Source organism: Ensifer sp. 22521, assembly GCF_052044795.1.
GTDB lineage: Bacteria > Pseudomonadota > Alphaproteobacteria > Rhizobiales > Rhizobiaceae > Ensifer.
In genome coordinates this window covers 1-230,686 of the sequence record NZ_JBQENM010000002.1, presented here as the reverse complement: position 1 = coordinate 230,686, position 230,686 = coordinate 1, and the positions used below count along the sequence as shown (strand labels likewise).

Sequence of the window (230,686 nt, the reverse complement as noted above, 5' to 3'; positions counted from 1 at the left end):
GTGATGCGGGCCGAAGCCGAGAAGGCGGGGCTGAACAACGCCATCCTCGTCAACACCTGCGCCGTCACCGGCGAGGCCGTGCGCCAGGCGCGCCAGGCGATCCGCCGTGCCCGCCGCGACAATCCGCATGCCCGTATCATCGTCACCGGCTGCGCCGCGCAGACGGAAAAGCAGACCTTTGCCGAAATGGCTGAGGTCGACGCCGTGCTCGGCAACGAGGAGAAGCTGAAAAGCGCATCCTATCGTTCGCTGCCCGATTTCGGCGTTTCGGCGGAAGAGAAACTGCGCGTCAACGATATCATGAGCGTGCGTGCGACGGCACCGCAGATGGTCAAGCATATCGACGGCCACGTGCGCGCCTTCATCCAGGTCCAGAACGGCTGCGATCATCGCTGCACCTTCTGCATCATCCCCTATGGCCGCGGCAATTCCCGCTCCGTGCCGATGGGTGCAGTGGTCGACCAGGCGCGCAAGCTCGTTGAAACAGGCTACTGCGAGATCGTGCTCACCGGCGTCGACGCGACCAGCTACGGCGCCGACCTACCGGGTGCCCCGACGCTCGGCCTGCTTGCCAAGACGCTTTTGAAGCAGGTGCCGGAGATCCTCCGCCTGCGCCTTTCCTCGATCGACGGCATCGAGGCCGACAAACATCTCTTCGACCTGATCGCCGACGAGGCGCGCTTCATGCCGCATCTGCACCTGTCGCTGCAGCATGGCGACGACCTGATCCTGAAGCGCATGAAACGCCGCCACTCAAGCGCCGACGCCCGCGCCTTTACGGATGAAGTCCGCCGGCTGCGGCCCGAGATCAGTCTTGGCGCCGACATGATCGCCGGTTTCCCGACGGAGACCGAGGAGATGTTTGAGAATGCGACGAAGCTCGCCGAGGATTGCGGCATCGCCCATCTGCACGTCTTTCCCTATAGCCCGCGTCCTGGAACGCCGGCAGCACGTATGCCACAGCTCGATCGGGCGCTCGTCAAGGATCGCGCCGCGCGTCTGCGCGCGGTTGGCGCAACGCTCTACGCCCGCCACCTCGCAGGCATGGTCGGCAGCGAGCAGACGATCCTGGTCGAAAACAACGGGCTCGCCCACACACAAAACTTCACGCTCGTCGATGCCGCCGGCCTGAAGGCCCGCGCGCTTGTCCCGGTCTTAATCACCGGCCACAATGGCAAGCATCTGACGATGCAGGTAAAACAGATGGCTGCGGCCTGATTTATGCGGAATTCCTGAATGGCAATGGGTTTCATCAAGAGGATCTTCACCTTCGGCAAGGGCGCGGTGGAGGAAACGAAGCCGCCGGAAGGTGTGCCCGAGGAGACGATTGTCTCTTCGCCAGAGGTGGAGCCAAGTGTCGAGGCGGTGGAACCGTCTGCGCCTGTCGCCGCGGCTGAAATTGCCGAAGAGACCCCGGACGCCGCCTTCGAGCCGCCTGTCGATATCGAGACGCTGCCGCTCTCCGAGGACGATCCGGTGCTCGAAGCCGAGATCGAGACTGCGGGCGGTCCGGCTTCCGACGATGCCGAAGAGCTGACGCGTGACGAGGCCGGGGCCACACCGTTTGAGGACAGCGTTGCGATACCCCCTTCTGTCCCTTCGGGACATCTCCCCCAAAAGGAGGGAGATCAGACGGAGACCAAGGCAGCCATCGACGATGCGTCTCTAACCACCGAGACCGCGGAAGCTGTTGCCGACGAGAAGCCAGCGGATTCCCCAGCGGATTCCATTGAGATCGTCGTAACCTCCCACGTGGCCGAGACCATCGAGGGCACCGCAGAAGCCTTGCCAACTGCGGACGATGCCGAAGCGGAACTACGCGACATCACGACAGCCGAAACGCCCGTAGCTGACGCCGTGGGCGAGCCCAGCGCAATCTCCCCCCCTGTGGGGGAGATGCCCGGCAGGGCAGAGAGGGGTGAAGCCGCAGCCCTCCCCAAAAGCTTCGAAACCACAGAGAGCGACGCTGCAGAAGCAGTGGCCGAAGTCGCGCCGACCGAGGCCGGCGAAGCAGAGGTAGCCGCCGCAGCCCCTGCCCTTCCCAAGGGCTTCGCGACCACCGACAACAAGCCCAAGGACGAGCCCCTCGCCGCGCCGAAGGAAAAGCTCACCTGGTACCAGCGCCTGCGCCGCGGCCTTGCCCGCACCTCGTCGCAACTGACCGGCCAGATCGCCAGTCTCTTCACCAAGCGCAAGCTCGATGAAGCAACGCTGCAGGACCTTGAAGACCTGCTGATCCAGGCCGACCTCGGCGTCGAAACCGCGATGCGCATCACCGACACGCTCGCCTCCGAGCGCTATGGCAAGGATGTCTCCGGCGAGGACGTCTCGCGCATCATGGCCGGCGAGATCACCAAGGTGCTCGCTCCCGTCGCCAAGCCGCTGGAGCTCGACCTCAGCCACAAGCCGCATGTCATTCTGGTAGTCGGCGTCAACGGCACCGGCAAGACCACGACGATCGGCAAGCTCGCCGCCAAGCTTTCGGGCGCAGGCCTCAAGGTCATGCTTGCCGCCGGCGACACCTTCCGCGCCGCGGCGATCGAGCAGCTGAAGATCTGGGCGGAGCGCACCAAGTCCGACATCGTTTCCTCCAAGCTCGGCGCCGATGCCGCCGGTCTCGCCTATGAAGCGTTCCAGCAGGCGCGCGAGAAGAAGTCCGACGTGCTGATCATCGACACCGCCGGCCGCCTGCAGAACAAGGCGGAGCTGATGGCCGAACTTGAGAAGATCGTGCGCGTGCTCGGCAAGCTCGATCCGGATGCACCGCACACGGTGCTCCAAACGCTCGATGCCACGACCGGACAGAACGCGCTGCAGCAGGTGGAGATCTTCCGCAATATCGCCGGCGTCAGCGGTCTGATCATGACCAAGCTCGACGGCACGGCGCGCGGCGGCATCCTCGTTGCCATCTCCGCCAAGCACAAGCTGCCAGTCTATTTTATCGGCGTCGGTGAAGGCATCGACGATCTGGAGCCTTTCGAGGCCAAGGATTTCGCCGAAGCGATCGCCGGCGTTGCCGCCTGACGAGGCCGTTCTGCGCCCGCGCATTTGCGCGGGGCCGTTGCCTTGATATGGTTTTGCCGCAAAGCTGGTGTTATGAGCAGCAGGCACATGCAGAAACAGGACCCGGAAATGTCGTCGATCGAGGCTACCAAGCCGCAGAAGGAAGTCAGCCCCTTGCTCAAGATGGTGCTGGAGCTTGGACCGCTGATGGTCTTCTTCTTCGCCAATTCGCGCGGCGAATGGCTGGCCGGGCATTTCCCGGCGCTCGCCGAGCTCGGCGGTCCGATCTTCATCGCCACCGGCCTGTTCATGGCCGCGACCGCGATCGCGCTCGCCGTCTCCTGGATGCTGACCCGCACCCTGCCGATGATGCCGCTGATCTCAGGCATCGTCGTCTTCGTCTTCGGTGCGCTGACGCTGTGGCTGCAGAACGACACCTTCATCAAGATGAAGCCGACGATCGTCAACACGCTGTTCGGCGCGATCCTGCTCGGCGGTCTTCTCTTCGGTAAGTCGCTGCTCGGCTACGTCTTTCACTCCGCCTTCAAGCTCGACGAGGACGGCTGGCGCAAGCTCACGCTGCGCTGGGGTGTGTTCTTTGTGTTCCTGGCCGTGCTCAACGAAGTGGTCTGGCGTTCGTTCTCGACCGATTTCTGGGTCGCCTTCAAGGTCTGGGGCACGATGCCGATCACCATCCTCTTCACGCTCGCCCAGATGCCCTTGATCATGAAACATTCGCTTGACCAGGAGAACGCCGAGTGAGCACCGCGCTTGAGGAGAATGACAGCCGCAACCGGCACGCACTCCTCTGGCTCGCCGCCTGTTTCGCGGTTCTGCTGATACAGATCGTCACCCAGCATCTGATGGGTCGCATCTGGATCTGCGACTGCGGCTACGTCAAACTCTTCGAACCCGTCGTCAAATCCAGCGGCAACTCGCAGCACATCGCCGACTGGTACACACCCTCCCACATCATCCACGGCTTCCTGTTCTACGGCCTCGGCCACCTGCTTTTGCGCCGCAAGCCGCTGACGGCAAAGCTCTTCCTGGCGATGGCGATCGAATCCGCCTGGGAAATCGCCGAAAACACCCCCATGGTGATCAACCGCTACCGATCGGCGACGATCTCGCTCGACTATTTCGGCGACAGCATCCTGAATTCGACCATGGACACCCTGGCGATGGTCGCGGGCTTTATGTTCGCGGCCCGCATGCCCGTCTGGCTGACGGTCACGATCGCCATCGTCTTCGAGCTTTTCACTGGTTGGCTGATCCGCGACAACCTCACTTTGAACGTGCTGATGCTGGTCTGGCCGCTCGATGCCGTCAGGGATTGGCAGGCGGGGATTTAGTCGGGCTCGGCGTATAGGCCAACCTTTCACATCCAGATATCTATCGGAAGCGAACCGTTCCCTCAGCCTCCCTCATCCCTGTGCTTGTCACAGGGATCCAGCAGCGCCGCGTCCGCGGCGCTGGGGAGCTCTGTTCCGACTGGAAAGTTCCGGCCGGAAGCGAACTTTTCAGAAATGTGCCGCTAGGCGAGCTGTGGCTGCTTCTGGTCGGGATGTCATTCACGGTGCAGACGCACCGTGGCTGGATCCCTGTGACAAGCACAGGGATGAGGTGGGTGAAGTAGCCCCCGGCGAAAAACTGCCCCGGTTCTCGGTCAGGTTTTACAGCCCCAACTGCTCTCGAAATGGCCCGAACCACTCACGAGCCGGCGGTAGCCTTCTCGATGGCCGGCAGCAGTCCATTCTTGACGCTGTTCTCGTCGAACGGGCCGACACGCTTGTAGAGGATCGTGCCATCGGCGCCGACCAGATAGGATTCCGGAATACCGTAGACACCCCAATCGATCGCCGCCTTGCCGCGGGGATCGACGCCGACGGCGGAAAATGGATTGCCGAGCTCGCCGAGGAAACGCAGCGCGTTTTCGTTCTGGTCCTTGTAATTGATGCCGACGACGGTGAGCCGCGGGTCCTTCGACAGTTCCAGAATGAAGGGATGCTCCTGACGGCAGGGCACGCACCAGGAGGCCCAGACGTTGACGAGCGTCAGCTTGCCTTTGATCGCCACGTCGGTCAGCGCCGGCATCGGCTGGCCATCGCGGGTCGCCCCTTCGAGTGCAGGAAGGTCGAGTTTCGGCGCCTTCGTGCCGATCAGTGCGGACGGGATCTCGCTCACGTCCTTGCCGGAATTGAGTTGGCTCCAGAAGATCGCCGCAAGCCCGGCGAAAATGATGAGCGGCAGTGCCGCGAGCACGAAACGCATCGGCCCCGGTTTGCGCTCGTCGCTGCCGGGCGCAGGAGTGCTGGTCATCGTGTCTCTCCCGACGCCGGTTCGGCCGAGCGCCTGCGGATGCCGGATGCTTCGAGCTCGGCAAGTTCGCGCCGGCGCGCGCGCCCATCCAGAACCACCCAGCCGATCAGGCCGAGGACGGTCAGCGTCGCTATTCCATAACTCGTGAAGACGTAAGCGGCGTGGCTCATCATTTCGTGCGCGCTCCCCGGCCAGCGCTGCGCGCCGCCAGACGGCGCAGCGCAGTGACCCGCCGGCGCAGGATTTCGTTGCGCATGGCGGCGATGTGCAGCGTGAAGAACAGAAGCGTGAAGGCAACCGCCATCACGATCAGCGGCCACAGGAACTCGGGATCGATCGTCGGCCCGTCGAGCCGCATGACGCTCGCCGGTTGATGCAGCGTGTTCCACCATTCGACCGAGAACTTGATGATCGGGATATTGACGAAACCGACCAGCACCAGCACTGCGGAAACCTTGGAAGACCGTGCGGGGTCGTCGATCGCGCGGTTGAGCGCCATCAGTCCCAGATACATGAGGAACAGCACAAAGACCGACGTCAGCCGCGCGTCCCAGACCCACCAGGTGCCCCACATCGGCTTGCCCCAAAGCGAGCCGGTGACGAGCGCCAGGAAAGTGAAACAGGCGCCAATCGGCGCGGCCGCGCGCGAAGAAACATCTGCCAGCGGATGGCGCCAAACGAGCGTGCCAAGCGCTGCCAGCGCCATCACCGAATAACACATCATCGACAGCCAGGCAGCGGGCACGTGCACATACATGATGCGCACCGTCTCGCCCTGCTGGTAGTCGCCTTCTGTGGCGAAGGACAGCCAGAGGCCGACGGCGAAGAACAGCGCGGTCAGGCCGGCAAGCCACGGCAGCAGACGGTCGGCCAGCGCCAGGAACCGTGTCGGGTTGGCGAGGTCGCTGAATTTGCGGATGGCCAGGCTGTTTTCGCTCATGATGGCTCTTTAACGCTTAAGTCCCCCTGCTGCAATTGATCCGCGTCAATCGACCGATCACGATCAGTTTGGGCCGCCAATCATAAACGTGATCGATCTGAAGGACTTAGCGACGGCTGCGACGGAAAACCGCAAACTGTTTCAGCCGTTCCGCTCTCATTGCGTCAATCGGACGCGTGCCGAAGTGCTGCGGCGGCGGCAACCGGCCCGATGACGGCAAAGAACAGGGTGATCGCCGCGAGGATCATCAGGGGCGGCAGGAACGGCGCCGGATCCTCGATCGCCGCATAGACGGCGCTGACGCCGAAGATCAGCACCGGGATCGCAAGCGGCAGCACCAGGATCGACACCAGCAGCCCGCCCCGTGGCAACGACACGGCGACGGCAGCGCCGACCGCACCGATGAAGGTGATCGCCGGCGTGCCGATCAGAAGCGTCAGCATGGTGGCGCCGATCGCGATCTCGCGCATGTTCATGAAGAGACCGAGCAAGGGCGAGGCGATCACCAGCGGCAGGCCGGTCGCTGCCCAATGGGCCGCGCATTTGACGAAGACGGTGAAAAGCAGCGGCGTCTCCTGCATCAGCATCAGGTCGAGCGAACCGTCGTCCCGCTCCGCCTGGAACAGGCGGTCGAGACCGAGTAGCGAGGCGAGCAGCGCGCCGATCCACAGGATCGCCGGGCCGATGCGCGAAAGCAGGTTCAGATCCGGGCCGACGCCGAAGGGAATGACCGCGACCACGGTCATGAAGAAGAGCACGCCGATCATCGCGCCGCCGCCGGCGCGTATCGACAGCTTCAGATCGCGGAAGAAGAGCGCGATCATGCCGGCACTCTCCCGGCAGCGAGCACGGACGCGCTTTTACGCATCATGCCAGAGCCCTCCCGCGAAATGCTCGAAGCCCTTCATGTGCAATTCCCTCGTTTGATCGAGCCCCAGCGGTTGATGCGTCGCTGCGATCACGATGCCGCCCTTCCCGAGATGCGCCTTTACCAGGTCGGCAAACAGCCGATCGGCGCCGGCGTCGAGTGCCGCGGTCGGCTCGTCGAGAATCCAGATCGGACGATGGGCGACGAGCAGCTTCGCCATCGCCATGCGGCGCTGCTGGCCGGCCGAGAGATATCCGAAGGGCAGATGCGCGATATCAGGCAGGCCGACCGCTTCGACCGCCTCGGTAAGAGCGATTCCGACGCCGCCGGGCGAATCGCCCATGAAACGCTGCCAGAAGGAAAGATTTTCTGCGACGGTCAATTCGCGCTTCATCGCGTTGCGATGCCCGAGATAGTGGCTGAGCTCCGATGGGTGAGCTATTTCTGGGGGGGCGTTCTCAAGTTTCAAATGTCCGCTTTCGGGGCTCAGCAACCCGGCCAGAACCCGCAGCAAAGTCGACTTTCCCGAGCCGTTCGGACCCGTCACCACAAGGGCCTCACCGGTATCGAGCGCAAAGGAAATATCGTTAAAAATCAGATCCTCGCCGCGCTTCGCACTCAAACCTTCAGCCAGCAGGCGCATGAATATTAGACTTCCCTTCGCGTGTCTTCCGCAGAGCAAAAAAAGTTCCAATTGGACCTTCGTTGCTCTGGCACGTTTTGGAGAAATTATCTATAAGGCGGCCAACACGCCAGCGGTCGGCGTGAATTTCATCCTAGCGCCGAACATGGAATGAATTTCCACGTACGGACAGCGGAAATGGCCGCACCCGCATCCCAATTCGCGCTTCATTGCGCTCGGGCGTTCGTACGTCAGTTTTTGGCGATCAGACGGAACGGGGTATTATCCAGTGTCCAAATCCCTAGACAGCTTCAATTGTCGCTCCACGCTCACCGTCAACGGTGTGGACTACGTCTATTACAGCCTGCCGAAGGCGGAGGCGAACGGTCTCGCCGGCGTTTCCAAGCTGCCCTACTCGATGAAGGTTCTGCTCGAGAACCTGCTGCGCAATGAAGACGGCCGCTCCGTCACCAAGAAGGACATCGAGAACGTTGCCGCCTGGCTCAACGACAAGGGCACGGCTGAAAACGAAATCGCCTACCGCCCGGCCCGCGTGCTGATGCAGGACTTCACCGGCGTTCCCGCCGTGGTCGACCTCGCTGCAATGCGCGACGCCATGGTCTCGCTCGGCGGCGACCCGGAAAAGATCAACCCGCTCGTTCCCGTCGACCTCGTCATCGACCACTCCGTCATCGTCGACGAATTCGGCACGCCGAACGCCTTTGCCCGCAACGTCGAGCTCGAATACCAGCGCAACGGCGAGCGCTACCGCTTCCTGAAGTGGGGCCAGCAGGCGTTCAAGAACTTCCGCGTCGTCCCGCCCGGCACCGGCATCTGTCACCAGGTCAATCTGGAGTATCTGGGCCAGACCGTCTGGACCCGTGAAGAAGATGGCGAAATCACCGCCTACCCGGATACCTGCGTCGGCACCGACAGCCACACCACCATGATCAACGGCCTTGGCGTTCTCGGCTGGGGCGTTGGCGGTATCGAAGCTGAAGCCGCGATGCTCGGCCAGCCGGTCTCCATGCTTCTGCCTGAAGTCATCGGCTTCAAGCTGACGGGCAAGCTGAAAGAGGGCGTCACCGCGACCGACCTCGTGCTCATGGTCGTTCAGATGCTGCGCAAGAAGGGCGTCGTTTCGAAGTTCGTCGAATTCTTCGGCCCGGGCCTCGACAACATGACGCTCGCTGACCGTGCGACCATCGGCAACATGGGTCCGGAATACGGCGCCACCTGCGGCTTCTTCCCGGTCGACAGCGAGACCATCAACTACCTCACCATGTCCGGCCGCGAAGAGCAGCGCATTTCGCTCGTCGAAGCCTATTCCAGGGCGCAAGGCATGTGGCGCGACGGTGACGGCTCGGAGCTTGTCTTTACCGACACGCTGGAACTCGACCTCGGCGACGTCGTTCCCGCTATGGCTGGTCCGAAGCGTCCAGAAGGCCGCATCCCGCTCGAAAGCATCGCGTCGGGCTTCGCAACCGCGCTCGAAGGCGACTACAAGAAGCCGGGCCAGCTTTCGAACCGCTACGCCGTAGAAGGCACCGATTTCGATCTCGGCCATGGCGACGTTGCCATCGCTGCGATCACGTCGTGCACCAACACCTCCAACCCGTCGGTTCTGATCGCCGCCGGCCTGCTCGCCCGCAACGCCGTTGCCAAGGGCCTGAAGTCCAAGCCCTGGGTCAAGACCTCGCTCGCACCGGGATCGCAGGTCGTCGGTGAGTACCTGGCCAAGTCCGGCCTGCAGAAGGACCTCGACGCGCTCGGCTTCAACCTCGTCGGCTTTGGCTGCACCACCTGCATCGGCAACTCCGGTCCGCTGCCGGCGCCGATCTCGAAGACGATCAACGACAAGGGCCTGATCGCCGCCGGCGTTCTCTCCGGCAACCGCAACTTCGAAGGCCGTATCTCGCCGGACGTCCAGGCAAACTACCTCGCCTCGCCGCCGCTCGTCGTCGCCTATGCACTCGCCGGTACGGTCCAGAAGGACCTGACCAACGAACCGCTCGGCGAAGACAAGGACGGCAACCCGGTCTTCCTCAAGGACATCTGGCCGACCTCCAAGGAAATCCAGGAGTTCATCTTCAAGTACGTCACCCGCGAACTCTACGCGACCAAGTACGCGGACGTCTTCAAGGGCGACGAAAACTGGCAGGCCGTTCAGGTTCCTCCGGGCCAGACCTACGCCTGGGACGATGGCTCGACCTACGTGCAGAACCCACCCTACTTCGTCGGCATGGGCAAGTCCGGCTCGGGCATCTCCGACATCAAGGGCGCGCGCGTCCTCGGCCTATTCGGCGACAAGATCACCACCGACCACATCTCGCCGGCCGGTTCGATCAAGGCTGCCTCGCCGGCTGGTGCCTACCTCATCGGTCATGGCGTCGGCGTTGCCGACTTCAACCAGTACGGTACGCGTCGCGGCAACCATGAGGTGATGATGCGCGGCACGTTTGCCAACATCCGCATCCGCAACCACATGCTCGGCCCGAACGGCAAGGAAGGTGGCTACACCATCCACTATCCGTCGAAGGAAGAGATGTCGATCTACGACGCCGCCATGCAATACAAGGAAGAGGGCGTTCCGCTCGTCATCTTCGCCGGCGTCGAATACGGCAACGGTTCGTCGCGCGACTGGGCTGCGAAGGGCACCAATCTGCTCGGCGTCAAGGCCGTCATCGCGCAGTCGTTCGAGCGTATCCACCGCTCGAACCTGGTCGGCATGGGCGTCATCCCCTTCGTCTTCGAAGAAGGCACGACCTGGGAATCGCTGGGCCTCAAGGGCGATGAAATCGTCACCATCGACAACCTCGCCAATGTCCAGCCTCGCGAAAAGCGCGTTGCCAAGGTCACCTATGGCGACGGCAGCGCGAAGGAAATTCCGCTGATCTGCCGGATCGATACGCTGGACGAAGTGACCTACGTCAACAACGGCGGCATCCTGCAGACGGTTCTGCGCGACCTCGCCGCCTGATCGCCAGACCATCGCGAAGCATTGGAGCCGGGACGCCGAGAGGCGACCCGGCTCTTTCTTTGGTTGTCAAATCCCAAAACGTCCCAACACAAGCCTGTGCTCACCCGCCACCTCACTCCAACGTGACTTCCCGTTGATGCGTGGCCGGCGTATGTAATGAACTCCCCCATAAGGAGTAGGCCGACGGCCCCCAACGAAGTGACGCCATGACATCCGCAGACCGTTCTTTCATTCGCCCTTTTGCACTGGCTTTCGGGCTGTTCGCAGCCGCTGGTGCACCGGCCGGGGCACAGGACGGACAGGTGATCAAAGGCGTCGTGGAACTGTTCACCAGCCAGGGCTGTTCCTCCTGCCCGCCGGCCGATGCGGCGCTGAAGGCGCTTGTCGATGGCGGTGATGTCGTGGCGCTCGCCTACCATGTCGACTACTGGAACTATCTCGGTTGGGCCGACACACTGGCCTCCAAGGAAAATACCGAACGGCAATATGCCTATGCCCGGATGCTCGGTCGCAATGGCGTCTATACGCCCCAGGCGATCCTGAACGGGCGCGACCATGTCAACGGCGGCAATCTTCAGGCGATCAAAACGCGGCTGGAGACAATGAAGGCCGAAGGCAAGGGGCTTGCCGTTCCCGTCGAGGCGAAGATCCAGGGCGAAGAAATCCAGATCAACGTCGGTAGCGGCATCGGCAAGGCGAACGTCGTCGTCGTCTATTTCGACCGCGCGAAAGTGGTGAAGATGGAGAAGGGGGAGAACAGCGGCAAGGAAATCCCCTACTGGCATGCCGTGCGCGACATTCAGACGATCGGCATGTGGGACGGAAAGCCGGCAACCTTCACCCTTCCCGCAACAGTTCTGACCGAGCGCCCCGGCAACAGTGGCTGTGCCGTTCTCTTGCAATCGATGAAGGACAAGGAAACGCCGGGCGCGATCATCGGCGCCACGGCGGTGCTCGCCGGCCCGCAAGGCAAGTTGTAAGCGGGCGCGGCGCAAGGGGGTGGTTCGGCCCGGCAGCATCGAGGGGCTGGGGCTGAGGGTTCGAAGTTACCGGACCGAACCGGCCATGGCTGCGTTCGGTGAACTCCCGCAGCATGACGACCTGACCGGACATACGGTGGCAACGACTCTGTCCGTCAGCGCTCGCGAGTTTTGCGGTGAATTGGGGCGGCGATTTGACTGAAATGGGGCAGAGGTAAGAAATGCCCTCTTCGTCCAACGGCTTCCGGCTTGCTTTTCGGCTCACGTCAGGCACACTGTTATCGTTCTGTCACAACAGAAGGCCGGATTGCCGATGACCGATGAGCCGGATTTGCCGCAAGGCGAGGCGCGCCATCAGCGCGAGACCACTTCCGAAGTGGTCGTCCATCTTCACGAATACAAGAACGCCAAGAACCCTCCCCCCATCACTTTCCATCGCCGCGAGTTGGACCAGATCCTTTGGGTCTACGGTCGAATGGTCGGCGAAGGCGAATGGCGGGACTACGCCATCGACCACCTGAAGGACCGCGCGGTCTTCTCGGTGTTCAAGCGTTCGGGAGAAATGCCGCTCTACCGGATCGAGAAGAACCCGAAGCTGTCGACGAAACAGGGCGCCTATAGCGTGCTGAACATTCACGGCACGATCCTGAAACGCGGCCACGAGCTCGCCCAGGTGCTCAAGGTGTTCGACAAGGTCCTGAAGCTGGTGGAAACCTGAAGCAGGTCGCGCAAAACTGCGCAGCGGTTTTGCAATAACGACCTGCGAAATATCAGAAGCTTGAAGCGCTGGGAGCGGACCTGCAAGATCGCGACGCGCCTTAAGACCTGATCCGCACCGGCGTCCCGGTGAGATGCGCGGCGACCTCTTCCGACGCAGGGCTTTGACCCGCCCCGGGACGGCCGACTGCAATCAGCGCATGTCGGGCGTCCGCGAGGCGACGATCAGTTCTGATAGAGCGTGTCTGGATAGACGTCTTCCGGCGGATCGCTCTTCTGGCCCTCGCCAAGCGCGAGCTGCATGATCGCCGTGTCGAGCCAACGGCCATGCTTGAAGCCGGTCGCTTTCATCGTGCCCTGATGCTCGAAGCCGAGCGAACTGTGTACGGCGATCGATGCCGGGTGGGCACCGCCGATCACCGCAACCATCTGCCGGAAGCCGAGCTCGGTGCAACGACGAATGAGTTCGACGAGCAGCGCCTTGCCAGCACCCTTGCCGCGCGCTTCCGGCGCCAGGTAGATCGAATCCTCGACCAGAAAGCGATAGGCCGTGCGCGTCCGGAAGGCGGACGCATAGGCATAGCCGACGATCGATCCGCTGCCATCGCATGCGACCACATAGGGGTAGCCGTTGCCGATGATCGTCTCGAAGCGGTTTCGCATCTCCGCTTCGGAAGGAGGTTCGATCTCATAGGTGGCGACGCCGTTCAGTACGGATTCGCGATAGATCGCTGCGATGGCAGGAAGGTCGGCCAAGGTGGCGTCACGCAGACTCAGGGACATGGCGGTAAACTGCATCTCGAGGTTTCGTCGTCCTTTACTCCCATGGGGGCCGGGACGCGATCAACTATTTCCGGCAACAAAAAAGGCGGCCGAGGCCGCCTTTTCCGCTATTCGTTTCAAGCTTAGTTGTTCCGGTTGCCCATGAACTGCAGCAGGAACATGAACAGGTTGATGAAGTCGAGGTAGAGCGTCAGCGCGCCCATGATCGCCTTGCGGCCGGCAACGGTGCTGTCATCGGCTTCGTAGTACATTTCCTTGATCTTCTGCGTGTCGTAGGCGGTGAGGCCAGCGAAGATCAGAACACCGATCACGGAGATCGCGAAGCCGAGGGCCGACGAAGCAAGGAAGATGTTGACGATCGACGCGATGATCAGGCCGAAGAGGCCCATGATCAGGAACGTGCCGAAGCCCGACAGGTCCTTCTTGGTCGTGTAGCCGTAGAGCGACAGAGCGCCGAACGAAGCGGCCGTGACGAAGAACGTCTGCACGATGCTCTGGCCGGTGAAGACCAGGAAGATCGACGACAGAGACAGGCCCATCAGGGCGGCATAGATCCAGAACGTCGTCTGTGCTGCGGAGACGCTCATCGAATTAATGCGGAAGCTCATGAAGAAGACCATCGCCAGCGGCGCCAGCATCACGACCCACTTCAGGGGCGAAGCGTAGATGAGCTGGGCGAATGCCGGATTGGAGGCGGCAAGCGCATAGGTTCCGTAAGCTGCCACGCCGGTGATCGCCAGGCCCAGGGCCATCAGGTTGTAGACCTTCAGCATGTACGCGCGAAGGCCCTCATCGATCACGGCACCCGCCTGAGCGCCGGCGGGCGACATTCGGGTTTGGTAGTTTCTCAGATCAGCCATTGTTTCCTCATTTAAGCTCCGGTGGAAGTTACGGTGTCGGGCGGCGAACAGTCTCGCTTTGGAAGGCTGGCTTCCACGCCCAGGCGCCGCTGCGGAGCTCCAGCATGCCTGTGGATAAATATGATGCCGAAACCCGTTGCGTACAAGACCCGAAGCCCCTGGATTCGAACGCATCCGGCCGTTTCCGGCATGCACGACAGGGATTTACGGTTAACTTCACCGCTCAAAGCTCCCGCAGGACCGGCGCCGCCTTCTGCCCGAGAATACGCCAGGTACCGGCAAGACCGATGCCGACGGTCATCACCAGCGCCCCGACGACGGTCAGGATCGCGACATCCGGCAGGAAGTCTGACGGCAACTTCATGATGCGGCTGACGACGAACCAGGCGGCAACTCCGCCGGCAAACAGGGCGAAAACCGCCGTTGCGAGGCCGAGAATGGCATATTCGTAGCTGAACGCCCGGATAAGGGTCGCGCGCGTCGCACCCAGCGTTTTCAGCACCACGGCGTCGTGGACGCGCGCCCGGTTGCCAGCGGCGAGCGCACCGGCAAGCACCAGGACGGAGGCGACGAGCGCCACTGCGGCCGCCGCCCGGATGGCGGTTGCCAACTGTCCAAGCAGCCCGTTCACGATGTCGAGAGCATCCTTCACCCGCACGCTTGTGATCGTCGGATAGGCGTTGGTGACGGCCTTCAGCACCGCCGCCTCCTCTTCCGGCGTCGCTGCCGGATCGATGACGGTTGCCAACCACGCATGCGGCGCACCGGCGAAGGTGTTCGGCGAAAACACCATGACGAAGTTGATCGAAAGCGATTCCCACTCGACGTTGCGGAAATTGGCGATCTTGGCGGTGATGTTGCGGCCAAGCACGTTGACGGTCACGGTGTCGCCGATCTTCAGGCCGAGTTCGCCGGCCTCTTCCGCCGAGAAGGAAACCAAGGGCTCGCCGCTATAGTCGGCCGGCCACCACGCGCCCGCGGAAAGCGTCGAGTTCTCCGGCTTGTTCTTGGCATAGGTGATGCCGCGGTCGCCGCGCAGCACCCATTGGCCGCCGGGCGGCACGTTGCGGCTGTTCACGTCCTCACCGTTGAAGGCAATGATCCGGCCGCGCAGCATCGGCACCTCGATGACCTTGCCCTTCGGGATCGTCCGGTTGAGCACCGAGCGGAAGCCTTCGATCTCGTTGCCCTGAATATCGACGAAGAAGAAGTTCGGCGCGCGCTCCGCCATGCTGCCGGTAAGCTCGCGGCGCAGATTGCCGTCGATCAGAGCCAGCGTCACAAGCAATGCCAGCCCAAGACCCAGCGACAACACGACCGAGGACGTGAGGGCGCCGGGGCGGTGGATGTTGCCGATCGCCAGTCTGAGGGCCGGCGAGTTGACCCGCGGGCTGCGGCGCGCAAGCCAGGCGATCAGCAGCGCGACGACGCGCAGGACAATGAAGGCAAAGGCGATCGCGCCCAGGAACACCAGCGAAATATAGCGGTCGTAGGCCGTCCAGATCGCAAGCCCCGCAAGTGCAGCAAGACAAGCGACGGCGCCCAGCAAATAGGGCCATGCCGGAAAGCCGGAGGGGTCGAAGCCCTGCTGGCGGAAGAGCGCGGTTGCCGGAATGGCCCGTGCCCGGCCAAGTGGCAGAATGGCGAAGGTCAGCGCCGTCAGCACGCCGAAGAGCGCGGCAAGACCGAGCGCACCCGGATAGAGATGAAACTCCGTCGAGATCGGCAATAGATCTGCCAGGAACTGCGCCGCGATGAAGGGGATCAGCATGCCAAGCAACAGGCCGATCACGATGCCGATCAAGGCGATCATCAGGATCTGCGCGAGATAGATCATCGCCACCAGCGAGGCAGGAGCGCCCAGGCATTTGAAGGTCGCGATCACGCTGCGCTTCTGGTCGAGATAGGCGCGCACCGCGTTGGCGACGCCGACGCCGCCGACGATCAGCGCCGTCAGCCCGACAAGAGTCAGGAACTGCGAGAAGCGGGTGATGTTCGCCGTCAGCGACGGCGCGGCGTTGGCGCTGGTGCGGATCGACCAGCCGGCCGCCGGAAAGCGCTTCTCGGCATCCGTGCGAATGGCCGCGAGCTGCGTCGGGTCGGCGACCTTCACCTTGTAGCTATGCTCAACAAGGCTTCCTGTCTGCACCAGGCCGCTCACGGCCAGCGCCTCGGCCGAGACCATCAGGCGGGGAGCAAAGCCGAAGCCGTCGGACAAGGCGTCCGGCTCGCGCACGATCGTGCCGGCGATCCGGATCCTGGCGTTGCCGAGAAGGATCTCATCTCCCACCTGCACGCCAAGACGGTCGAGCAGCAGCGGTGCCACGACGGCGCCAAAGGTCTCGCCATCGCGCGCCAGCAGCTCATGCAGCGGACGGTTCGGCTCGCTTTCCAGCGCGCCGTAGAGCGGGTAGGCGACATCGATCGCCTTCAGTTCGACCAGCGCCTGGTTGGATCCGTCGGGCAACCGCGCCATCGAGCGCAAGCCGGCGGAAACCGCGACGGTTCCGAGACTGTCGAGATAGGCCCGCTCGTCGGACGTCGCGACGCGATTGTTAAGCTCAAAGCGGATGTCGCCGGCGAGCAGTTCCTGCCCCTGCGTGGCGATCGTCGCGGTGATCGATTGCGACAGCGAATTGACGCCGGCAATCGCCGCGGTCCCGAGCGCGATGCAGGCGAGGAAAATGTAGAAACCTCTAAGCCCGCCACGCATTTCGCGCAGTGCCAGGCGAAGGGCAAGCAGCGGCCGCAGCCGAACCGATGACGCGCCGCTCATGCCGAGGCCGCCTCCTGGCGCGGCGTCACTGCAAGCGGCCCCGCCTCGCCGCCGGCGACGATCTCGCCGGAGCGGACGCGGACCTGCCGCACGCAACGCGCGGCAAGTGCCGCATCATGCGTCACGAGCACGAGTGTCATGCCGCGGTCACGCTGTTCGGCGAAAAGCAGATCGGCGATCTGGCGTCCGGTGTCGGCGTCGAGGTTGCCGGTCGGCTCGTCGGCGATCAGCAGTTTCGGCGAAGGCGCCAAGGCGCGAGCGATCGCCACACGCTGCTGTTCGCCGCCGGAAAGCTGGCCGGGATAGTGGCTGAGCCGCTCGCCGAGACCGACGGCGACGAGTTCCTTGCGCGCGATCTCGAAGGCGCCGGCCACATTGGCGAGTTCGAGCGGCACCGCGACGTTTTCGAGCGCGGTCATGTTGGGGATGAGGTGGAAGGACTGAAAGACGATGCCGATGTTGCGCCCGCGGAAGTCCGCCACCCGGTCCTCGTCAAGCCGATGCAACGGCGTACCGTCGATGACGATCTCACCGCTATCCAGCCGCTCGAGCCCGGCAAGCACCATCAACAACGTCGACTTCCCCGAACCCGACGGACCGACGATGCCGACGGACTCGCCGGCATCGATCGTGAGGCTCATGCCCTTCAGCACGTGCACCGAGGCCGCCGCCTCCCCGAGGGTCAGATCCGCGTTTTTGAGTTCGATGATGGTGCTGGCCAAGCGAAACAACCCTATATGAACGAAATGGGGAACAGAAACGGCATTCGGGATTTAGGAACAGGCCCATGGCATTAAAAGGATTTCAACGGGTTTTCTTGGCACTGACGATGACAATTGCGTTATCATCGGCAGCACGCGCCGAGACGATCAGCCTCGTGGGGTTCGGCGACAGCCTGATGGCGGGCTATCAGCTCCCGCCGCAGGACGCCTTCCCCGCTCGGCTCGAAAAGGCGCTGAAGGAAAAGGGCCTGGACGTGACGATCGCGAACGCCGGCGTTTCCGGCGACACCTCATCCGGCGGTCTTGCCCGCATCGACTGGTCCGTGCCCGATGGCACAAAGGGCGTGATCCTCGAGCTTGGCGCCAACGATGCGCTGCGCGGTATCCCGCCGGAAGAGACCCGCAAGAACATCGAGGCGATGATTACGCGCCTCAAGGACCGTGGCATTCCGGTGCTGCTCGCGGGCATGATGGCACCGCCGAACATGGGCGCCGACTATGCCGCCCGCTTCAACCCGATCTTCCCGGAGCTCGCCGAAAAATATGGGCTGGAACTCTACCCGTTCTTCCTCGACGGCGTGGTGACCGAGGCGAAGCTCAAGCTCGAAGACGGCATGCATCCCAATGGCGACGGCGTCGGCGTAATGGTCGAGAAGGCACTGCCTATCGTCGAACGCTTTCTGGCAACCTTGAATAAGACGGAGTGATGACATCGTCCACAGTTAAGGGAACGTTAATATTCGTAAGTGTCAAATACTAGTTGCGTGCAGACTCGATGCGTGATTCGCTGAGACATCTGCAAGAGATTCGGGGAGCTCGCCATGCCGAGACTATTCACCGCCCTCGAAATTCCGCGCAATGCAGCAATGAGTCTTTCGTTGCTGCGCGGAGGACTTCCCGGAGCTCGCTGGATAGATGTGGAGAACTACCACATCACCTTGCGCTTCATCGGTGACGTCGACTGGCGCACCGCCGACGAGATCATCGACAAGCTCGATCGGATCGAAAGACCGGAATTCCAACTGCAGCTGACCGGCACCGGCGCTTTCGGCTCGAAGAAGCCGCATTCCGTCTGGGCCGGCGTCAGCAACCACCCGGAAATGTACGCCCTTCAGGCCGAGATCGAGCGCATCTGCCAGCGGCTCGGGCTCGGGCCGGATCCGCGAAAATTCACGCCGCATGTGACGCTCGCCCGGCTGCGCTCAAGCCGCGTCGAGGATGTGGTCGAGTACCTCTCCGGACGCGGTAATTTCATGACTTCGCTCTTCACCGTCTCGCGCTTCGTGCTTCTGTCATCGCGCGACTCGGTCGGTGGCGGGCCATACCTCACGGAAGAGGTCTTCCCGCTTCACGAGGCGCGGTCACCGAACCTTTCGAGCAACGACGAGCACCCGGCTTCGAACATCTGGTAGAGCGCCTCGAAGGCTTCTGGCCCTTCGTAATAGGGGTCCGGGACATCCTGATTGCGGGCGGACGCATAGTCGAGGAAGAGATGCACCTTCTCGGCCGCATCGGCGGGCGCCAAGCGCTTGAGCGTGCGGACATTGTTTTCGTCCATGCCGAGGATCAGGTCGAAATCCCGGAAATCGTCCGGCCGAACCTGGCGCCCGCGCAGCGCAGAGATGTCGATCCCGCGCCGCCGCGCCGCCTGGATCGAGCGGTTGTCGGGCGGATCGCCGATGTGCCAGGCACCGGTTCCGGCCGAATCCACCTGCAGCGCTGGTGCCAATCCCTTTTGCTCGGCCAATGCGCGCAGCACACCCTCGGCCAGCGGCGACCGGCAGATATTGCCGAGACAAACGAAAAGAACTCTGACCGGTTTCATGCTATTCAATTTCGACAGGACTGGAGATTGATGCGCATTTATACGCAGCAGCTCGGCCTTCGAACAGGTCGATGTGTGGGAGAGAGACGATGACTGCGGAAAAGCTCGACGAGGCAACGATTGCCGAAAACCTGCACAAGATGGAAGGCTGGGTGCGAGCCGAAGACGGCAACTCGATCTGGAAGGCGTTCCGCTTCAAGAACTTCGTCGAAGCCTTCGGTTTCATGACCGAGTGCGCGATCGTCGCCGAAAAATTCAACCATCATCCCGAATGGTTCAACGTCTACAATCGCGTCGACGTAACCCTGACCACCCATGATGCCGGTGGGCTGACGGAACTCGACTTCAAATTGGCGGCGCGCATGGACAAGGCGGCGGCCGGCCGGATGCCGGATCATTTGAAATAGCACGGCCGATCCCCATATTGAGAAACGCCAGAGCATCCCGCTTTCAAGCGGAAAGCGGATAAGATGCTCTGGAATCAAAATGCTAGAGCGCCGGAAGCGGGACGATGGACGACATCAAGATCGGTGAAATTCTCTTGCCAGGCGAAGAATCCGAGCAGGAGCGCCGGGAAAAGCGCGTGAAGCGACGCTTCTGGCCGACCTTTCGGCGCGCTGCCCGGCAGATCCCGTTCAGCCGCGATCTCGTCGCCGCCTATTACTGCGCGATTGACCCGAAGACGCCGACACGCACCCGCGGCATTCTGCTCGCAGCGCTCGCTTATTTCGTGCTGCCGCTCGACTTCCTGCCCGACGTGCTGGCAGTGGTCGGTTTCTCCGACGACGTGGCGGTGCTGACCGCGGCCTTCGCCGCCATCAGCGGACAGATCAAGGAAACGCACTATACCAAGGCCGACGAGACGCTGGCCGACACGCCCGAGGGCTGATGTTGAAAGCCGGCCGCCAGGTTGTGGCGCCCCATTCCTGCCCGAAAGTCAAACTCTTGCCCGAATCTTTGTGGCATAGACTTGCAAATGACGCTGGTCGCACGGTTAGGCGCGGCTGGCGCCATGTAATGGCTTGGGGCAGGAAACCTTCTGGAACAGCATTCCGAGGCGACGCGCATCCGGCATCGACCCTTGGTTCGCTCACCGCGAATCATCGGGTGAAAGACGCTGGGGCAGATGGGGCAAACCGCCCCATTTCGGGGCTAAACCCGCGGTTTTCAGCCTTCGTTGACGGTTTGGTAACCTGAATTAAGTCAAAACAAATCAAATCATGACTACGCGTCGCCCGTCTGACCTGTTTCGGGTGATCGAAAAGCAAGAAAAGCGGCAGGACCTCATGTTTGTAAGAAAGATCGCAACCGCAATCGCACTCGTTCTGGCAACCGCCAGCATGGCTGCCGCTCAGTCTCCGACGCGCATCCAGCAGTTCAACGCCTGGGGCGCCTATTCCTACAACGCCGGCGGCGGCAAGGTCTGCTACGTCCTCTCGGTTCCGAAGGAAAAGAGCCCGGCCGGCGTCGACCACGGCGACATCTTCTTCCTCGTATCCCAGCGCCCGGGCCAGAACATCAGCTATGAGCCGCAGGCGATGATGGGCTACCCCCTTCAGGAAAACTCCAAGGTCAACGTCGTCATCGACGGCCGCACCTTCGTGATGTTTACCAAGGGCAACTCCGCCTGGGTGGAAAACGCGGCGGAAGAACCGGCGCTCGTCGCCGCGATGAAGACCGGCAAGGCCATGTCGGTCAACGCCAAGTCGCGCAAGGGCACGGCCACCTCCTACTCCTATTCGCTCTCGGGCATCTCGGCTGCGCTGAAGCAGATCGAAGCCTGCAAGTAATCCAGGCATGTCACGCAGTGTGCAGCGGTCTTGCGGCACAACAGGCGTGAAAGCCATGGCGAAGAACCAGACATTGGGCCGGCTGCGAAGCCGGCCTTTTGCATTCAAAGGGTCTGCCTCGTGACTCCGGGCCAAAACAATGCTAAAGCCCGGCCCAACTTGAGAGCCTCCGCGCCCTGATTGGCCGCTTTCGATGGCTCGACCGATTTCAATTCGCGCATCAGGACGAATTCCGGACCCGCTCTCCGGACGGCCTCACGCTGTACGACAGGACATCAAGAGCATGGCAGCCACTGAAATTCTGAACCGGGTGGAGATCGCTAGGGCACCGCAGGTGCGCGCAGCGCCCGAAGCGGAGAAGCCGTCGCTGATCGGCCTCCTGCGCGAGGACATGGCGAAGGCCCTCGTCGAAAAGGGCGTGCCGGAGCGCCAGGTCAAGATGCGCGTCAGTCAGCTCTGGCACTGGCTCTACGTGCGCGGCGTCTCCGACTTCGACCACATGACGAACGTGTCGAAGGACATGCGCGAGATGCTGAAGCAGCATTTCACCATTGCCCGGCCCGAAATCGTCGAGGAGCAGATCTCCGGCGACGGCACCCGCAAGTGGCTGCTGCGCTTCCCGGCACGCGGTGCCGGCCGCCCGGTCGAGATCGAGACCGTTTACATCCCCGAAGAAGGCCGCGGCACGCTCTGCATTTCGAGCCAGGTCGGCTGCACACTCACCTGTTCCTTCTGTCACACGGGCACGCAGAAGCTGGTGCGCAATCTGACGGCCGAAGAAATCCTGGCGCAGCTGCTGCTTGCCCGCGACCGGCTCGGCGATTTCCCGGAGCGCGACACGCCACAGGGCGCGATCGTGCCGGCCGAGGGCCGCAAGATCACCAACATCGTGATGATGGGCATGGGCGAGCCGCTCTACAATTTCGAACACGTCAAGACCGCACTGCTGATCGCGTCTGACGGCGAGGGCCTGTCGCTCTCCAAGCGCCGCATCACGCTCTCGACCTCCGGCATCGTGCCGGAAATCTACCGCACCGGCGAAGAGATCGGCGTCATGCTGGCGATCTCGCTGCACGCGGTGCGCGACGACCTGCGCGACATGCTGGTGCCGATCAACAAGAAGTACCCCCTGAAGGAACTGATGGACGCCTGCCGCGCCTATCCGGGTCTCTCGAACGCCCGCCGCATCACCTTCGAATATGTGATGCTGAAGGATGTCAACGACAGCCTCGAAGACGCCAAGCAACTGGTGAAGCTCCTGAAGGGGGTACCGGCGAAGATCAACCTCATCCCCTTCAACCCGTGGCCTGGCACCAACTACCAGTGCTCCGACTGGGAACACATCGAGAAGTTTGCTGACTTCATCAACCAGGCCGGTTATGCCTCTCCGATCCGCACGCCGCGCGGTCGCGACATTCTCGCCGCCTGCGGCCAGCTGAAGTCGGAATCCGAGCGCATGCGCAAGGTCGACCGCCTTGCCTTCGAGGCGATGATGATCGCCAATCACGGCGAGGACTGAGACGAACCGCCTGCCCCGCGGCGGTTTTCCGGTCCCGGCTCGCCGGGATCGATGAAGAACTTTGATGGGTGATGCAGTTCCTATCGATTGATTTCATTCTCCCGGTTTCCTAAGAAAGCGGGAAATCAATTCAGGAGGACAACCCATGCGCTCACTTCTCATCGCCCTTGCCGCCACGGTGGCATTCACTCTGCCGGCCCGTGCCGATGAGGTGACCGTCGCCGTGACCGCGATCGTCGAGCATCCGGCGCTCGATGCCGCCCGCGACGGCGTGAAGGATGCGCTGGCTGCCGCCGGCTACAAGGAAGGCGAGAACCTCAAGTTCATCTACGAGTCGGCCCAGGGCAACCCGGCAACCGCCGCCCAGATCGCCCGCCAGTTCGCCGGCGAGGCACCGAATGTGATCGTGCCGATCTCGACGCCGTCGGCCCAGGCCGTCGTCTCCTCGACCCGCGACATTCCGGTTGTCTTCACCGCCGTTTCCGATCCGCTCGGCGCGCAGCTCGTCAAGGACATGGACAAGCCCGGCGGCAACGTCACCGGCCTCTCCGACATGTCGCCGGTTGCCGAACACGTCGCGCTGATCAAGGAAATCCTGCCGAACGCCAAGTCGATCGGCTATCTCTACAATTCCGGTGAAGCCAACTCCGTTTCGCTGCTTGCAGTTCTCAAGACCGAAGCCGAAAAGGCCGGCCAGACCGTCGTCGAATCCGCCGCCACCAAGTCGGCTGAAGTTCAGGGTGCGGCCCGCGCCCTCGTCGGTCGCGCCGATGCGATCTACGTGCCCACCGACAACACGATCATCTCCGCGCTGGAAGGCGCCGTCGCTGTCGCTGAAGAAGCCAAGCTGCCGCTCTTCACCGCCGACACGGATTCGGTTGCCCGCGGCTCGCTCGCAGCCCTCGGCTTCAACTACTACGACGTCGGCAAGCAGACCGGCGAAGTCGTCGTGCGCATCCTCAAGGGCGAAAACCCCGGCGACATCGCCGTGAAGGTCGCCGCCGGTTCCGACCTGGTGATCAACAAGAAGGCCGCCGAGAAAATGGGCGTCACCCTTCCGGAAAGTGTCGTAAAGCGCGCAACGCGCGTCGTTGAATAAGGCTTTCTGCCTTTTCAGGTTCAAGTTTGTTGCGTTTTGCCCGCCTCCGTTCCATACGGGGGCGGTTCGCTATGAGGGGCCTGCATCCTTGGGATTGAGGGGCCGCTCCGAAGTTCTAAGCCGCACATGCGCCCGGCCACAGATGGCCCCATGTGCCAGGCGGGAGCGTCGCATAAGGACAACCACGCGCGACACGTAGAAAAGAGGGTCTGGGGTTGAGTCTAATCGCTTTCTGGGGAGCCGTGGAACTGGGGCTGGTCTACGCCTTTGTTGCCGTCGGCGTCTTTCTTGCATTCCGGGTACTCGATTTCCCCGACCTGACCGTCGACGGATCGTTTCCGCTGGGCGCCGCCGTCACCGCCGTTCTGATCATTGCCGGCGTCAACCCATGGCTTGCCGCCTGCGTGGCGATGGTCGCGGGGGCTGCCGCCGGTATCGTCACGGCGATGCTCAACGTGCGCTTCAAGATCCTCAACCTGCTCGCCTCGATCCTGACGATGATCGCGCTGTTCTCGGTCAACCTGCGCGTCATGGGCAAGCCGAACGTCGCGCTGATCAATGCCGACACGATGCTGTCGCCCTTCTACGGTCTCGGTCTTCGTGATTTCTACGTCCGGCCGCTGTTCATCGGCGTGCTCGTCGTCATCGCCGTCATCATCGTCTGGCGCTTCCTTGAGAGCGATGCCGGTCTCGCGATGCGCGCCACCGGCGCCAATGCCCGCATGGCTCGCGCGCAAGGGGTCGACACCAACCGCCAGATCTATCTGGGCATGGCGATCTCCAACGCGCTCGTCGCCTTCGGCGGCGCGCTCTTTGCCCAGACCAACGGTTTCGCCGATGTCACCTCGGGCGTCGGAACCATCGTCGTCGGCCTTGCCGCCGTCATTATCGGCGAGACGCTGCTCGGCGCGCGCGGCATCCTGATCGCACTGATCGGCTGCGTGCTCGGCTCGATCCTCTACCGCATCGCCATTCAGTTGGCGCTGTCGACCGACATGCTCGGGCTGCAGGCCTCCGACCTTAACTTCGTCACCGCCGCGCTCGTCACCTTCGCCCTCGTCCTTCCCCGCCTGCGTCGTGGAGGTGCGGCATGATCAGCGTCAACAACATCCAGGTCGTCTTCGGCAAGGGTACGCCGCTGCAGAAGCAGGCGCTGAATGGCGTTAGCCTGACGATCGAACAAGGCTCCTTCGTCACCGTCATCGGCTCCAATGGCGCCGGCAAATCGACACTTCTCGGCGTGCTCGCCGGCGATGTGCTGCCGAGCGAAGGCCAGGTGATGATCGGCAAGACCGATGTCAGCCGCAAGGGCACCGCCGCCCGCGCCGGCCTCGTCGCCCGTGTCTTTCAGGATCCGCTGACCGGCAGCTGCGGCGCTCTCTCCATCGAGGAGAACCTGGCACTTGCCGCCAAGCGCGGCGAGGCGCGCGGCCTGACTGCCGCGCTCGGCCCCAAGCGCCGCGAGCATTTCCGCGAGCGCATCGCCGAACTCAACCTCGGCCTTGAAAACCGCATGGGCGATCGCATGGATCTGCTCTCCGGCGGCCAGCGCCAGGCGGTTTCGCTGGTCATGGCGACGCTCGCGGGTTCCGAAGTGCTGCTGCTCGATGAGCACACCGCAGCGCTCGACCCGGGCATGGCCGAGTTCGTGATGAACCTCACCCAGAAGATCGTCTCGGAGCGCAAGCTGACGACGATGATGGTCACCCATTCGATGCGCCAGGCGCTCGATTACGGCCACCGCACCATCATGCTGCACGGCGGCGAGATCGTACTCGACGTCGCCGGCGACAGCCGCAAGGAATTGCAGGTCGAGGACCTGATCGCCATGTTCCGCCGCATCCGCGGCCAGACGCTCGACGACGACGCCCTGCTGATCGGCTGATCCGGTCTGCCTGTCTCGCGGTCACAGCCGGCCCCTCATCTGCCTGCCGGCATCTTCTCCCCGTTGCCACGGGGAGAAGAGACAAGTGGCAGTCTCTCAGTCCTTTTTCGGCAGATGGCGTGGGTTGCAACCTATGACCGCTTTACACTTCGCCTGAAAGCACCCCCAACAATCACCGTTTCCGCCGAACAGTGCGGCACGTGTTCTTCTCCCCGCAAGCGGGGAGAAGATGCCGGCAGGCAGATGAGGGGCGAAACTGTCCGCTTACCGCGCCGTCGTCATGAAGATCTTGACCGCAAACACCGAAAAGACCCCGGCGAAGCTGTAATCGAGCGCTCGCATCACGCCCCTGTTGCGCTGCAGCCAGGAGGCCAGCCAATCGGCGGTGAACACCACCAGCATATTGACCGGCATGCCGATCAGGATGAACAGCAGGCCGAGGAACAAAAGCTTGCCGGTGACCGAAGGATCGTCGGCGCTGACGAACTGCGGCAGGAAGGTCATGAAGAAGATGATGACCTTGGGATTGAGCAGGTTCACCCAGAAGCCGGCCGAAATGTTGGCAAGCGCGGTGCCCTCCGTGACCTCGACCTTCTGAACGGAAATGCTCGAACCAAAGCGGATCGCCTGCACCGCAAGCCACAGAAGATAGGCGGCACCACCGGTCTTGAGGATGGTGAAGGCGGTGGGCGAAGCGGTGATCAGCGCCGAAATGCCGAAGGCGACGAGAAGCGTATGCACGACGATGCCGAAGCTGGTGCCGAGCACCACGAAGAGTGCCGCCTTCTTGCCCTGAGCCAGAGCCCGGCTGATCGAAAGCGTCATGTCCGGGCCGGGCGTCGCCGCCAGAAGCAGCGTTGCGGCGGCGAAGGTGGCGAGGGTCGGCAGGCCAGGAATGAAGTCCATCGTCAGTCACCTCGGGGCAAGATCGCCCCCTCTAACGCCACGCCTTCGCTTTTGCCAGCGGATTCGCGCCATGGCGCGTTCTAGCGCTTGTATCGCCGCAGGTTCTGGCTAAAGTGCCGCAGATTTGCACGCGGCATCGCCGCCCTCCCCAAGACCAGACGGACGGAAACCATGGCATCGCATAAAGACGTGAAAAAGGTCGTTCTCGCCTATTCGGGCGGTCTCGACACCTCGATTATCCTGAAGTGGCTGCAGACCGAACTCGGCGCGGAAGTCGTCACCTTCACCGCTGACCTCGGCCAAGGCGAAGAGCTCGAGCCGGCGCGCAAGAAGGCCGAAATGCTCGGCATCAAGGAGATCTACATCGAGGACGTCCGCGAGGAATTCGTCAAGGATTTCGTCTTCCCGATGTTCCGCGCAAATGCCGTCTATGAAGGCGTCTACCTGCTCGGCACCTCGATCGCACGCCCGCTGATTTCCAAGCACCTGATCGACATCGCCAAGAAGACCGGTGCCGACGCCATCGCCCATGGCGCCACCGGCAAGGGCAATGACCAGGTTCGCTTCGAGCTTTCGGCCTATGCTCTGAACCCGGATATCAAGATCATCGCTCCCTGGCGCGACTGGTCGTTCAAAAGCCGCACCGACCTGCTCGAATTCGCCGAGAAGCACCAGATCCCGGTTGCCAAGGACAAGAAGGGCGAGGCGCCGTTCTCCGTCGACGCCAACCTGCTGCACTCCTCCTCCGAGGGCAAGGTTCTCGAAGATCCGGCCCAGGAAGCCCCGGAATACGTGCATATGCGCACGATCTCGCCGGAAGCCGCTCCGGACCAGGCGACCGTCATCAAGATCGGCTTCGAGCGTGGTGACGCCGTCTCGATCAACGGCGTGCGCCTGTCGCCCGCCTCTCTGCTTGCCAAGCTTAACGAGTACGGCCGCGACAACGGCATCGGCCGTCTCGATCTCGTCGAGAACCGCTTCGTCGGCATGAAGTCGCGCGGCGTCTATGAGACCCCCGGCGGCACGATCCTGCTCGCCGCGCACCGCGCGATCGAATCGATCACGCTCGACCGGGGTGCCGCACACCTCAAGGACGAGCTGATGCCGCGTTACGCCGAGCTGATCTACTACGGCTTCTGGTTCTCGCCGGAGCGCGAAATGCTGCAGGCAGCGATCGACAAGAGCCAGGAGCATGTCGAGGGCGAAGTGACGCTGAAGCTCTACAAGGGCAACGTTATGACCATCGGCCGCGAAAGCGACAAGTCGCTCTATTCCGACAAACTCGTCACCTTCGAGGACGACCAGGGCGCCTACGACCAAAAGGATGCCGCCGGCTTCATCAAGCTCAACGCGCTGCGCCTGCGCACGCTGGCTGCGCGCAACCGCTAAGTCGGTAAGCGCTGAAAGACAAAGCCTCCGCGATCCGTTCGCGGAGGCTTTTTTGTTTCCGCTACTCCGCCGCCTCCAGCAGCGGATCCTCGCGGTCAACGGCCGCCGCCAGCGGCTTCAGCCGAACCGTCCGGCGATACCAGACATAGCTGAGGATAGAGACGAGGCCGAAGCTCGGAATGATCGTGCCGAGTGCCAGCACCGGGACCCCCACCGCAGCGGCGATCGCGCCACCGAGCAGGCCTGAGCCCATCTGGACGAAGCCCATCATCGCGGATGCCGTGCCGGCGATATCGGGAAAGGGCGCCATCGCCGCCGTCATCATGTAGGGCATGACGAAGGCGATGCCGAAGGCATAGACGCCGATCGGCAGCATGACCGAAAGGAAGCTCGGCGACAGCGCGTGCATGCTGTAGGCGAGGATCAGGCTGGCGAGACCGATGAAGACGAGGCCTGCCGGTACCAGCGCCTGCGGCGTGAACCGGCGCATCAGCAGCCGTACCACCACCGTTCCCGAAAAGAACAGCCCCGACTGCATCAGCATGCCGACACCGAACTCGGTCGGCGTCAGGCCGACTTCGTTGATCAGCACAAAAGGCAGCATCGTCGCCCAGGCATAGAGCGCGCCGACAGCTCCGCCGATGACGAGCGTCGAGGAGACGAAGCGGCTGTCGCTCACCAACCTGCGATAGGCCGCCAAGATCGGCCTTAGGTGTCCCTTGCTCGGATCGGGCGTCGCGGTCTCGGCCATAAAGAACTGCACGGTGATGCAAGCCATGGCGGCAAAGCCGACCATCAGCAAGAAGATCGACTGCCAGCCGAAAAGGCCGAGCGCCAGACCGCCGAGCGTCGGCGATAAGGCTGGCCCCAGCGCCAGCATCATGCCGATCATGTTCATGATCCGCGCCGCTTCGGTCCCGGTGAACTGGTCCCGCACGATCGCCCGCGCCACCGTCATACCGACGGAAGCACCGATACCCTGAACCAGGCGCCCGGCAAGCAGCTCCGCAACCGACGGCGCAAAGGCAGACATCAGGCTGCCGACGAGATAGATCGCCATGAAGATCAGCGTCGCGCGGCGGCGCCCGATGACGTCGGATAGCGTGCCGGAAACGAGCTGGGCAAAGGCGAAGCCGGCGAAATAGAGCGACAGCGTCATCTTGATCGCCGCTTCGCTCGACGAAAACGCCCGCACCAGCTCCGGCATCGCCGGCGTATAGAGCGCCATGGAAACTGGCCCGAGCGCCACCAGGAACGCCCCGATGATGCTGGTGCGCCGCTCGCTCATGCGACGCGTCATTGCGAGGCTCCAGGCTGGTCCTCGGACTTCTCCGCTGTCTCCTTGCCGGCAAGGCACGGGTCAAGCTCACGCAAGTTGTCGCGCAGGATGCGCAGATTGGCGCAGAGAACCTCGCGCGTCGCCTCGTCGAGCCCGGCAGTATAGGCGTTCATCATCTCCCTGAGCCCCGTCATCAGCTCGGTGAGCAGCGGACCGGCCTTCTCGGTGATGGCGACGTTCTTGGCGCGGCGATCCGCCGGATCCGGTACGCGGGCAACAAGGCCCATCGCCTCCAGCCGATCGAGATAGGCCGAAAGCGTCATCGGCTCGATGCCCATGCGGGTGGCGATCTCGGCCTGCTTGATGCCCTCTTTCAGCGCCACCTGGATCAGCGTGCGCGCCTCGCCGGGGGTGATGCCCAGGTCCATGGCATTGACCTTGCGGTCGAAAGCCCCGCGCAAAAGGCGCGAGACGTCCGTGAGCAGCATTCCGATGGTTTCGGATTCAAGTTTGAAGGGCATCAGGATCATTCACAAATGATATAATAAGTTTTTCTTATCATATCTCCTGACGCTGTTCAACGCGCCACTGGTTGCGGCTAGCCTTCGAGCTCCTCGCGCAGCATTTCGAGCTCCAGCCATTCCTCCTCCATGCGGGCGAGATCCGCACGTAGCTTCTCCAGTTCCTGCGCGAGCTTCGCAAAGGCGTTTGGATCTTTTGTGAAAAGCTTGGGATCAGCCATCTTTTCTTCGCGCTTGGCGGCCTCGGCCTCTGCCTTGGCGATCTCCTTCGGCAGGTTTTCGAGCGCGAATTTCTGCTTGTAGGAAAGCTTGCCCTTGGCGGCCTTCGGCGCATCGGCGGAGGGTGCAGCGGCGTCGGCTTTGGCCTTTTCCGCCTTCTCTGCCTTGCGCTTTTCTTCAATCGCGCCCTTGCGCTGCGCCATCATGTCGGAATAGCCGCCAGCATATTCGATCCAGCGGCCATCCGGCTCCTCCGGGTTTGCCGGCGCGATCGTCGAGGTGACGGTGCGATCGAGAAAGTCACGGTCGTGGCTGACGAGAATGACCGTTCCGGCAAAGCCGGCGACGATCTCCTGCAACAGGTCCAGCGTCTCGATGTCGAGGTCGTTGGTCGGCTCGTCGAGGATCAGAAGATTGGTCGCCCGCGAAAGAATGCGCGCCAGCATCAGCCGAGCGCGCTCGCCACCCGAGAGCTCGCGGATCGGCGTGCGCGCCTGTTCCGGCTGGAACAGGAAATCCTTCATGTAGCCGGTAACGTGGCGCTGCTCACCGTTGACAAGCAGGTTGTCGCCGCGCCCGTCGGTCAGGTAATGGGCCAGCGTGTCGTCCAGGTTGAGGTCTTCGCGCTTCTGGTCGAGCGTCGCCATTTCGAGGTTGGTGCCGAGCTTGACCGTGCCTGTGTCCGGCTCGATCTGACCGGTCAACATCTTGAGGAGCGTCGTCTTGCCGGCACCGTTCGGACCGACGAGACCGATGCGGTCACCGCGATGGACGCGGATCGAGAAGGGCGCGACGATGGTGCGGTCACCATAGGCCTTGCTGACCTTTTCGGCCTCGATCACCAGCTTGCCGGACTCCTTGGCGTCAGCTGCCGTTGCCTGCACGGTGCCTTGAGGCCCCTTGTGGCCGCGATAGACCGCGCGCATGGTCTGCAACTCGCCGAGGCGGCGCATGTTGCGCTTGCGCCGCGCCGTCACGCCGTAGCGCAGCCAGTGCTCCTCGCGCTCGATCGCCTTGCCGAGCTTGTGCTGCTCCAGTTCCTCGGCCTCCAGCACCTCGTCGCGCCAGGCTTCGAAATGGCCAAAGCCGCGATCGAGCCGGCGCGACTGGCCACGGTCGAGCCAAACGGTCGCCGTCGAGACCTTCTCCAGGAAGCGCCGGTCGTGCGAGATCAACACCAGCGCCGAACGGCTGCGGGTAAGCTCCTCTTCCAGCCATTCGATCGTCGGCAGGTCGAGATGGTTGGTCGGTTCGTCAAGCAGCAAGATGTCAGGTTCCGGCGCCATGACGCGCGCCAGTGCGGCACGGCGCGCCTCACCGCCCGAAAGGCGCGTCGGGTCTTCTTCGCCGGTCAGGCCCAGATGCTGCAGCAGGTAGGCGACGCGATAGGGATCGTCGCTCGGTCCGAGGCCGGCTTCGGCATAGGCCTGCACCGTGTCGTAGCCGTCGAAATCCGGCGCCTGGTGGAGATAGCGGATGGTCGCTGAGGGATGGCGGAACACCTCGCCCGACTGTGCCTCTGAAAGGCCCGCGGCGATCTTCATCAAGGTCGACTTGCCCGAGCCATTGCGCCCGACAAGGCAGATGCGATCGCCCGGTTCCACTTGCAGATTGGCACCGGCAAGCAGCGGCGCGCCGCCGAAGGTCAAGAAGATATCGTCGAGTTTCAGAATTGGGGGCGCCAAGGCTCAGGCTCCGGAAAGATCATAGGGGCGGGCAAGCACGATGGCGCGTCCGCTCTTGAGGCTGAAGCGAAGGGGACCCTCCGCGACGTTGGAAACGGTTCGGGACGATCCGAACGGCAGGGTGAAATCGTCAAGCGGATAGCGCGCATTGACGATCGAAAGGCCGGTCAGCTCGGTCAATCCCAGCACGGAAAAGAGACAACCTTTCGGCAGGTCGAGATCGAGCGTGCCTGCCAGCAGCGGGTAGGCTTCTTCCTCGCCCGAGGTCATCAGCACCGAAAGCCCGCGCTCGGCAAGCGCTGCGGCCTGCAGCAGGTGCAGGAAGGCATGGTCGCTGCGGCTGCCGCCAAGCGCGCCGGCAAAGATCAGCCGATCAGCGCCGCGGGACAACGCAGCCTCGACCGCGATCTCGCCATCCGTCGCAGCCTTTGCCGCCGGGTAGGGCTCGCGTGGAACGGAGGCGAACTCGGACAGCAGGGCGTCTTCGGTCGAATCGAAATCGCCGACCCAGACATCCGGCACGACGCCGAGCAAGCGGGCATGGCGCATGCCGCCGTCAGCGGCAACGAAGCGGCTGCCGCTGAGCTGCTCTGTCAGCCGGCTGGTCACCGAGAGGGCGCCGCCAAGCAATATGGTGAAGGTCGATCGAGCCATGGCAATGCCCATAGCGCAAAGGATCGCGGAAGGAAAACGAAGAAAACCGCAAACCGCTGCGATCGCAGCAATTTGCCGAAGCCGTCAGTGTCCTTCCGGCACCGGTTCCGGGAATAGCATGCCGGCATAGATCCCGGGTGTTGAATCGGGAATTTCGATCGCGCCGGCCACGCGCTCGTAGAACTTCGCCGGGCCGACGCCACCGATGACCGCATAGCCGTAGCCCGCCTCGCGCATCGCCGTCAGGCTTGCAAGCAGCAGCGCCTCGCCGATGCCCTGCCCACGCATACCTTCATCGACGCCGGTTGGGCCGAAGAAGCCGAGCGCTGTCACGTCGTGGCAGGCAAAGCCGACGATCTTTTCGTCGTGCACCGCGACGTGCATGCGTGTCGGGGTCGAGGAGAAGGCAGCTTCCGCTTCGCCTGCCCAGCCGGCGCCAAACGTCTTTTCGATCCAGGAGACCACCAGACGGCGTTCCGGCGCCATGGCGCGACGGATGCTGATGCCTGAACCAAGCCGCGACTGGGGCTCTGCCGGAAGGGCATAAAGGCGAACTAGCATATCTGGCATGGGATTTCCTCCTTGCGGCCAAGCGTGATGGTGTCATAGCGCAGTTGCCGGTTGGCGAAAACGCCCGACAGAAAATGGGCTCGCCCCATGCGTCGCCCATTCCAAACACCGCTTGCCATGAAGCCGCCGCAGCGGTAAATCTCTTGCCGCTCTAACGGGGTGCCTCCCGACCGCATGGCGGCCGGAGGCTGAGAGGCGTCAAAACGCCAACCCGCGGAACCTGATCCGGCTCATACCGGCGGAGGGATTAGACGCGATCGCACCGATACGCCCTTTTCCCGTGCAACAACGAACTTTGGGAGAGGTGCTTCGCATGTCCAATTCATCACAGCTCAAAATACTTAGCCGGCTAGCGCTGGCCGCAAGCGCAAGCCTTGTTTTCACCGGTTATGCCGCCGCTGCCGACAAGACGCTGACCGTCTACACCTATGAAAGCTTCATCACCGAATGGGGGCCGGGCGCCAAGGTGGCGGAAGCCTTCGAAAAGACCTGCGAATGCAAGGTCAACTATGTCGGTGTTGCCGATGGCGTCGAACTCTTGACGCGCCTAAAGCTCGAGGGTGCTGCCTCGAAGGCCGACATCGTGCTCGGTCTCGACACCAACCTCGTGGCGGAAGCAAAGGCAACGGGCTTCTTCGCACCGCATGGCATCGAAGCGAAGGACCTGAAGGTGCCCGGCAACTTCTCCGACGACACCTTCCTGCCCTATGACTACGGCCATTTCGCCGTCGTCTACGACACCGAGACCCTGAAGACACCGCCGAAGAGCCTCAAGGAACTGGTCGAAGGCGACGCGTCGCAGAAGATCGTCATCGAGGACCCGCGCACCTCGACGCCGGGCCTCGGATTGCTGCTTTGGGTCAAGGCGGTCTATGGCGACGAGGCGGGTGCTGCCTGGGCGAAGCTCAAGGACCGTGTTCTGACCGTCACCCCCGGCTGGTCGGAAGCCTATGGCCTCTTCACCAAGGGCGAAGCGCCGATGGTGCTCTCCTACACCACCTCGCCCGCCTACCACATGGTCGCTGAGAACACCGAGCGCTACCAGGCGGCCACCTTCTCGGAAGGTCACTACATCCAGATCGAAGTCGCCGGCATGACCAAGAGTGCCAAGGAGCCGGAACTGGCAAAGCAGTTCCTCGCGTTCATGACCGGTCCGGAATTCCAGTCGATCATTCCGACAACCAACTGGATGATGCCGGTCGCAGCAACCAAGGAGCCGCTGCCGGACGCCTTCAACAAGCTGGTCAACCCGGAGAAGACCTTCCTGCTGCCATCGGAAGAGGTCGCGAAGAACCGCAAGGCCTGGATCGACGAGTGGCTTGCTGCCATGAGCAAGAACTGAGGCCGGATTGTTCGCACTTCGCGAAAACCGCATGACTGTTGTCGCCGGGGCGATTTGCCTCGGCGCCTTCCTGCTCTTCGTCGGCCTGGCGATCGCCGCCTTGCTCGCCCAAACCGGCGGCACGGACGAAGGCACTCTGTTCGACGCCTATATCTGGCGCGTCACCCGCTTCACGCTGCTGCAGGCAAGCCTTTCCACTCTGCTGTCCGTGCTCTTCGCGATACCGGTGGCGCGGGCGCTGGCGCGGCGGCCGCGTTTCTTCGGCCGGATCTGGCTGTTGCGGCTGATGGCGCTGCCGCTCGGCCTGCCCGTTCTCGTCGGCGCACTCGGGCTGATCGAGATCTGGGGACGCCAGGGCTTCCTCAATTCCGGCCTGCGCTGGCTCGGCCTCGAGCAACCGATCAGCATCTATGGCCTGTTCGGCATCCTGCTTGCCCATGTCTTCTTCAACATGCCGCTTGCGGCGCGCCTGTTCCTGGCCGGCCTCGAGCGCATTCCCGCCGAATACTGGCGCAGCGCTGCCAATCTCGGCATGCCCTCCCGAGCGCTCTTCCGCTTCATCGAATGGCCCGTCCTGCGCGGCCTGTTGCCAGGCGCGGCCGGCCTCGTCTTCATGCTCTGCGCCACCAGCTTCACGCTCGTGCTGACGCTTGGCGGCGGGCCCGCTGCCAGCACCATCGAGGTCGCGATCTATCAGGCGCTGCGCTTCGATTTCGATCCGCCACGCGCCATCGCGCTGTCCGGCCTGCAGATCGCCATGACCGGCGTCCTGCTTCTCATCCTCAGACGTCTGGCAACGGATCCGGAAGAGGGCATGACCGGCGGCCGAACCGTTCGACGCTTCGATGGCACAACCACAGCGGCGCTGTTCAACGATGGCGCCTGGATCATCCTGGCATTGCTCTTTCTCATCGCCCCGTTGATTGCGGTGGTCGTCTCCGGCCTGCAGGCCGATCTTCTGAAGCTCGCGCGCGATCCGAGCGTGCACCGGGCACTGATGACGAGTGCGGCGATCGCGCTCGCCTCGGCACTCGCCTCCGTCGCCATGGCGGCCGTGATGATCCGCGCCGCGGCGACGGTCACCGCGCCACGCCATGCGGGCGCGCCGGCACACGGCCTTGCCGGTGCGATCGGCGCCAGTACCTCGCTGATCCTGCTGGTGCCGCCTGTCGTGCTCGGCGCCGGCTGGTTTCTGCTCCTTCGCCCCTTCGGCGATGTCGCGCGCTTTGCGCCTGCCATCGTCGTGGCAATCAACGCCCTGATGGCGCTTCCTTTCGTCCACCGCATCCTGGCGCCGGCCATGGCGACGCACGCGGCGCGTTCCGAGCGGCTGACCGCGAGCCTCGGCATCCGCGGTTTTCATCGCCTGCGATGGATCGACCTTCCGGCGCTCCGAAGGCCACTGCTGATGGCGCTCTCCTTCGCCATGGCGCTATCGCTCGGCGATCTCGGCGCCGTCGCCCTGTTCGGCTCGCAGGACATGGTGACGCTTCCCTGGCTGCTCTATAGCCGCATGGGCAGCTACCGCACCGCCGATGCGGCCGGCCTCGCCCTCTTCCTCGGGCTTCTCTGCCTGATCTTCACCATCCTCGGCACAACGGAAGACGTCCGCCGGCGGGAAGGACGCAAAGCATGACCGAGCCCAACGCTGCCATAGAACTGCGCAATGTCGAGATTCGTTTCGAAACGACCACGCTGCACTTCGATTGCACTATCGCTGCCGGCGGCATCGTCGCCGTTGCCGGCGCCTCCGGTTCCGGCAAGTCGACGCTCTTTCACCTCATCGCAGGCTTTGAAGATGCCGACCACGGCGAGATCCGTGTCCTCGGCCAGAACGCTGCCAACCAGGCACCTTCGGAGCGTCCGGTCTCGATGATCTTCCAGGACAACAATCTCTTCGCCCATCTCGATGTCGCGACCAATGTCGGCCTCGGTATCGACCCGGCACTTCGCCTGACGGACGAAGATCGGAAGAGGATCGAGGACGCGCTTCGCCGCGTTGGGCTTGAAGGCTTCGGACGAAGGCTGCCGCCTACGCTTTCCGGCGGCGAACGCCAGCGGGTCGCGCTCGCCCGCGCACTTGTGCGGCACCGCCCCCTGCTCTTGCTGGATGAACCATTTGCGGCCCTCGACCCCGGGATGCGCACCGGCATGCGCACGCTTCTTGGCGAACTGCACGCGGAAGAAGGCAACACCATTCTGATGATCACGCACCATCCCGAAGACGTGAAGGCGTTGGCCGATAGCGTGCTTTTTCTCGACCAGGGGCGTATCATTGCACACGATACGCTCGACCGCTTCCTGGAGCGGCGCGACAATGCGGCAATCGACCGCTTTCTTGGCAACGCGTGACGGTGGGGCCGGTTTCTCCTCGCCCTCAGCCGATCGCCACAATTTGACCGCGGCGCCGTGCGACGCGCGAAATATCCGGCCGGGAGCGCGAATATTCGCGCATCCGTTGCCGTGATACCACGGGGCAACTATTTCTACCGAGACAAACTAGGCAGGTGGCGCTGAAATCAGATACAGCAAGACCAGGGCTGAACAGTCGCGGCGGAGCAACGCTGCCGGACTGAAAAAGTAGGACTTTCAACGCTGTCGTTCCATTGCCCCGCTGCATGCGGGTGGAGCGACAGACGGGAAACGGGCTGAGGCATGGAGAGGCATACAGTCACACACGACCGGTTCCCGCCGAAACGCGGACGGCTGCGTGCACGCGCCGTGGTTGCACTGATCGCGACCGCGCTTCTCTCCGCATGCCAGTCGGTGATCGAGCAATCCTACGAGCCGACAGTTTCGCCCTCGTCCAATCCGCAGATTGTCGACGAGGTCCAGAAGAACGATCCGCGCGCGAAGATGGGCGCACGCGAACATCCGCGCATCGTCGCAAGCTATGGCGGCGAATACAAGGACGCGAAGACCGAACGGCTGGTCGCCCGCATCGCCGGAGCGCTGACCGCCGTCTCGGAGAACCCGCAGCAGTCCTACCGCATCACCATCCTCAATTCGCCGGCGATCAACGCCTTTGCACTGCCGGGCGGCTATCTCTATGTCACCCGCGGCCTGCTGGCCCTTGCCAATGATGCCTCCGAAGTCGCCGCCGTACTCTCGCACGAGATGGCGCACGTCACCGCCAACCACGGCATCGAACGTCAGCAACGCGAGGAAGCGGAAGTCATCGCCAGCCGCGTGGTCTCCGAGGTGCTGTCGTCCGATCTCGCCGGCAAGCAGGCGCTCGCCCGCGGCAAGCTGCGGCTTGCGGCCTTCTCGCGCAACCAGGAGCTCCAGGCCGACGTCATCGGTGTGCGCATGCTCGGCGAAGCCGGCTACGATCCTTACGCCGCCGCACGCTTCCTGGACTCGATGGCAGCCTATAGCCGCTTTACCGCCGTCGATCCGGAATCCGACCAGAGCCTCGACTTCCTGTCGAGCCACCCGAATGCACCGCAGCGTGTGGACCTTGCGCGCAGGCATGCCCGCGCCTTCGGGCCGGAAGGCACCAGCGGCGATCGCGGCCGGGACTATTACCTCGCCGGTATCGACGGCCTGCTCTACGGCGACAGCCCCCAGGAAGGCTATGTCCGCGGCCAGACCTTCCTGCACGGCCAGCTCGGAATCCGTTTCGACGTGCCGACCGGCTTCCAGATCGACAACAAGGCAGAAGCGGTCCTTGCGACCGGACCCGGTGACATCGCTGTGCGCTTCGACGGCGTGGCGGATACGGGCGGTCGCAGCCTGACCGACTATATCGCCAGCGGCTGGGTCACCGGCCTGCAGCCCGACACGATCAGGCCGATCAACATCAACGGTCTGGAAGCCGCGACCGCGCGTGCCTCGGCCGATCGCTGGGATTTCGATGTCACGGTCATCCGCATCGACACCCGCATCTACCGCTTCCTGACCGCCGTTCCCAAGGGTTCGAACGCGCTCGAGCCGACAGCGAACCAGCTGCGCAGCTCGTTCCGCCGCATGACGCAGGGCGAGGCCCAATCGCTGAAGCCGCTGCGCATCCGCGTCGTAACGGTAAGGCCCGGCGAGACGATCGCAACGCTTTCCGCCCGCATGATGGGGACGGATCGCAAGCTGGACCTGTTCCGGGTGATCAATGCGATGCAGGTCACCTCGACAGTGAAGCCGGGCGACAAGGTCAAGATCGTTTCCGAGTAAGCACGGCAGCCTCACCGCACCTGCACCAAGGCGCATATGCTGCTGAAGGCTCCGGCCTTCGCTGCTGCGCCAGACCTCGATGTTCGAACACAGGGCAGTGCCTCAGATTGAGGTCCGAGCCCGTACGACTATGCCCCTGAGGCCTACAGCGCCGCGCGTCCTGTCAGACACGCAAAGGCACTTTGAAGTGCTGCATGGTTTTGTCCTTTGACCGGCTACGGCCAAAGAAAACATGCACGGCTAAAGCGCGTCGCGATCTTTCAGATTCACTCCTTGCGCTTTAAGCCCTCGACATTTCGCAGGTCGTTATCACAAAACCGCTGCGCACTTTTGCGCGACAAGCTTTAGTGAATGCCCGCAGTCAGGGCCGGCGCTTTGGTCGCGAGCGCCACTCTGAGCTTTTCGAGCGCCCGAGTTTCGATCTGTCGCACCCGTTCCTTGGAAATGCCGAGATCGAGGCCGAGCTCTTCCAGCGTCGCACCGTCCTCCGACAGTCGTCGTGCACGGATGATCCGCATCTCCCTTTCGGTCAAGGCACCCAGCGCATCGCGGAGCCACACACGGGCCCGCTCGCCGTCGATCATGTCGCTGACCTGTTCGTCCGGAAGCGGCGCATCGCTGGCCAGGAAATCCAGCCGCTCGCCGCCATCGGAATCGGCGCCGCCAACGGGGGCCTGCAAGGAAGTGTCGCTGCCGGAAAGCCGCGCATCCATGGTCTGCACATCGGCGATGCTGACGCCGAGCGCCGCGGCAATTTCCTCATGCATAGCCTGCGATGTAAGTTGCCTGTCGCCTTGCGCCAGACGTGCACGCAACCGCCGCAGATTGAAGAACAGCGCCTTCTGAGCCGAACTCGTGCCGCCCCGGACGATCGACCAATTGCGCAGGACATAGTCCTGCATCGATGCCCGGATCCACCAGGTCGCATAGGTCGAAAACCTGACCTCACGGCTGGGTTCGAAGCGGGCCGCCGCTTCCAGGAGGCCGATATGGCCTTCCTGCACCAAGTCGCCCATGGGCAGGCCGAAGTTGCGGAACTTCGCTGCCATCGAGATCACGAGCCGCATATGCGACATGGCGATCTTGTTGCGGGCTTCCTGATCATGGTCGTTCCGCCAGGCCTGTGCCAGCGCGTGCTCCTCGTCGCGCTCGAGATAAGGCGCCTCCATTGCGATCTTGATCATCCGCCGGTCTGCAGTGAGAGTTTTCATCGATCACTCCGTGACTGGCGCCCGGGCGCCATTGCGTGTGAAGTCTAAAAGGCCGGACAGATGGCGCGTCCGGCAGCAGGGGCGTCTAGATCACGATGATTTGGATCGGATCGATCCAAATCATCGTGATCGGTTCTTTTAAGTCAGAGCGGGATGGGCGCGGAAAACCGCATGATCTTTTCCTTCCCCGCTCAAGAGCCCCAGCGCCGAACTTGAAGAAACGACGCGGCGCCCTAACTTCAAAATCACGAACCTGAACGGTGACGGATCACAGAACCAAGATCGCCCGGCGCGAAAGCGGCGCGTTCCTGCCGGCTAATGTAAATGCGCGTGGCGGGCAAAAGTTCCATCAGATCAAAGAAAAAGCCCGGCGCGATGGCCGGGCTTTTTTGCAGTCTCACTGCGGGTTGGAAGCTTATGCTGCTTCGTCCTGGGCGTCGTCTTCGTCGATCGCCTTGCCGCGCTTCGGGCCCTTGCTGAGGTTGGCCTCGACGAGGCGCACAGCTTCGGTCTCCGACATTTTGTTCACGGCAGCGATTTCGCGCGCCATGCGGTCGAGGGCAGCTTCATAGAGCTGGCGTTCGGAATAGGACTGTTCCGGCTGGTTTTCGGCGCGATAGAGATCGCGAACGACTTCCGCGATGGAAATCAGGTCGCCGGAGTTGATCTTGGCATCGTATTCCTGGGCGCGGCGCGACCACATGGTGCGCTTCACGCGAGCCTTGCCCTGCACAACCTTCAACGCACGATCGACGAAATCGGTTTCAGACAGCTTGCGCATGCCGATGCTGACAGCCTTGGCCACCGGCACCTTCAACCGCATCTTGTCCTTCTCGAAATCGATGACAAAAAGCTCAAGCTTCATGCCCGCGACTTCCTGCTCTTCGATCGCCACGATCTGGCCAACGCCGTGGGCCGGATAGACGATCGATTCACCGGTCTTGAAGCCCTGGCGTGTCGAAGATTTTTTCTGCTGGGTCGTCATTCGTTTCAAAAACTCCCTGTTTCGCGCCGGCCATTCTGGCCGGGGCCGGGTCAGTGAGGCCCGGGATAGACGGGGATACCGCCGGGTGGGTACATCCTGGTCCGTCCACGGAACGCAAACAGCCTCATGAAATGCGGTCGCAACAGAGCAAAGCCATGTTGCGTAATAGGGAGAAACCGCCTTTTGGAGATCGTTTGCTTTCGTGATGGTTTTCGGGCGCGCAAAAACACCCTCTGTGGATCAGTAGAAGGAACCTATCACAAAAAAGTGCCGAAATCAATAATTTGCTGCATGGCAGCCATCAAGCCACCATTCTCGCACCTGCGAGCGCAGTGCGGGTTTTTCCCCAGGTTTGGCGCGCTGGGTCGCGCTCGCTGCGTCAGCCTCGACGAACGATAGAGATCGTCCGTCTCAGTCGCCCTGTCCCGGCTCGGCGGAGAAGAACTTCTCGTACTTGCCTTCGACGCCGTCCATCTCCTTGGCTTCCGGCATCGGGTCGCGCTTGACCGTGACGTTCGGCCACTTCGTGGCAAAATCAGCGTTCACTTTCAACCACATATCAAGGCCCGGCTCGGTGTCCGGCTTGATCGCCTCGGCAGGACATTCCGGCTCGCAAACGCCGCAATCGATGCACTCGTCGGGATGGATGACGAGGAAATTCTCGCCCTCATAGAAGCAGTCCACGGGGCAGACTTCGACACAGTCCATATACTTGCAGCGAATGCAATTGTCGGTCACGACATACGTCATGAGGTACTCCAGCCAATGCTCACGTTTGATGGCAGACGGCAATCAATGGTGATGCTCATCGTCCGCGCATGCTAGGAATGTCCGGCGCGCATAGCTGCCGAAGCAAGACCGATGCACCCAACGTGGGTCTGTCAGGTAAAGGCTTTATGGACCCTTTGCAAGAATATTCAATGCGCGAAACGCCGCGGCAAAGGCAGAGTTTTCTAATCCTCGCGCGGATCGAAATCGGGTTTTAGCCGATCGGTATCCCGCCGCTCTTTCTTGGTCGGGCGTCCCGCCCCACGGTCGCGTGTGGCGAGATCAAATGCCGAGAGTTTCTCCTTAGGCAATTCCGGCGTGAGATCATCATAAAGAAGCCGCGCTTCCTCGTAGGGGCCACGTCGTTCCCCTGGAGCAAGCACGCGCACGGTCACGCTGCGGCGGTCGAGGACGAGCTCAAGCAGGTCCCCCGTCTTGACCTGAAACGACGACTGCGTCACGCGCTGCTCGTTGACGGCCACGCGGCCGTCCTCGATCGCTTTTTGCGCAAGCGAGCGCGATTTGATCAGCCGCGTGAAAAACAGCCACTTGTCGAGACGCTGGCGCGATGCCGGGTTGGACGTGGGCTGTTTTTCCATGACCTGCCTTACTTCTTCATCTGCTCCTTGAGCGCCGCGAGCTTGGCGAAGGGCGAATCCGGATCCACCGGCTTCTCGCGACGCGGCGGGCGCGCCTCGAACTTGCCCTGGCCGGGCTTGCCGCCGCGGTCGTGGCGATCATGGCGGTCACCACGGTCCTGGCGCGGACCGCCTTCCGACTTGCCGCCGTCATGGCGCTTGCCGCGCACCGGCTGGCCGCCCTTGCGTCCGCCCTCACGTCCCTCGCCCTGGCCTTGGCCTTGGCCATGTCCATGGCGCTGGCCGCCGCGACGCTGGTCGCCCTGGTGGCGACCGCCGCCCTGGCGCTGGTTATCCTGGCGGGTGCCGGGACGCCACAGCAGCACGGGCTTGGCTTCGACCGGTTCTCCGGTCTCGGCGACTTGAGCTTCGGCTGGTTGCACGTCGCTGGTGGCGACTTTGCCCTCAGCGTTCTCGGCCTCGGCGGCAGGTGCCTCAATGGCTGCGGTCTCGGCATCCGTCGCGCTGTCAGCAGCGTCCGCGTCATCGACGGCGGCAACCGGCTCGGAGGCGGCGGCAGCAGAGGCGGGCGCACCGTCCTGGCTGGCGAGGAAGGCCGCAGCCTCCTCGGCCTTGACGCTGTCGGCCCGATAGCCAAGGCCCTTCAGGATCTCTTCCATATCATCAGGCGTTGCGCCGAGGATCGAAAGCATCGAGGTGGTGGCGGTGAAACGACGGCCGTCATAGGCGCCTTCAGGACGCGGCTGCGCGCCGGGCTTCCACTGCAGCAGCGGCCGGATGAGATCGGCCAGGCGCTCGAGGATGTCGATGCGCACGGCGCGCTTTCCGAGGAAGCGGAAGCCGGCAAGCTTGTAGAAGGTGCGCTCGAAGGACGGATCGGTGACGACCGACGTACGGCCGGCAGCGAGCATCGGGATGAGGTCGCCATAGCCGGGCTTGTCGAGGCCGTCGTTCTTCAGCGCCCAGAGCAGCGTGATCAGCTCGGCCGGAGCCGGCTTCAAGAGCGCCGGAAGGAAGATGTGGTAGGCGCCGAAGCGAACGCCGTATTTGCGGATCGACGCGCGACCGTCCTGGTCCAGCGACTTCACGTCGTCGGCGACATCGCGGCGGAAGAGCACGCCGAGGTTCTCGACGAGCTGGAAGGCAAGGCCCTTGGCGAGGCCTTCGAGGTCTTCAGCGCGCGAGATATCGTCGAGCGGCTTCAGCACCGTACCGATGTGATGGTTCACGAAACGCTCGATGCGCGCCACGACATGCTCGCGGGCGTTCGCCTGCAGCTGATCGTCGGCAAGCAGGATGACGCGCGGACGCATGACATGGTCGCTCGCTGCCAGACGGGCGACGGGATCGCCGAGCCAGCGCACGAGACCATCCGACGAAAGCGCCAGGTCGTTGTTGCCCGAGGCGTGCAGACGTGCGGCCCGCGCCTCGAACTCGAGCGCCAGCGCCTTCTGGGCAGCGCCCTGCACGGCCTTGGCATCCGGGCCGTCGCCGCCGGTCGCCAGCGTAAACCGGAAACCGGTTAGTTGTCCTACGTGGTGTCCTTCGACGAAGACATCACCATTCACACTGATTTCAGCTTCCAGCATAGCATTCTCTCTCAGGCGCTTCATGAGCACAGATGTCCTGCGATCAACAAAGCGTTTCGTCAACCGTTCATGTAGTGCGTCGGATAATCGATCTTCAATTTCCCGCGTCTTTTCTTGCCAGTGTGTCGGATCGGCCAGCCATCCCGGCCGGTTCGACACATAGGTCCAGGTTCTGATCTGCGCGATTCGCGCCGAAAGTGTGTCGATCTCACCGTCGGTGTGATCGGCACGCCTGACCTGTTCGGCCATGAAGTCCTCGTTCACCGTACCCCGGCGAACGAGATCCGTGTAGATCGTCGAGATCAGATCGGCGTGCTGGGCGGGCGTGATGCGCCGATAGTCCGGCAGCGCGCAGGCTTCCCATAGTTTTTCGACGCGCTCGGCATTGGTCGTAATGTCGACGACCTCCGGGTAGCGGGCCAGATGCTCGAACGCCTGCTGGTCTACCGCAGGTAGCGCCCGGGCAAGGCCGGGAACTTTCGGCGCGGCATCGAGGCTCTTCTTCAAGGCGGTAAGCGAGGAATAGTCGAACGCCTTCGAGCGCCATTGCAGCACCTTGACCGCATCGAACTCGTGCGACTCGATGCGATGGACGAGCTCGTTGTCGAAAGGATCGACGCGACCCGTGACGCCGAACGTTCCGTCACGCAGATGTCGCCCGGCGCGCCCGGCGACCTGCGCCAGTTCCGCCGGGTTCAGGTTGCGAAACTGGTAGCCGTCGAACTTGCGGTCCTGCGCGAAGGCGACGTGATCGACGTCGAGGTTGAGACCCATGCCGATCGCGTCGGTCGCCACCATATATTCGACGTCGCCTTCCTGATAGAGCGCCACCTGCGCATTGCGCGTGCGCGGCGAAAGCGCGCCGAGCACGACGGCGGCACCGCCGCGCTGGCGACGGATCAGTTCGGCGATCGCATAGACTTCGTCGGCCGAGAAGGCGACGATCGCCGAGCGATGCGGCAGGCGGGTGATTTTCTTCGAACCGGCATAGAGCAGTTGCGACATGCGCGGCCGCTCGACGACGGTAATGCCGGGCAGGAGGTGCTCCAGGATCGGCCGCATCGTTGCAGCCCCCAGAAGCAGCGTCTCGCCACGCCCCCTCAGATGCAGGATCCGGTCGGTGAAGATGTGACCGCGCTCGAGATCGCCGGCAAGCTGCACTTCGTCGATCGCCACGAAGGACGCGGTCGTCTCGCGCGGCATCGCTTCGACGGTGCAGACCGAATAGCGGGCGCGATGCGGAGTGATCTTCTCCTCGCCAGTGATCAGCGCGACATTGTGATGGCCGACCCTTTCGACCAGGCGCGTATAGACCTCGCGCGCCAGGAGGCGCAGCGGCAGGCCTATGACGCCGCTATCATGCGCGATCATGCGCTCGATCGCGTAGTGCGTCTTGCCGGTATTGGTTGGCCCGAGCACCGCGGTTACGCCGCGGCCGCTCAGGATCATGGGGTGAACGGACACGTCATCGATCCCGGGCATTCAGAAATTACGACAGCGTCTTTTCACGCTGGCGGCAAACACATGCCCACGCACCGAGCCAAACGCAAGGGGCGCCGACAACTAAAACCATGTTCGGCGTCTCCCAGCCCATTGCACCACCTGTTGTGGTTGGCGCAATCGAGAACAGGAACAGCCATGGAACGAATCGGCGACGAATCGAAGACTCATCGCGATTCACTGTATGTTCACGACTACATATAGATTTCAACACCGAACGTTGCACCACATGCTGAATCTGACGCCGCGCGCTTGTGTTAGAGCCCACGACTCGCCTCAATTCTGGCTGTCCCATTGCCAGACAGGTCAAAGGATTCCGAATCCAAGACTCTGGAAAGCCTAGAAAATTTTTAACGAAATTCATCGCAGATTCGCTGGGCAGAGAGAATGAGAATCGCACCGAGCACCCTCGACCAATACGGGAGGATCCGATGGCGACTCGTGATACGCGCATCATTCCGCTTTTGTTCTCCACAAGATATAGTGTCTGCGCCGCGCGCCGGCAACAGAATCACGGGCGCAGCTTCGGGTCCAAATGCCGGGGGAACAGCCGTTTCTTCTCTCCGCCCTACACAAAAACGGCGCCCCGAAGGGCGCCGTTCAAAAGCAATGATGAGATCAAAAGGTCAGACGAAGAACTGTCCGCCATTCGCCGAAATCGTCGAGCCGGTGATGAAGCCGGCGTCGTCGGAGGCCAGGAACACAACGCAGCGGGCGATTTCTTCCGGCTCGCCGAGGCGGCCAACCGGGATCTGCGGGATGATCCGCTCGTTCAGCACCTTCTCCGGCACCGCCCGCACCATTTCCGTGCCGATATAACCCGGGCAGATGGCGTTGACCGTGATCCCCTTCGCCGCACCTTCCTGGGCGAGCGCCTTGGTGAAGCCGAGATCACCGGCCTTGGCCGCCGAATAGTTGGCCTGGCCCATCTGGCCCTTCTGGCCGTTGATCGACGAGATGTTGATGACGCGGCCGAAACCGCGGTCGCGCATGGCGGACCAGATCGGATGCGTCATGTTGAAGAGACCGGTGAGGTTGGTGCCGACCACCTCGCCCCATTGCTCGGGCGTCATCTTGTGGAACATCGCGTCGCGGGTGATGCCCGCATTGTTGACCAGCACTTCGACCGGGCCGAGATCCGCCTCGACCTTGGCGATGCCTTCGGCGCAGGACTGATAGCTGGAAACATCCCACTTGTAGACCGGGATGCCGGTTTCCTGCTTGAAGGCCTCAGCCTTTTCGTCATTGCCGGCATAGTTTGCGGCCACCTTGTAGCCGGCATTCTTGAGTGCGATGGAGATTGCCGCGCCGATGCCGCGCGACCCACCTGTGACCAATGCTACCCTGCTCATGCACGCCTCCCACTTGATCAGTTCAGTTTCTCAAAGGCCTTCTTCATCAGCTTTTCGCCGACCTGTCGTCCGTAGAGCTCGGCGGCAGCCTGGAACTGAGGCGTCGCGAGCATTGACATACCCACCTCGCACTTGGTGAGCGCGAGGTTCATCATCAGACTGGAGAGCTGAACGAGCGACGCTTTCAAAGCGCCACTGTCATCGTTCGGGGCCGCAACCATCATGTCCTTGAAAACGGCCTCGTCGTCCGAGGTCGTATGTTCCAGCATGCACTGAACCAACCGCGCCTCGTCGAGAGGCGCGGGATTGGCATGTGCGGAAACGATCGGCGAACCGGCCAGAAGAAGGGAAAACGGAACCCACCTGGCGCTGTTCATGCCGCCAAACCGATTAGAGCCGTTCGACGCACATGGCGACGCCCATGCCGCCGCCGATGCAGAGCGTTGCAAGCCCCTTGGAAACGCCGCGGCGCTTCATTTCGAAGAGCAGCGTGTTGAGCACGCGGGCGCCGGAAGCGCCGATCGGATGGCCGATGGCGATCGCGCCGCCATTGACGTTGACGATCGACGGATCCCAGCCGAGGTCCTTGTTGACCGCGCATGCCTGTGCCGCGAAAGCCTCGTTGGCCTCGACCAGTTCGACGTCGCCGATCGCCCAGCCGGCTTTCGCCAACGCCTTGCGCGAAGCCGGGATCGGGCCGGTGCCCATGACCTGCGGATCGACGCCGGCCGTTGCCCAGGAAACGATACGGGCGAGCGGCTGGATGCCGCGCTTGGAAGCCTGCGCTTCGGTCATCAGCAGAGTGGCCGCGGCGCCGTCATTGAGGCCAGAGGCGTTGCCGGCGGTGACCGTGCCTTCCTTGTCGAAGGCCGGACGCAGCTTCGTCATCTGGTCGAGCGTTGCGCCATGGCGGATATATTCGTCCTGGTCGACGGTGACGTCGCCCTTGCGGCCTTTGACGATGAAGGGAATGATCTCGTCGGCGAACCGCCCGGCCTTCTGGGCCGCTTCGGCCTTGTTCTGCGAGGCGAGCGCGAAGGCGTCCTGCTCTTCACGGCTGAGCTGCCACTGGCGGGCGACGTTTTCGGCGGTGATGCCCATGTGATAGCCGTAGAAGGCGTCGGTCAGACCGTCCTTGATCATCGTGTCGATCATCTTGAAATCGCCCATCTTCACGCCGCCGCGAAGATGCGAGCAATGCGGCGCCATCGACATGGACTCCATGCCGCCGGCGACGATGATATCCGCATCACCGGTTGCAATCTGCTGCATGCCGAGCGCCACGGCACGAAGACCGGAACCGCAGAGCTGGTTCATGCCCCAGGCGGTTTTCTCCTGCGGAAGACCCGCCTTCATCGCCGCCTGGCGCGCCGGGTTCTGGCCCTCGCCGGCCTGCAGGACCTGGCCGAGGATCACCTCGTCGACCTCGCCTGCCTCGACGCCTGCGCGCTCGAGCACGCCCTTGATGACGGCGGCGCCGAGTTCGTGCGCCGGTGTGTTGGCGAATGCACCGTTGAAGGATCCGACCGCGGTACGGGCGGCGCTGGCGATCACGATGGAGGGATTGCTCATGGGACGTTTCCTCAGATCTTTCTTGCCTAATGGAAGCAGACTGGCAAAGCGCGCGGCGCAAGTCAAACGCCTTGATGCGGTGCCACAAAACCGTCACCCAAGACGCAACCGCAAGATTTCGCACTTGCGTCGCCGCAACGCACAAAGACATTGTCAGCGGCGCTCTTTTGCGGATACTCTGAAAAACGCAATAAAGACGGGATGATGGGTGAGAGGAGACCCTGATGGCGAAGCACGAAGGCCAGATCGTTATAAAAAAATATGCGAACCGGCGGCTCTACAACACCGGGACCAGCACCTATGTCACGCTCGACGACCTGGCTGTCATGGTGAAGAAGGGCGACGATTTCATCGTCCAGGACGCAAAGTCCGGAGAGGACATCACCCATTCCGTGCTGACGCAGATCATCTTCGAGCAGGAGTCCAAGACCGGCAACACGCTGCTGCCGATCTCCTTCCTGCGCCAGCTGATCTCGTTCTACGGCGATCAGATGCAGATGGTGGTGCCGAGCTATCTCGAGCATTCGATGCAGGCTTTCACCGAGCAGCAGTCGCAGATGCGCGAGCAGATCAACAAGGCCTTCGGTGACACGCCGCTCGGCAAGAACCTGCAGGTTCCGCTGCAACTTGTCGAAGAGCAGGTCCGCCGCAATACCGAGATGTTCCATCAGGCGATGCAGATGTTCTCGCCCTTCATCACCGCCCCGCCGGTGAAGGAAACCAAGAAGGCCGAAGCCAAGGATATCGACGAGCTCAAGGAACAGCTTCGCGCGCTCCAGACCAAGCTCGACAATCTCGGCTGAGCGCATTCTCCTTGCAAAGGCGGGTGTGAGTCACCCGCCCAATTCCCGTCCAGCAAACCATGTTTTGAATTGGGCCAACGCCCCGGGATCGATCGTGACCTAAAGCGCGTCGCGATCTTTCAGATTCGCGCCTTGCGCTTTAAGTTCTTGATATTTCGCATGTCGTTGTCGCAAAACCGCTGCGCACTTTTGCGCGACAGGCTTTAAAGGCCGATCGACACGTCCCGTCCGGCCGAGCGCATCGAGACGGCGAAGCCGGCGATGACGTCGATGAAGCTGATCGTCATCAGGATGAAGAAGAGCTGGGTTGCCGCCGGCGCCAGCAGCAGGAATTCGATCAGGAAGGCGATGAACAGAATCATCGACAACAGGTGATCCATCAGCACACGCGTGCTCGTGCGGGTCGCCTTCAGCAATTCGACGAAGAGCAACAGCAGTGCGACGACGATCAGGAGGTCGCCGAAGCGCATCGTCCAGGTCGCGCCCGACAGCATGGACAGCGACAGCATCTCGGCGTTCAAGCCGGCAATACCGCCGAACATTCCGATCATCGCGAGATTGTAGACAACGAACGGCAGGATCAGCAGCGGAACGGCAGCGAGCATCGGGCACGAACTCCTTTGCCGCGTCTTGCGGCGTCTTCAGGCCTACTGCATGTTTCCTTTAATCGTAGCCGGTTAAAGGACAAAAACATGCAGCAATTCAAAGTGCTACAGCGACGTTTGCGCGTCTGATAAGACGCGCGGCGCTGTAGAGCGCTGTGCGTTCGCATGAACGCACCAAGGACGCTCCAGCACTTAGGGTCTAGAGCATCTCTCCGCTTCCAGTGACTTCACCTTGGCGCGTGATGCTCTAGCTCCTGCGGATAACACAGGGTCCAAGCGAGAAAATGTCAGACGCAAAACAAAAGGGCCGGCAGAGCCAGCCCTTTGAACCATTCCACGAACGGAAACGCTTATGCGTTTTCCTTCGGGGTCAGAACCTGACGGCCACGGTACATGCCGGTCTTCAGGTCGATGTGGTGCGGGCGACGCAGTTCGCCGGAGTTCTTGTCTTCGACGTAGGTCGGCGTCTTGAGAGCGTCAGCGGAACGGCGCATGCCACGCTTGGACGGGCTCGTTTTTCTTTTAGGTACAGCCATTTCATTCTCCACTTATCGGGCAAACACTGTTCAGCAGCCGAAATGGCCGTGTTAAACAGATGTCAATCACGGAAATTTGGCGCGCTTATACATGGGCAACTGCTGTTTGACCAGTCCCCAGCCGCAATTTTTCGACTCAAGATCTGGCGGCGCCGATTCAGACCTCGTCATCGGGAACGACCCACGGCTCGGCGCGGGCAGCCTCTTCCCACTTCCGGAAAGCGAAATGTGCCTTCACCCGTTGCATGTAGCCGAGCGTTTCTTGATCCGCAACGAGATCGTAGACGTCGAAGCGGTTGACCACAGGCGCGTACATTGCATCGGCCGCGCTGAAGGATCCGAAGAGGAACGGCCCGCCGGAGTGGGCAAGCGCCTCCTTCCAGATCTGCTCGATGCGCACGACATCAGCGCGAACGTCGGCATCCACCTGAAGCGCCCGCCTCTCCCGGCGGATGTTCATCGGGCAGGCACCGCGCAGCGCCCTGAAACCGGAGAGCATCTCCATGGAATAGCTGCGGGCCCGGGCGCGGGCCTGGCGATCGGACGGCCAAAGCCCGGCGTCGGGAAAGAGCTCGGCGACATATTCGATGATCGCCAGCGATTCCCAGACGAGCAGATCGCCGTGGCGCAGCAGCGGCACCTTTCCGGTCGGCGAGATCGCGCGGATATCAGGATTGCCGGCCGCGAAATCGAAGGGAATGACCACGTCCTCGAAGGCGATGCCCGCGGCGGTCATCGCCATCCAGGGCCGCATCGACCAGGACGAATAGTTCTTGTTGCCGACGTAAAGGGTAAGTCCGGTCATCTACATTCCTTGATGCTGGCCTTAATTGCTGGCCGTGATTGCTGATCTGTCCGAGAAAACGATCAGTTCCTCGAAATGGTTCATGTCCTCGAACGAGCAGAAGGCCGGCGGATCGAGCTCGATCACGGGCGCCCGCTCCCTGAGGCAGGCGAGTTGTTCGCTCAACATTTCCTGCCAGCGCGGCAGTGCCGCGTCATCGAGCCAGTCGATGACATAGGCGAAGGTGATGTGAAACGCATAGTCGTCATGATCAGGATGGCGATAGCCGAAGACTTCGGCGAAAGCATCGCGCCAGGCCTTGAGGCAAGCCCGATCGGCGACGCTGTCGCCTTCAAGCGCGAGACCGGTTGGCGTGATCTCGGTCACGCGGGCACGGAAGGGCTGCAACGGCGCAAAGTGCCTCAGCCGCGCACAGTAGTGTTCGGTCATCACATCGATCGGTGTATCGAGCGCCATATCGACGGGCCAATAGGGTAGCCTGCGACGATATTCGATGATGCCCTGGAAGATCGTCATGTGCAGGCTGGACGGATGCGTGAAGGCGAACTGCCCCGCCTCGGGCATCGCCATCAGACGCTCGCGCACGGCAAGCACGGCCGTCTCGGACGGCGATCCGGCGGTGACGTGGGAGACGACCGTGTTGCCCGGCTCACGCAGGAAGCGGCCGTCCGTGGCGTAGCGGGTTCCGAGATGCTTCGGCGGAATGGTGTCCGCGTTGCGGCCAAAGGCGAGAAGCGAAGGGGAAATCGAGGTCATGGGAGCGATCGGGCCTTTTGAATGGAGAGAGGGCCCAGATGGCAGAACTCTACGAAGCCAGGATGACATCCCCCGGCAACCGCATCCAATGAAAAGGTCTGATCTCAATCATAAAGGCAGGTGATGTAGCCGCCGGAGCGGCTGGCGCGACGCTCGATCAAATTCGCCAGACGCTTGAGCCCACGGCCGGGTTTGCCGGCATTGCGCTCTTTCGGGTTGGGCAGCGAAACCGCAAGCAGTGCGGCCTGCCGGCGCGAGAGCTTCGCCGCGGAAACGCCGAAATGGTGGCGGGCCGCCGCCTCGATACCGTAGATCCCATCACCCCATTCGGCGACGTTCAAATAGATCTCCATCATCCGCCGCTTGCTCCAGACGAAATCGGCAGCGACCGCCAGCGGCAGCTCCATGCCCTTGCGCAGGAAGGAGCGGCCGTTCCAGAGGTAGAGGTTCTTGACGGTCTGCATCGGGATGGTGCTGGCGCCACGGGTCGATTCCCCTTCAAGCGCATCCTCGACCACGCCGCGCATCTGGCCCCAGTCGACGCCGTCATGGGCGCAGAACTGACCGTCCTCTGACATCATCACCGATTGGACGAGCACCGGCGAGATGTTTTCGAAATCGACCCATTGGCGGTCGTAGCCGCGAAGTAGAACGAGATCGCGCAGCATCAAGGTGGAGACCGGGTGGACGAACTCGAAGAGATAGAGAACGATCAGCACATAGGGCAGGGCAACGAAACCCAGGACAGCCAGGATGATCTGGCGGCGTTTCGTGCGCAACGTCCGGCGAAGCGACGACCAGCGACTGGAAGGCACTTCGCCCTCCTCGCGCGCTTCCGGAACGACGTTCACGGCCTGACTGTTCACCTCGCTGTCCATCCGCTTCTCTTAGTGTATGGTCCGGCAAAGTTGAACGGGCTTTCTGGTAAAAGGCAAGGCGCCCAGGCGGCTGTCCCAGGGAAAGCGCGCCGCTGCGACACGAATCCCCGTTGAAAGCCCTCTTCGCCCGTGCCAAAGAGCGCGCATGAGCCAGGACACATCGCCCTTCACCCGCCGCCTCACCGGCAATGCCCGCGCCGTCGAAGCTCTGCTCGAGCGCCTGCTCGGCTCGGCGACGGCGGTCGACGAGATCACGCGACCGACAAACCTGCTCGCGGCCATGCGGCACGGCGTGCTGAACGGCGGCAAGCGTCTGCGCCCCTTCCTGGTGATCGAATGTGCGGATCTTCTCGGCGGCGGCCTCGATGCATCCTTGCGCGTCGGCGCGGCACTCGAATGCGTACATTGCTATTCCCTCGTCCATGACGACCTGCCGGCGATGGATGACGACGATATCAGGCGCGGCCAGCCGACGGTGCACAGGGCCTTCGACGAGGCAACCGCGATCCTCGCCGGCGACAGCCTGCTGACCTTCGCCTTCGACATCATCGCGGCCCCCGAAACGCTGTTGACGGACGGCCAGAAAGTGGAGCTGATCCTGGCGCTCGGACGCGCCGCCGGCCACGGCGGCATGGCTGGCGGACAGGCGCTCGATCTGGCAGCAGAGAAGTCGCCGCCCGACGAGGCCGGCATCGTGACGCTGCAGGCCATGAAAACCGGCGCCCTCATCCGCTTCGCCTGCGAAGCGGGCGCCATCGTCGCCGGCGCATCGGAAAACGACCGCGCCCGGCTTCGCCACTTCGGCGAAAAGATCGGCCTTGCCTTCCAGCTCGCCGACGACCTGCTCGACCTCACCGCTGACGCAGAGACCATGGGCAAGGCGACCGGCAAGGACGCCGCTCGCGGCAAAGGCACGCTCGTCGCGCTGCACGGCCAGGTCTGGGCAGAGGAGCGGCTGGAGCAACTGGTCGCAGAAGCCGAAGCCCTGCTCGCGCCCTATGGCGAGCGCTCTGCCATTCTCGTCGATACCGCCCGCTTCGTCGCCAACCGCAGGAACTAGCCCCGTGAGCAAATTCTGGTCGCCGATCGTCTCCAAGCTCAAGCCCTACGTCCCGGGCGAGCAGCCGCGCATCGCCAATCTGGTGAAGCTCAACACCAACGAATGCCCCTACGGTCCCTCGCAAAACGTGCTCGACGCGATCGGTGCTGCAGCAAGCAGCGATCTCCGCCTTTATCCCGACCCGCTGGCGCTGAAGCTTCGCCAGGCGATCGCCGCGCGCTATGGCGTGACGGCGGAAGAAGTCTTCGTCGGCAACGGCTCGGACGAGGTGCTGGCCCATATCTTCGCCGGCCTCCTGAAGCACGACTCTCCGCTGCTCTATCCGGATATTTCCTACAGCTTCTATTCGACCTACGCTCGGCTTTTCGAGATCGACACGGTCGAGGTCCCGCTCAACGACGCCTTCGAGATCGACATCGCCGACTATGATCGCCCCTGCGGCGCGATCATCCTGCCGAACCCGAACGCTCCGACCGGCATCGGCCTGCCGCTCGCCGAAATCGAGCGGCTCGTCGCAAGCCACCCGGACCAGCCCGTCGTCATCGACGAGGCCTATGTCGACTTCGGCGGCCAGTCGGCAGCAGAACTCGTTTCGAAATACGAGAACCTGCTGGTCGTCCAGACCTTCTCCAAGTCGCGCGCGCTTGCAGGCCTTCGTGTCGGCTTCGCCATCGGCCAGCGGCCGCTGATCGAGGCGCTGGAGCGGGTGAAGGACAGCTTCAACTCCTATCCGCTCGGCCGTCCGGCGCAGGCAGGCGCCATCGCCGCGATCGAGGACGAAACCTGGTTCGAGGAAACGCGCGCAAAAATCATCGGCTCCCGCGAACAGCTTGCGGCGGACCTCGCTCAACGCGGCTTCGAGGTATTGCCATCTCAGGCCAACTTTGTGTTCGCCCGGCATCCGGGCCATGACGGCGAGGCATTGATGAAGGCGCTGCGCGAACGGGCCGTGCTGGTCCGCCATTTCGCCAAGCCCCGCATTTCCGATTTCCTACGCATCACGATCGGCACCGATCAGGAATGCGCGCGACTGATCGAAGCGCTGGACGAGATCCTCTAGAGCGTCTTTCCGCTTCGAGTGATTCCACCTGAGAGCGGGCTGACGTCGCGGCGATAGGCCCCAAGCCGCGCGCTTCCGGGCGGCAGGAGCCTTGTACGTCGCTTGGAACTGCCCGGAAGAAACCGCCTATTCGGCAGCCGCCTGGCCGCGGCCATAACGCTTCTCGATATAATCGGAAACCAGCGTCTCGAAGTCCGCGGCGATGTTCGGGCCGCGCAGGGTCATCGCCTTCTGGCCGTCAACGAAAACTGGGGCGGCCGGCATTTCACCGGTGCCCGGAAGCGAGATGCCGATGTCCGCATGTTTGCTTTCGCCCGGGCCGTTGACGATGCAGCCCATCACCGCGACCTTCAGGCCTTCGACACCGGGATATTTCTCGCGCCAGACCGGCATGTTGCGGCGGATGTCGTCCTGGATCTTCTGCGCGAGCTCCTGGAACACGGTGGACGTCGTGCGCCCGCAGCCGGGACACGCTGCAACCACCGGAATGAACTGGCGGAAGCCCATGACCTGTAGCAGTTCCTGCGCCACCTGCACCTCGCGGGTGCGGTCGCCACCGGGCTCCGGCGTCAGCGAAATGCGGATCGTGTCGCCGATGCCCTGCTGCATCAGGATGCCGAGCGAGGCCGAGGAGGCGACGATGCCCTTGGTGCCCATGCCGGCTTCCGTCAGCCCGAGATGCAGCGCATGGTCGGAGCGTGCCGACAGCATGGCGTAGACGGCGATCAGGTCCTGGACACCCGAAACCTTGGCGGAGAGAATGATGCGGTTGCGTGGCAGGCCGATCTCTTCTGCGAGATCCGCCGACAAGAGCGCCGACTGCACGATGGTCTCGCGCGTCACCTGCTGGGCCGTCAGCGGAAAGCCGTTCGCCTGGTTCTCGTCCATCAGCCGCGTCAGCAGTTCCTGGTCGAGCGAGCCCCAATTGACGCCGATGCGCACCGGCTTGTCGTAGCGGATCGCCATTTCGACGATCTCGGCGAACTGCTTGTCCTTCTTGTCCTTGAAGCCGACATTGCCCGGGTTGATGCGGTACTTGGCGAGCGCTTCGGCGCAGGCCGGATGATCGGCGAGCAGCTTGTGGCCGATATAGTGGAAGTCGCCGACGAGCGGCACATCCAGACCGAGGCGCTCGAGGCGCTCGCGGATCTTCGGCACGGCGGCGGCACTTTCGTCGCGGTCGACGGTGATGCGCACCAGTTCCGAGCCGGCCTTGTGGAGGGCCGCCACCTGGGCCACCGTTCCGTCGATATCAGCGGTATCGGTGTTGGTCATCGACTGGACGACCACCGGCGCGCCACCGCCCACTATGACCCCGCCGACATCGACGGCGACGGACGCGCGGCGGGGCTGCGGATCAAAATCGAAGGCGGCAGACATGAAGGCCTCTTGGTCCCCAGGTCACGCCAGTGACCTGGTCTCATCGTTTCAGCGCGGGATGCGGGCGGAAAACCACATGGACTTCTGCCCGTCCCGCTCTTGCTTTTCGTCCATCAGGTGGATGAGGAAAGCACCGTTGTCAACGGCGACATCATGCCCTGACGGCGATTTGATGGCAGGCGGCCGCCGTCAGTGTCCCTTTGCGTGGTCGGCATGATGAGCATGATGCGACAGCATCAGCACGACGATGAACAGCACCGGCACCGAGGCAAAGACGATGGCAAAGCCCGTATGCTCGGCGACGAAACCGATCACCGATGGCGCAAACAGCATGCCCGAATAGCCCATGAAGGTCGCGACCGAAAGGCCGATGCCAGGCTGCAGGCCCGGCATGTTGCCAGCCGCCGAAAAAGCGATCGGCACCATGTTGGAGATGCCGACGCCGGCAATCGCAAAGCCGAGGATGGCGATATAGGCATTCGGCGCCGTGCCCGCGATGATCATGCCGATAAGCGCAGTGACCGTGCAGATGCGCAGCGTCTTCTTGGCGCCGAAGCGGTCGCGCACGAGGTCGCCAGCAAAGCGCATGGTCGCCATGGTGGCGGAGAAGGCGGCGAAGCCGAAGCCGGACAGTTCCACCGAGGCACCAAGCTCGTTGCGCAGGTAGAGCGCGCCCCAATCGAGCACCGTGCCCTCCGGCACCATCGAAAACAGCGCCATGATGCCGATCAGCCAGGGAAGCGGCGTCATCGGCAGGCGGAGCTTTTCCTTGGCGGCGGCCGGATGCGGCTTGTCGGCAAGGATCATCGGCCAGGCAATCGCAATCAACGTCAGGCAGATCACGGTGACGACGAAGACATGTGGCAGCACGCCGACGCGCGCCATGAGGAACCCGCCGATGCCGGCGCCGATCAGGCCGCCGAGGCTCCAATAGGCGTGGCAGGAGGACATGATTGCCCGCCGCATCGATTTCTCGACCTCGACCGCATTGGCGTTCATGGCGACATCCATCGCGCCGACGAAACCGCCGAGCACGAACATGCCGATCGCCGCCGCCCAGACGTTTGGCACCAAGGTCAAAAGCAGAAGCAGCGGCGACAGGATGATGGCCGTGACCTTGACGACCTTCTGCGAGCCGATGCGGGCGATGTAGCCGCCGGCAATCGGCATCAGCACCAGCGAGCCGATGCCAAACATCAGGATCAGGAGGCCGAGTACGCTTTCGCTGATGCCGAGCCGGTCCTTGAACTCGGGGATCTTCGGCGCCCAGCTGCCGGTGACGAAGCCATTCATCAGAAAGAGCAGGGAAACCGCCAGCCGGTTGCGGGTCATATAGCCCTGGCGGACGGTTGCAGTGGGAGAACGTTGGTCCATGGTATTGCCTCTGTGCCGGATCGGGCCGGCTCAAACAGTGATTTCGATCAGATTTCCATCGGGGTCGCGCAGCACCGCCTCGTAGAAGCCGTCGCCGGTCCAGCGCGCCTTCGCGACCAGGATGCCCTCGGCCTCGGCGCGCACAGCAATGGCATCGACCGCCTGTTCGCTGCCGAGCGACAGCGCGACATGGGCAAAGCCTGCGCGCTCGAGCTCGGCCGGATCACCCGGAGCGACCCAGGGACCTTCCATGATCTCGATCGCCGGTCCTTTGCCGAGTGTCAGGAAGCGCGAACGGAAGCCAGGCCGCCGCCGGCTTTCGTAAACGTCGCCGACCTCCGCACCGAAGAACGCCGACCAGAATCCGGCAATCTTATCGAGGTCGTGGGTCCAGAGAGCCACATGGGTTATCGTCATTGTTCCACCCCTCCCGCAATCAGGATGTCTGCACCCGCTGCCTCGAATGCCGCGCGATGCTCAGCAGGCGCGTCTGCCTCGAGAAGCAGCGTCGCCTTGTCGTCGATATCGACGATCCCATGAGCGGCAGCCGTCCCGAGTTTGTCGCTGGTGATGGCAACGACCAGACGGCGGCTGCGCAAGGCGACGAGCCGCTTGAATTCGGCGTCCTCGAAATAGATCGCCGTCAGGCCCGCTTCGGCATCGGCGCCGCAGGTGCCGAGAAAGCAGAGATCGGGCCTGAGCAGTTCGGCGTCGCGCTGCGCCCGCGCGCTGATGGCCGCACCGACCGCACGGTTGAGTGGCCCGCCAAGCAGGATGAGATCGACGCCAGGCTTCTCCATCAGCGCTGCAGCGATCAGCGGCGTATTGGTGACAATCGTGACCTGGAGCTCCGGCTCGATCAATTGCGCGATGGCGAGGTTTGTGGAACCGGCATCGAGGAACACGGTCATGCCCGGCTTGATCAATCCGACCGCCGTGCGGGCAAGTGCTGCCTTGCGCTCCGGCGCCATCGCCGCCCGCTCGCTCAAACTGCTGTGTGCAGCAGGAACGACCGGGAGCGCGCCACCATAGACCCGCTCGCAAAGCCCCGCTGCCGCCATTTCGCGCAGGTCACGGCGGATCGTGTCTTCGGAAACATTGAGCTCGGCAGCAAGATCCGCAGCCAGCACCCGGCCCTTGGCCTTCAGCCGCTCCTGGATCAGCGTCTTTCGTTCACGAAGAAGGAGTTCACCGGACATTTTTACCAATCGTGCATAAACGTGCATGAATCGCCATAAATGTGCATAGCGAATTTTGAAACCGATTTCAAGTCGCGGAGTCAGCCAAATCACCGCGGGCCAGCAATTCGAGCAAACCGTGCCTTTTGCGCGTGGTCGACGCCATTTCGAGGAAAATTCTTCATCAAAACGCTCGGGAATTGGTGTTTTATACGCTCAGATCGCCAATCTTTTGTGCGATTGTCCGCTCAATCCGGACGACGGGCCGGACCACAAAGAAGATGGAAATTACGATGAAGCTCCTCCCCACGCTGTTCGCCGCCGCTCTGATGCAGGTTGCCGCCCTCGCCTCCGCTGAAGCCGGCGAGAATCTCGACGCGGTCAAATCCGCCGGCGTCCTGAAGATCGGCACCGAGGGCACCTATGCGCCCTTCACCTATCACGATGCCTCCGGCGCTCTTGTCGGCTTCGACGTTGAGATCGGCCAGGCCGTCGCCGAGAAGCTCGGCGTCAAGGCCGAATTCCTCGAAGGCAAGTGGGACGGCCTGATCGCCGGCCTCGACGCCAACCGCTACGACACGGTCATCAACCAGGTCGGCATCACCGAAGAGCGCAAGAAGAAGTACGACTTCTCCGAGCCCTACATCGCCTCGAAGGCCGTGCTGATCGTCAAGACCGACAACGAGGAGATCAAGGGCTTCGCCGATCTCAAGGGCAAGAAGTCGGCTCAGTCGCTGACCAGCAACTTCGGCAAGCTCGCAACCGCCTCCGGCGCCGAACTCGTCGGCACCGACGGCTTCGACCAGTCGATCCAGCTCGTGCTCACCGGCCGCGCCGATGCCACGATAAACGACAGCCTCTCCTTCCTCGATTTCAAGAAGAAGAAGCCCGACGCGCCGGTAAAGATCGCGGCCGAACAGGCTGACGCCGACTTCTCCGGCATCATCATCCGCAAGGACGAGCCGGAACTCTTGGAAGCGATCAACAAGGCGCTCGGCGAGATCAAGGCCGACGGTACCTACGACAAGATCTCGCAGAAGTACTTCGGCGCCGACGTCTCGAAGTAACCCCTGTCCCGAGCGCCGGGTCGGTTTCTCCGCCGGCCATTCTCGGTTATGAATCGCGATCCGTTCCGGACACCGGGGCGGATCGCGCTTTTTGAAAGGCCCGCCCCTTGCCCACCTGGCTCCAACTGATGCTGGATTCGCTGCCGTCCCTGCTCTGGGCCGGCCTCACCTTCACCATCCCGCTGACGCTGCTTTCCTTCATTTTCGGCCTGATCCTCGGGCTCGCAACCGCCGTCGCCCGCCTGTTCGGACCGGCGCCGGTCGTCGCGATCGCGCGATTTTACGTCTGGGTGATCCGCGGCACGCCGCTGCTCGTCCAGCTCTTCGTGATCTTCTACGGGCTGCCGAGCGCCGGCATCCTGCTCGACGCCTTCACCGCCGCGCTCATCGGCTTCTCGCTGAACGTCGGCGCCTATACCTCCGAGATCATCCGCGCCGTCATCTCGTCAGTGCCACGCGGACAGTGGGAAGCGGCCTACTCCATCGGCATGAGCTGGAGCCAGGCGATGCGTCGCACCATCCTGCCGCAGGCGACCCGCGTCGCCGTGCCGCCGCTGTCGAACACTTTCATCTCGCTGGTGAAGGACACCTCGCTGGCCGCCGCCATCACCGTGCCGGAGATGTTCCAGACCGCGCAGCGCATCGTCGCCACCACCTACGAGCCGCTGATCCTCTATATCCTGGCGGCGCTGATCTATCTCGCCATGAGCTCCGTGCTCTCGGCCCTGCAAGTGCGGCTGGAGCGGCGCTTTGCCCGCTATGGCGGCTTCCTGGAGGCACGTGCATGATCGAGCTCTCCCACATCGAAAAGCGCTTCGGCGACAATCTCGTGCTGAAGGATATTTCCGTAACACTCGCCGAAGGCACGGTGACGGCGCTTGTCGGCCCATCCGGCGGCGGCAAGAGCACGCTGCTGCGCTGCATCAATCTGCTGGAAATCCCAACGTCCGGCGCAATCCGGCTTGGGGACGAGACGCTCGAATTTTCGCCCGGCCGCAAGGTCGGCTGGGCGGCGATCCAGCGCCTGCGCCGGCAGACCGGAATGGTGTTCCAGAACTTCCAGCTCTTCCCCCACCAGACCGCGCTCGGCAACGTCATGGAAGGCCTCGTCACGGTGCTGAAGTGGCCGGCCGACAGGGCGAAGACGCGCGCGATGGAACTCTTGGAAAAGGTCGGCATGGCGCACAAGGCCGACGCCTGGCCGGCGACCCTTTCCGGCGGCCAGCAACAGCGCGTGGCGATCGCCCGCGCGCTTGCCCCGTCGCCCCGCGTGCTTCTCTGCGACGAGCCGACCTCTGCCCTCGACCCGGAACTGGCGGAGGAAGTGGTCGAAGTCCTGAGCCGGCTTGCCCGTGAAGGCACGACCATGGTCATGGCGACCCATGACCTGCGCCTCGCCTCCCGCGTCGCCGACAAGGTGATCTTCCTCGATGGTGGTGTCATCGTCGAAAGCGGTGCCCCGAAGACGATCTTCTCGGCGCCCGAGCGTGAGCGTACCAAGAAGTTCATCGCCTCGCTGAGCGCCCCGCACGACTACGAAATCTGAGCGGAGGGGACGACGGATCACAGGACGATCCGGCGGGTGTGGGTCGGGCACCCTTTGCGCCAGCCTTGTCTATCTCTACCGTCATCCTCGGGCTTGATGTTCAGTCCGGGGAGCAGGACGGACGACCCCAGCAGGCTAGACGCCCCCTCTACTTCCAGAAAACAAAACGGCCGGATTCGCATCCGGCCGTTTCTGTTTGTTTGAACTTACCCTCAGGCGCCGAAGACCATCAGCAGATCCTTGGCGTCGATCTGGTCGCCGGCGCGCACCAGCACTTCGGCAATCGTGCCGTCCTTCTCCGCATGCAGCGCCGTTTCCATCTTCATCGCCTCGATCGAAAGCAGCACGTCGCCCGCCTTGACCGCCTGTCCTGGCGAGACAAAGACCGTCGAGATGACACCCGGCATCGGCGCGCCGAGATGGGCGGCGTTACCGACCTCGGCCTTGCGGCGCACCGCGCTCTGAGCGCTGCGGTTGCGGTCCGGCACTTTGATCAGGCGCGGCTGGCCGTTGAGCTCAAAGAACACCTTGACCATGCCCTTCTCGTCCGGCTCGCTCTTGGCCTGGTGCAGGATCACGAGCGACTTGCCCCGCTCGATCTCCGGCTGCAGCTCCTCGCCCGGCGCAAGCCCGTAGAAATAGGCCGGCGTCGGCAAGACGCTGACCGGGCCATAGGTGTCGGCAGCAACCGCATAGTCGGTGAAGACCTTCGGATACATCAGATAGGAGGCGAACTCGAAGTCGTCGACCTTGCGCTCAAGCTTGTCCTCGATTGCCTTGCGCTCAGCATCGAGGTCGGCCGGCGGCAGCAGCGAGCCCGGAACGGCGGTATAGGCCTTTTCGCCCTTCAGCGCCTTCTTCTGCAGCGCTTCCGGCCAGCCGCCCGGGGGCTGGCCGAGATCGCCCTTGAGCATCGAGACGACCGAATCCGGGAAAGCGATGTCCTTCGCAGGATTTTCGACGTCGGCGACGGTCAGGTCCTGGCTCACCATCATCAGCGCCATGTCGCCGACGACCTTGGACGATGGCGTCACCTTGACGATATCGCCGAATATCTGGTTGGCGTCGGCATAGGCCTGGGCGACGCGGTGCCACTTGGTTTCGAGACCGAGCGAACGCGCCTGTTCCTTAAGGTTTGTGAACTGTCCGCCCGGCATTTCGTGCAGGTAGACTTCGGACGCCGGTCCCTTGAGGTCGCTTTCGAAGGCGGCATACTGGTGGCGCACCGCTTCCCAATAGAAGGAGATGCGACGAATCCACTCGGGATCGAGACCCGGATCGCGGTCCGACCCCCGGAGCGCCTCGACGATCGAGCCGAGGCAGGGCTGCGAGGTATTGCCGGAAAGCGCGTCCATCGCCGCATCGACGACATCGACGCCGGTCTCCACGGCGGCAAGCACGGTCGCGGCCGCAATGCCCGAGGTGTCGTGGGTGTGGAAATGGATCGGCAAGTCGGTCGCCTCACGCAGCGCCTTGAACAACACGCGTGCGGCCGCCGGCTTCAACAGGCCCGCCATGTCCTTGACGGCGATCATGTGCGCGCCGGCCTTTTCGAGGTCGGCGGCAAGGGCTGTGTAGTATTTGAGATCGTATTTCGGCCGGGCCGAATTCAGGATGTCGCCGGTATAGCAGATCGCCGCCTCGCAGATGCGATTCTCCTCGGCAACGGCCTCCATCGACACCCGCATGTTGTCGACCCAATTGAGGCAGTCGAAGACGCGGAACACGTCGATGCCGCCTTTTGCCGCCTGGCGCACGAAGTATTTGACCACGTTGTCGGGGTAGTTTTTGTAGCCGACGCCATTGGCGCCGCGCAGAAGCATCTGCAGCAGCAGGTTCGGGGCATCTTCGCGAATGCGGGCCAGGCGATCCCACGGGTCTTCGGTGAGGAAGCGCATGGACACGTCGAAGGTCGCGCCACCCCAGCATTCGAGCGAGAAGAGCTGGGGAAGCGCGCGGGCATAGGTGCCGGCGACGCGGGCGATATCATGGGTGCGCATGCGGGTCGCAAGCAGCGACTGATGGCCGTCGCGCATCGTCGTATCGGTCAGGAACACTTGGCGTTCGCCACGCACCCACTCGGCGAACTTCTTCGGGCCGAGTTCGTCGAGCTTCTGCTTGGTACCGGATTTGATGTCGCCGTCGATGAACGGGACGACGGGCTTTGCCGCATCCGCCGGCGGCTTCGGGCGGCCCTTCGTCTCCGGGTGGCCATTGACCGTGACGTCGGCGAGATAGGTGAGGAGCTTCGTCGCGCGGTCCAGGCGCTTCACCTGCTGGAACAGTTCCGGAGTCGTGTCGATGAAGCGCGTCGTATAGCTGTTATCCTGGAACTTCGGATGGCTGATGATCGCCTCGAGAAAGGTCAGGTTGGTTGCCACACCGCGGATGCGGAACTCCCGCAGCGCGCGGTCCATGCGGCTGATCGCTTCGAGGGGGTTCGGCGCCCAGGCGGTAACCTTGACGAGCAGTGGGTCGTAGAAGCGGGTAATGACTGCACCCGGATAGGCGGTGCCGCCATCGAGACGGATGCCGAAGCCGGACGCCGAGCGATAACCGGTGATGCGGCCATAGTCCGGAATGAAGTTCTGCTCCGGGTCTTCGGTGGTGATGCGGCACTGCAGCGCGTGACCGTTGAGGCGGATGTCCTCCTGCTTCGGCACGCCCGATTCCGGCGTGCCGATCGCCTCGCCGTCGAGGATGTGGATCTGCGCCTTGACGATGTCGATGCCAGTCACGACTTCCGTGACGGTGTGCTCCACCTGAATGCGCGGGTTGACCTCGATGAAGTAGAACTTGCCGGTGTTGGCATCCATCAGATACTCGACCGTGCCGGCGCCGACATAGCTCGTCGCACGGGCGATCATCAGCGAATAGTCGGCAAGCTCCTGGCGCTGCGCATCCGAGAGGTAGGGCGCCGGCGCGCGCTCGACGACCTTCTGGTTGCGGCGCTGGATCGAGCAGTCGCGCTCGAAGAGATGCACGACATTGCCGTGGGTATCGCCGAGGATCTGGCTTTCGACGTGGCGGGCGCGCTCAACCAGCTTTTCAAGATAAACCTCATCCTTGCCGAAGGCGGCCTTGGCTTCGCGCTTGCCTTCCGTCACCTCACGGATCAGGTCCTTCGGGTCGCGAATGGCGCGCATGCCGCGTCCGCCGCCGCCCCAGGAGGCCTTGAGCATGACCGGATAGCCGATCTCGGCCGCAAGGCGGTGGATTTCCTTTTCGTCGTCCGGCAGAGGATCGGTGGCCGGAACGACCGGCACGCCGACGGAAATCGCGAGGTTGCGCGCGGCAACCTTGTTGCCGAGCTGGCGCATCGTCGCCGGCCGCGGACCGATGAAGATGATGCCGGCGGCATCACAGGCATCGACGAATTCAGGGCTTTCCGAAAGCAGGCCGTAGCCCGGATGGATCGCGTCGGCGCCCGAAAGCTTGGCGACGCGGATCACCTCTTCGATCGACAGGTAGCTCTCGATCGGACCGAGGTCGCGGGCAAGGTGCTGCCCGCGGCCGATCTGATAACTTTCGTCCGCCTTGAAGCGGTGCAGCGCCAGTTTGTCCTCTTCAGCCCATATCGCGACCGTTTTCAGACCGAGTTCGTTTGCAGCGCGGAAAACGCGGATGGCAATTTCAGAACGGTTGGCAACAAGGATCTTCGAGATAGGCAAGTCGGTCTCCTCAATGACTTGATATTGCGGGAAATGCTGCACCCGCGAAATAAAGTATTAGCGAGTCACCGAGCAGAGCGCAATTTCAGATGCGACAGGAAACCGAAAGCCTTCGACTCTAGGAGATCAGCCCGAGCCGGAAGGCGATCGCCACGACGTGATGGCGGTTCTTGCCCTTCAATTTCTCCTGGATGCCGTTCATATACCAGTCGACCGTATGGCTCGAGATATCGAGCACCTTGCCTATGTCGTTCGAAGTCATGCCGTCGGCGAGATAGTTGAGCGCTTCCATTTCGCGCCGCGTCATCTGCACCTCGACGCGCGAGCCGAGTTCGGCCGAAACCTCGGGATCGGTCAGCTCCAGAAGCTTCCAGAACAGCCGCTTGGCGATGGCGTCGAAGAGGCTGATCTCGACCGGGCTCAAGTCGACGACGCGACCGCCGACCGTCAGGTTGCCGAGCAGGCCGCGCCGGCCGTGCACCGGAAAGATGTAGCCATCGTAGAGACCGTGGTTTCTGGCCTCGATCATCATGCTTTCCATGCGCTTGCGATGTGGATCGGAGCGGAAGGCAAACAGCGTGTCACGCCAGCGGAAGCCGCGCTGCGCATGGCCGAGATAGCGGATGGTCGGATCGATCACCACGAACTTCTTGCGGATGTAGATCTGCGGCCAGCCTTCCGGCCAGCGGCCGGCGAGCAGCAGCCGCAGCGGATTGTCATGCGGTTTCGGCTGCCGAACGACACCGTAGAAGTCGAAGCCGCAGCGATCGAGCAGGCGCTCGAATTCCGGGACGATTTCCTCGCGTGTCTTCATCTCCTCCAGAAGCGCGAGAAACTGTACGAGCAGCGTAATGTTCATGGATCACCTTCCAGGTAGATGCATATGGTCGCATTTCCGAATCCGGACATAAAGGCACCGTTCAGCGACCATTCATGTTGCACCCGCGATAATCCCTCATACCACGCCCGGTCTTATGCGAAATATGCAAGAAATCGGAGTTGGCACGACAGATAGCAGACTATGAATATTCTCGCCAAGCTCGCATGCGAGCGAAACGGGAAAACGAGTGGCTGTCCATGCGTCCGGCTACGGCTTCCCTTTGCCGCAAAAGACCGTCTCAGCGCGGCCCCGAGTGTATAGGGGCGGAGCCCAAGCCCGCCAACCGTAGCTCGAGGACGCGGGTGCATCCGCCGCAGAAGGACTGCGGCGCGTCAAATCCGGTACCCGGAAGGGGTGAGACAGTGTCATTGTTCCAAGTGTATGCAAGAGCGCTCCAGTATCTTGCGGTTCACAAGTTTCGTGTCTCGGCGATCGTCCTCGCCAACGTCGTTCTGGCAGCCATCTCGATTGCCGAACCGATCCTGTTCGGGCGCATCATCGACGCCATCTCGTCAAAGGGCGAGGTCACGCCGATGCTTTTGATGTGGGCTGGCCTCGGCGTCTTCAACACCGTCGCCTTCGTGCTCGTTGCCCGCGAGGCGGACCGGCTGGCCCATGGCCGCCGCGCCACGCTCCTGACGGAAGCCTTTGGACGGATCGTTTCCATGCCGCTCGCCTGGCATAGCCAGCGCGGCACGTCCAACGCGCTGCACACGCTGTTGCGCGCCTGCGAAACCCTATTCGGTCTCTGGCTCGAATTCATGCGCCAGCACCTGGCTACGGCCGTCGCGCTGATGCTGCTCATTCCGACCGCCTTTGCCATGGACGTGCGCCTCTCGCTCGTCCTTCTCGTGCTCGGCGCGGCCTATGTCATGATCAGCAAGGCGGTGATGAGCCGCACCAAGGAAGGTCAGGCCTCGGTCGAGAACCACTATCATACGGTTTTCTCCCACGTTTCCGACGCCATCAGCAACGTCTCGGTCGTGCACAGCTACAACCGCATCGAGGCTGAAACCCGCGAGCTGAAGAAGTTCACCGAGCGGCTGATCTCCGCCCAGTTCCCGGTGCTCGACTGGTGGGCACTGGCGAGCGCGCTGAACCGCGTCGCCTCCACCATTTCGATGATGGCGATCCTCGTCATCGGCACCGTGCTGGTGCAGCGCGGCGAGCTCGGCGTCGGCGAAGTCATCGCCTTCATCGGTTTTGCCAACCTGCTGATCGGCCGTCTCGACCAGATGAAGGCCTTCGTGACGCAGATTTTCGAAGCCCGTGCCAAGCTCGAAGACTTCTTCCAGCTCGAAGACGCCGTGCGCGAACGTGACGAGCCGGCAGGCGCGACTGAACTGCCGCCAGCTGTCGGCGAAGTCGAGTTCCGCAACGTCTCCTTCGACTTTGCCAACACGAACCAGGGCGTGCACAACGTCTCGTTCACGGCCAAGGCCGGCCAGACGATCGCGATCGTCGGCCCGACGGGTGCCGGCAAGACGACGCTCGTCAACCTGCTGCAGCGTGTTCACGATCCGCGTGATGGCCAGATCCTGATCGATGGCAACGATATCTCGAAGGTAACGCGCAAGTCGCTGCGCCGCTCGATCGCCACCGTCTTCCAGGACGCGGGCCTGATGAACCGTTCGATCTCAGACAACATCCGCCTCGGCCGTGACGATGCGACGATCGAGGAAGTCATGGCTGCCGCCGAAGCGGCCGCCGCCTGCGACTTCATCGAGGGCCGGACGGGCGGCTACGACACGGTGGTCGGCGAACGCGGCAACCGTCTGTCGGGCGGCGAACGCCAGCGTGTGGCCATCGCCCGCGCCATCCTCAAGAACGCGCCGATCCTGGTGCTCGACGAGGCGACCAGCGCGCTCGACGTCGAAACCGAGGCCCGCGTGAAGGATGCGATCGATGCCCTGCGCAAGAACCGCACGACCTTCATCATCGCACACCGCCTGTCGACGGTGCGCGAGGCCGACCTGGTAATCTTCATGGATCAGGGCCGCGTCGTCGAAATGGGCGGTTTCAACGAGCTCAGCCAGAGCAATGGCCGCTTCGCAGCCCTCTTGCGCGCCAGCGGCATCCTGACGGACGAAGACGTCCGCATGAGCCACACGGCGGCATAAGACACGCGCTTGAAGTCAAGCGAACGAACCGAACCACCCGCGGTCAAACGCGGGTGGTTTTTTGCTTTTCGGCTTTCTGACAACGTCGCGTCGACCAGCCTTGCCATTCTCGAGATTGTTGGTAGACGGGAATTCCGGCCCCAATTCCAAAGGAATCATCATGCCGGACATCTCCACAATCGCAGTTTTCGCCACAGCAAGCCTCGTGCTCACCGCCACGCCCGGCCCTGACATGCTGCTCATCGCTTCTCGGAGCGTGAGCCAGGGGCGCGCAGCCGGGTTCCTCACCTATGCCGGGATCGCAGTCGGCACCTATTGCCACGCGCTGGCCGCAGCACTCGGTCTTTCCCAGCTCTTCGTCACCTTGCCGGTTGCCTATGAGATCGTGCGCTGGGCGGGCTGCGCCTATCTGCTGTACCTCGCCTACAAGACAGTCCGCTCGAACGCATCGAGCGCGTCACCGGTTTCGACGCTCAAGCGACTTTCGAACTGGCGGATCTTCGGCGAGGGGCTGATGACGAACCTGCTCAATCCGAAGATGGCGCTCTTCGTACTGGCGCTGCTCCCACAGTTCGTAGACCCAAAGAGCGGGTCGATGGTCACGCAGATGCTTCTGCTGGCGACCGTGTTGAACGGGGTCGGCTTCCTCGTGAACGGCTCGGTCATCCTGGTCGGCAGCCATCTGCGCGCGCGGCTCGCTGGCATCAGGCGTTTCCCGAAGCTGCCGCAGTATCTTCTCGCCGGCGTATTCACGGGGCTCGCCTGCCGCCTTGCCCTTGGTTCCAGAAATTAGTCGCCCAGCAGGGGCGGCGTTCTGTTACGCCGCCCGCAGCGGCTTTGCAGTAGCAATGCCGCGCAACCATTCGAGATAATAGGCATAGGCGAAATGCAGCCCGATGCCGACGAGCACGAAGAGGCTGCCGAAGATCGGGTTTCTCCCGGTGACGAACAGCAGCACCTGGCCGGACATCGCCAGGATCGTGCCGAAGATGAAGATCGGCAGCGAGTGTCGCCCGACAACCGCGAGCGGATGATCGCTGTCGAGTTTGGCGAGGTTGCTGATGCGAGGCGTCACGGCGACGATGTAGGCAAGCGCCAGCACATGGAGCAGCCGGGGGCCCGACAGGAAGGTCTTGTCAAAGCCGGTCAAGACCGCTGGAAGACCGAAGGAAAGGTCGATGCTCCAGAAGGAGAAGAGCACCCAGACAGCGGAGACCGCAAGATAAGCGCCCGACAGGACGATCAGCCAGGGCCATCGGGGGAGTGATCCACCATTGCGAACGAAGGTCATCATGACGATGCCGATGACGAACAGGAACTGCCAGGACCAGGGATTGAGGAACCAATAGCCCTCGTCGAGGAAATTCGACGGCACGAACTTGAAGATGCCTGCGGCGAGCCACAGGGCGGCCGACAGCGACAGCAGCAGTTTCTTGCTGACGCCGTTCAGCCAGAGAATACCCGGCAGCATCAGGAACAGCGCCGCATACATCGACAGGATGTTGTTGTAGCCGAGCTGATACCCCAGAAGCACCATGGCGACGATGCCCTGTTCCGTCTGTTCCACCATCGGCCGAATGTTGATCTCGCCGATCAGATCCTGCCGGCCGAAATAGATCGCCCCGGCCGCAAAAATCGCCAGCGTCACGATGCTGGTCATGATGTGGGCGACATAAAGCGCCAGCGCCCGGCGCCAGATTTTCAGCGTCATCGCCAGCCGTTCTCCGGCGGCGAACTTGCCGCCATAGGCGATCCCGACCGACAGGCCGGAGATCAGCACGAAGGCTTCGGCGGAATCGGAAAAGCCGAAGTTCTTGTGCGTCAGATATTCGAGGTACTGTCCCGGAACGTGGTTGACGAAGATCGTCAGCAGGCACAGCGCCCTGAACACGTCGAGGCGTGTGTCACGCTCGTTGGGAACCATTCGGGCGGACGTCGGGTTGACACCACCCTGAAAAGTCTTTTGCAGCATGCGGTCCGTTTTCCAGGATTTGGCGCCCCTGCCCCATCCCTGTTGAAACGGGCACCGACAGCCCGCGCCGTCATTCAAACGCGCGAGATGCCCGGCACCATGAACTAGGTGGGATGAGGAACATGTTGCAGTTCTCCGCCCCATCCCGCTCCGATGATCTAGAGCATCCCGCTTTCAAGTGAAGTCACTGGAAGCGGATAAGATGCTCTGGCTTCAAAGTGTTAGAGCGCCCTTTGCGCGTTCGTCTGAACGCCTGGCGCTCCAAGACACGACACCCGGCCGTCGGGGTCATGCCGCCCGCATTTCCGCAAAGAAAAACCGGCCTTGCCCTTGCGGGAACAAAGCCGGTCTCATCCTGTCTTCAATGCCGGCCGTTACAGCAAAATGCCTTCATGCGCGTTTTTTGTGACACTATTGTTTATGCTGACAATCGGCTCGCCACTTTTCTGGTCGCGCTGCACCGAAATCTTGTGCCGCGCGCCGTTGAGCGTCACTTCTGCGGAGTAGCCGTCCCAGGCCGCCGGCAGCACCGGCCGAATGACCAGCTTGTCGCCCTGTCTGCGGATCCCGAGAATACCTTCGACGCCGACGCGGTAGAGCCAGCCAGCCGAACCGGTGTACCAGGTCCAGCCGCCGCGTCCCGCCAGATCGCCTTCGCCATAGATATCGGCGGCGACGACATAGGGCTCGACGCGGTAGTGTTCCGCCGCCTCGCGGCTCTGCGCATGCGAGACCGGGTTCAGCATCTGGAAGACGCGCCAGGCTTCTTCCGCCCTGCCCTGTTCGGCGAAGGCCAGCGCCACCCAGGTGGCCGCATGGGTATATTGCCCGCCATTTTCGCGCACGCCGGGCGGATAGGCCTTGATGTAGCCTGGATCCTGCGACGTCCGCTCGAGCGGCGGCGTGAACAGCCGCACGATGTGCTGGTCCGGATCGACCAGTTCGGCCATGACCGCATCCATCGCCTTGAGCGAACGCTGCTCGTCGCCTTCGCCTGAGAGGACGCTCCAGGACTGGCCGATCGAATCGATCCGGCACTCGAGCGCCTCGCTGGTGCCGAGCGGCGTGCCGTCGTCGTAATAGCCGCGACGATAGTAGTCGCCGTCCCAGCCGGCGGTGTCGAGCGCCTTCTTCAGGGCTTCGAGATGCGCCTCCCAACGGGTGACGCGTGCCTGGTCCTTACGCTCGCGAGCGTAAGGCAGGAAGCCGCGGAGCGTGCCTGCGAGGAACCATCCAAGCCAGGTGCTGGTGCCCTTTCCGGCAGCACCGACACGGTTCATGCCATCGTTCCAGTCACCGCCGAGGATCAACGGCAGGCCGTTCTCGCCGGTCCGCTTGATCGCGAGGTCGAGCGCACGGGCGCAATGCTCGTAGACGTCGCCGACCTCCTCGGAAATCTCAGGCTTGTAGAAGGCGTCGTGCTGGCCCTCTTCGAGAGCCGGACCGCTGATGAAGGCGATCTGTTCTCTCAGGATGTCGGAGGTACCGGTCACCGAGCAGTAATGCGTAACGGCATGGGCGAGCCAGACGACGTCGTCGGATATCATCGTGCGCACGCCGGCGCCGGTTCCCGGCAGCCACCAGTGCTGCACGTCGCCCTCGACGAACTGACGAGCCGCAGCATTCAGGATCTGCGCCCGGGCAAGCTCCGGCCTGTGGATCAGGAAAGCCAGCGTGTCCTGCAGCTGGTCGCGGAAGCCGAAGGCACCGCTCGCCTGGTAGAAGGCGGAGCGGGCCATGATGCGGCAGCCGAGGCTCTGGTAGGGCAGCCAGTTGTTGATCATGGCGTCGAAGGCCGGATCCGGCGTTTCCACCTTCACGATATCGGTGAAATCGCGCCAGAACGTCTTGGCCGCCCCGAGCACCGTGTCGAATGCAGTCTCACGCAACTCACCGAGTACGGCACGAAGCTGATCCTCATTGTCGGCATCGCCGAGAATGAAGGTGACCTGCTGCTCGGCACCGGGTTCGATGGTCAGATCGGACGCAATGACCGCGCAAGGGTCGCCGTCTACGTCGACCGAACCCGAGAGATCGGCACCCGAAAGCACCGCCTGCGGCACGAGGATGCCGCCGAGCGAGCCCAGGAACTCCCGCCGGCTCGCGGTGTAACCGGCAGCCTGGCCGCCATCGGCGGTGAAGAACGCCGAACGACCGGCATAGTCGATGCTGTAAGGGTTGGTCGCAACCAGCGCCGCGGTCTCCTCATCCCACTTCGAGAGGATGAAGGGCGCCGAGCGGGCGCGGTTGTTACCGAGTACCCACTCGTTATAGCCGTAGAGCCTCAACCGCCGCGCCGTCTTCGCGCGGTTGCGGATCGAGACGCGGACGAGCTTTGCCGGCAAGCTGCGGTGCACCGTATGGGTCGCCTCGATCTCGAGGTCGTCCTGGGTGCTGCGGAAGCGCGAATAGCCGAGCCCATGCGCCGTTTCGAAGACGACGGAGCGGCGACGCGAGAGCGACGCATAGGGCGTCGATACCGAACCACTCTCCATGTCGCGGATGAAGATCGCCTCGCCCGGACGGTTGATGACCGTGTCATTGGTCCACGGCGTCAACTGGTAGTCGCGCGAATTGCGGCTCCAGGAGAAGGCCGCGCCTTCCGCCGAAACGTGGAAGCCGAACTGCTCGTTGGAGATGACGTTGATCCAGGGCTGCGGCGTCGCTTCGCCGCCACGAAGGCGCACGACATATTCGCGACCGCCTTCGGCAAAACCACCGAAGCCGTTCCAGAAGGAAAGGCCATCGCCCTTGATCTCGGCCGGGGCAACGTCTGCCTTCTCCTGCGGCGCCGCCAAAAGCGGTCCCACGAACTCGCCGCTCTTCTCCGCACCCTTCGCCGGCGCCGGCGAATAGAGCGAGTTGGCGCGGGCGATCTGGTCGGAGATCGTGCCGTTGCGGGCATGGAACACGGCGCGCGAGGCCGACAGCAGGGTCGACCAGGTCTCCGGTTCCATCAGGTCGCGGCGCACCGAGAAGATATGCTGGCGCGGGCCGTCCGAAAGGCCGCGAAGCCTCAGGTTCTCGCACATGGAATCCAGCGCATGCTGCATATCCTGCGCATAGGACGAGGCCCGCTCGTTGATGATGACGAGGTCGGCGGTGATGCCGCGGGCGCGCATATATTCCTGGGCGCGCAGCGCTTCACGTGCGATGCCGAGATCGCCGTCGTCGTTGATGCGGAGGCAGAAGATCGGGTAGTCGCCCGAGATCGCCAGCGGCCAGAGCTTCGACTGGGAGTCGAGGCCTGCCTGCACCGTCGCCGTGTCGGCACGCAGATGCATGTCCGGATAGACGAGGTAGCGGCCGAGCATCTGGAAGCTCGCGGCCTCCTGCGATGTCACGCCGACATGGCGCATCTGCACCTGGCTGCGGGTCCAGGCGTGGATGAGTTCCTGGTTGAAGGTCTCCGGATGGCGATAGCGGTCGATCGCGCGATCGACCTCCTCGCGGCTCGGCGCAGCGATTGTCCAGAAGACGACGCTGACCTTCTTGCCGGCGGGCACGCGAACGACGCGGCGCAGCGACATGATCGGATCGAGCGTAAAGCCGTCCGTGCCCGAAAGCACTGCGTCCGTGTCGAACGCGGCAGCTTCGGCAAGCGTCCGGCCCGGGCCGATGAAGCGGCGACGGTCGGTCTCCGCTTCCGTATGGCGATCGCTGCCGGCATTGTCGGTGACGAGATGCGCCACTTCCATGTCCGGGTCGCTGGAGCTGCGCTTGTTGCGGCTGACGCGAATGACGTCGCCGCGGCGGCTGATTTCCGTGCGCACGAACATCTTCGAAAAGGCCGGGTGCGCGCTGTCGGCCTCGTCGATCGAAAGCACCGGCTCGGCATAGGAGGTCACTTCGATGAAGCGATCCTGGGTGCCGGTGTTGAGCAGGATGACCCGGCGCCCTTCGGCGTCGTGTTCGGTGGCGACGATGCACTCGACCTCGCTGGTGAGGTCGCCGACGGTCTTGACGAATTCGGCCTTGTCGTCGCCGAAGCGGGTCAGCACCTTCTCGCCGGCCGCACGGCGCGGCTCCGATGTCGCGGACCACCAATCGCCGGTCGTCGTGTCGCGCAGGAAGATGAAGGTGCCGGTGCGGTCCTCGACCGGATCCGGCTTCCAGCGGGTGACGGACTGGCCGTTCCAGCGGGCATAGCCGGCGCCGTTGGCCGTCAGCATGACTGAGTAATGGCCGTTGGAGAGAAACACGGTCTCCCGGTCCTGTGCCAGCGGGTTCTCGATGATGCGGACTTCCGGACGCAGGAGATCGTCCTGACCCTTGCCGACCGATTCCGGCTCGCGCTTGGCATTCATGATCGGGATGTCGCGCGGCGCCTTTTCCTGCAGCAGCAGTTCGGCGGCCTCGATCACCGGATCGGCGTGGAACCACTCGCGCAGACGGCCATTGAAGACGACATTGGCGACAGCCGCGATCGACATGCCATGGTGGTGCGCATAGTAGTTGCGCACGACCGCACACTTCTGGCCCTCGGGCACACGCGTCGGCGTGAAGTCGACGGCATCATGGAAGCCGTAGACACCGAGTGCGCCGACCTCGCGCAGACGTCCGAGGTTGGCGAGCGCCGATTTCGGATCGTACATGCAGGCGAGGATCGAGGCGTAGGGCGCGATGACCGCGTTCTGGCCGAGGCCGCGCTTGAGCCCGAGCGTCGGCACGCCGAAGTTGGTGTACTGGTAGGTGAGCTCGTGGTCGCGCGCGTTGAACGCGGCTTCCGAAATGCCCCAGGGCGTGCCCAGACGGCGGCCGTGGTTGATCTGCTCCTTCACAATCAGATTGTTGGTCTGGTTGAGGATACCGCCCTGCCGCTCCTGCATCACCAGCGGCGGCATGAGATATTCGAACATCGAGCCCGACCAGGAGATCAGCGCGCCGCGCGCGCCGATCGGCACGATCGGACGGCCGAGCTTGTACCAGTGCTCCGTCGGCAAGTCGCCCTTGGCGATGGCAAACAGGCTGGTGAGACGTGCTTCCGAAGCGAGAAGGTCGTAGCAGGCCTCGTCGAGCTCGTTGGCGTTGACCCGGAAGCCGATCGACAGCAGGCGCCGCTCCGGCCGGAACAGGAAGCCGAAATCCATCGAGAAGGCGATGTCGCGGGCGCGATCCTTCAGCACCAGCAGGCGCTGGCGCAACGATTCGATCGCACCGAGATCGAAGACACCGTCGGAAATATGGGCTTCGCAGGTGCTGACGAGCGCATTTGCCCACTTCGTCACTTCGGTGCTCTGCGGCGTGCGCACCTCGTGGTCGAGGTTGACGGTGAGCTTGTGCATGTCGCGCGCCAGCACCGCGAGGTTGATCACCCGGATCGACGCGAACTCGCGCTCGCGCTTGACCGCGGCAAGCGCGTTCTGGAAGCCGACGATGCGTTCCTCGATCAGGCGACGCAGCGGCCGGACCGTCTTGCGGTCGTCGGGCAGATCGCGCAACACCTCCTGGAGGATCGCCACCACGTCGCCGATGCCGTCCAGGCTGCCCTGGACATGCGCCGACGGCGCCTCGGCCCAGTCGCGGCACATCGACGATACGGCAATCAGGTGACCGGCAAGGTTGCCGCTGTCGACCGACGAGATGTAGCGCGGCTCCATGGTGTCGAGCGTGTTCGTCCGATACCAGTTGAACAGGTGGCCGCGATACTTCGGCAGGCGGTCGATGGTGGCGATCGTCTGCTCCAGCCGGTTGATCGTCTCCTCGAAGCCGATCCAGCCGAAATCGCGTGCCGACATCACCGACAGCAGGTAGACGCCGATATTCGTCGGCGAGGTGCGCTCGGCCAGGACCGGCTGCGGCGTTTCCTGGAAGTTGTCCGGCGGCAGGAAGTGCTGCTCGGCGGTCACGAAGGTCTCGAAATAGCGCCAGGTGCGCCGGGCAATCAGGCGCATCTCGTCGATCGCTTCATCGGAGACGACGAGCTGGTCCTCGGTTTCGGCCGACTGGCTGACGAACCAGGCGACCGCAGGCGAAAGCGCCCAGAGCAACGCGAAGGGAATGCCGATGAACGGCAGGCCGGTGTCGGAGATCGCGGCAAGCGCCAGCGAAAGCGCCGAAAGCGCCGGCGCGATCCACATCGCGCGGTAGTAATCGCCAATCGTGCCGTGGCCGGCACTCTGCACCTGCGCGGCCGTGCGCCATTCGAGCATCAGCTTGCGGCTGACGAAGGTGCGGTAGAGCGAGCGCGCGATCGCGTCGCCCATCATCGCCGCATTGTGGGCGATGAAGACGATGCGGAGCGCCACTTGTGCATTGGCAGCGCGGACTTCCGTCAGCACCGCGTGAAGGTGGGCGCGGGCGACGATGTCGTTGCGGCGCGGCAGGAGGCCGTTGATCAGCGACAGGGTCGGGGCCACGAACAAGCTGAAGATCAGGACAATCTGCCAGATCAGCGCCTCGGTCGGCTCCATGTAGTACCAGCCCATCACCGAGGCGACGAGCCAGGCAAGCGGGATCAGCGAGCGACGCAGGTTGTCGTACATCTTCCAGCGCCCGAGCATCGACAGCCCGTTCGAGAAATTGAAGATGTAGGGCAGCAGCTGCCAGTCGCCACGCGCCCAGCGATGCTGGCGCGACATCTCGACCTCGTAGCGGGTCGGGAAGTCCTCGACGAGCTCGACGTCGGTTACCAGCGCGCAACGCACATAGGAACCTTCGAGCAGATCGTGGCTGAGAACGGCATTTTCCTGGATCCGGCCCTTCAGCGCCGCCTCGAAGGCGTCGACATGGTAGAGGCCCTTGCCGGTGAAGCTGCCTTCGCCGGCGATGTCCTGGTAGACGTCGGAAACGGTGAAGACATAGGGGTCGATGCCGCGGTTGGCCGAGAAGATACGCTGGAAGGCGGAAGCTTCGCTGCCCGTTGTCAGCGACGGCGTCACGCGGGGCTGCAGCAGGCTGTAGCCGGCGATCACGTCCTGTGTCTTAGGGTCGACCACCGGACGGTTGATCGGATGGTAGATCTTGCCGACGAGCTTCGTCACCGCATCGCGCATCAGGCGCGTGTCGGAATCGAGCGTCATCACGTACTGCACGTTGTCCGGCACCGTGTTGGCGCCCTGCAGGAACGAGGTGTCGCGGTCGCCGCGAAGCAGCATGTTCAGTTCGTGCAGCTTGCCGCGCTTGCGCTCCCAACCCATCCACACGCCTTCCTGCTCGTTGAACAGGCGGCGGCGATGCAGGAGATGGAAGCGCGTCTTGCCATCATAGGCGTAGCGCGCCGAAAGCTGAGCGATCTCGCGCTTGGCGTAGTCGAGCACATCGGAATCGGTGCTCGACTCCTCAACCTTGCTATCGGCCCAGTCGCTGAGCAGCGCGAAATAAATCTCGCCGCGCGGGTTGGCGAGGTAGTGCACCTCGAGATTGCGCACGAGTTCGTCGACATGGTCGCGCTTGGCAATCAGGCAAGGTACGACGACGAGGGTGCGGGCATGCTCGGGAATTCCGTCGAGGAATTCATAGCCGACAAGTCGCGATGGTCTGACGAACAGCGTCACCAGCGTGTTGAACAGGCCCATCGCGCCTTCGGACGCCGGCAGCGCGAACAGAAGCAGCATGATCAGCTTCGCGCCGTTCGGAATATCCATCGGACTGACGAAGGAATAGACGGCGATCATCGCCAGGATCGTCAAGAGGATGTTCGGGCCGGCGATCGCGAACCAGTCGAGCTTGCGGCTGATACGGATGATGGTCTGCAGCAGCGACGGTCGATAGCCGATCTTCTTCTCGAGCACCTTGCGCTGCTTGCCGACGAGGAAGGATCCGACGTTCGGCTCCTGCAGCGGCACTTCGGTCTCGGCCGCAGTCTCCGCCTCGCGCACCATCTCGATGGCGATCTGCGTCACCTCGTATTCGCTGTGACCGGAACGACGCGCGAGCTTCTCGATCGTGTCGCGATACTTGTTGCGCGAGCCGAAATCGAGCGCCGCATAGTCGGAGCCCTCGCGTAGCGCCGCGTCGATCTTGCTGACGCTTTCGAACCAGACAGCCCAGTCGGTATCGTCGATCTCGCGCAGGCTGCGGATGATGTTGCTCATCGTCGCATTGCCGGACGACAGGCGGTTCTGTTCGGCGACCAGCGCGTTTTCGACGTCGCTGCCGCGCCTCTCAAGCTGTTCCTCGATCCAGCCGATGACGGCACCGGAGGTCTGCGAGCCGTCACGCGTGCGGTAGAGCAGTTGCGCGACGAAGGTGTTGTCGGCAGCCAGCGCTTCCGATTCCGCAAGCAGCGCCCGATATTTCTCCGGATCGTTCAGGCGGATGATCTGGTCGGCAATGTCGTTCGCCTTTCGGCGCATGCCGCGCGAGCGCTCGACGCGGATGGCGATCCGGCGGAGGTTCTCGATCAGCACGAAGCGCAGGATCGACGGCAGCGCCCAGAGTTCGCCGATCTTGAAGGTGTCGTGCTTCTGGAAGCCTTCGACCATCGCCGTGATGCTATCGCGCGTCACCGTGCTGTGGGTGTGGGCGACATAGAGCCAGGCGAGCGCCATGGTGCGCGGGATCACCGTACCGGAAACCGAAAGCGTCGGCAGCTGGCGATAGAACCGACGCGGGAAATCGCGCCGGACCTCCTGGATCGCCTCTTCGACGACGTGGTGGTTGTCGAGCAGCCATTCGGCGGCCGGCGTGATCGTCGCCCCGGCTTCCACGTCCGCAGCGGTCGCGCGGTAGACGCGCAGGATCTCGCTCTCGTTTTCGCGATGCCGCGGCCGGAACTCGAACGGGAAGAATCCCGGCAGCGAGGAGGCACCCTTCACTGCGAGATCCTCGCCGCATTGCCGGAGGTCCTCCATCGAGAAGAAGGTGGCGCGGATCGAATCGTTGTAATCGATCTGCTTTGCTTCCGGTTCGCGCGGAGAGGTGGGCGGCGTTGTTTGAAGCTGCATGGGTACGGGTTCTGAATCCAACCGGGGTTGATCGGCCCGGTCCTCTTGGGGTTGCCGGGTTGGCTGCGGACCTGAGAAGTCAGGCTGAGCCGGCGCATTGCTAGACACGGTCATGTGTCCTCCCATCCACCGTCAATTCCCGCATGTGGGGAATTGGCGGTAACAGGCACCGCCCTCGACTGGGCATCGGAGATCGCAAAGCCGGCGGCGCATTGGTTTTCAAGGCCGCGGTGATGCATGAAAATGGCATTTTTTAGCCGTGGTGCCAACAGCTTGCAAGGATTGCTCATACAAGTTCGGACGATTTGCGCACAAACGAATCAAGCCGAAACCGGCCGCTGTGCGCGCCCCCAATGGCACTTCGATACAGCTCTCTCAATTGCCCTCTTCTCAAGCTTCATCGCGAATGGCAGACGAGGCGAAACGTGAAGCGGCGAGGAAGGTTCCCTCGATTCGTAGAAAAGCGTCGATCCGCTCAGCCCACTTGCTCGGTGATCCACTCCCGGAAGGCCAGGCTGATGGGGTTTTCGAGCTTACCCTCGGGCACGGCCAGATAATAGCTGTTTTCCGTCTTCATCGGCCGGTCGAGCACGATGCTGAGCGTGCCGGCGGCGATTTCCTGCTCGATCAGGTAACGTGGCAGCAGCGCGAAACCGAGCCCCGCCGTCGCCGCTTCGATCACCATGGAGAACTGGTCGAAACGGTTGCCGCGATAGGCGCCGCGGCCGTCCATGTCGTTGGCCTCGAACCATTGCGCCCAGAGCTTCGGCCGCGTGGCGAGATGCAGCAATGGGCCGGCGACGAGATCCTCGGGGGTCTCGATCGAATGGTTCGCCAACAGGGCAGGACTCGCTGCCGGCACGATGATCTCGCTGCACAGATAGCTGCAGGTGGCGCGCGCCCAGACCGGTTGGCCGTAATGAATGGCGAGATCGAAGTTCTGCTCGTCGAAATCGAAGGGCGCGGAACGGGAGGCGATGTTCAGCACCGTATCCGGATGGCGCTTGAGGAAATCGGGAAGGCGCGGCACCAGCCAGCGGCTGCCGAAAGTCGGGAGCGACGCGATCGAGAGCGTCGAGTCTGCCCGCGCCGAAGCCATGGCGCGCACCATCAGTTCCTCCGTCTGATTGAGGAGACGGCGAACCTCGGGCAGGAACTTCTGGCCGGCATCCGACAGGATCACCCGCTGGCGCACGCGCTCGAACAAAAGCACGCCGAGCTGATTTTCGAGATCCTTGATCTGCCGGCTGACGGCGCTTTGGGTAAGGTTCAGCTCGGCGGCGGCCTGCGTGAAGCTGCCGTGTCGCGCCGCGCATTCGAACGCCTGCAGCGTCGTCACGTCGGGAACCAGCCTGCGGCTTAACTTCATTCCAGCCTCGCATCAACATAGTCAGAAGCAACGCGATCAATGGCCAGTTCGATCGGATATGATCCGAAATGAGAATGACCTTGTCCTTCACCCATAGCGCGAGGCGAGCCCCAGTGAAAGAGAATAGTTTCGTATCGGCCGACGACATCCGTTCGTCCTTTTCCGCAGCCATGTCGGTCATGTACCGCGAAGAGGTGCCGGCCTACGGCACGCTGATGGAACTGGTCGCCAAGGTAAACGACGATACGCTCGCCGCCGACCCGGTCCTGAAGGAGCGTCTGGACGCCACGGATTCGCTCGACCGCATCTCCGAGGAACGCCACGGCGCAATCCGTCTCGGCACACCCGCCGAGCTATCGATGATGCGTCGCGTCTTCGCCGTCATGGGCATGTACCCGGTCGGCTACTACGACCTGTCGACTGCCGGTGTCCCGGTGCACTCGACGGCCTTCCGCCCCGTTGGTGACGCCGCTCTGAAGCGCAATCCCTTCCGCGTTTTCACCTCGCTTCTGCGCCTGGACTTGATCGCTGACGAGAGCCTGCGCGCCGAATCACAGGCGATCCTCGCCGAGCGCCGGATCTTTACGCCCGTCGCTGTCGAACTGACCGAAAAGGCTGAACGTGACGGCGGTCTCGACAAAGCCGACGCTGAGCGTTTCGTCTCAGAAGTGCTCGAAACCTTCCGCTGGCACGACAAGGCCAATGTCAGCGCCGACATGTACAAGCGCCTGCACGACGCCCATCGTCTGATCGCCGACGTCGTCTCCTTCAAGGGTCCGCACATCAACCACCTGACGCCGCGCACGCTCGACATCGACAAGGTGCAGGCGCTGATGCCGGAATACGAAATCGCGCCGAAGGCCGTCGTCGAGGGCCCGCCGACCCGCAAGTGCCCGATCCTTTTGCGCCAGACCTCGTTCAAGGCATTGGAAGAGCCTGTTTCCTTCAAGGATGCCGACGGCGCCTGGAAGGCCGGCTCCCACACCGCCCGTTTCGGCGAGATCGAACAGCGCGGCATCGCGCTGACCCCGAAAGGCCGCGCGCTCTACGACGACCTGCTCGACGCCTCGCGCAAGATCGTCCGCCCGGCCGCCGACGGCTCCAATGCCCGCGAATACGAAGCAGCCCTCGCCAAGGCTTTTGAGCCCTTCCCGGACACTTGGGCAGGCATCCGCGAAGCCGGCCTCGGCTATTTCAGCTACTCGCTGACGGAGAAGGGCCGCAAGGCCGGCGTCTCCCCGGCGCGTGACATCGAAGCGCTGATCGCGAGCGGTCTCGTCCAGTTCGACGCGATCGTCTACGAAGACTTCCTGCCGGTCAGCGCCGCGGGTATCTTCCAGTCGAACCTCGGCGACGGCGCCCAGCAGGACTTCGTCGCCAGCCCGAACCAGAAGCGCTTCGAAAGCGATCTCGGCGCCACCGTGCTCAACGAATTCGACCACTATGCCGGCATCGAGCAGGCTTCGATCGAAAGCTGCATCCGGGCCTTGACCGGCGCGATCGCTGCGGAATGATGCTTTTCTGATGATCGACAAACGGCACATCGACGCGCTCGCCGACATCCTTGGAAACAAGGGTGTCGTTACGCGTCCTGAAGACCTGGAAGCCTACGAGACCGGCGCGCGCTACGATCGCGGCCGGACTTCGCTCGTGCTGCGGCCGGCAACGACGGAAGAAGTCTCTGCTGCGGTCGCCTATTGCGTCACGAACGGCATCGCGCTGATCCCGCAATCCGGCAACACGGGCCTCGTTTCCGGCTCGACCCCGGATCAGTCGGGCGACGAGGCCGTGCTCAGCCTCGACCGGCTGGCGAAGCGCTTCGAGCTCGACCTCGACAATCGCTCGGTGCGGCTCGACGCCGGCTTTCGGCTGTCCGATCTCAACCGGCGCCTGGAAGAGCACGGCCTGTTCTTCCCGATCGATCTCGGCGCCGACCCGCGTATCGGTGGCATGATCGCCACCAATACCGGCGGTTCGCGCTTTCTGAAATATGGCGACGTGCGCCGCAACACCCTCGGGCTCAAGGTCGTTCTCGCAGACGAGGACGGCACCGTGCTCGACCTGCAATGCGACCTGCGCAAGAACAACACCGGCGTTGACTGGAAGCAGCTCTTTATCGGCACTTCGGGCGCCTTCGGCATCGTCACCGAATGCGTGCTGAACCTAGAACGCCTGCCGCAACAGACGGCAACCGCGCTGCTCGTTCCGGCAAGCGGCGCCCATGTACTGCCGTTGCTCCGAGCCATGGAAGAGCGGCTCGGCGCCTATCTCTCGGCCTTCGAGGGCATGTCGAAGAACGCCGTCACGGCCGCCTTCGCCCATGTGCCGTCGCTGAAGAACCCCTTCCAGGGCGGCAACGTTCCCGACTATGTCATCCTCGCCGAGATCAGCCGCACCTGGGCACCCCGCGACGGCGAACAGTCGCTCGACGCCGTGCTGGAATCGGCGCTCGCCGAGATCTGGGAAATGGAAGAGGCACCGCTCGCCGATGCCTTCGTCGGCCCGCCGCACGAGATCTGGGCGCTGCGCCACGCGCTGTCCGAGGGCGTCAAGCATCTCGGCAAGCTGATCGCCTTCGACGTCTCCTTCCGCAGGGGTGACATCATGGCCTTCTGCGACCATATGAAGGCAGAAATGCCGGCGAAATTCCCTGATGTGACCGTCTGCGACTTCGGCCATATCGGCGACGGCGGCGTGCACTTCAACCTCGTCGTGCCGAAGGACAGCGACCTTCTCAAGGACGAGACCTTCGAATCCCGGCTTCGCGAATGGGTTTTCGCCGTCGCCGTTGAGGAGTATCACGGCAGCTTCAGCGCGGAACATGCGATCGGCCGCCGCAACCAGGCCTATTACGACTTTTATACACCAGACAAACTCAAGGACATGGCCGCGGGCCTGAAGTCGCTCACCTCGCCGGGAAAGCTCGGCAGCGTGCGCTTCGGATAGGTCAAGCCAGGAAAACGGGAGTCAGACCATGAACATCGCAACCAAAAAAGTCGACGTGACCAAGGAAGCCGCAGCGCTTCTCGAAAAGATGGGCGTCGCCAAGGAACTCTACACCGGCGGCGACATGCCGTCCTACAGCCCGGTCACCGGCGAAAAGATCGGCAACCTCAAGACGGTTTCGGCCGCGGAAGCCGCTGCCAAGATCGAAAAGGCTCATGAAGCCTTCAAGGCCTGGCGCCTGGTTCCGGCACCGAAGCGCGGCGAACTGATCCGCCTGCTCGGCGAAGAACTGCGCGCCTTCAAGGCCGACCTCGGCCGCCTGGTTTCGATCGAAGCCGGCAAGATCACCTCCGAAGGCCTCGGCGAAGTCCAGGAAATGATCGACATCTGCGATTTCGCCGTCGGTCTTTCCCGCCAGCTATACGGCCTGACGATCGCCACCGAGCGCCCCGGCCACCGCATGATGGAAACCTGGCATCCGCTCGGCGTCGTCGGCGTCATCTCGGCCTTCAACTTCCCGGTCGCCGTCTGGTCGTGGAACACGGCGCTGGCGCTCGTCTGCGGCAACTCCGTCGTCTGGAAGCCGTCGGAAAAGACCCCGCTCACGGCGCTTGCCTCGCAGGCAATCTTCGAGCGTGCACTCGCCCGCTTCGGCGATGCGCCGGAAGGCCTGTCGCAGGTTCTCATCGGCGACCGCACCGTCGGCGAAGTCCTCGTCGACAACCCGAAGGTTCCGCTCGTTTCGGCGACCGGTTCCACCCGCATGGGCCGCGACGTCGGCCCGCGCCTTGCCAAGCGTTTTGCCCGCGCCATCCTCGAACTCGGCGGCAACAATGCCGGCATCGTCTGCCCCTCGGCCGATCTCGACATGGCCTTGCGCGCCATCGCCTTCGGCGCCATGGGCACCGCCGGCCAGCGTTGCACCACCATGCGTCGTCTCTTCGTGCACGAGAGCGTCTATGACCAGCTCGTTCCGCGTCTGAAGAAGGCCTATGGCTCGGTCTCGGTCGGCAACCCGCTGGAATCGACCGCCCTCGTCGGCCCGCTCGTCGACAAGGCTGCTTTCGACAGCATGCAGAAGGCAATCGGCGAAGCCAAGACCCATGGCGGCACCGTCACCGGCGGCGAACGCGTCGAACTCGGCTATGATAACGGCTACTATGCCAAGCCGGCCCTCGTCGAAATGCCGAAGCAGGCTGGCCCGGTGCTCGAAGAGACCTTCGCGCCGATCCTCTACGTCATGAAGTACAGCGACTTCGACGCCGTCGTTGCCGACCACAATGCGGTCGCGGCCGGCCTGTCGTCCTCGATCTTCACCCGCGACATGCAGGAATCCGAACGCTTCCTGGCGGTCGACGGCTCGGATTGCGGCATCGCCAACGTCAACATCGGCACCTCGGGTGCTGAAATCGGCGGCGCCTTCGGTGGCGAAAAGGAAACCGGCGGCGGTCGCGAATCCGGCTCGGACTCGTGGAAGGCCTATATGCGCCGCGCCACCAACACGGTGAACTATTCGAAGGCTCTGCCGCTGGCGCAGGGCGTGTCGTTCGACATCGAATAATCGGCGCACCCAGGTAGGATTCGATCATGACCATCAATCAAACGGTCAAGGAGGCGGGCTTTCAGCCCGCCTCGCGGATCTCCTCGATCGGAGTCTCCGAAATCCTGAAAATCGGCGCCCGCGCGCAAGCGATGAAGCGCGAAGGCAAGCCGGTCATCATCCTCGGTGCGGGCGAGCCCGACTTCGACACGCCCGACTACGTCAAGGATGCCGCCTGCGAGGCGATCAAGCGCGGCGACACCAAGTACACCGCGCTCGACGGCACGCCGGACCTGAAGAAGGCAATCCGCGAAAAGTTCCAGCGTGAAAACGGCCTTGCCTACGAGCAGGACGAGATCACGGTGGCAACGGGCGCCAAGCAGATCCTGTTCAACGCCATGATGGCGTCGATCAATCCCGGCGACGAAGTGATCATCCCGACGCCCTACTGGACCTCCTATTCGGATATCGTCCAGATCTGCGAAGGCAAGCCGGTTCTGATCCCCTGCGACGCCTCCTCCGGTTTCCGCCTGACTGCCGACAAGCTCGAAGCTGCAATTACGCCGAAGACGCGTTGGGTGCTGCTCAACTCGCCGTCGAACCCGTCGGGCGCCGCCTACAGCGCTGCCGACTATCGTCCGCTTCTCGACGTGCTCCTGAAGCATCCGCATGTGTGGCTGCTGGTCGACGACATGTATGAGCACATCGTCTATGACGGCTTCCGCTTCGTCACCCCGGCCCAGCTTGAGCCTCGGCTCAAGGACCGGACGCTCACGGTCAACGGTGTCTCCAAGGCCTATGCCATGACCGGCTGGCGCATCGGTTATGCCGGTGGCCCGCGCGACCTGATCAAGGCTATGGCCGTGGTCCAGAGCCAGGCAACTTCCTGCCCTTCGTCTGTCAGCCAGGCCGCCTCGGTGGCAGCGCTGACCGGCCCGCAGGAATTCCTGAAGGAACGCACTGCCAGCTTCCAGCACCGCCGCGATCTCGTCGTGGCCGCCCTCAACGCCATCGACGGTCTTGACTGCCGCGTTCCGGAAGGTGCCTTCTATACCTTCTCCGGCTGCGCCGGCATGCTCGGCAAGGTGACGCCATCGGGCAAAAAGATCGAGACGGACACGGACTTCTGCGCCTACCTGCTCGACGATGCCCACGTGGCCGTCGTTCCAGGCTCGGCCTTCGGTCTCTCGCCGTTCTTCCGCATCTCCTACGCGACGTCGGAAGCGGAACTGCAGGAAGCACTGAAACGCATCGCCGACGCCTGCGCGCGGCTTTCGTAACCGGCTGATCGGCCCCTCACCCTAGCCCTCTCCCCGCTTGCGGGGAGAGGGGACGGTCGAGTGTGCAGCATCGGCCCCACTTGCCAGGCAGGTCTTCGCATCCGCGCCGGAATTGCTACCTCCCGACAAAGCTTGAGAGCGATTGGGAGGTAGACCGCATATCCCTTCGCCCCGCCTGCGGGGAGAAGGTCGCGGCAGCGGGATGAGGGGCTTTCCGATCTCAACCCTGCCCCTCAAAACGTCGGCGGCGTACAAGCGCTGATCACCTCGCAAGGCACCGGCCCAACACAGCGAAAGCGATGCGGCCGCCGGCTCTCAAAGTAATACGCATCCCCCGGCCCCAGTATCCGCCGCTCGTCATCGACGGTCACCTCGATGCGGCCCGAGAGTACGATGCCTCCCTCCTCGCCATCATGCACCAGCGGCACCTTTCCGGTGTCGGCGCCCGGCTGGTAACATTCCTTCAGGATCTGCAGGCTGCGGCCAAAGAGGTTCTCGCCGATCTGCCGGTAGGAAATCGGCCCCTTGCCGATTTCGACCAGTTCCTCCGCCGCATAAAACGCCTTGCGCGGCTTCTCCGGCTCGAAGGAGAAGAACTCCGCAAGCCCGATCGGAATACCGTCGAGGATGCGCTTCAGAGCCCCGACGGACGGATTGGAGGCGTTCGATTCGATCAGCGAGATCGTCGAGTTGGTGACGCCGGCGCGCTTGGCGAGTTCGCGTTGCGACAGATTGTGCATCAGCCTCAGATGACGAAGCCGGTTTCCGATGTCGACTGTCATGCAGATCAAACCTTGGTGTTCAGGTTGTTCGAAATAGCGCAAACACACTGCATCGACCCGATGAAATTCAATGAGTTAAGTGACAGCAGAAAAGGACTTGTTTGGCAAATCAAATCATGGCGTCAATCGCCGACCTTAGGAGGATGCCATGAACCAGCACACCAAACCCAACGCTCCCATACTCGACAGCTATTGGATGCCGTTTACCGCCAACCGGCAGTTTAAACAGGCACCGCGCCTGCTCGCGTCCGCCGAGGGCATGCACTACACCAGCACCGATGGCCGCACGATCCTCGACGGCACCGCCGGCCTCTGGTGCGTCAACGCCGGCCATGGTCGCCGCCAAATCGCAGCCGCGGTTGAGCGCCAGCTATCAACCATGGATTTCGCCCCCTCCTTCCAGATGGGCCACCCGATCGCCTTCGACTTCGCCGAACGCCTTGCGGAGATCGCCCCCGGCCCCGAGGGACAGAAGCTTGATCGCGTGTTCTTCACCGGCTCCGGTTCCGAATCGGTCGACACGGCGCTGAAAATCGCGATCGCCTACCAGCGCGCGATTGGCCAGGGCACCCGCACCCGCCTGATCGGCCGCGAGCGCGGCTATCACGGTGTCGGCTTTGGCGGCATTTCGGTCGGCGGCATCCTCAACAACCGCCGCGTCTTCCCGCAGCTTCCCGGTTCGGACCACCTTCGCCACACCCACGACCTCGCCAAGAACGCCTTCGTCAAGGGCCAGCCGGAGCACGGCGCCGAACTTGCCGATGATCTCGAGCGGCTGGTGGCGCTGCACGGCGCCGAAACCATCGCCGCCTGCATCGTCGAACCGGTCGCCGGCTCGACCGGCGTGCTCATCCCGCCGAAGGGTTACCTGGAACGCCTGCGCGCCATCTGCGACAAGCACGGCATCCTCCTGATCTTCGACGAAGTCATCACCGGCTTCGGCCGCTTGGGCGCCCCCTTTGCGACGGATTTCTTCGGCGTCACGCCCGATCTGGTGACGACCGCCAAGGGGCTTACCAACGGCGCGATCCCGATGGGCGCTGTCTTTGCCAGCCGCAAGGTGCACGATGCTCTGATGCATGGTCCGGAAAACGCGATCGAGCTCTTCCACGGCTACACGTACTCCGGCCACCCGGCCGCTTGCGCCGCCGGCATCGCCACGCTCGACATCTACCGCGACGAGGGCCTGATGACCCGCGCTGTCGAGCTGCAGGACGCCTGGCACGATGCCATGCATTCCATGAAGGGCCTGCCAAACGTCATCGACATCCGCACGATCGGCCTGATTGCCGGCATCGAGCTGCAGTCGCGCGACGGCGCTGTCGGCGCCCGCGCCTATGACGTCTTCGTCGATTGCTTCGAAAAGGGTCTGCTGATCCGCGTCACCGGCGACATCATCGCCTTCTCGCCGCCGCTGATCGCCGAAGAGAAGCATTTCGCCGAGATCGTATCGATCCTTGGCGATGCGCTGAAGCGCGCCAAGTAAGTCAAAGCGAAGCAAGTCAAAACAGCGCCGCCGCGGATATCGGCGGCGGCGTTTGCATTTCACATGCGGCGCCGAATCCGGCTAACATCTCTGCGAGAAAGCCGCGTCCTAGCGGATCAGCAGCGCCCGGAAATCGTTGACGTTCGTTCCGGTCGGTCCGGGCGCGAAGAGATCACCACTCGCGGCAAAGGCCGACCAGGCATCATGGCGGGCGAGGTGCAGGCGCGGATCGATGCCGGCCGCCCGCATGCGGGTTATGCTCTCACCGTCGGCAAAGGCGCCGGCATTGTCCTCGGAACCGTCGATGCCATCCGTATCCGCCGCAAGCGCATCAATGCCCGCAACGCCATCGATATCGAGCGACAGCGACAGCAGCAATTCGCTGTTGCGCCCACCCTTGCCGTAGTCCTTGCCTGAGATCGTCACCGTCGTCTCGCCGCCGGAAAGCAGCACCACCGGCTTCTCGAAGGGGCGGCTCCTGAGCGCCACTTCACGAGCGAGCGCCGCATGCATGCGGCCGATATCACGCGCCTCTCCCTCGATCGCATCGGATAGAATGCGCGCCTCGATACCGAGTTCGCGCGCCTTAGCCGCGGCCGCTTCGAGCGACACGCTCGCCGAGGCGATCACGTGGCATTCATGTCCGGCAAAACGCAGATCGTCCGGATCGGGCGCTCTTGCCGCTTCCGAGCGCAGATGCGCCATCACCCCATCGGGCAGCGCCATGCGGTAACGAGCAACGATATCAAGTGCCTCCGCCGGCGTGCTGCGATCCGGAACGGTTGGACCCGAGGCGACGAAGGCCGGATTGTCGCCGGGCACGTCGGAGACCACCAGGGTGACGACACGCGCCGGGAAAGCCGCCGCAGCGAGCCGACCGCCCTTGATGCGCGACACGTGCTTGCGGACCACATTCATCGCTGAGATCGGTGCACCGGAAGCAAGGAGCGCTTTGTTGACCGCAATCTCGTCGGCAAGCGTCAAGCCTTCAGGCGGCGCCGGCAGCAGGGCCGAGCCGCCGCCGGAAACCAGCGCAACCACGAGATCGTCGGCTGTCAGGTTGGAGACGGCGTAAAGCAGCACGCTCGAGGCCGCGAGGCCGGCTTCGTCCGGCACAGGGTGGGCCGATTGCAGCACCGTGATCCGCTCGCAATGTTCGATCGGGCCGTGTCGTGCCACCACCGTCCCGCGCAACGGATGCTTCCAGAGCCGCTCAAAGGCGGCCGCCATCTGGCTCGCCGCCTTGCCGGCGCCGACGACCACGGTCCGCCCCTTTGGCGGATCGGGCAGATGCGCCTTGATTGCCTCATAGGGGTCGGCGGCTCTTACGGCTTCCTCGAATAGCCGGGTCAGGAACGGGCGCGCTTCGAGCATGATCGTCACTCAATCGGCAATTTCGAGGTCGTAGACGAAGATACCGGCAACGCCGCCTTCGGCCGCAGCGACGATCTTGGCGCCGGTCTTGCGGTGCGCCTCGTCTTCCAGGTAGGCGTCGCGGGCCGCCGCATCGGTGAAGTCGACGATGAAACCTAGGCCATGGCCCTTGTCCATGCCCACTTCCGGGCTGACATTGCCACCGATATGGGCTGCCATGAAACCCGGCAACCGTGATTTCAGCGCGACGATCTCGTCGAAGATCGTTGCTTTCTCCTCCTCGGAGATTTCGGGGCGGAAGCGGATGAAGACGCAATGGCGGATCATGGGGACCTCAACGGATATCGGCGCGGGCGCGCGGGCGGCTGTCGTTACGTTCGTGGGCAAAGATGGCAGGCGGCAGGGGCTGGCGCTCGCGAATGATGTCGGCGCCCTTCTCCCCCATCATGATCGTCGGCCCGTTGGTGTTGCAAGAGGGAACGCGCGGCATCACCGAGCTGTCGCAGACGCGCAGTCCCTCCAGCCCCCGCACCTTGAGATCGAGGTCGACCACCGCCATGGCGTCCGTCCCCATCTTGCAGGTCCCAACCGGGTGGTGATCCGTCTTGGCATTGGCGCAGCCGTAGTCGAAGAACTGTTCATCGCTGATGACCGAATTGCCGGGAAGACGTTCCGCCATCACGAAAGGCTTCAGCGCCGCCTGCTGCATGATCTCGCGGGCGATCTTCAACCCCTCGATCGACATCTTGCGATCGTGCGGATCCTCCCAATAGTTGGGGTCGATGAGAGGCGCTGCCGCCGGATCGGAGGACGAAAGCCGGACCGTGCCGCGTGAGCGCGGATGCAAATAGGCGGAATTGAGCGTCACGCCGGCGTTCTTCAGCTTTTCGACGCCCGCCTCGATGCCGGAGCCAAGCCCCAGATGGAACTGGATATCCGGCGAGCGCGCATTGGGATCGGCATACCAGAAGCCCCCGGTTTCAAAGAGCGAGGACGCCACCGGTCCGGAACGGAACAGCACATATTGCAGTCCGGCCCATAGCGTACGATGAAGTTTCGCCACACCGTCATAGGTGTGGTCGCCGGTGCATTCGGAAATGACGAAGAGATCGAGGTGGTCCTGCAGGTTGCCGCCAACGCCGGGCAGGTCGTGCTTCACCGAGACGCCGACCGACTTCAGGTGATCGGCCGGGCCGATGCCGGACTGTAGCAAGAGCTTTGGCGAACCGATGGCGCCGGAGGAAACAAGCACTTCCCGCTCCGCCCGGATGATCTCGCTGCCCTTGCCCGTGACGACTTCGACGCCGACGGCGCGGGTGCCCTCAAGCACGATACGGGCGACGCGCGCGCTGGTGCGGACCGTCAGATTACGTCGATCCTTGATCGGCGAGAGATAGGCAAGCGACGCGCTCGACCGGCGACGGTTGCGCTGGGTAAGCTGGTAGAAGCCGACGCCCGCCTGCTGGCGGCCGTTGAAATCGTGGTTGTAGGGAATGCCGAGTTCCTGGCCGGCCCGAATATAGGCGTCGCAGATCGGCAGGGCAGAGACCGGCATTGAGACGCCGAGCGGGCCGCCATAGGCGTGATAGTCGTCGGCAAAGCGCTGGTTGTCTTCGCAGCGTTTGAAATAGGGAAGTACGCTGCGATAGTCCCAGCCGGTGCAGCCGTCCTCGGAAGCCCAGAGATCGTAGTCGGCGGCATTGCCGCGGGTATAGAGCTGGGCATTGATCGAGGAGCCGCCGCCGATGACCTTGGCCTGGGTATATCGCAGCACCCTGCCCTTCATGTGCTTCTGCGGCACGGTCTCCCAGCCCCAGCTGGCCACCCCCTTGGTCATCTTGGCAAAGCCGGCCGGCATGTGGAACAGCGGATTCCAGTCGCCGCCGCCGGCCTCCAGCAGCAGGACGCGCACCGACGGATCCTCGGAGAGGCGGTTGGCAAGAACGCAGCCGGCCGGGCCGGCACCGGTGATGATGTAGTCGTAGCTCATTCCCTGTTTTCCTCCGCCGCCGCCATTTGGAACGTTCCAAGTTTTCGACGTGATAACTCCAAACCCTGCCCGCTTGCGAGCGTCTGTAAGTCCTGCCTGTTTCCTAGAGTCGGCCGATCGAAAGGCCGCCATCCGCCTGGATGACAGAACCCGTGGCAAAGCCGAATTTGCCACCGGCGAGACCGGCCACCATGTTGCCGATATCCGCCGGCTCGCCCCAACGGCGCATCGGCACCAGCCCGCCATCGATCAGAGTGTCGTATTTCGCCGAGACGCCCGCGGTCATGTCGGAGCGGATGATGCCCGGCCGGATCTCGAAGACCGAGATTCCGGTATTGGCGAGCCGTAGCGCCAGCCCCTGGCTGAAGGCGGCAAGCCCGGCCTTGGTCATGCAATAGTCGAGCCGCTCCGGCGAACTCATCGTCGCCGAAACCGAGGTGATGTTGATGATCGACCGCGGCGTCACATCGGCCGGATCGGTCAGCATCGACACCAGAACGGCCTGGGTGAAAAACACCGTGCCGCGCAGGTTGGTGGCGACGATCGTGTCGAAATTCTCCGGCAGCAGGTCGAGAAAGTCACCCCTGACGACCGAGGCGATGCCGGCATTGTTGACGAGGCAGCGGATCGGGCCGAGCTCGGCGCGAACGCGCTCAACGGTGGCGCCATGCCCGCCGACATCGGCAAGATTGGCCTCGATGTAGATGGCCCGGCCGCTGTCGCCCGCAAGTTCGGCAAGCGTCTGGTCCGTGGCAGTGTCTGGAGCGCCGAGACCGGTGATGGCGATGTCGAAACCGTCGCGCGCAAGCGCGCGGGCAACGCCGAGCCCGATGCCGCGGCGGCCGCCGGTGACGATGGCGACGGGACGCGTCGATGACGTCATGATCGGAACTCCTTCGCAACGATATGGTCGGCGACGCGCAGCGCCTGGGCGGCAACCGTCAGCGCCGGATTGACGGCGGCGGACGTGGGCAGAAAGGCGGCGTCGACGACGAAGAGATTGGGGTGGTCGAAGGCACGGCAATAGACGTCGAGCGGCGCGTCCTTCGGGTCGGTGCCGATTCGCACCGTGCCGCATTGGTGCGACGGCGTGCGCTTGTCGAAGGCCTGGGAAAGCACGATCGGATAGCCGGCGGCCTTGAAGTGCGCGCGCATCTTCGCTTCGAGCCCGGAAAGTGCCTCCATGTTCGAGCGCCGCCACTGCATGATGATGCCCTTGCCGTCGACCATGATACGACTTTCCGGGTTCGGCAGGTCCTCGGTCATCATGTACCAGTCGACCGCATGACCGGCCATGAAGTCGAAGGCGAAGCGTGGCCCCCAGATCGGCGCATTGGCCTTGAGGATGTCGGCATTGATCTTGCCGAGCAGCTGGACATTGCCGAGTGGCAGGCCATCCCTACCGCCGGTCAGGTAATAGTCGTTCAGCATCAGCGTCTTCTGGTAGATGCTGTCGTTGCGCCTGAACGGATTGATCGCCAGCATGGCGCTGCAATTGTGGTTCATGAAGTTGCGGCCGACCTGGTCGGAAGCGTTTGCCAGCCCCTTGCCGTCGCCGGAGCGCAGCAGGATGGCCGCCGAATTGATCGCGCCCGCCGCCAGGATCACCAGCTTCGGCGACAGCTTCTTCTTCTCGCCCCTGTGGGTATAGTGGATCGCCTCGATCCGGCCGCCCGGCCCCGCCTCCAACGTGTCGACATGGGCTGAGGTGATCAGCTCGATATTGGGGTCCTTCAGGGCGGCCGCAAGCGATGCGGTCTCGGCATCCTTCTTGCCCTTGCCGGTGTTGGGAAATCCGTCCCATGGCGTGCGCCCGCCGGCGAGCCACGTCTCGATATCGACACCGAGCGGCAGCGTCGCCGGGTGCAGTCCCTGCGCCTTCAACTCGGCGCGCGCGCGGGCAATCGCCGGCTCGTCCGGTACCGGGCCGTGAGGATAGGGCGAGGCATGGAACGGCTCCGTCGGGTCCTGGCCCAGCTCGCCGCGCACCTCGAACAATTGCTCGGCCTTGCCGTACCACGGCTCCAGCTCTTCATAGGCAAAGGGCCAGGCCGGCGAGACGCCGCCAAGGTGCTGCATCTCGGTGAAATCCTCGGCACGGTAGCGCAGGAGCACCGCGCCGAACAGCTTGGAATTGCCGCCGACGAAGTAGAAATTTCCCGGATTGAACTCGGCACCATCGGGCTCGCGCCACATCTCCTTTGGCCGGAAATGGCCCTTGACGAAGATCGAGCTGTAGCTGCGCGCCTCCGGCGTATCGGGCAGGCGCTCGCCGCGCTCGAGGATGGCGATGCGGGCACCGGAGCCGGCAAGCCCCGCCGCAAGGGTGGAGCCGCCGATACCCGACCCGATGATGACGATGTCCGGCTGCTCCTGCATCGTTCGTTACACGATCCGCTGCTGGCTCTGCGGGTCGAAGAACACCGCCTTGTCGAGGTTGAAGGCAAGGCGCGAGGTCTGGCCGGGGGCGATGCGCGCATCGGCGCGCAGGCGAGCAACGACCTCCTTGCCGCCGAGACGGGTCACCGCGAAAGTGTCCGAACCCGCGGGCTCAACCACCTCGATCAGGCATTCACCTTCGACGATCGCCTTGGCATTGCGGTCGGCCCCGTCAGGATCGGTCAGCGCTTCCGGACGGATGCCGAAGACGACGTCCTTGCCGGCATAGGCGGCGAGTGCGCCGTTATGCGGCACCGCCAGCTTCATCGGCTCGGCGTTCGGGCGCGCGAGCGTGACGGCAACGTCGGAACCGCTCTTTTCGATGCGCGCCGTCAACAGGTTCATGGCCGGCGAGCCCATGAAGTCGGCGACGAACATGTTGGCCGGATTGTTGTAGATCTCCGCCGGCGTTCCGAACTGCTGCAGCACGCCGTCCTTCAAGACCGCGATCTTGGTCGCCAGCGTCATCGCCTCGATCTGGTCGTGCGTGACGTAGACGATCGTCGTCTTCATGCGATGGTGCAGGCGCTTGATCTCGGTGCGCATGTCGACGCGCAGCTTGGCGTCGAGGTTGGACAGCGGCTCGTCGAACAGGAAGACCTGCGGGTTGCGCACCAGCGCACGGCCCATGGCGACGCGCTGGCGCTGACCGCCGGAAAGCTGGCTCGGCTTGCGGTCGAGCAGATGGCCGATCTGCAGCATGTCGGCGACCTGCTTGATCGCCTTTTCGCGCTCGTCCTTCGGCACGCCGCGGATTTCCATGCCGAAGGCGATGTTTCCGGCGACCGTCATGTTCGGATAGAGCGCGTAGGACTGGAACACCATGGCGATGTCGCGCTTCGACGGATGCAGATCGGCGACCGAGCGGCCATTGATGGCGATCTCCCCCGACGTGATCGGCTCCAGCCCGGCAATCGTGTTGAGCAGCGTGGACTTGCCGCAGCCCGAGGGGCCGACGAGCACGAGGAAACCACCCTTTTCAATCTCCAGGTTGATGTCCTTCAGGATCTCGAGCGAGCCATAGGATTTGCGCAGGTTGCTGATTTTCAAGAAAGACATGAGCTTATCCTTTCACGGCGCCCGACATCAGCCCGCGAACGAAGTAGCGGCCGGACACGATGTAGACGATGAGCGTTGGCAGGGCGGCAAGGATCGCGCCTGCGAAGTGAACGTTGTATTCCTTGACCCCGGTCGACGACGAAACGAGGTTGTTGAGCGCGACCGTCATCGGCGTCGAATAGGGGCCGGAGAAAGACGCACCGAACAGGAAGTCGTTCCAGATGTTGGTGAACTGCCAGATGACCGAAACGACGATGATTGGGCCGGACGACGGCAGGAGGATGCGCCAGAAGATCTGGAAGAAGCTGGCGCCATCGATCTGCGCCGCGCGCACCAGTTCCGTCGGAAACGCCTCGTAGTAGTTGCGGAAGTAAAGCGTCGTGAAGCCCAGGCCGTAGATCACATGGACGAAGATCAGGCCCCAGATCGAACCGGCGAGCCCCAGGATACCGAGGATGCGCGCCATCGGGATCAGCACGATCTGGAACGGGATGAAGCAGGACAAGAGCAGCATGCCGAAGAAGATGTTGGCACCGGGAAAGCGCCACTTCGTCAGCACGTAGCCATTGAGCGCGCCGATGATCGTCGAGATCGCCACGGCCGGCACCACCATCAGGATCGAGTTGATGAAGAAGGGTTTCAGGCCGGTCGGCTGCACACCGATCTGCGCCGTCGACCAGGCCTGAAGCCAGGGCTCGATGGTAAAGGTTTGCGGCAGGTTGAGCATGCCGCCCTGGCGGATCTCATCGAGCGGCTTCACCGAATTCACCAGCATCACATAGAGCGGCAGCAGCGAATAGAGCGCGAAAAGGATCAGTGCGGTATAGATCAGCGCACGGGTGAGGCGGTTGTGCGAGATGATGTTGTCTGGGCTCGGAGCGCTCATCAGCGTTTTGCTCCCCGGATTTCGGAATAGAGGTACGGCACGATGATCGAGAAGATCATCACCAGCATGATGATCGCCGAGGACGCGCCGATGCCCATCTGGTTGCGGGTGAAGGTGTAGGAATACATGAAGGTCGCCGGCAGTTCGGTCGCCTGCCCCGGGCCGCCGCCGGTCAAGGCGATGATCAGGTCGTAGGCCTTGATCGCCAGGTGCGCGAGCACCACGAAGGCCGACAGGAACACCGGCCGCATCAAGGGAATGATGATCCGGCGATAGATCGTCGAGGTCTTGGCGCCGTCGATCTGTGCTGCCTTGATAATCTCGTTGTCGACGCCGCGAAGGCCGGCCAGGAACATCGCCATGATGAAGCCGGTCGACTGCCAGACCGCGGCAATCACGACGCAGTAGATCGCGTAGTTGCGGTCCTTGATCCAGTTGAAGGAGAAGCTCTCCCAGCCCCAGAGATGCATGGTGTTTTCAAGACCGATGCCAGGATCGAGGAACCACTTCCAGGCCGTTCCCGTCACGATGAACGAGAGCGCCATCGGATAGAGGTAGATCGGCCGCAGGAAACCTTCGGCCCGGATCTTCTGGTCGAGCAGGATTGCCAGCCCGAGACCGAGCACGGAGCAGATGGCGATATAGAGCGCGGCGAAGATCGCCAGGTTGCTCACCGCCCGCCACCAGTGCGGCAGCGCCCACAGTTTCGCGTAATTGCTGAACCCGACGAAATTGTAGGACGGCAGCATCTTGCTGTCCGTCATCGACAAGAAGCCGGTATAGGCAATGAAGCCATAGACAAAGATCAGGACGATAAGGAAGCTCGGGGCAAGGACCAGCTTCGGTATCAGGTCCTGCAGGCGGCTGCGGCTATCCATGAACGTTCACCACTTCTGGCGCGGCCGTCGGGAAATCCCTGATATCGGCATCCGCGCGAGGTTCTGGGTATCGAAGCGCCCTTCCCCGCGTCCTATTGGCCACGGCGGTACGACGACGCTTGCATGTCGGAATGGGTGTCCGGGGCGCTTTGAGCGCCCCGGAACGAGCCCGTTACTTCGCGGCCTCGACCGCTGTGACCAGTTCCTTGACGGCCTCTTCGGACGTCAGTTCGCCGTTGAACTCACGCGTCACGACGTCGTAGATCGCGTTCTTGACGGCAGCCGGGTTGGCATGGCCATGCGCCATGGAACCGAAAAGCTTGCCGTTGCTGTTGGCTTCGGCGAGGTCCTTGATGCCCTTCTTGCCGCAAGCGTCGAAGTCCGTGTCCGGAACGTCGGTGCGGGCCGGGACCGAACCCTTGACGACGTTGAAGGCCGACTGGAAGGTCGGGCTTTCGATGGCCGAAGCCATGGCGAGCTGCGCCGGAACCTTGTCGTCAGCAACCTTGAACATCGCGAACTGGTCGGAGTTGAAGGTGACCGAGCCTTGCGTGCCCGGGAAGCGCATGCAGACGAAATCGGTGCCAGGCACCTTCTTGGCCTTCAGGAACTCGCCCTTCGCCCAGTCGCCCATGAACTGCAGGCCGGCCTTGTTCTCGATGACCATGGCGGAAGCGAGGTTCCAGTCGCGACCGGAGAAGTTGTCGTCGACATAGGAGCGCAGCTTCGTCATGCGATCGAAGGCTTCCTTCATCTTGTCGCCGCCGAGCGCTGCCGGGTCGAGATCGATGAAGGCCTGCTTGTAGAAGTCGGTGCCGAGCGAAAGCACGACGGCGTCAAAAATCGTCGCATCCTGCCAGGGCTGGCCGCCATGAGCAATCGGGGTGATCCCTTGAGCCTTGAAGTTGTCGAGCAGAGCGATCAGCTCGTCCCAATTGGCCGGCTCCTTGCCGCCAGCCTTGTCGAGTGCGGCCTTGTTGATCCAGACCCAGTTGGTCGAATGCACGTTGACCGGAGCTGCGATCCAGTGGCCGTCATACTTCGAGAACTGCTGCAGGGCGGTCGGAACGACCTTGTCCCAGCCTTCCTTGGCAGCCGTCTCGTCGAGGTTGCCGAGCGCGCCTTCCTTGGCCCAGTCGAGAATGTCGAAGCCGAGCATCTGCACGGCGGTCGGAGCGTTGCCCGCGGTGACGCGAGCGCGCAGGACGGTCATGGCTTCCGTGCCGCCACCGCCGGCAACCGGCATGTCGGTCCAGGTGATGCCCTTGCTTTCCAGATCCTTCTTCAGAACGTCGAGCGCGGCAGCTTCGCCACCGGATGTCCACCAGTGCAGAACTTCCACATTCTCGGCTGCGCGCGCGGCGGTGGCCGCCATCATCAGCGCCACAACGGCCGTCGTCGTCATCAACTTGCGCATCGTTATCCTCCCGTTTGCAAGTTTTCGAAGTGGAACCTCCTTCCACCCCGGAATTCGCGCCGCTCTAGCCAGCGGCTGGCCATTTAAAACGTTATAAATTCAGCAAGTCAAGCATTCCGCCATTTTGTATTTTAGCACCTTCGGAACCTTTTGAATTTGCTGAATTATATAGCACGCATTAGCTATTGCAGTGCAGCAAATCATGCCGCGATGCGAGATTTAAAACGTTTTCATGATTCGATTGCCTAAGCGTTCGCACCACGTTACAAAACCCGCTCTCGCCCGCTCTCAGGATGACTTGCATTGGCCGATCCCTCCAAGCCCGCCCATCGCGAAGACGGTGGCTCCACCGCCAAGCGCGGCAAGCCGACCCTTCGCACGATCGCGGAAATCACCGGCCTTGCGGTCACCACCGTATCCCGCGCGCTTTCCGATGCGCCGCAGATTTCGCTCGATACCCGCAAGCGGGTGCGCGAGGTCGCCGATGAGATCGGCTACTCGCCCGACCGCGCCGCCCAGCGCCTGAAGACCGGCCGCACCAATGTCATCGGCGTGCTGCTCGACCCGCATGAGGAAATCCTGGGCTACGGCACGTCGATCATGAGCGGCATCGCCAAGGCGCTGCAGGGCACGGCGTTTCACCTGATCGTCATGCCGAACTTCCTGAATTCGACCAATGTCGAGGCGGTCAACTACATCACCCGCAACGGCATGGCCGACGGCCTGATCTTCTCGCGCACGGAACCGCTCGATCCCCGCGTCCGGCTGCTGTCGGATCTCGGCTTTCCCTTCGTCACCCATGGGCGCACTGAGCTTTCCACCCCGCATCCCTATGTCGACTACGACAACTTCACCTTTTCCTACCAGGCGACGAAACGCCTGATCGCCAAGGGCAGGCGCAAGCCGGCTCTCATCAGCGGTCCCGCCGGTTTCACCTTCGCCGGTCATCTGCAGCATGGCTTCATGACCGCCGTGCGCGAGGCCGGCTGCGCCTATGAGATCCTCACCGGCATCGACCTTGATAGCCCCGCCGGCGCGATCCGCGACCGTATCCGGCAGCGCTACGCCGAGCCCGGTCCGCCGGACAGTTTCATGTGCGGCGGGGAGGTCTGCGCGCTCGCAACCATCACCGGCATGAGCGATTGCGGGCTGACGCTTGGCCGCGAATACGACATCGTGGCCAAGCAGACCTCGCATCTGCTGAGCGCCATCCAGCCGCAGGTCGAGACGATCTACGAAGACCTGACGGCAACCGGCGAGGATATGGGCCGGGTGCTCCTGCAGAAGATCGGCGGCGAAAGCGACGTCAGCAAGCTGCAACTGTTGCTCTGTCCGCAGATCCCCGCGAGTTTCAGCACGGCGGGCTGAGCGGGCGGAAAAGATGCGCAAGGCCGCGTCGCGTGACGCTGCCTCCTGCCGCCTCTGATCTCCGCCCTCGATCCGCATGTCTTCTCCTCCCTCGCCCTAGCCTTAACGCGGCATCCACCAGCCGGTGCGCGGCCCCATATGCATGTTGAGCGTCTTGGTCTCAGTGTAATCCTCGACCGAATGTCGGCCGAGCTCGCGGCCGAGGCCGGACTGGCGGTAGCCGCCGAAGGGCAGCTCCGACGCACCATCCATGAAGGTGTTCATCCAGATGGTGCCGGCGCGCACGCGGCGGCCGATCGTCAGGCAGGTGTCGAAGTCGCGGCTCCAGACGCCGGCCGAAAGACCGTAGTCGATCGCATTGGCTATGCTGATCGCTTCCTCGGTCGACTCGAAGGTCAATACCGAGAGAACCGGGCCGAACACCTCTTCGCGCGCCACCGCCATGTCGGGGCGCACGGCCGAGAGGATCGTCGGCGCCATGAACTGGCCCATGCCGAGATCGAGCGCCGTGCCGCCATGCGCGACCGCCGCCCCCTCCTTCGACGCAGCAGAAACATAGCCGGCAATTTTTTCCAGATGCTGCGGCGTGATGATCGCGCCGACCTGGGTTTCCGGATCGAGCGGATCGCCGACCTTGACCTTGGCCGAAAGCTCAGCGATCCGCCGCGTCACCTCGTCGGCGATATCGCGATGCAGGATCAGGCGCGAACCGGCATTGCAGCATTCACCGGCGTTGAAATAGGCGCCGAAGACGGCGGCATCGATGAATTCGTCGAGATTGGCGTCCGGGAACACGATCTGCGGGTTCTTGCCGCCGAGTTCCAACGACACCTTCTTCAGCGTCTGTGCGGCATTGGCCATGGTCAGGCGACCAACACCGGTCGAACCGGTGAAAGAGACCATGTCGACATCCGGATGCGTCGTCATCGGCGCACCGACCTCCGGCCCCGTGCCGGTGATGATGTTAACGACTCCAGCGGGAACGCCGGCCGCTTCGAGGATTTCGCCGAGCAGCAGGGTCGAGGCCGAGGTCAGTTCCGACGGTTTGACGACCGTGGTGCAGCCCGCAGCCAAGGCAAACGGCAGCTTCTGGCTGACGATCAGGAAGGGGAAGTTCCAGGGGGTGATGATCGACACGACGCCGATCGCCTCGCGCAGCACGACACCGAGTGTGCCATCCCCGAGCGTGTTGTAGCTCTCGCCATGCAGATCGCGGGCAAGGGCCGCGGCATAGCGCCAGATATCGGCGGCACCGCCAAGTTCGCCCTTAGCCTGGCTGATCGGCTTGCCGGATTCGATCGCGTCGAGATAGGCCAACTCATCGGCCCGTTCCGCGATGATGTCGGCGGCACGAAGCAGCACAAGCGAACGCTGCGACGCGGTCATGCGCGGCCAGCTGCCCTCGTCGAAGGCGCGACGTGCGGCGGCGATCGCCTTTTCGGCGTCTGCCTTCGTGCCCGCCTGGTAGCGGCTGACGACGACGCCATGGCCCGGCGACACGCGCTCGATGATGCGCCCCTCGGCGCTGTCCACCCATTTGCCGTCGATCAGCATCTGGAAGGCGCGGACCTTGTGGTCGCCAAGCGCCTTGGGTTTCACGAGCACGGTCATTACCATTCTCCCTTGAATTGGGCTTCACGCTTTTCGGAAAAGGCGGCAACGCCTTCCTTGAGGTCGCCGGTCTTGGCGACCAGGATCGAACCGAGAGCCTCGACCGCCGAGCCATTGTCTTCGCCATTCGCCGAAGCGATCATCAGTTTCGAGATTTCGAGTGCCGCCGGGCCGCGCTTCGCAACACGCGCCGCGTAGTCGCGGGCGGCAGCAAGGACCGTGCCGGTCTCGACGACGGCATCGACCAAACCTTCCTTGAGCGCAGTCTCGGCAGTGAACATCTCGCCACCCAGCACCATGCGCCGCACGATCTGGGCACCGAAGCGCGAGACCAGGCGCTGCGTGCCCGACCAACCGGGAACCATGCCGAGGCTCGTTTCCGGCAGACCGATCTTGATCTGCGCCTCGGCCAGGCGGATGTCGGCCGCGGCCGCAAGCTCCAGCCCGCCTCCGAGCGCGTGGCCGTTGAGCGCGGCGATCACAGGCATGCGCAACGTCGCCAGCCGCTCGAACACACGATGGCCGAAGCGCACCCAGTCATGACCGAATGCGGGCGCATCCATGCCGCCCCAGGCCTTGATGTCGCCGCCGGCCGAAAACGCCTTGCCCTCACCGGTGAGGATGACAACGCGGATGTTGCGGTCGGCCTCTACCGTATCGCAGGCGGCGGCCAGGGCCTTCAGCATGTCGATGTCGAAGGCGTTGAGCTTTTCCGGGCGGGCGACCGTCATGGTCGCGATCGCGCCTTCTATCTCAATTCGGATGCGCCCCTCAGCCATGGTGGCCTCCGTCGAGCCGACGCTGCGCCTTTTTCGGCAGCTCAAGCCCGATCAGTGCGTCCTGGAAGAGGGCAGCATCCATCGTTTTCAGCTGATTGGACACGATCAGCGGAAACTCCGACTGATCAAGAATATGGGTCTGCAGATCGACGCCCGGCGCGATCTCCGTCAGCATGACGCCCTCAGGCGTCAGCTTCATCACGCAGCGCTCGGTCACATAGGTGATGTCCTGGCCTTGCTCGATGCCGCGACGGCCGGAGAAGGTGACGTGTTCGACCTCGTTGACCAGCTTCTTCAGCTTGCCTTCCTTCTCGATCACCAGCTTGCCATCGCCGATCGAAAGCTTGGCGCCGGCATTGAACATGCCGGAAAAGACGATCTTCTTCGCCCGCGCCGTGATGTCGACGAAGCCGCCGGCGCCGGCCGTCACATGCGGACGGAACGAGAGCTTTGAGACATTGACCGAGCCGTGACGGTCGATCTCGAGGAACGAAAGCAGCGACGCGTCGAAGCCGGCACCCTGGAAATAGGTGAACTGGTAGGGCGAAGGCATGAAGGCATCAGCGTTCGAGGCGCAGCCGAAAGCGAAATCGAGAAGCGGCACGCCGCCGACGGCGCCCTGCTCGATCACCCAGGTGACCGCGCCATGCAGGCCTTCTTCGAGCAGGATGCGCGGCACGTTGGCCGAGATGCCGAAGCCGAGATTGACGGCGCTGCCAGCCTCAAGCTCCTGCGCCACACGGCGGGCAATGACCTTCTGGATGTTGAATTCCGGCACGCGGAAGCTCTCGAGCGGTCGGAAGATTTCGCCTGAGATCGCCGGATCGTAGAGCGTCTGGGTCGTCTGCTTCTGGTCGGGATCGACGATGACATAGTCGACAAGCACGCCCGGCACCCGCACGTCGTGCGGCTTCAACGAGCCTTCCTTGGTGATGCGCTTGACCTGGGCAATGACGATGCCGCCGTTGTTGCGAGCGGCGAGCGCCTGGTCGAGACCGCCGAGATAAGCGCCCTCGTGTTCATAGGTGAGGTTGCCGCGCTCGTCCGCGGTGGTGGCGCGGATGATGGCCACCTGCGGCGCGATCGCCTTGAAATACAGCCAGTCCTCGCCCTCGAACGAGACCTTCTTGACCACCGGCTCGGCGGCGGCCGAAGCATTCATCGCGCAGCCTTCGCGCGACGGGTCGACAAAGGTGTCGAGGCCGACCTTGGTCATCACGCCCGGCCGCTTGGCCGCGGCTTCGCGGTGCATATCGAAGAGGATGCCGGACGGGACGTTGTAGGCGGCAACCTCGTTGGCGCCGATCATCTGCCAGATCAGCGGCGGTTCCGCACTCGACGGGCCCGAGGGATAGGAGCCGCCGATGATCTTCTTCAGGAGGCCCTTCTTCGCGATGTAGTCGACACCTTTGATGCCGCTCATGTCGCCGGCGGCGATCGGGTGCAGTGTCGTGAGATCGCGCGGATGACCGGTCGCCTCGAAGCGCTCACCGATCGCCTTCAGCATCAGGTCGGGGCAGCCGAGTCCGCTGGACGACGAGACGGAAACCACCGCACCATCCGGGATCAGGGCAGCCGCTTCGGCCGGCGAGATATGCTTGTTCATCGACATCGTTCAAAGTCCCGTTTCGATCGCCACGGCCTGGCCGGTCGCAGCCGCCTTGGCCACGGCAAGACCCGTCGCCAGCGACCAGACGCCATCTTCGCCCGTCGCCGAAGGACGGCCTTCGCCTCTGACGGCAGCATGGAAGGCGGAAAGTGCGGTTTCGTAGAGATTGCGATGGTCGAGCGATAGCTCGGTCTCACCATCGGCATTGCGCAGCGTCACGGTCCCGACCGGTCGCTGCGTCATGACCTTTCGGCCGATCAGCGAACCGTCGGTGCCATGCACCTCAAGGCCGGTATCGGCAAACCTGGTGGTAAAGGCGTCATGGAACTGGGCGATGACGCCAGAGCGGAAGTGGAGCACGCCCATGACGCCGTCTTCCAGACCTTCCTTGCCCATGCCGGCGCTATGGCTGATGGCGACCGCTTCGATCGGGTCGTCATTGAGAATGAAGCGCAGCGTATCGGCATCGTGCACGGTGATGTCGAGGATCACGCCGCCGCCGGCATCCGGCCGCTCCAGCCGCCAGCCCTGGAGATGCGGAGGCAGATAGACCGCATGGAAGACGCGTGCGGCAATCGGCCGACCGATCTTACCCTCGGCGATCGCGTTGCGCATGGCACGATGGGTGGCGGCATTGCGCAGGTGGTGGTTGGTGGCGAGCACCACGCCCGCCTCACACGCCTTCAGCACCATCTCGCAGCCATCATTGAGGTTCATCGCCAGCGGCTTCTCGCAAAGCACATGTTTGCCGGCGGCGATCGCCGCCAGCGTCTGTTCGCGATGCAATTCGTTGGTGGTCGAGACATAGACCGCATCGACGTCGGGATCGCCGACAAGTTCGGCAACTGACGTCACCGACTTCGGAATGCCGTTTTCTTCGGCATAGGCAGCGCCTCGCTCGGCGTTGGTGCTCATGACCGAGACGACCTCACCGCCGGCGGCGCGGATCGCGCCAATCACCCATTCACGCGCAATCGTGCTTGCGCCGATCAGACCCCACCGCGTCATGCCAAAACCTCCCTTTTCCTCTCGACCGCAGCGCCGCAGCTCTGGCGAACGACGAGGCGCACCGAACCGACGATCGCTTCGGGTTCCGCCTTGCCGGCCTTGATCTGCTTCAACAGCAATTCGGCAGCCCGCTGACCCATGCCCTGCGGATCGACGGAAACCGTCGTCAGTGCCGGCACGGCGGTCTTCGCCTCGATCACGTCGTCGAAGCCGATGACGGCGAAATCGGCGCCTGGCTCCAGCCGCCGCGCCCTGAGGCCATCGCAGACGCCGAAGGCGACCGCATCGTTGAAGCACAGCGCCGCCGTCGGCCGGTCGGCGAGCATCATCGCCTGTTCCACCGCCGTTACCCCGCCGGCGCGCGACGGCGCCGAACCGATGATCAGCGCCTCCGACACCGGCATCCCGGCCTCGATAAGGGCGTCGCAGTAGCCGCGCATGCGCGCCTCGAACACGGCAGTATCGGAAAAGCCGCCGAGGAAGGCGATGCGCTGGTGGCCACGCTCGATCAGGTGACGCACGGCCGCCATGGCGCCGGCGTGGTTGTCGGATATCAGTGAAGAAACGTCGGCGCCGGCAATGTCGCGCACGACAAGCACGACGGGAATGCCGCTATCGACCAGAGGCGCGAGATCGGCAACTTCCGTGCCGCGCGCCGGAGAGACGATCAGGCCGGAGACGCCGTGCTCACGCATCGACGCCACCACTTCGCGCTGACGCTCGATCTTTTCACCGGTGTTGGCGAGGAACTGCACGAAGCCAGCCGACTGAACGACCGCATCGACGCCGACAGCGAGTTCGGCAAAGAAGCTGTTGGTGAGATCGTTGACGACGATGCCGATGATCTTGGATTTCGACTGGCGAAGATTGGCAGCTCCACGGTTGTAGACATAGCCGAGATCGCGGATGGCCGCATTCACCTTGGCGCGGGTCGCCTCGTTGACGAGCGAACTGCCCTGAAGGACGAGCGACACGGTCGACTTCGACACGCCGGCGGCGTGCGCAATATCGATGACCGTCACCCGTTCCTTGACCACAGCATCCTCCCGAATTCTCGTACCTGCTTTTCTCTTTCATAATTGGAACGTTCCAATTTCGTCAAGAGAGCCTTGATCACTTTTTTCCGTTTTGCTCGCTCACTGCAGGATTGGTCAGCCTGGTTGACCGATGCCACGTGTGACCATCGTGAACTTTAAACCAATGAAAAGAAATAATATTTTCTCTGTCGCGGCACCAACGATCAGGCGCATGCCATACACCCGAAAACATTGCCGCTTGCCATTTGGAACGATCCAAAGTATTTCAAGACAAACTTCCGCGGAGGAGACCAACCCCGATGACAAGCCTGACGCTGCCGCGCCAAGACGGCTCGCTCGAACACTACCGCCTGACGGGAACGCCAATCGCGCGGCCGCAGACGCCGCCGACCTTCAACCGCATCGCCTATGCGGCCGCCCATGTGGTCTCGGATCCTCTCCGGGATCTCGATCCCTGGGGCAATCCGGCGATCGACTGGGAGGCGACGCTGGCGTTTCGCCACCATCTCTGGAGCCTTGGCTTCAAGATCGCCGAGGCGATGGACACCGCCCAACGCGGTATGGGTCTTGCCTGGCCCGGCGCGCAGGAACTGATCCGCCGCTCGCTCGCCGAAGCGCGGCAGGTTCCGGGCGCCGATCTTGCCTGCGGTGCCGGCACCGACCACCTGGCGCCGACCGATGCGCGATCGCTGGACGACGTGATTGCCGCCTACGAAGAGCAGGTCGGCTTCGTCGAAGGCGAGGGCGGCAGGGCGATCATGATGGCAAGCCGCGCACTCGCCCGCGTTGCCCGCTCCGCCGACGACTATCGCCATGTCTATGGGCGCATCCTCGGCCAGACCCGACACAAGGTCGTGCTGCACTGGCTCGGCGACATGTTCGACCCGCAACTTCGGGGTTACTGGGGCTCTGAGGACTTCGACCAGGCGCTCGATACCGTGCTCTCGATCATCGAAGCCAACCGCGACAAGGTCGAAGGCATCAAGATCTCGCTGCTCGACAACGCCAGGGAAGTGGCGCTACGCAACCGCCTGCCGGACGGCGTGCTCTGCTTTACCGGCGACGATTTCAACTATGCGGAACTGATCGAAGGCGACGGCACGAAGTTTAGCCACGCCCTGCTCGGCATTTTCGATGCGGTGGCACCCTCCGCCTCCAAGGCGCTCGCAGCACTCGCCAAGAGTGACCTCGCCACCTTCCGCGGCGTGATCGAGCCGACCGTGCCGTTGTCACGCAAGATCTTCGAGGCGCCTACGCAATACTACAAGGCCGGGGTCGTTTTCCTTGCCTGGCTGAACGGGCACCAGCGCCACTTCACCATGCCCGCCGGCATGCAGTCCGCCCGCGGGGCGCTGCACTATGCCGACATCTTCCGTCTCGCCGACCGCGCCAATGTGCTCGACCGGCCGGAACTGGCGGCGCAACGGATGCAAAGCCTGCTATCGACATTTGGCGTCGAGCAGAGCGCTTGAGCAGAATGCTAAAACGGCGCCCGAGGGCGCCGTTCCATATCCAGCCAACCGGGCAGGTTTCAGGACACCTCAGGTCGCCAGGCCCTTCTTTGCCAGCATCGCATCCGGGCTCGGCAGCTTGCCGCGGAACGCCTTGTAAGCATCCTCCGGATCGATCGAGCCGCCGACCGAATAGATATTGTCCTTGAGGCGGGCGGCCATCGCCGGATCGAAGGCATTGCCGGTTTCCTCGAAGGCCGCGAAGGCGTCGGCGTCGAGCACTTCCGACCACATGTAGGAATAGTAGCCTGCCGAATAGCCGTCGCCCGAGAAGACGTGCAGGAAATGTGGGCTGCGGTGGCGCATGACGATGGATTTCGGCATGCCGATCTCATCGAGCTTCTTTGCTTCGAGCGCCATCGGCTCCGCCGTCTCCTCGGCCGTGTGGTAGGCCATGTCGACCAGAGCAGAAGAAGTGAACTCGACGGTGGCGAAGCCGGAGTTAAACGTCCGGGCGGCGAGCACCTTGTCAAGCAGCGCCTGCGGCATCGGCTCGCCGGTCTGGTAATGCACTGCGTAGCGCTTGAGGATCTCCGGCACCGTCAGCCAATGTTCGTAGAGCTGCGACGGCAGCTCTACGAAATCGCGCGACACACCGGTACCCGAAACGGACGGATAGGTGACGTTGGATAGCATGCCATGCAAGGCATGGCCAAACTCGTGGAAGAGCGTGCGGGCATCGTCGAGCGACAGCAGTGCCGGCTTGCCCTCGGCGGGTTTGGCAAAATTGCAGACGTTATAAATGATCGGCAGTTCGCCTTCGGCGCCGTTCTTCAGTTTCAGCTTGTGCTGCGACTGGAACGAGCTCATCCAGGCGCCGGAACGCTTCGACGACCGGGCGAAATAATCGCCGAGGAAGAGGGCCACCAGCTTGCCGGACGCGTCCTTGATCTCGAAGACCCGCACGTCAGGATGATAGGCGGCGATGCCTTTCTTCTCCGTCGCGGTGATGCCGAACAGGCGCTTGGCAACGTCGAAGCAAGCTTCGATGATCTTTTCGAGCTGCAGGTAAGGCTTGAGCTCGCCTTCGGAGAAATTGAACTTCTCGGCCCGGAGCTTTTCGGCATAATGGCGCCAGTCCCAGGGCATGACGTCGTGATTGCGACCCTCGCCGGCAACGAGCCGGGCAAGCTCCGCCTCTTCCTCGTGGGCGCGGGCAACGGCCTTTTCCCAGACCTGCATCAGGAGACCGTTCACTGCGGCCGGCGTCTTCGCCATGGTGTCGTCGAGCTTCAGCGACGCGAAGTTTTCATAGCCGAGCAGCTTCGCCTTTTCCGCGCGCAGCGCCAGCATCTCGGCGATCAGCCCGCGATTGTCGGTGTCGCCGCCGTTTTCGCCTCGCGCGACCCAGGCGCGGAAGGCCTGTTCACGGAGCTCGCGATTTTCCGAGAAGGTCAGGAACGGTTCGATGATCGAGCGCGACAGGGTAACCGCGTATTTTCCCTTCTGGCCACGGTCCTCGGCCACTGCCGCCATGGCGTCGCGAAGGAAGTCCGGCACACCGGCGAGCTGTTCCTCGCTTTCGAGGAACAGAACCCAGTTCTTCTCGTCGGCAAGCACGTTCTGCCCGAACTTCGCGCCGATGCCGGCGAGCTTTTCGTTGATCGCGGCCAGCCGCTCCTGCTCGGGTTTTGCGAGCTTGGCGCCGGATTTGACGAAACCCTTCCAGTGCCGCTCGAGCACACGGGTCGCTTCAAGATCAAGCCCCAGGGACTGGCGGCCTTCCCACAGCGTGTCGATGCGCTTGAACAGCGCGGCATTCATGCCGATCTTGGAATAGTGCCGCGACATCTTCGGGGCGATATCGCGCTCCAGCGCCTGAACCGTTTCGTTCGTGTCGGCCCCGGCCTTATTCCAGAAGATGGAGGACACGCGCGAAAGTGCATCGCCGGCGATTTCGAGAGCAACGATAGTATTTCCGAAGGTCGGACCGGCGGAATTATCGGCAATCGCGTCAATCTCCGCTTCGTGCTCCCGGAAGGCCGCTTCGAACGCCGGCGCGAAATCCTCGTCCTTTACCAGATCGAAACGCGGCAGGCCCTCGTGGCCTGTCCATGACGTGAGCGCGGGATTGAGCGGGGTGCTGGTGGTCATCAGAAATCCTTTCGCATGCGGTCCGGCTTAGGTCCGGGGAGGGGGGCCGGCGACCTCTGACATGAGGAAGCGGCGAAAATGAAGGTGGTTGCCGGCAGGGATACCGTCAAGGCTTGCGCAGGCCGAGAAGCCCCGGCGCGGCGTGCCAGATCGCCTGGACGGCAAAGCCCATGAACAGGAGACCGGAGAGCCTGACGATTGCCAGTTCGTGGCGTCGGTAGAAACGCCGCACCACAGAGGTGCCGATGATGACGATCAGGATCAGGTCGGCAACGAGAAAGCCGATGAGCGAGACGCCAAGCAGCGCCGGAAGCGTATTGAACTCAAGCGCGTTCGCCGAGCTGGCAAGCAGCGCCGTGAAGGTTGCGAGCGCCACCGGATATCCCTTGGGATTGGTGAGCCCAAAGATCAGGCCGCGCCGCAGCGGACGCTCGACGGTCAGGAGTGCCCGGTTCTCGCCCGCCGGCCTCGCACGGAGTGCCGTCCAGCCGATCCAGCCGAGATAGGCGCCGCAAAACAGCCCGAGAATATCGAAGATCGTGGTGCCGACCGAGCGCGCGCCAACGATGGCAACCAGCGCCAGGGTCGACCAGAGAACGTCACCCGCCAGGTGCCCGCCCATGAACAAGGCGCCTGCCTTGCGCCCCTGGCCGGCGCCGATGCCGAGCAACGCCAGAAACGCCGGTCCGGGAATGAGGACATAGGAAAGGGCGGCGAGAAAGGCTCCGATCAGCAGCGTCTCGGACATGGCGGGTTCCCGGTTGTGTTGCCCGCATTCGATCCGGAGGCACCGATTCAGTCAAGAGGAAAGCTAAGCCAGCTATATGACGACGCAGGTGACCGCTTGCCAGCAAAGGTTAGATTCTTGGCCGTGGCGCGGATATGTGTGGCGACTGCATAGACGAACTTGCGCATGTTTTTCTCCTCGGAGAATCGATGGCCGGGCAAGATGCGCGGCCTCGAAAAGAGCATCCCACTTCCTCGGTAGAGCAGCTGTTCCGCCGGGAACGTGCCGCTCGCAGCCGCGCACAAATCTTTCGTCGCGGCGATTTCCCTCGACACGAAGTTGCGCTAGAACGCGGCCGAGTTTTCCCCCGCGAGAAGGACTATCCATGACTGTGCGCAACCTCTTCCTTCTGCCCGGCGACGGCATCGGCCCGGAAGCCATGGCGGAAGTCCGCAAAATCATCGCCTACATGAATGCCGAGCTTTCAGCCGGCTTCGTGACCGACGAGGGCCTGGTCGGCGGTTCGGCCTATGATGCCCATGGCCAGGCGATCTCGGAAGCGGACATGAAGAAGGCGCTGGCCGCCGATGCGGTGCTGTTTGGCGCCGTCGGCGGTCCGAAGTGGGATGCGGTGCCCTATGAAGTGCGTCCGGAAGCCGGTCTGCTGCGCCTGCGCAAGGATCTCGAACTGTTCGCCAACCTGCGTCCGGCGATCTGCTACCCGGCGCTGGCTGCCGCCTCGTCGCTGAAACCCGAACTCGTCGAAGGCCTCGACATCCTGATCGTGCGCGAACTGACCGGCGGCGTCTATTTCGGCGAGCCGAAGGAAATCATCGATCTCGGCAACGGCCAGAAGCGTGGCATCGACACCCAGGTCTACGACACCTACGAGATCGAGCGCATCGCCGGCGTCGCGTTCGAGCTTGCCCGCACGAGGCAGAACCGCGTCTGCTCGATGGAAAAGCGCAACGTCATGAAGTCGGGCGTGCTCTGGAACCAGGTGGTGACCGAGACGCACAAGGCAAAATACTCCGACGTCCAGCTCGAGCACATGCTGGCCGATGCCGGCGGCATGCAGCTGGTGCGCCAGCCCAAGCAGTTCGACGTCATCGTCACCGACAACCTGTTCGGCGACATGCTGTCGGACGTCGCGGCGATGCTGACCGGTTCGCTCGGCATGCTGCCGTCGGCCTCGCTCGGCGCCCCGGATGCGGTGACCGGCAAGCGCAAGGCGCTCTACGAGCCGGTGCACGGCTCGGCGCCTGACATTGCCGGCAAGGGCATTGCCAACCCGATCGCGATGATCGCCTCCTTTGCCATGTGCCTGCGCTATTCCTTCAACCTGGTGACGGAAGCCGACAATCTGGAGAAGGCGATCGCCGCCGTGCTCGACCAGGGCATCCGCACCGGCGACATCATGGCCGAGGGCGCGAAGAAGGTCGGCACGACGGAAATGGGCGATGCCATCCTCGCCGCGTTCAAGGCGCTGTCGGCCTGAGCCACCAACGATTCCAGTCGGCGTGATCTGACGCCTTCAGGCATAGCGAAAACAGACACCTCCGGAGCGCATCCGGAGGTGTTTTGCGTTTCATGGCCTTGAATTTGCCAAAAGAACCGACACATCGGGGAACTAGACGCCATGAGAAGAACGAACGCTGCGCAGACATGCGACGCGGCGGCAGGACGGAGATTCATGAACGGACCACTTGCGACCACCGGATGGATTGCACTGACTACCCTCGTCCTCGTGCTCGCACTCATTCCATTGGATCCGTATCTGTCGCAAAGCGCGCAGGCGCTGCCGGAAAGCATCGTCGATTTCAATCGGATGATCACGGACTTTGGGACGTTCGCCTGGATGATCTACCTTTCAGCTGGGGTCCTGGCAGCGACGTTCATCCTGCACCGCGCGGCAAACCAGGGGCCGCTTCAGCGCAGGGCAAGTGCCGCCCGCGATCTTGCAGCCTATTTCCTCCTGACGATCGGCACAGCCAGCGCGCTGGTCCACACACTGAAAATTATCGTCGGCCGGGCCCGGCCGGAACTCTTCACCGAGCTCGGCGCCTACAGCCTGACGCCGTTTGCCAACAGCGGTCTGTACGAAAGTTTCCCCTCCGGCCATTCGACCGCGGCCGGCGCCTTCTTCGGTGTCTTCGCCATGCTGATGCCGAAGCTGAGGCCACTCTTTCTGATCCTGGCGCTGACGATCGGCGTTTCCCGCGTCATCGTCGGCGCACACTACCCAAGCGACGTCGCAGCCGGGCTGCTGCTCGGTCTCTGGACATCCGTGATGGTGGCGTTTCTCTTCGCACGGCAGAACCGGCTGTTTCATCTGAGCGAGGGTGGATGGCCGCTCGTGGGGCGCAGCGATCCGCGCCCATAAAAAAGCCGGCGCGGAAGGCCGCGCCGGAGTCAGGAGAGCCATAGTAGCTCGGGGAAGATTTGGCGCGCTCCCGGGAAATGGTTNCGGGAGCGCGTGACTGCAGACTTAGTCCATCGCGTGAATGTCGCGGTCCTTCGTTTCCGGCAGGAACAGGAGGCCAATGACCAGCGTGATGCCTGCGAAGACGATCGGGTACCAGAGGCCGTAGTAGATATCGCCCTGGGCAGCACTCATCGCGAAGGCCGTTGCCGGAAGCAGGCCACCGAACCAGCCGTTGCCGATGTGGTAGGGCAGCGACATGCCGGTGTAGCGGATGCGGGTCGGGAAGAGTTCGACCAGCAGCGCAGCGATCGGGCCGTAGACCATGGTCACGTAGATGACGAGCACGGTCAGAACGGCGATGATCGTCGTCCAGTTGACATTGGCGGGATCCGCCACCATCGCGTAGGTGCCGCCGCCCGCGATCGTGTAGACGGCCATTTCGGTGGCAGTGCCGACTTCATCCTTCGTCAACAGCTTGTCGGCGACGAGCTTGTCGGCCGGAACCATGGTCTTCTCGCCGCCGCGAACGGCAGCCGGATCAAGCGCCAGTTCCGGGTTGGCGGCGACAAAGCCGTCAAGCTTGGATTCCGGAACCTTTGCCGCACCACGAACCAGCGGGTAGCCGGCATTGTGAAGCGCCGTGTTGGTTTGCTTTTCGAAGGCGGCATTGGCAGCCTTGGCGCCATCGCCTGCGGCGACCGCGTCGTAGCTGTTGATCGTGGTTTCGCCGACCTTGACCGTTGCGGCCGTACCCGCGGCGGCCGTCGTTACCACGTCGTAGGGCACCGAGTTCTTGGTGAGGAATGCGGTTGCGATGTCGCACGAGGTGGTGAACTTCGCCGTGCCCGTCGGGTTGAACTGGAATTTGCAATCGCCGGGGGCCGCGGTCACCGTCGCGCGGACGGTTGCCTGGGCTTGAGCGAGTGCCGGGTTACCAGCCCAGGTCAGCGCCTTGAACAGCGGGAAGTAGGTGAGCATGGCAAGCAGCAGGCCGGCCATGATGATCGGCTTGCGGCCGATCTTGTCGGAGAGCCAGCCGAAGAGCACGAAGAAGCCCGTACCGATCAAGAGCGAAGCGGCGACCATGATATTTGCCGACTGGCCGTCCACCTTGAGCACGCCCGTCAGGAAGAACAGCGCGTAGAACTGACCGGAGTACCAGACGACGGCCTGGCCGACGACGGCACCAAACAGTGCCAGAAGCGCGATCTTGGCATTCTTCCACTGACCGAAAGCTTCCGACAACGGTGCCTTGGAGCCCTTGCCCTCTTCCTTCATCTTCTTGAAGGCCGGCGATTCGTTCATCTTCAGGCGGATCCAGACGGAAACGCCGAGAAGCACGACGGAGACGAGGAACGGAATGCGCCAACCCCAGGCAGCAAAGGCTTCCTTGCCGACCAGGAACTGGACGAGGAGGATCACCACCAACGACAGGAACAGACCGAGCGTCGCTGTCGTCTGGATCCAGGAGGTGAAGTAACCGCGGCGCCCGTGCGGCGCATGCTCGGCCACATAAGTGGCGGCACCGCCATATTCACCGCCGAGCGCCAGGCCCTGCAGCATGCGCAGCGCGATCAGCAGGATCGGTGCGGCAATGCCGATCGAGGCAGCGCCGGGCAGGATGCCGACCAGGAAGGTCGACAGACCCATGATCAGGATCGTCACGAGGAAGGTGTACTTGCGGCCGACGAGGTCACCGAGGCGACCGAAGACCAGGGCGCCGAACGGGCGAACGAGGAAGCCCGCGGCAAAGGCCAGAAGCGCGAAAATGTTACGCGTCGTTTCCGGATAGGAACTGAAGAAGGTCGCGCCGATATAGACGGCAAGCGAGCCGTAAAGATAGAAATCGTACCATTCGAACACGGTACCAAGCGACGAGGCGAAGATGACCTTCTTCTCCTCGCCGGTCATTGGACGCGTTTTTGCGTCGTCCACTGTCGCGACATTTGCCATTTCGTTTATCCTCCACTCCAAAACAGCTTGTTGGAGCGCCCATTGGCTGGTCCGGCATTCCTCCCTAGAACCGCCGGACGTGGTGCGCCTGTTGAAGAGGATGTCAGAAAACCTGCGGCGCAGGCAGAGATGCTTTCGGCTTATGACTTTCGTCTAATGCGGCGATCGACCGCGGACCACGCCGGGGAAGCCACCACGATGCAGCGGCGTCTTGACTCTTCCCCAAAACCGCGTAAGAGCAGCGACGAACGAGGAAATCACCACCATGCGACCGATCGGTCCAGCCATCGCTGCTTTGATCCTGCCGGCCCTTGCCGCGGGGCAGGATGTCGATTTTTCGTTCGCTTGCAAAACAACGGCCAAAACGACGACGAAAACCGTCTGACGTCTCTGGCCCTCCGCTCTCTCCCCGGTAAGGCCGGGGACCGGAACCTTCGTGGCAACGCGCGCGGTTCCCCCTCCACCCGACGAGGAGAGACAGAAAGAGAGCTTAGATCATGGGTTTCAAGATTGCAGTCGCAGGCGCCACCGGCAATGTCGGCCGGGAGATGCTGAACATCCTTTCCGAACGCGGCTTTCCCGCGGATGAAGTGGTCGCGCTTGCTTCCGCCCGCTCCCAGGGCACGGAAGTTTCCTTTGGCGACAAGACCCTCAAGGTCAGGAACCTCGAAAACTACGATTTTTCCGATACCGATATCTGCCTGATGTCGGCCGGCGGCGCTGTTTCTCTCAAGTATTCGCCGAAGATCGGCCAGCAGGGCTGCGTCGTCATCGACAACTCTTCGGCCTGGCGCTACGACGCCGAAGTGCCGCTGATCGTGCCGGAAGTGAACCCGGACGCGATCTCGCTCTTCACCAAGAAGAACATCATCGCCAACCCGAATTGCTCGACGGCCCAGCTCGTCGTGGCGCTGAAGCCGCTGCACGACCATGCCAAGATCAAGCGCGTCGTCGTCTCGACCTACCAGTCGGTTTCCGGCGCCGGCAAGGACGGCATGGACGAACTCTTCAACCAGACCCGCGCCGTCTTCGTCGCTGATCCGATCGAATCGAAGAAGTTCACCAAGCGCATCGCCTTCAACGTCATCCCGCACATCGACGTGTTCATGGAAGACGGCTACACGAAGGAAGAGTGGAAGGTCCTGGCCGAAACCAAGAAGATGCTCGATCCGAAGATCAAGGTGACCTGCACGGCTGTGCGCGTTCCCGTCTTCATCGGCCATTCGGAATCGGTCAACATCGAGTTCGAGAACGAGATCACCGCAGACGAGGCCCGCGACATCCTGCGCGAAGCACCGGGTTGCCTGGTCGTCGACAAGCACGAAAACGGTGGCTACGTCACGCCTTACGAATGCGCCGGCGAAGATGCGACCTACATCTCGCGCATCCGCGAGGACGCAACCGTCGAAAACGGTCTCAACATCTGGGTCGTTTCCGACAACCTGCGCAAGGGTGCGGCACTCAACGCGATCCAGATTGCCGAGCTCCTGGTCAACCGCGGTCTCATCAAGCCGCGTAAGCAGGCCGCCTGAAACGGCAATTGAGCAATTCGTTCCCGCCGAGCCCATCCGGGCTTGGCGGGTTTCCTGTTTCACAATCGCGGGTCGTTTCGCCCCGGCTTCACGTGAAACCACGAAAAAGTTACCGCCGCTTCCGGCAGGTGACATGGCCGGCCAAGGCTGGCATTTTTGAAAGCAATGAGATTCGGGCTATGACGGGGTATTTCATGCACAGGGCAAAGTGCGTAGCGGTGGGGCTTGCTGCCCTGGTTTCGACTGTAGTTTTTCCGGCGGTGGCCTCCGCCGCCCAATGCGGCAACGACGGAAGCGGATTTGCTGCCTGGGTGCAGAATTTCAAGCAGGAAGCCTCAGGCAGCGGCATCAGCCCTGCGGTGCTCGACCGCGCCCTTTCCAGCGTCTCCTACAACAAGGCGACGATCCGCGCCGACCGCGGCCAGAAGAGCTTCAAGCTGTCGCTCGACCAGTTCATGCAGAAGCGCGGCGGTCAGACGATCATTTCCCGCGGCAAGAAGATGAAGCAGCAGAATGCGGCGCTCTTCACCAGCATTGAACGCCGCTTCGGCGTGCCCGCCGGCCCGCTGATCGCTATCTGGGGCATGGAAACAGGCTTTGGCGGCTTCATGGGCAAAGAGCATACGCTCTCGGCGGTTTCGACGCTCGCCTATGACTGCCGCCGCTCGGACTATTTCACCGACCAGCTCTATGCCGCCCTGCAGCTTGTACAGCGCGGTGACCTGAGCCCCGATGCGCGCGGTGCGGCCCACGGCGAGATCGGGCAGACCCAGTTCCTGCCGGCCAACGTCCTGAAATACGGCGTCGATGGCGACGGCAACGGCCACATCGACATGGTTCGCTCCAAGGCCGACGCGCTGGCCTCGACCGCCAACTTCCTGCGCGGTCACGGCTGGCAGCCGGGTGCCGGCTATCAACAAGGCCAGGCGAATTTCGGCGCGATCCAGGGCTGGAACGCGGCAACCGTCTACCAGCAGGCAATCGCCATCATCGGCGCCGAGATCGACGGCCTCTGATCGAACCCAATTCGCGCATCTCTCCGGATGCACGATGCCTTTCGGAAGATTGCAAAGCCCGGATCGTCGATTCGGGCTTTTTTGCTGGTTACATGCCCGGGCGGGAGAAGTCGCCGGTCGCGGGATCCATGATCCAAAGCTCGCCGGTCGAGATGTCGAACCAGGCGCCGTGCAGATGCAGCTTGCCCTTGGCTTCGAGGATCTGAACACAAGGGAAGGTGCGCAGGTTGGCAAGCGAGTTGCGGATCGAGACCCGCTCGAGCGCACGCTGCCGCTCCGCCTGGGTCATGACGTCGTTGCTTTGGATCTGCTCGGCGGCCGGCTTCAGGAGGTTCATCCAGCGACCGATGAAATCGCCCGGCGACAAGGGCTCGGCATCAGGATCGAGCACCGCCTTGATACCGCCGCAGCGGCCATGCCCCATCACGACGATGTCGCTGACGCGGAGCGACTGCACGGCGAACTCAAGCGCGGCCGACGTCGAATGGTAATGGCCGTCCGGCTCATAGGGCGGCATGAGATTGGCGACGTTGCGCACGACGAAGAGTTCACCCGGCCCGCTGTCGAAGATCGTTTCCGGCGCCGCCCGCGAATCGCAACAGGCAACAACCATCGTCCTCGGCTTCTGGCCGGTTTCCGCCAGCACCTTGTAGCGCTTCTGCTGTTCGCTGAAGCGGCCATTCATGAAGTTGTGGTAGCCGTTCAGAAGGTGGTCCGGAAAACGCTGTTGCTGCTTGTCCATCGATTACTCCGCTGCTGCTTCGAGCGGGATGAGCGGACTTCCGCCCGCATCACGCCCCGCCATGAATATCATCATGACCTAAAGTTCAATCCACGATGCGACAAGGGCTGCTGCCCATGAACAGTTTCTTCTATTTGCGCCGCATCTGATTCGGATGCACCAGGCGGCGCATCTGCACCATCGCCATCGGCGTCGAAAGGCTCGAAGCGTCCTGCTCGATCGTCAACTCGTCGGCACCGCGTTTGACGCTCCGCGCGATGATCTCGAACACGCTTGCGGTCGCCATCTGCAATGCGCGCTCTTCCGATAGTCCTTCGAGAAGCCGCGCGAGAAACAGGGCAGTCAGCAAGTCTCCGGTGCCATTCGGCGGGTTCTCGACGAGCCGATGTTCGGCGAGCAGCGCGTGATTGCCCGAAAGGAAGAGATTGCCGGTACCGCCGCTCATCATCGGCACCGCTGAGGTCACCAGCACGCGGGCCGGACCGAGGCCGAGGGCGGCATCGAGGATCGCCGTATTGGTCTCCAGCGTCGCGCCGGCGAGCCAGGCGAGCTCGAAGCGGTTCGGCGTCGCCAGGTTGGCGAGCGGCAGCAGCTGGTCGCGGATGGCCGTCGCGGTCGCCTCCGGAACATAGAGCCCGCCGGCGTCGCCAATGACGGGATCGCAGGCGTAGATCAGCTTGGGATTACGTTCCCTGAGAGTCGTCACCAACCGCACAACGCCTTCGGCCTGACCGGGCGATCCGAGATAGCCCGAAAGCACGGCGCGCACCTCCCCGACCCAGGGCGCGGCAATGAGATCGTCGATCATCGACTGGAAATCCGCGTCTGAAATGGTGACGCGGGTCGAGCGCCCGTGTCCGGGATGCCAGGGAAGAATGACCGTCGGCAGTGCCCAGACCGGATGCCCCAGCGTCTCCAACGCGAACACCGCGGCCCGGTTGCCGACCTTGCCACGCACGACATGGCTCGAGATGACGATGACGGCGCCGGGCAGGGAGGGCATTTCGGGCATCGACGAGTCCAATCCTTCGGTCTACAAACTCTGATCACCCGACTGTCACCGCCCTGTCAACAGGCGATGGCAGATAGGTCCGGTGGAAGCCGCTGGCGTTTTCGTGCTTTTTCATCGATTTTCGAGCAATTTTCGCGAAATTGCCTTCGATTTAAATGGATTTAAGCTGTTTTCACGTGAAATTCTCCAATTTTCGGCTCGATTTTGCCGAAATCGGCGTAAATAGCGGTCGCCATTAGCCATGGTTCTGATAGGGTTTGGCCTATCATGAGTGGGAGAGACTTCATGGGCGTGAAATACAATCCGAAGCGGGACAGACACATCGACGCAGCAAAGGCGGCCGCCATCAAACTGGGCGTCGACGCGCTGGCGCCGGAGAGCCTCTTCGGTGGGGCCAGCAACGATGACCTCGATCTTTATTCGGCGGACATGCTGGCGCTGATTGCAGCCCATGCGCATCGTGAACTCGCCCGCTGGGATGGCGGCAAGCCGCAAGTTTCGGTCGAAACCGTCGCCGGCGTCGCGCCGGGTGGCACCGAGGTTTCGATCATCGCGATCACCGAACACAACATGCCGTTCCTCTATGATTCGGTCATGGGGGAAATCACCAGCACGCACCGCGATATCCACCTTGCGATCCATCCCATCCTGGTCAAGGAACCGGGCAAGCCGGTAAAACTCTTCGATCCGGAAGAGGCAAGCGATCCGGCGCACCGCGTCAGCCACATCCAGATCCACTTGACGAAGCTGGCGCCCGTCGAAGCCGAGCAGCTCAGCAACCGCATCCGCGACGTGCTGGAGCAGGTACACCAGACGGTACACGACTGGCCGGCGATGACGGCGCTGCTCGACCAGGCCGTGCAGGAACTCGAGGCCTACAACGCCTCGCGCAAGAAAAGCGACCGTGATGAGGCGCTCGCCTTCCTTCGCTGGCTGCGCGACAACAACTTCACCTTTATCGGCATGCGCGAGTATACCTACTCGGGCAAGGGCGGAAAGGCGACGGTCGAGCGCGGCAAGGGCAGGGGCCTCGGCATCCTCTCCAACCCCGACGTGCGCGTTCTGCGCCAGGGCAAGGACGCAGTACTGACCACGCCGGAAATCCTCGCCTTCCTCGACGGCCCCGATTTCCTGATCGTCACCAAGGCCAACGTGAAATCGGTCGTCCATCGCCGCGCCTATATGGACTATATCGGCATCAAGCGCTTCGATGCCGACGGCAATGTCGCCGGCGAGTTGCGCATTGTCGGCCTGTTCACTTCCTCGGCCTATACCCGCCAGGCGGCTGAAATCCCGTTGCTGCGCCACAAGATCGAGAAGATCGTCGACCATTTCGGCTACGACCCGCAGAGCCACTCCGGCAAGATGCTGGACAACACGCTCGAATCCTATCCGCGCGACGACCTCTTCCAGATCGATGTCGGTCTGCTCGCCGCCTTCTGCGAACAGATCAACGAGTTGGGCGACCGGCCGCGCATCCGCGTCCTGCCGCGCATCGACCATTTCGACCGCTTTGTCTCGGTCATCGTCTTCGTGCCGCGCGAACAATATGATTCCGACGTACGCGAAAAGATCGGCGACTACCTGAAGACCGCCTATGACGGCCGCGTTTCGGCCTATTACCCGGCCTTCCCCGAAGGCGGTCTGGCGCGCGTCCACTTCATCATAGGCCGCACCAGCGGCAAGACCCCGCGCATTCCGCAGGCCAAGCTTGAAGAGGCCGTTCGCGGCATCGTCACGCGCTGGATCGATCGGTTCGACCTTCTCGCCCGTAAGGACGGCATCGAGCTTGATGTCGACGGCGCCTACCAGTCGTTCTTCACGCCGGCGGAAGCCTATGCCGACCTTGCAGACATTGCCGCCTGCAAGGCGGAAGATCCGATCCGGATCTCGTTCTACAACTATAACCGCCCGGTCAACCGTCCTGACACGGCCGAGCTGAAGATCTTCCATGCCGGCGAGCCCGTGTCGCTGTCGCGCCGCGTGCCGCTGCTGGAAAACCTCGGCTTCCGGGTCATCAGCGAACAGACCTACGACCTCAATGTCGGCAGGCACGGCGAGGACAAGCACCGCGTCGTGCTGCACGACATGGAGCTGATCCATCGCGACGGCCTTGCGCTCAATCTCGAAAAGTCGGGTGCGGCGCTGGAGGAAGCCTTCCTCGCCGCCTGGAACGGCACGATCGAGGACGACAACTTCAACCGGCTGATCCTGCTTGCGGGCCTCAATGCCCGCGAAGTCACGGTGCTGCGCGCCTATTCCCGCTATCTGCGCCAGGCCGGCATCACCTATTCGCAGGGCTATATCGCCGACACGCTGAACAAGTATCCGGCGATCGCAGCCGATATCTTCAAGCTGTTCGTGACCCGGATGGATCCGAAGCTCGAGGAAAAGCCGCGTGCAAAGAAGTGCAGCGCCCTGCTTTCCGCGATCGAGGACGCGCTGTCTGCCGTTCCGAGCCTCGACGAGGATCGCATCCTGCGCCGCTACGTCAACGCGATCGAAGCGACGCTCCGGACCAACTACTTCCAGCATGGCGCCGACGGCAAGCCGCGCGCGGTTCTCGCCTTCAAGCTTGACCCGAAGCAGCTCGACGGCCTGCCGGAACCGCGTCCGTTCCGCGAAATCTTCGTCTACGGCACCGAGGTCGAGGGCGTGCACCTGCGCTTCGGCAAGGTCGCCCGTGGCGGCCTGCGCTGGTCGGACCGCGCCCAGGACTACCGCACGGAAGTGCTTGGCCTCGTCAAGGCGCAGCAGGTCAAGAACGCCGTCATCGTACCGGTTGGCGCCAAGGGCGGCTTCTATCCGAAGCAACTCCCCGTCGGCGGCACCCGTGACGAGGTCTTCAGGGCCGGTACCGAAGCCTACAAGACCTACATCCGCACTCTGCTTTCGGTGACTGACAACATCGTCGGCCAGGATATCGTGCCGCCCGCCGATACGCTGCGCCGCGATGGTGACGACCCCTATTTCGTCGTTGCCGCCGACAAGGGCACTGCGACCTTCTCCGACACGGCCAACGGCCTGGCGCAGGAAGCGGGCTTCTGGCTTGACGACGCCTTCGCCTCGGGCGGCTCCGCCGGCTACGACCACAAGAAGATGGGCATCACCGCCCGCGGCGCCTGGGAGACCGTCAAGCGGCACTTCCGCGAGATGGACATCGACATCCAGACGACGCCCTTCACCGTTGCCGGCGTCGGCGACATGTCCGGTGACGTCTTCGGCAACGGCATGCTGCTCTCGGAGAAGATCCGCCTGATCGCGGCCTTCGACCACCGCGACATCTTCATCGATCCGTCGCCGGATATCGATGCCTCGTTCGCCGAGCGCACGCGCATGTTCGCTCTGCCGCGTTCGAGCTGGCAGGACTATGACCGCAAGACGCTGTCCGAGGGCGCGATGATCATCTCGCGTGCCGAAAAGTCGGTGACGCTCACGCCTCAGGCGATGGCCGCCATCGGCCTCGACAAGCAGAAGGCAACGCCCTTCGAGATAATGAATGCGATCCTGAAGAACCAGGTCGATCTGCTATGGTTCGGCGGCATCGGCACCTACATCCGCGGCAGCAACGAAACGGATGCGGAAGTCGGCGACCGCGCCAACGATGCCATCCGTGTGACGGCCGAAGAGGTCCGCGCCCGCGTCATCGGCGAGGGCGCTAACCTGGGCGTTACCCAGAAGGGCCGCATCGGCTTCGGCCTCAATGGCGGCCGCTGCAACTCGGACGCCATCGACAACTCGGCCGGCGTCAACTCCTCCGACGTCGAGGTCAACATCAAGATCGCGCTTGCTTCGGCCATGCGCGATGGTCGCCTGACCCGCCCGAAGCGCAATACGCTGCTCGCCTCGATGACCGAGGAAGTGGGCCATCTGGTGCTGCGCAACAACTACGAGCAATCGCTGGCGATCTCGCTGACCGCGATGCAAGGGCTCGGCAACCGCACGACGCTTGGCCGGCTCATGACGCGCCTCGAGGCCGACGGCCATCTCAACCGCAAGGTCGAGACGCTGCCGACCGACCAGGCGATGACCGAGCGCTACCAGGCAGGCAAGCCGTTGACCCGCGCGGAAATCGGCGTGTTGCTTTCCTACTCCAAGCTCGTTCTCTTCGATGAACTGATTGCGAGCGAACTGCCCGACGATCCGTACTTCACGGCAACGCTGGAGCGCTACTTCCCGGGCAAGATGCGCAAGACCTATGCCGGCGACATTCACGGCCATCGCCTGCGCCGCGAAATCATCGCGACGATCCTCGCCAACGAAGTCATCAACCGCGGTGGCCCGGCCTTCGTCTCGACGCTGACGGATGCCACCGGCTTCCTCTCGGCCGACGTCGTCAAGGCCGCTGTGCTGGCGCTCGACGGCTTCGACCTGCCGCGGATCTATGACGAGATCGACGCACTCGACAACAAGATCGGCGGCGGCCTGCAGAACATCCTCTACCAGGAAGTCGGTCGCATCTTCACACTCGTCACCGAGCGGGCGTTGCGTACCCACGCGGCGACCGGCTCGGTCTCCGAAGCCGTATCGCGTCTCGGCGACGGCCTGCAGAAGCTGCGCGCTACCATGCGGACCGCCGTCTCCGGCGAGAGCGCCGAAGAGGCCCGGTTGAAGACGGCTGCCTTCGTCGAGGGCGGGGTACCCGCCAAGCTCGCCGAGGAGATTTCGGAACTGGCGTTGATGACGCTCGTGCCCGAGATCATGCAGATTGCCGCTGAAACCGGCGAAACGCTGAGCCGCACGGCCCAGGGCTACTTCGCCGTCACCGACACGCTTCGGATCAACCGCCTGCTTGCGGCGTCCGATCGTGTTCCGGCAACGGAGCAGTTCGAGGCAATGGCTCTGTCGCGGGCCGTATCCGATATCGCCGCAGCGCGGCGGGATATCACCGCGGCAGCGCTGCGCGAGCAGAAGAAGGACCGCAATCCGGTAGCCGCCTGGGAAGAGAGCGAACGCGTCCGAGTCGCCCAGGCGACCGGCCAGCTGCGGCTCCTGACCGAGAAGGGCGAAACGACGCTCGCCAAGATCACCGTTGCTGCAGGTCTCCTCAATGACCTCGCACGCGGTAGGGCGAAGTAAGGCATTTTATCCCGTACCGATCGGCGCGGGTTGGATGGAACCGGCCCGCCTGAACGGGACAAACGCAGATGCGGGCAGTTTTTTCGTCCGCATCCTGCTCTGGACCTTTTGGAATCGGTGGGATTGAAGATAGGCTGCGCCGCGCGTTCGAGAGGACGCGCGGCGCAGTCGTTTCGGGAGGGGACCTTGCAGATTTCGGCCGAGAGGACTGAGGAACAACCGCGGGCGTCGCGCGCGGGCATCGCTGGCTGGATGCTGTTCGACTGGGCGGCGCAACCCTTCTTCACGGTCATCACCACCTTCATCTTCGGCCCCTACTTCGTCTCGCGCCTGACGGAGGATCACGCCGTCGGCCAGGCGATGTGGGGCTATACGCTGACGGTTTCCGGCATCATTATCGCCGTGCTTTCACCGGTACTTGGCTCGATCGCCGATGCGACGGGGCCGCGCAAACCCTGGATCGCCTTCTTTGCGGTCATCAAGATCGCATCACTCGCCATGCTCTGGTTCGCGGCACCCGGCTCGCCCATCCTCTACCCGGCGATCTTCATGATCCTCGCAAGCATCGCGGCCGAGTTCTCGATCGTCTTCAACGATTCGATGATGCCGCGCCTCGTTCCGGAGAAGGACGTCGGCCGCATCTCGAATATCGCCTGGGGGCTTGGCTATCTCGGCGGCATGATCGTGCTGATCGCCGTCGTGGCACTCCTTGCCGGCAGCCCCGAGACCGGCAAGACGGCAGCCGGCATCGATCCGTTGTTTGGTCTCGATCCTGCCAAGGGAGAGGATGCGCGCATCACCGGCCCGATCTCGGCGCTTTGGTACCTCGTCTTCATCCTGCCGATGTTCCTGTTCACCCCGGATGCGACTAAGGCGACCATGTCGCTTGGCAAGGCAACCGTCACCGGCCTTCGGGAATTGAAGGGCACGCTCGGCGAACTCAAGGAAAGAACGGGCATTCTGCGCTTCCTCATCGCGCGCATGATCTTCCAGGATGGCGTCAACGGCCTTCTGGCGCTTGGCGGCACCTTCGCCGCCGCAATGTTTGGCTGGCGGACGCTGGAACTCGGCATCTACGGCATCATCTTGAACGTCGTCGCCATCGGCGGCTGCCTCTATGCAAGCAGGCTTGATACGCGGCTCGGCTCCAAGGTCATCGTCACTGCCAGCCTGATCTGCCTGACATTGGCAACGATCGGCATCGTCTCGACCGGCCCGGGCTTCACCCTGTTCGGTCTCATGCCGCTGTCGACGGAGGATACCGGGGGCCTGTTCGGCACGGCGGCTGAGAAGGCCTACATCCTCTATGGCCTCTTGGTTGGCATAGCCTTCGGCCCGGTTCAGGCCTCGTCGCGTTCATATCTTGCCCGCAGCGTCAGCCTGGACGAGGCCGGGCGCTACTTCGGTCTCTATGCGCTTTCCGGCCGCGCCACGTCGTTCCTTGCCCCTGCCTCGGTCGCGACGATCACGCTTGCCACCGGTTCGGCCCGCATCGGCATGATGGCCCTCATCGCGTTTCTGGTCGTTGGCCTGTTGATCCTCCTGCGCACGCCCTATCCGGCTGACGACGGGCGCAAAAAAACCGCCGCATCCTTCGGACGCGACGGCCTCTGACTTGTCGTTCACGCGCCTTAGTGGCGGAAGTGGCGCATACCGGTGAAGACCATGGCAACGCCGTGCTCGTTGGCAGCGGCAATCACCTCTTCGTCACGCATCGAGCCGCCCGGCTGGATGACGGCGGTGGCACCTGCGGCAATCGCCGAGAGCAGACCGTCAGCAAAGGGCAGGAAGGCTTCGGAGGCGACGGCGGAGCCCTTGGTGAGCGGCGTCGCGAGACCGAGCGCCTTGGCCGCTTCCTCGGCCTTGATCGCAGCGATGCGGGCGGAATCGACGCGGCTCATCTGGCCAGCGCCGATGCCGGCGGTCTGGCCGTCCTTGGCATAGACGATCGCGTTCGACTTGACGTGTTTCGCCACCTTGAAGGCGAACTTCATGTCCTCGAGTTCCTGGGCCGTCGGCGCGCGCTTGGTCACGACCTTGAGCTCGAGATCTTCGACCATGCCGTTGTCGCGCGTCTGCACCAGCAGACCGCCTGAGACGGTCTTGGCCGCAAGGCCGGGAATGCGCGGGTCCGGCAGGCCACCGGTCGAAAGCAGGCGAAGGTTTGGCTTGCGGGCGATGACCGCCTTGGCAGCATCGCTGACGGAAGGCGCGATGATCACTTCGGTGAAGAGCTTGACGATTTCTTCCGCCGTTTCCGCATCGAGTTCCTGGTTGAGCGCGATGATGCCGCCGAACGCCGACGTGGAATCGCAGGCAAGCGCCCGGCGATAGGCTTCCGTCAGCGTCGGTGCCGTTGCAACGCCGCAAGGATTGGCGTGCTTGATGATGGCACAGGCCGGCGCCTTCTCCGGCAGGAATTCGGCGACCAGTTCGAAGGCCGCATCCGTGTCGTTGATGTTGTTGTAGGAGAGCTGCTTGCCCTGAAGCAGCGTCGCGGTGGCGACACCCGGGCGGTTCTCGCCGGTGAGATAAAAGCCCGCCTTCTGATGCGGGTTCTCGCCGTAGCGCATCTCTTCCTTGAGCACGCCGCCGATCACCCGGTGGCGCGGCATCGGCGTATCGAGCGCCTCGGCGAACCAGTTGGAGATGGCTGCATCGTAAGCCGCGGTGCGGGCATAGGCCTTGGCCGCCATCTTCTGGCGGAAGGCATAGGTCGTCTTGCCGGCAGCAAGCTCTTCCAAAAGAACCGGATAGTCGGCCGGATCGGTGACGATCGTCACATAGGCATGGTTCTTGGCCGAGGCGCGGATCATTGCCGGGCCGCCGATGTCGATGTTTTCGACTGTGGTCGGATAGTCGCCGCCCTGGGCGCGGACTTCTTCGAAGGGATAGAGGTTGATGATCGCAAGGTCGATCGCGGTGATGCCGTGCGTCGACATCGCGGCGACGTGATCGGCATCGTCGCGGATCGCGAGCAAGCCGCCGTGCACGCCCGGATGCAGCGTCTTCACGCGGCCATCCATGACTTCAGGAAAGCCGGTCAGTTCGGAAACGTCGCTCACCGGCAGGCCGGCCTCCGAGAGCGCCTTGTGCGTGCCGCCGGTCGATACGAGCCGGATGCCCTTTTCATGAAGAGCGCGCGCCAGATCGACGACGCCTGCTTTATCGGACACGGAGAGGAGGGCGGTGCGGACCGTAACCTCGTTCGGGGCGGGGATTTTCTTCGAGGCGACAGCCATCACCATGCTCCTTTGGCGGCGCCGGACGCCCGGGAGGAAGCTCCGGCGGTTGGGATGGCTGCCCGTTAGCATAGCTTGTCTGGAGAAGGAACCTCCACGAGACGGTAGCGCTAAAATAAGCACCTCAGTTCACGCGCGAGAAGGTCCACTGGATCTCCGGCTGACGGGCGACGGCGAAGGTTACGGTCAGTTGCGACGACGCGCGGATGCCCGAAGGATCGGCAAAGAAGATGTCCTCCTCCACCGCAAGCTCTCCGTCCTGGCAGGCAAAGAGCCAGATTTCGCCATCCGGCGCGGTCAGAAAGATCTCGCGCGCATTATTCTGGCGGATGCCCACGGCCGGATGAATGTGGAAACGCGCGACAGCCGTTGCCGTATTGCCGTCGTCCGGATCACTGCCATCGGCCCGCGACAGCCGGTCGCGGCCACGGATCATGCGGCCGCCGTTCAGGACGCCGATGTCGCGTTCGTGGACCAGGTCGAAGGCCGCAAGATAACCGTCATGACTTGCCGTCACCGACTCCAGCCCGCCAGGCTCGTCTTTCCGTGCCACCGTTACCTTCGAAACGCCTGTCGTCATGATCGGCCCCAGGAAACGGGAGTGCGAGAAGCGCGAAGAGGACGTGTCGTTGACGGTGACAGTGGAATGCGCTGCGGTCGTGCGCGACATCTGCCGGAAACGGTCGCCGGCAAATTTCGGGGCACCGGAATTGACGACGAAGCGCGTCTTGCCCGACGACATTTCGAAGGACAGGCAGCCGGCATGGGCGCTGCGCGAGAGATCGACGGAAAGCGGCCGGCCGGTATCCATGATGACGACCGTGTTCTCGATCGCCAGACGCTCGTAATGCGCATGGGGCAGCGAACGGAACGGTTCGCCTGCGGTCTCGTCATAACGCAGCACCGAGGCCAGTTCGTGCGCCAGGACCGACGTCGCGCCGTTGAACAGCGCGAGCTCGCCGCCCTGATGGCGGAAAAAGCGCAGGGCCGGATACATGCGGTCGATGCAGGGGATCAGCCGCGACGGCACGTCATGGCCGAGATTGACGTAGGTCTGCCGAAGCGGCAGCAGATCGAGCAGCAATTCGAGCCCGGCCCGCGGGCTGCGCGAGCAATGGCTGCCATCCGGCAGGATCTGGCGATCGAGTTCGAGGTCGAGATGGCGCGAGGCTTTGCGAATGGCGCTCGGCGAAGCTGGCATGGCGACCGACGCCATGGCAAGCGCAAGCCGCACCCGAAGCCTCGCCTCGCCATCGCGCACCGTCTCTGCGATGTGGCGCAGGTAGCGCACCTGAAGCGCCAGACTCTTCAGGAAACGGCGATAGAAACCATGCTCCGCATTGCGCAAAACAACGGGCGAGTGGGAAAGCCAGGCAATGATACGCTGGGCGATGATATCCGGATCCCAGGCAATGCCGCCGAGATCGCGGCCGTGGGTGGCGATCCAGTCGTCGACGATCTGGCGCAAACGCACATAGCCGGCATCCTCGCGGATCGCACGCAGGTGCCTCAGCCAGCCGAAGGAGTGGAGACGCGCCGCGAACTCGCGCGACGGCAGGTCGATCTCGAACGGCGACTCGCCTTCCGTATCGACAACGCGGCCGGCAAGCGGGAAACGGCCGGCGAGAATTTCTTCGGCAACAAAGGGATCGACGGCTCTAAGATCGGTCGGCGCGACGATCAGGCGGTTGGGCGTCGAGCCAGTAAAACGCAAAGTGGAGACGCGACCGATCGACAGCCGGCGCGACACCCGGCGCCAACCTTCACGCACATACAGGTAAGAAAGCCTCCGCCTGCCGGAAAACAACATCAAGGCCGCCGGTTTCCTCATTTCTGGCACGACCGCTCAAGACATCTGAACGGGCGATGGTCTCGCGCCAGCCGCCGCATGGTGTCAGAGAGACCGTTAAACTTTTATCAATATTGTCGTCTTTGATAGGCCTCTGGCGCGATAGCGTCAAATGACGCGGCAAAACAGGGCCTTGAGCCCCATTTTGACCGACTCAACTTCGGTTGGCGCTGCTATTTGCGGCGAATCACCGCCGCGTAGAAGCCGTCGAGACCACTGGCAAAGGGCGCGTCGAGCGGGAACATCGCCGGCGTGGTGCGCATTTCGCCGAGCGGCGTGATTGCGTCCTCCAGCCCCGGCCAGTCCGCAGCCGAAATCGCAACCCGTTCATAGGCAGCACCGGAACCGATCACTCGCTCAACAACCTCTTCGCCTTCGAGCGGATCGAGAGAGCAATTGGAAAAGACGACGATGCCACCGGGCTTGACGACGGTGAGCGCATGGCGGAGCAGCCGCTCCTGCAAGGTGGCGAGCTTTGCGATATCCTCCGGCCCCTTGGTCCACAGCACGTCGGGGTGACGACGTGTCGTGCCGGTGGAAGAGCAGGGTGCATCGAGCAGGGCCGCATCGAACAGCATTTCCGGCTGGAAGTCGGCCATGTTAACTTCCTTCGTCTCCGCCTCCAGGCCAAGCCGCTTCAGATTGCCCTTCAGCCGACGCAAACGGCTGCCGGACTGATCAAGCGCCGTCACTTCGGCGCCGGCGAGGATGAGCTGTGCGGTCTTGCCGCCCGGTGCGGCACAGAGATCGACGACCCGCTTGCCGCTGAGGTCGCCGAACAGCCGCGCCGGTATCGACGCTGCAGCATCCTGAACCCACCATGCGCCATCGTCGAATCCGGCTAAGGAAGGGATGGAGCCGGAAAATGCGCCGAGACGGACCGAACCGGTCGGCAAGACGATGCCACCAAGACGCTCGGCCCAAGCTGCGGGCTCAGACTTGACCGACAAATCGATTGCCGCCGGCGTCAGCTGCGCTTCCGCGATCTGTTGGGCTGGTCCAGCGCCATAGCGGGCGACCAGGCGCTCGAAGAACCAATCCGGCATCGCCGGGACATCACGCATACCTTCGAGAATGGCATCCTTTTCACGTGACAGGCGCCGAAGAACCGCATTCACGAGATTGGCGAAACGCCGATTGCGCGGATCCGCCTGCGCCTGCTCAACGGCGAGGTCGACGGCGGAATGATCAGGCACATCGAGATAGAGGATCTGCGCTGCCGCGACGGCAAGTACGTGATCGAGCGCGCGCGCGCCCTCCGGCAAAGGCGTCTGCAACAGCGAATTGATGGCGGCCTGGATGCGCGGGAGATGGCGAAGCCCTGAGTTCAGGATCGCCCGCACCAGAGCACGGTCGGCCTCACTGAGTTCGCGATAGGCCGGATTGCCGTGCTCGCTGTCGAGCATGCCGTCGAGCGACGTCTTGCGGTCGATCACCGCGCCGAGAATCTTGGCGGCGGCCTGACGTGCTCTCAGCCCCGGTTTTTCCGGGCCGCGAGGCGCATCGGCGGGTTTTTTCGATTTCGCTGCGGCGCCGTTTCGGTGCGATCGTTTCGGGAGTGAATCGTTCTTGTTATCTGTGGACATCAGGACCAGGGACCTTTGGGTGGTTCGGAACCACCGCGACCCCAACCGGTAGAGGGTACAGAGCGCGATTTGCGCACCGGATTATCAGCCCGAACCGGCGGCGTCGAGACCGAAGACATTTCCTGGGCCATCTGCTGCAGGGCCGCAATCCGGTTTTCGGTGTTCGGATGGGTCGAGAACAGGTTGTCCATCCGCTCGCCGGAGAGCGGGTTGATGATGAACATATGCGCCGTCGCCGGATTGCGTTCGGCGTCGTCATTGTGAATCTGCTGCGCCGCACCGGCAATCTTCTGCAGCGCCGAGGCCAGCGCCATGGGCTTGCCGCAGATCTCGGCGCCGCGCCGGTCAGCCGAGTATTCACGGGTACGGCTGATCGCCATCTGCACCAGCATCGCCGCCATCGGCGCCACGATCATGGCGACCAGCGTGCCGATGAAACCGAGCGGATTGTTGTTTTCACGGTTGCCGCCGAAGAAGAAGGCAAAGTTGCCGAGCATCGAGATCGCGCCGGCAAGCGTCGCCGTCAGCGTCATCGTGAGCGTATCACGGTTCTGCACGTGCGCCAGTTCGTGCGCCATGACGCCCGCCACTTCATCATAGTTCAGCGCATGCAGCAGGCCGGTGGAGGCGGCAACCGCGGCATTTTCGGGATTGCGACCGGTGGCGAAGGCATTCGGCTGGGGGCTGTCGATCACATAGACGCGCGGCATCGGCAGACCGGCATTCCGGGCAAGGTCACGCACGATGCCGTAGTACTCCGGCGCACAGCGCTCATCGACTTCCTGGGCGCGATATATGCGCAGCACCATCTTGTCGGAGTTCCAGTACGAGAAGAAGTTCATGCCCGCGGCCATGACGAAGGCGATCATCATGCCGCCGCGTCCGCCGATGACGAAGCCCACCGCCATGAACAGGGCGGTCATGACTGCAAGCAGCATGGCGGTGCGGACAAGGTTCATCTAAGTCTCCGGATCGTCGATGTTTCACGTGAATCAGGGTTCCCGTTGTGTGAACGGCATCCTATATGATGGGTGCAAATGCCCCGTTCTTCAATATTGATGCTCGAATCCGGATACCGTTCAGATGCAGAACGACAATGACAACGCTCCCGATCGCCCGAAACGGCCACTGCCGCCCGCAGCCATGCGCGCGCTGAAGGAAGCCGAAGAGCGGCGTCAGGCGGAAGAGAAGAAGGAATTGCCACCAGAGATCGGCGGACGCGGCGGTGAAGATCCTGCCCGCTACGGCGACTGGGAGATCAAGGGTCGGGCGATCGACTTCTAAGCTTGAGGCGGCAAGCCGCCGGCCCCTTAGCTGCGAACTGAATCCGGCTCACTAAATCGCCACAGGTGCAGAGCACTGCGTGCAGCGACACCGCAAATCACGTGCAAACCTTATTTGTTTCAGTCGAAACGGCCGCTACACACCCAGTGGGCTCGTAGCGGCCGCAAGAGATCAGGCCTTGTTCTGACGATTGGCGATGAGGTCGTCGACGACGGCCGGATCGGCGAGCGTCGAAGTATCGCCGAGCGCGCCGAAATCGTCTTCGGCGATCTTGCGCAGGATGCGTCGCATGATCTTGCCAGAGCGGGTCTTCGGCAGGCCCGGTGCGAACTGGATCTTGTCCGGCGTGGCGATCGGTCCGATTTCCGAACGGACGTGCTTCACCAAAGCAGCGCGAAGATCGTCATTGCCGATTTCGCCGGCCATCAGCGAAACATAGCAGTAGATGCCCTGGCCCTTGATCGGATGCGGATAGCCGACAACTGCCGCTTCCGAGACGAGGTGATGCGATACCAGCGCCGATTCGACTTCTGCCGTTCCGAGACGGTGGCCGGAAACATTGAGAACGTCGTCCACGCGACCGGTGATCCAGTAATAGCCGTCCTCATCGCGACGGCAGCCGTCACCGGTGAAATACTTGCCCTTGTAAGTGGCGAAGTAGGTCTGGCCGAAGCGCGCGTGATCGCCGTAGATCGTGCGCATCTGGCCGGGCCAGCTGTCGGTGATGCAGAGGTTGCCGTCAGCGGCGCCCTCAAGCACGTTTCCTTCATTGTCGACCAGCTGCGGCTGCACACCGAAGAACGGCCGGGTGGCGGAACCGGGCTTGAGATCGGTTGCGCCCGGCAGCGGCGTAATCAGGATGCCACCGGTCTCCGTCTGCCACCAGGTATCGACGATCGGCGACTTCTGCTCGCCGACGACGTTGTAGTACCACTCCCAGGCTTCCGGGTTGATCGGCTCACCAACCGAGCCGAGCAGGCGGAGCGACGAGCGCGACGAGCGCTTGACGAAGTCGTCACCGGCACCCATCAACGAGCGGATCGCCGTCGGCGCCGTGTAGAAGACGTTGACCTTGTGCTTTTCGACCACTTCCCAGAAGCGCCCAGCATCCGGGAAATTCGGGACACCTTCGAACATGACGGTCGTCGCCGCATTCGCCAGCGGGCCGTAGACGATATAAGAGTGGCCGGTGACCCAGCCGACGTCGGCCGTGCACCAGTAGACTTCGCCGTCGCGGTAGTCGAAGACATATTCATGCGTCATCGACGCATAGATGAGGTAACCGCCGGTCGTGTGCAGCACGCCCTTCGGCTTGCCGGTCGAGCCTGAGGTATAGAGGATGAACAGCGGATCTTCCGCCTTCATCTTCGCCGGCTCGCAATGCGGCTTCACCGTGGCGATTTCCTGGTGATACCAGAGGTCGCGGCCAGGCGCCCAGGCGGTCTTGCCGCCGGTGCGGCGGACCACGAGCACCTTGTTGACGATGACATGCTGCTTAGCCGCGATGTCGATCGCGGTGTCGGTGTTTTCCTTGAGCGGTACCGGCTTGCCGCCGCGCACGCCCTCATCGCAGGTAATGACGAAGGTGGATTCGCAGTCGACGATACGGCCGGCAAGCGCATCCGGCGAGAAACCGCCGAAGACGACCGAATGGATGGCACCGATGCGGGCGCAGGCAAGCATCGCATAGGCCGCTTCCGGGATCATCGGCATGTAGATGGTGACGCGGTCGCCCTTTTTGACGCCGTGCTTCTTCAGCACGTTGGCGAGGCGACAAACCTGCTCGTAGAGCTGGTTGTAGGTGATCTTCTTGTCGATATAGGGGTTGTCACCTTCCCAGATGATTGCCGTCTTCTCGCCATGCGTCTTCAGGTGGCGGTCGATACAGTTGTAGGAGACGTTGGTGAGGCCGTCTTCATACCACTTGATCGAAACCTTGCCCTTGAAGGAGGTGTTCTTGACCTTGGTATAGGGCTTGAACCAATCGATCCGTTTGCCGTGTTTGCCCCAGAACTTTGCCGGGTCCGAAACACTCTCCTCGTACCACTTCAGGTAAGTGGCGTTGTCGAGCAACGTCCGGCTCTTGGCAGACTTCAACACCGGATAGATTTTGGCGGACATATTTTCCTCCCTACGCATTCCTAGTGCGGCTCGCCACTCCCAGGGCCAGCCCGTTTCGCGGACATACATAGCAGGTCAAATGGCTGCCGCAATTAGACAAAAGGACATTTGGAACTGAAGAATTGCAATTTTGAGACAAGGACGGTATAGAGGCCCACATTTCCCGGAAATCAGTGGTAGACTCCACGGCCCGCGACACCGGCGCGGCGGACAAAAGGACTATATCCATGGCTCAGCAACTGCTTATGCCCAAGGCAACAGCCGTCTGGCTCGTTGACAATACCGCGCTGTCCTTCGACCAGATCGCGCAGTTTTGCAAGCTGCACCCGCTTGAAGTAAAGGCGATCGCCGACGGTGAATCCGCGCAGGGCATCAAGGGCCTCGACCCGATTGCCACGGGCCAGCTTTCGCGTGACGAGATCGCTCGCGCAGAAGGAAACCCCAACCACAAGCTGAAGCTTTCCGAGCCGAAGGTCCGCGTTCCTGACTCGAAGCGTAAAGGTCCGCGCTACACCCCGGTCTCCAAGCGCCAGGATCGCCCCAACGCCATTCTCTGGCTGGTTCGCAACCATCCCGAGTTGAAGGATGCACAGATTTCGCGCCTCGTCGGCACCACCAAGTCGACGATCGAGCAGATCCGCGAGCGCACCCACTGGAATTCCGCCAACCTGACGCCGATGGATCCGGTGACACTCGGCCTCTGCTCGCAGATCGACCTCGACCTCGAAGTCGAACGCGCCTCCAAGGGCCGTCCGCTGCCGACGGCTGCCGAACTCGGCCAGACGCTGGAATCGGCTCAGGAGACCGAAAAGCTGGGCTTCAACTACGAGCGCGAGGAAGAGAAGGAAATTGACGCCGATGCCGTCTTCGCCAAGCTCAAGTCGCTGAAGTCGGACCGCAAGGACGAGGACGAAGACGATCACTATTGATTGCCGTCCAGCTCGATGAAAAAAGCCCGGATCGTCGATCCGGGCTTTTTTGTTGGCCAGTGTTCAATACGTTCAATAGGCCGAACCGGATGGATCGTTGAGGTTGTGGCGCTCGGTCCCTTTAAGCGGCGGATTGAAGATGCTGACGAGGATCAGATCTTCGTCCTTGCCGCCGCGCAGATAGTGTTTGTCGTGCTGGTCCAGCACGTAGATATCGCCCTTGTTGATCGGGAAGATCTTGCCCTGCATATCCTCGACCTCACCGTGGCCGGCGATGCAGTAGCAGGCCTCCAGATGGTTGCGATATTCGAGCAGCGATACCGTGCCGGCGCGCACCACCGTGTGGCATACGGTGAAGCCCATGCCATCCCTTTCGGTAAGCAGCCGATGACTGGTGCCGCTGCCCCATTCGACGAAATGATCGGTTGCTTCGATCTGCTGCAGGCTGCGCACGAACATGGGTCTCTCCATCTGTAAGGATTTCTAATGTTTTCGGACGGGATTCTTCCGCCCTTTCCACGATGAGCTCAGTATCCGTTGACATAGGAAGCCAATCAAACGACGATTCCTCACGGAATTGATGAGGAAAATTTACAGATGATGCTGCCACCACTCGGCATGCTGCGCGCCTTCGAAGCCGCAGCGCGTTTGGCAAGTTTCTCCCGCGCCGGCGACGAACTGCATGTGACGCATGCGGCCGTCAGCCACCAGATCCGCTTGCTGGAAGAGTGGTTTGGCCGCCCGCTCTTCGTGCGGGAGAAACGTGGAGTGCGGCTAGCAGCAGAGGCTGAAAGCCTAGCAACGGCGCTGACATCGGCGTTCGAGCGCATCGCCGCGGAAACGGAGTTGCTGCGATTGAATGCCAAGGCGCAAGTGAGCGTCGCCTGTATTCCCTCGATCGCCACCCGCTGGCTGATACCGGCACTCGGTGAATTTCTCGGCCGTCATCCCGAGGTCGACGTCAAGGTCGTCTACGCCATGGCCGAACAGCAATTGCGCGAAACCGGCTGCGATATCCTCATCACTCTCGGCGCCGATACGAGCGAAGGGACGCGGTCAGACCGGCTGTTTTCGCGAATCAATCGGCCAGTTGCGAGCCCCCGTTACATCGAACGGAAAGGTGAGTTGAGGGCAGTGCAGGCGATCGCTTCCGCCGATCTGCTGCACGATGAGACAACCTCGCGGTGGCGCGATTGGTTCGCCAGGGCAGGGGTGACGACGGGACAAAGCCTGCGAGGTCCCATCTTCCAGGACTTCAACCTGCTCGCCACGGCCGTCATTGCCGGCCATGGCGTGGCCCTTTGTCCGGTCGAGGTCTTCCGGCGCGAAATCGAAAGCGGCGACCTCGTGATCCTCTCCGATATCGCCACTCTCGAAGACGAGAGCTACTTTCTCATTACCAAGACCGCGCGCTCAAAGGCAGTGTCAGTGTTCAGCGACTGGTTCGCGACCGTCGTCAGGTCTTAATGCAAGCGCCGTGGCGCTCACATCATAAGCCGGCTCAGGAAGTCGCTAGATGCCGATTCCCCGGCCATGCAGCGCCAACGTGATCTCGTCCAGGATAACCGGGTCGTCGATCGTCGCCGGCATTTTCCAGGGTTGGCGATCGGCAATTTTCTGGATCGTAGCCCGCAGGATCTTGCCCGACCGCGTCTTCGGCAGTCGCTTGACGCAAATCGCCATGCGGAAGGCCGCCACCGGCCCGATGCGCTCGCGCACGAGGCTGATCACTTCGCGTTCGATCTCCGACGTTTCACGGGAAACATTGGAATTGATGACGAGGAAGCCCGCTGGCACCTGACCCTTCAAATCATCGGCTATCCCGATGACAGCGCATTCGGCGACATCAGGATGGCTGGCGCAGACCTCCTCCATTGCCCCGGTCGAGAGCCGGTGACCCGCGACGTTGATGATGTCGTCGGTGCGCGCCATGATGAAGATATAGCCATCCTCGTCGAGATAGCCGGCATCGGCGGTCTTGTAATAGCCGGGAAAATCTTCGAGATAGGCCGCGCGGAACCGATGGTCTGCGTTCCAAAGCGTCGGCAGGCAGCCGGGCGGCAGCGGCAGTTTTACGACGACATTGCCGAGCGTGCCCGGGCCGACCGGATGTCCGGCATCGTCGAGAATCTGGACATCATACCCCGGCAGTGGGACCGCCGGAGAACCGTACTTGACCGGCAACAGGCCGAGACCCATGGGATTGCCGGCCACGGGCCAACCGGTCTCCGTCTGCCACCAGTGGTCGATAACGGGCACCCCAAGCGCTTTCTCCGCCCAGCGGATCGTATCCGGATCCGCCCGCTCACCGGCAAGGAACAGCGCGCGGAAGCGCGACAGGTCATAGCGGCCGACATAGGACGCATCGGGATCGTCCTTGCGGATCGCGCGCAGAGCGGTCGGCGCCGTGAACATCACCACGACCCCGTGCTCGGCGATGATCCGCCAATAGGTTCCGGGATCGGGCGTGCCGACCGGCTTGCCCTCGAAGAGGATCGAGGTGCTGCCGTTCAGGAGCGGGCCATAGACGATATAGGAGTGGCCGACGACCCAGCCGATATCGGAGGCGGCCCAGAATACCTCTCCCGGCTGGACGCCGAAGAAGTTCTCCATGGACCATTTGAGCGCAACCATGTGGCCGCCATTGTCGCGCACCACGCCCTTGGGCTGGCCGGTGGTGCCCGACGTATAGAGCACGTAAAGCGGATCGGTTGAGGCAACGGGCGTGCATCCGACCCCTTCACCCTCCTGCTTCGCCGCCGCCAGCGCCACAGCGAAATCGATGTCGCGTCCCTCCATCATGTCCGCTTCCGCCATTTCCCGTTGGAAGACGAGGCAATGCGCCGGCTTGTGGGTCGCGATCTCCAGCGCTGCATCGAGCAGCGGCTTATAGGCGACGGTTCGGCCGGGTTCGATGCCGCAGCTTGCGGACACCACGAGCTTAGCCTGGCAATCGTCGATGCGCACCGCCAGTTCGTTGACGGCAAAACCGCCGAAGACCACCGAATGAACGGCGCCGATGCGGGCGGCGGCCAGCATGGCAACCGCCGCCTGCGGGATCATCGGCATGTAGATGATGATGCGATCACCCTTGCCGACACCGAGCTTCCGATAGACGGCAGCCAGTGCTGCCACATCGGCAAGCAATGCCGCATAGGAGATGCGCTCGACACGGCCGGTGACCGGACTGTCATAGATGAAAGCGATCTGCTCGCCGCGCCCGGCTTCGACGTGGCGGTCGAGACAGTTATAGCAGGTGTTCGTCGAGCCACCGGCATACCAGTGCCCATAGGTGCCGCCCGCGGCATCGAAAGCGCGTTGCGGGCGTTCGAACCAGTCGATGGCGTCGGCAGCACCGGACCAGAAACCTTGCGGATCCGCCTTCCAGGCGGCGTACACTTCGGAATAGCGACTCGCCATTTCCGTTCCTCCCTATGCATTTGCCGGACATGTCCGGCCTCCTCGTGCACAAGGATAGGCTAATGGGTGGGCAGGGGAACCCCGACGAAAGCGTAATGCGGCGAAATGGCGTTATCGCGCGCCGAAAATGGCCGAACCGACACGGACGCTGGTGGCGCCGAACTGCACCGCCGTCTCGAAATCGCCGGACATGCCCATCGACAGCTTCTCGAGCTTGCAGGCGGCGGCCAGCTTGGCGAGCAGGGCGAAATGCGGGCCGGGATTTTCCTCGACCGGCGGAATGCACATCAGCCCCTCTATCTGCAGACCCAGCTCCTGGCGGCAAAGATCGACGAAGGCGACCGTTTCCTCCGGTGGGATGCCGGCCTTCTGCGGCTCCAGCCCGGTGTTGACCTGAACGTAGAGCCTGAGGTTCCGGCCCTGCTTCTGCATTTCCGCGGCAAGCGCGCGGGCAATCTTCTCGCGATCGACCGTCTCGATGACGTCGAAAAGGGCGACTGCCTCAGCCGCCTTGTTCGACTGCAGCGGGCCGATCAGGTGCAGTTCGAGGCTGGGCGTTTCAGCCTTCAGCACCGGCCACTTGCCTTGCGCTTCCTGAACCCGGTTCTCTCCGAAGACCCGCTGGCCTGCGGAAATCACCAGCCGGATTGCATCGGCGTCGAAGGTTTTGGACACGGCGACCAGCGTGGCTGCACCCTTGGCGCGATGAGCAGACTTCTCTGCCGCCTGAATCCGGCTCACGACATCCTGCAATCGCTCTTGGACTTCCATGGACCTTTTCTCCGAAACGGATTTCTCAAACCACTCACCGAGCGGATTAGGCAAAGTTGATCGGCTTGCCAAGACCGCCACCCTCATGACGGGCGCAAATCCGCCAAAGTGTCGCGGCAAACCCTTCAAAAACTTGACCGTCAGGCGGTTTCGTGGTGAAGGTCACCCCAACTATCATGAGGCGCGCCCTATGCGCCGCAGAACTTCCGGAACATCGAAAAGACATGTCTAGCGAACGATACAATCCGCGTGATGCCGAGCCCCGTTGGCAGCAGGAATGGGAAAAGAACGAGGTCTTCCAGACCGAGAACGACGATCCGCGCGAAAAGTACTACGTGCTCGAGATGTTCCCCTATCCGTCGGGCCGCATCCATATGGGCCACGTGCGCAACTACACCATGGGTGACGTGGTGGCGCGCTACAAGCGCGCCCGCGGCTTCAACGTGCTGCACCCGATGGGCTGGGACGCCTTCGGCATGCCGGCCGAAAACGCTGCCATGGAACGCGGCGTGCATCCGGCAAGCTGGACCTACCAGAACATCGCCTCGATGAAGGCGCAGCTCAAGGTCATGGGCCTGTCGCTCGACTGGAACCGCGAATTCGCGACCTGCGACCCCGCCTACTACCAGCGCCAGCAGCACCTGTTCCTGGACTTCCTGGAGAAGGGCCTCGTCTACCGCAAGCAGTCGAAGGTCAACTGGGACCCGGTCGACAACACCGTGCTCGCCAATGAGCAGGTGATCGACGGCCGCGGCTGGCGGTCGGGCGCGCTGGTCGAACAGCGCGAACTGACGCAGTGGTTCTTCCGCATCACCGACTTCAGCCAGGAACTGCTCGACGCGCTCGACACGCTGGATCAGTGGCCCGAGAAGGTGCGCCTGATGCAGAAGAACTGGATCGGCCGCTCCGAAGGCCTGTCGCTGCGTTGGGAACTGGTCGAAGGCACCGCCGGTGACGCGACCGAGCTGACCGTCTACACGACCCGTCCGGACACGCTCTTCGGCGCTTCCTTCCTGGCGATCGCTGCCGACCATCCGCTGGCTAGGCAGGCGGCGGCGACCAATCCGGAAGTCGATGCCTTCTGCGAGGAGTGCCGCCGCGCCGGCACCTCGCTCGCCGCGCTGGAAACGGCGGAAAAGAAGGGCATCGATACCGGCATTCGCGCCAAGCACCCGCTCGATCCGAGCTGGGAACTGCCTGTTTATGTCGCAAATTTCGTACTGATGGACTACGGCACGGGCGCCATCTTCGGCTGCCCCTCCGGTGACCAGCGCGACCTCGACTTCGCCCGCAAGTACGACCTGCCGGTTGTTCCGGTCGTTATGCCGAAGGACGGCGATGCCGCAACCTTCGCCATCGGCGACGAGGCCTATATCGGCGACGGCGTGATGATCAACTCGCGCTTCCTCGACGGCCTGTCGACGGAAGAGGCATTTGAGACAGTCGCCTCGAAGCTCGAGCAGGAAACGCTCGACGGCACGCGGCGCGCCGAGCGCAAGGTGAACTTCCGCCTGCGCGACTGGGGCATTTCGCGTCAGCGCTATTGGGGCTGCCCGATTCCGGTCATCCATTGTGATGATTGTGGCGTCGTGCCGGTTCCGAAGGCCGACCTGCCGGTCATTCTGCCGCCGGACGTCACCTTCGACAAGCCGGGCAATCCGCTCGACCGTCACCCGACCTGGCGCCACGTTGCCTGCCCGCATTGCGGCAAGGATGCCCGGCGCGAGACGGACACGATGGACACCTTCGTCGATTCGTCCTGGTACTTCACCCGCTTCACCGCGCCGTGGGAAGACAATCCGACCGACCCCAAGGTCGCCAACCATTGGCTGCCGGTGGATCAATATATCGGCGGCATCGAGCACGCGATCCTGCACCTGCTCTACTCGCGCTTCTTCACCCGCGCGATGAAGGCGACCGGTCATGTCGCGCTCGACGAGCCGTTCAAGGGTCTCTTCACCCAGGGCATGGTCGTGCACGAAACCTATAGCCGCGGCGAGGGTGCCCAGCGCGAATGGGTGACCCCGGCCGAGATCCGCATCGAGGAAATCGACGGACGCCGCCGCGCCGTGCTGCTCGAGACCGGCGAGGAAATCGCCATCGGCTCGATCGAGAAGATGTCGAAGTCGAAGAAGAACGTCGTCGATCCCGACGACATCATCGCTTCCTATGGCGCCGATACCGCGCGCTTCTTCGTTCTCTCCGATTCGCCGCCGGATCGTGACGTCATCTGGTCCGAAGCCGGTGTCGAAGGATCACATCGCTTCGTCCAGCGCGTATGGCGCTTGATCAGCGAGGCGGCCGAAAAGCTGCGCGGGATCGAAGCCGTACCGGCGCTTGAAGGCGAGGCCCTTGCCGTTTCTCAGGCCGCGCACAAGACGCTGCGCGCGGTCGAGGCGGATTATGACAAGCTGGCCTTCAACAAGGCCGTGGCACGGATCTATGAGCTCGTGAACACGCTTGCCGCACCGCTGACACAGGTTGCCGCCGGCAAGGCGGACGCAGCGCTCGCGAGCGCTGTAAAGGACGCCACGACGATCCTGGTCAGCCTGATTGCACCGATGACGCCGCACCTCGCCGAGGAATGCTGGCGCGAAATCGGCGGCGAGGGGCTGATCGCGGAGCGCGGCTGGCCGACGTTCAATCCTGCGCTGGTCGTCGAGAACGAAATTACCCTTCCCGTGCAGATCAACGGCAAGAAGCGCGCCGATTTGACAATCGCCCGCGATGCGGATCAGAGTGCGATCGAAAGCGCCGTCCTGGCGCTCGATGCCGTCAAGTCCGCGCTCAACGGCAGCAGCCCCAAGAAAATCATCATCGTGCCCCAGAGGATCGTCAATGTCGTTGTCTGATAGAGCTGGCTCCCGTATCCGGTCGTTTCCGGTGCTGGCAGGTGTTCTTTTGCTGACCGCGCTCGCCGGCTGCCAGGTCAGGCCGCTCTACTCCGATCCTGTCGGTACGTCGACGGCGCTGGCGGCGATCGAGATCTCCGATGCCGACGAGCGCGTCGAACAGGAAGTCCGCAACGCGCTGATCTTCCTTGTGGCGGGCGGGCAGGGCGAACCGGTAAACCCGCAATATCACCTGTCGCTGGACGTCACGAGCCGCGCCATGGGCGTGCTCTATGATCAGAACAAGGACCGCGTGGATCGGGCAAGCGCCGGACGCATCGTCGTCAAGGCGGACTACAACCTGACGAAGATCGGAACGGGCGAGACGATCAAGTCTGGCAACCGCACGGCGGTCGCGCTTGTCGACTTCTCCGTCCAGGAATTTGCCAAGGTGCGCGCCGTGCGCGATGGCGAAAACCGCGCCGCAAAGGAATTGGCCGAGCTGATCCGGGCTGATGTTGCCGCGGCCCTCAGTCGCTAGTCCGGTGTCGGGATGAGCGAAGTCAAGTCGCACGAATTCGACTCCTTCCTCCAGAAGTCCGTCGGGGTCTACCGGCTGTTCATTCTCTACGGGCCCGATCGCGGGCTCGTATCCGAGCGTGCGTCCGCACTCGCCGCGCGCTGCGGCGTGCCGCTGGATGATCCCTTTTCCGTCCTGAAGCTCGATGTCAGCGAGCTGGCGCAATCGCCCGGCCGGCTGCTGGACGAGGTCAATTCCATCGGGCTGTTTGGCGGTGAGAAGCTCATCTGGGTGCGGGGAGCAGCCAACGAGAAGTCACTCGTCGACGCGATGCAGCTTTTGGCGGCCGAGCCGCCCTCAGGCAGCTATGTGATCGTCGAGGCCGGTGACCTGAAGAAGGGTGCCGCCCTTCGCAAGATCGGCGAGACGGCCCGCTCTGTTGCCTGTATCGCCTGCTACAGTGATGACGTTCGCGGCCTGCAGGCCTTGATTGATAAGGAACTTGGCGACGAGAAGCTGGGAATCACGCCGGCCGCCCGTGCGCGCCTGGTGGACGCTCTCGGCGGCGACCGTCTGGCGTCACGCAACGAGCTGCGCAAGCTCGCCCTTTACTGCCGTGGGAAGACGGCCGTGGACGAGGAGGACGTGCTCGACATCGTCGGCGATGCCAGCGCCATTTCCGTCGATGACGCGGTCGATGCGGTGCTCAAGGGCGATCTCGATGGCCTGCTGCACGCGATGCAAAAGATCACGACCTCGAAGACCCCGGCGTTTCTGGTACTGCAGGCCTGTCTGCGACAGTTCCAGCAGCTCGACGTGATGCGCGCCGAGATGGACGCCAGTCGTCAACAGGCAGGGCAAGTGATTGCGACGCTCGGGCGTGGTCTGCATTTCCGACGCAAACCGATCGTCGAGGCCGCGCTGAAGCAATGGACGGCGCCGGCGATACGCCGTGAACTCAATCGCCTGCAGACAACCATCTTCCAAAGCCGCAGTCGCGCCAGCCTCGAAGAAAGCCTGGTCTTGCAGAACCTCATGGCGATCGCGGTGCAATCCGCACGGCGTTGATGCGTTCGGCCCAGGGGAACTCAGCCGGCTGAGTTCGCTTGCTTCCTTCATTTCCTAGCTGGAATTGCCTCTTTACACGCATGGATCCGCGTCCTTGCAGGCGATCCCTTTGAATCTGGTCCGTTCGCGCAGAAAGATTAGAGAAATCAATATATTAAGGCGCGCCCTTGTTTGCAGGGGGCGCCTCTCGATTGTTCTCACAATGGCGTTTGTATGCGCTCAGCGGCGCTCGAGCAGACGGCAGATCTCCTCGAGCTGATCGAGCGTCTTGTAAGCGATGCGAAGATGGCCGCCGGAAGCCTTGTGATTGACGGTGACCTCGAGGCCAAGGCTGTCCGACAGGGTGCGTTCAAGCGCCAGCGTGTCCGCATCCTTCTCGTCGCGGCGTGCCGTCTTGCCGAAATTCGGGTCGTTCTGCGCGCGGATATCGTTCTGGGCGATGCGCTCGGCATCACGCACCGAAAGCCCCTTGGAGACGATCGTGCGGGCCAGCGCCGCCGGATCCGACGTCGGAATCAGCGCTCGCGCATGCCCGGCAGACAGCGCGCCTTCCGACAGCATGTCGCGCACCGGTTCCGGCAATTTCAGCAGTCTCAGGCTGTTTGCGACGTGGCTGCGGCTCTTGCCGATAATTTCGCCGAGATCGTTCTGCGTGTAACCGTGTTCGGCAATCAACTGCTCATAGCCGAGCGCCTCGTCGAGCGGGTTGAGATCCGAGCGCTGAACGTTCTCGACGATCGCGATCTCGAGCGCCGTGCGATCGTCGACGTCACGGATAATGACCGGAATCTCGGTGAATCCGGCTAACTGTGCGGCCCGCCAACGACGTTCGCCGGCGATGATCTCGTAGCGGTCGGCGCCGATCGTGCGAGCGACAACGGGCTGAACGATGCCGTGCTGACGAATCGAATTGGCGAGATCCTGAAGCTCGGCTTCGTCGAACTGCCGGCGCGGGTTGCGCGGGTTGCGCGACACGAACTCAATCGGCACACGCCGGTCCGGATTGACCGGGGCAGGGGCGGAAGCACCTGCCTGCAGCGGTTGATCCATCTCGCCGATCAACGCGGCCAGTCCGCGACCAAGCCGTCTCTTCGAGCTATCGTCGTTCATATCGTCACCCGATTTAAATTACGCTACCGAAATGATTATGCAGCCTTGCGCTGGCGTTCACGCTGAATCACTTCCGATGCCAACTGCAGATAGGCCTGGCTTCCAGCGCATTTCAGATCATAGAGAATCGCAGGCTTGCCATAGGACGGCGCCTCGGAAACGCGCACATTGCGCGGAATGAGCGTGTGATAGACCTTGTCGCCAAGATGGGTCCGGACATCACTGACGACCTGCTGGGCGAGATTGTTGCGCGAGTCGAACATCGTCAGCACGATACCCTGTATATCCAGCGACGGATTCACCGATCGGCGAACCTGATCCACAGTTTCCAACAGCTGGCTGAGACCTTCCAGCGCGAAGAACTCGCACTGCAACGGCACCAGCACGGAATGCGCTGCGGCCATGGCATTCATCGTCAGGAGATTGAACGACGGCGGGCAATCGACGAGCACATAGGAGTACTCCATCGCCGCCGGGCTGACCAAAGCTTTGCGCAGGCGGAAGACCCGGTCCGGTTCCTGAGAAATCTCCATCTCGACGCCGAGAAGATCCATAGTCGAAGGCACAATCGAAAGATTCGGCACAGCGGTTTGCTGTGCTATCTCGTTGATCCCGTGCGAGCCCATCATCAGCTCATAGGATGAGAGGTTCCGATCGCGCCGCTGAATACCCAGACCGGTGCTGGCATTGCCTTGCGGATCGAGATCGACGATGAGGACTCGTTCGCCGATTGCCGCGAGAGCAGTCGCCAGATTGATGGCGGTCGTCGTTTTACCGACTCCACCTTTCTGATTTGCGATTGTGATGATCCGATTTCTTGCGCCAAACATGTTTCCGCTCGCCGATCACTGAACCTTGCGTGATAGATTTGCGATCTCGAGCACAACAGAGTCCGGCTCGACGACGCTTGGATGTTTTACCAGATCGAACTGATAGCGGCCAATGGCTTTGTCGATTTCGCGCTGGTAATCCCGCCCTTTGTGGAAATAGGCGACCGTTTTGCGCTCATCTGCCAGCAACCACGGCGCAGAGTAGTCGAGCAAGAGCGTCAAATCGGCCAAGGCCCGCGCCGAAACCGCGTCGGCGTGCGGAATCACCTTGCCGGCTTCTTCGATTCGAATCGGGTGAACGGAGCCACGCGCGCCCGTTTCGGCCAAGGCGACTCGCAAGAATGCGGCTTTCTTGTTGTTGCTTTCGACGAGATGCACCCAGCCGTCAGCGAACTCCGAGAGATAGATCGCCGTAATGATGCCCGGGAAGCCGCCGCCGCTTCCCAGATCAACCCAGGTCTTTGGCTCGGGCGACAACTGTACAAGCTGCAAGCTATCAACGATATGGCGGCGCCATAGATCCTCAATCGTCGAAGGCGCTACGAGATTGATCGACTTCGCCCACTTCTGAAAAAGGCGGGCAAAGTGCTCCAGGCGTTCATTCGTTTCACGTGAAACACGCAGTCCGTTCAACACATCGATTGGACTCGTTTTCATTGTGCACTTGCCTTTTCTTCGCGTTCTGCGCTTCCGTTTTGACGCTTCAGCCAGGCAAGGATCAGCGATGCGGCGGCGGGCGTCATGCCATCCACCTTCATCACCTGCGACAGATTGCGCGGGGCATGCTGTTTCAGCTTCTGCTTCAACTCATTGGACAATCCCGACAGCCTGTCAAAGTCAAAGCCTTCAGGGATCGCCAGATTTTCCTCGCGGCGAATGCCTGCAATATCCGCCGCCTGCCTGTCCATATAGACCGCATAGGCGGCGTCAATTTCCAGCGCCTCGACGACCCGTGAACCAATCGACGACAGCTCCGGCCAGATCGGCACCAAGGCGGAAATCGATTGATCCAGATAGGAGAGGATTTCAAAGGCGGTGCGCCGCTGGCCATCCTGGTTCAGCTTCAGGCCATGACGATTGCCTTCGGCTGGCGTCACCGAGAGGCTCTTCAACAGTTGCCGTCCATCATCGAACTGTACTTGCCAGTCGGTAAAGCGGTCGCGGCGCGCATCTGAAATACAGCCGAGTTCCATCGCCAACGGCGTCAGTCGCGCATCGGCATTATCAGCGCGCAGCGACAAACGATACTCCGCTCGAGATGTAAACATGCGGTAAGGCTCGGTAATGCCGCGCGACGTCAGGTCGTCGATCATGACGCCGATATAGGAGTTGGTGCGGCTGAAGATCACCTCGGGCCGACCGGTCGCCAGCAGCGCCGCATTCAGGCCCGCGACCAGCCCCTGGGCGCCGGCTTCTTCGTAACCTGTCGTCCCGTTGATCTGCCCTGCCAGGAACAGGCCGGGCATCTTGCGCACCGCCAGCGTCGCGTTCAACTCGCGCGGATCCACATGGTCATACTCGATGGCATAGCCGGGCTGCAGGATCGCCACATTCTCCAATCCCGGAATTGTTCGAATGAACGCCTCCTGGATATCAGCCGGCAATGAGGTCGAGATCCCATTCGGATAGATGGTGTCATCGTCGAGGCCTTCCGGCTCCAAGAAGATCTGATGACCGTCGCGCTCGCCAAAACGCACGATCTTATCTTCGATCGACGGGCAATAGCGCGGACCGACACCTTCGATCTGACCCGAATACATCGCGGACTTTCCGATATTGTCAGCGATGATCTTGTGGGTGGCCTCGGTCGTGCGCGTCACGCCGCAATCAATCTGACGGTTCAGAATGCGGTCGGTCATGAAGGAGAACGGTACAGGATCCTCGTCGGGACCTTGTCGGCCGACACTGTCCCAATCGATCGCGCGCCCATCCAGGCGTGCCGGCGTACCGGTCTTCAGACGTCCCAGCTTCAGACCATAGCGCAGCAGTGTCGCCGAAAGCCCAACAGAGGGTTCTTCACCAACGCGGCCAGCCGGGATCTTCTGGTCGCCGATATGGATCAGCCCCTTCAGAAAGGTGCCGGTCGTCAAAACCACGGACGTCGATGCAAACGTCCGGCCGTCCTTCATGACGACACCGCTGACCTTGCCATCACTCTCGATCAAGTCGAAGGCGTCACCCTCAACCACCGTGAGGTTGGCAATGCCGCTTATTTCGCGCTGCATGGCTTCGCGATAAAGGCGCCGGTCGGCCTGCGTGCGCGGACCGCGGACAGCCGGGCCCTTGCGACGGTTGAGCAGGCGAAACTGAATCCCGCCGGCATCGGCGACCCGACCCATCAGACCATCCATGGCATCGATCTCGCGCACGAGATGGCCCTTGCCCAATCCACCAATCGCTGGATTGCAGGACATCACGCCGATGGTCGACGCCTTGTGCGTGATCAGTGCCGTGTTGGCGCCGAGACGTGCAGCCGCGGCCGCCGCCTCGCAACCGGCATGTCCACCGCCAATGACGATAACATCATACTGGGTCATTGCTCATATCTCCAAGCCAGCACACCTTTGCACCGGCACGAATCGTTTCACGTGAAACACAACGAAGGACTCGCAAACGTTGTATCGTTGTTTCCACAGACTATTTTCCGATACAGAATTCGGAAAATATCACATCCAAAAGGTTCTCGACATCCACCCGCCCGGTAATCCGTCCAATCGCGTCTCCGGCAAGACGAAGCTGCTCTGCTCGGATGTCCAGGCCGTAATGTCGCCCCGCCAAGCTCTCTTCGATTGCCCGAAGAGCCTGCCGGAGACTATCGACGTGACGGCGACGTGAAGGCAAGGCAAGGGACGTTCGACCGCTGAGGTCGGGGAGATGGGCGGCGATCTCATCCAGTAGGCGATCCATGCCTTCACCCGTCCGGGTCGAGATCAAAACATCGGCTTCATCAGGAGACCATTGCCGATCATCTCGATCTATCTTCGTTGCTACACGCAAGACGGCAGTGCCGTCAGATGTGATATCGGACAGAGAATCAAAACCGCTCGCCGTCTCCGAAAGGAGGAGGATCAAATCTGCTCGCTCGATAATTTCTCGCGCGCGACGTATGCCCTCTTGCTCGACACGTTCCTCGGTTTCACGCAGACCGGCGGTGTCATAAAGCTTGACTGAGAATCCGGCTAATGAAAGATCCACCGAGAGCACGTCACGCGTTGTCCCGGCAATTTCCGTGACGATCGCGATATCTCTCTGCGCCAGTGCATTGAGCAAGCTGGACTTTCCGGCGTTCGGCTCACCGGCGATGACGATCTTCAGCCCATCACGGATGATCTCGGCAATCGGCGCATCGGCGATGTGTGCGGCGATCTCCTGTGCAAGCACGGACATGTCCTGCCAGATGCGTTCGCTCACCGAGCCCGGCACATCGTCCTCGTCAGCAAAGTCGAGTTCGGCCTCGATCATCGCCCGCGCGTGCGTGAGACGTTTCGCCCAAGCCGCATAGACCTGCGATTGCCCGCCGCCAGAGTGTTCGATCGCCAGGCGGCGCTGCATCTCGGTCTCGGCGACGATCAGGTCGGCGAGACCCTCGACTTCCACAAGATCCAGCTTGCCGTTCTGGAAGGCGCGTCGTGAGAACTCACCCGCTTCGGCGTGGCGTAGACCTTCGAACTCGGAGAGCTCTTCGAGCAGGGCGTTCACCGCAGCGCGACCGCCATGGATCTGAAACTCGGCGCAGTCTTCCCCCGTGAAAGAGGCTGGTCCGTGAAAATAGAGAACAAGACCGCTATCGATCACAAGACCGTTGCGTGTCCGAATCGTTTTGAGCGTTGCTGCCCGCGGTAACGGGACATCGCCGCACAATTCCCGTAGGACCGCCGCAGTGTGCTGACCGCTGACACGCACGACCGCGACGCCAGCGGGCAGGGCTCCACTGGAAAGCGCATATATCGTGTGCATTGCTGTCATTGGCTCACCTGAAAAGACCGCGGTGACGGAAGGGCGCCTCGCTGGTCGAAACAATGGGGATCGTCGAAGTTCCGGACCGATTGTTTATTCTTCGCGGAGCGTGCTCACGCAGAATGAAAACGGTACTCAAAGGGTCGGGGAGCTTATGCCGAAACGGCGCCGAAATATCAAGGTCCCGCCACGCTCATGTTTCACAGCGTCGGTGTGTTTCACGTGAATCAGCCGGGGCGATCACCGATCCCAGATCCCGGAGAGAACGAGATTGTTGCGAAGCCGAATCAATGAGGAAGAAGAATCCGGCTAAGGTTTTGGGAAAACAAAAGACCGGTCGACGATAAGTCGACCGGTCTCTCAAATCGGATATCGAACGGGTCTTACGTGTTCATCGAGTCGAAGAAATCACCGTTATTCTTCGTCTGCTTGAGCTTGTCGATGAGGAACTCGATCGCGTCGGTCGTGCCCATCGGCGCCAGGATGCGGCGGAGCACGAAGATCTTCTGCAGATCCTGGCGCGGCACCAGCAGGTCTTCCTTACGCGTACCGGACTTGAGGATGTCCATCGCCGGGAAGATGCGCTTGTCGGCGACCTTGCGGTCGAGCACGATTTCCGAGTTGCCGGTGCCCTTGAATTCTTCGAAGATGACTTCGTCCATGCGGCTGCCGGTATCGATCAGCGCGGTCGCGATAATCGTCAGCGAACCGCCTTCTTCGATGTTGCGGGCAGCGCCGAAGAAGCGCTTCGGGCGCTGCAGCGCGTTGGCATCGACACCGCCGGTCAGGACCTTACCCGATGACGGAACGACCGTGTTGTAGGCGCGGCCGAGGCGGGTGATCGAGTCGAGCAGGATGACGACGTCACGGCCGTGTTCGACAAGACGCTTCGCCTTTTCGATCACCATTTCGGCGACCTGGACGTGGCGCGTCGCCGGCTCGTCGAAGGTCGATGAAACGACTTCGCCCTTCACCGAGCGCTGCATATCCGTCACTTCTTCCGGACGCTCGTCGATCAGAAGAACGATCAGGTAACATTCTGGATGATTGGCAGTGATCGAATGCGCGATGTTCTGCAACAGAACCGTCTTACCGGTGCGCGGCGGTGCGACGATCAGACCGCGCTGGCCTTTGCCGAGCGGCGCCACCAGGTCGATGACGCGGGCGGAGAGATCTTTCGACGTCGGAACCTCGAGCTCCATCTTGAAGCGCTCGTTCGGATAGAGCGGCGTCAAGTTGTCGAAGTGAACCTTGTGACGGATCTTTTCCGGATCGTCGAAATTGATGGTGTTGACTTTGAGGAGAGCGAAATAGCGCTCGCCTTCTTTCGGTCCGCGGATCGGGCCCTCGACCGTGTCGCCGGTCTTCAGCGAGAAGCGGCGGATCTGGGAAGGCGAGATGTAGATATCATCAGGACCGGGAAGGTAGTTTGCATTCGCGGACCGGAGAAAGCCGAACCCATCCTGCAGCACTTCAACAACGCCTTCGCCGATGATTTCGATATCCTGAGCCGCGAGCATCTTGAGGATCGCGAACATCAGCTCCTGCTTGCGCATCGTGCTGGCGTTCTCCACCTCGAGCTCCTCGGCAAAGGCGAGCAGATCGGTCGGCGTCTTGTTCTTGAGTTCTTGTAGCTTCATTTCAGCCATGAAGGATCCATGTTTGGTATGGGTAGTGGAGAGATGGCGAGTATTCGTTGGGGAGCTGCGGCTGGAAGAGGCAGGCTCTTGTCTTTGTCACAAGCCATGAAGAGGAGATGGCAGAAAATAGCGATTCACGTGAAACCCTGCAAGGGGCTGTCGCAAATTAGAAACGACTATTGCAAATCACGAATCGATTAAATTCAGAACGGCTTCACCACGACCATGATCACGATGAGAATCATCAGCAGCGTCGGGGCCTCGTTCATCAGCCGCCAATAGCGCGCATCGTGCTTGTTTTCGTCACGCTGAAATTCGCGAACGCCACGGCTGAAGCGCATGTGGACTGCCGTCAAAAGCACCACGAACAGCAGCTTGGCGTGCAGCCACCCGCCGTGGAAGCCATAGACGCTCCAGGCGAGGTAGAGGCCGAGCACCCAGGAGATCATCATCGCCGGGTTCATGATCACCTTCAGCAGCCGCATCTCCATCATCTTGAAGGTTTCCGATTGCGCGGAGCCCGGCGCGGCGTCGGTGTGGTAGATGAAAAGGCGCGGCATGTAGAGCAGGGCTGCCATCCATGACATCACCGCGATGAGATGCAACGCCTTGATCCAGAGATAGAAATCATCCGGCCGCCAGACGAAGAGACCGACGAGAAGCGCCACGAAAGCACCAAGCGCGATCGTTGCCCTGAGCCGCGCCCTGTTGCCGGGCGCTAAGTCGGTCTGCTTCTCGGCCATCATTGCGCTCCACGAACCCGCGCAACCAGCGCCGACACGTGATCCGGATCGGCCTGCGGCGTGATGCCATGGCCGAGATTGAAGATCAGCGGCCCATGGCCAAGCGCATCGAGAATACGATCGATGCCTTCCTCGAGCGCCATGCCGCCCGCCACGACCCGCATCGGATCGAGATTGCCCTGGACCGGCCCTTCCTTCTGCAAATCCTTCGCAAAGGAAAGCGGCACGGTCCAGTCAAGGCCGATGGCGTCGGCGCCCGTCGCCTGGCGATAAGTCTTCAACAACTGACCGGCGCCTTTTGCAAAGGCGATAATCTTTGCATTCGGCCGCTGCGCCCTGACCGAAGCGATCATGCGCTGCACCGGCTTGACCGCGTAACGGGCGAATTCCTCCTCGCCGAGAACGCCGGCCCAGGAATCGAAGATCTGCACGGCATCGGCGCCGGCATCGATCTGCCGCACGAGATAATCGGCCGAGACATCCGCCAGGAAGGACAGCAGATGATCGAAGGCTTCCGGGTTGCGGTAGGCGAAAAGGCGGGCAGGGGCCTGGTCCGGCGTCCCGTGTCCGGCGATCATATAGGTCGCAACCGTCCAGGGAGCGCCACAGAAACCGAGCAGGGTCGTTTCGACGGGAAGTTCAGCGCGCAACCGCGATACCGTCTCAAAGACAGGCTGGAGGTGCTCAGCGATGCCCTCCGGCTTCAGGCGCAAAATACCGTCGACATCGATCGGATCCATTCGTGGCCCGTGGCCTTCCTCGAAGCGCACATTGCGTTTCAGAGCATCGGGAATGACCAGGATATCGGAGAAGAGGATGGCAGCGTCGAAAGCGTATCGACGGATCGGCTGCAGCGTCACCTCGACTGCGAGATCGGGTGTGTAACAGAGATCGAGGAAGCTCCCGGCCGTAGCCCGTGTAGCCCTGTACTCCGGCAGGTAACGGCCTGCCTGGCGCATCAGCCAGATCGGAGGAGGAGACACCGTCTTCCCTGCCAAAACCTCCAGAACCTTTCTGCGCGTTTCGGTCACGGATCATCTCTCCCAATATAAAATCAAAGATATTTAGAAGGTTTCTATTTCTTAGAGTCGGTGGGTATCAAGGATTAAAACAAGCCACTGACTTGTCCACGGCTGTCGCTCGGGACAACGCGCGATGGGACAGTGTCTGGGTAATCTGGAAAAACAGTGCAGAGAGACGAATAAAGGCATTTGGATTCAGTCGGTTAGCGGAACCACGGATTTGGTCACGCTTGTGGACAAGCGGTTGATACGCGTGACACTTTGTCATCGTCGCGAGTCTTTTCCACATTTGCCCCGAAACGGTTTCCGCGACAGCGCCAATTGTGAATAAGTCGGCAGTTTTCCACTTGCCTGGGTCGGCGCCCCGTCGTTAGCTGTCTTTCATCCCGGCTTATCAACAGCACCAGGAGAATTGCGTGGAGAACAAGAAAAACTACTTCCACCTTCACCTGATTTCGGACTCGACGGGCGAGACTCTGATTGCTGCCGGACGCGCCGCCGCCGCTCAGTTTCAGAGCTCGCATGCGCTGGAGCATGTCTATCCGTTGATCCGCAACCGCAAACAGTTGCTGCAGGTCCTCGACGCCATCGATGGTGCGCCCGGCATCGTGCTCTATACGATTGTCGACCGCGAACTCGCCGATGTCATCGATCGGCGTTGCCGCGAGATGGGTGTCCCTTGCGTCTCGGTGCTCGATCCGATCATCGACCTCTTCCAGTCCTATCTGGGATCGCCGTCGCGCCGCCGTTCGGGCGCCCAGCACGTGATGGATGCGGAGTATTTCGCCCGCATCGACGCGCTCAATTTCACGATGGACCATGACGACGGTCAGTTGCCCGCCGATTTCGACGAGGCGGATGTCGTTCTGGTCGGCATCAGCCGGACGTCGAAGACGCCGACCAGCATCTATCTCGCCAACCGCGGCATCAAGACGGTCAACATCCCGATCGTTCCGGGCGTGCCGCTACCCGAAAGATTGATGGAGGCGACGAAGCCGCTCGTCGTCGGCCTGATCGCCACGGCCGACCGTATCTCGCAGGTGCGCCAGCACCGGGTGCTCGGAACGACGCAGGGCTTTCACGGCGATCAATATACGGACAAGGCCTCGATTACCGAGGAACTGAAATATGCCCGGTCGCTTTGCGCCCGCAACAATTGGCCGGTCATCGACGTCACCCGCCGTTCGATCGAGGAAACCGCGGCGGCAATCGTTGCCCTGCGTCCGCGTCTGCGCTAGACCCGAATCGAACAATACGGGAACCTGCATGATGAATCTTTCGCTCGTCCTGGCCTCGGCAAGCCCGTTTCGACGTGCGCTCCTGGAAAATGCCGGCCTCGTTTTCGAGGCGAAGGCAGCCAAGATCGATGAACGTGCGCTGGAAAAGCCACTCGAAGAAGCCGGTGTGGCACCCGAAACTGTAGCGCTCGCGCTGGCGGAGGCAAAGGCGCGCGACGTCGCCGGCCATTTCGGCGACGCGTTGGTGATCGGCTCCGACCAGACCATGTCTCTGGAAGCACGGGTCTATCATAAGCCGAAGGACATGGCGGAAGCGGCTCAGCATTTGCTGTCTCTGTCCGGAAAGACCCATCGCCTGAACAGCGCCATCGTGCTTTTGCGCGGTGAAGAGGTTGTCTGGCGGCACGTTTCTTCCGCCCACATGACGGTGCGGCCGCTGACGGCAGGTTTCGTCGATCGCCACTTGCAGCGTGTTGGCGAAAAGGCGCTTTCGAGCGTCGGCGCCTATCAGCTGGAGGGCGAGGGGATCCAGCTCTTCGAAAAGATCGAAGGCGACTACTTCACCATCCTCGGTCTTCCGATGCTGCCGCTGCTCGCCAAACTTCGTGAACTGGGAACGATCGATGCGTGATTCACGTGAAACATTTGTTAACCACGCCTTCGTCACCGGCTATCCGATCAAGCACTCCCGGTCGCCTCTGATCCATGGTTATTGGCTGAATGAGCTCGGTCTGCGCGGCAGCTATCGCGCGCATGAGGTCAGGCCGGAAGATTTTGCCGCCTTCATCGAAAGCCTCAAGGACGGAACGTCCGGTTTCTGCGGCGGCAATGTCACCATCCCGCACAAGGAGCTCACCTGTCGTCTGGCGGATCGGCCGGATGAGCTGAGCCAGGAACTCGGCGCGGCCAATACGTTATGGCTCAGAGATGGAGCGGTGCACGCCACCAACACTGATGGCCGCGGCTTCGTTGCCAATCTCGATGAGCGGGCGGCTGGCTGGGACAAGACGTCAACCGCAGTCATTCTCGGCGCAGGCGGCGCCAGCCGTGCGATCATTCAGGCCGTCCGTGATCGCGGCATCAAGACGATCCATGTCGTCAATCGGACGGTCGACCGGGCGAAGGAACTCGCCGATCGTTTCGGCCCGGCGGTCGAAGCGCATCCGATGGGCGCGCTCAAAGAGGTGATGGCGGGTGCCGGTCTGTTCATCAACACCACGTCACTAGGCATGGATGGCAGCGAAGCGCTCGTGCTCGATTTCGGCGTCATGGCTTCCAGCGCCGTCGTCACGGACATCGTCTATGTTCCCCTGAAGACGCCGATCCTCGCGCAGGCAGAGGCGCAAGGTTTTGCGATTGTCGACGGTTTGGGCATGCTCCTGCACCAGGCCGTCCCCGGCTTCGAGCTCTGGTTCGGCTGTCGGCCGACGGTCGATGCCACGCTTCGACAACGCATCATCGATGACATGGACCGGCGCTGATGATGATCCTTGGGCTCACAGGATCGATCGCCATGGGCAAGTCGACGACGGCCCAGATGTTCCGTGACTTCGGCGTTCCGGTGAACGATGCCGATGAGGTGGTGCACCAACTTTATCGCGGCGAGGCAGTTGCGCCGGTCGAGGCGGCTTTTCCCGGAACGACGAAAGACGGCGAGGTTGACCGGTCCGAACTGTCGCGCCAGCTCATGGAGGCGCCGGGACGGCTGTCCGAACTCGAGGCGATCGTACATCCGCTCGTGCGCAAGAAGGAACAGGAGTTCCTTGCAAAGTACGCGGCTACAGCTGCGCCCTTTGTCGTCCTGGACATCCCGCTGTTGTTTGAAACAGGAGCGGAAAAAAGGGTCGACCGCGTCATCGTGGTGACCTGCTCGGCCGAGCTCCAGCGCGATAGGGCGTTGAAGCGACCGGGAATGACAGAGGGAAAACTCGCGATGATCCTTGCGCGGCAGGTGCCGGACAGCGAAAAGCGTAAACGCGCCGACTACATCATCGATACCAGCGACAGTTTCGACGTCACCCGCGGCCAGGTGAAGGCGGTCGTCGACGAACTCGCAGCCAGAAACGGAGACGCGGATGCGTGAGATCATCTTCGATACGGAAACGACGGGGCTCGACAATCGCGAGGACCGGGTGATCGAAATCGGCGGTGTCGAACTCGAAAACCAGTTTCCGACCGGCCGCACGCTCCACATCTTCATCAATCCCGGCAGCCGCAAGGTTCATCCGGATGCGCTCGCCATCCACGGGATCACCGACGACTTCCTGAAGGACAAGCCGCCCTTCGCCGATGTCGTCGATGAGATCCTAGATTTCTTCGGTGATGCGCGTTGGGTCGCCCACAACGCCACCTTCGACATGGGCTTCGTCAACGCCGAGTTCGCGCGTCTGGGACTGCCGCCGATCGCCATCGATCGGGTGACGGACACATTGGCGCTTGCTCGCCGCAAGCATCCGATGGGGCCGAACTCGCTCGATGCGCTTTGCCGTCGTTACGGCATCGACAATTCGCACCGCGCGAAACACGGCGCTCTTCTCGACTCCGAACTGCTCGCCGAAGTCTATATTGAGATGATCGGTGGTCGTCAGGCAGCGCTCGGCCTTGTCTCGACGAAATCGGCGGGGCAGTCGATCGAGCTCGATGATGTGCCGATCGTCATCGGCCAGCGTCCGCGTCCGCTGCCGAGCCGGCTGTCGGAGGACGATCTTGCGGCTCACGCTGCGCTGATTGCCAAGATCGGCGCCAAGGCGATCTGGGCAAAATACGATCCCCAGGAATAACCAGGCATCAAAAAAGCCCGGCGCGAGCCGGGCTTCATTGTTTCAGCGTTCTGATTTTCGATCAGTTCGCGGTTTCGTTCGAGTTCGAAACCTGAGCACGGACCTTTTCTTCTGCCATGCGCTGCGCGAACATCTGCGCGAAGTCGATCGGGTCGATCATCAGCGGCGGGAAGCCACCATTGCGGGTCGCGTCGGCAACGATCTGGCGCGCGAACGGGAACAGCAGGCGCGGGCACTCGATGAAGAGCAGCGGCAGCATGTGCTCCTGCGGGAAGCCTGCAACGCGGAAGACGCCGCCATAGGCGAGCTCGACATTGAAGAGAACACGGTCGCCGTCCTTGGCTTCGGCGTTCAGTGACAGAACGACGTCGAAATCGTTCTCTGCGAGCGGATTGGCGTTGACATTGACGTTGATGTTGATCGACGGCGCCTTGTCACGAGCCTGCAGCGAACGCGGAGCGCCCGGGTTTTCGAAGGAAAGGTCCTTGATATACTGGGCGAGGATATTCAGCGACGGGCTCTGCTGCGCGCTGCCGTTGCCGTTGGATGCGGTATCAGTCGTCATAAGGGTTCCTCGACATCAATTCGGTGAGGCCATCTAGCATTTCGGCCTAGGGCTTACAACCCTGCGGACCCGGCGCTTTCAGGCGGATGCGCGTACCTTTGCTCCAAACCGCCAAGCCAGGATTATGCTCCGGAATGTGGGCGACAGAGTGCCGGATGCGCATTCCGCCAAACGCTCCTCGTCTAGGGGCGATCGCGGTCCCCACCTTGCGGCGGATCCTCGTCGTCCTTCCGCGAAAATTCGCCTTCGTCGAGGTCGATGACGCGCGTCGAGGGTCGTGGCTGCCGCGGGTCGTCTTGTGGGTACCAGTTCGTCCCGGATGCCGCCGTCACGATCGTCATCCTCTTGCGCAGATAGGCGGCCACGACGTCGCGGACAAAGGGCAGAAACAGGAGGAGACCGATCACGTCGCTGACGAAGCCCGGTACGACGAGCAGGATCGCCGCGACGAACAGCAAGGCGCCGCCGATCACCTCCCGGCCCGGGTCACTGCCTGTGCGGGTGGCATCCTGCATCCTGCGGATGACGGTAAATCCCTGGACTCGGAGCAGGATCACACCCACAAATGCGCTTGCAAGCACCAGAAGCAGCGTCATCAAAAGTCCGATCTCTCGGCCGACGACGACGAAACCGGCGATCTCGGCGAGCGGGAGCCCGAAGATGGGAATAAGAAATGAGCGCATCAATCTGCCCGAAAATGAAACCTGGTGTTCCCTTAAATCGTCTCCGACTTAAGAGCAAAAACATGCAGCAACTCTAAAGCGCCACAGCGACCTTTGTGCGTCTTAAAAGACGTTCGGTGCTGTAAGGGTGCGACATCGCCATTTGAATGATCTATTCTTGCGGACTATATGGAATAGCCACGAGAAATTCTAACAGCGGTTCCGGGTGGAAATGGGCTCTTTTGACTTCATCACGTTTTTTTTCCTGATCGCCGCGGTGGTCATTTTCCTGCAACTGCGCAGCGTTTTGGGCCGCCGGACAGGAAGCGAACGGCCGCCATTCGATCCCTATTCGCCGCGAGACATGAGCCAGGGGCCGGAAAACGGCGACAAGGGCAAGGTCGTGCAATTGCCGCGACGCGAGAGCGCGGAAGAAGAAGCGGGTCGTTACGAATCGATCGATGCCTTCGCCAAGGCTGGCACAACACTGAACACCCAGCTTCGAGCGCTGAGCGACGCTGATCCGAGCTTCGATCCCAAGGAATTCGTCAACGGCGCCAAGATGGCCTACGAGATGATCGTCATGGCCTTTGCTGACGGTGACCGCAAGACGCTGAAGAACCTGTTGTCCCGCGAGGTCTATGAAGGCTTCGACGCGGCGATCACCGACCGGGAGCGCAAGGGCGAAGTCGTCAAGTCCACCTTCGTCGGCATCGACAAGGCCGACATCATTCACGCCGAAGTGAAGGACAGCGAAGAGAACATCACGGTCCGTATCGTCAGCCAGCTGATTTCGGCGACTTATGACAAACAGGGTGGCCTGATCGACGGCGATGCCGAATCGGTTGCCGAGGTCAATGATCTCTGGACCTTTGCGCGCGACATCCGTTCGCGGGATCCGAACTGGAAGCTGATCGCCACCGAATCCGAAAATTGAGCGGCCGTGGCGACGATGTCCTTTCGACTTGAACCCGTCAGTTTCGACGATCTTCCGGGCTGGCGGGACGACGACCCGACCAAGGTGATAGAGGCGATGCGCCGCTGTCAGAAGCACGTCTCGACCAAGCCCTATCGCACCGGATCGATGGGGATCTCGGCCGATGATCTTATGCCGGCCTTCTCGGCTTCGTCAGCCGACGTCGACACAGCTGACGGCGCACGGGCCTTCTTCGAGAAGCACTTCGCACCGTTCCGGATCAAACCGGAAGCGGGTTCCGGCTTTGTCACCGCCTTCTACGAACCGGAAATCGAGGTTCGCGCCGAAGCGGACGAGACCTATCGCTATCCGCTCTACCGACGCCCTGCGGATCTGGTCGATATCGACGACACCAACCGGCCCGATGGGATGGATCCCTATTTCGCCTTTGGTCTTTCCGAGGATGGCCGGATCAGCGAGTATCCGGACAGGCGGGCAATCGAGCAGGGCTACCTTGCCGGCCGCGGCCTGGAGATCGCCTATGCGAAGTCCAAGGTCGAAGTTTTCTTCGTTCATGTCCAGGGTGCGGCGCGGCTCCTATTCCCGAATGGTTCGCGTCGCCGCGTCACCTATGCCGCCAAGACCGGCCACTATTTCTCAGCCGTCGGCAAACTGCTGATCGAACGCGGCAAGATCGATGCCGCGACCGTCTCGATGATGAGCATTCGCGACTGGCTGGAGGCGCATCCGGACGACGTCGATGAGGTCCTCTGGCACAACCGGTCGTTTATCTTCTTCCGCGAGGCCGCTGTCGAGGACGAGCACCTGGGTCCGATCGCCGCTGCCAAGGTCTCGCTCGAGCCGGGACGTTCCTTGGCGGTGGACCGGCTGATCCATACCTTCGGCGTACCCTTCTATATCGCGAGCGAGAGCCTGACACGCCTCGATGACGGAAAGCCCTTCCAGCGCCTGATGCTGGCGCTCGACACGGGGTCGGCAATCGTCGGTCCAGCGCGCGGTGACATCTTCACCGGTTCCGGCTTCGAGGCGGGCGAACGGGCCGGGGCAGTTCGTAATCAGGCCGACTTCTATGTTTTCGTTCCCAAGGCGGCCGCGGCACGATACGGCCATGCCTAAGAAAAAAGAGCTTTCGTCCGAAGATCGCATTCTCTGGGGCAAGGTTGCCCGCTCGACGAGACCGATGCCGGGTCGGCTCGACGACCTGATGGACATGTTGGCCGTAGACGAAGAGCCGAAGGCGCAGGAAGAACCGAAAGCCAAGCAGCAGCAGAAATCGACCGGCGCCGTCGAACAGCCGGGTATCGCGCTGACGAAAAAGACGGGCGAGAAACTGCATCATCCGCTTGAGAAGCCGGTCAAGCGCAAGCTCGCCAAGGGGCGCCTGACACTCGAAGCCCGGATCGACCTGCATGGCATGATCCAGAGCGAAGCGCATGGTTTGCTGTTGCAGTTTCTCTTAAGGGCGCATGAGCGCGGGCTGCGCCATGTGCTCGTCATAACCGGCAAGGGCACCTCGTTCGGCAGCGACGGTGCTTTGAAGCGGGCGGTACCGCTCTGGTTCTCCTTGCCCGAGTTCCGGCCGCTGATCTCATCCTACGAGCAGGCCGCCCGCAACCATGGCGGCGAGGGTGCTCTATATGTCCGCCTGGCGCGTGTGAGGGGAAGCGCGATATGACACCCTTCGGCGAGGCGCTGCGCGAACTCAGGCGCAGGAAGGGCGTGTCGCAGAAACAGATGGCAGCGGCGATCAACGTTTCGGCCGCCTATCTCTCAGCCCTCGAACACGGAAAGCGCGGCGCGCCGAGCTTCGATTTTCTCCAGCGGGTGGCCGGCTATTTCAATGTGATCTGGGATGAGGCGGAGGAGTTGTTCCGTGTCGCCAACGTCTCCGCACCGAAAGTCGTGCTGGACACGTCGGGCCTGACGCCGGAGCACACGGCATTTGCCAACCGCCTCAGCGAACAAATCCGCGCTTTGTCGCCTGAGACGATCCGCGCCCTGGAAGATGTTTTGGAAAAAGCCACATTTCCTGATAATGACAGGGGATGAATGCCTGTTTCCGGCCGCTGCCCGGCGGTCCGGGATTTGGAACCGTGGACAAATTTTCTATAGTCCACGAGGCGTCCGAGACGTGATTCGCAACGAATCACCCTGTCCGAACAACCTGGAAAGACCCGTAGCTGAATGACCGACAATCCTGAGACCGAAACCGGCGCCAGCGCCGAATATGGTGCCGATTCCATCAAGGTGCTGAAGGGCCTGGATGCCGTGCGCAAGCGGCCGGGCATGTATATCGGCGACACGGATGACGGCTCCGGTCTGCACCACATGGTGTATGAGGTCGTCGACAACGCGATCGACGAAGCGCTTGCCGGTCATGCGGATATCGTAACGGTGACGCTTAATTCTGATGGATCGGTAACGGTCACGGATAACGGTCGCGGCATCCCGACCGACATCCACAAGGAAGAAGGCGTCTCGGCAGCCGAGGTCATCATGACCCAGCTACACGCCGGCGGAAAATTCGACCAGAACTCCTACAAGGTTTCGGGCGGTCTGCACGGCGTCGGCGTCTCCGTCGTCAACGCCCTGTCGGTTTCATTGAAGCTGAAAATCCGGCGCGCCGGCAAAATTCACGAGATGAGCTTCACGCACGGCGTCGCCGATGGTGCTCTTGCCGTTACCGGCGACGCCGGCACGGAGACGGGCACCGAAGTCACCTTCATGCCGAGCGAGCAGACCTTCTCGAAGATCGAATTCGATTATGCGACGCTCGAACATCGCCTGCGCGAACTCGCCTTTCTGAATTCCGGCGTTCGCATCGTCTTGACCGACAAGCGTCATTCAGACATCCGCCGCGACGAGTTGATGTATGAAGGTGGGCTGGAGGCCTTTGTCGCCTATCTCGACCGGGCGAAGAAGCCGCTGGTGCACAAGCCCGTATCGATCCGCGGCGAAAAGGACGGCATCACCGTCGAAGTGGCGATGTGGTGGAACGACAGCTACCACGAAAACGTGCTCTGCTTTACCAACAACATCCCGCAGCGCGACGGCGGCACCCATATGGCGGGCTTCCGCGGCGCGCTGACGCGCCAGGTCACCTCCTACGCGGATTCCTCGGGCATCACCAAGAGGGAAAAGGTCACGCTCCAGGGCGAGGACTGCCGCGAAGGCCTGACGGCTGTTCTTTCGGTCAAGGTTCCAGATCCGAAGTTCTCATCGCAGACGAAGGACAAGCTGGTGTCTTCAGAAGTGCGCCCGGTTGTCGAAAGCCTCGTCAACGAAGCGCTCAGCACCTGGTTCGAAGAACATCCGAGCGAAGCCAAGATCCTCGTCGGCAAGGTGGTCGAAGCGGCTGCTGCCCGCGAAGCCGCCCGCAAGGCCCGCGAACTGACGCGCCGCAAGGGTGCGCTCGATATCTCGTCGCTGCCCGGAAAGCTTGCCGATTGCTCCGAGCGTGACCCGGCCAAGTCCGAAGTCTTCCTGGTGGAGGGTGACTCGGCAGGTGGCTCCGCCAAGCAGGGCCGCTCGCGCGAAAACCAGGCGATCCTGCCGCTGCGCGGCAAGATCCTCAATGTCGAGCGTGCGCGCTTCGACAAGATGCTGTCGAGTCAGGAAATCGGTACGCTGATCACCGCGCTCGGCACGTCGATCGGCAAGGACGAGTTCAACGCCGACAAGCTGCGCTATCACAAGATCATCATCATGACGGACGCCGACGTCGACGGCGCCCATATCCGCACCCTGCTGCTCACCTTCTTCTTCCGCCAGATGCCGGAATTGATCGAGCGCGGGCATCTCTATATCGCCCAGCCGCCGCTCTATAAGGTGACGCGTGGCAAGTCGGCTCAATACCTCAAGAACGAGCAGGCACTGGAAGACTACCTGATCACGATGGGTCTGGAAGAAGCCACGCTGGAGCTGGAATCAGGCGAAGTGCGCGCCGGCCAGGATCTGCGCGAAGTCATCAATGATGCACTCCGCCTGCGCAATCTGATGAACGGGCTGCATTCGCGCTACAACCGCTCGATCGTTGAGCAGGCAGCGATTGCCGGCGCGCTGAATGTCGAGCTCAACGGCCAGCGTGATGCCTATGAGGCGGTCGCTGCGGAGGTTGCTCGTCGCCTCGACGTCATCGCCGAGGAAACCGAACGCGGCTGGAGCGGTGCGGTCACGGCAGAAGGCGGTCTTCGCCTCGAGCGCATGGTCCGCGGCGTCAAGGAAGTCGCGGTGCTCGATATGGCGCTGATCGGCTCGTCCGATGCCCGCTACATCGACCAGCTCACCGCGAAGCTCAAGGAAGTCTATGCTGCCCCGCCGGTCCTGCGGCGTCGCGACGGTACCCTGGAGATCAGCGGACCGCGTGCGCTTCTCGATGCGATCTTCGCGGCCGGTCGCAAGGGTCTCTCGATGCAGCGCTACAAGGGCCTCGGTGAAATGAATGCCGAGCAGCTCTGGGAAACGACGCTCGATCCGAACGTCCGCTCGCTGCTGCAGGTCCGCGTCACCGACGCCACCGATGCCGACGGCCTGTTTTCGCGCCTGATGGGCGACGAGGTCGAGCCGCGCCGCGACTTCATCCAGGAAAACGCACTGAGCGTCGCCAACCTCGACATCTGATCTTCTCGGATATCGTGACCACTTGGAATCCCGGTGCCTTGCGGCGCCGGGATTTTTCGTTATTCGCCCTTGAACTGGCCTTCGAAGGCGAACTCGCTGACCGGCTTGCGCTGGCTCGGGATTTCGCGTGCGCGCAGGTCGTCCGGTAGCGTCGAGGGGTCAGCCAGCCGTCCGATCGCCACGGCGGCCTCGACCCGGTGATGCTCGGGAACGTTCAGAACGCGCATCGCCTTGTCGCGGTCGATGCCGGCCATACCATGGGTATGCCAGCCGCCAAGGGAAGCCTGCAGAGCGAGGCTGTACCAGGCCGAGCCCGTGTCGAAGGCGTGGGTATAGGCCGGCCGCATCTCGCCGTTCTGTGCCTGGTTGTGGGTTCTTGAAATAACGATCAGAAGCGCGGCAGCGTTCTTCGCCCAGCGCTGGTTGCCTTCATCGAGCGTGTGGAGCAGCACCGGAAAGTGCTCCGTTCCGCGACGGGCATAGACGAAGCGCCAGGGCTGCCGGTTGCTCGCAGACGGCGCCCATCGGGCCGCTTCGAAGAAGGAAAGCAGTTCGCGTTCCTCGATCTCCTCGTTGGTGAAGGCGCGGGGCGACCAGCGCTCCAGGAACATGGCATCGATGGGATAATCGGCTTTTCTGTTGTTGGTCGCCGTCATGGACATGCCTCTTCTATGTGTTCTCTATATCCTCGGCCGATCTTCGGTGCCTGATCTGTCACCTGCGCCTATGGCTCGATTCGTTTCGGACGCTACATGAGGACGGGTGTGGATGAAACCGGGTTGGACGCACGGGAACGCGAGCGCGGTCGGTACGCGAGGCGCGCCAGGAAAGTGCAGAAACGGTCGCGTGGGTCATTGCCGTTTCCAAGAAAAAAGTTGTATAAGTTCTGTAGACTTTGAGAGAGGACGGATCATGTCGTTTAAAGACCCATCATTGTTTCGCCAGGCAGCGCTCGTCGGCGGCGAGTGGATCGAGGCGGACGCGGCGAACGCGATCGAGGTGAACAACCCGGCGACCGGTGAGATCATCGGCCGGGTGCCGAAGCTCGGCGCCAAGGAAACCAGGGCGGCGATCGAGGCGGCGCGCGTGGCCCAGAAGGGCTGGGCGGCGCGCACGGCCAAGGACCGCGCCGGCGTTTTGCGCAAGTGGTTCGAGCTGATGATCGAGAATAAGGAAGATCTCGGCCGCATCCTGACGCTGGAGCAGGGCAAGCCGCTTGCCGAAGCAACGGGCGAAATCGTCTATGGCGCAAGTTTCGTCGAGTGGTTCGCCGAAGAGGCGCGCCGCCTCTATGGCGACCTGATCCCCGGTCATCAGCCCGACAAGCGCATCCTGGTGATGAAGCAGCCGATCGGCGTCGTCGCGGCAATCACGCCCTGGAACTTCCCCAATGCGATGATCACCCGCAAGGCCGGCCCGGCTTTCGCTGCAGGTTGCGCGATGGTGTTGAAGCCGGCGGCACAGACGCCGTTCTCGGCAATCGCGATCGCCATTCTCGCCGAACGCGCCGGCTTGCCGAAGGGCCTGTTCAGCGTCATCACCGGCTCGGCCCGCGAGATCGGTGCCGAGATGACCTCCAACCCCGTCGTGCGCAAGCTGACCTTCACCGGCTCGACCGAAGTCGGTGCCGAGCTCTATCGCCAGAGCGCCGCCACCATCAAAAAGCTCGGCCTCGAGCTTGGCGGCAATGCTCCCTTCATCGTCTTCGACGATGCCGATCTCGATGCGGCGGTTGAGGGCGCGCTGATCGCCAAGTTCCGCAACAACGGCCAGACCTGCGTCTGTGCTAACCGCATCTATGTGCAGGACAAGGTCTACGACGCCTTTTCCGACAAGCTCGCCAAGGCGGTCGCCAAGCTGAAGATCGGCAACGGCCTCGACGAGGGCGTGATCCTCGGGCCGCTGATCGACAAGGCGGCGCTGGAGAAGGTCGAGGAGCATATTGCCGACGCCACCTCCAAGGGCGCGCGCGTGATCCAGGGCGGTAAGCGTCACACGCTCGGCGGCACCTTCTATGAGGCGACGGTTCTGGCCGATGTCACCCAGGCGATGGCGGTGGCGCGCGAAGAGACCTTTGGCCCGGTGGCGCCGCTCTTCCGCTTCGCCGATGAGGCGGATGTGGTCGAACAGGCAAACGACACTGAGTTCGGCCTTGCCTCCTACTTCTATGCCAAGGACCTGGCGCGGGTTTTCCGGGTGGCCGAAGCGCTGGAATACGGCATGGTCGGCGTCAACACCGGCCTGATCTCGACAGCGGAAGCGCCGTTCGGGGGCGTGAAACTCTCCGGTCTCGGCCGCGAGGGCTCGCGCTACGGCATCGAAGAGTTCACCGAGATCAAATACGTCTGCCTCGGCGGCGTGGCCTGAAACAGGCGAAAATCCGACTTGCAACAAACCGGCCAACGTTTTGGCCGGTTTTCTTTTGCCAGCAAGGCGTTAGTCTTCGCAGTCGAATCCATCGATGGCGTGAGATTGCCCCTCACCCTAGCCTCTCCCCGCAAGCGGGGCGAGGGGACTTGAGTCGGTGCGGCATCGTCCGTCCTCCTTTTTCCAGGACGAAGGTGCCGGCAGGCGGATGAGGGGCGAAGCTCGATCCCACGCTAAGTTTAAGGAGAGTCAGCATGCCGGCACCGAAGAACCCCTTTAAAGCGGCTCTGCGCGAAAACCGCTTCCAGCTCGGGCTGTGGGTGGCGCTCGCCAGCCCATACGCGGCGGAAGTGGTTTCCGGCAGCGGCTATGACTGGCTGCTGATCGACGGCGAGCATGCGCCGAATGACATTCCCTTGCTGTCGGCGCAGTTTCGCGCGGTCTCGGCATCGGCGAGCCACCCGATGGTTCGCCTGCCGGTCGGCGACACGGTGCTGATCAAGCAGATTCTCGACACCGGTGTGCAGACCCTGCTGATCCCGATGGTCGAGAGCCTGGCGCAGGCACAGCAGCTGGTGCGCGCCACCCGTTATCCGCCGCATGGCGTTCGCGGCGTCGGCGCCGCCCTCGGTCGGGCCTCGCAATTCGGCCGCATCGGCGACTATCTCCAGACCGCCGGTGATGAAATCTGCCTGATCCTGCAGATCGAGAGCCGCGCGGGTCTTGCTGCGATCGATGAGATTGCCGCGCTTGATTGCGTTGACGGCCTCTTCATCGGCCCTTCCGACCTGGCGGCCGACATGGGTTATCTCGGCAAGCCGGGCCATCCGGAGGTGCGCGCGGCAATCGCCGACGCGTTCGAGCGTATCAAGAAGGCCGGCAAGGCGAGGGGCATCATGACGCTCGATCTCGATCAGGCGCGCGACTACCGCGAGATGGGCGCCGATTTCATGGCGATCGGCACGGATGTCACGTCGCTCGTGCGCGCGACGACGGCGCTGCGCCAGGAGTTTCTCGGCGAGGTGGCGGTGGCACCAAAGAAGCAGGAATCCGGCTACTGATCCGAGATTGCCGTGAGCCCGGGCATTGCTACGCCCGGGCTCCAGAGCCGGAGGTCGCCGATCCGGCGCGCGATCTTTTCGCGGTGATGGTTGGCGATATCGCTTAGGCGATGATTGAGGAACGGGTTTCTGAAGCGCTCCAGCGTCGCGGCGACATAGTCCGTCGCTTCGCTTTGCAGGTCCTTCGCGGCGAAAGCGGGAATGACTTCGGATCGATAGATGCGGTCGAGATATGCTGCTACGCGGGCGTCGGCGAGCGTCTCCCGGACGGTCTCATGCGGGTTACGGCCCTCCCTCAGCCAGAGATCGGCCAGCACGGTGTGGCCGAGATTGAGGATGTGAAGCTTCAGCTTCTCGTAAGGCGTCAGGTCATCAACGAGCTTCACGGACGGATGAATGCACGGAAGGTGCAAGCCGGGCTGGTTTTCGATCGCCCAGAGCGCATAGGGTTCGGCAATCGCACCGGCGGGCTCCAGAGGCTCGGAGACGATGCGGTCGACCAATGTGTTTGCCCAGACGACACCTGTGTTCAGCCAGTTCGTGAAAGCGGTGTCTTTGGCCCGCTCCGCCGCGAGCCCCAGCATCAGCGCCTTCAGCACATCGCCGTTGCGTGACACGAGCTCGCAAGGAAGGATCGTCAGGGCGCGCCCACCCGCTTCAAAGCGGGCCTTCAGGAGCAGGAGCAGCTTGCCGGGAAAGGAACGGGGAATGTCCGTGACCAGGTCGTCGTCGGTGATCCGGTAACCCGTATCGCCGGTATTGGAGATCAGGATTTCCGCTTCCTGGGCAACAATCTCCCGGACCTCGCTCCAGTTTTCAGCGGTTGAAAGCGCCCGCGTCACGCTCGTCACCCGCTGCGTCGCGTCGATCCGCTCCCCGTCTTGGATGCCGCGGATGATGACGGGAAAGCCTTCGGGGCGCGCGAGCGCCGCAAGACGTCCGGAACGCTCGCTGGATCCGGTTGTCTGCACGATCGTGATCGGGCCTGGTGCCTTTCCCGCCTTCAGCGCGTCGCTGACGAAGAGATCGGCATGCGCTTGAAGAAAGCGGCTGGTTCCGAATTGCACGATCGGCGTCGGCATCTGTGGCTCCGGTAGCTGGCTATGGAATGGATTGAAGGAGAGTTTCGCGCGCGGACTGGAGATGCCGCCGGCAGGCCTGTTCGGCCTTTGCGGGATCATGCGAGCGCAACGCTTCGATATAGGCGAGGTGTTCTTCAAGCGCGCGGGCGTTGCGCTGGCGGGCATTCGTCTTGTTCCACTGGTAGTGATAGTGGAAGACGATCGCGATGATATCGTAGAAATCGACGATGAAGCGGTTGCTGGATGCCTTGTGCACTAGCAGGTGGAACTGCTCGTCTAACTCGGAAAACTCCCGGTAGCGGTTGTCGATATCGGCAAGCATTTCCCGGTGCAGGGTCTCGATTTCCCTGAGCTCCTCCCAGGCCGGGTGATCATCCGGAAGCGAGACGAAACGTGCGGCCGAGCGCAGCTCGAACATCTCGCGCACTTCCGTCAGCTCCAGCGCGAATTCACGCGTGAAGCCTTTCAGGATCCAGTGGCTGTTTGGCCGTTTTTCGATCAGGCCGAAGCGGCTGAAGCGGATCAGGAACTCGCGCACACTGGTCGTTCCGGTGCCGATCTCGCGCGCCAGTTCAAGCTCGTTGATCTGCATGCCGGGCTCGGCGCCGCCGGCGAGAATCCGGCGCATGAAACTGCGCTCGATGATTTCGGCGAGCGAATCGGTCTCTTCCGTTGGGAAGTAGTCGTCGGGGCGGGGCTGCCGCAGCACGTTCTTCTTGCGCTTGTCCCAGGCGATGAGCTGCGCCTCCTCGAAGCGGCTGAGGATCGCGCGCACCGTCGTCCGGCTGACGCCGAGCACCTGCCCAAGTTCCGGCTCGGAGGGCAGCGAGGATGTTTCCGCCAGAAGCTTCAGGCAGCGGTTATAGGCATCCTTGAAGACGGTGTTCTGTTTTGCCATGGCAAGATCCGGCCGGTTCGAAATTGTCTGCGCTTGTCAGGGACGCTCCTCTATCGCGGCGATCCGGTTTTGTCTCCGTCTGTCGTCAACATCTGTTCCTCCCATTCACCCGGTCCGGTCGTTGGCACGGCGTCGTCGCCGATGTTTTCGCTATAATACCCATTGACGACGATCTGTCTATTGTAGATAAAAGACAGAACAGACGATAACAATCATGGAGAAATCGGTGTCTGCGCCGTCCACCATCCTGCTCGCACCGGAGGACAACGTCGTCGTGGCGACATTGGCGATTGCCGCTGGTGATGCCTTGCCGAACGGCGCTCGCGCCGCAGTAAAGGTCGATGCCGGCCACAAGATTGCGATCCGTCCCATTCGCGCCGGCGAACCGGTCGTCAAATACGCCCAGGCGATCGGACGGGCGACCGCCGACATCGCGCCGGGCGACCATGTGCATTCCCACAATCTTGCCTTCGACCGGGATCGTCTGGCGATCGGTCCACAAGGGACGCCGGAGGCGGCAAGCGATGCCGACAAGGCACGCACCTTCAAGGGCTATCGCCGCGCAGATGGCCGGGCTGCGACGCGAAACTATATCGGTGTCGTCGCCAGCGTTAACTGTTCCACCACGGTCTGCCGTGCCATTGCCGAGGAGGCGAACCGCCGCATCCTGCCGAAATACGAAGGCATCGACGGCTTCGTGCCGATCGTGCACGATCAGGGCTGCGGCATGTCGTCGACCGGCGACGGAATGGCCAATCTGCACCGCACGCTTGCCGGTTACGCCCGCCATGCCAATTTCGGCGGCGTGCTGATGGTGGGCCTCGGCTGCGAGGTCAATCAATTGACGCTCTATGGCCAGAGCGGCGCTGGCGCGGAGAAACGTCATTTCAACATTCAGGAAGCCGGCGGCTCGCGCCGCTCCGTGGAAAAGGCACTCGGCATTCTCGAAGAAATCGCAGCCGAAATCGGAAAAGAGCGCCGTATTGCCATTCCGGTCAGCGAGATCATCGTCGGCTTGCAATGTGGCGGGTCGGACGGGCTTTCGGGCATCACCGCCAATCCGGCGCTTGGCGCCGCCGTCGATATCCTTGCTGCAGCCGGCGGCACGGCGATCCTCTCGGAGACCTCTGAGATCTATGGTGCCGAGCACCTGCTACGCAGCCGGGCGGTGAATGAGGCCGTAGCGGTGAAACTCGACGGCCTGATTGCCTGGTGGGAGAACTATGTGGCGATGCATGGCGCATCGCTCGACAACAATCCTTCGCCGGGCAACAAACGCGGTGGACTAACCACCATTCTTGAAAAATCACTCGGTGCTGTCGCCAAGGGTGGCCGGTCGCCGCTGAACGCAGTCTATCGGTATGCCGAACGGGTCACCGAGCACGGGCTCGTCTTCATGGATACGCCCGGCTACGATCCGGTATCTGCCACCGGCCAGGTTGCCGGCGGTGCCAACGTCATTGCCTTTACCACCGGCCGCGGCAGCTGTTTCGGCTGTAGGCCGGCGCCGTCGATCAAGCTTACCAGCAACACGGCGCTGTTTCGGGCGATGGAAGAGGACATGGACTTCGATTGCGGGGTGGTCGCTTCGGGGGAGGCGAGCATTGCCGGGCTTGGCCGGGAGATCTTCGACCTGATCGTCGAGACCGCCTCTGGCCGCAAGACCAAGAGCGAGCTTTTCGGCTACGGCGACAACGAGTTCGTGCCCTGGCATCTGGGGGCGACGCTCTAGACATGTGACGACTGGCATCCTTGGAGGAGGAGAACAGGGAATGCAGACGAGACGGATCGGTCGAACCGGACTAGCGGTGACCGAATTTAGCTTCGGTGCCGCCGGCCTCGGCGGGCTCTACCGGGAGTGCACCCGTGACGCGGCCATCGCGACACTGAACGCGGCCTGGCAGTCGGGTATGCGCTATTTCGATGTGGCACCCTATTACGGCCTCGGGCTTGCCGAGCGCCGCGTCGGCGACTTCCTGCGCGACAAGCCGCGCGACGAATTCGTGCTCTCCACCAAGGTCGGCCGGCTCCTCCATCCGGTGCCGGAAGACAAGGTGCCAGACTATTCCTATGTGAAGCCGCTCAATTTCGATGTCAGATACGACTACAGCTATGACGGCATCATGCGCTCCGTCGAGTTCAGCTACGCCCGGCTCGGACTCGGCCGCATCGACATCCTCTATGTCCACGACATCGGCGGCTACACCCACGGTGCCGCCCGCAATGCCGTCTATATCAGGCAGTTGCTGGAGGGTGGCCTGAAGGCGTTGGAGGAGCTGAAATCCTCAGGAGCGATCGCCGCCTATGGTCTTGGCGTCAACGAAGTGCCGGTCTGTCTGGAGGTCATGCGGTGGGCCGATATCGACTGCATCCTGCTGGCCGGCCGTTACACGTTGCTCGATCGCTCGGCCGTCGCCGAACTGCTGCCGCTCTGTGAAAAAAAGCAGACCTCGCTTGTCGTCGGCGGGGTCTTCAACTCGGGAATCCTGGCAACGGGTCCGGTCGAGGGTGCGCATTTCGATTACATGCCGGCAACGGAAGATATCCGGCAAAAGGTCGCTGCCATGGAGGCGGTTGCGCGCGGCATGAACGTGCCGCTTGCCGCGCCAGCCATGCAGTTTCCGCTGAGCCATCCCATGGTCGCCTCCGTGCTGCTCGGCACCGCCAAGCCGGAGAGTCTGAGGCGCAACATGGCGCTCACCGAACACCGGTTTTCAGCGGCCGATTTCGCGGCTTTCGAACCGTTCACGCTGGTCGCGCCGGAGCTCGGCGACGAGGCGGTTCGCGTATAGCGGGCGGGAGCCGCGTTTCGATCTGAAATGCTGTTCCGGCAGCTTGCCAAGCCGGAATTGTCGTATTAGCATTCCAATATGTTTTTTATCGATAAAAGGTCGATAGCTAGCACCTGCGATCGATCTCCAAGAAGTGGAACACGGTGCACTGAGAGGAGAAACCTGGGATGAGCATTCTAAAAAGCAGCCTTACCCGTCGTGCCTTCACCGCTTTGGCGAGCGCTGCGATGATCGCCGGCATGACGCCGGTGGCATCCTTCGCGCAGGACGTGACGATCCCGATCATCGTCAAGGACACCACGTCCTTCTACTGGCAGATCGTGCTGGCGGGCGCGCGCGCTGCAGGCAAGGACCTGGGTGTCAACGTGCCGGAACTGGGCGCTCAGGCCGAGTCCGACATCAACGGCCAGATCAGCATTCTTGAGAATGCGGTGGCTGGCGCTCCGGCTGCTGTCGTCATTTCGCCGACGGAGTTCAAGGCGCTTGGCAAGCCGATCGATGAGGCGGCCAAGGCGGTACCGATCATCGGCATCGATTCCGCCGCAGACTCGAAGGCATTCTCGTCGTTTCTGACGACCGACAACGTCCAGGGCGGGCGCATCGCTGCCGACGGGCTCGCCGCAGCTGTGAAAGAAATGACCGGTAAGGAAGAGGGCGAAATTGCCATCATCACCAACCTTCCGGGCGTCGGTTCGCTCGACCAGCGCCGCGAAGGTTTCCTCGATCAGGTCAAGACCAAGTATCCGGGCTTCAAGGTCGTTGCTGATAAATACGCCGACGGTCAGGCGACCACCGGCCTCAACATGATGACCGACCTGATCACCGCCAACCCCAATCTGGTTGGCGTCTTCGCCTCCAACCTGATCATGGCGCAGGGTGTCGGCCAGGCGATCGCCGAAAACAAGCTCGGTGACAAGATCAAGGTGATCGGCTTCGACAGCGACGACAAGACCGTCGGCTTCCTCAAGGAAGGCGTTCTTGCCGGCCTCGTCGTTCAGGATCCCTATCGCATGGGCTATGATGGCATAAAGACGGCGCTCGCCGTCTCCAAGAAGGAGAAGGTCGAGGCGAATGTCGATACCGGTGCCAACCTGGTGACCAAGGCCAACATGGCGGACCCGAAGATCGACGCTCTCTTGAACCCGAAGATCAAGTGACGATGGCGCGGCGGGCCTCCGGCCTGCCGCACCGCGCTTGCGGCCGGAGCGAGGACCGGCCGCAGCCGATCGCTGTCATGGGAGGAATGCGCAGATGACCGAGTTGCAAGAGGCACGCGACGTCAGGACCGAAGGGCTGCATGTGGCGACGCGCCACCCGGTTCCGAAAGGCGAGCCGATCCTGGAGCTGCGCGCCCTGCAGAAGAAATACGGCGCCGTGGAGGCCTTGAAGCCGGCGTCGCTGACCTTTCTTTCCGGTGAAATTCACGCGATCGTCGGCGAAAACGGTGCCGGCAAGTCGACGCTGATCAAACTCTTGACCGGCGTCATCAAGCGCACGTCAGGCGAAATCGTCTGGTGCGGCAAACCCGTCCAGCTCGGCACGCCACAGGAGGCGATCGAACGCGGCATCAACGCCGTGCACCAGGAGGTCGTGCTCTGCGCCCACCTGACCGTGGCGGCCAACATGTTCCTCGGCGACGAGATCAATCGCAACGGCCTGATGCGCAAGCGCGCCATGACCGATGCGGCACAGCGCGTGCTCGACGATCTCGGCTTCAATCTGCCGGCCGGCGCGGTGCTCGGCAGTCTCACCATTGGCCAGCAGCAGCTCGTCGCCACGGCGCGCGCCGCCATGCGTGGCACGCAGTTCCTGATCTTCGATGAGCCGACCGCCTATCTCACCCGACAGGAATCGGCGCAGCTCTTCCGGCTGATCCAGAGGCTTCAGGCCGAAGGCGTGACCATCGTCTATATCAGCCACCGAATGGAGGAGGTCTTCGAGATTGCCGACCGCGTCTCGGTGCTGCGCGACGGCACCCATGTCGGCACCCGCAAGATTGGCGAGACGAACGAGGCGGAGCTGATCGCGTTGATGATCAACCGCACCATAGAGCAGATCTATCACAAGGAGCATTTTCCGCCCGGCGAGGTCATCGTCGAAACGCGGAACTTGAGTGGCCCCGGTTTTCAGGATGTATCGCTGACCGTTCGCGCCGGCGAGATCGTCGGCCTTTATGGGCTGATCGGAGCGGGGCGCAGCGAGTTTGCGCTCGGCCTCTATGGTCGGCATCGTCCAAGCGCCGGCGAGGTCTATTGGAAGGGGCGCAAGGTCGAGATCGCCAGCGAGCGTGTCGCCATGAATCTCGGCATCGCGCTCGCGCCGGAAAGCCGCCGCGATCAGGGCCTGTGCCTCAATCTGCCGATCGGCCTCAACATCAATCTTCCGGTGTTCAACCGGCTGACGCGTGGCCTGACGATCAACGGCCAGCAGGAGCGGGAGAATGCCGACCGGCAGATCCGCGACCTGAAGATCAAGACGCCGTCGCGACGAGTCCTGGCGTCGGCCATGTCCGGCGGCAACCAGCAGAAGATCGTTATCGGCAAGTGGCTGAGCCATGGCGCCAAGCTCTTCATCTTCGACGAGCCGACCGTCGGCGTCGATGTGGGCACCAAGGCCGAGATCTACCGCCTGTTCGCGCGGCTTCTGGAGAACGGGGCAGGCATCATCCTGATCTCATCCTATCTGCCTGAAGTCTACGAGCTTGCGGACAAGTTGCACGTGTTCCGGCGCGGGCGGCTGGTTGCTAGCCACGACTATCGCGCCGCGAGCCACGAGGAAGTGCTGACGCAGGCGATCGGTGTTTGAACACATAAAAAGAAATCTGAGAGACGCAGGGAGGAAGACGATGAGTGCGGAAACGGTGGAAAGCGGCGCCAGCGCGGCGCCACGCAAGGGCGTGAGCATTCTGTTCGGCCTCACCCTCCTGGGGCTGCTTCTGTTCCTCTGGCTGCTGCTGGGCCTCGCCACCAACAGTTTTTGGACGCCAAACAACATCAGCAACCTGTTGCGCCAGGGGGCGATGACGGCCATCCTCGCGGTCGGCCAAACCTTCGTCATCATCACCGCCGGCATCGATCTTTCGGTGGGGGCGGTGGTCGGCTTCACCAGCGTCATCGTCGCCTGGCTGCTTGCGGCTGGCATGCCGCTCTGGGCCGCCATCATCCTCACGCTCGCCTTCGGGGTGCTGATCGGCGCCTTCCATGCCTTCGGCATCGTGCGCATGGGTCTGCCGCCCTTCATCATCACGCTTGCGACCCTGACATCGCTGCGCGGGATCGGCCTGCTGATCACCAACGGTTCGACGATCTCGATCACCAATGAAGCCTTCACCAACTTCTCTCGCGCGGATTTCCTCGGTGTGCCGAGCCTGTTCTGGATGGTGATCGTGGTGGCGATCCCGGCCTATGTCTTCCTGCACTTGAGCCGCTTCGGCCGTTATCTCTTCGCGGTCGGCTCCAACAACGAGGCGGCGCGCCTCTCCGGCGTCAACGTGCACCGCACCATCTATCTCGCCTATATCCTGTCATCGACCTGCGCCGCCTTCGTCGGCCTGCTGCTCGCCTCGCGCATCGGCATCGGTAACGCGACGCAAGCCGAGGGATGGGAACTGCAGGCGATCGCCTCGTCGGTCATCGGCGGCACCAGTCTGTTCGGGGCCGTCGGCTCGGTCCATGGGCCGCTGCTCGGCGCTTTCATCCTTGCGACGATCAACAACGGTGCCAATCTTCTCAACGTCAACTCGTTCTGGCAGCGCATCATCACCGGCGCGCTGATCATCGTCATCGTCTATTTCGACCAACTCCGGCGCCGCAGCGCCCGCTAGGCGCTGCCACCGAACATTCCGCGGGAACTGCCATGAAAGCCGTGCTCTGCCTCGAACCCGGCCGCCTGGAGGTCGTCGACCGTCCACCGGCTGAAGACGTGCCTGACGGTTGGGTGCGTCTATCCGTCAGCCATGTCGGCATCTGCGGTACCGACTACCATATCTTCGCCGGCAAACATCCGTTCCTCGAATACCCGAGGGTCATGGGTCACGAGATCTCGGCAACGGTCATTTCCGGTGGCCGCGGCACTGAGGTCGCGCCCGGTACGCTTGTGGTGGTCAACCCCTATCTCTCCTGCGGCAACTGCGTTGCCTGTCGCAAGGGCAAGCCGAACTGCTGCACCGCCATCAAGGTTCTCGGCGTGCATACGGATGGCGCCTTCTGCGAAGAGATCATCGTGCCCGAGGGTAATCTTTATCCGGCGCACGGTCTGTCTGCCGAAGCTGCGGCAACGGTCGAATTCCTGGCAATCGGTGCCCATGCGGTGCGCCGAGCATCCACGGATGCGGGTTCACGGGCGCTGGTCATCGGCGCAGGGCCGATTGGCCTCGGCACCGCGATCTTCTCGCGCATTGCCGGCCATCAGGTGACGCTCGTCGATACCAGCGACGAACGGCTGGATTTTGCTGCCCAGAAGCTCGGCTTTGCCAATGGCATCGTCGCGGGAACCCATATGGGGTCACGCATAGCCGAAGCGACGGGAGGGGATGGGTTCGACGTGGTCTTCGATGCCACCGGGTATAGTGGCTCGATGCAGGCCGCCTTCGCCTATGTCGCCCATGGCGGCACGCTGGTCTTTGTCAGCGTCGTCAAGGACGAGATATGCTTCTCCGATCCGGAGTTTCACAAGCGGGAGATGACCTTGGTCGGCAGCCGCAATGCGACCCGCCAGGACTTTGATCACGTCGTTGCATCGATTGCTTCCGGCCTCGTGCCGGTCGAGGCGTTGATCACCCACCGCACGACGCTGGAGGGCGCGGTTGCCGATCTGCCGCGATGGGCGGAAGAAAAGTCGGGTCTGGTCAAGGCAATCGTCAAGGTGGCAGCAGCATGAGCGATGGCGGCTTTGCTGCATTGCCGCAGAGGTCGCGCCTGACGGTCGCTCTTCGGAGTCGCCATTTTCTCTCCGAAAATGCCCGACATCGGCACTCAACGCACGAAAATTGCGGAAAACCGCCAGTTTCGGACAAGCTCGTTTGCAAATCGTCAGGAATCCAGATTCATTCTGGCCTGAGGCCTTGTATCGAGGCGAGACGGGTATATTTGTTGCACTGCACAAGAAAAGTGGTAGTCTGGCAGAGATTGCGGACACCAAGACAAACAATCGCAAGCTTGCGTCCGACCGGGAGCGGCGTTGTCGTCGATTGAACCAAGGGGTACGCTTCCCATGTTCTACCAGCTCTATGAATTGAACCATGCAATGATGGCGCCGTGGCGTACGGCCGCCGATGCCATGCGGCTTGCCTTCAGCAATCCGATGAACCCCATCTCGCACACCTATTTCGGCCGTGCCGCTGCCGCCGGGCTCGAAGTGTTCGAGCGCTCCACCCGCCGCTATGGCAAACCGGAGTTCGGACTTCCCGCGACAGAGGTCGACGGCATGTCCGTCTCCGTCTACGAGCGCATCGTCTGGCGCTCACCCTTCTGCAACCTCATCCATTTCGAGCGCGCCTTGCCCAAGGGGCGTGCCGCCGATCCGAAGGTTCTGGTCGTGGCGCCGATGTCCGGCCACTACGCGACGCTGCTGCGCGGCACCGTGGAAGCCCTGCTGCCGCATTCCGACATCTACATCACGGACTGGATCGACGCCCGCATGGTGCCGCTCAGCGAAGGCACTTTCGATCTCGACGATTACATCGACTACGTCATCCAGATGCTGCACTTCCTGGGCCCGAACACCCATGTGATCGGCGTCTGTCAGCCGGCAGTGCCTGTGCTCGCCGCCGTCGCCCTGATGGAAGCGGCGGACGATCCGCTGTCGCCGGCGACGATGACGCTGATGGGCGGACCGATCGACACCCGCATCAATCCGACGGGCGTCAATCAGCTTGCCGAACAGCGGCCGATCGAATGGTTCCGCGACAACGTCATCATGCCGGTGCCGTGGCCGCAGCCGGGCTTCATGCGCATGGTCTATCCGGGCTTCCTGCAGCTCTCTGGCTTCATGTCGATGAACCTCGACCGGCACCTGATCGCCCACAAAGAGTTCTTCGCGCATCTGGTGAAGAACGATGGTGACGCCGCCGAGAAGCACCGGGACTTCTATGACGAGTATCTGGCCGTCATGGACCTGACGGCCGAATTCTACCTGCAGACCGTGCAGGTGGTCTTCATGCAGCACGCGCTGCCGAAGGGCGAGATGATGCATCGCGGCAAGCGCGTCGATACGACGGCGATCAAGAAGGTCGCGCTGCTGACCGTCGAAGGCGAGAACGACGACATTTCCGGCGTTGGCCAGACGAAGGCGGCGCAGACGATCTGCACCAACATCCCTGATCACATGCGCATGCACTACATGCAGCCGGATGTCGGCCACTACGGCGTCTTCAACGGATCGCGCTTCCGCCGCGAAATCGCGCCGCGCATCGTCGCTTTCCACCGCGAGCACTCGCGGCACGTGAAGCCGGTGAAGCAGCTCATCAAGGGCGGCAAGTTGGCCTAACCTCGCGATCGGGGCCGTTTTGACCGCGTAGAGTCAAGGGTTTGTTCGAATCCGGGGGAGGGCGTCTTGCACAGCCAAGGGCGCCTTCCCACATCGTTTTCATCGGGCCGCATGGGTGGCCCGGATGATTGCGAGGAATCCTGAAGATGAACCAATCTGCAATGATCCGTCCGGATTGGACGCCCGCGACCATCGCCCTGATGGTGCTCGGCTTCGTGGTCTTCTGGCCACTGGGTCTGGCCATGCTCGCCTACATCCTGTTCGGCGAAAAGCTGAAGACTTTCAAGAAAGACGCCAACGACACGGTGGATGGCATGTGCTCTGCATTCAAGCGCAATGGACGCCGTTCCAACTGGACGCATCGCACCGGCAACGTCGCCTTCGACGACTGGCGTGAAGCCGAGCTTGCCCGCCTCGACGAGGAACGCCGCAAGCTCGACGCGATGCGCGAAGAGTTCGACACCTATGTGCGCGAGCTTCGCCGCGCCAAGGACCAGGAAGAGTTCGACCGCTTCATGCGCGACCGCAAGAACGGCGGCTCCGGCCCGGTGGTCGAAGCCCACTAATCCAAAGACAACGCTTCCGGCGTTTCACATGAAACGCCGGATTATCCATTGCGCGCCTTTCGACGCTGTAGGCGAAGCCCCAGCGAATCGGTTAGAAAGCCTGCATGTTCCCTTCATTTAAGCGGCGCATTCAACCTGCTCCACCCGCCATGACGCGGCAGATCGACGTTGCCGGCAAGTCCCTGCCGCTGACGATCAAGCAGAACGCGCGCGCGACCCGCATGACACTGCGCATCGAGCCCGGCGGCCGGGCGCTGAAGATGACGATACCCCAAGGCTTGCCGGAGCGTGAGGTCAACGCCTTTCTCAACCGCCATCAGGGCTGGCTGATGACGAAGCTCGCGCGTTTCTCCGGCGAAAGCCAGATCGAGGAGGGCGGCTCCATCTTGATCCGAGGCATCTCCCACCGGATCGAGCGTACCGGCAATATCCGCGGTCTGACGGAAGCGGTCTTGATCGATGACGAACCGGTGCTGCGCGTCAACGGCGGCGAGGAGCACCTGAACCGGCGTATCGTCGATTTCCTCAAGAAGGAAGCCCGTCAGGATCTTGATCGGCTGGTGGCAATCTATACCGGCCGCATCGGCCGACGGGCGAAGTCGCTGTCGCTGAAGGACACCCGCAGCCGCTGGGGATCCTGTTCGGCCGATGGGGCGCTGAGCTTCTCCTGGCGCATCGTCATGGCGCCGCCGAAGGTCATCGCCTATCTTGCAGCGCACGAGGTCGCACATTTGCAGGAGATGAACCACGGCCCCGATTTTTGGACGCTGTGCGGGAGGCTGTGCCCGGATACGGAGGATGCCAAGCGCTGGCTCCGCCGCAACGGCACGATGCTTCACGCGATCGACTTCGACTGAACCAGGCGGAGAGCGATGGCGCGTTACGCGCGGTAACGCAGAGCGTCGCGGATCTTCTCGTCGGTCTTGTATTGGCTGAGCGCATAGACCGACCAGATCGCTGCCGGAACCCAACCGATTAGGGTGAGCTGCAGGATCAGGCAGACGAGGCCGGCAAAGGGACGGCCGATCGTGAAAAACTGCAGCCAGGGCAGGATTAGCGCGAGCAACAGGCGCATCAGTCTCTCCATTGTGGTAAAATGCATATGGTGAAAGCTCGCCTGTCGCGCAAGGGGCGCAACGGCCGTCGGGCCATCGTTGCAGGGGGCGCTGGCTGGGCCTTGCGCGTCGGTTTTTGGCTCGACTCGCGCGACATTTCATGCAAGGTCGCTTCTCATGAAAACCGAAGTGAAGATATGCGGGCTGAAGACCGCGGAAGCGGTTGAGCGTGCTGTCGCGCTCGGTGCATCCCATACCGGCTTCATCTTTTTTCCAAAGAGCCCCAGGAACATCGAGCCTGACGATGCCGGCCGTCTGGCAGACCGCATTCGCGGTCAGGTAAAGATCGTCGCGGTCACGGTCAATGCCGACAACGACGAACTCGACGAGATCGTTTCGGCGCTCAACCCGGATATCCTGCAGCTTCACGGCAGCGAAGATCCGGAGCGGCTGCTGACGGTCAAGGCGATGTACGGGCTCCCTATCATGAAGGCCCTTTCGGTGCGCGATGCATCGGACCTCGAAAGGATCGACCCCTATATCGGCATTGCCGATCGCTTCCTCTTTGATGCCAAGCCGCCTCAAGGTTCCGATTTGCCCGGCGGCAACGGCGTTTCCTTTGACTGGAACCTGCTCGACGCGCTTGACGGAAGCGTCGATTACATGCTTTCCGGTGGTCTTAACGCCAGTAACATCGGCGAGGCCATGGCGCAGACCCGCGCCCGCGCCATCGATATCTCCTCCGGCGTCGAGAGCGCGCCGGGCGTCAAGGATCTGAAGCTCATGGAATCGTTTTTCAATGCCGTTCGCCAGGCGGAGGCGGGCATGCCACGGTCAGGGAGCAGGACGTGAACCAGGCGCCAAAGTTGAATTCTTTCCGGGGCGGTCCCGACGAGGACGGCCGTTTCGGCATTTTTGGCGGCCGCTTCGTGGCCGAGACATTGATGCCCTTGATCCTCGACCTGCAGGCCGAGTGGAACAAGGCAAAGGACGATCCGGCATTCAAGGCGGAACTGGCGCATCTCGGCGCTCACTATATCGGCCGGCCGAGCCCGCTTTATTTCGCCGAGCGGCTGACGGCTGAGCTCGGCGGCGCCAAGATCTATTTCAAGCGCGAAGAGCTGAACCACACCGGCTCGCACAAGATCAACAACTGCATCGGCCAGATCCTGCTGGCTAAGCGCATGGGCAAGACGCGCATCATCGCCGAAACCGGTGCCGGCCAGCATGGCGTTGCTTCGGCGACAGTCGCGGCCCGCTTCGGCCTGCCTTGCGTCGTCTACATGGGCGCGACCGACGTCGAGCGCCAGGCGCCGAACGTTTTCCGCATGAAGCTGCTCGGTGCCGAGGTCAAGCCGGTAACCGCCGGCAGCGGCACGCTCAAGGACGCGATGAACGAGGCCCTGCGTGACTGGGTCACCAATGTCGACAACACTTACTATCTGATCGGTACGGCCGCCGGCCCGCATCCCTATCCGGAAATGGTCCGCGATTTCCAGGCGGTCATCGGCCAGGAAGCCAAGGAACAGATGCTCGCCGCCGAAGGTCGGCTGCCGAATCTCGTCATTGCTGCCGTTGGCGGTGGCTCCAACGCGATCGGCATCTTCCATCCGTTCCTCGATGATGAAAGCGTCAAGATCGTCGGCGTCGAAGCCGGCGGCAAGGGCATCGAGGGCGACGAGCATTGCGCGTCGATCACCGCCGGTTCGCCCGGCGTGCTGCATGGCAACCGCACCTATCTGCTGCAGGACGGCGACGGCCAGATCAAGGAAGGCCACTCGATTTCTGCCGGCCTCGACTATCCCGGCATCGGCCCGGAACATGCCTGGCTGAACGATGTCGGCCGCGTCGAATACGTGCCGATCATGGACCACGAAGCGCTCGAGGCGTTCCAGACGCTGACCCGCCTCGAAGGCATTATCCCGGCGCTCGAGCCGTCGCATGCGCTTGCCGAGGTCATCAAGCGTGCGCCGAAAATGGGCAAGGACGAGATCATCCTGATGAACCTCTCCGGTCGCGGCGACAAGGACATCTTCACCGTCGGCAAGTTACTGGGAATGGGGCTGTAAGATCATGACCGCACGCATGGACAAGAGATTTGCCGATGTGGCGGCCGAGGGACGGCCGGTCCTCGTCACCTATTTCATGGCCGGTGATCCGGATTTCGAGACGTCGCTCTCGATCATGAAGGCGTTGCCGAAGGCCGGCGCCGACGTCATCGAACTCGGCATGCCCTTCTCTGACCCGATGGCCGATGGCCCGGCCATCCAGCTTGCCGGTCAACGCGCGCTGAAGGGCGGCCAGACGCTTGCCAAGACGCTCGAGATCGCGCGCCGCTTCCGCGAGGACGACCAGCGCACGCCGATCGTGCTGATGGGCTACTACAATCCGATCTACATCTACGGCGTCGACCGCTTCCTGACGGATGCGCTTGCTGCCGGTATCGACGGCCTGATCGTCGTCGACCTGCCGCCGGAGATGGACGATGAGCTCTGCATCCCGGCGCTTGCGAAGGGCATCAACTTCATTCGCCTGGCGACGCCGACCACGGACGACCGTCGCCTGCCGAAGGTTCTCGAAAACACCTCCGGTTTCGTCTATTACGTATCGATGAACGGCATCACCGGTTCGGCTCTGCCCGATCCGTCGTTGATTGCCGGCGCTGTCGGCCGTATCAAGGCGCACACCAACCTGCCGGTTTGCGTCGGTTTCGGCGTCAAGACGGCGGAGCATGCAAGGGCCATCGGAGCATCCGCCGATGGCGTGGTCGTCGGTACGGCGATCGTCAACCAGATCGCGTCGAGCCTGACCGAAGAGGGCAAGGCGACGGACGCGACGGTTCCGGGTGTTGAAGCGCTGGTCAGAGGGCTCTCGGCAGGCGTGCGGTCCGCACGCCTCGCAGCAGCCGAATAATTGCCTATATTAGCGCGCACAACCCGAAGGAAATCTTCAGGAGTTACTAAGTGAACTGGATCACAAACTACGTTCGGCCGAAGATCAACTCGATGCTGGGCCGCCGGGAAGTTCCGGAAAATCTCTGGATCAAGTGCCCGGAAACCGGCGAGATGGTGTTCCACCGCGATCTCGAAGAAAACAAGTGGGTCATCCCGCAGTCCGGCTTCCACATGAAGATGCCGGCCAAGGCTCGGCTGAAGGACCTGTTTGACGGCGGCATCTATGAAGCGTTTCCGCAGCCGAAGGTTGCTCAGGACCCGCTGAAGTTCCGCGATTCCAAGAAGTACTCCGACCGTCTGCGCGACAGCCGCGTGAAGACCGAGCTCGAAGACACGATCGTCGCCGGTCTCGGCCGCGTTCAGGGCGTCAAGCTCGTCGCCGTCGTGCACGAGTTCAACTTCATTGGCGGTTCGCTCGGCATGGCTGCCGGCGAGGCGATTATCAAGGCCTTCGAAAGAGCGATCGCCGAGAAGTGCCCGCTGGTCATTTTCCCGGCATCGGGCGGCGCCCGCATGCAGGAAGGCATCCTGTCGCTGATGCAGCTGCCGCGCACCACGGTTGCCGTCAACCTGCTGAAGGAAGCCGGTCTTCCCTATATCGTCGTGCTCACCAACCCGACGACCGGTGGCGTCACCGCATCCTATGCGATGCTTGGCGATATCCATATGGCCGAGCCTGGCGCCGAAATCGGCTTTGCCGGCAAGCGCGTGATCGAGCAGACGCTGCGCGAGAAGCTGCCGGAAGGTTTCCAGACGTCTGAATACCTGCTGGAGCACGGCATGGTCGACATGGTCGTCAAACGCCATGATCTGCCGTCGACGCTTGCCCGGGTCCTGAAGATCCTGATGAAGAAGCCGGCAGAAGCCTCGAAGCTCAACGGCGGCACGCAGCCGGCTGCCTTGCCGGTCGCGGCAAGCGCTTAAAGGCTATTGCGGGAAAAGCGTGAACCGGTTTTCCCGCAGTTGTGCAGAACAAGAATGAAACATCTCCGCCAGACCGGAGATGTTTGGCAGTCAAGCTTGTCGGGTCGGGGTGAGAGATGACAGCGGTGGAAGCCAGCGAAGCGGGCTATGAGATCGAAAAACTCCTTGCCCTCCACCCCAAGGGGTTCGACCTGTCGCTGGACAGGATCACCCGGCTGCTCGCCGCGCTCGGCAATCCGCAGGACCGCCTGCCACCGGTGATCCATGTCGCCGGCACCAATGGCAAGGGTTCGGCAACCGCGTTTTCGCGGGCGATCCTGGAAGCGGCCGGTCTCAGCGTTCACGTCCACACGTCGCCGCATCTCGTCAATTGGCACGAGCGTTACCGCCTCGGCGTCAAGGGCGGCAAGGGACGGCTCGTCAGCGACCCCGTTCTGGCCGATGCGGTGCGTCGCGTCGCCGAAGCCAATGGCGGCGAGAAGATCACCGTCTTCGAAATCCTGACCGCCGTCACCTTCCTTCTCTTTGCCGAGCATCCGGCGGATGTCGCGATCATCGAGGTTGGCCTCGGCGGCCGCTTCGACGCCACCAATGTCATTGCCCGACCGGCCGTATCCGTCATCATGCCGATCTCGCTCGATCACCAGGCCTATCTCGGCGACCGGGTGGAACTGATCGCTGCGGAAAAAGCCGGTATCATGAAGTGCGGCTGCTCCGTCGTGATCGGTCAGCAGGAAGAAGAGGCTGCGCGCGATGTGCTGATCTCGACGGCCGAGCGGCTCGGCTGCCCGATGTTCGTCTACGGCCAGGACTTCATGGCGCATGAGGAATTCGGCCGCCTTGTCTATCAGGACGAAAGCGGTCTCGCCGATCTGCCGCTGCCGAAGCTGCCGGGACGCCACCAATACGCCAATGCCGCCGCGGCCGTTCGCGCGGTGCGGGCTGCGGGCTTCGACGTTTCGGAGGCGGCGATCGAGAAGGGGCTTGCCGGCGTCGAGTGGCCCGGGCGCCTGCAGCGCCTGACCAGCGGCAAACTTACGCGTTACGGTCCGGCCGATGCGGAAATCTGGGTCGACGGCGGCCATAATCCGGGTGCCGGCCAGGTGATCGCCGAAGCGATGGCGACCTTCGAAGAACGCGAATCGCGCCCCTTGTTCCTGATCATCGGCATGATCAACACCAAGGATCCGGTCGGCTATTTCCGGGCGTTTATGGATCTTGCCGAACAGGTCTTCACCGTTCCGATCCGTGGTTCCGATGCAGGTCTTGATCCGGTGGCACTTGCAAGCGACGCGGCTGCTATCGGGTTTGAGGCTTCGGCTGTCTCTTCCGTCGCCGAAGCGCTGACGATCGTTGCCAATCTGGTCGATGAGGATCCGGCGCCGCCGCGCATCCTGATCGGCGGCTCGCTCTATCTGGTGGGCGACGTTCTCGCCGACAACGGTACGCCGCCGAAGTGATCCGGAGGTGGCGCCGCCATCCCGATAGCAGCCAAGTTCAAGACAAGAAAAAAGCCCGGCATGCCGGGCTTTCTGCTGCGGTAGTCAGCGAAGGTCTCAGGCGACCGCCGTGGAGATCCACGAGGAAAGGGCCGTCTTCGGCGCAGCGCCAACCTTGATGTCGGCCACTTCGCCGGCCTTGAACATGGCGAGCGTCGGGATCGAGCGAACGCCGTACTGGGCAGCCAGTTCCGGGTTTTCGTCGATGTTGAGCTTGACGACCTTGACCTTGCCGGCGAGCTCGTTCGAGATTTCCTCGAGGCTCGGCGCGATCATTTTGCAGGGGCCGCACCATTCAGCCCAGAAATCGACAACCACGGGCTCGGCGGAGTTCAGCACTTCCTGCTGAAAATTGGACGTATCGACCTTTACGGTAGCCATAGGCTGCTCCTTGCGTTCGGAATGGCAGTATCCAGATGTTGTGTCTCATGTGAGATGGCACCGCTGGATTTTCAATATCGGGTATCTCACTTTGTCGCGAGGTCTTCAAGGCTCCTGTCGAGCGCCTGATCCGTAACCACGTGGATTGCCGGTCCTTCGGTGAAGATCAGCACGCATCGGAATGCGTGCCCGGGATAGAGCGGCCGCAACAGCTCGCGATAGATCGCAAGCTGTGCCCTGTAGGCGAAGGGTATGTCACCCTGCGAAGCCGGCACCTGCCGGTTCGTCTTGAAATCGGCAATGGTCACGATCCCGTCGCTGACGGCGAGCCGATCGATACGGCCGGAGACCGCGTGCTCGCGCGTGCCGAGGGTCAGCGTGCCCATGACCGAGACTTCGGCGCGGCTGCCGGCCGAGAAGAGCGCCTGAAGATCGGGATGGTCGAGCACATTCTCGACAGCGTCAATCAGCGCGGCGCGCTGCTCCGGCGACCAGCGGGGCACGGAACGCACGAGGTAGCGCTCGGCCGCGGCGCGGCGATCATTGCCCGCAATGGAGGGCAGGACCTGCAGCAGGCGGTGCAGGATGGCACCGCGCAACATCGAGAGATTTGCCGGTGCCTTCTCAGAAAACAGGGCGGATCCGACAAGCCCATCGCCGTCGTCCTCGTCGATGGCGATACCGACGCCGGAGGGGCTGAGCGGCCGCGGCAGCCGCTTTTGCGGTGGCAGCGGCGTCGAAAGGGCCTTCGGCAGGCCGGTGGCCGGGCGGCTGGCGTCCGGCGTGGGCGCTTGCTTGGAGGGAAGGTCGCGCTCGAGCTGCTTCTCGCGCCAGGCATGGCCGGACCATTCCTCGCCGCCGGTGTGAAAGGTCTTCGGGTGGCCGCGGCCATTTTCGTCCCCGGCGAGGCTCGCCTGAACCATGGCATGCCATGTTTCGGCGACGGCCCGCTGTCCGCGATAGCCACAGACGATCAGGCGGTCGGCGGCACGGGTCATGCCGACATAGAGCAGGCGTCGATACTCTTCCTCGGCGAGCGTCTTCAGGCGATCGCTGTCGGCGGCCACGAGCGTGTTCGATTCCGAGCCCGGTGCGCGCCACACCGGCAACGACAGGACGGCGCCATCCCTTTGAGCGAGCTCGAGGAAACGAAGGGAAGGGACATGCTGGTTGCTGAACGGCGCACCGCCGCCGTCGACGAGGAAGACGACCGGCGCTTCGAGACCCTTGGCGGCGTGCACCGTCATGATCCGGACTTCGTCGCGTTCCTTGTCCTGCTCGCGCTTGACCGTCGGCGCTTCCATTTCGAGCGTCGAAACGAAGGCCTGCAGACCGGGGAGGCCGCTTCTTTCCTGATCGAGGGCGAAGGTGAGGAACTCGTCAAGAATGTCGCTGACCTCGGTGCCGAGCCGCGCCAGGAAGGCCGCCCGGCCGCCATGAACGCCAAGGATGCGGGCATAAAAATCGTGCGGTGCAAGCGCGTTCGCGAGCGCCACATAGCTTTTCAGCGCCCTTGCTGCCTGGTGGAACAGGATGCCCTCGGCCGCCTCGGCCTGGAGCCTCTGCCAGAGGCTTTCGCCTTCTTTGCGCCGCGCCGCGAGCTCGAACAGCGCGTCTTCGCCGAGATTGAACAGCGGGCTTTTCAGCAGCGCGGCGAGTGACAGGTCGTCCTGCGGCAAGAGGACGAAGCGCCCGAGCGCGAGCAGGTCCTGAACGGCAATATGCTTGGTGAGCACCAGCCGGTCGGCGCCGGCGACCGGAATGTTGTTGCGGCGCTTGAGCGCCCGGGTCAGCGCATTGACGAAGGCGTCGCGCTTACGGACCAGCACGATCACGTCGCCCGGACGCATCGGTCGGCGAATACCCTTCTCGACGATCGTTTCCTTGCCGATCCAGCTCTCCAAGACGCCGGCGATCCGGCGTGCGAGGATATTGACCGGTGCGCTCTCAGGCGTTGCGTCGAAGGCTGCGGTCCATTCTTCGTCCGTATCGATCGGTTCGGCGGCAATCACGTCCCAGATATCGACGGCGCCGGGATGGCCGATACGGTTCGAAGCATGAACGACGGGCTCGTTGCGGGCGCTGAGGCCCCGTGCATGCGCCGGATTGGCGAAGACCGTATCGACGGCCGAAAGCACGTCGACGGTAGAGCGGAAGGAGAGCTGAAGACGGATGGGCTCGAAGGCCTTGCCGCCGTCGCGCACCCGCCGTTCAGTTTCCTGGCTCTCATGCGAGAACCGTTCCGGCCGTGCGCCCTGGAAGGAGTAGATCGACTGTTTCTCGTCACCGACGGCGAACATGGTGCGGTTGGCGCCACGGGCGCTTTCGCCGGAGAAGAAGTCAGCCGCCAGCGCCTGGATGATAGTCCACTGCGCCGGGCTGGTATCCTGAGCCTCGTCGACGAGGATATGGTCGATCCCCTGGTCGAGCTTGTAGTGGACCCAGGCGCTGACATCGCCGCGGGCAAAGAGCGCCGCCGTGCGGTTGATCAGGTCCTCGAAATCGAGCTGGCTGCGTCGCCGCTTCAGCTCCTCGTAGTCGACGTTGAGCCTTTCGGCGAGGGTCAGAGCCGCCAGCGTCGCCTCGAACATCCTAAGAATGCTGATGTGATCGATGCAGGCGACGACATGGCGGTAGGCTTCGTCCACCAGGTCTATGAGATCGGGGGCCGCCTGCTGCATCGCCCTGTTGAGGAAGGCCGATTGTGCCCGGGGCTTGCCGGTGCCGGTGAAGAACAAATGCCTGAGACCGTCATAGCGCGCGCCCAAGTCAGTGAGCTTGGAGACGGTCCGAAGTCCCTCTGCAAATTCCAGAACCTTCGTTCCGCCAACGCTCGTGGCGAGTGAGAAGTAGCGTTCCAGGGACGCACCGTTCAGGCCCGCCAACGGCCAGATCGCGGCCAAGGCGCTGTCGACGCTTTCATCCGGCGCCAGCTTCAGGGCGCGGCGCAACTCGGCCTCGGTGCCGCCGAGCGCGTCGGCATGTTCGAGAAAGGACTGGATCGCGGTGCGGTTCTCGACGATCGCCGCGAGCAGTTTTTCAAGCCCGGTATCGTCGGCGAGGTCGAGCACGGTGGCGAAAGCGCGCGCCAGTTCCGGATCGTCCTTGGCCGCCGTCGCCGTCAGCAGCATGCGGCGCGCATCGGCAAGCAGCACGGCGGCAGCGCGGTCGTCGAGAACAGAGAAATGTCCGGCGACGTTGGCTTCCAGTGGAAACTGATGCAGCAGCGCCTCGCAGAAGGCGTGGATCGTCTGGATCTTGAGGCCGCCGGGTGTCTCCAGCGCGCGGGCGAACAGGCGGCGTGCCTCCTGCAGCTTCAGAAGACCAGGCCGCTCGCCCTCGATCGCCTCGATCCGTTTTTCGAGCGTCGCGTCGTCGAGCGTTACCCATTCGGCCAGCCGTTCGAAGACGCGGTTCGACATTTCGGAGGCCGCCGCCTTGGTATAGGTCAGGCAGAGGATCGCCGAGGGTCGGCAGCCCGCAAGCAGCAGCCGAATCACCCGCTGGGTCAGCACATGTGTCTTACCGGATCCGGCATTGGCCGAAACCCAGGCAGAACGCGCGGGATCGGAGGCTAGCGATTGCCGACGCGAGGTCCAGTCGAGCCAGGCTTGCGGCGTCGCCTGTTCGGGGCCGAGGCTGTCATCCCTCATCGCCGTCCTCCTCCTCGCTATCGGCCGTCGACCATTCGGCAACGCGTGCCAAATGGTCGTATTCGCCGCCGTAGTCGCGCTCTTTCTGAACAATCACGCGGGATGCAAAACCATGCTTGCCCGAAAGCAGCGCACTCAGGAGTTTTCTGAGCTCGGTGAGGGATTCGTCCGCAAGCTGGTCGGCGGATTTGGTTTCCTTCGCCTTACTGCCCTCGTTGTTCACGGTCTCCTGCTTGAAACGCGATCCAGGCTTCAGCCGGACATAGAGCAGCGATTGCGGATGGCTCGGCGGCATATCCTTGAAGGCGCCGGCCTTGAGGGCTGCGGCTTCGAGGGCGAGCTGCGGGTCGAGCAGCACTCGGGCTTCCTTGACCGATGGGCTGGAGCCGGTCTTGTAGTCGATGATCTCCACGCTGCCGTCGGTCAGCATATCGAGCCGGTCGGCAATGCCCGTCAGCCGCATATCGGCGACGCCGAGCTCCATCGATGCCGGAGCTTCCGTGCGCGAGCGGCGGATGAAGCGTGCGCGGTCCCGCTCCCATTTGATGAAAGCCAAGCCGACGGCGGCGAAGCGTGGCCGCCAGATCGTGTCGATATGTGTGGGCAGCCGCGCCTCGTCGAAGGCCTCATTCAGCAGCCGATGCATGGCCTCTTCGGCTGCGGGGGACATGAGGTCGAAGCCGCCGCGAACAAAGCGCTCGACGATCTGGTGATAGAGCGTGCCGCGCTCGGCCGGACCGGGATCGCTGTTGAACGGCAGCAGCGGATGCAGGCGAAGAATGCGCCGGGCGTAGATCGCGTAGGGGTCGCGCCTCAGCCGCGATACCTCGCTAAAAGAATATTTGCGCGGCTGCAGGTCCGCCGGCGGCTTGGGCGCAGGGCGTTCGGCAAGCGGCTGCCGCCCTCCGTCGTCGAGCATCCGGGCCCAGGCCAGATAGTCGGCGCCATTGGCCTGCAAGGCCGCAGTCAGCCGTTCGCCGCCAAGCGCGAGCAGCCGCTGCAGCCAGCGCGAGGCAACGGTGGGTGTTGCTCCCTGGCGCATCGAGCGGGTGAAGATCAGCCGCCGTGTGCCGCAGGCCATCTGGAAGTCATGCGCGAGCTGGCCGATGCGCCGCTCGGGGGGCTCGAGACCGATGCCCGTCTTCATCGTGCGCGACAGGAACGGGTCGTTGGCGGTCTGGCCTGGCCAATTGCCCTCGTTCATGGCGCCGAGCACCACGAGATCCATGCTCTGCAGGCGTGATTCCAGCGCGCCGAAGATGAAGACCCGCGGATGGCGCATGGACCGCGGCTTGACCGCTGCACCTGCAGCAAGCGCCTCCATGACGTCGCACCATTGCGGCCCGTCCGCCGTCATCTGGCCATCGGTTTCGATAATGCCGCGAAGCAGGGTCGCCAGCGTATCGGCCGCCTCGCCGGACCAGAGCCCACCGAGATCGCCGCGCTCGTCGGCCGAGGCCGCTTCCAACGCCTGGCCGGTACGCGTCGCCCAGTCGGCAAAGGTGAATTCGTCCGAGAACACGCGGCTGCCGTCCTTGCTGCGCGTGAGCGCGGAAGCCAGCGGCGCCACCGCGAGGCCGATCTTGATCGCCAGATCGCGTGCTGCCTGAAGCTCCTCGGCGCCGATGCCGGCACGCCATTCCGGCGGGTGGCGATCGACCTTGTGGCCGGCAATCGCCGCATCGAGCAACGGCTCCAGGGCGAGGATATCGACGGTTGCGGTGCTGCCGCGCAGCGCCATGCGTTCGAGCGCGTCGGCGCCCTGGCGCATCTCATCACGCGAAAGCCCGAAGCGCGCCAGCGGGTGCTTGAGCAGCGCAACGAAGGGCACGGGATCGCCGGGGCGCAGGCTTGCCTCCAGAAGCAGACGCATGAAGCTGCCCTGGGGCGTCGAGGACAAAGGCGTGCCGGCGGAATCGTCCGCCTCGATGCCGAAGCGGGCGAGCTCGGCGCCGACCCGCCGCGCGAGATTTCGGTCGGGCGTGATCAACGCCGCCTGGCTATCCTCGCTGCCTTCCAGCGCAAGCCTTAGCGCAACGGCAATCGCCGCCGCCTCCTCGCGTTCGTTGGCGGTTTCGATGAGAGCCGTATCGCCGAAGGCAGCGCGGAGCAATTCGCCGTCGAGTTCGCTGCGCATTTCGGTCCAGGCATCGGTGGCCTTTGCCGGCAAAAGGGCGTGCGAGAGGATCGCCGCGCGGAAATCGAGGTCGGTTTGGGCGCCGGCTAGCGCGCCCACATCCGAGCGGATGACGCCCATGCGCTTCAGCAGCCTGTAGAAGCCGTATTGCGGGTGGCTGCGGCTTGCCGGGTCCGGCCTGCCGTCAAAGGCAGCGTCGGCGACGATCATGTCCCATTCGGCATCGCTCATCGTCTGGTCGAGACCAGGCAACACGATCGTGCCGTTCTGAAGCTTCTGCACGGCGGCAATCAGCGCGGCCGTGGCGGGAATGGAACCGGTCGAGCCGGCGATGATGATCGGGCCTTCGATCTTGCCGCCGGCGATGCGCTGCGTTTCGGCCTGAAGGATGGCGTTGCGATGGCGTGCGGGCGAGGATTGCTTGAGTTCCTCGAGCCGTTCCGGCCAGTAGGTTCGGGCGATCTTGAGGAATTCGAGCGTCAGCTGCCACCACAGCGCATGCTCGCCGGCGTCGAGCCGGTCGAGCGCGTCCCAGTCCAGCTCTTCCGTCTCCATCGCATCGATGAGATCGGCAAGATTGCGTGCCAGCCAGATCGCATCGGCAGGACTTGCCGGCGCGATCAGCGGGCTTTCCGCATGGATGTCGAGCACGACCTTTGGTAGCCGGTTGCGCCAGGCGAGAATCAGCCGGCCAAGCTCGATCAGCCGTGCCGTGCCCGGCAGCGGCGGCGCAAGATCGAGGATTGCCGGTACTTCGGCGTCGAAGAAGCCACTGTCATCATCGGTCTCGCCGAGCGCCTTGATGGTGGGCAGGATGGTGGAGCGGCCGTCGAGCAGGTCGACGAATTCGGATCTGAGCACACGGGCCGAACGCCGCGTCGGCACGAAGATCGTGACGCCGGCAAGCGGCAAGGGATCGGCCGGATCGTAGCGGAAGTCCGGAGTCAGGATACCGTCGCAAAGCTTTTCGGCGAGCGTCTTCAGGAAGGGGAGGCCAGGCGGGATCGTGAAGACGTTGGACCGGCGGCCGCGCACGCTCATCCTCCTGGCTGGTGGCGGCGGATCGCCGCTTCCGCTTCGCCGATCGCGTCGGGCGTGCCGACCGTCATCCAGTGGCCATCGAGCAGGAGGCCGTGGAGGCGCCCTTTTTGGGCAGCGCGATCGAAGTAGATGTTGAGGTTGAAGGCATCATCAGGCGCGTCGGCAAAGAGCCGGGAGTGAAGCGCGATCGCGCCGGCATAGACCACCGGGTTTGGCAGACCTTCGGTGTATCGCGTCAGCTTGCCGTCGGCACCGAGCGAAAAGTCCTTCTTGCCGTTGTGACCGGTCGTGTCCTCATCGCGCACGCACAGGAGCAGCATGTCCATGCGGTCCGCATCGAAGGCTGCGGCGAGGCGCGTCAGGTTGCTGGGAACGCCGACCGGTTCCCCGACCCAGAAGAGGTCGGCATTCATCACCAGTACGGGGCCTTCCGGCAGCAGTTTCAGGCCCTTGGCCAGGCCGCCGCCGGAATTCATCAGCGCATTGCGCTCGTCGGAAATCAGGATCTCCGGGCTTCTTCTCTGGCTGAGATGTCCTTCCATCTGGTCGGCGAAATGATGCACGTTGACCGCGGCCTTGGTGACGCCGGCCTCTGCCAGAAGATCCAGTACGTAGTCGATCATCGGCTTGCCCGCGATCTCTACGAGCGGCTTCGGCATGGTGTTGGTGATCGGGCGGAGCCGGGTGCCGAGGCCCGCGGCGAGCACCATCGCATTGCTGATCGACATTGCTTCTCTGTCAGTTCGCTGATTCGGAATCTAGGATTCCGGTCTTCATACACCAGTCGTGCAAGGGTTTCAGCGATTCATGTGTGAGCGCCGCCTGAAGATAGGCGAAAGTGCGGGGCATATGTTTCATGTAGCCGGGTTTGCCGTCCCGCTGCATCAGCCGCACCCAGATGCCGACGAGCTTGCAGTTGCGCTGCGCCGACATCAAATGCCAGTCGCGCAAGAAAGTCGCCTCGTCGAAGTTGCCGCTTGCCTGCCGTTCGGCGAGATAGGTTTCCATCATCCGGTTGGCGAGCGGAGGCGCGACGGTCACGCGCGCGTCCTGCACCAGCGATGCCACGTCATAGGCCGTCGGGCCGATCACCGCGTCCTGGAAATCGATGAGGCCAATCCGGTCCAATCCCTGGCGCTCTCCGCGCCAGATGATGTTCGGCGAGTGAAAATCTCGCAAGAGCAGGTTCGTCTCGGAGGTCTGGAGAAGATCAATCAGCCCGTCCCAGATCTCTCCGTATTCACGTTTTTCGTCATCGCTTGCCGGCGCACCGCGCTTCCACGGCAGGTACCAGTCGGTCAAAAGCCGCGTCTCGATCTTCATCGCCGTCCGGTCGAAATCCGGAATGCGGTGGATGACCGCTCTGTCGAGGTTGATCTCCCTGTCGGTCTGCTTGGCATGGAGGCGGGCGAGCAGTCGTACGCTTTCGATGTAGCGCTCGTCGATCGGCTGGCCGGCCGCGTCGAGAACGCCATCCGACCCAAGGTCCTCGATCAGCAGGATGCCCTGGTCGAGATCGCGGGCGTAGATCGTCGGCGCTGCAAAGCCGCGTGCAATGAGCAGCTGGTCGATCGCGACGAAGGGAACGACGTCTTCGGCGATATGCGCGAGCTGCTGGTAGTATTTTCCGTCCTGGAGGACGGGGCCGGGCTTGTGTCGTGGCGAATCCATCAGAATCCGGCTAACGGAGCCGTCTGCCGGGTAAATGCGCTCATAGGCCCGGATCGAGGCGTCGCCGCTGAGGTGCCGGCGCCGTGCGTTTGGGTGATCGTTCTGATCGAGGAAGTCGCGGATCGCCAGCGTGCGGGCGATGCGCTGCAGCTTTTCGTCCGGACCGGAAAATTCGACGCGGCGACCATCGCCTTCATGGGTGATGCTCAGCGTGATGCGGCTGGTGGGTAGGGCGTCGTCAGCCCGTTCCGGCCATTCGACGAGACACACGCCTAGCGATAGCGCCTCGTCGAAGCCGAGTTCGTCCAGTTCGCTGGAATCAGCCAGCCGATAGAGATCGAAATGCGCGACCGGAATGCGCAGTTCATAGGTTTGGACCAGCGTAAAGGTCGGGCTGGGGACCTCCAGCCCGTCGTCATCGGCAAGCGCCCGAAGGAAGGCGCGTGCCAAGGTCGACTTGCCGGCCCCGAGATCACCCGAGAGCGCGACGCAGTCGCCGGGCTTCAGGGCCAGCGCCAGATCTTCGCCGAGCTCGATCGTTGCCGCCTCGTCCGTCAGGAAGCGCTCGATCGCCGGCATCATTCGGCCGCGACGATCGCCGGCACTTCGGCCGAGGGAATGCGGCAGGTCACTTCCGTGCCTTCGCCTTCCTTGCTGCGGATGGAGACGGTGCCGTGGTGCAGGCTGACGAAGCTCTCGACGATCGAAAGGCCGAGGCCTGCGCCGCCGCGCTGGCCGTAGCTTTCGAAGCGGTTGAACACGGTATCGAGCACGTCCTGCGGTATGCCGGGGCCGCTGTCTGAGACAGAGAAGATGAAGTCGCTGCCCTCGCGGCGGCACTTCAGGTCGATGGCGCTGCCATCGGGCGCAAAGTTTGCGGCATTGGTGAGCAGCTTGACGAAGATCTGCTTCAGCCGCTGCTGGTCGGCGACCATGCGGCCGAGATTGTCAGGGGCGGCGATCCTGAGGGTCACGCCGCTCTCGAGCAGCCGGTCGGCCATCTGGTGGGCAATATCATCGAGGAAGTCGGTGAGACTGATGTCGGACATGTCGAGTTGGACGATGCCGGCATCGACGGTCGCGAGATCCAGGATGTCGTTGACGATCGTCAGCAGCAGCGACGAGGAGGTGGCGATGTGGTCGACATACTCCGCCTGCCGCTCGTTGAGATCGCCGAAAGCCGGCGTCTTCAACAGGTCGGCGAAGCCGATGATGTTGGTGAGCGGCGAGCGAAGCTCGTAGGAAACGTGGTGCACGAAGTCGTTCTTCAGCGCATCCGCCTTGCGCAGCGCCTCGTTCTTTTCGGTGAGCGCGCGCTCGACCCGGACGCTGTCGGTGATGTTGACGAAGGTCAGCATCGTCTGCGCGTTCGGCAGCGGGATGACGGCGTAGTCGAGGATCAGTCCGGTCCGAAGCTCAAGGATGCCGCGGCTGGAGGGCCGTTCGTCGTCGAAGCTGGTGATGATGTGGGTGAAACGCTTCCACCCATCGGGCTGGTCGTAGGAGATGAGGCAGGCCTGTTCGATCGCCCGGATATGGGTGCCGGGCTTGGCTTCCGCCTCGCTGATGCCCCAGATCGCGCGGAACGCCGGGTTCGACAGGCGAATGCGGCCATCGGGCCCAAACACGGCGACGCCTTCGGCGAGATGGTCGATCGTCTCGCCTTGAACCTGAACGAGCGTATTGTAGCGCGTTTCGAGATCGACCTTCTCGGTCAGGTTCTCGAACACCCAGGTGACCCCGCCCTGCGGGCGGGCGGTCGCGAAGACGCGCAGCGTCTGGCCGTTCGGCAGGTGCCAGAGGTCGCTCTGCGTGTCGAGCGCCTGATAGACGGAAAGCGCGGCGGCCTTCCACTGTTTCCAGTTGAGCTGCTCCGGCAGCTGGCCGCCGGCGCGCAGCCGGTCAAGCACTTCGCCATTGTCGGGCTTGCGCTCGAGGAAGCCGATGTCGAGGTTCCACAGACGCTGGAAGGCCTGGTTGTAGAACTGCAGGCGCTGATTGCCGTCGAAGATCGCGACGGGGGTCGCCAGATGATCGAGCGTTTCGGCATGGCTCTTGAGCGTCCGGTTGAGTTCCTCGCGCACGGCCTCGATGCCGGATACGTCGACGGCGACGCCGGCCGAGCCGGCAGGGCTGCGGGCATCGACGACTTCGAAGAAGGTGCGGTTGCCCCTGACGACGGTCGAAACCTTGTCGCGGAACGGTGTGTCGAAGGTGGAAACCGCGCGGATCTTTTCGCGCGCGACGGTTGCGAGCAGCTCGCGCCCTTCGGCAACCGCGACCGCGACATCAGGAGCCTCGACGGCGTCGGCATAGGCCTCGTTGACCCAGGTGAGGGCGCCATCCGTGCCGCGTTGCCACACCGGCAGATCGATGGCGTCGAGAAGGGTGCGGAAGGACACGAGCGCAGTATTGAGCCGATCGTGCTCAAGCTTCAGCTCAGCGAGTTCTGCGCGCATATTGTTGAGAGCGATGAAGCGTACGAAAGCGCGCCCGCCCGAGACCCGTCCCTGGGCCTCCAGGACTTCGTTGCGCTGCGTTTCGAGCACCAGGTCGAAGCTGCGCGCCTGGGTGCGCAGCGCGTCGATCGCATTTTCCAGTTCCCCGGCGGATTGCGCCTTGATCCAGCGGCCGAAGGCCAGGAACTCGCGGTCGTCTGCCGGCGCGCCGGTTTCGGGCGGCAGCTGGCCGAGCAGCTCAGCCCGCTCGAGCAGCCCGTCCCAGACGACGATCCGGCGGTTCTTGTCGGCCACCAGCGCCTGATAGCGCGAGAGGCGCTGGTTGGCGTCCGACAGATCGGAGCGCAATTCGCGGTTCTCGGCTTCGATATTGCCGCGCTGGCGGATCAGCCAGATCGCCGAAATCATCGCTGCGGAAACTACGCCGATGAGCACGGAGAAGGTGACGACCTCCGACGAGCCGAAGATATTTGCCTTCTGCGGCGCGACCTGGGCGAGCGCATCTGTTGCTGCAAAGAGAGTGGTACCGGCCAGAAGGTGGCGCAGGAACTTCGGGCCCTTGCGGCGGGTGCCCGGAATAGCTGTTTGGTCTCTGTTCATGGCGCTGCCATCCCCGTCTGTCCGAAGGGTGCTGCCGGCCTTGTTGCGCCTTGCACAGTTCCATCGAGGCCCTGGTCAAGGGCCTGCGTCAGTTCCGATTGCATCCCCGGTCTGTCTCCGTCTGTTTGCCGCTTATCGACAAGACATCCCATCCGCGATGTCCAAGGTCCGCACCGACATCACGAATCAATGGGTTAGAGCATACTTCCTAGTCGAATCGTCGGGAAGGGAGAGGCCCAAAAAAGCGGCCGCGCTCTCTTGTCAAGAACGCGGCCACAAGATGTTGTGGATTGCCCGGGTAAGGATTAGTACCGGTAGTGCTCAGCCTTGAACGGGCCCTGCGTCTTCACGCCGATGTAGTCGGCCTGCTCTTCGGAAAGTTCGGAGAGCTTAGCGCCGAGCTTCTTCAGGTGCAGGCGAGCGACCTTCTCGTCGAGCGCCTTCGGCAGGACGTAGACTTCGTTCTTGTACTTCTCACCCTTGGTGAAGAGCTCGATCTGCGCCAGGACCTGGTTGGAGAACGAAGCCGACATCACGAAGGACGGGTGGCCGGTGGCGTTGCCGAGGTTCAGCAGGCGGCCTTCCGAGAGCAGGATCATGCGGTTGCCCTTCGGGAACTCGATCATGTCGACCTGCGGCTTGATGTTTGTCCACTTCAGGTTACGCAGTGCGGAGACCTGAATTTCGTTGTCGAAGTGGCCGATGTTGCCGACGATCGCCATGTCCTTCATCTCGCGCATGTGGTCCATGCGGATGACGTCCTTGTTGCCGGTCGTCGTGATGAAGATGTCGGCCGACGAGACGACGTCTTCGAGTTGAACGACTTCGAAACCGTCCATCGCCGCCTGGAGCGCGCAGATCGGGTCGATTTCGGTGACCTTGACGCGGGCGCCGGCGCCGGAAAGCGAAGCTGCCGAGCCCTTGCCGACGTCGCCGTAACCGCAGACGACGGCGACCTTGCCGGCCATCATCACGTCGGTGCCGCGGCGGATGCCGTCAACGAGCGATTCCTTGCAGCCGTACTTGTTGTCGAACTTCGACTTGGTGACCGAATCGTTGACGTTGATCGCCGGGAAGGGCAGCAGGCCCTTGGCCTGAAGCTGGTACAGGCGGTTGACGCCGGTGGTGGTTTCTTCGGTCACGCCCTTGATGGCGTCGCGCTGCTTGGTGAACCAGCCCGGCGAAGCCTGGAGGCGCTTCTTGATCTGTGCGACGAGGATCTCTTCTTCTTCGGAGCCCGGGTTGGAGAGTACGTCTTCACCGGCTTCGGCGCGGGCGCCGAGCAGGATGTACATGGTGGCGTCGCCACCATCGTCGAGGATCATGTTCGAGACGCCGCCATCGGCCCACTGGAAGATCTTGTCCGTGTAGGTCCAGTATTCTTCGAGCGTTTCGCCCTTGACGGCGAAGACCGGAACGCCGCTTGCGGCGATGGCAGCGGCAGCGTGATCCTGGGTCGAGAAGATGTTGCACGAGGCCCAGCGCACGTCGGCGCCGAGGGCAACCAGCGTCTCGATCAGAACGGCGGTCTGGATGGTCATGTGCAGCGAGCCGGTGATGCGCGCGCCCTTCAGCGGCTTTGCAGCGCCGAACTCTTCGCGGCAGGCCATCAGGCCCGGCATTTCCGTTTCGGCGATCGCAATTTCCTTGCGCCCGAAATCGGCGAGACCGATGTCGGCGACGATATAGTCCTGAGTGGTGGTCATGGAATTCTCCGGGCTGATCTCTTCAAGCCGCATGGCTTCAACCGAACTGCGGCGCGATTATGCCTCCCGCGCCTACCGACACGGTGAGAGTGCGACCGATCTATCAGGAATCAGGGGAGAGGGCAATATCGATATAAAGAAGTCTTTATATCTTTATATTGTCCGTCACATTTCTTCGCCGAACTTGTCGGCGACCAGCGCATCAAGCGCGTTCAATGCTTCTTCGGCTTGCGCGCCGCTCGCGGTCACGCACACGCTGCAGCCGGTGCTGGCAGCCAGCATCATCAGGCCCATAATGGACGTTCCGCCGACCGTCATGCCGTCCTTCGACACGGTAATCTCGGCTTCATAGGCCTCGACCGTCTGTACGAACTTCGCAGATGCCCGCGCGTGCAGGCCTCGCTTGTTGATGATCAGCAGTTCGCGCGTCAGCGACATGTCGGGGCGATGATCCATTACTTACCACTCAGGACGCGGCTGGCGACGTTGATGTATTTCCGTCCGGCTTCCGAGGCCTCGACCAACGCCTTGTCCATGTCGCTCTCGCCGCGCACGCCGGCAAGCTTGATCAGCATCGGCAGGTTGACGCCGGCTATCACTTCAACCGAGCCGCTGCGCATGACCGAGATGGCAAGGTTGGAGGGCGTTCCGCCGAACATGTCGGTCAGGATAATGACGCCGTGGCCCTCGTCGACCTTGGTGACCGCGTCGAGGATATCCTGCCGACGCTGGTCCATGTCGTCCTCGGGACCGATGCAGACGGTCTCTATAGCTTTTTGCGGACCGACGACATGCTCGAGTGCAAGTCGAAATTCCTCAGCCAGCTTGCCATGGGTGACAAGCACAAGTCCGATCATGGGTATCTTCGCTCCAACTGCACGCGCAATTCACTGATGGCCAGATATCGCAATGCAGCAATTTCGTCCACCTGTTGGGGCGGCCATCTTGGCAAGGAAAAGGGGAAGTGCAAGCCAAAAATGCTGAAAAACCAGCCTCGCTGACGGTAAATCGGGCTAGGATCCTATTTTTTCAGCGATGAGCGCATGCAAAATATTGAGAACATACGCCCCCTCTTCAACGGGAACGCGAACAATCGGGAGTACTCGCCCGAGTGGTAAGGGCAACGTCTCGTCTTCCAGCGGTAACCGCGGGTCGAAAGGCGCACTCACGGGCAGCATGGCCCAGTCCATCACCGCGGCAGGCACGGTTTCGATCTTGCCGATTCCGGCGCCGCGTATTTCAATCAGGCCGTGAATGGAGGGCGGACAGCGGGCGACGATCCTGTCATGTTCCAGGCTCAGATCCACCCGATCGTCGGCGACGAGTGCCGCAAAGTGCCCGGCCTGTCGTGCGGCCGTGATGCATGCAAGCGCCAGCCTGGATTTGCCGATGCCGGAAGGGCCCGTGATCAGGAAGCCGCGCGTCCCGAGCACGATGGCAGTGCCGTGGACATTGGCGCCCGTCGTCACGCGTGCGGCTCGGCGGGTAGCGACAGGATGAAGCGCGCGCCGCTGACGTGGCCGTCCTGCGCGACGATGTTTTCCGCCTTCAGCGTACCGCCGTGGGCTTCGGCGATCTGCCTGGAAATCGACAGGCCGAGGCCGGAGTTCTGGCCGAAATCCTCTCCTTCCGGCCGATCGGTGTAGAAGCGTTCGAAAATGCGGTCGATGTCTTCCGCCTGGATGCCGGGGCCGTTGTCCTCGACATAGACGAGGCAGCGCGATCGCGACCGTGTGAGGCGCACGACGATCCGCCCGCTGTCTTCGGGAACGAAGGACCGGGCGTTCTCGATCAGGTTGGTGATAATCTGGCCGATGCGCAGGTCGTGGCCGTTGACGGCGAAGCGGGCCTTGGGACTGTCCTTGCGGTCGATGACGAAATCGAGCAGCACCGTCTTCTTCTTGCTGCGGACCTGGCGCGAAATATCGACGAGGTCGCCCAGAAGTCTTTCGAGGTCGATGATCCTGGCATCGCTGCGGGCAAGTTCCGCGTCGAGGCGCGAGGCGTCCGAAATATCGCTGATCAGGCGATCGAGGCGGCGGACGTCATGCTGGATGACGTCCATCAAGCGCTTCTTCGATTCGTCGGTCCGCGCAAGCGGCAGGGTCTCGACGGCGCTGCGCAGCGAGGTGAGGGGGTTTTTCAGCTCGTGACTGACATCGGCCGCGAAATTCTCGATCGCCGCGATCCGATCGTAGAGCGCGGTCGTCATTTCCCGGAGCGCGACGGACAGGTTGCCGATCTCGTCCTGGCGAGAGGAGAAATCCGGGATCTCCTCGCGCTCCTTGGCACCGCCGCGCCGCACGCGGACTGCCGCCGCTGCGAGCCTTCGAAGCGGGTTGGCGATGGTCGAGGAGAGAAGCAGCGACAGGATGATGTTGACGAGGGCAGCCACGCCGAAGACGCGGATGATGGCGAGGCGCTCGGCCTGGACGATCTTGTCGATGTCGCCGGCTTGCGTCGAAAGCAAGAGAACGCCGAGCACGGCGCGGAACCGCTGGACGGGAACGGCCACTGAAACGATGAGCTCGCCCTTCTCGGTGACGCGTTCGACATAGCCGCGCACGCCGGTCAGCGCGTTGGTGACCTCAGGATAGATCGAGCCGTTGCCACCCGGCGGTTCCTTGTAGAGTGGCAGATTGCCGGGCTGCAGCAGCTTGTTCAGCCAGCTGTTGAGCTTTTCGCCGATGCCCGTCGATTCCGGCTCGATCGGCGGCAGGTCGAAGCGCAGCACCTGGCCGCCGCTATAGAGATGCCGGGAATCGAGCAGCAGGTCGGCATCGGCGTCGAAGAGGCGGGCGCGGGTGCGCGTCGGCGAGATCAGCCGCCTGAGAACCGGCGCAACGCGTTCCTGGATGATCGGGAAATCGAGATCCTCGTCGCTCGGCAGCGGCGTTATGCTCTGGCCGGCCTGCAGTTCGAGCAGTTTTTCGGGATCGATGGTGATCGAGTTGGTATCGACCGAGGCGGAAGCCGAGATGGCACCGGCGATGATTTCGCCCTGGGTCAGCAGGCTTTCGACACGGGCGTCGATCAGTCCCTCGCGGAACTGGTTGAGATACATGATGCCGCCGACGAGGACGACGAGTGCCACCAAGTTGAAGAAGACGATGCGGCGGGTGAGGCTCGAGAAGACGGCATTGCCGAACAGGCGGCGAATCAGCGTGAAAGGATGTGCCCAGCGGCGCTGGCCCATATGTGCCTGCGCACGTCCGTCACTGTCTTCGATGTCGCCCTGCAAGACTTCTACCAAATGTCCCGCTCCCGCGCGGACTTCCGTCACGTTCTCTCGATTGCAACGCTGACACGGCCCGAGTGCCGGGCGCGACGCCGTCGTTCACTTTGTGTGGTTCCGGCCCAGAGGTCCGATGGCGCGGCGGGGTTTCAAAGGCAGCCTTGGCCGTGCTCCCGTCGCGCCGTTTCTGAATGCGCCACAATCGGCGCGATGGCAAGTCCCGCGGCTCAGGCTGTCTCGCGGAAACGATAGCCGACACCGTAGAGGGTCTCGATCATGTCGAAGTCGTTGTCGACCATCTTGAACTTCTTGCGCAGCCGCTTGATGTGGCTGTCGATGGTGCGGTCGTCGACATAGACCTGCTCGTCATAGGCGGCGTCCATCAGCGCGTCGCGGCTCTTCACCACGCCCGGGCGCTGGGCAAGCGAATGGAGGATGAGGAATTCGGTCACCGTCAGCGTTACCGGCTCGCTCTTCCAGGTGCAGGTGTGGCGCTCCTGGTCCATCACCAGTTGCCCGCGCTCGAGCGAGCGCGAGGGCGCGTCGGAAGCCTTGGCGGGATTCGCCGGGTTGGCGGCAGCCGCTTCGCGGTTTGCGGCGCGACGCAGGATCGCCTTGACGCGTTCGACCAGCAGGCGCTGCGAGAAGGGCTTGGTGATGAAGTCGTCGGCACCCATCTTCAGACCGAAGAGTTCGTCGATCTCTTCATCCTTGGAGGTGAGGAAGATCACTGGCAGGTCGGACTTCTGTCTCAGGCGGCGCAGCAATTCCATGCCGTCCATGCGCGGCATCTTGATGTCGAAGATCGCAAGCTGCGGCGGCCGGGCGAGCAGGCCCTCAAGCGCGGAAGCACCGTCGGTATAGGTCTCGACCTTGTAGCCTTCTGCCTCCAGGGCGATGGATACGGACGTCAGAATATTCCGGTCATCATCGACAAGCGCGATGGTCTGCATCGTGTTCAACTCCGTCTTTTGAGGTGCCGGTCTCGTCCCCGAAAACTCCGGCATTCGCGAGTCACGGGTGCGTTAGTGAGTATAAAGGTGGAACAAATTGTGGCGAAGCTCAAAAAGTACCTGTCGTAACGATAGGATAGGTCCTGTCAGATCGGTGTCCGGCAGGCCGAATTCAACCGATTAAAAAAACGATAATTTTCTTTAAATCGATTAATATACTGAAATCATTATTCTTTTTTTGACGCCGCCTTGTTTTTGAGCGAGCATGCAAGTATGGTCCGGCGAAATTCAACGCCAATGGCCAAACACGAAGGAAGCTTGACCATGGAGCAACTCGGCACTCGCAATCTCGCGAACGGCTTGGAAAAACTCGGCTTTACCGACCTGGAAACGGTCCGGTACAACCTCGAAGCCGCAGAGCTTTATGAGGAAGCTCTTCGCCGCGGCGAGGCTGAACTGACGGCACACGGGGCGCTTGTTGCCCGTACCGGCCAGCACACCGGTCGTTCGCCGAAGGACAAGTTCGTGGTTCGCGATGCGAACACCGACGACCAGATCTGGTGGGACAACAACAAGCCGATGTCTCCGGAGCATTTCGCCCTGCTGCGAAAGGACATGCTCGATCACGCCAAGGGCATGTCGCTTTATGTGCAGGATCTCGTTGGCGGCGCCGATGCCGACAACGCCCTTCCGACCCGCGTTGTCACCGAATATGCCTGGCACTCGCTGTTCATCCGCAATCTCCTGATTCGTCCGGCCCGCGAGGCACTCGGCTCCTTCCTGCCGAAGCTGACGATCATCGATCTCCCAAGCTTCAAGGCTGACCCGGAGCGCTACGGCTGCCGCACGGAGACCGTCATTGCCTGCGACTTCACCAACGGACTGATCCTGATCGGCGGCACGTCCTATGCCGGCGAAATGAAGAAGTCGGTCTTCACCGTTCTCAACTACCTGCTGCCCAAGAAGGGCGTGATGCCGATGCATTGCTCGGCCAATGTCGGCCCGGCAGGCGACACGGCGATCTTCTTCGGTCTCTCCGGCACCGGCAAGACGACGCTTTCGGCCGACCCGACCCGCACGCTGATCGGCGACGACGAGCACGGCTGGGGCGAGCACGGCGTCTTCAACTTCGAAGGCGGCTGCTACGCCAAGGCGATCCGTCTGTCGGAAGCTGCCGAGCCGGAAATCTACGCGACGACCCGCCGCTTCGGCACGGTCATGGAAAACGTCGTGCTCGATGAGCGCCGCGTTCCGGATTTCGACGACGGTTCGCTGACGGAAAACACCCGCTGCGCCTATCCGCTCGACTTCATCCCGAATGCCAGCGCCACCGGCACCGCGCCGCAGCCGCGCACGATCATCATGCTGACGGCCGATGCCTTCGGCGTGATGCCGCCGATTGCCAAGCTGACGCCGGAACAGGCGATGTACCACTTCCTCTCCGGCTACACCGCCAAGGTTGCCGGCACGGAAAAGGGCGTCACCGAGCCGGAAGCCACATTCTCGACTTGCTTCGGCGCGCCGTTCATGCCGCGGCATCCGTCGGAATACGGCAACCTTCTGAAGGACCTGATCGCCAAGAACGGCGTTACCTGCTGGCTGGTCAACACCGGCTGGACAGGCGGCGCCTACGGCACCGGCAGCCGCATGCCGATCAAGGTGACCCGCGCTCTGCTCGCCGCAGCCCTCGACGGCTCGCTGAACGCCGCTGAACTGCGCACCGACGCCAACTTCGGCTTCGCCGTTCCGGTCTCGGTCCCCGGCGTCGACGACGGCATCCTCGATCCGCGATCGACCTGGGCCGATGGTGCGGCCTATGATGCCCAGGCCCGCCGCCTCGTCGATATGTTCATCGCCAACTTCGCCAAGTTCGAAGAACATGTTGATGGCAGCGTCCGCGACGCGGCTCCCGGCACCAAGCTTGCCGCCGAATAAACATCGTCAGCTATGATTCACGTGAAACCCGGCCTCCCACGGCCGGGTTTTTCGTTTTTGTGGCGAATGTTTTCAAGAGGTTCGCTCTGTGCCATAGATCGGGGCGAGGTGAACCATGGCTAGCGACACGCTCTACATAAACGACAGCATCGTGATTGCCGGCTGGGAGCTGACGGAGCAATTCGTGCTGGCCGGCGGGCCGGGTGGGCAAAACGTCAACAAGGTGTCGACCGCCGTTCAGCTGTTCTTCAACGTGCTGGCCTCTCCAGCGCTTTCCGATCGCATCAAGGCCAACGCCCTGAAGATTGCCGGGCGTCGTGCCTCGAAAGAGGGCGTGCTGATGATCGAGGCCAGCCGGTTTCGCAGCCAGGAGCGCAACCGCGAAGATGCGCGCGAGCGACTGAAGGAACTGATTCTCAAGGCCGCGGAGCCGCCACCACCGCCACGCAAGAAGACAAAACCGACCCGCGGTTCCGTCGAGCGCCGTCTCAAGGAGAAGTCCGGGCGCGGCGAGATCAAGAAGCTTCGGGGGCGGCCGGCCGGCGACTGATTTCTTTTTTGCCGCTCCTTGCCTTTGGCAGGCGGCGCCCTCTCTTACCGAGCAGTGTTTTCGCAAAAGGAGATATTCATGGGTCTTTTCAGCTTTATCAAGAACGCCGGCAAGAAGCTTGGCATCGGCGGCGACGATGACGCCCCGGATGCCGAAAGCGTTCAGAAGGAACTTGCATCCCACGATCTCGGTACAAAGGACGTGCAGGTCGAAGTGGCCGGTGACAAGGTCGTGCTGAAGGGTGTCGTGAAGGACCAGAGCGTCTTCGAAAAGGCCGTGGTCGCCGTCGGCAACACGCTCGGCGTCTCGGCAGTTGAGGCCTCCGAGCTTAGGGTTGCCGATGCTGGCGCCGCACCGGCACCCGCCAAGGCGCCGGTCTTCTATACGGTCAAAAAGGGCGACAACCTCTGGAAGATCGCCGAAGCGCAGTACGGCAAGGGCAAGGGTGCCAAGCACACCGTCATCTTCGAAGCCAACAAGCCGATGCTGACGCATCCGGACAAGATCTACCCCGGCCAGGTTCTGCGCATTCCGGATCTGGACGCGGCCTGAGCGTGTCGTTCACGCGTCGTCTTGCAATCGCGACGCTGGCGAGCCTTTGGCTTGCCGGCGCTTGTCTGGCGCAACCGTTTCGTGAACCGGCCAAGGGCAGTACTGAGCGTGCCGCCATCCTCGACGCGATCCGTCCGGCGGTGGAGGCCGAAATGCGCGGTCCGGTCGAGTTCGTCGTCACGACGATACGTGCAGCACCCAACTGGGCCTTCCTGCAGGTCGAGCCGCAACGTCCCGGTGGCGGCACTATCGACCTTGCGCAAACCGGGTTGCGTGACGAGGCTGACATGATGGATGGTCTGACGGTGTTTGCACTGGTCAGCTTCCACAATAGCCGCTGGAACCTCGTCGATCACGTGGTCGGGCCGACGGATGTCGCCTATGCCGGCTGGCCGCTTCGCTACGGCGTGCCGGCAGCACTTCTCGGCCTGGAGCAATAGGGGCTTCCAATGCAGGTGCTCCCGAAAGGGATCAGACATATCCCGGGCTATCTCGATCGCACCCGGCAGGAACAACTCGTCGAAGCGATTCGTCGTGTCGTTGCCGAAGCACCGCTCTTCGTGCCGGAAATGCCGAAGACCGGAAAACCCATGTCGGTTCGCATGACCAATTGCGGCTTGCTCGGCTGGGTCACGGATCGCGATCGCGGCTATCGTTACCAGGCTCAGCATCCGGTGACCGGCCGGCGCTGGCCGCCGATGCCGGACATAGTGCTCGAGATCTGGCAGGCAGTTTCCGCCAGCCAAAAGATGCCGGAAGCCTGTCTTGTGAACTTCTATTCCGAGGAGGCCCGCATGGGTCTGCACCAGGACCGCGATGAGCATGATCTGGAAACGGCTGTCGTCTCGATCTCGCTCGGCGACAGCTGCCTTTTCCGCGTCGGCAGCAATCAGCGCGGGGGACAGACCATGTCCTTCCGGCTCGAAAGCGGCGATGTCGTCGTGCTCGGTGGAGAAGGGCGGCTCGCGTTCCATGGCGTCGACCGGATCTATCCGAACACGTCGACGCTGCTGAAGAACGGTGGCCGCGTGAACCTGACGCTGCGTCGCGTCAATCCATGACGGGCTTATCGAGCGCTCAGAGTTTTCTGAGCGCCACCTTTTCCGTCAGGTGGTTCGGGCCCTTTTGCAGGATCAGGTCGGCGCGCGGGCGCGTCGGCAGGATGTTCTGGTGCAGGTTCTTCAGGTTGATGTTGTGCCACAGGCCCTCGGCGATGGCGCGCGCCGCATCCTCGCTGATCGTGGCATAACGATGGAAGTAGGATTCCGGGTTCTTGAAGGCGGTTTCGCGCAAGCGCATGAAGCGGTTGACGTACCAGCTATGGATCAGGCTCTCCTCGGCATCGATATAGATCGAGAAGTCGAAGAAATCCGAGACCATCGGCACGATCTTGCCGTCGGCCGGTAGGTTGCGCGACTGCAGCACGTTGATGCCCTCGAAGATCAGGATATCCGGGCGGTCGATGACGGTGAACTGGTCCGGCAGCACGTCATAGGTCAGGTGCGAGTAGCTCGGCGCCTTGACGTTCGGTTGGCCCGCCTTGATCGCTGACAGGAAGCGCAGGAGCGCGCCCACGTCGTAGCTTTCCGGAAAGCCCTTGCGATCCATCATGTTTTCGCGCTGGAGCACGGCGTTCGGGTAGAGAAAGCCGTCGGTCGTCACCAGATCGACCTTCGGGCTCGATGGCCAGCGCGACAGGAGCTGCGCAAGGATACGGGCCGTGGTCGATTTGCCGACGGCGACCGATCCGGCAATGCCGATGACGAAGGGCGTCTTCGTTTCGGACATGCTGAGGAAGCGCTTGCGCTGCTCGAAGAGCATCTGCGACGATTCCACATGGGTCGAAAGCAGGCGCGATAGCGACAGGTAGATCTGCCGGACTTCACCGAGATCGACGGGGTCGTTCAGCGAGCGCAGCCGCTGCACTTCGTCGGCCGTCAGCGTCAGCGGCGTATCGGCGCGAAAGCGCGACCATTCCTCGGCGGTGAAGAAATGATAGGGGGAATAGTCCCGCTGCTGCAGATTGTCCGGCAGGTCCGCCGCTTCGATGTCTTTGGCCGCTATCGTCATGGGGTCTGCCGATTTGCCTTTTCCTGCAGGCCAGATTGGTTGGTTCGCCGCGCGAGCTCGTTCAGCACATCCTGCAACGGAACGTCGGCGATCTTCAATACGACCATCAGATGATAGATGAGATCGGCGCTTTCGGCGACGAGATTCGCGCGGTCGTTGCTGACGGCCGCGATCACCGTCTCGACCGCCTCTTCCCCGAGTTTCTTGGCCGCCTTCGGCTGGCCGCTCGCGACCAGCTTTGCCGTCCAGGATTCGTCCGGCGCCGCCTTCGCGCGTGTCGCGACGATGGCCTCGAGATCGGAAAGTGTGAAGTCAGCCATGGAAGATCCTGAAGCTCAGTCGAGGCGCATGGCGATGCCATGCTCCGCCATATAGCGCTTGGTTTCGCCAATGCTATAGGTGCCGAAGTGGAAGATAGAGGCGGCGAGCACGGCGGTCGCATGACCGTCGCGGATGCCGGCAACCATGTGGTCGAGGTTTCCGACGCCGCCGGACGCGATGACTGGGGCACGCACCGCATCGGCCACGGCACGGGTGAGCGCGATGTCGTAGCCGCTCTTCGTTCCGTCGCGATCCATCGAGGTCAAAAGGATCTCGCCGGCGCCGAGGTCGACGACGCGGCGGGCAAACTCGATCGCGTCGATGCCGGTCGGCTGGCGTCCGCCATGGGTGAAGATCTCCCAGCGGTCCGCTTCGCCGTCCGTCGACACCTTCTTGGCGTCGATGGCGACGACGATGCACTGGTTGCCGAACTTGTCGGCGGCTTCCGCAACGAAGTCCGGGTTCTTCACGGCAGCGGTATTGATCGACACCTTGTCGGCGCCGGCAAGCAGCAGCTTGCGGATGTCGGAGACCTGGCGCACGCCACCGCCGACGGTCAGCGGCATGAAGCACTGTTCGGCGGTGCGGGCGATGACGTCGAAGATCGTCTCGCGATTGTCCGACGAGGCGGTGATGTCGAGGAAGCAGAGTTCGTCGGCGCCGGCGGCATCATAGGCGCGGGCCGCCTCAACCGGGTCGCCGGCGTCGATCAGGTCGACGAAGTTGACACCCTTGACCACACGACCGTCCTTGACGTCGAGGCAGGGGATAACGCGGGCTTTGAGGGACATGGTCAGGCCTTTCTCGCGGCGCGGATCAGATCCAGCGCTTCCTGCGGGTCGATGCGGCCGTCATAGAGCGCGCGGCCGGAGATGGCACCTTCGAGTTTGTGTGCGTCCGGGGCAACCATGCGGCGGATGTCGTCCATCGAGGCAAGACCGCCTGACGCGATGACCGGAATGGAAACCGCATCCGCCAGCTCCAGCGTCGAGGGCCAGTTGATGCCGGTCAGGATGCCGTCGCGGTCGATATCGGTATAGATGATCGCCGAAACGCCGGCGCCCTCGAACTTCTTGGCAAGCTCGATCACGCCGAGCTCGGAGGCCTCGGCCCAGCCCTCGACGGCGACCTTGCCGCCCTTGGCGTCGATGCCGACGGCGACCTTGCCGGGGAACTTGCGGCAGGCTTCTATGACGAGTGCCGGATCGCGCACAGCGACCGTGCCGAGGATGACGCGGGCAAGGCCGCGCGACAGCCAGTTTTCGATATGGTCAAGCGTGCGGATGCCGCCGCCGAGCTGCACCGGGTTACGGGTCGCCTTGAGGATGGCGTCGACGGCCGCGCCGTTGACCGTCTCGCCGGCAAAGGCGCCGTTGAGGTCGACCACGTGCAGCCATTCGAAGCCCTGTTCTTCAAAGGTGCGGGCCTGGGCCGCCGGGTCGGGGTTGTAAACCGTCGCCTGGTCCATGTCGCCGAGCTTCAGGCGTACGCATTGCCCGTCTTTCAGGTCGATCGCGGGAAATAGGATCATGGGTCTGTCCAATCGAGAGAGGCGAAAGCTCAGGGCTTCCAGCGCAGGAAATTCGAGATGAGGGCAAGGCCGAGGGCCTGGCTCTTTTCCGGGTGGAACTGCGAGCCGGCCTTGTTGCCGTTAGCGACGAAGGCGGTGACCGGACCGCCGTAATCCGCTTCGGCGACAACGTCGCCGGCGTTCTCGGCGGCCAGATGGTACGAATGCACGAAATAGGCGTGCAGGCCGCCTTCGCCAACCCGGATGCCGTCAAACAGCGGATGTTCGCGCTTGAGCGTGAGCGTGTTCCAGCCGATCTGCGGGATCTTCAGTGCGGTATCAGTGGGCGTCATCTCGACGACATCGCCGGGGATCCAGCCGAAGCCGTGGGTGATGGTCTTTTCGAGCCCGCGCGACGACATCAGCTGCATGCCGACGCAGATGCCGAGGAACGGCCGGGCGGCCTGTTCCACCGCTTCGGTCAGCGCCTGCTCCATGCCGTCGACGGCGGCAAGGCCACGGCGGCAGTCGGCATAGGCACCGACACCCGGAAGCACGATGCGGTCGGCGCTCGCCACCCGCTCCGGCTTGTCGGTGAGGTCGATCTCGGCTGAAATGCCGGCTTCGCGAGCGGCCCGTTCGAAGGCCTTGGTGGCTGAGCGCAGGTTGCCCGAGCCGTAGTCGATGATGGCGACGCGCATCAGCGTTCTCCGTAGGAATCAAAAAGGCCGAGGCCGGGTCCGCCGTTTGAGGGCTTGCGCGCGGTCCAATCGGCCGGGGAAGGGGTGGCGGGCTTTGTCTCGCCCGGTGCCACGCTCGTGAAATAGATCTCTTCCGCCGTCTCCAGATTGGGTGCCGGCACGATGGAACGAAGCGTCCAGTCACGAGCCGTCAGGCTGCGTGCCACCAGAACTGGCCCTTCCAGCGCGACGAGCAGCCGCAGCGCGATCTGCACCAGCACCGATGCAAGGAAACCGCCTGCGAGACTCGACAGGGAGATTAACGAAATCTGCAGAACAGCAACTGCGATTCCGATTGCCCATTGCCGCTTGAAGAGAAGCCAGAGCGCCGGGAAGAGAAAGGCGCCCCAGGAGAAGCCGTCGGCAACGAAGCGTGTTCGCTCGTCGTCGGCGCGCGCACCCGGCGGGGTGAGGATCAGGTAAGAAGCCATGGGTTCAGCCAGTGACTGGCCGCTTAGGCAAGGGTCCCCTTGGTCGAGGGAACGCGGCCGGCCTGGCGCGGGTCGATTTCGGTTGCGGTGCGGAGCACGCGGGCGACGGACTTGAAGCAGGTCTCGGCGATATGATGGTTGTTGGCGCCGTAGATGTTCTGGATATGCAGCGTGATCCCGGCATGCTGGGCGAGCGCCTGGAAGAACTCACGCACGAGTTCCGTGTCGAAGGTGCCGATCTTCGGCGCGCTGAAGGCAACGTTCCAGACGAGGAACGGCCGGCCGGAAACGTCCACTGCCGCGCGGGTCATCGTCTCGTCCATGGCAAGGTCGAGCGAGGCGTAACGGGCGATGCCGCGCCGGTCGCCGAGCGCCTTGGCGAGCGCCTGGCCGATGGCAATGCCGGTGTCCTCGACCGTATGGTGGTCGTCGACATGCAGGTCGCCGTCGGTCTTGATCTCCATGTCGATGAGCGAATGGCGGGCGAGCTGGTCCAGCATATGGTCGAAGAAGCCGACACCGGTCGAAATCTTCGAAACGCCGGTGCCGTCGATGTTGACCGATACGGACACCGCGGTCTCGTTGGTTTTACGCGAAACCTGTGCGGTGCGGCTGGACGTGGCTTCTGCCATCGGGCTCTCCTGTATGCGCCAGTGCGGGGGGAGGAAAGTCTGTGCGGTTTCCTCATCTCGCGCTCGCTTGCGATCTCGGCCGCTCCTTATCAGGCAAATGCTGAAATATCCAGAACTTGAGCGTTGATTCGAATCATCCGACACCGGGCCCTGAACGAAGATTGCACCCTCGGGCGGTTGCCATTTGCAAATGTGTCTGCCGTACTTACATAGGCCTCAAGCAACCAGGCTCGTTCAGAGCCGCAACGCCCCAAGTAAACGCCCCCAAGTATCAGGGGCCGACAGGTATCTTCATGAGTGAACACAATCCCTACGGAACGATGCATGCGACGACCATCATCACGGTACGCAAGGATGGCAAGGTGGTGATGGCCGGCGACGGCCAGGTGAGCCTCGGCCAGACCGTGATGAAGAGCAATGCGCGCAAGGTGCGGCGTCTCGCGAAGGGCGACGTGATCGCCGGCTTTGCCGGCGCGACCGCCGACGCCTTCACGCTGCTCGAAAGGCTCGAGGCCAAGCTTGAACAGTACCCCGACCAGCTGATGCGCGCGGCGGTCGAACTTGCCAAGGACTGGCGCACCAACAAGTATCTGCGCAATCTCGAAGCGATGATGCTGGTCGCCGACAAGTCGATAACCCTGGCGATCACCGGCAATGGCGACGTACTTGAGCCGGAACACGGCACCATCGCCATCGGCTCCGGCGGCAACTACGCCTTTGCCGCAGCGCGCGCCCTGATGGACAGCGACAAGTCGGCCGAGGATATCGCCCGGCGGGCGCTGCAGATCGCCGGGGACATCTGCGTCTATACCAACCACAATATCGTGGTGGAGACGTTGGATGCCGAATGAGCCCAAGCATGTCAGCTTCGCGCCGGTGGTTGATGACCATCTGCCGCTGCTGCATGCCTGGCTGAGTGAACCGCATGTGCGGCAATGGTGGGGCGATCCGGACAAGGAAGTGGAACTGATCCGCGAAGGCTGCGCGACCGGAGAGGTGGAGGGCTTCATCTTCCACGTGGCCGGCGAGCCGGCTGGCTACATCCAGTCCTGGATGCCTTTTCAGTATCCGGACGAGGAGCCCTGGGCGAAGGATCTGCCGGCCGATGTGCCCGGTATCGATATCTTCGTCGGCCCCGCGGAATTGACGGGCAGGGGTGTCGCCTCGCTGGCGCTCCGAGCTTTTGCCGAACGGCTCTTTGCCGCCGGCGCGTCCCGCATCGTGATCGACCCTGATGCGGGCAACCGCCGGGCGGTCAGCGCCTACACCAAGGCCGGCTTCGTGCCCTACGCAGAATGGATAGATGTATCTGGTCGCACGCTCCTGATGGAACTGACGCGGACCGAATTTGAGAGGACTACATGAGTACGTTTTCACCCAGAGAGATCGTGTCGGAACTCGACCGTTTCATCATCGGCCAGAACGACGCCAAACGGGCCGTCGCCATTGCGCTACGCAACCGTTGGCGCCGCCAGCAGCTCGGCGACGAGCTGCGCGATGAGGTCATGCCGAAGAACATCCTGATGATCGGCCCGACTGGTGTCGGCAAGACCGAGATTTCCAGGCGTCTGGCCAAGCTCGCCGGCGCGCCCTTCGTCAAGGTTGAGGCGACCAAGTTCACCGAGGTCGGCTATGTCGGCCGCGACGTCGAGCAGATCATCCGTGACCTCGTCGAGGTCGGGATCGGCCTCGTGCGCGAAAAACGCCGCGCCGAAGTCAAGGCCAAGGCGCACCAGAACGCCGAAGAGCGCGTGCTCGATGCACTGGTCGGCGCCACGGCCTCGCCGGCGACGCGCGATTCGTTCCGCAAGAAGCTGCGCGCCAACGAACTCGACGACAAGGAGATCGAGGTCGACCTCGCCGAGACCGGTGCGCCGGGTGGTTTCGAAATTCCGGGCATGCCGGGCGCCAATATCGGTGTGCTCAACCTTTCGGAAATGTTCGGCAAGGCGATGGGTGCCCGCACCAAGAAGGTCAAGACGACGGTCAAGGCCTCCTATGAGCTGCTCATCAACGACGAGTCGGACAAACTGCTCGACAACGAGCAGATCCAGCGCGAGGCAATGCGCGCGGCCGAAGACGACGGCATCGTCTTTCTCGACGAGATCGACAAGATCGCCTCGCGTGAGGGCGGCATGGGCGCCGGCGTGTCGCGCGAAGGCGTGCAGCGCGACCTGTTGCCGCTCGTTGAAGGCACGACGGTTGCGACGAAGTATGGACCGGTCAAGACCGACCACATCCTGTTCATCGCTTCCGGCGCCTTCCATGTGGCAAAGCCCTCGGACCTGCTTCCGGAATTGCAGGGCCGTCTGCCGATCCGCGTTGAGCTCCGTGCGCTCACCAAGGAAGATTTCCGCCGGATCCTGACGGAAACCGAAGCGAGCCTCATCCGCCAGTACAAGGCGCTCTTGGACACGGAAGAGGTGAAGCTCGACTTCACCGACGACGCGATCGATGCGCTCGCCGATGTCGCGGTGCAGCTGAATGCCAGTGTCGAGAACATCGGCGCCCGCCGCCTGCAGACGGTGATGGAGCGCGTACTGGACGAGATCTCGTTCAATGCGCCCGACAGCGCCGGACAGGCGGTGACGATCGACGCGGAGTATGTGCGCAAGCATGTCGGCGATCTCGCTGCCAACACCGATCTGTCGCGCTACATCCTGTGACATTTCGGTCGTCGAGGCGCGCAAACGCCCGCAACCCAGAATAGACCGGGCGCCTGTCTCTCGACAGGCGCCCGCATTTTTTCTAACACGGACACGGAAATTGATCGTGGCCCGGGCATCTTTCCGACATGATCTTGGCGTAGGAGCCGCCCCGCCGACCGAGGCAGCCTCCACGAGTCACAGGAAGAAGAGATCGTGCGTTTTACCGCCTGCATGCTCGCTATCGCCACGTTTTGCCTGACCGCAAGCCAGACAATCGCGGCGACCGCCGTTCCGCCGGGCAACCGCAACGTCGAGCAGCCCGGTATCCCCGGCGCTTCCGTGCGCCGAACCAAGGCCGGCCGCACCTCCTTCGATGCCAAGTTCGAGAAAGTCCGGGATCTGCTGGCGACCGACAAACAGCTGATCAGCAAGATCAAGTCCGTGTCGCGCGCCTATGGCATCGCGCCGATCCACATGGTCGGCGCCATCGTCGGCGAGCATACCTACAATGTCGACGCCTATGACCGGCTGCAGTCCTATTACGTCAAGGCGGCCGCTTACGCCGGCAACAGCTTCCAGTTCGGCTATGATGGCGAAACGGTCGCCGAGTTCGTCGCCCGGCCGCAATTTTCCGAATGCGGTGCCAAGAAGGGTGCCTATGCGCTCTGGAGCTGCCGCGAGCGGGTCTGGGACAACGACTTCCGCGGCAAGTCGGTTGGCGGCAAGTCCTTCCCGAACAACCGCTTCAGCGCCGTTTTCTTCCAGCCGTTCTTTGCCGGCCAGACCTTCGGCCTCGGCCAGATCAACCCGCTGACGGCGCTGATGCTGACCGACATCGTCGCAAAGACGTCGGGCTACGACCGCCTCGATGAAAACAACGCCGCTGGCGTCTATGAGGCGATCATGGATCCGGATGTGTCGCTCGCCTATATGGCGGCCTCGATCCGCCATTCGATCGACGCCTACAAGTCGATCGCCGGCCTCGACATTTCCGACAATCCCGGCATCACGGCGACGCTCTACAATGTCGGCAATCCGGACGGCCGCGCAGCTGCCCTTGCCGCCAAGATCCAGAGCGGACAAGCGCAATGGCCGGAGGAGAATTATTACGGCTGGCTCGTCAACGACAAGCTTTCGGAGCTTGAAAGCCTGTTGTGATTCACGTGAAGCACTTTCCTTGATTGCGCCGTAAAAACCTGAAATCATTGGCGCAATCGAGAAAGGCAATCACCATGGACATGCGTCCGGAGCCCTTCGAACCGCCGGCTCCCGTTCCTCGAGTGGGCATCCCTTCCTACCTGCAGATCATCAGGACGGTCTTACGCAATCCGCTCGAACTGTGGGGCGAGCCATCCTACACCTTGCCCTGGATCGAGACGAAGTTCGTCACCCAGCGCACTTTGATCGTCAACGATCCCGGTCTCATCCGTCACATCCTCGTCGACAATGTCGGCAACTACGAAATGTCGAAGGTTCGCCGGCTGATCCTCAGGCCGATCCTGCGCGACGGCTTGCTGACGGCCGAAGGCGAGGTCTGGAAGCGCTCGCGGAAAGCCATGGCGCCGGTGTTCACACCGCGCCACGCCAAGGGTTTCGCAGGCCAGATGTTGCGAAGCTCGGAAGCATTCGTCGAGCGCTATGCCGGCGCCAAGACAGCTCCGTTCACGACCAACATCGCCAACGACATGACGGAACTCACCTTCGACATTCTTGCCGAAACGCTGTTTTCCGGTGAGGTGGCGGTGGAGCGGGAAGGGTTTGTCCAGAGCGTCGAGGAACTCCTGCACCGCATGGGCCGCGTCGATCCCATGGACATTCTGCTCGCGCCGGAATGGATACCGCGCCCAACCCGGATCGGCGGCAAGAAGGTGATGAACCGGTTCCGCTCGATCGTGTCCGAGACCATGGCGATCCGGCGGCGCAAGATGGCGGCGGATCCCGAGGGCACGCCCAAGGATTTCCTGACCCTGCTTTTGGAGATCGAGGGCAGTCAGGGCCTTTCGACTGCGGAGATCGAGGATAACATCCTGACCTTCATCGGTGCCGGGCACGAGACAACCGCCCGGGCGCTCGCCTGGACGCTCTATTGCATCGCCAACACGCCGGCCTATCGCGAGACGATGGAGGCCGAGATCGATGCCGCGATCGCAAGCGGTGCCGATCCGGTCGAATGGCTCGGCCTGATGCCGCATGTCCTTGCCGCCTTCGAGGAGGCGATGCGGCTCTATCCGCCGGCGCCGTCGATCAACCGGGCCGCGATCGAAGAGGACGAGTGGACTTCCCCCACCGGAAAGCGGGTACGCATCCCCAAGGGCATCGCGGTGCTGATCATGCCGTGGACGCTGCACCGCCACGTTCTTTACTGGGATAAGCCCCGCGCGTTCATGCCCGAGCGTTTCCTGCCGGAGAACCGCGAGAAGCTGCATCGTTACCAATATTTGCCCTTCGGCGCCGGCCCGCGCGTCTGCATCGGCGCCACTTTCGCGCTACAGGAAGCCGTGATCGCGCTCGCCGTGATGATGCATCGCTACCGTTTCGATCTGACCGAGGAGACAAATCCCTGGCCGGTGCAGCGCCTCACTACTCAACCGCGGGGCGGGTTGCCGATGAAGGTGTCGGTTCGCTGAAGGTCTTGCCGGGGATCGGCGACTGTACCGAGCGCACCGGCGAGTCGGCCGGCTTCGGCTGCTGCAGTATCTTCGACGGTTTCTTGATCGTCTTGATCTGGGCGCAGGTGGCGTCGCCGACATTGTCGCACTGTTTGTAGACGACAATCTCGCTTCCGGCACCATCGTCCCACACCGCCTGGATCGTCAGCGTCTTCGCGGTGTCGGCCGGCAGCGAGATATAGACATACTCGGCCGTCTCATCGGCCGGCAGGTTGAACGGGATCTGCGGATTGCACTTCGCCAGCGGAAAGCGCTGATCAAGCGTGTCCGAATTGATCGAATATCGAATTTCCGATAGCCGGCAATGCATCGTCTGCAATGCGGTGAAGTAGATCAGTTGCCGGTCGTCATAGTCGCGAAACTGCACCCAGCCGGTCTGCTTGTTGGCGTCGAGCATCGCCTTGTAGATCGCGACATCCGGAAGTTGCGGCTTGTACTCTTCTTCCTCCGCGTCCTGTGCTTGGGCCAGGTTCAGCGGAAACCAGATGAAAGCGGCAAACGGGAGCCAGACGAAAATAGACGGACGGCGGCCTTCGAGCATGCGCAGGTGTCCCCATCTTTTGACCCGTGTCGCCCAGTTGATCATCTATGTCTGCGGCACGATGGTTTTCTCTTGAAATATGTCATATCACCGCATCGATCCCCATTGAACCCGGGGCCTTGCGCCCCGCGCGAATTCCGGACTGCGCGAATTGACCTCTCATTTTCTTCTCGGCATCGACACCGGCGGCACCTATACCGACGCCGCTCTCTTCTCGGAAACGCAAGGGGTGGTCGCCAAAGCCAAGGCGCTGACGACCCGCCACGACCTCGCAGTCGGTATTTCCGGCGCGGTCGAAGCGGTGCTCGATCAGGCGAAAGTGCCGGTTTCTGCAATCAGCATGGTCTCGCTGTCGACGACGCTTGCGACCAATGCGCTCGTCGAAGGGCAGGGCGGCCGCGCCGGTCTTGTCATGATCGGCTTTGGCCCCGACGATCTGAAGCGCGATGGTCTCTTGGAGGCGCTGGGCTCCGATCCGGTGATCTTCCTGCCGGGCGGCCACAATGTGCACGGCGGCGAAACCCCACTCGACATGAGCGAGCTCGATGCCACGCTGCCGGCGCTTGCCGGCCAGGTCTCCTCCTTCGCCATTGCCGGCTACTTCGCCGTTCGGAATCCGGATCATGAAAAGCGCGTCCGCGACCGCATTCGCGAAGTCTCGCATCTGCCGGTGACCTGCAGCCATGAACTGTCCTCGAAGCTCGGCGGCCCGCGCCGTGCCTTGACGACCCTGCTCAACGCCCGGCTGGTGTCGATGATCGACCGGCTGATCGGCTCCTGTGAAGGCTTCCTGAAGGCGCGCGGCATCGACGTGCCGATGATGGTGGTGCGCGGCGACGGAGCCTTGATCTCGGCGGAGGAGGCGCGGCTGCGCCCGATCGAGACGATCCTCTCCGGTCCGGCCGCAAGCCTTGTCGGCGCGCGGCATCTGACCGGCCTCGACAATGCGGTGGTCTCCGACATCGGCGGCACCACGACCGACGTCGCGGTACTCGAGGGCGGGCGTCCGCGGCTCGATGCCGAAGGCGCCGTTGTCGGCGGCTTCCGCACCATGGTCGAGGCGGTGGCGATGCGGACCTACGGCCTGGGCGGCGATTCGGAAGTGCGCATCAACGACCGAGGCTTGAAGGCGAAGATCGATCTCGGCCCGCGCCGGCTGATGCCGCTCAGCCTCGCGGCCGCCCTGCATGGCGACGCCGTCATCTCGGTGCTCGAAAAGCAGATGCGCGCCCAGCATACCGGGCGCAACAATGGCCGGTTTGCGGTCCGCACCGGCCTGCCGGATCATCTTGCCAGCGGCCTGCAACCGCAGGAGCAGGCGCTCTATGAGCGCATCGGTGCGGTTCCGCTGGCGTTGGAGACCCTGTTGGTCTCGACCCCGCAGAAGGCGACTCTCGATCGGCTGGTGGGGCGCGGGCTCGTGCATATCTGTGGCCTGACGCCGTCGGACGCCATGCATGTGCTCGGCCGGCAATCGCAATGGAACCTTGAAGCGGCTCAGCTTGGCATTCAGCTTGCAGCGCGCACCCGCGACGGCTCCGGTCAGCCAATCGCTTCCTCCCCGGAAGCCATGGCGCAGATGATCGTCGACCGGCTGACGCGGAAATCCTCGGAGGTCATCCTGCAGGCCTGTCTCGGCGAGGATGGTGCCGGTGCCATCGATCCAGCCGTTTCGCAGGCCGTCGACCGGGCGCTCACGCGCACGCCGGGCATCGTCCGCTTCTCGCTTGGTCTCGACCGTCCGCTCGTCGGCCTCGGCGCTTCGGCGCCGGTTTATTACCCTGATATCGCCGAGATGCTCGGAACGGATGCCGCCATTCCCGAAGAGGCCGGCGTCGCCAATGCCGTTGGCGCCGTGGTCGGCCAGGTCAGCGCTACGGTCACGGTTTTCGTGACGATGCCGGAGGAAGGCATCTTCGTCGTCAACGGTGCCGGGGCCAGCGAACGGTTTCTCGACCAGGAACAGGCTTTCGGCGCCGCCCGGCGGCGAGCCGAAGCCGTGGCGCTGGAAACGGCGCGCACCAATGGAGCGGACGATCCCGCTTCGATGCTGCGCGAGGAAATCGATGCGCCGGAAGTCGAGGGCAGCCGCAAGCTGATCGAGGCCCGGTTCATCGCGTCCGCCAGCGGACGTCCGCGCATTGCCCACGACTGATCTTTTCCATTTCGGAAACAATTCTTCGCATCCTTGCAGAATTGACAGGGAATGAATTGGTGAGAAACTGCGGCCGTTTCACGCGCGCGTTGCGCATGGGCTGGTCCGCGATCGGCTACAGGCGCAAGATCAACATGTTGGGGCGTTCTCATCGCATCCGTCCGGATCGGTGACGCTCCTTACGTCTATTTCAAGGAGTTGGCAGATGGACCGCATTGAGAAGTTTGGGTTGAAGATAGATGCGGGTCTCCATCGCTTCCTGGTGGAAGAGGCGATGCCGGGCACCGGCATCGATGCAGAACATTTCTTCGAGCAGCTTTCCGCCCTCGTGCACGATCTGGCGCCGAAGAACCGGGCGCTGCTCGCCAAGCGCGACGAGCTGCAGGCCAAACTCGACGCCTGGTACAGGCAGAACGGCGCCCCCAGCGACATCGAGACCTACCAGGCCTTTCTCCGCGATATCGGCTACCTGCTGTCGGAAGGTGGCGACTTCAGCGTTTCGACCGCCAATGTTGATCCGGAAATCGCGACGATCGCCGGTCCGCAGCTCGTCGTCCCGGTCATGAATGCGCGCTATGCGCTCAACGCTGCCAATGCGCGCTGGGGTTCGCTCTATGACGCGCTCTACGGCACGGATGCGATTTCGGACGCCGATGGTGCCGAGAAGGGCCGCGGCTACAATCCAAAGCGCGGCGCCAAGGTCATCGCCTGGGCCCGCGACTTCCTCGATGCCAGCGCGCCGCTCGCGAAGGGTAACTGGGCAGACGTCACCTCGCTCAAGGTTGCGGGTGGCGAGCTGGAGATTGGCCTTAAGGACGGCTCGAACACGACGCTGCGCAACGCCGCTCAATTCGCCGGCTATTCCGGCGCCGAAGGCACGCGGTCGGAGATCGTTCTCCGGCACAACAATCTGCATGCGATCGTCGTCCTCGACGCCTCGACGCCGATCGGCAAGGAAGATCCGGCCGGTATCTCGGACGTCATCCTCGAATCGGCGATCACCACGATCATGGATTGCGAAGATTCGGTCGCGGCCGTCGATGCCGAAGACAAGGTCGTCGTCTACGGCAACTGGCTCGGCCTGATGAAGGGCGACCTCGAAGAAGAAGTCGCCAAGGGCGGCAAGACCTTCACCCGCCGCCTCAATGCCGATCGCACCTACGAGGCCGCCGCTGGCGGCACGCTGTCGCTCCCCGGCCGCTCGCTGATGCTGGTCCGCAATGTCGGCCACCTCATGACGAATCCGGCTATCCTCGACCGCGACGGCAAGGAAGTGCCCGAGGGTATCATGGACGCCATGGTCACCGCGCTGATTGCCCTACACGATATCGGCAACGGCGGCCGCCGCATGAACTCCCGCGAGGGATCGATGTATGTCGTCAAGCCGAAGATGCACGGACCGGAAGAAGTCGCCTTTGCCTGCGAGATCTTCACGCGCGTCGAAAAGGCGCTCGGCATGCCCGCCAACACCATGAAGATGGGCATCATGGACGAGGAGCGCCGCACCACGGTCAACCTCAAGGAATGCATCCGCGCTGCCCGCGAGCGCGTCGTCTTCATCAACACCGGCTTCCTCGATCGCACCGGCGACGAGATCCATACCTCGATGGAAGCCGGCCCGATGATCCGCAAGGGCGACATGAAGCAGGCTGCCTGGATCGGCGCGTACGAAAACTGGAACGTCGATATCGGCCTCGAATGCGGCCTTTCCGGCCACGCCCAGATCGGCAAGGGCATGTGGGCCATGCCCGATCTGATGGCAGCGATGCTCGAGCAGAAGATTGCCCACCCGAAGGCCGGCGCCAACACCGCCTGGGTTCCGTCGCCGACGGCCGCGACGTTGCATGCGACGCACTACCACCGCGTCAATGTCGCCGAGGTCCAGGCAAGCCTGAAGAGCCGCACCCGCGCCAAGCTCTCCGACATTCTGTCGGTGCCGGTTGCGGTCCGCCCGAACTGGACGCCGGAGGAAATCCAGCGCGAACTCGACAACAACGCTCAAGGGATCCTGGGTTACGTCGTGCGCTGGGTCGACCAGGGCGTCGGTTGCTCGAAGGTTCCCGACATTAACAATGTCGGCCTGATGGAAGACCGCGCGACGCTGCGCATCTCCGCCCAGCACATGGCCAACTGGCTGCAGCACGGCGTCGTCACCGAAGCCCAGGTCGTCGACACGATGAAGCGCATGGCCGCCGTCGTCGACGGCCAGAACGCCGACGATCCGCTCTATGTCGCGATGGCCGGCAACTTCGACGGCTCGATCGCCTTCCAGGCGGCCCTCGACCTGGTTCTCAAGGGCCGCGAGCAGCCGAACGGCTACACCGAGCCGGTCCTGCACCGCCGCCGGCTGGAGCTGAAGGCGCGCAACGCCGCCTGATTCATCCCTGACGTCTGAATATTGGTGCAGGGCCGTGTGTTCGTCTGAACGCACGGCTCTGTTTTTTCAAGCGCGGTCCCAGCCTCCATGCGCCCGCCAGTCGTCTCCGCCGGTGGCCTAAAATTCGGCCCAGCCGTCTGTGGCGAGTGCGGCGTTGCCCTGTGTTGCATAGACGGCTGGTCGCCGGGCTGCCTGGGCAACAGTCCGCCCCTGGTCGCGGGTTGCGGTCGCAACGGCTGCCGGGGCAGGGGCCCTTGATCCACCCTGTGCCTGGGTTTCTCCGGCGAGGATGAAGCGTCCGATCAAGTTGCGCAGATTGGTACCTTCCTGCGCCAGGGTGGCGGAGGCGGCATTGGCTTCCTCGACCATTGCCGCGTTCCTCTGCGTCACCTGATCCATCTGGTTGACGGCGGTGTTGACCTCGCTCAAGCCCACGGACTGTTCTCGGGCGGAAGTGGCGATCGCGGCCATATGTTCGTTGATGGTGATTACATGCGCCTCGATCGTTTGCAGCGCTTCGCCGGTGTCGCGCACCAGGCGCACGCCGTTTTCGACCTCCTGGCTCGATGTGCGGATGAGATCCTTGATTTCCTTCGCGGCCTTGGCCGAGCGCTGGGCAAGTTCGCGCACTTCCTGGGCGACCACGGCAAAGCCTTTGCCCGCTTCGCCGGCCCGCGCCGCCTCGACGCCGGCGTTCAGCGCCAGGAGGTTCGTCTGGAAGGCGATCTCGTCGATGACGCCGATGATGCTGGATATCTGGCTGGAGGATTCTTCGATCCGCCGCATCGCCTCGACGGCATTGGCGACGACGACGGCCGACTGGGCCGCGCTGGTCTTCGCCTCGCCGGCGACGTCGCGCGCCTCCTCCGTCCGTCTCGAAGAGTTGCTGACATTGGCGGTGATCTGGTCGAGCGCGGCGGCTGTCTCCTCGAGCGCCGCGGCCTGCTGTTCGGTCCGCTTGGAGAGATCGTCGGCGCTCTGGCTGATCTCGCGCGTGCCCATGCCGATGTTGCCGGCGCTGTCGGCGACAGCCAGCAGCGCGTCGTTCAACTGTCCGGCGGCCTTGTTGAGGTCATGCCGCAGCTGTTCGAACTCGGCGGCGAAGGGCTCATGCAGCCGAACGGCGAGATCGCCATTGGCAAGCCGCTGCAGCCCGGCGGCAAGACCGGCGGTCGCTTGCGTCAGCCGCTGCTGTGCGTCCTGTTCCGCCTGTCTCTGCACGCGAACGCGCTCGGCCTCGCCGGTTTGGCGAGTCTCCTCGGCCTCCGCCTGCAGCCGCAGATTCGATCGCGCGGCCTCCCGGAAGGACTGGATGGCACGGGCCATGTCGGCGATCTCGTCCTTGCCGTTTACCGGCTCGTCGGCATCTTCGACGTGGCCGTCGATCAGCCGGCGCATGGCGGCGATCTGGCGCCCGAGCGGTCCGACGACGCCGCGCAGCACCACAAGGAAGGTGCCGCCGGCAAGCGCCATGACGAGAACGATGATGGCAATGCTGAGCGTCTGCACCGTTTCGAACTCGCGATGCTTGGCTTCAAAGGCCGTGCCGGAAAGTTCGACCTGCAGGTCCGAGATCTCGGAGATCGTCGCCGTCAGCGGATCGATTGTCGCATAGAGCTTGTCGCGCACGAAGGCATCGAGTGCCTTCTCGTCCTTGGCTGAGAGAATTTGCGTCAGCGCCATGATCGAATCCATCGCAACGACCATCTGGCTCCGCGCATTGTCGACGAGCCGTCGTTCCTCATCGGTCATTGAGGTTGCCGCATAGGCATCCCAGTTGGTCTTGATCGTCTCTCGCGCGGCATTGACCGAGGCAAGCCCGCTCTCCATCGTTTCGTTGCCGTTGCGGACCTTGTGTGCAGCATCGACGATCGAGACTGCAAAGGCATCGGAAGTCGCCTTGAGGTTCTTTAGCGGCACGATGCGATCGGCATAGACCGCATCCATCATGTCGCCGGTTTCCGACAGCGTGCTCTGACTGTAAATGGCGATGCCGATGGCTATGGATGACAGAAGCGCAATCGCGCCGATAAGCTTGGTCTTGATCAGCATGCCAGTCCCTCCCGAGCGGAATTTCTGGGCACACTCTTTCGTTTGTTTAGATAACGCTTACTTAATAAGCGGCTGAATTTAAGTCGAATTTGAACTTTTCCGCGTCACGCAGCCGGTTTTCGCGACCCTGATTTGAGGGTGTTTTCGAACGGCAACTGTGCGTGGTTGAAGCGCTCCGTTGCAGCATCGCATCACCGGCAAATGGTGGTTGAGTAACGACGTAAAAAAAGCCGCCGACTGGTGTCGGCGGCTTCGGATGGCTGATGCAGCCCGGTTACTGCTGGACGACGACGCGGGCGTTCTTGCCGGGGCGAACGCGCGAATAGAGATCGATGATGTCCTGGTTGATCAGGCGGATGCAGCCGGACGAAGCGGCGGTGCCGATCGACGACCATTCCGGCGTACCGTGCAGGCGGAACAGCGTGTCCTTGCCCTGGTCGTTGAAGAGATAGAGTGCGCGGGCGCCGAGCGGGTTCTTGAGGCCGGGACCCATGCCTTCCTCGACATACTTGGCGACTTCCGGCTTGCGCTCGGCCATTTCCTTCGGCGGATGCCACATCGGCCATTCCTGCTTCCAGGCAATGTAGGCTTCGCCTTCCCATGCAAAGCCGGCCTTGCCGACGCCGATGCCGTAACGAACGGCCTTGCCGCCGGGCAGCACGTAATAGAGGAAACGATTCGGCGTGTTGACGACGATCGTTCCAGGGCGCTCGCTGGTGGTGTAGTCGACGATCTGGCGATGGAACCGGGTATCGACCTTGTTGATCGGAATGGCGGGCAGCGCGTAACCGTGATCCTCAACTGCGCCATAATCGCCGTTGAAAATCTGATTCGTAGCGACCGTTTGCGCTACGGGAGCGGGTTCGTTCGCAGCCGTTTCGGGCTTGGACGACGTCGTCGAGCAGCCGGCAACAGCGAGTGTCGCCGCGAGGCCGCACAAGAGGAAGGCATTGCGGAAGCGCATGGGAGTCTCTTAAAAAAGAAGCGAAGTAAAAACTGGGTCGCCGCGACCGTCAGTGACTACGGTTATTTTCGATTAGTCTGTGCTATGCAAGAGATTGCGCGGCCACAATTTGGCTGGAAAGTGCAAATTCCATGACCCTTGTTTTTTTGCAACAAAATGACCGGCCCAAAGGGACACCGGGCGCATGACCATCCTCTCCATCCATGACGACAACCCGCTGATCGACGGCCGACAGTCGAATCGCGCGATGATGGTGCGTCGCGGCGTGCAGCGGCTTTTCGCCGAACTGCGCCATTCGGTGCTGCCGGAACTGACGCTGGCGAGCGGGAGGCGCGCCGACCTGATCTCGCTGTCGGTCAAGGGCGAAATCTGGATTGTCGAGATCAAGACCTCGATCGAGGACTTTCGCGTCGACCGCAAATGGCCGGATTACCGGCAGCATTGCGACCGGCTGTTCTTCGCAACCCATGCCGGCGTGCCGCTCGATATCTTCCCCGAGGAATGCGGCTTGCTGCTTTCGGATGGTTATGAAGGGCACATCGTTCGCGAGGCGCCCGAACACAAACTGCCGCCGGCGACGCGCAAATCGGTCTTGCAGCTCTTTGCCCGCACGGCGGCGCAGCGCCTGATGCTTGCGGAGTGGGCAGCCGAGCGCAACGGCGAACTCGGCGATCAGATCGGCGACATCCTCACGGGCAACCGCGACAGCGGCGGCTGACGCCGTTACTTCGGCGCGCGCTTTGCAAGAATGCGTTGCAGCGTCCGGCGATGCATGTTGAGGCGGCGCGCCGTTTCCGAAACATTGCGCTCGCACATCTCATAGACACGCTGGATGTGTTCCCAGCGAACCCGATCGGCCGACATCGGGTTTTCCGGCGGCTCGACGCGCTCGCCCTGGCGCTGAACGAGCGCCGCAAAGATGTCGTCGGCATCGGCCGGCTTGGCAAGATAGTCGACGGCGCCGAGCTTCACGGCGTTTACGGCGGTGGCAATATTGCCGTAGCCGGTCAGCATGATCATCCGCGTGTCATCGCGCCGTCCGCGGATCGCCTCGATCACGTCGAGGCCGCTGCCATCACCGAGTCTCAGGTCGATGACGGCGTATTTCGGCGGATTGCCCTTGGCCTTGGCAATGCCTTCAGCGACCGATTCGGCAATGTCGACTGAAAAGCCTCGGGCTTCCATGGCGCGGGCAAGGCGCCTGAGGAACGGTGCGTCGTCGTCGACGAGCAGCAGGGTGCGGTCCGGTCCGATCAGTTCGGCGTCCTGTGCGGGTGTGCTGGGCGAAGCTGTCGATTTGTCGGTCATTCTGGAATCCTTGAGCGAAAACCTGCGCTTTCGCCGAGATTATAGGTTTCTTCTGGTCTCGTTCAATAAACTGCGAAATGTCATTTCGCCAGTTTCGTATCCATCAGGGCGCGCGGCCATTCGACGCTGACCCGGGCGCCTGGCCTGTCGGGTCCGCCATTTTCGAAGCGCAGGCGCGCGCCCGAACGTTCAAGCAGGGTCTTGGCGATGAAGAGGCCGAGCCCGAGGCCACCGGCGCTGTCGTCCTTCTGCCGCCGCGTCACATAGGGCTCGCCGATGCGCTGCAGGATATCCGGGGCGAAGCCGTCGCCATCGTCCTCGATCGTCACTTTCACGCGGTCCGCGGTGTGCTCGACCGTCACGGCAACTTCCTTCTTGGCATAGTCGACAGCATTTTCGAGCAGGTTGCCGAGCCCATAAAGGATGCCGGCATTGCGGTTGCCGACCGGCTCGGTGGCGCGGTCACCTTTCTCGACGAGATTGATGTGGATGCCGAACTCGCGGTGCGGCGCCATCACCTCTTCGATCAGCGACGACAGCGGCAGCATGCGCATGTGCTCCTCGCTTTCGGAGGAGAGCGTCGTCAGCCGCTTCAGGATATCGCGGCAGCGTTCGCTCTGGCTGCGCAGCAGATGCACGTCCTCGCCGAAGCGTGGATCGTTGCCAAGCTCGCGCTCCATCTCCTTGGCGACGACACTGATGGTCGCCAGCGGCGTGCCGAGTTCGTGAGCGGCTGCGGCCGCCAGTCCATCGAGTTGCGACAGGTGCTTTTCCCGCTGCAGCACGAGTTCTGTCGCCGTCAGAGCCTCTGACAGTTCGCTCGCTTCCAGCGAGACGCGGTATGTATAGAAGGCGGCGAAGGCGGTCATCGAGACGATCGCAAACCAGATGCCGGCGGTCAAAACCCGCGGCATCAGGAGAACCGTGCCCGGATACCAGGGCAGTGGAAAAGGCGAGAAGGCAAGTGCTGTGATCGCGATCACCGCAAGGCCGGCAAGGATGATGCTGTGCGATTTCGGCTGCGATGCCGAAGAGATGATGACGGGGACGCAGAGCAGCGGTGCGAAGGGATTGGTAAGTCCGCCGGTGATGAACAAGAGCCCGGTGATCTGCGCGAGATCGAGGCCGAGAAGCGCGAAAGCGGCAGGAGGCTGCAGCCGGTGGGTTGGCGGATAGCGCAGCGTCACATAGGAGTTGACCAGCGCCAGGCTGGCGATCAGCACCAGGCAGGAAATCAGCGGCAGCGGAAACTGCAGCCAGAAGGCGGTGGTGAGGACGGCGATCGACTGGCCGCCGACGGCAAGCCAGCGCAGCCGGACGAGCGTCTGCAGGCGCAGGCTGCGGTTGCTGGTCTGGTCGTTGTTGTGTTCGAGCGCAACTGTGGTCATTCGTGCTTGCATTCCAGTCATCGAGGATTTCGTCTCATGTACCACGCGGCTTTGCCCGTGTCGTCGGCGCCGCATTGGCCGGATCCTCGGGCCAGGGGTGCTTCGGGTAGCGCCCGCGCATGTCGGCCCGCACATCTCGCCAGGAGCCCGCCCAGAAGCCGGGCAGGTCGCGCGTCGTCTGGATCGGGCGATGGCCCGGCGAGATCAGCTCGAGTAGCAGCGGCAGACGGCCGTCGCCGATCGCCGGGTGGATCTTCAGGCCGAAGAGCTCCTGCACCCGGATCGATAGAAGCGGCTCGTCGCCGTCGTAGTGAATTGGGTGCCTTTGTCCGGTCGGCGCCGCGAAATGCGTCGGTGCAAGCCGGGCAAGTTCCCGCTGCCGCTCGTGCGGAATGAGGGAGAGCAACCCGTCCGAGAGGTTGGACGCCTTGATGTCGGCAATGGCGGTGACGCCATGCTGGAAAGGCACGAACCAGTCGTCGAGACGATCGAGCAGCGCCTGATCGGAGACATCCGGCCAGGGCTCGCCGATCGAGCGGTTGAGGAAGCCGATGCGGTCGCGCATCTGCATCGCCTCTTTCGAAAACGGCAAGACGGTGAGGCCGAGCTGGCGCACGCCGTCGGCAAGCGCGCGCGCGGCGGCTTCGCCGGTTGGTCTGGCAAGCGGCGCCTCCTCGAAGATGATCGCACCGAGCCTGGTCACGCGGCGCGCGCGCACCTGCCGGCTTTGCCGGTCGAAGAAGCTCTGGTCTTCGCGGGTAATCGCTTCGGGCATATGCTCTTCGACCTCGGCGCGCGAGAGTTCGGCGGCAGCCAGCACCCGCTGACCGCCGGCCCGTCCCGTGAGGTCAGCGATGACAAGCATCGGCGCGGCCGCAAGCCGCTCCGTCTCCGGGATCTCCGCGCCGCGTCCGTTCGCCATCACGAACCGGCCGCGGCCGCCGCGCTGAAGCGCGATGCGATCGGGGAAGGCATGCATCAGCAGCGCGCCCGGCTGGACCGGTTCATTCGATTTCGGCGCCCCCTTCAGTTCCGCCGCCATGCGGCGCGCCAGATTGCGCGAGGCCTCGGCGCGGTCGCCACGCTCCTGGCGGAAGCGGCGCTGCCGGTCTTCGAGGTCGATGCTGGTACCACCGAGGCCCTGTTCGGTGAGCATGACCGCGAGCCGACACGCGGCTTCAGCCTGGCCCTCTTCGGCTGCGGCAACCGCCATTGCGGCGAGACGCGGCGGTAGCGCCAGATCGCGGATCTTGCGACCTTTCGGCGTCAACGCACCGGCCTGGTCGAGCGCGCCGAGCGATGCCAGCAATTTCCTGGCCTCGGTCAGCGTCGTTTCGGGCGGTGAGTCGATGAAGGCGAGGGTGGTCGGATCACTGACGCCCCAATGGGCGCAGTCGAGCAGCAGGGCGGAAAGGTCGCTCGCAAGGATCTGCGGTGGCGTGAAGGCGGCAAGGGCTGCGGTCTGGCCGCTGTGCCAGAGGCGGATTGCGATGCCGGGTTCCGTCCGTCCCGCGCGGCCGGCGCGTTGATCGGCAGAGGCGCGCGAGACCCGCACCGTCTCCAGCCGGGTGATCCCGGTCGCGGCTTCAAAGACCGGCAGCCGCTGCAGGCCGCTGTCGACGATGATGCGCACGCCGTCGATGGTGATCGAGGTCTCGGCGATCGAGGTGGCAAGCACGATCTTGCGCGTGCCCTTGGGCGCCGGGCGGATCGCCGCATCCTGCTCCTTCTGGGTCAGGTTGCCGTAGAGCGGCACAACGGTCGTGTTTGCATCGAAGCGGTCCTGGAGCCGCGCGGCGACACGGGCGATCTCGGCCTGGCCGGGCAGGAAGGCGAGGATGGAGCCGTCTTCCGTGCGGTGCGCTTCAGCAATGGCGCGCACCATGGCATCCTCGACATTCTCCCCGCCGCGGTCCTGGTAGCGAATGTCGATCGGATAGCTGCGGCCCTGGCTCTCTATGATAGGCGCGCCGCCGAGCAGGCCTGAGACCCGTTCGACATCGAGCGTCGCCGACATGACGATGATCTTGAGGTCGTCGCGCAGCGCCGCCTGTACGTCGAGTGCGAGCGCGAGGCCGAAGTCCGCGTCAAGCGAACGCTCGTGGAATTCGTCGAACAGCACGGCCGCGACGCCCTTAAGTTCCGGATCATCGAGGATCATGCGAGCGAACACGCCTTCGGTCACGACCTCAATGCGCGTCCTGGCAGAGATGCGGTTATCGAGACGCATGCGATAGCCGACGGTTTCGCCGACCTTCTCGCCGAGAAGCTCCGCCATGCGTCCGGCGGCAGCTCGTGCCGCCAGCCGCCGTGGTTCAAGCAGAATGATCTTGCCGCCCTTCGCCCAGTCCTGCTCGAGCAGGAAGAGCGGAACGACCGTCGTCTTGCCGGCGCCGGGCGGAGCCGAGAGTACCGCCGACGGCCCTGCGGCGAGTGCGTGCGCCAATTGAGGCAGGACCTCGCGAACCGGCAGGGCAGGAAGATGTGTCGTCACGTCTGGGCCTCCGCCCCGTTTTCGATGTGGTGTGACGCTCTGCCGTCCGGATCGGGCGGAGCGTAACGCACAAGAATGATCGATATACCGGCCATATGGTCGTTGTGTCGGGCACGGCGAACATCTCGCAAGTACGGTAAGAGGCCATGGAAGGGCAAGGCACCGCCCATTTGTGTGCTCTGTGAAGAACAAGTTCGCATAGATCTGCGGCTGGGATCCAGGGCTGGCCGAGTGCTCCATATATAGGGGAACGAGACGTCCCTCAGCTAAGGCAGCGCTCGCATCGTTCCGAGACAAAACGACGATGTTTGATGTCGTGCAGCGATCCGGAAGGAATTTGACCGTTTGATCAAAGATTCGCGGTGCGATTCCGGAGGTTTCCGCTCCTCGAAATCGACAGAGTTTATCAACAGTCGAAATAGTCATTTAGATTCAATGGCTTGTTCTTTTTTGAAGTTTTTTTGAAGATCGCTGTTGACGTCTTGGAGGCTGGGGGTCTATAAGCCCGATCACTGACGAGGGCGGCGGCGCTGCTGGCGACGACGACCTTCGCTCTAGAGTTTCCCTGGTTGGCTGAGGC

192 protein-coding genes and 1 riboswitch (1 of these 193 cut by a window edge) are annotated in these 230,686 nt (G+C 62.7%); of the genes, 87 read left to right on the top strand and 105 right to left on the bottom strand.

Features of this window, described 5'->3' with window-relative positions; translation table 11 throughout:
- From mtaB to ACTJKE_RS03150, 4 genes are all read left to right on the top strand, one after another.
- Positions 1 to 1,218: the 3' portion of a tRNA (N(6)-L-threonylcarbamoyladenosine(37)-C(2))-methylthiotransferase MtaB gene (gene mtaB, locus ACTJKE_RS03165; protein ID WP_112995654.1), read on the top strand. Its footprint begins 57 nt before the window's first position; only the last 1,218 of its 1,275 coding nucleotides appear in the window; the start codon falls outside the window, past its left edge; its stop codon occupies positions 1,216 to 1,218.
- Positions 1,219 to 1,236: 18 nt separating this feature from the next.
- A complete protein-coding gene (ftsY, locus tag ACTJKE_RS03160) occupies positions 1,237 to 3,024 on the top strand; it encodes a signal recognition particle-docking protein FtsY (protein ID WP_112995653.1) in 1,788 nt (595 codons plus the stop codon).
- A gap of 108 nt (positions 3,025 to 3,132) precedes the next feature.
- Positions 3,133 to 3,765 (top strand): septation protein A, encoded by a 633-nt coding sequence (locus tag ACTJKE_RS03155; RefSeq protein WP_112995713.1) that lies wholly within the window; start codon positions 3,133 to 3,135, stop codon positions 3,763 to 3,765.
- Positions 3,762 to 4,355: a DUF2585 domain-containing protein gene (locus ACTJKE_RS03150; protein ID WP_057254915.1), complete on the top strand. Its 594-nt coding sequence runs from the start codon at positions 3,762 to 3,764 to the stop codon at positions 4,353 to 4,355. Before ACTJKE_RS03155 ends, ACTJKE_RS03150 begins: the two co-directional genes overlap by 4 nt.
- Before the next feature lie 358 nt (positions 4,356 to 4,713).
- Here ACTJKE_RS03150 and ACTJKE_RS03145 read toward each other — a convergent pair whose 3' ends face one another.
- The 5 genes from ACTJKE_RS03145 to ccmA form a co-directional block, all read right to left on the bottom strand.
- Complete coding sequence (locus ACTJKE_RS03145) at positions 4,714 to 5,322, bottom strand: DsbE family thiol:disulfide interchange protein (RefSeq protein WP_057254914.1); 609 nt, start codon at positions 5,320 to 5,322, stop codon at positions 4,714 to 4,716.
- Complete coding sequence (gene ccmD, locus ACTJKE_RS03140; protein WP_082616171.1) at positions 5,319 to 5,495, bottom strand: heme exporter protein CcmD; 177 nt, start codon at positions 5,493 to 5,495, stop codon at positions 5,319 to 5,321. The genes ACTJKE_RS03145 and ccmD overlap by 4 nt, the downstream gene beginning before the upstream one ends.
- Positions 5,492 to 6,262 (bottom strand): heme ABC transporter permease, encoded by a 771-nt coding sequence (locus tag ACTJKE_RS03135; RefSeq protein ID WP_112995651.1) that lies wholly within the window; start codon positions 6,260 to 6,262, stop codon positions 5,492 to 5,494. Before ACTJKE_RS03135 ends, ccmD begins: the two co-directional genes overlap by 4 nt.
- A gap of 164 nt (positions 6,263 to 6,426) precedes the next feature.
- Complete coding sequence (gene ccmB, locus ACTJKE_RS03130; protein ID WP_112995650.1) at positions 6,427 to 7,086, bottom strand: heme exporter protein CcmB; 660 nt, start codon at positions 7,084 to 7,086, stop codon at positions 6,427 to 6,429.
- A gap of 36 nt (positions 7,087 to 7,122) precedes the next feature.
- A complete protein-coding gene (gene ccmA / locus ACTJKE_RS03125; RefSeq protein ID WP_057254912.1) occupies positions 7,123 to 7,773 on the bottom strand; it encodes a heme ABC exporter ATP-binding protein CcmA in 651 nt (216 codons plus the stop codon).
- 268 nt (positions 7,774 to 8,041) lie between these two features.
- On the opposite strand from ccmA, the gene acnA reads away from it, so the two are divergent.
- The 3 genes from acnA to ACTJKE_RS03110 all read left to right on the top strand — a co-directional run bounded on the left by acnA (position 8,042) and on the right by ACTJKE_RS03110 (position 12,430).
- Complete coding sequence (gene acnA, locus ACTJKE_RS03120) at positions 8,042 to 10,732, top strand: aconitate hydratase AcnA (protein ID WP_112995649.1); 2,691 nt, start codon at positions 8,042 to 8,044, stop codon at positions 10,730 to 10,732.
- Positions 10,733 to 10,938: 206 nt separating this feature from the next.
- The gene (locus ACTJKE_RS03115; protein ID WP_112995648.1) at positions 10,939 to 11,712 is read left to right on the top strand and encodes a DUF1223 domain-containing protein; all 774 of its coding nucleotides are present in this window, start codon (positions 10,939 to 10,941) and stop codon (positions 11,710 to 11,712) included.
- Positions 11,713 to 12,025: 313 nt separating this feature from the next.
- Positions 12,026 to 12,430, top strand: a complete 405-nt coding sequence (locus tag ACTJKE_RS03110; RefSeq protein ID WP_058325742.1) for a DUF2794 domain-containing protein — start codon at positions 12,026 to 12,028, stop codon at positions 12,428 to 12,430.
- 224 nt (positions 12,431 to 12,654) lie between these two features.
- Here ACTJKE_RS03110 and ACTJKE_RS03105 read toward each other — a convergent pair whose 3' ends face one another.
- The 4 genes from ACTJKE_RS03105 to ACTJKE_RS03090 all read right to left on the bottom strand — a co-directional run bounded on the left by ACTJKE_RS03105 (position 12,655) and on the right by ACTJKE_RS03090 (position 17,570).
- Complete coding sequence (locus ACTJKE_RS03105; protein ID WP_058321793.1) at positions 12,655 to 13,212, bottom strand: GNAT family N-acetyltransferase; 558 nt, start codon at positions 13,210 to 13,212, stop codon at positions 12,655 to 12,657.
- Positions 13,213 to 13,334: 122 nt separating this feature from the next.
- Positions 13,335 to 14,072 (bottom strand): Bax inhibitor-1/YccA family protein, encoded by a 738-nt coding sequence (locus tag ACTJKE_RS03100; RefSeq protein WP_057254909.1) that lies wholly within the window; start codon positions 14,070 to 14,072, stop codon positions 13,335 to 13,337.
- A 223-nt stretch (positions 14,073 to 14,295) separates the two neighbouring features.
- On the bottom strand, positions 14,296 to 16,848 hold the full coding sequence (locus ACTJKE_RS03095) for an ABC transporter permease (RefSeq protein ID WP_113132350.1): 2,553 nt from the start codon (positions 16,846 to 16,848) through the stop codon (positions 14,296 to 14,298).
- Positions 16,845 to 17,570: an ABC transporter ATP-binding protein gene (locus ACTJKE_RS03090; RefSeq protein ID WP_112995711.1), complete on the bottom strand. Its 726-nt coding sequence runs from the start codon at positions 17,568 to 17,570 to the stop codon at positions 16,845 to 16,847. The genes ACTJKE_RS03095 and ACTJKE_RS03090 overlap by 4 nt, the downstream gene beginning before the upstream one ends.
- Positions 17,571 to 17,635: 65 nt before the next feature.
- Here ACTJKE_RS03090 and ACTJKE_RS03085 point away from each other — a divergent pair, with 65 nt between their 5' ends.
- On the top strand, positions 17,636 to 18,277 hold the full coding sequence (locus tag ACTJKE_RS03085; RefSeq protein WP_057254907.1) for an arylesterase: 642 nt from the start codon (positions 17,636 to 17,638) through the stop codon (positions 18,275 to 18,277).
- 114 nt (positions 18,278 to 18,391) lie between these two features.
- Positions 18,392 to 18,982 carry an RNA 2',3'-cyclic phosphodiesterase gene (gene thpR, locus ACTJKE_RS03080; protein WP_440691164.1) on the top strand — a complete coding sequence of 197 codons (591 nt, stop codon included), beginning with the start codon at positions 18,392 to 18,394 and terminating at the stop codon, positions 18,980 to 18,982.
- Here the strand turns inward: thpR and ACTJKE_RS03075 are convergent.
- Positions 18,919 to 19,395 (bottom strand): low molecular weight protein-tyrosine-phosphatase, encoded by a 477-nt coding sequence (locus tag ACTJKE_RS03075; protein ID WP_440691162.1) that lies wholly within the window; start codon positions 19,393 to 19,395, stop codon positions 18,919 to 18,921. The genes thpR and ACTJKE_RS03075 overlap by 64 nt on opposite strands.
- A gap of 89 nt (positions 19,396 to 19,484) precedes the next feature.
- Between ACTJKE_RS03075 and ACTJKE_RS03070 the strand changes: the two genes are divergently transcribed.
- The 7 genes from ACTJKE_RS03070 to ACTJKE_RS03040 all read left to right on the top strand — a co-directional run bounded on the left by ACTJKE_RS03070 (position 19,485) and on the right by ACTJKE_RS03040 (position 25,688).
- Positions 19,485 to 19,802, top strand: coding sequence for a 4a-hydroxytetrahydrobiopterin dehydratase (locus ACTJKE_RS03070; protein WP_057254904.1), 318 nt, complete (start codon positions 19,485 to 19,487; stop codon positions 19,800 to 19,802).
- Between the two features lie 104 nt (positions 19,803 to 19,906).
- Positions 19,907 to 20,284, top strand: a complete 378-nt coding sequence (locus ACTJKE_RS03065) for a YkvA family protein (protein ID WP_057254903.1) — start codon at positions 19,907 to 19,909, stop codon at positions 20,282 to 20,284.
- Between the two features lie 397 nt (positions 20,285 to 20,681).
- Positions 20,682 to 21,185: an invasion associated locus B family protein gene (locus ACTJKE_RS03060; RefSeq protein WP_057255088.1), complete on the top strand. Its 504-nt coding sequence runs from the start codon at positions 20,682 to 20,684 to the stop codon at positions 21,183 to 21,185.
- Positions 21,186 to 21,468: 283 nt separating this feature from the next.
- Positions 21,469 to 22,704 (top strand): 23S rRNA (adenine(2503)-C(2))-methyltransferase RlmN, encoded by a 1,236-nt coding sequence (gene rlmN, locus ACTJKE_RS03055; protein WP_057254902.1) that lies wholly within the window; start codon positions 21,469 to 21,471, stop codon positions 22,702 to 22,704.
- 145 nt (positions 22,705 to 22,849) lie between these two features.
- Positions 22,850 to 23,803, top strand: a complete 954-nt coding sequence (locus ACTJKE_RS03050) for an ABC transporter substrate-binding protein (RefSeq protein WP_440691160.1) — start codon at positions 22,850 to 22,852, stop codon at positions 23,801 to 23,803.
- Positions 23,804 to 24,018: 215 nt separating this feature from the next.
- The gene (locus tag ACTJKE_RS03045; protein ID WP_113132349.1) at positions 24,019 to 24,897 is read left to right on the top strand and encodes an ABC transporter permease; all 879 of its coding nucleotides are present in this window, start codon (positions 24,019 to 24,021) and stop codon (positions 24,895 to 24,897) included.
- Positions 24,894 to 25,688, top strand: a complete 795-nt coding sequence (locus ACTJKE_RS03040; RefSeq protein WP_058321678.1) for an ABC transporter ATP-binding protein — start codon at positions 24,894 to 24,896, stop codon at positions 25,686 to 25,688. The genes ACTJKE_RS03045 and ACTJKE_RS03040 overlap by 4 nt, the downstream gene beginning before the upstream one ends.
- A gap of 264 nt (positions 25,689 to 25,952) precedes the next feature.
- Here ACTJKE_RS03040 and ACTJKE_RS03035 read toward each other — a convergent pair whose 3' ends face one another.
- Positions 25,953 to 26,594: a LysE family translocator gene (locus ACTJKE_RS03035; RefSeq protein WP_058321677.1), complete on the bottom strand. Its 642-nt coding sequence runs from the start codon at positions 26,592 to 26,594 to the stop codon at positions 25,953 to 25,955.
- A gap of 171 nt (positions 26,595 to 26,765) precedes the next feature.
- Between ACTJKE_RS03035 and ACTJKE_RS03030 the strand changes: the two genes are divergently transcribed.
- Positions 26,766 to 27,983, top strand: coding sequence for an argininosuccinate synthase (locus tag ACTJKE_RS03030; protein ID WP_057254897.1), 1,218 nt, complete (start codon positions 26,766 to 26,768; stop codon positions 27,981 to 27,983).
- A 61-nt stretch (positions 27,984 to 28,044) separates the two neighbouring features.
- On the opposite strand, the gene ACTJKE_RS03025 is transcribed toward ACTJKE_RS03030, so the two are convergent.
- The 5 genes from ACTJKE_RS03025 to ACTJKE_RS03005 form a co-directional block, all read right to left on the bottom strand.
- Positions 28,045 to 29,283 carry a multidrug effflux MFS transporter gene (locus ACTJKE_RS03025; protein WP_112995644.1) on the bottom strand — a complete coding sequence of 413 codons (1,239 nt, stop codon included), beginning with the start codon at positions 29,281 to 29,283 and terminating at the stop codon, positions 28,045 to 28,047.
- Positions 29,280 to 29,783 carry a MarR family winged helix-turn-helix transcriptional regulator gene (locus ACTJKE_RS03020; RefSeq protein WP_112995710.1) on the bottom strand — a complete coding sequence of 168 codons (504 nt, stop codon included), beginning with the start codon at positions 29,781 to 29,783 and terminating at the stop codon, positions 29,280 to 29,282. The genes ACTJKE_RS03025 and ACTJKE_RS03020 overlap by 4 nt, the downstream gene beginning before the upstream one ends.
- A 77-nt stretch (positions 29,784 to 29,860) precedes the next feature.
- The gene (locus ACTJKE_RS03015; RefSeq protein ID WP_112995643.1) at positions 29,861 to 31,687 is read right to left on the bottom strand and encodes an ABC-F family ATP-binding cassette domain-containing protein; all 1,827 of its coding nucleotides are present in this window, start codon (positions 31,685 to 31,687) and stop codon (positions 29,861 to 29,863) included.
- A 3-nt stretch (positions 31,688 to 31,690) separates the two neighbouring features.
- The gene (locus ACTJKE_RS03010) at positions 31,691 to 32,341 is read right to left on the bottom strand and encodes a thiamine diphosphokinase (protein WP_057255087.1); all 651 of its coding nucleotides are present in this window, start codon (positions 32,339 to 32,341) and stop codon (positions 31,691 to 31,693) included.
- Positions 32,342 to 32,425: 84 nt separating this feature from the next.
- Positions 32,426 to 32,911 (bottom strand): GNAT family N-acetyltransferase, encoded by a 486-nt coding sequence (locus ACTJKE_RS03005; protein ID WP_057254893.1) that lies wholly within the window; start codon positions 32,909 to 32,911, stop codon positions 32,426 to 32,428.
- Positions 32,912 to 33,056: 145 nt separating this feature from the next.
- Positions 33,057 to 33,175: riboswitch (TPP riboswitch) on the top strand.
- Positions 33,176 to 33,224: 49 nt separating this feature from the next.
- Here ACTJKE_RS03005 and thiB point away from each other — a divergent pair.
- From thiB to ACTJKE_RS02985, 4 genes are all read left to right on the top strand, one after another.
- Positions 33,225 to 34,253, top strand: a complete 1,029-nt coding sequence (gene thiB / locus ACTJKE_RS03000; protein ID WP_058321672.1) for a thiamine ABC transporter substrate binding subunit — start codon at positions 33,225 to 33,227, stop codon at positions 34,251 to 34,253.
- Between the two features lie 7 nt (positions 34,254 to 34,260).
- A complete protein-coding gene (thiP, locus tag ACTJKE_RS02995) occupies positions 34,261 to 35,889 on the top strand; it encodes a thiamine/thiamine pyrophosphate ABC transporter permease ThiP (RefSeq protein WP_256436665.1) in 1,629 nt (542 codons plus the stop codon).
- Positions 35,886 to 36,605, top strand: coding sequence for a thiamine ABC transporter ATP-binding protein (gene thiQ, locus ACTJKE_RS02990; RefSeq protein ID WP_057254891.1), 720 nt, complete (start codon positions 35,886 to 35,888; stop codon positions 36,603 to 36,605). The genes thiP and thiQ overlap by 4 nt, the downstream gene beginning before the upstream one ends.
- Before the next feature lie 303 nt (positions 36,606 to 36,908).
- Positions 36,909 to 38,420, top strand: a complete 1,512-nt coding sequence (locus ACTJKE_RS02985; protein ID WP_057254890.1) for a M48 family metalloprotease — start codon at positions 36,909 to 36,911, stop codon at positions 38,418 to 38,420.
- 344 nt (positions 38,421 to 38,764) lie between these two features.
- Here ACTJKE_RS02985 and ACTJKE_RS02980 read toward each other — a convergent pair whose 3' ends face one another.
- The 8 genes from ACTJKE_RS02980 to ACTJKE_RS02945 form a co-directional block, all read right to left on the bottom strand.
- On the bottom strand, positions 38,765 to 39,631 hold the full coding sequence (locus ACTJKE_RS02980; protein WP_057254889.1) for an RNA polymerase factor sigma-32: 867 nt from the start codon (positions 39,629 to 39,631) through the stop codon (positions 38,765 to 38,767).
- 415 nt (positions 39,632 to 40,046) lie between these two features.
- Positions 40,047 to 40,616, bottom strand: a complete 570-nt coding sequence (locus ACTJKE_RS02975; protein WP_034802893.1) for a CarD family transcriptional regulator — start codon at positions 40,614 to 40,616, stop codon at positions 40,047 to 40,049.
- A gap of 411 nt (positions 40,617 to 41,027) precedes the next feature.
- Entirely contained in the window at positions 41,028 to 41,366 is a 339-nt protein-coding gene (gene fdxA, locus ACTJKE_RS02970; RefSeq protein ID WP_057254888.1) for a ferredoxin FdxA, read from the bottom strand.
- A 203-nt stretch (positions 41,367 to 41,569) separates the two neighbouring features.
- A complete protein-coding gene (locus ACTJKE_RS02965; RefSeq protein ID WP_057254887.1) occupies positions 41,570 to 41,983 on the bottom strand; it encodes an RNA-binding S4 domain-containing protein in 414 nt (137 codons plus the stop codon).
- 8 nt (positions 41,984 to 41,991) lie between these two features.
- The gene (locus tag ACTJKE_RS02960) at positions 41,992 to 45,021 is read right to left on the bottom strand and encodes a helicase-related protein (protein WP_440691218.1); all 3,030 of its coding nucleotides are present in this window, start codon (positions 45,019 to 45,021) and stop codon (positions 41,992 to 41,994) included.
- A 677-nt stretch (positions 45,022 to 45,698) separates the two neighbouring features.
- Positions 45,699 to 46,424, bottom strand: a complete 726-nt coding sequence (locus ACTJKE_RS02955; protein ID WP_058321668.1) for a beta-ketoacyl-ACP reductase — start codon at positions 46,422 to 46,424, stop codon at positions 45,699 to 45,701.
- A gap of 17 nt (positions 46,425 to 46,441) precedes the next feature.
- Positions 46,442 to 46,801: a hypothetical protein gene (locus tag ACTJKE_RS02950; RefSeq protein ID WP_057254885.1), complete on the bottom strand. Its 360-nt coding sequence runs from the start codon at positions 46,799 to 46,801 to the stop codon at positions 46,442 to 46,444.
- A 13-nt stretch (positions 46,802 to 46,814) separates the two neighbouring features.
- Positions 46,815 to 47,996 carry an acetyl-CoA C-acetyltransferase gene (locus ACTJKE_RS02945; RefSeq protein WP_058321666.1) on the bottom strand — a complete coding sequence of 394 codons (1,182 nt, stop codon included), beginning with the start codon at positions 47,994 to 47,996 and terminating at the stop codon, positions 46,815 to 46,817.
- A gap of 224 nt (positions 47,997 to 48,220) precedes the next feature.
- On the opposite strand from ACTJKE_RS02945, the gene phaR reads away from it, so the two are divergent.
- Entirely contained in the window at positions 48,221 to 48,799 is a 579-nt protein-coding gene (phaR, locus tag ACTJKE_RS02940; RefSeq protein ID WP_057254883.1) for a polyhydroxyalkanoate synthesis repressor PhaR, read from the top strand.
- A 203-nt stretch (positions 48,800 to 49,002) separates the two neighbouring features.
- On the opposite strand, the gene ACTJKE_RS02935 is transcribed toward phaR, so the two are convergent.
- The 5 genes from ACTJKE_RS02935 to mtgA all read right to left on the bottom strand — a co-directional run bounded on the left by ACTJKE_RS02935 (position 49,003) and on the right by mtgA (position 52,379).
- Positions 49,003 to 49,404, bottom strand: coding sequence for a hypothetical protein (locus ACTJKE_RS02935; RefSeq protein WP_440691154.1), 402 nt, complete (start codon positions 49,402 to 49,404; stop codon positions 49,003 to 49,005).
- Between the two features lie 350 nt (positions 49,405 to 49,754).
- A complete protein-coding gene (gene rpmF, locus ACTJKE_RS02930; RefSeq protein ID WP_057254881.1) occupies positions 49,755 to 49,940 on the bottom strand; it encodes a 50S ribosomal protein L32 in 186 nt (61 codons plus the stop codon).
- 157 nt (positions 49,941 to 50,097) lie between these two features.
- A complete protein-coding gene (locus tag ACTJKE_RS02925; protein ID WP_057254880.1) occupies positions 50,098 to 50,745 on the bottom strand; it encodes a glutathione S-transferase family protein in 648 nt (215 codons plus the stop codon).
- A gap of 21 nt (positions 50,746 to 50,766) precedes the next feature.
- Entirely contained in the window at positions 50,767 to 51,501 is a 735-nt protein-coding gene (locus ACTJKE_RS02920; RefSeq protein ID WP_058321665.1) for a DUF1868 domain-containing protein, read from the bottom strand.
- 104 nt (positions 51,502 to 51,605) lie between these two features.
- A complete protein-coding gene (mtgA, locus tag ACTJKE_RS02915; RefSeq protein ID WP_112995639.1) occupies positions 51,606 to 52,379 on the bottom strand; it encodes a monofunctional biosynthetic peptidoglycan transglycosylase in 774 nt (257 codons plus the stop codon).
- Positions 52,380 to 52,524: 145 nt separating this feature from the next.
- Between mtgA and ACTJKE_RS02910 the strand changes: the two genes are divergently transcribed.
- Together ACTJKE_RS02910 and hisC are read left to right on the top strand one after the other, a co-directional pair.
- The gene (locus ACTJKE_RS02910; RefSeq protein ID WP_112995638.1) at positions 52,525 to 53,439 is read left to right on the top strand and encodes a polyprenyl synthetase family protein; all 915 of its coding nucleotides are present in this window, start codon (positions 52,525 to 52,527) and stop codon (positions 53,437 to 53,439) included.
- Between the two features lie 4 nt (positions 53,440 to 53,443).
- Positions 53,444 to 54,499 (top strand): histidinol-phosphate transaminase, encoded by a 1,056-nt coding sequence (gene hisC, locus ACTJKE_RS02905; RefSeq protein ID WP_112995637.1) that lies wholly within the window; start codon positions 53,444 to 53,446, stop codon positions 54,497 to 54,499.
- Between the two features lie 126 nt (positions 54,500 to 54,625).
- On the opposite strand, the gene ispG is transcribed toward hisC, so the two are convergent.
- From ispG to ACTJKE_RS02885, 4 genes are all read right to left on the bottom strand, one after another.
- Positions 54,626 to 55,879 (bottom strand): flavodoxin-dependent (E)-4-hydroxy-3-methylbut-2-enyl-diphosphate synthase, encoded by a 1,254-nt coding sequence (gene ispG, locus ACTJKE_RS02900; RefSeq protein WP_057254876.1) that lies wholly within the window; start codon positions 55,877 to 55,879, stop codon positions 54,626 to 54,628.
- 189 nt (positions 55,880 to 56,068) lie between these two features.
- The gene (locus ACTJKE_RS02895) at positions 56,069 to 57,253 is read right to left on the bottom strand and encodes an MFS transporter (protein WP_058328023.1); all 1,185 of its coding nucleotides are present in this window, start codon (positions 57,251 to 57,253) and stop codon (positions 56,069 to 56,071) included.
- Between the two features lie 30 nt (positions 57,254 to 57,283).
- Positions 57,284 to 57,670 (bottom strand): glyoxalase/bleomycin resistance/extradiol dioxygenase family protein, encoded by a 387-nt coding sequence (locus ACTJKE_RS02890; protein WP_058328024.1) that lies wholly within the window; start codon positions 57,668 to 57,670, stop codon positions 57,284 to 57,286.
- On the bottom strand, positions 57,667 to 58,452 hold the full coding sequence (locus ACTJKE_RS02885) for a DeoR/GlpR family DNA-binding transcription regulator (protein WP_093233449.1): 786 nt from the start codon (positions 58,450 to 58,452) through the stop codon (positions 57,667 to 57,669). The genes ACTJKE_RS02890 and ACTJKE_RS02885 overlap by 4 nt, the downstream gene beginning before the upstream one ends.
- A 272-nt stretch (positions 58,453 to 58,724) precedes the next feature.
- On the opposite strand from ACTJKE_RS02885, the gene ACTJKE_RS02880 reads away from it, so the two are divergent.
- The 3 genes from ACTJKE_RS02880 to ACTJKE_RS02870 all read left to right on the top strand — a co-directional run bounded on the left by ACTJKE_RS02880 (position 58,725) and on the right by ACTJKE_RS02870 (position 61,044).
- On the top strand, positions 58,725 to 59,498 hold the full coding sequence (locus tag ACTJKE_RS02880; protein ID WP_057254872.1) for an amino acid ABC transporter substrate-binding protein: 774 nt from the start codon (positions 58,725 to 58,727) through the stop codon (positions 59,496 to 59,498).
- Between the two features lie 107 nt (positions 59,499 to 59,605).
- The gene (locus ACTJKE_RS02875; protein ID WP_082616163.1) at positions 59,606 to 60,286 is read left to right on the top strand and encodes an amino acid ABC transporter permease; all 681 of its coding nucleotides are present in this window, start codon (positions 59,606 to 59,608) and stop codon (positions 60,284 to 60,286) included.
- Entirely contained in the window at positions 60,283 to 61,044 is a 762-nt protein-coding gene (locus ACTJKE_RS02870; RefSeq protein WP_058328026.1) for an amino acid ABC transporter ATP-binding protein, read from the top strand. The genes ACTJKE_RS02875 and ACTJKE_RS02870 overlap by 4 nt, the downstream gene beginning before the upstream one ends.
- Positions 61,045 to 61,256: 212 nt before the next feature.
- On the opposite strand, the gene pyc is transcribed toward ACTJKE_RS02870, so the two are convergent.
- Together pyc and ACTJKE_RS02860 are read right to left on the bottom strand one after the other, a co-directional pair.
- Positions 61,257 to 64,715, bottom strand: coding sequence for a pyruvate carboxylase (gene pyc, locus ACTJKE_RS02865; RefSeq protein ID WP_112995636.1), 3,459 nt, complete (start codon positions 64,713 to 64,715; stop codon positions 61,257 to 61,259).
- Positions 64,716 to 64,833: 118 nt separating this feature from the next.
- Positions 64,834 to 65,574: a helix-turn-helix transcriptional regulator gene (locus ACTJKE_RS02860; protein WP_057254868.1), complete on the bottom strand. Its 741-nt coding sequence runs from the start codon at positions 65,572 to 65,574 to the stop codon at positions 64,834 to 64,836.
- Between the two features lie 383 nt (positions 65,575 to 65,957).
- Between ACTJKE_RS02860 and ACTJKE_RS02855 the strand changes: the two genes are divergently transcribed.
- Positions 65,958 to 67,715 (top strand): glucan ABC transporter ATP-binding protein/ permease, encoded by a 1,758-nt coding sequence (locus tag ACTJKE_RS02855; RefSeq protein WP_057254867.1) that lies wholly within the window; start codon positions 65,958 to 65,960, stop codon positions 67,713 to 67,715.
- Between the two features lie 160 nt (positions 67,716 to 67,875).
- Complete coding sequence (locus ACTJKE_RS02850) at positions 67,876 to 68,508, top strand: LysE family translocator (RefSeq protein WP_058321656.1); 633 nt, start codon at positions 67,876 to 67,878, stop codon at positions 68,506 to 68,508.
- Positions 68,509 to 68,532: 24 nt separating this feature from the next.
- Here the strand turns inward: ACTJKE_RS02850 and ACTJKE_RS02845 are convergent, their stop codons facing one another.
- The 3 genes from ACTJKE_RS02845 to ACTJKE_RS02835 all read right to left on the bottom strand — a co-directional run bounded on the left by ACTJKE_RS02845 (position 68,533) and on the right by ACTJKE_RS02835 (position 79,944).
- Positions 68,533 to 69,687, bottom strand: a complete 1,155-nt coding sequence (locus tag ACTJKE_RS02845; protein ID WP_057254865.1) for an OpgC family protein — start codon at positions 69,685 to 69,687, stop codon at positions 68,533 to 68,535.
- A 374-nt stretch (positions 69,688 to 70,061) separates the two neighbouring features.
- Entirely contained in the window at positions 70,062 to 78,689 is an 8,628-nt protein-coding gene (gene ndvB, locus ACTJKE_RS02840; protein ID WP_112995634.1) for a cyclic beta-(1,2)-glucan synthase, read from the bottom strand.
- Positions 78,690 to 79,050: 361 nt separating this feature from the next.
- The gene (locus ACTJKE_RS02835) at positions 79,051 to 79,944 is read right to left on the bottom strand and encodes a LysR family transcriptional regulator (RefSeq protein ID WP_112995633.1); all 894 of its coding nucleotides are present in this window, start codon (positions 79,942 to 79,944) and stop codon (positions 79,051 to 79,053) included.
- A 113-nt stretch (positions 79,945 to 80,057) separates the two neighbouring features.
- Here ACTJKE_RS02835 and hglS point away from each other — a divergent pair, with 113 nt between their 5' ends.
- Genes hglS through ACTJKE_RS02815 form a run of 4 tightly spaced genes read left to right on the top strand, consistent with a single transcriptional unit; the run spans position 80,058 to position 85,710 of the window.
- Complete coding sequence (hglS, locus tag ACTJKE_RS02830) at positions 80,058 to 81,458, top strand: 2-oxoadipate dioxygenase/decarboxylase HglS (protein WP_112995632.1); 1,401 nt, start codon at positions 80,058 to 80,060, stop codon at positions 81,456 to 81,458.
- 10 nt (positions 81,459 to 81,468) lie between these two features.
- Entirely contained in the window at positions 81,469 to 82,890 is a 1,422-nt protein-coding gene (locus ACTJKE_RS02825; protein ID WP_113132346.1) for an FAD-binding oxidoreductase, read from the top strand.
- Between the two features lie 28 nt (positions 82,891 to 82,918).
- A complete protein-coding gene (gene amaB, locus ACTJKE_RS02820) occupies positions 82,919 to 84,451 on the top strand; it encodes an L-piperidine-6-carboxylate dehydrogenase (protein ID WP_057254860.1) in 1,533 nt (510 codons plus the stop codon).
- A 26-nt stretch (positions 84,452 to 84,477) separates the two neighbouring features.
- A complete protein-coding gene (locus ACTJKE_RS02815; protein WP_112995630.1) occupies positions 84,478 to 85,710 on the top strand; it encodes a pyridoxal phosphate-dependent aminotransferase in 1,233 nt (410 codons plus the stop codon).
- 233 nt (positions 85,711 to 85,943) lie between these two features.
- Here ACTJKE_RS02815 and ACTJKE_RS02810 read toward each other — a convergent pair whose 3' ends face one another.
- On the bottom strand, positions 85,944 to 86,492 hold the full coding sequence (locus ACTJKE_RS02810; RefSeq protein WP_057255083.1) for a cupin domain-containing protein: 549 nt from the start codon (positions 86,490 to 86,492) through the stop codon (positions 85,944 to 85,946).
- Positions 86,493 to 86,640: 148 nt separating this feature from the next.
- Here ACTJKE_RS02810 and ACTJKE_RS02805 point away from each other — a divergent pair, with 148 nt between their 5' ends.
- Entirely contained in the window at positions 86,641 to 87,978 is a 1,338-nt protein-coding gene (locus tag ACTJKE_RS02805; RefSeq protein ID WP_112995629.1) for an aspartate aminotransferase family protein, read from the top strand.
- 108 nt (positions 87,979 to 88,086) lie between these two features.
- On the opposite strand, the gene ACTJKE_RS02800 is transcribed toward ACTJKE_RS02805, so the two are convergent.
- The 9 genes from ACTJKE_RS02800 to ACTJKE_RS02760 form a co-directional block, all read right to left on the bottom strand.
- Positions 88,087 to 89,352 (bottom strand): glycerate kinase type-2 family protein, encoded by a 1,266-nt coding sequence (locus ACTJKE_RS02800; RefSeq protein ID WP_112995708.1) that lies wholly within the window; start codon positions 89,350 to 89,352, stop codon positions 88,087 to 88,089.
- A gap of 9 nt (positions 89,353 to 89,361) precedes the next feature.
- Positions 89,362 to 89,679 (bottom strand): Dabb family protein, encoded by a 318-nt coding sequence (locus tag ACTJKE_RS02795; RefSeq protein WP_057254857.1) that lies wholly within the window; start codon positions 89,677 to 89,679, stop codon positions 89,362 to 89,364.
- 7 nt (positions 89,680 to 89,686) lie between these two features.
- Positions 89,687 to 91,342: a GMC family oxidoreductase gene (locus ACTJKE_RS02790; protein WP_112995628.1), complete on the bottom strand. Its 1,656-nt coding sequence runs from the start codon at positions 91,340 to 91,342 to the stop codon at positions 89,687 to 89,689.
- A 103-nt stretch (positions 91,343 to 91,445) separates the two neighbouring features.
- Positions 91,446 to 92,225, bottom strand: a complete 780-nt coding sequence (locus ACTJKE_RS02785; RefSeq protein WP_093233456.1) for a 3-ketoacyl-ACP reductase — start codon at positions 92,223 to 92,225, stop codon at positions 91,446 to 91,448.
- On the bottom strand, positions 92,222 to 93,721 hold the full coding sequence (locus tag ACTJKE_RS02780) for an FAD-dependent oxidoreductase (protein WP_093233457.1): 1,500 nt from the start codon (positions 93,719 to 93,721) through the stop codon (positions 92,222 to 92,224). The genes ACTJKE_RS02785 and ACTJKE_RS02780 overlap by 4 nt, the downstream gene beginning before the upstream one ends.
- Before the next feature lie 6 nt (positions 93,722 to 93,727).
- Positions 93,728 to 94,840, bottom strand: a complete 1,113-nt coding sequence (locus tag ACTJKE_RS02775; RefSeq protein WP_057254853.1) for an ABC transporter ATP-binding protein — start codon at positions 94,838 to 94,840, stop codon at positions 93,728 to 93,730.
- 4 nt (positions 94,841 to 94,844) lie between these two features.
- The gene (locus ACTJKE_RS02770; protein ID WP_057254852.1) at positions 94,845 to 95,726 is read right to left on the bottom strand and encodes a carbohydrate ABC transporter permease; all 882 of its coding nucleotides are present in this window, start codon (positions 95,724 to 95,726) and stop codon (positions 94,845 to 94,847) included.
- Positions 95,726 to 96,604, bottom strand: a complete 879-nt coding sequence (locus ACTJKE_RS02765) for a carbohydrate ABC transporter permease (protein WP_057254851.1) — start codon at positions 96,602 to 96,604, stop codon at positions 95,726 to 95,728. The genes ACTJKE_RS02770 and ACTJKE_RS02765 overlap by 1 nt, the downstream gene beginning before the upstream one ends.
- Before the next feature lie 172 nt (positions 96,605 to 96,776).
- Positions 96,777 to 98,009, bottom strand: a complete 1,233-nt coding sequence (locus ACTJKE_RS02760; RefSeq protein ID WP_373419844.1) for an ABC transporter substrate-binding protein — start codon at positions 98,007 to 98,009, stop codon at positions 96,777 to 96,779.
- A gap of 315 nt (positions 98,010 to 98,324) precedes the next feature.
- On the opposite strand from ACTJKE_RS02760, the gene ACTJKE_RS02755 reads away from it, so the two are divergent.
- The gene (locus ACTJKE_RS02755) at positions 98,325 to 99,389 is read left to right on the top strand and encodes a LacI family transcriptional regulator (RefSeq protein WP_058328036.1); all 1,065 of its coding nucleotides are present in this window, start codon (positions 98,325 to 98,327) and stop codon (positions 99,387 to 99,389) included.
- A 102-nt stretch (positions 99,390 to 99,491) separates the two neighbouring features.
- On the opposite strand, the gene ACTJKE_RS02750 is transcribed toward ACTJKE_RS02755, so the two are convergent.
- Genes ACTJKE_RS02750 through ACTJKE_RS02730 form a run of 5 tightly spaced genes read right to left on the bottom strand, consistent with a single transcriptional unit; the run spans position 99,492 to position 105,433 of the window.
- Positions 99,492 to 101,000 (bottom strand): aldehyde dehydrogenase family protein, encoded by a 1,509-nt coding sequence (locus ACTJKE_RS02750; RefSeq protein ID WP_058328037.1) that lies wholly within the window; start codon positions 100,998 to 101,000, stop codon positions 99,492 to 99,494.
- Positions 101,000 to 101,779 (bottom strand): enoyl-CoA hydratase/isomerase family protein, encoded by a 780-nt coding sequence (locus ACTJKE_RS02745; RefSeq protein WP_057254847.1) that lies wholly within the window; start codon positions 101,777 to 101,779, stop codon positions 101,000 to 101,002. The genes ACTJKE_RS02750 and ACTJKE_RS02745 overlap by 1 nt, the downstream gene beginning before the upstream one ends.
- Positions 101,772 to 103,391 (bottom strand): acyl CoA:acetate/3-ketoacid CoA transferase, encoded by a 1,620-nt coding sequence (locus tag ACTJKE_RS02740; protein ID WP_112995627.1) that lies wholly within the window; start codon positions 103,389 to 103,391, stop codon positions 101,772 to 101,774. Before ACTJKE_RS02740 ends, ACTJKE_RS02745 begins: the two co-directional genes overlap by 8 nt.
- Before the next feature lie 3 nt (positions 103,392 to 103,394).
- A complete protein-coding gene (locus tag ACTJKE_RS02735) occupies positions 103,395 to 104,396 on the bottom strand; it encodes a Gfo/Idh/MocA family protein (protein WP_112995626.1) in 1,002 nt (333 codons plus the stop codon).
- A complete protein-coding gene (locus tag ACTJKE_RS02730) occupies positions 104,393 to 105,433 on the bottom strand; it encodes a LacI family DNA-binding transcriptional regulator (protein ID WP_112995625.1) in 1,041 nt (346 codons plus the stop codon). The genes ACTJKE_RS02735 and ACTJKE_RS02730 overlap by 4 nt, the downstream gene beginning before the upstream one ends.
- 299 nt (positions 105,434 to 105,732) lie before the next feature.
- Between ACTJKE_RS02730 and ACTJKE_RS02725 the strand changes: the two genes are divergently transcribed.
- Positions 105,733 to 106,905 carry a dihydrodipicolinate synthase family protein gene (locus ACTJKE_RS02725; protein WP_112995624.1) on the top strand — a complete coding sequence of 391 codons (1,173 nt, stop codon included), beginning with the start codon at positions 105,733 to 105,735 and terminating at the stop codon, positions 106,903 to 106,905.
- A 69-nt stretch (positions 106,906 to 106,974) separates the two neighbouring features.
- On the opposite strand, the gene ACTJKE_RS02720 is transcribed toward ACTJKE_RS02725, so the two are convergent.
- On the bottom strand, positions 106,975 to 109,038 hold the full coding sequence (locus ACTJKE_RS02720; RefSeq protein ID WP_440691145.1) for a M3 family metallopeptidase: 2,064 nt from the start codon (positions 109,036 to 109,038) through the stop codon (positions 106,975 to 106,977).
- 106 nt (positions 109,039 to 109,144) lie between these two features.
- A complete protein-coding gene (locus ACTJKE_RS02715) occupies positions 109,145 to 109,786 on the bottom strand; it encodes a LysE family translocator (protein ID WP_112995622.1) in 642 nt (213 codons plus the stop codon).
- A gap of 364 nt (positions 109,787 to 110,150) precedes the next feature.
- Here ACTJKE_RS02715 and leuB point away from each other — a divergent pair, with 364 nt between their 5' ends.
- Together leuB and ACTJKE_RS02705 are read left to right on the top strand one after the other, a co-directional pair.
- Positions 110,151 to 111,263 (top strand): 3-isopropylmalate dehydrogenase, encoded by a 1,113-nt coding sequence (gene leuB, locus ACTJKE_RS02710; protein ID WP_425985771.1) that lies wholly within the window; start codon positions 110,151 to 110,153, stop codon positions 111,261 to 111,263.
- 195 nt (positions 111,264 to 111,458) lie between these two features.
- On the top strand, positions 111,459 to 112,148 hold the full coding sequence (locus ACTJKE_RS02705; RefSeq protein ID WP_113133127.1) for a phosphatase PAP2 family protein: 690 nt from the start codon (positions 111,459 to 111,461) through the stop codon (positions 112,146 to 112,148).
- A gap of 105 nt (positions 112,149 to 112,253) precedes the next feature.
- Here the strand turns inward: ACTJKE_RS02705 and ACTJKE_RS02700 are convergent, their stop codons facing one another.
- A complete protein-coding gene (locus ACTJKE_RS02700) occupies positions 112,254 to 114,143 on the bottom strand; it encodes an MFS transporter (protein WP_057251995.1) in 1,890 nt (629 codons plus the stop codon).
- A 497-nt stretch (positions 114,144 to 114,640) separates the two neighbouring features.
- Here ACTJKE_RS02700 and ACTJKE_RS02695 point away from each other — a divergent pair, with 497 nt between their 5' ends.
- Positions 114,641 to 115,675, top strand: coding sequence for an aspartate-semialdehyde dehydrogenase (locus tag ACTJKE_RS02695; RefSeq protein ID WP_057251996.1), 1,035 nt, complete (start codon positions 114,641 to 114,643; stop codon positions 115,673 to 115,675).
- A gap of 194 nt (positions 115,676 to 115,869) precedes the next feature.
- Positions 115,870 to 116,691, top strand: a complete 822-nt coding sequence (locus tag ACTJKE_RS02690; protein WP_093233510.1) for a lytic murein transglycosylase — start codon at positions 115,870 to 115,872, stop codon at positions 116,689 to 116,691.
- Between the two features lie 88 nt (positions 116,692 to 116,779).
- Here ACTJKE_RS02690 and ACTJKE_RS02685 read toward each other — a convergent pair whose 3' ends face one another.
- Positions 116,780 to 117,433, bottom strand: coding sequence for a carbonic anhydrase (locus ACTJKE_RS02685; protein ID WP_058327505.1), 654 nt, complete (start codon positions 117,431 to 117,433; stop codon positions 116,780 to 116,782).
- Positions 117,434 to 117,563: 130 nt separating this feature from the next.
- Positions 117,564 to 118,445 (bottom strand): pyridoxal kinase PdxY, encoded by an 882-nt coding sequence (gene pdxY, locus ACTJKE_RS02680; RefSeq protein WP_058321638.1) that lies wholly within the window; start codon positions 118,443 to 118,445, stop codon positions 117,564 to 117,566.
- Between the two features lie 285 nt (positions 118,446 to 118,730).
- Between pdxY and ACTJKE_RS02675 the strand changes: the two genes are divergently transcribed.
- Positions 118,731 to 123,524, top strand: a complete 4,794-nt coding sequence (locus tag ACTJKE_RS02675) for an NAD-glutamate dehydrogenase (protein WP_112995100.1) — start codon at positions 118,731 to 118,733, stop codon at positions 123,522 to 123,524.
- Positions 123,525 to 123,710: 186 nt separating this feature from the next.
- Positions 123,711 to 125,138, top strand: a complete 1,428-nt coding sequence (locus ACTJKE_RS02670) for an MFS transporter (protein WP_112995099.1) — start codon at positions 123,711 to 123,713, stop codon at positions 125,136 to 125,138.
- A gap of 17 nt (positions 125,139 to 125,155) precedes the next feature.
- Here the strand turns inward: ACTJKE_RS02670 and purH are convergent, their stop codons facing one another.
- The 4 genes from purH to htpX form a co-directional block, all read right to left on the bottom strand.
- A complete protein-coding gene (gene purH / locus ACTJKE_RS02665; protein ID WP_112995098.1) occupies positions 125,156 to 126,766 on the bottom strand; it encodes a bifunctional phosphoribosylaminoimidazolecarboxamide formyltransferase/IMP cyclohydrolase in 1,611 nt (536 codons plus the stop codon).
- Between the two features lie 124 nt (positions 126,767 to 126,890).
- Positions 126,891 to 128,576 (bottom strand): heparinase II/III family protein, encoded by a 1,686-nt coding sequence (locus tag ACTJKE_RS02660; protein WP_113133126.1) that lies wholly within the window; start codon positions 128,574 to 128,576, stop codon positions 126,891 to 126,893.
- A 212-nt stretch (positions 128,577 to 128,788) separates the two neighbouring features.
- Positions 128,789 to 130,201 (bottom strand): RsmB/NOP family class I SAM-dependent RNA methyltransferase, encoded by a 1,413-nt coding sequence (locus tag ACTJKE_RS02655; protein ID WP_112995096.1) that lies wholly within the window; start codon positions 130,199 to 130,201, stop codon positions 128,789 to 128,791.
- Positions 130,201 to 131,160, bottom strand: a complete 960-nt coding sequence (gene htpX, locus ACTJKE_RS02650) for a zinc metalloprotease HtpX (RefSeq protein WP_112995095.1) — start codon at positions 131,158 to 131,160, stop codon at positions 130,201 to 130,203. The genes ACTJKE_RS02655 and htpX overlap by 1 nt, the downstream gene beginning before the upstream one ends.
- Before the next feature lie 124 nt (positions 131,161 to 131,284).
- Between htpX and ACTJKE_RS02645 the strand changes: the two genes are divergently transcribed.
- Positions 131,285 to 131,485, top strand: a complete 201-nt coding sequence (locus ACTJKE_RS02645) for a DUF1674 domain-containing protein (protein WP_057252005.1) — start codon at positions 131,285 to 131,287, stop codon at positions 131,483 to 131,485.
- A gap of 171 nt (positions 131,486 to 131,656) precedes the next feature.
- On the opposite strand, the gene acs is transcribed toward ACTJKE_RS02645, so the two are convergent.
- Positions 131,657 to 133,606: an acetate--CoA ligase gene (gene acs, locus ACTJKE_RS02640; RefSeq protein ID WP_440691140.1), complete on the bottom strand. Its 1,950-nt coding sequence runs from the start codon at positions 133,604 to 133,606 to the stop codon at positions 131,657 to 131,659.
- Positions 133,607 to 133,833: 227 nt separating this feature from the next.
- Between acs and ACTJKE_RS02635 the strand changes: the two genes are divergently transcribed.
- Positions 133,834 to 134,535 (top strand): DUF1013 domain-containing protein, encoded by a 702-nt coding sequence (locus ACTJKE_RS02635; protein WP_093233470.1) that lies wholly within the window; start codon positions 133,834 to 133,836, stop codon positions 134,533 to 134,535.
- 72 nt (positions 134,536 to 134,607) lie between these two features.
- Here ACTJKE_RS02635 and ACTJKE_RS02630 read toward each other — a convergent pair whose 3' ends face one another.
- The gene (locus ACTJKE_RS02630) at positions 134,608 to 134,994 is read right to left on the bottom strand and encodes an ectoine synthase (RefSeq protein ID WP_093233471.1); all 387 of its coding nucleotides are present in this window, start codon (positions 134,992 to 134,994) and stop codon (positions 134,608 to 134,610) included.
- A 138-nt stretch (positions 134,995 to 135,132) separates the two neighbouring features.
- On the opposite strand from ACTJKE_RS02630, the gene ACTJKE_RS02625 reads away from it, so the two are divergent.
- Complete coding sequence (locus ACTJKE_RS02625; RefSeq protein ID WP_375374154.1) at positions 135,133 to 136,002, top strand: LysR substrate-binding domain-containing protein; 870 nt, start codon at positions 135,133 to 135,135, stop codon at positions 136,000 to 136,002.
- Between the two features lie 45 nt (positions 136,003 to 136,047).
- Here the strand turns inward: ACTJKE_RS02625 and ACTJKE_RS02620 are convergent, their stop codons facing one another.
- The gene (locus tag ACTJKE_RS02620) at positions 136,048 to 137,955 is read right to left on the bottom strand and encodes an AMP-binding protein (protein ID WP_440691137.1); all 1,908 of its coding nucleotides are present in this window, start codon (positions 137,953 to 137,955) and stop codon (positions 136,048 to 136,050) included.
- Between the two features lie 111 nt (positions 137,956 to 138,066).
- On the bottom strand, positions 138,067 to 138,726 hold the full coding sequence (locus ACTJKE_RS02615; RefSeq protein WP_058321629.1) for a YggS family pyridoxal phosphate-dependent enzyme: 660 nt from the start codon (positions 138,724 to 138,726) through the stop codon (positions 138,067 to 138,069).
- A 224-nt stretch (positions 138,727 to 138,950) separates the two neighbouring features.
- On the opposite strand from ACTJKE_RS02615, the gene leuS reads away from it, so the two are divergent.
- Genes leuS through holA form a run of 3 tightly spaced genes read left to right on the top strand, consistent with a single transcriptional unit; the run spans position 138,951 to position 143,145 of the window.
- Positions 138,951 to 141,578, top strand: coding sequence for a leucine--tRNA ligase (leuS, locus tag ACTJKE_RS02610; RefSeq protein ID WP_440691135.1), 2,628 nt, complete (start codon positions 138,951 to 138,953; stop codon positions 141,576 to 141,578).
- Positions 141,565 to 142,098, top strand: coding sequence for an LPS assembly lipoprotein LptE (gene lptE / locus ACTJKE_RS02605; RefSeq protein WP_057252012.1), 534 nt, complete (start codon positions 141,565 to 141,567; stop codon positions 142,096 to 142,098). Before leuS ends, lptE begins: the two co-directional genes overlap by 14 nt.
- Before the next feature lie 12 nt (positions 142,099 to 142,110).
- A complete protein-coding gene (gene holA / locus ACTJKE_RS02600) occupies positions 142,111 to 143,145 on the top strand; it encodes a DNA polymerase III subunit delta (RefSeq protein WP_058321627.1) in 1,035 nt (344 codons plus the stop codon).
- A 219-nt stretch (positions 143,146 to 143,364) separates the two neighbouring features.
- Here the strand turns inward: holA and ACTJKE_RS02595 are convergent, their stop codons facing one another.
- The 8 genes from ACTJKE_RS02595 to hemE all read right to left on the bottom strand — a co-directional run bounded on the left by ACTJKE_RS02595 (position 143,365) and on the right by hemE (position 152,456).
- Positions 143,365 to 144,255 carry a ParB/RepB/Spo0J family partition protein gene (locus tag ACTJKE_RS02595; protein WP_057252014.1) on the bottom strand — a complete coding sequence of 297 codons (891 nt, stop codon included), beginning with the start codon at positions 144,253 to 144,255 and terminating at the stop codon, positions 143,365 to 143,367.
- 35 nt (positions 144,256 to 144,290) lie between these two features.
- Positions 144,291 to 145,085 (bottom strand): ParA family protein, encoded by a 795-nt coding sequence (locus ACTJKE_RS02590; protein WP_057252015.1) that lies wholly within the window; start codon positions 145,083 to 145,085, stop codon positions 144,291 to 144,293.
- Positions 145,086 to 145,100: 15 nt separating this feature from the next.
- Positions 145,101 to 145,742: a 16S rRNA (guanine(527)-N(7))-methyltransferase RsmG gene (rsmG, locus tag ACTJKE_RS02585; RefSeq protein ID WP_058321626.1), complete on the bottom strand. Its 642-nt coding sequence runs from the start codon at positions 145,740 to 145,742 to the stop codon at positions 145,101 to 145,103.
- Positions 145,739 to 147,622: a tRNA uridine-5-carboxymethylaminomethyl(34) synthesis enzyme MnmG gene (mnmG, locus tag ACTJKE_RS02580; RefSeq protein WP_113479863.1), complete on the bottom strand. Its 1,884-nt coding sequence runs from the start codon at positions 147,620 to 147,622 to the stop codon at positions 145,739 to 145,741. The genes rsmG and mnmG overlap by 4 nt, the downstream gene beginning before the upstream one ends.
- 100 nt (positions 147,623 to 147,722) lie before the next feature.
- Complete coding sequence (mnmE, locus tag ACTJKE_RS02575; protein WP_112995091.1) at positions 147,723 to 149,051, bottom strand: tRNA uridine-5-carboxymethylaminomethyl(34) synthesis GTPase MnmE; 1,329 nt, start codon at positions 149,049 to 149,051, stop codon at positions 147,723 to 147,725.
- Between the two features lie 374 nt (positions 149,052 to 149,425).
- A complete protein-coding gene (gene rho / locus ACTJKE_RS02570) occupies positions 149,426 to 150,691 on the bottom strand; it encodes a transcription termination factor Rho (protein ID WP_093233478.1) in 1,266 nt (421 codons plus the stop codon).
- 194 nt (positions 150,692 to 150,885) lie between these two features.
- Positions 150,886 to 151,428, bottom strand: a complete 543-nt coding sequence (hemJ, locus tag ACTJKE_RS02565) for a protoporphyrinogen oxidase HemJ (RefSeq protein WP_440691132.1) — start codon at positions 151,426 to 151,428, stop codon at positions 150,886 to 150,888.
- Positions 151,425 to 152,456 carry a uroporphyrinogen decarboxylase gene (hemE, locus tag ACTJKE_RS02560; protein ID WP_110879966.1) on the bottom strand — a complete coding sequence of 344 codons (1,032 nt, stop codon included), beginning with the start codon at positions 152,454 to 152,456 and terminating at the stop codon, positions 151,425 to 151,427. Before hemE ends, hemJ begins: the two co-directional genes overlap by 4 nt.
- A 407-nt stretch (positions 152,457 to 152,863) precedes the next feature.
- Between hemE and ACTJKE_RS02555 the strand changes: the two genes are divergently transcribed.
- From ACTJKE_RS02555 to dnaQ, 5 genes are read left to right on the top strand one after another with little or no spacing between them, the layout of a single operon-like run.
- Positions 152,864 to 153,685, top strand: coding sequence for a pyruvate, water dikinase regulatory protein (locus ACTJKE_RS02555; protein WP_057252021.1), 822 nt, complete (start codon positions 152,864 to 152,866; stop codon positions 153,683 to 153,685).
- 31 nt (positions 153,686 to 153,716) lie between these two features.
- Positions 153,717 to 154,316 carry a Maf-like protein gene (locus ACTJKE_RS02550; protein WP_057252123.1) on the top strand — a complete coding sequence of 200 codons (600 nt, stop codon included), beginning with the start codon at positions 153,717 to 153,719 and terminating at the stop codon, positions 154,314 to 154,316.
- Positions 154,309 to 155,166, top strand: a complete 858-nt coding sequence (locus ACTJKE_RS02545) for a shikimate dehydrogenase (RefSeq protein WP_112995089.1) — start codon at positions 154,309 to 154,311, stop codon at positions 155,164 to 155,166. The genes ACTJKE_RS02550 and ACTJKE_RS02545 overlap by 8 nt, the downstream gene beginning before the upstream one ends.
- Positions 155,166 to 155,768, top strand: a complete 603-nt coding sequence (gene coaE, locus ACTJKE_RS02540; protein ID WP_112995088.1) for a dephospho-CoA kinase — start codon at positions 155,166 to 155,168, stop codon at positions 155,766 to 155,768. The genes ACTJKE_RS02545 and coaE overlap by 1 nt, the downstream gene beginning before the upstream one ends.
- Positions 155,761 to 156,465, top strand: a complete 705-nt coding sequence (dnaQ, locus tag ACTJKE_RS02535) for a DNA polymerase III subunit epsilon (RefSeq protein WP_112995087.1) — start codon at positions 155,761 to 155,763, stop codon at positions 156,463 to 156,465. The genes coaE and dnaQ overlap by 8 nt, the downstream gene beginning before the upstream one ends.
- Positions 156,466 to 156,526: 61 nt before the next feature.
- Here the strand turns inward: dnaQ and secB are convergent, their stop codons facing one another.
- Together secB and ACTJKE_RS02525 are read right to left on the bottom strand one after the other, a co-directional pair.
- Positions 156,527 to 157,030 carry a protein-export chaperone SecB gene (gene secB, locus ACTJKE_RS02530; protein ID WP_057252025.1) on the bottom strand — a complete coding sequence of 168 codons (504 nt, stop codon included), beginning with the start codon at positions 157,028 to 157,030 and terminating at the stop codon, positions 156,527 to 156,529.
- 182 nt (positions 157,031 to 157,212) lie between these two features.
- Positions 157,213 to 157,713: an FxsA family protein gene (locus ACTJKE_RS02525; RefSeq protein ID WP_440691129.1), complete on the bottom strand. Its 501-nt coding sequence runs from the start codon at positions 157,711 to 157,713 to the stop codon at positions 157,213 to 157,215.
- Between the two features lie 211 nt (positions 157,714 to 157,924).
- Between ACTJKE_RS02525 and ACTJKE_RS02520 the strand changes: the two genes are divergently transcribed.
- The 5 genes from ACTJKE_RS02520 to gyrB all read left to right on the top strand — a co-directional run bounded on the left by ACTJKE_RS02520 (position 157,925) and on the right by gyrB (position 163,249).
- A complete protein-coding gene (locus ACTJKE_RS02520) occupies positions 157,925 to 158,629 on the top strand; it encodes a Tim44/TimA family putative adaptor protein (protein ID WP_057252027.1) in 705 nt (234 codons plus the stop codon).
- Positions 158,630 to 158,644: 15 nt separating this feature from the next.
- Positions 158,645 to 159,745 carry a murein transglycosylase A gene (gene mltA, locus ACTJKE_RS02515; RefSeq protein ID WP_112995085.1) on the top strand — a complete coding sequence of 367 codons (1,101 nt, stop codon included), beginning with the start codon at positions 158,645 to 158,647 and terminating at the stop codon, positions 159,743 to 159,745.
- Positions 159,738 to 160,304, top strand: a complete 567-nt coding sequence (locus ACTJKE_RS02510) for a Smr/MutS family protein (protein WP_112995084.1) — start codon at positions 159,738 to 159,740, stop codon at positions 160,302 to 160,304. The genes mltA and ACTJKE_RS02510 overlap by 8 nt, the downstream gene beginning before the upstream one ends.
- Entirely contained in the window at positions 160,301 to 160,678 is a 378-nt protein-coding gene (locus ACTJKE_RS02505; protein WP_058327486.1) for a helix-turn-helix domain-containing protein, read from the top strand. The genes ACTJKE_RS02510 and ACTJKE_RS02505 overlap by 4 nt, the downstream gene beginning before the upstream one ends.
- A gap of 135 nt (positions 160,679 to 160,813) precedes the next feature.
- On the top strand, positions 160,814 to 163,249 hold the full coding sequence (gene gyrB, locus ACTJKE_RS02500; RefSeq protein ID WP_440691127.1) for a DNA topoisomerase (ATP-hydrolyzing) subunit B: 2,436 nt from the start codon (positions 160,814 to 160,816) through the stop codon (positions 163,247 to 163,249).
- A 59-nt stretch (positions 163,250 to 163,308) separates the two neighbouring features.
- On the opposite strand, the gene ACTJKE_RS02495 is transcribed toward gyrB, so the two are convergent.
- The gene (locus ACTJKE_RS02495) at positions 163,309 to 163,905 is read right to left on the bottom strand and encodes a nitroreductase family protein (RefSeq protein ID WP_058327507.1); all 597 of its coding nucleotides are present in this window, start codon (positions 163,903 to 163,905) and stop codon (positions 163,309 to 163,311) included.
- Positions 163,906 to 164,161: 256 nt separating this feature from the next.
- Here ACTJKE_RS02495 and gabD point away from each other — a divergent pair, with 256 nt between their 5' ends.
- Together gabD and ACTJKE_RS02485 are read left to right on the top strand one after the other, a co-directional pair.
- A complete protein-coding gene (gene gabD, locus ACTJKE_RS02490) occupies positions 164,162 to 165,616 on the top strand; it encodes an NADP-dependent succinate-semialdehyde dehydrogenase (RefSeq protein ID WP_110879972.1) in 1,455 nt (484 codons plus the stop codon).
- 254 nt (positions 165,617 to 165,870) lie between these two features.
- Positions 165,871 to 166,677, top strand: a complete 807-nt coding sequence (locus ACTJKE_RS02485; RefSeq protein WP_112995081.1) for an aldolase/citrate lyase family protein — start codon at positions 165,871 to 165,873, stop codon at positions 166,675 to 166,677.
- On the opposite strand, the gene ACTJKE_RS02480 is transcribed toward ACTJKE_RS02485, so the two are convergent.
- Entirely contained in the window at positions 166,671 to 167,759 is a 1,089-nt protein-coding gene (locus tag ACTJKE_RS02480; RefSeq protein WP_112995080.1) for a mannitol dehydrogenase family protein, read from the bottom strand. The genes ACTJKE_RS02485 and ACTJKE_RS02480 overlap by 7 nt on opposite strands.
- Positions 167,760 to 167,778: 19 nt before the next feature.
- Positions 167,779 to 168,657: a GntR family transcriptional regulator gene (locus ACTJKE_RS02475; RefSeq protein ID WP_057252035.1), complete on the bottom strand. Its 879-nt coding sequence runs from the start codon at positions 168,655 to 168,657 to the stop codon at positions 167,779 to 167,781.
- Between the two features lie 214 nt (positions 168,658 to 168,871).
- Between ACTJKE_RS02475 and ACTJKE_RS02470 the strand changes: the two genes are divergently transcribed.
- The 9 genes from ACTJKE_RS02470 (at position 168,872) to ACTJKE_RS02430 (ending at position 179,358) form a co-directional block, all read left to right on the top strand.
- Positions 168,872 to 170,389, top strand: coding sequence for a UxaA family hydrolase (locus ACTJKE_RS02470; protein ID WP_255571511.1), 1,518 nt, complete (start codon positions 168,872 to 168,874; stop codon positions 170,387 to 170,389).
- A gap of 40 nt (positions 170,390 to 170,429) precedes the next feature.
- Positions 170,430 to 171,449 carry an aldo/keto reductase gene (locus tag ACTJKE_RS02465; protein WP_112995078.1) on the top strand — a complete coding sequence of 340 codons (1,020 nt, stop codon included), beginning with the start codon at positions 170,430 to 170,432 and terminating at the stop codon, positions 171,447 to 171,449.
- Between the two features lie 167 nt (positions 171,450 to 171,616).
- Positions 171,617 to 172,606: an ABC transporter substrate-binding protein gene (locus ACTJKE_RS02460; RefSeq protein WP_058327480.1), complete on the top strand. Its 990-nt coding sequence runs from the start codon at positions 171,617 to 171,619 to the stop codon at positions 172,604 to 172,606.
- Positions 172,607 to 172,700: 94 nt separating this feature from the next.
- Positions 172,701 to 174,254 (top strand): sugar ABC transporter ATP-binding protein, encoded by a 1,554-nt coding sequence (locus tag ACTJKE_RS02455; protein ID WP_058327479.1) that lies wholly within the window; start codon positions 172,701 to 172,703, stop codon positions 174,252 to 174,254.
- Positions 174,255 to 174,294: 40 nt separating this feature from the next.
- Positions 174,295 to 175,272: an ABC transporter permease gene (locus ACTJKE_RS02450; protein ID WP_058321607.1), complete on the top strand. Its 978-nt coding sequence runs from the start codon at positions 174,295 to 174,297 to the stop codon at positions 175,270 to 175,272.
- A 32-nt stretch (positions 175,273 to 175,304) separates the two neighbouring features.
- Positions 175,305 to 176,327 carry a zinc-binding alcohol dehydrogenase family protein gene (locus ACTJKE_RS02445; RefSeq protein ID WP_440691125.1) on the top strand — a complete coding sequence of 341 codons (1,023 nt, stop codon included), beginning with the start codon at positions 175,305 to 175,307 and terminating at the stop codon, positions 176,325 to 176,327.
- 333 nt (positions 176,328 to 176,660) lie between these two features.
- Positions 176,661 to 177,935, top strand: a complete 1,275-nt coding sequence (phaZ, locus tag ACTJKE_RS02440) for a polyhydroxyalkanoate depolymerase (protein WP_057252041.1) — start codon at positions 176,661 to 176,663, stop codon at positions 177,933 to 177,935.
- 146 nt (positions 177,936 to 178,081) lie between these two features.
- The gene (locus ACTJKE_RS02435; protein ID WP_057252042.1) at positions 178,082 to 178,501 is read left to right on the top strand and encodes a DUF2852 domain-containing protein; all 420 of its coding nucleotides are present in this window, start codon (positions 178,082 to 178,084) and stop codon (positions 178,499 to 178,501) included.
- A gap of 104 nt (positions 178,502 to 178,605) precedes the next feature.
- Positions 178,606 to 179,358 carry a M48 family metallopeptidase gene (locus tag ACTJKE_RS02430; protein WP_112995076.1) on the top strand — a complete coding sequence of 251 codons (753 nt, stop codon included), beginning with the start codon at positions 178,606 to 178,608 and terminating at the stop codon, positions 179,356 to 179,358.
- 23 nt (positions 179,359 to 179,381) lie between these two features.
- Here ACTJKE_RS02430 and ACTJKE_RS02425 read toward each other — a convergent pair whose 3' ends face one another.
- Positions 179,382 to 179,576 (bottom strand): YqaE/Pmp3 family membrane protein, encoded by a 195-nt coding sequence (locus tag ACTJKE_RS02425; RefSeq protein WP_058321604.1) that lies wholly within the window; start codon positions 179,574 to 179,576, stop codon positions 179,382 to 179,384.
- A 157-nt stretch (positions 179,577 to 179,733) separates the two neighbouring features.
- Here ACTJKE_RS02425 and ACTJKE_RS02420 point away from each other — a divergent pair, with 157 nt between their 5' ends.
- From ACTJKE_RS02420 to ACTJKE_RS02400, 5 genes are all read left to right on the top strand, one after another.
- A complete protein-coding gene (locus ACTJKE_RS02420) occupies positions 179,734 to 180,408 on the top strand; it encodes a phosphoribosylanthranilate isomerase (RefSeq protein ID WP_112995075.1) in 675 nt (224 codons plus the stop codon).
- A complete protein-coding gene (gene trpB / locus ACTJKE_RS02415) occupies positions 180,405 to 181,625 on the top strand; it encodes a tryptophan synthase subunit beta (RefSeq protein ID WP_112995074.1) in 1,221 nt (406 codons plus the stop codon). The genes ACTJKE_RS02420 and trpB overlap by 4 nt, the downstream gene beginning before the upstream one ends.
- A gap of 4 nt (positions 181,626 to 181,629) precedes the next feature.
- The gene (trpA, locus tag ACTJKE_RS02410) at positions 181,630 to 182,469 is read left to right on the top strand and encodes a tryptophan synthase subunit alpha (protein ID WP_058327475.1); all 840 of its coding nucleotides are present in this window, start codon (positions 181,630 to 181,632) and stop codon (positions 182,467 to 182,469) included.
- 50 nt (positions 182,470 to 182,519) lie between these two features.
- The gene (accD, locus tag ACTJKE_RS02405; protein WP_057252047.1) at positions 182,520 to 183,434 is read left to right on the top strand and encodes an acetyl-CoA carboxylase, carboxyltransferase subunit beta; all 915 of its coding nucleotides are present in this window, start codon (positions 182,520 to 182,522) and stop codon (positions 183,432 to 183,434) included.
- A 116-nt stretch (positions 183,435 to 183,550) separates the two neighbouring features.
- Positions 183,551 to 184,894: a bifunctional folylpolyglutamate synthase/dihydrofolate synthase gene (locus tag ACTJKE_RS02400; protein WP_112995072.1), complete on the top strand. Its 1,344-nt coding sequence runs from the start codon at positions 183,551 to 183,553 to the stop codon at positions 184,892 to 184,894.
- 96 nt (positions 184,895 to 184,990) lie between these two features.
- Here the strand turns inward: ACTJKE_RS02400 and trxA are convergent, their stop codons facing one another.
- From trxA to chvI, 12 genes are all read right to left on the bottom strand, one after another.
- Complete coding sequence (gene trxA / locus ACTJKE_RS02395; RefSeq protein ID WP_057252049.1) at positions 184,991 to 185,314, bottom strand: thioredoxin; 324 nt, start codon at positions 185,312 to 185,314, stop codon at positions 184,991 to 184,993.
- Positions 185,315 to 185,400: 86 nt separating this feature from the next.
- Positions 185,401 to 188,967: a double-strand break repair helicase AddA gene (gene addA / locus ACTJKE_RS02390; protein WP_113133120.1), complete on the bottom strand. Its 3,567-nt coding sequence runs from the start codon at positions 188,965 to 188,967 to the stop codon at positions 185,401 to 185,403.
- Complete coding sequence (gene addB, locus ACTJKE_RS02385; RefSeq protein ID WP_440661411.1) at positions 188,957 to 192,139, bottom strand: double-strand break repair protein AddB; 3,183 nt, start codon at positions 192,137 to 192,139, stop codon at positions 188,957 to 188,959. The genes addA and addB overlap by 11 nt, the downstream gene beginning before the upstream one ends.
- A 2-nt stretch (positions 192,140 to 192,141) precedes the next feature.
- Positions 192,142 to 192,873, bottom strand: a complete 732-nt coding sequence (locus ACTJKE_RS02380; RefSeq protein ID WP_112995069.1) for a nucleotidyltransferase family protein — start codon at positions 192,871 to 192,873, stop codon at positions 192,142 to 192,144.
- Between the two features lie 10 nt (positions 192,874 to 192,883).
- Positions 192,884 to 194,395: a tRNA (adenosine(37)-N6)-threonylcarbamoyltransferase complex ATPase subunit type 1 TsaE gene (gene tsaE, locus ACTJKE_RS02375; protein ID WP_440691123.1), complete on the bottom strand. Its 1,512-nt coding sequence runs from the start codon at positions 194,393 to 194,395 to the stop codon at positions 192,884 to 192,886.
- The gene (locus ACTJKE_RS02370) at positions 194,395 to 196,875 is read right to left on the bottom strand and encodes an ATP-binding protein (protein ID WP_440661412.1); all 2,481 of its coding nucleotides are present in this window, start codon (positions 196,873 to 196,875) and stop codon (positions 194,395 to 194,397) included. Before ACTJKE_RS02370 ends, tsaE begins: the two co-directional genes overlap by 1 nt.
- A gap of 305 nt (positions 196,876 to 197,180) precedes the next feature.
- Positions 197,181 to 198,581 (bottom strand): adenosylhomocysteinase, encoded by a 1,401-nt coding sequence (ahcY, locus tag ACTJKE_RS02365; protein ID WP_057252127.1) that lies wholly within the window; start codon positions 198,579 to 198,581, stop codon positions 197,181 to 197,183.
- A gap of 165 nt (positions 198,582 to 198,746) precedes the next feature.
- A complete protein-coding gene (locus ACTJKE_RS02360; RefSeq protein ID WP_057252054.1) occupies positions 198,747 to 199,037 on the bottom strand; it encodes an HPr family phosphocarrier protein in 291 nt (96 codons plus the stop codon).
- Positions 199,037 to 199,438 carry a PTS sugar transporter subunit IIA gene (locus ACTJKE_RS02355; RefSeq protein ID WP_057252055.1) on the bottom strand — a complete coding sequence of 134 codons (402 nt, stop codon included), beginning with the start codon at positions 199,436 to 199,438 and terminating at the stop codon, positions 199,037 to 199,039. The genes ACTJKE_RS02360 and ACTJKE_RS02355 overlap by 1 nt, the downstream gene beginning before the upstream one ends.
- Positions 199,439 to 199,594: 156 nt before the next feature.
- Positions 199,595 to 200,050, bottom strand: a complete 456-nt coding sequence (locus ACTJKE_RS02350; RefSeq protein WP_065376341.1) for an HPr kinase/phosphorylase — start codon at positions 200,048 to 200,050, stop codon at positions 199,595 to 199,597.
- Positions 200,047 to 201,777, bottom strand: a complete 1,731-nt coding sequence (locus ACTJKE_RS02345; protein ID WP_286161524.1) for a sensor histidine kinase — start codon at positions 201,775 to 201,777, stop codon at positions 200,047 to 200,049. Before ACTJKE_RS02345 ends, ACTJKE_RS02350 begins: the two co-directional genes overlap by 4 nt.
- Positions 201,778 to 202,043: 266 nt before the next feature.
- On the bottom strand, positions 202,044 to 202,769 hold the full coding sequence (gene chvI, locus ACTJKE_RS02340; protein WP_440691121.1) for a two-component system response regulator ChvI: 726 nt from the start codon (positions 202,767 to 202,769) through the stop codon (positions 202,044 to 202,046).
- Between the two features lie 324 nt (positions 202,770 to 203,093).
- On the opposite strand from chvI, the gene ACTJKE_RS02335 reads away from it, so the two are divergent.
- The 5 genes from ACTJKE_RS02335 to ACTJKE_RS02315 all read left to right on the top strand — a co-directional run bounded on the left by ACTJKE_RS02335 (position 203,094) and on the right by ACTJKE_RS02315 (position 206,867).
- Positions 203,094 to 204,704: a phosphoenolpyruvate carboxykinase gene (locus ACTJKE_RS02335; RefSeq protein ID WP_058321784.1), complete on the top strand. Its 1,611-nt coding sequence runs from the start codon at positions 203,094 to 203,096 to the stop codon at positions 204,702 to 204,704.
- A 115-nt stretch (positions 204,705 to 204,819) separates the two neighbouring features.
- Positions 204,820 to 205,254 (top strand): alternative ribosome rescue aminoacyl-tRNA hydrolase ArfB, encoded by a 435-nt coding sequence (gene arfB, locus ACTJKE_RS02330; protein ID WP_058327468.1) that lies wholly within the window; start codon positions 204,820 to 204,822, stop codon positions 205,252 to 205,254.
- Between the two features lie 78 nt (positions 205,255 to 205,332).
- Entirely contained in the window at positions 205,333 to 205,806 is a 474-nt protein-coding gene (lysM, locus tag ACTJKE_RS02325; RefSeq protein ID WP_093233502.1) for a peptidoglycan-binding protein LysM, read from the top strand.
- A 2-nt stretch (positions 205,807 to 205,808) separates the two neighbouring features.
- Positions 205,809 to 206,246: a hypothetical protein gene (locus ACTJKE_RS02320; protein WP_286161523.1), complete on the top strand. Its 438-nt coding sequence runs from the start codon at positions 205,809 to 205,811 to the stop codon at positions 206,244 to 206,246.
- Positions 206,247 to 206,255: 9 nt separating this feature from the next.
- Positions 206,256 to 206,867, top strand: a complete 612-nt coding sequence (locus ACTJKE_RS02315; RefSeq protein WP_112995067.1) for an alpha-ketoglutarate-dependent dioxygenase AlkB — start codon at positions 206,256 to 206,258, stop codon at positions 206,865 to 206,867.
- Positions 206,868 to 206,883: 16 nt separating this feature from the next.
- Here the strand turns inward: ACTJKE_RS02315 and coaA are convergent, their stop codons facing one another.
- Genes coaA through hisB form a run of 7 tightly spaced genes read right to left on the bottom strand, consistent with a single transcriptional unit; the run spans position 206,884 to position 211,510 of the window.
- The gene (coaA, locus tag ACTJKE_RS02310) at positions 206,884 to 207,876 is read right to left on the bottom strand and encodes a type I pantothenate kinase (RefSeq protein ID WP_058321592.1); all 993 of its coding nucleotides are present in this window, start codon (positions 207,874 to 207,876) and stop codon (positions 206,884 to 206,886) included.
- Positions 207,873 to 208,196, bottom strand: coding sequence for a phosphoribosyl-ATP diphosphatase (locus ACTJKE_RS02305; protein WP_057252063.1), 324 nt, complete (start codon positions 208,194 to 208,196; stop codon positions 207,873 to 207,875). Before ACTJKE_RS02305 ends, coaA begins: the two co-directional genes overlap by 4 nt.
- Before the next feature lie 15 nt (positions 208,197 to 208,211).
- Positions 208,212 to 208,988 carry an imidazole glycerol phosphate synthase subunit HisF gene (gene hisF / locus ACTJKE_RS02300; RefSeq protein ID WP_058321591.1) on the bottom strand — a complete coding sequence of 259 codons (777 nt, stop codon included), beginning with the start codon at positions 208,986 to 208,988 and terminating at the stop codon, positions 208,212 to 208,214.
- Between the two features lie 2 nt (positions 208,989 to 208,990).
- Positions 208,991 to 209,728, bottom strand: a complete 738-nt coding sequence (gene hisA, locus ACTJKE_RS02295) for a 1-(5-phosphoribosyl)-5-[(5-phosphoribosylamino)methylideneamino]imidazole-4-carboxamide isomerase (protein ID WP_440691118.1) — start codon at positions 209,726 to 209,728, stop codon at positions 208,991 to 208,993.
- A 29-nt stretch (positions 209,729 to 209,757) separates the two neighbouring features.
- Positions 209,758 to 210,408 (bottom strand): imidazole glycerol phosphate synthase subunit HisH, encoded by a 651-nt coding sequence (gene hisH / locus ACTJKE_RS02290; protein WP_058321589.1) that lies wholly within the window; start codon positions 210,406 to 210,408, stop codon positions 209,758 to 209,760.
- Positions 210,408 to 210,878, bottom strand: coding sequence for a DUF2628 domain-containing protein (locus ACTJKE_RS02285; RefSeq protein ID WP_112995065.1), 471 nt, complete (start codon positions 210,876 to 210,878; stop codon positions 210,408 to 210,410). The genes hisH and ACTJKE_RS02285 overlap by 1 nt, the downstream gene beginning before the upstream one ends.
- A 23-nt stretch (positions 210,879 to 210,901) precedes the next feature.
- On the bottom strand, positions 210,902 to 211,510 hold the full coding sequence (gene hisB, locus ACTJKE_RS02280; protein WP_057252068.1) for an imidazoleglycerol-phosphate dehydratase HisB: 609 nt from the start codon (positions 211,508 to 211,510) through the stop codon (positions 210,902 to 210,904).
- A gap of 293 nt (positions 211,511 to 211,803) precedes the next feature.
- Here hisB and hslV point away from each other — a divergent pair, with 293 nt between their 5' ends.
- The 5 genes from hslV (at position 211,804) to ACTJKE_RS02255 (ending at position 216,785) form a co-directional block, all read left to right on the top strand.
- A complete protein-coding gene (gene hslV, locus ACTJKE_RS02275; protein WP_057252069.1) occupies positions 211,804 to 212,361 on the top strand; it encodes an ATP-dependent protease subunit HslV in 558 nt (185 codons plus the stop codon).
- Positions 212,351 to 212,875 (top strand): GNAT family N-acetyltransferase, encoded by a 525-nt coding sequence (locus ACTJKE_RS02270; RefSeq protein WP_058321588.1) that lies wholly within the window; start codon positions 212,351 to 212,353, stop codon positions 212,873 to 212,875. Before hslV ends, ACTJKE_RS02270 begins: the two co-directional genes overlap by 11 nt.
- Complete coding sequence (hslU, locus tag ACTJKE_RS02265) at positions 212,872 to 214,176, top strand: ATP-dependent protease ATPase subunit HslU (RefSeq protein WP_057252071.1); 1,305 nt, start codon at positions 212,872 to 212,874, stop codon at positions 214,174 to 214,176. Before ACTJKE_RS02270 ends, hslU begins: the two co-directional genes overlap by 4 nt.
- Before the next feature lie 195 nt (positions 214,177 to 214,371).
- Positions 214,372 to 215,316 carry a DUF1402 family protein gene (locus tag ACTJKE_RS02260; RefSeq protein ID WP_093233504.1) on the top strand — a complete coding sequence of 315 codons (945 nt, stop codon included), beginning with the start codon at positions 214,372 to 214,374 and terminating at the stop codon, positions 215,314 to 215,316.
- 74 nt (positions 215,317 to 215,390) lie between these two features.
- Positions 215,391 to 216,785: a cytochrome P450 gene (locus ACTJKE_RS02255; protein ID WP_057252073.1), complete on the top strand. Its 1,395-nt coding sequence runs from the start codon at positions 215,391 to 215,393 to the stop codon at positions 216,783 to 216,785.
- Here ACTJKE_RS02255 and ACTJKE_RS02250 read toward each other — a convergent pair.
- On the bottom strand, positions 216,739 to 217,368 hold the full coding sequence (locus tag ACTJKE_RS02250) for a hypothetical protein (RefSeq protein ID WP_162728022.1): 630 nt from the start codon (positions 217,366 to 217,368) through the stop codon (positions 216,739 to 216,741). The genes ACTJKE_RS02255 and ACTJKE_RS02250 overlap by 47 nt on opposite strands.
- Positions 217,369 to 217,519: 151 nt before the next feature.
- Between ACTJKE_RS02250 and ACTJKE_RS02245 the strand changes: the two genes are divergently transcribed.
- Together ACTJKE_RS02245 and ACTJKE_RS02240 are read left to right on the top strand one after the other, a co-directional pair.
- Positions 217,520 to 219,523, top strand: coding sequence for a hydantoinase/oxoprolinase family protein (locus ACTJKE_RS02245; protein WP_112995063.1), 2,004 nt, complete (start codon positions 217,520 to 217,522; stop codon positions 219,521 to 219,523).
- A gap of 205 nt (positions 219,524 to 219,728) precedes the next feature.
- Positions 219,729 to 221,900, top strand: coding sequence for a malate synthase G (locus ACTJKE_RS02240; RefSeq protein WP_440691115.1), 2,172 nt, complete (start codon positions 219,729 to 219,731; stop codon positions 221,898 to 221,900).
- A gap of 117 nt (positions 221,901 to 222,017) precedes the next feature.
- Here ACTJKE_RS02240 and ACTJKE_RS02235 read toward each other — a convergent pair whose 3' ends face one another.
- On the bottom strand, positions 222,018 to 223,952 hold the full coding sequence (locus tag ACTJKE_RS02235) for a HAMP domain-containing methyl-accepting chemotaxis protein (RefSeq protein ID WP_113133117.1): 1,935 nt from the start codon (positions 223,950 to 223,952) through the stop codon (positions 222,018 to 222,020).
- A gap of 274 nt (positions 223,953 to 224,226) precedes the next feature.
- Positions 224,227 to 224,916, bottom strand: coding sequence for a L,D-transpeptidase (locus tag ACTJKE_RS02230; protein ID WP_057252078.1), 690 nt, complete (start codon positions 224,914 to 224,916; stop codon positions 224,227 to 224,229).
- Positions 224,917 to 225,100: 184 nt separating this feature from the next.
- On the opposite strand from ACTJKE_RS02230, the gene ACTJKE_RS02225 reads away from it, so the two are divergent.
- Positions 225,101 to 225,634 carry an MmcB family DNA repair protein gene (locus tag ACTJKE_RS02225; RefSeq protein WP_057252079.1) on the top strand — a complete coding sequence of 178 codons (534 nt, stop codon included), beginning with the start codon at positions 225,101 to 225,103 and terminating at the stop codon, positions 225,632 to 225,634.
- Positions 225,635 to 225,639: 5 nt separating this feature from the next.
- Here ACTJKE_RS02225 and ACTJKE_RS02220 read toward each other — a convergent pair whose 3' ends face one another.
- From ACTJKE_RS02220 to hrpB, 3 genes are all read right to left on the bottom strand, one after another.
- The gene (locus tag ACTJKE_RS02220; RefSeq protein WP_057252080.1) at positions 225,640 to 226,224 is read right to left on the bottom strand and encodes an ActR/PrrA/RegA family redox response regulator transcription factor; all 585 of its coding nucleotides are present in this window, start codon (positions 226,222 to 226,224) and stop codon (positions 225,640 to 225,642) included.
- A gap of 80 nt (positions 226,225 to 226,304) precedes the next feature.
- Positions 226,305 to 227,612 (bottom strand): ActS/PrrB/RegB family redox-sensitive histidine kinase, encoded by a 1,308-nt coding sequence (locus ACTJKE_RS02215; RefSeq protein ID WP_058327459.1) that lies wholly within the window; start codon positions 227,610 to 227,612, stop codon positions 226,305 to 226,307.
- A 34-nt stretch (positions 227,613 to 227,646) separates the two neighbouring features.
- Positions 227,647 to 230,106 carry an ATP-dependent helicase HrpB gene (gene hrpB, locus ACTJKE_RS02210; RefSeq protein WP_112995059.1) on the bottom strand — a complete coding sequence of 820 codons (2,460 nt, stop codon included), beginning with the start codon at positions 230,104 to 230,106 and terminating at the stop codon, positions 227,647 to 227,649.
- Between the last annotated feature and the right edge of the window lie 580 nt (positions 230,107 to 230,686).

Bases quoted from the DNA above. Each gene is read 5' to 3' on its own strand.
- ftsY (WP_112995653.1), top strand. From the start codon at position 1,237: ATGGCAATGGGTTTCATCAAGAGGATCTTCACCTTCGGCAAGGGCGCG.
- ACTJKE_RS03155 (WP_112995713.1), top strand. From the start codon at position 3,133: ATGTCGTCGATCGAGGCTACCAAGCCGCAGAAGGAAGTCAGCCCCTTG.
- ACTJKE_RS03145 (WP_057254914.1), bottom strand. From the start codon at position 5,322: ATGACCAGCACTCCTGCGCCCGGCAGCGACGAGCGCAAACCGGGGCCG.
- ccmD (WP_082616171.1), bottom strand. From the start codon at position 5,495: ATGATGAGCCACGCCGCTTACGTCTTCACGAGTTATGGAATAGCGACG.
- ACTJKE_RS03135 (WP_112995651.1), bottom strand. From the start codon at position 6,262: ATGAGCGAAAACAGCCTGGCCATCCGCAAATTCAGCGACCTCGCCAAC.
- ccmB (WP_112995650.1), bottom strand. From the start codon at position 7,086: ATGATCGCGCTCTTCTTCCGCGATCTGAAGCTGTCGATACGCGCCGGC.
- ccmA (WP_057254912.1), bottom strand. From the start codon at position 7,773: ATGCGCCTGCTGGCTGAAGGTTTGAGTGCGAAGCGCGGCGAGGATCTG.
- ACTJKE_RS03115 (WP_112995648.1), top strand. From the start codon at position 10,939: ATGACATCCGCAGACCGTTCTTTCATTCGCCCTTTTGCACTGGCTTTC.
- ACTJKE_RS03110 (WP_058325742.1), top strand. From the start codon at position 12,026: ATGACCGATGAGCCGGATTTGCCGCAAGGCGAGGCGCGCCATCAGCGC.
- ACTJKE_RS03105 (WP_058321793.1), bottom strand. From the start codon at position 13,212: ATGTCCCTGAGTCTGCGTGACGCCACCTTGGCCGACCTTCCTGCCATC.
- ACTJKE_RS03100 (WP_057254909.1), bottom strand. From the start codon at position 14,072: ATGGCTGATCTGAGAAACTACCAAACCCGAATGTCGCCCGCCGGCGCT.
- ACTJKE_RS03095 (WP_113132350.1), bottom strand. From the start codon at position 16,848: ATGAGCGGCGCGTCATCGGTTCGGCTGCGGCCGCTGCTTGCCCTTCGC.
- ACTJKE_RS03085 (WP_057254907.1), top strand. From the start codon at position 17,636: ATGGCATTAAAAGGATTTCAACGGGTTTTCTTGGCACTGACGATGACA.
- thpR (WP_440691164.1), top strand. From the start codon at position 18,392: ATGCCGAGACTATTCACCGCCCTCGAAATTCCGCGCAATGCAGCAATG.
- ACTJKE_RS03075 (WP_440691162.1), bottom strand. From the start codon at position 19,395: ATGAAACCGGTCAGAGTTCTTTTCGTTTGTCTCGGCAATATCTGCCGG.
- ACTJKE_RS03070 (WP_057254904.1), top strand. From the start codon at position 19,485: ATGACTGCGGAAAAGCTCGACGAGGCAACGATTGCCGAAAACCTGCAC.
- ACTJKE_RS03065 (WP_057254903.1), top strand. From the start codon at position 19,907: ATGGACGACATCAAGATCGGTGAAATTCTCTTGCCAGGCGAAGAATCC.
- ACTJKE_RS03060 (WP_057255088.1), top strand. From the start codon at position 20,682: ATGTTTGTAAGAAAGATCGCAACCGCAATCGCACTCGTTCTGGCAACC.
- rlmN (WP_057254902.1), top strand. From the start codon at position 21,469: ATGGCAGCCACTGAAATTCTGAACCGGGTGGAGATCGCTAGGGCACCG.
- ACTJKE_RS03050 (WP_440691160.1), top strand. From the start codon at position 22,850: ATGCGCTCACTTCTCATCGCCCTTGCCGCCACGGTGGCATTCACTCTG.
- ACTJKE_RS03040 (WP_058321678.1), top strand. From the start codon at position 24,894: ATGATCAGCGTCAACAACATCCAGGTCGTCTTCGGCAAGGGTACGCCG.
- ACTJKE_RS03035 (WP_058321677.1), bottom strand. From the start codon at position 26,594: ATGGACTTCATTCCTGGCCTGCCGACCCTCGCCACCTTCGCCGCCGCA.
- ACTJKE_RS03030 (WP_057254897.1), top strand. From the start codon at position 26,766: ATGGCATCGCATAAAGACGTGAAAAAGGTCGTTCTCGCCTATTCGGGC.
- ACTJKE_RS03025 (WP_112995644.1), bottom strand. From the start codon at position 29,283: ATGACGCGTCGCATGAGCGAGCGGCGCACCAGCATCATCGGGGCGTTC.
- ACTJKE_RS03020 (WP_112995710.1), bottom strand. From the start codon at position 29,783: ATGCCCTTCAAACTTGAATCCGAAACCATCGGAATGCTGCTCACGGAC.
- ACTJKE_RS03010 (WP_057255087.1), bottom strand. From the start codon at position 32,341: ATGGCTCGATCGACCTTCACCATATTGCTTGGCGGCGCCCTCTCGGTG.
- ACTJKE_RS03005 (WP_057254893.1), bottom strand. From the start codon at position 32,911: ATGCCAGATATGCTAGTTCGCCTTTATGCCCTTCCGGCAGAGCCCCAG.
- thiB (WP_058321672.1), top strand. From the start codon at position 33,225: ATGTCCAATTCATCACAGCTCAAAATACTTAGCCGGCTAGCGCTGGCC.
- thiQ (WP_057254891.1), top strand. From the start codon at position 35,886: ATGACCGAGCCCAACGCTGCCATAGAACTGCGCAATGTCGAGATTCGT.
- ACTJKE_RS02985 (WP_057254890.1), top strand. From the start codon at position 36,909: ATGGAGAGGCATACAGTCACACACGACCGGTTCCCGCCGAAACGCGGA.
- ACTJKE_RS02980 (WP_057254889.1), bottom strand. From the start codon at position 39,631: ATGAAAACTCTCACTGCAGACCGGCGGATGATCAAGATCGCAATGGAG.
- ACTJKE_RS02975 (WP_034802893.1), bottom strand. From the start codon at position 40,616: ATGACGACCCAGCAGAAAAAATCTTCGACACGCCAGGGCTTCAAGACC.
- fdxA (WP_057254888.1), bottom strand. From the start codon at position 41,366: ATGACGTATGTCGTGACCGACAATTGCATTCGCTGCAAGTATATGGAC.
- ACTJKE_RS02965 (WP_057254887.1), bottom strand. From the start codon at position 41,983: ATGGAAAAACAGCCCACGTCCAACCCGGCATCGCGCCAGCGTCTCGAC.
- ACTJKE_RS02960 (WP_440691218.1), bottom strand. From the start codon at position 45,021: ATGATCCTGAGCGGCCGCGGCGTAACCGCGGTGCTCGGGCCAACCAAT.
- ACTJKE_RS02955 (WP_058321668.1), bottom strand. From the start codon at position 46,424: ATGAGCAGGGTAGCATTGGTCACAGGTGGGTCGCGCGGCATCGGCGCG.
- ACTJKE_RS02950 (WP_057254885.1), bottom strand. From the start codon at position 46,801: ATGAACAGCGCCAGGTGGGTTCCGTTTTCCCTTCTTCTGGCCGGTTCG.
- ACTJKE_RS02945 (WP_058321666.1), bottom strand. From the start codon at position 47,996: ATGAGCAATCCCTCCATCGTGATCGCCAGCGCCGCCCGTACCGCGGTC.
- phaR (WP_057254883.1), top strand. From the start codon at position 48,221: ATGGCGAAGCACGAAGGCCAGATCGTTATAAAAAAATATGCGAACCGG.
- ACTJKE_RS02935 (WP_440691154.1), bottom strand. From the start codon at position 49,404: ATGCTCGCTGCCGTTCCGCTGCTGATCCTGCCGTTCGTTGTCTACAAT.
- rpmF (WP_057254881.1), bottom strand. From the start codon at position 49,940: ATGGCTGTACCTAAAAGAAAAACGAGCCCGTCCAAGCGTGGCATGCGC.
- ACTJKE_RS02925 (WP_057254880.1), bottom strand. From the start codon at position 50,745: ATGACCGGACTTACCCTTTACGTCGGCAACAAGAACTATTCGTCCTGG.
- ACTJKE_RS02920 (WP_058321665.1), bottom strand. From the start codon at position 51,501: ATGACCTCGATTTCCCCTTCGCTTCTCGCCTTTGGCCGCAACGCGGAC.
- mtgA (WP_112995639.1), bottom strand. From the start codon at position 52,379: ATGGACAGCGAGGTGAACAGTCAGGCCGTGAACGTCGTTCCGGAAGCG.
- ACTJKE_RS02910 (WP_112995638.1), top strand. From the start codon at position 52,525: ATGAGCCAGGACACATCGCCCTTCACCCGCCGCCTCACCGGCAATGCC.
- ispG (WP_057254876.1), bottom strand. From the start codon at position 55,879: ATGTCTGCCGCCTTCGATTTTGATCCGCAGCCCCGCCGCGCGTCCGTC.
- ACTJKE_RS02895 (WP_058328023.1), bottom strand. From the start codon at position 57,253: ATGGACCAACGTTCTCCCACTGCAACCGTCCGCCAGGGCTATATGACC.
- ACTJKE_RS02890 (WP_058328024.1), bottom strand. From the start codon at position 57,670: ATGACGATAACCCATGTGGCTCTCTGGACCCACGACCTCGATAAGATT.
- ACTJKE_RS02885 (WP_093233449.1), bottom strand. From the start codon at position 58,452: ATGTCCGGTGAACTCCTTCTTCGTGAACGAAAGACGCTGATCCAGGAG.
- ACTJKE_RS02880 (WP_057254872.1), top strand. From the start codon at position 58,725: ATGAAGCTCCTCCCCACGCTGTTCGCCGCCGCTCTGATGCAGGTTGCC.
- ACTJKE_RS02870 (WP_058328026.1), top strand. From the start codon at position 60,283: ATGATCGAGCTCTCCCACATCGAAAAGCGCTTCGGCGACAATCTCGTG.
- ACTJKE_RS02860 (WP_057254868.1), bottom strand. From the start codon at position 65,574: ATGAACATTACGCTGCTCGTACAGTTTCTCGCGCTTCTGGAGGAGATG.
- ACTJKE_RS02850 (WP_058321656.1), top strand. From the start codon at position 67,876: ATGCCGGACATCTCCACAATCGCAGTTTTCGCCACAGCAAGCCTCGTG.
- ACTJKE_RS02845 (WP_057254865.1), bottom strand. From the start codon at position 69,687: ATGCTGCAAAAGACTTTTCAGGGTGGTGTCAACCCGACGTCCGCCCGA.
- ndvB (WP_112995634.1), bottom strand. From the start codon at position 78,689: ATGACCGTGTCTAGCAATGCGCCGGCTCAGCCTGACTTCTCAGGTCCG.
- ACTJKE_RS02835 (WP_112995633.1), bottom strand. From the start codon at position 79,944: ATGAAGTTAAGCCGCAGGCTGGTTCCCGACGTGACGACGCTGCAGGCG.
- ACTJKE_RS02825 (WP_113132346.1), top strand. From the start codon at position 81,469: ATGATCGACAAACGGCACATCGACGCGCTCGCCGACATCCTTGGAAAC.
- amaB (WP_057254860.1), top strand. From the start codon at position 82,919: ATGAACATCGCAACCAAAAAAGTCGACGTGACCAAGGAAGCCGCAGCG.
- ACTJKE_RS02815 (WP_112995630.1), top strand. From the start codon at position 84,478: ATGACCATCAATCAAACGGTCAAGGAGGCGGGCTTTCAGCCCGCCTCG.
- ACTJKE_RS02810 (WP_057255083.1), bottom strand. From the start codon at position 86,492: ATGACAGTCGACATCGGAAACCGGCTTCGTCATCTGAGGCTGATGCAC.
- ACTJKE_RS02805 (WP_112995629.1), top strand. From the start codon at position 86,641: ATGAACCAGCACACCAAACCCAACGCTCCCATACTCGACAGCTATTGG.
- ACTJKE_RS02800 (WP_112995708.1), bottom strand. From the start codon at position 89,352: ATGCTCGAAGCGCGCCCGTTCCTGACCCGGCTATTCGAGGAAGCCGTA.
- ACTJKE_RS02795 (WP_057254857.1), bottom strand. From the start codon at position 89,679: ATGATCCGCCATTGCGTCTTCATCCGCTTCCGCCCCGAAATCTCCGAG.
- ACTJKE_RS02790 (WP_112995628.1), bottom strand. From the start codon at position 91,342: ATGAGCTACGACTACATCATCACCGGTGCCGGCCCGGCCGGCTGCGTT.
- ACTJKE_RS02785 (WP_093233456.1), bottom strand. From the start codon at position 92,225: ATGACGTCATCGACGCGTCCCGTCGCCATCGTCACCGGCGGCCGCCGC.
- ACTJKE_RS02780 (WP_093233457.1), bottom strand. From the start codon at position 93,721: ATGCAGGAGCAGCCGGACATCGTCATCATCGGGTCGGGTATCGGCGGC.
- ACTJKE_RS02775 (WP_057254853.1), bottom strand. From the start codon at position 94,840: ATGTCTTTCTTGAAAATCAGCAACCTGCGCAAATCCTATGGCTCGCTC.
- ACTJKE_RS02770 (WP_057254852.1), bottom strand. From the start codon at position 95,726: ATGAGCGCTCCGAGCCCAGACAACATCATCTCGCACAACCGCCTCACC.
- ACTJKE_RS02765 (WP_057254851.1), bottom strand. From the start codon at position 96,604: ATGGATAGCCGCAGCCGCCTGCAGGACCTGATACCGAAGCTGGTCCTT.
- ACTJKE_RS02760 (WP_373419844.1), bottom strand. From the start codon at position 98,009: ATGACGACGACGGCCGTTGTGGCGCTGATGATGGCGGCCACCGCCGCG.
- ACTJKE_RS02750 (WP_058328037.1), bottom strand. From the start codon at position 101,000: ATGACCGTGCTCGTGAAACCCAAGGCGCTTGGCGACCACAAGGTCCGC.
- ACTJKE_RS02745 (WP_057254847.1), bottom strand. From the start codon at position 101,779: ATGGCTGAGGGGCGCATCCGAATTGAGATAGAAGGCGCGATCGCGACC.
- ACTJKE_RS02740 (WP_112995627.1), bottom strand. From the start codon at position 103,391: ATGTCGATGAACAAGCATATCTCGCCGGCCGAAGCGGCTGCCCTGATC.
- ACTJKE_RS02735 (WP_112995626.1), bottom strand. From the start codon at position 104,396: ATGACGCGGTGGGGTCTGATCGGCGCAAGCACGATTGCGCGTGAATGG.
- ACTJKE_RS02725 (WP_112995624.1), top strand. From the start codon at position 105,733: ATGACAAGCCTGACGCTGCCGCGCCAAGACGGCTCGCTCGAACACTAC.
- ACTJKE_RS02720 (WP_440691145.1), bottom strand. From the start codon at position 109,038: ATGACCACCAGCACCCCGCTCAATCCCGCGCTCACGTCATGGACAGGC.
- ACTJKE_RS02715 (WP_112995622.1), bottom strand. From the start codon at position 109,786: ATGTCCGAGACGCTGCTGATCGGAGCCTTTCTCGCCGCCCTTTCCTAT.
- leuB (WP_425985771.1), top strand. From the start codon at position 110,151: ATGACTGTGCGCAACCTCTTCCTTCTGCCCGGCGACGGCATCGGCCCG.
- ACTJKE_RS02705 (WP_113133127.1), top strand. From the start codon at position 111,459: ATGAACGGACCACTTGCGACCACCGGATGGATTGCACTGACTACCCTC.
- ACTJKE_RS02700 (WP_057251995.1), bottom strand. From the start codon at position 114,143: ATGGCAAATGTCGCGACAGTGGACGACGCAAAAACGCGTCCAATGACC.
- ACTJKE_RS02695 (WP_057251996.1), top strand. From the start codon at position 114,641: ATGGGTTTCAAGATTGCAGTCGCAGGCGCCACCGGCAATGTCGGCCGG.
- ACTJKE_RS02690 (WP_093233510.1), top strand. From the start codon at position 115,870: ATGCACAGGGCAAAGTGCGTAGCGGTGGGGCTTGCTGCCCTGGTTTCG.
- ACTJKE_RS02685 (WP_058327505.1), bottom strand. From the start codon at position 117,433: ATGGACAAGCAGCAACAGCGTTTTCCGGACCACCTTCTGAACGGCTAC.
- pdxY (WP_058321638.1), bottom strand. From the start codon at position 118,445: ATGCCCGAAATGCCCTCCCTGCCCGGCGCCGTCATCGTCATCTCGAGC.
- ACTJKE_RS02675 (WP_112995100.1), top strand. From the start codon at position 118,731: ATGGGCGTGAAATACAATCCGAAGCGGGACAGACACATCGACGCAGCA.
- purH (WP_112995098.1), bottom strand. From the start codon at position 126,766: ATGGCTGTCGCCTCGAAGAAAATCCCCGCCCCGAACGAGGTTACGGTC.
- ACTJKE_RS02660 (WP_113133126.1), bottom strand. From the start codon at position 128,576: ATGTTGTTTTCCGGCAGGCGGAGGCTTTCTTACCTGTATGTGCGTGAA.
- ACTJKE_RS02655 (WP_112995096.1), bottom strand. From the start codon at position 130,201: ATGTCCACAGATAACAAGAACGATTCACTCCCGAAACGATCGCACCGA.
- htpX (WP_112995095.1), bottom strand. From the start codon at position 131,160: ATGAACCTTGTCCGCACCGCCATGCTGCTTGCAGTCATGACCGCCCTG.
- ACTJKE_RS02645 (WP_057252005.1), top strand. From the start codon at position 131,285: ATGCAGAACGACAATGACAACGCTCCCGATCGCCCGAAACGGCCACTG.
- acs (WP_440691140.1), bottom strand. From the start codon at position 133,606: ATGTCCGCCAAAATCTATCCGGTGTTGAAGTCTGCCAAGAGCCGGACG.
- ACTJKE_RS02635 (WP_093233470.1), top strand. From the start codon at position 133,834: ATGGCTCAGCAACTGCTTATGCCCAAGGCAACAGCCGTCTGGCTCGTT.
- ACTJKE_RS02630 (WP_093233471.1), bottom strand. From the start codon at position 134,994: ATGTTCGTGCGCAGCCTGCAGCAGATCGAAGCAACCGATCATTTCGTC.
- ACTJKE_RS02625 (WP_375374154.1), top strand. From the start codon at position 135,133: ATGATGCTGCCACCACTCGGCATGCTGCGCGCCTTCGAAGCCGCAGCG.
- ACTJKE_RS02620 (WP_440691137.1), bottom strand. From the start codon at position 137,955: ATGGCGAGTCGCTATTCCGAAGTGTACGCCGCCTGGAAGGCGGATCCG.
- ACTJKE_RS02615 (WP_058321629.1), bottom strand. From the start codon at position 138,726: ATGGAAGTCCAAGAGCGATTGCAGGATGTCGTGAGCCGGATTCAGGCG.
- leuS (WP_440691135.1), top strand. From the start codon at position 138,951: ATGTCTAGCGAACGATACAATCCGCGTGATGCCGAGCCCCGTTGGCAG.
- lptE (WP_057252012.1), top strand. From the start codon at position 141,565: ATGTCGTTGTCTGATAGAGCTGGCTCCCGTATCCGGTCGTTTCCGGTG.
- holA (WP_058321627.1), top strand. From the start codon at position 142,111: ATGAGCGAAGTCAAGTCGCACGAATTCGACTCCTTCCTCCAGAAGTCC.
- ACTJKE_RS02595 (WP_057252014.1), bottom strand. From the start codon at position 144,255: ATGAACGACGATAGCTCGAAGAGACGGCTTGGTCGCGGACTGGCCGCG.
- ACTJKE_RS02590 (WP_057252015.1), bottom strand. From the start codon at position 145,085: ATGTTTGGCGCAAGAAATCGGATCATCACAATCGCAAATCAGAAAGGT.
- rsmG (WP_058321626.1), bottom strand. From the start codon at position 145,742: ATGAAAACGAGTCCAATCGATGTGTTGAACGGACTGCGTGTTTCACGT.
- mnmG (WP_113479863.1), bottom strand. From the start codon at position 147,622: ATGACCCAGTATGATGTTATCGTCATTGGCGGTGGACATGCCGGTTGC.
- mnmE (WP_112995091.1), bottom strand. From the start codon at position 149,051: ATGACAGCAATGCACACGATATATGCGCTTTCCAGTGGAGCCCTGCCC.
- rho (WP_093233478.1), bottom strand. From the start codon at position 150,691: ATGGCTGAAATGAAGCTACAAGAACTCAAGAACAAGACGCCGACCGAT.
- hemJ (WP_440691132.1), bottom strand. From the start codon at position 151,428: ATGATGGCCGAGAAGCAGACCGACTTAGCGCCCGGCAACAGGGCGCGG.
- ACTJKE_RS02550 (WP_057252123.1), top strand. From the start codon at position 153,717: ATGAATCTTTCGCTCGTCCTGGCCTCGGCAAGCCCGTTTCGACGTGCG.
- ACTJKE_RS02545 (WP_112995089.1), top strand. From the start codon at position 154,309: ATGCGTGATTCACGTGAAACATTTGTTAACCACGCCTTCGTCACCGGC.
- coaE (WP_112995088.1), top strand. From the start codon at position 155,166: ATGATGATCCTTGGGCTCACAGGATCGATCGCCATGGGCAAGTCGACG.
- dnaQ (WP_112995087.1), top strand. From the start codon at position 155,761: ATGCGTGAGATCATCTTCGATACGGAAACGACGGGGCTCGACAATCGC.
- secB (WP_057252025.1), bottom strand. From the start codon at position 157,030: ATGACGACTGATACCGCATCCAACGGCAACGGCAGCGCGCAGCAGAGC.
- ACTJKE_RS02525 (WP_440691129.1), bottom strand. From the start codon at position 157,713: ATGCGCTCATTTCTTATTCCCATCTTCGGGCTCCCGCTCGCCGAGATC.
- ACTJKE_RS02520 (WP_057252027.1), top strand. From the start codon at position 157,925: ATGGGCTCTTTTGACTTCATCACGTTTTTTTTCCTGATCGCCGCGGTG.
- mltA (WP_112995085.1), top strand. From the start codon at position 158,645: ATGTCCTTTCGACTTGAACCCGTCAGTTTCGACGATCTTCCGGGCTGG.
- ACTJKE_RS02510 (WP_112995084.1), top strand. From the start codon at position 159,738: ATGCCTAAGAAAAAAGAGCTTTCGTCCGAAGATCGCATTCTCTGGGGC.
- ACTJKE_RS02505 (WP_058327486.1), top strand. From the start codon at position 160,301: ATGACACCCTTCGGCGAGGCGCTGCGCGAACTCAGGCGCAGGAAGGGC.
- gyrB (WP_440691127.1), top strand. From the start codon at position 160,814: ATGACCGACAATCCTGAGACCGAAACCGGCGCCAGCGCCGAATATGGT.
- ACTJKE_RS02495 (WP_058327507.1), bottom strand. From the start codon at position 163,905: ATGACGGCGACCAACAACAGAAAAGCCGATTATCCCATCGATGCCATG.
- gabD (WP_110879972.1), top strand. From the start codon at position 164,162: ATGTCGTTTAAAGACCCATCATTGTTTCGCCAGGCAGCGCTCGTCGGC.
- ACTJKE_RS02485 (WP_112995081.1), top strand. From the start codon at position 165,871: ATGCCGGCACCGAAGAACCCCTTTAAAGCGGCTCTGCGCGAAAACCGC.
- ACTJKE_RS02480 (WP_112995080.1), bottom strand. From the start codon at position 167,759: ATGCCGACGCCGATCGTGCAATTCGGAACCAGCCGCTTTCTTCAAGCG.
- ACTJKE_RS02475 (WP_057252035.1), bottom strand. From the start codon at position 168,657: ATGGCAAAACAGAACACCGTCTTCAAGGATGCCTATAACCGCTGCCTG.
- ACTJKE_RS02470 (WP_255571511.1), top strand. From the start codon at position 168,872: ATGGAGAAATCGGTGTCTGCGCCGTCCACCATCCTGCTCGCACCGGAG.
- ACTJKE_RS02465 (WP_112995078.1), top strand. From the start codon at position 170,430: ATGCAGACGAGACGGATCGGTCGAACCGGACTAGCGGTGACCGAATTT.
- ACTJKE_RS02460 (WP_058327480.1), top strand. From the start codon at position 171,617: ATGAGCATTCTAAAAAGCAGCCTTACCCGTCGTGCCTTCACCGCTTTG.
- ACTJKE_RS02455 (WP_058327479.1), top strand. From the start codon at position 172,701: ATGACCGAGTTGCAAGAGGCACGCGACGTCAGGACCGAAGGGCTGCAT.
- ACTJKE_RS02450 (WP_058321607.1), top strand. From the start codon at position 174,295: ATGAGTGCGGAAACGGTGGAAAGCGGCGCCAGCGCGGCGCCACGCAAG.
- ACTJKE_RS02445 (WP_440691125.1), top strand. From the start codon at position 175,305: ATGAAAGCCGTGCTCTGCCTCGAACCCGGCCGCCTGGAGGTCGTCGAC.
- phaZ (WP_057252041.1), top strand. From the start codon at position 176,661: ATGTTCTACCAGCTCTATGAATTGAACCATGCAATGATGGCGCCGTGG.
- ACTJKE_RS02435 (WP_057252042.1), top strand. From the start codon at position 178,082: ATGAACCAATCTGCAATGATCCGTCCGGATTGGACGCCCGCGACCATC.
- ACTJKE_RS02430 (WP_112995076.1), top strand. From the start codon at position 178,606: ATGTTCCCTTCATTTAAGCGGCGCATTCAACCTGCTCCACCCGCCATG.
- ACTJKE_RS02425 (WP_058321604.1), bottom strand. From the start codon at position 179,576: ATGCGCCTGTTGCTCGCGCTAATCCTGCCCTGGCTGCAGTTTTTCACG.
- ACTJKE_RS02420 (WP_112995075.1), top strand. From the start codon at position 179,734: ATGAAAACCGAAGTGAAGATATGCGGGCTGAAGACCGCGGAAGCGGTT.
- trpA (WP_058327475.1), top strand. From the start codon at position 181,630: ATGACCGCACGCATGGACAAGAGATTTGCCGATGTGGCGGCCGAGGGA.
- ACTJKE_RS02400 (WP_112995072.1), top strand. From the start codon at position 183,551: ATGACAGCGGTGGAAGCCAGCGAAGCGGGCTATGAGATCGAAAAACTC.
- trxA (WP_057252049.1), bottom strand. From the start codon at position 185,314: ATGGCTACCGTAAAGGTCGATACGTCCAATTTTCAGCAGGAAGTGCTG.
- addA (WP_113133120.1), bottom strand. From the start codon at position 188,967: ATGAGGGATGACAGCCTCGGCCCCGAACAGGCGACGCCGCAAGCCTGG.
- ACTJKE_RS02380 (WP_112995069.1), bottom strand. From the start codon at position 192,873: ATGTCGATCAGCAATGCGATGGTGCTCGCCGCGGGCCTCGGCACCCGG.
- tsaE (WP_440691123.1), bottom strand. From the start codon at position 194,395: ATGCCGGCGATCGAGCGCTTCCTGACGGACGAGGCGGCAACGATCGAG.
- ACTJKE_RS02370 (WP_440661412.1), bottom strand. From the start codon at position 196,875: ATGAACAGAGACCAAACAGCTATTCCGGGCACCCGCCGCAAGGGCCCG.
- ahcY (WP_057252127.1), bottom strand. From the start codon at position 198,581: ATGACCACCACTCAGGACTATATCGTCGCCGACATCGGTCTCGCCGAT.
- ACTJKE_RS02360 (WP_057252054.1), bottom strand. From the start codon at position 199,037: ATGGATCATCGCCCCGACATGTCGCTGACGCGCGAACTGCTGATCATC.
- ACTJKE_RS02355 (WP_057252055.1), bottom strand. From the start codon at position 199,438: ATGATCGGACTTGTGCTTGTCACCCATGGCAAGCTGGCTGAGGAATTT.
- ACTJKE_RS02345 (WP_286161524.1), bottom strand. From the start codon at position 201,777: ATGGGCCAGCGCCGCTGGGCACATCCTTTCACGCTGATTCGCCGCCTG.
- chvI (WP_440691121.1), bottom strand. From the start codon at position 202,769: ATGCAGACCATCGCGCTTGTCGATGATGACCGGAATATTCTGACGTCC.
- ACTJKE_RS02335 (WP_058321784.1), top strand. From the start codon at position 203,094: ATGGAGCAACTCGGCACTCGCAATCTCGCGAACGGCTTGGAAAAACTC.
- arfB (WP_058327468.1), top strand. From the start codon at position 204,820: ATGGCTAGCGACACGCTCTACATAAACGACAGCATCGTGATTGCCGGC.
- lysM (WP_093233502.1), top strand. From the start codon at position 205,333: ATGGGTCTTTTCAGCTTTATCAAGAACGCCGGCAAGAAGCTTGGCATC.
- ACTJKE_RS02315 (WP_112995067.1), top strand. From the start codon at position 206,256: ATGCAGGTGCTCCCGAAAGGGATCAGACATATCCCGGGCTATCTCGAT.
- coaA (WP_058321592.1), bottom strand. From the start codon at position 207,876: ATGACGATAGCGGCCAAAGACATCGAAGCGGCGGACCTGCCGGACAAT.
- ACTJKE_RS02305 (WP_057252063.1), bottom strand. From the start codon at position 208,196: ATGGCTGACTTCACACTTTCCGATCTCGAGGCCATCGTCGCGACACGC.
- hisF (WP_058321591.1), bottom strand. From the start codon at position 208,988: ATGTCCCTCAAAGCCCGCGTTATCCCCTGCCTCGACGTCAAGGACGGT.
- hisA (WP_440691118.1), bottom strand. From the start codon at position 209,728: ATGATCCTATTTCCCGCGATCGACCTGAAAGACGGGCAATGCGTACGC.
- hisH (WP_058321589.1), bottom strand. From the start codon at position 210,408: ATGCGCGTCGCCATCATCGACTACGGCTCGGGCAACCTGCGCTCAGCC.
- ACTJKE_RS02285 (WP_112995065.1), bottom strand. From the start codon at position 210,878: ATGGCTTCTTACCTGATCCTCACCCCGCCGGGTGCGCGCGCCGACGAC.
- hisB (WP_057252068.1), bottom strand. From the start codon at position 211,510: ATGGCAGAAGCCACGTCCAGCCGCACCGCACAGGTTTCGCGTAAAACC.
- hslV (WP_057252069.1), top strand. From the start codon at position 211,804: ATGAGTGAACACAATCCCTACGGAACGATGCATGCGACGACCATCATC.
- ACTJKE_RS02270 (WP_058321588.1), top strand. From the start codon at position 212,351: ATGCCGAATGAGCCCAAGCATGTCAGCTTCGCGCCGGTGGTTGATGAC.
- hslU (WP_057252071.1), top strand. From the start codon at position 212,872: ATGAGTACGTTTTCACCCAGAGAGATCGTGTCGGAACTCGACCGTTTC.
- ACTJKE_RS02255 (WP_057252073.1), top strand. From the start codon at position 215,391: ATGGACATGCGTCCGGAGCCCTTCGAACCGCCGGCTCCCGTTCCTCGA.
- ACTJKE_RS02250 (WP_162728022.1), bottom strand. From the start codon at position 217,368: ATGCTCGAAGGCCGCCGTCCGTCTATTTTCGTCTGGCTCCCGTTTGCC.
- ACTJKE_RS02240 (WP_440691115.1), top strand. From the start codon at position 219,729: ATGGACCGCATTGAGAAGTTTGGGTTGAAGATAGATGCGGGTCTCCAT.
- ACTJKE_RS02235 (WP_113133117.1), bottom strand. From the start codon at position 223,952: ATGCTGATCAAGACCAAGCTTATCGGCGCGATTGCGCTTCTGTCATCC.
- ACTJKE_RS02230 (WP_057252078.1), bottom strand. From the start codon at position 224,916: ATGCGCTTCCGCAATGCCTTCCTCTTGTGCGGCCTCGCGGCGACACTC.
- ACTJKE_RS02225 (WP_057252079.1), top strand. From the start codon at position 225,101: ATGACCATCCTCTCCATCCATGACGACAACCCGCTGATCGACGGCCGA.
- ACTJKE_RS02220 (WP_057252080.1), bottom strand. From the start codon at position 226,224: ATGACCGACAAATCGACAGCTTCGCCCAGCACACCCGCACAGGACGCC.
- ACTJKE_RS02215 (WP_058327459.1), bottom strand. From the start codon at position 227,612: ATGACCACAGTTGCGCTCGAACACAACAACGACCAGACCAGCAACCGC.